Genomic DNA, 189861 nt, shown 5'->3' with positions numbered 1-189861 from the left:
CCCTGTTGAATACAGAAATCATCTTCTTGATGCCGCCTAACTTTTTTTAAAATGTCCTTTACAAAGGGTACGGATTAAATTGGGACATCTCTTTTTTAAAAGGAATTTGTAATAAATTGTAGAATATAAGGAGCTGAAAGGGTGTGATTCCAATATTTATCGCAAAAAGAGAAAACGGAGAAAAAATTCATCTACTCGATCATCATGATGAAGAGCTTTTACACCATATGCGTAAAAGGGAAAGTTTCTTTTGCATAGCTTGCGGGAAGGAAGTACTAATGAGATTAGGAAAACAAAAAAGGTGGCATTTTGCTCATAAGAAAGTAGATTCATGTTTAGCCTTTTATGAAGCAGAATCTACATATCATATGTACGGTAAAGAATTGTTATATCGGTGGTTCAAACGTCAAAATGTTCATGTAGAGATAGAGCATTATCTACCAGAGATTCAGCAACGACCGGATATTTTTATAGAGAGAGCAGGGAGAAAAATTGCGATTGAATATCAATGCGCCAATCTTTCTATAGAGCAGCTCTGCAAACGAACCTATTCGTATTGGAAAGCTGGTATACAAGTCATTTGGATTATTGGTGGAAATCAATTGAAAAAGCACTCTGCATACTGGATGAAATTCTCCTCAATTATGGCTTTCTCCTTACAATCTTATCCTCAGCCACTTCTTATTTTCTTCTGTTCGAAACAAAAATCATTTATGAAATGCACGTTTATTACATCATTTTCTACAAGCGTTGCTTTTTCACATATTATATATTTACCAATTGAAGCGACTACTTTTGAAATGCTCTTTTCTCCTGTTCCTTTCCAAAGGGAAGTATTAAACCGAGAATGGAAGAAGCGAAAGGATTATTTTCGTCAAAACGCTTTGCCCATCTTGAAGTATAATGATAAGTCACTATTACGCCTCTTATATCAATGTAAATGTACCCCAGCAAATTTTCCTTCTGAAATTGGTGTGCCACTCCCGTCCTCATTTGCTTTTCAAACAAATTCATTTATATGGCAAGCTTTTCTATATATGAAGTGTATAGGTGAGCTTGCGGTAGGGGATTGTATTTCCCTCAAGTACGTGTGTAGTTATATAAAAAAGTATACGAAAAGGCGTATGCTCCCGTACTTTTCACAGCATATATGGAAAGTGGCAGTTACTGAATATATGACATTTTTATGTTATGTAGGTGTCTTGCAGAGAGTAGGGACTTATAAGTACCGGAAAATACGGGGGATATCCATGTTAAAAACAGAGGAGGAAGTTATGAAATATGATGAAAGGAGTTTAGCGTATGCCTTATCTTTATTTGAGGCAAAGTACAACATGAGAGAAGGAAAAGCGGATATAATAAAGACTAATCGTGAAGGAATTACATAAGAAAAATCGAATTGTATGTAAGTAGAGATATTTAAAGGAGGGCTTAAAGCATGTCTGAACAAAACACAACAAAAACATTACCGGATCGTAACGAAATTGAAGAATCAAGTACGTGGCGATTAGAAGATATTTTCCAAACAGATGCAGAATGGGAACAAGAATTCCAAGCTATTAAAGAGCTATTACCGAAGTTAACTGAATTTAAAGGGAAACTTGGTGACTCTGCGAACAATTTACTTGAAGCATTGCAATATGAAGATGAAATTTCAATGCGATTAGGTAAGTTATATACATATGCACATATGCGTTACGATCAAGATACAACAAACTCTGTGTATCAAGCGTTAAATGATCGCGCGACAAATTTATATTCACAAGTATCTAGTAGCACAGCATATATTGTGCCTGAAATTTTATCGATTTCAGAAGATACATTGCAAACATTCTTGAAAGAAAATAGAGACTTAAGTGTATATGAACATGCGTTAGAAGAAATTACGCGTCAACGCCCTCACGTATTATCTGAAGCGGAAGAGGCTTTATTAGCAGAAGCATCTGAAGTAATGAGTGCGTCAAGTAATACATTTGGTATGTTGAATAATGCGGATTTGAAATTCCCATCTATTAAAGGTGAGGATGGAGAAGAAGTAGAAATTACACATGGCCGTTACATTCAGTTTTTAGAAAGTGATGATCGTCGTGTGCGTGAAGATGCATTCAAAGCTGTATATGAAACGTACGGGAAATATAAGAACACATTTGCAAGTACGTTAAGCGGAGCTGTGAAGCGTAATAACTTTAATGCACGCGTTCGTAAATATGACTCTGCACGTCAAGCAGCATTAAGTAATAATAATATTCCTGAAGCGGTGTATGATCAACTTGTTCAATCTGTAAATGACAATTTACACTTGCTACATCGTTACATTGATATTCGTAAGCGAGCACTAGGGCTTGATGAGCTTCATATGTATGATTTATATACACCACTTGTACCAGAAGTGAAAATGAATGTGAAGTATGAAGAAGCGCAAGACATGTTATTAAAGTCTTTACATGTACTTGGTGATGAATATGTTGATATTTTGAAAGAAGCATATGAAAATCGCTGGGTAGATGTGTATGAGAATAAAGGAAAACGAAGCGGAGCATATTCATCTGGTGCCTATGGAACAAATCCTTATATTTTAATGAACTGGCATGATAATGTAAATAATTTATTTACACTTGCTCATGAATTTGGCCATTCTGTCCATAGTTACTACACAAGAAAAACGCAGCCGCACGTATACGGGGATTATTCAATCTTTGTTGCGGAAGTAGCATCAACTTGTAATGAAGCGCTTCTAAACGATTATTTATTAAAAACGACAGAAGATAAGAAAGAGCGTCTATACTTATTAAATCATTATTTAGAAGGATTCCGTGGTACTGTATTCCGTCAAACGATGTTCGCAGAGTTTGAGCATATTATTCATAAGAAAGTACAAGAGGGACATGCGGTAACACCAGACATGCTAACGGAGATCTACTATGATTTAAATAAGAAATATTTCGGTGATGCTTTAGTAATTGATGAAGAAATTGGTTTAGAGTGGTCTCGTATTCCGCACTTCTACTACAACTATTACGTATACCAATACGCAACAGGATTTAGTGCAGCAACGGCTCTATCTAAACAAATTTTAGAAGAAGGGCAACCAGCAGTAGAACGTTACATTAATGAGTTCTTAAAAGCAGGAAGCTCAGATTACCCAATTGAAGTGCTGAAAAAAGCTGGAGTAGATATGGCATCTCCAGAACCGGTAAAAGAAGCATTGCAAGTATTTGAAGAGAAATTAAATGAATTAGAAGCATTATTATTTGAAGAGAAGTAATAGAAAAGACGAGGAATTTGCCTCGTCTTTTTCTTGATGTCATTTTGTCGATATTTGTCGAGAGAATAAATCGAATTGTCTTCTTTTTTCTAAACTAGAAGGCAGTTTTACAGTTCATTAAAACCCTTTAAATCGTTTTTTATGGTTGAAATAAGAGAGAGCGATGACAATGACTCCAAATAAAAGAGGAAAGGCAATCATTTTAGGAAAAGCTTGTAGTAGGGAGAGGATGTACAAGAAAAAAGAAACAATGATAGCTAGAATGATAAGTAAAATATACGTTTTTTTCATACAAAACACCTCCAAAATAGCTTTTTTATAGCTTATTCAAAAATGAAAACGTTTAGAATGTGACAAAAGTGTGAAATTCGACAAAAGGGGTTGTCATCTGACGTCGAATCTTGTAATATAATAAGCGTGAACGAATTCACATACAAACATATACCCCTTTGTTTGAACGTGAAAATTTCTCCCATCCCCTTTAATATTTTTATAAGCCGTAAAGAAAAAGACCTGGTGTTTACACCAGGTCTTTTTCTTTTGCTATCCATTTCCAATAACGCTCACATTTTACGTCAATCATTTGTACTTTTCGTTTCAGTTGTAATTTTTTTAGTTCACGTTCAATTTCTTGCTTCGAGCAGTCATATATAAATGCTACTTCTTTTGAAGAGATAAATTGTGTCGCTTCCAGTAATACTTCTAAAGGTGGTAATGGCTCTGGCTCGATTTCACATTTTACAAGTTCTTTCAATAATTGTACGTAGACGTCGTAGGAATACGTTCCAGCGATTTTAATACCTTCTTCATCTGAATTTGCATGAAAGAATACGAGAGAAGGTATTTCTGTAATATGCATCTCATTTGTGAATTTTAAGTCACATTGGAAAGCCTTTTTTGCGCTAGCGGAATATAGGTCTTTTTTAAATTCTTCTACATCAATATTGCTATCTTTTGCGCATGCAAGTAATAATTCGCAGTCAGGATTTGATACATTTTCAAGGAAAATGTATTCTTGGAGTTTTCGCAAAAACTTCGAACCTGCTTTTCGGCCCTGCAACTCCGCTGCTTTAATTGCCATCGAAACTAAATATGGTGTTGACGATGCTTCTTGCATATGTACCTTTCCATCACATGAAAAACCTTGTAAACTTGTTGTCTTTTCCCACACAAATCGAATATTAGCAGGTTTATTCCATTTGTGTGAGGAAGCGTTCGTTCCGTCCACTTTTCCTGTTACGATATGACGAATAGAGAAGTATTTCCCGTATTCAAGCCATAGTTTAATAATAAAGGGCTCAATTTCCCAGCAATCTTTACAAAGTGGATCAATAAATAAATATGCTTCTACAGACTTATGCTCACATGCGGAAGGAGATGGCATATTGATATGCTTTGCTTCCTGTTTATCCATTATATTTCACCTGTTTCGTCTGGAGTATTAACCATATGCTGAGCAGTTAATGCTAAACGTTCAAAAACGAACTCTCTTATATGACCGTGCACTCCTGTGTCATCCATTGCTTGCTCCATGCACGATAGCCAAGCCTCTGCTCGTTTTGGAGTAATCTCAAACGGGAGATGGCGTGCTCTTAACATAGGATGACCATGTTCTTCCGTGTACAAATTAGGACCACCTAAATATTGTGTTAAAAATTGCTTCTGCTTCCTAGCTGTTTCTGTTAAATCATCCGGGAAGATGGGAGATAGGTCAGGGTGTTTACTGACATAGGAATAAAATGTGTCTACTAATATTGCAATGCATTGTTCACCGCCAATTGCTTCAAATGGTGTCATCGGTTGCTTGCTCATCCTTTTAAACTCCTTTTTCCATGAAATGTATATCTATTGTAGCAATGGAATGTTAGGGAGGGCAAATAAACCGCCTTCATAACGTTCTTTGCTTATTCTACAGATGTAAAAGAATCTTTTCTTTTTCAAAAAGTGAGATGTATCCACTAGTAGAACGTATTCACTAGTGGAATTTTCACTTTAGCGTGCTTTGTTTTGTTTGGCAAGGAAAAAGCGTTTTACTTTATTATTTGTATGACGGATTGGTATGTCGTGTTGCTTTAACAAATGAATAAAGGCAGCTTTGCCTGCTTCTTCATCTTGCACTTCAAATTCAATTTCATAATCATCGTGATTGTAATAGAAACTATGATCAAAGACAAGCGTTCCGCCTTCAAATAGTGTTTCGGCTCTTTCAGTTGTTAAACTACCCATATAAGTTAAAGCAGAAACAGGAATTTGTAATGTGTGTAGTTGATCTACTACAGCGCCTTGAATAATTGTATTTGTTTCCATCATCAATCTTGCTTCATCTGCTGTTATAACTTGATGCGTTTCTAACAAGCCGACCTCTGCAGGTTGTTTTAATGTTAATGTATAAGTTTCTCCTTTATGACGAATACGAAGTGCAGAGCCAGCTTCTTTTAATGAGAAGCTCGGTGTTTCAAAGTAGTGATTCACCTGTTTCGTAAATCCTTCAATAGAGAATGATTTACATAATGTATTGAATTCTTCTTCTGTAACAATATTTTTAAATTCAATTTCAATTTCTTGTGTCATTGTATGCGCGCTCCTTTTGAAAAATAATTCTTTACACATTATCGCTTTTTCACAAATTTGGTTCAATGTTTTATTTGTTTGCGTCCATGTTATGATACAATAATACTGTTAAGTAAGACAGGAAGTTGAGATGGAGGAGTTAGAGCATGCAAAATAAAATCCAAGTTAAGAGCGTAGAAAAGAGAGAGAATGCTCTTATTTTTTGTGCGGAAAATAGTGAAATAGAGGTAAAGGAGTTAAGTGCGCGTAATCACGTACTTGTAGACTCAGATAATTTATCATTTTTATATATCTTAGAAAACGAATCATCTTTCATTTATGTAAGCATTCCGCATACATGCTGGGAAGCAATGCATGAAGCGATGAATAACGACGTGGTTATGTTCGTTCGCGTGAATGACATTGAAATGGAATTAGAAGGTTTAAAAGAAGAAGTAGAATATTTAGTTGAAAATATTGAAGGTAATGCAAATTACGGAGAAGAACTAGTAACTGCTGTAGAAAAAGTATTTCTATAAGCAAATGGATTGATTTTGGTGGTGGTTGAAATGAATCGAAATTGGGAAGAATTTTTAGCACCTTACCACCAAGCGGTGGCAGAGCTGAAAGTGAAACTAAAAGGAATGCGTACTCAATTTGCAATGTTAACAGAGCATTCTCCAATTGAGTTTGTAACAGGAAGGGTAAAGTCTGTTGCAAGTATTATTGATAAAGCGGAGAAGAGAAATGTACCGTTAGACAGGCTAAGAGAAGATATGCAAGATATCGCGGGCCTTCGAATGATGTGTCAATTTGTTGATGAGATTAAGCCTGTTGTAGAATATCTTCGAAAACGAAATGACTTTGAAATCGTGGAAGAACGTGATTACGTCACGCAGAAGAAAGATAGCGGTTATCGTTCTTATCACGTTGTCATTAGTTACCCAGTTCAAACGATTCAAGGTGAACAAAAAGTATTGGTAGAAATCCAAATACGTACGCTAGCAATGAACTTTTGGGCAACAATTGAGCATTCTTTAAATTATAAATATAGTGGACGTTTTCCTGAAGATATTAAAATACGCTTGCAACGTGCAGCGGAAGCAGCATTTTTATTAGATGAAGAAATGTCTTCTATCCGTCTTGAAATTCAAGAAGCGCAGAAAGCTTTTTCAAGAAAGCAAGAAACGAAAGATTCCGAATCATAAACTAAAGGGTGTTGGGCGATGAAATTTACAATTATGTCAAAGGGAGATCAATCATCAGATGCACTGGCAAGCACGATGAAAGAATACTTGCTAGATTTTGGATTTATAATGGATGAAAAGGAACCCGATATTGTAATTTCTGTTGGGGGAGATGGAACGCTTTTATATGCGTTTCATCGTTATTATAATCGATTGGATGAAACAGCATTTGTTGGTGTACATACAGGGCATTTAGGTTTCTATGCAGATTGGTTACCGACAGAAGTAGAGAAATTAGTAATTGCAATTGCTAAAACACCATTCCAAGTGGTGGAATATCCGCTTTTAGAAGTGATTATTCGCTATGTGAATGGGAGTAAAGAGTCGCAGTATTTAGCGATGAATGAAGCGACTGTAAAAAGTGGAGAAGGTACATTAGTAACAGAAGTGGAAATACGCGGAGAGTACTTTGAAACGTTCCGCGGGGATGGCCTTTGTATTTCTACTCCTTCGGGAAGTACTGCGTATAATAAGGCGCTTGGCGGAGCAATTATTCACCCTTCTATTGAAGCGATTCAAATTGCGGAAATGGCATCTATTAATAACCGGGTGTTTCGTACGGTAGGTTCGCCGCTCGTATTGCCGAAACATCATACATGCGTGCTGAAGCCGACGGCAGGAATGAACTTACAAATTACGGTGGACCATTTAACGATGGTTCATCAAGATGTGAAATCAATTCAGTATCGCGTGGCAAATGAGAAAGTACGATTCGTTCGTTTCCGTCCATTTCCGTTCTGGAAACGAGTTCGTGACTCGTTTGTTGCAGATAAATAGAAAGGGTTTATATATTTGAACAGATTTACATTGAAATGGGATATAGACTCGGCTGAGGAAGGAACTTTAGTTAGAGAATTTTTAAAAACAAAAGGAATCTCCAAAGCTGCATTAACGGATATAAAGTTTCATGGCGGATCTATAGAAGTAAATGGTCAACATGCGAGCGTTCGTCATCAGTTGCAAGCTGGTGAAGAATTACGTGTCTTTTTTCCAGTAGAGGAAAGAAGTGAAGGGATGATTGCTGAAGATATTCCTTTATGTATCGTATATGAAGATGATGCAGTTCTTGTCATAAACAAAGAGGCAAACATGTCAACGATCCCGTCTAGAGAACATCCGGCAGGAAGTGTTGCGAATGCGCTCTTATCTCATTATGATAAGCGACATCTTACAAGTACGGTTCACATCGTAACGAGGTTAGATCGTGATACTTCAGGGCTTATGCTTATTGCAAAAAATCGTTTCGTACATCATCTTTTATCGAAACAGCATCAACAAAAAGCTGTGAAAAGAACGTATGAAGCGATTGTTCACGGTGAGATGGTAGAAAGAGAAGGAACGATTGACGCACCGATTGGACGAAAATCGGATAGCATTATTGAGCGAACCGTTTGTGAGGAGGGGCAAAGAGCCGTTACTCATTTTAGAGTGATCGATAGTGTCAATCATAAGACGCACGTATCACTTGAGCTCGATACAGGGAGAACGCATCAAATTCGTGTGCATATGGCGTACATAGGACATCCGCTACTTGGCGATAATTTATATGGTGGAAAAAGAGATGAAATGAAACGACAAGCGCTTCACAGTACATCCTTGACGTTTTATCATCCTATTTTAGAGAAAGAAATGTCTTTCACTACACCGATTCCAAGCGATATGCAAGCGGTATTAAGACATACTTAAAAAGGGAACAAAATTCTTATGTAATGAAGAATTTTGTTCCCTTTTTCTTAGCGGAATAATATTAAAATTTGATTGTCGCCCGTGCGCTTTATAACGAAAAAGCCACTTTCAGATTTTGTAGCAATGCCATCGTTATTTGGACGACAATATCCATGCGTTTCGCAAGTACCGTCATCACGTACTAACATTTGTCCGATTAATCCGACAGGAAGCCACTCGTTACGGTCTTTTCTTGCTATATATTTGCAAGCTGGATCCCATTCTGTATTTAAAAGAGGTTGTATGTCTTGCGATTCCGTACGTACATATTGACGTTTTCCGAAGCTATCTGTTTTATAGCGTTTTTGCCAACTTAAAGCACCGCTATTTCCTATAAGAGCGGGGGTGGCACTAGATATTCCTAAGATGAATGAATCGTTTGAAGTAGCGATTCGAATTTTTTCTTCGCTACTAAATGTAACGAAATAACCTACATCAATAAAAGTATTGTCTACTGTTTCAAACATTTGCGCAAAATCAGTTCCGCTTGCATTGTAAGAAGCGCCCTCAATGTACATTTCTCCATTATGAGCAAGCCACTTTGCACCGATATTATAATCGGTTTCATTTGTGCCGTTTGCAATAAACCAAGAATAAGATTCATCTGCTGTGCCGAAGCGCCCCATAATATGGCTACCTGCAAAATGAGCTGTTGATGTATGATTACCTTCCGCATGAGAATAGGAGCCACCTGCTGTCGTTTCACTTCCTTCACTATGGGAACTATGTCCAGTTGCTTTTGTTTTTGATCCTTCTGCATGAGAGAAAGAACCTTTTGCATGTGTCAGAAGTCCTTCTGCATGTGAAGCTGTACCCTCTGCATGAGAGTGAAGACCCTCTGCATATGCATACCGCCCATCTTTTTTTACTTTTGTATTTTCAGATGTAGGGGTCTGAATGATAATCGTTTTTTCTGTTTGTATATCACCTGATGGTGCTAATGCTTCTTTAATTTTTTTTACTTGATTTATAATAGCAGCTGGAATTTCTGCTTCCGCTTTTTTATTTATTGCTACAGGGCTGTTTTCTTCTGTATTCTTCTCTACTTGCTCAGAAGGCACAATCTGTTCAATATGAGTAGAGAGAGGTTTATTTTTTTGCTGCATCTTTGCTTTTCTATTATCAATTATGCGGCTCATTACAGCATTCTGTAATGAGACATATTTTGGTCTATCTTTGTTTTTTGTGGAAGCCTCTTGTTCTTCCAGTTCTTCTACAGCTGCAGCTCGAATGCTGCACCAGTTGTTAATTCCGTACATGGGCAGATAAAAAGGCGGGCATTTTCTTTTTTGTTTAGAAGATTTTTTCTTCATTCTGTCACCTCCTGCGACAGTATATGCCGTGTCATAAAAAAAAGATGCACTTTATTGCATCTTTTTTTTATGACTTTACCCAATTTTTATCCCACTTTAATGGGCGGGCTGCCCATTAAAGTGGGATTGGTGAGGGCTGATTAAAGTTTCACTTTATATGAGAGACGCCTAAAAGATACGGTAATCCTTACACATATGAGTTATGAAATTGGGCGGAATTTCTCAGGGACAAAAGGCAGGGAGGAAGGAACGGAAACAATCTCCATTTCAGGATAACGTAGTCCAGTTAGTTTGCCACCAAATACAGCACCAGTGTCAATATTGACTGTATGATTTACAAAGCGAGGTTCTTTTACGGGTGTATGTCCATATACAACCCAAGATGTTCCTTTATACTCCTTCGCCCAGTCGCGACGGACAGGTGAACCGTCAGCATGTTTTTCTCCTGTAATATCGCCGTATAATACAAAGGTTTGTACTTTTTTATCTTTTCTTCCTATGTAATCTTGCCGAATGCCGGCGTGACACACAATTAACCTTTTTTCATCGAGTACGTGATATAAAGGGGATTGCTCGTAAAGTGTGATGAATTTTTCTTTTATCATGTTTTGTTGATGAGAAGGTAGTGCTTCATATTCGGCAACAGTTGTTTCGAGTCCATGAGCGATTGTCACATTACGTCCAAGGAAAAATCGGTATAGTTTATTGCAGTGATTTCCCGGAGCGTAATACGCTACTTTTTTATTTATGACAAGTTCCCATACAATTTCAATCATAGGTAATGAATGAGGACCGCGATCTGTGATATCGCCAACAAAAGCAAGCTTGCGTTGATCAGGGTGAATCGGTAAGTCACTATTCCAGTTATATCCGAGTTTTTTCGTTAAATCTTGAAACTCTTGGAAGCATCCATGAATATCCCCTATAATGTCATATTTCATATTTAAACCTCCATCATATTTTTCATTAGTATATCTAAAAAAGGATAGAGATAAAAATATACCGTTTTTGTGCTTCAGTTGAACATAAAGATTTTCGTTCTTGAGCGGACGTTTAAAACAAATCCAATCGCTATCATGTATGTGAGTAAGGAGCTTCCTCCGTAGCTCATAAGGGGTAGTGTGATGCCTGTAATAGGTAGTAATCCGATTGTCATCCCGATATTTTGAAATACTTGAAAAGTAAACATTCCGATTGTACCAGCGCAGATGTAACTGCCGAAAGGGTCATTACTTTCTATAGCGATATGAATCATGCGGAAAATAAGTAGGAAAAAAAGCGCAATAATGACGCTTGCGCCTAAAAATCCGAATTGCTCAGCGACGTTCGTGAAAATAAAATCTGTATGTGGTTCTGGAAAGTATACTTGTCCATTTTCTCAACCTTTTCCTTGCATTTCCCCTGATCCGGTAGCTAAGAAAGCTTGTCTTAATTGATAGCCTTGCGCATCATATTTGTATGGCGCTAACCAGCCGTAGAAGCGATTTAGTTGATATTCTTGTAAAATGTGTGCTTTAAAGAATTTTGTATGAGTGAAAAAAATATACGTTAATGTAACGCCAGCTGCAAAGATACCGGAAGCTATCCCGAAAATAAAACGCCAACGTATACCAGAAACTAATATCATTGCTGCAAGCATAGCTGAAATTACCATTGTGTTTCCTAAATCAGGTTCCTTTGCGATAAGTAGTAGGGGCGGCAAACTTGTTGCGCATATTTTTCCGAGTAATAAAAAATCATCGTGTATTGTTCGGTAAAAATATTTCTCATTGTGATTTGCTATAATTCGTCCGGTGACGATAATTAAAAACAATTTCATAATTTCAGAAGGCTGGAAATTTCCGATGCCTGGGAGCCTGTACCAAGCGGTCGCACCTTTAATTGTAATGGCACCTGGTACTTGAAGTTCTAGTCCAATTAGTAGTACCAATGCAAAGCTATATAAATACCAAGCAATTTTTTGATAACGATCGAAATCGATAATCATAATAACACCAATGGCTATGAATCCAATGAAGTACCACTGGATTTGCTTTAATACAAAATTTACATGTTGCAAAAATGGTGGTAAAGAGGCTTGTGCACTTGCAATTGCAAAGCAACTAACAGTCCCAATGGCAAATAAAATGCATAGTAATACGTAGTCTATTTGATATTGAGAATTTGGATCTTTCAATGTATGTATTCCTTTCTATCGCCTAGTAAATATATGGGTTATGTCATGAAAAAAATAATATACAAGCAGACTATGCATACATTTATTCCACTATTTGCGGGAAGTCATACATCACAAGGGAGGAATTCCCCCTTGTGATGGATTAGATTGCATGGAGTTCTTTTGTAACTATATTCAAACAATGAGAAAGGCGAGTATGTGTATCGGTCGTTGGAATGAGTTCTGGATATAGCTGATAAAATGTTGTAGCGTTTTTATACCATTCGCAAGCTTTTAACAGACTCGTTTTGTAATAGTCAGTCTCTTGTAGAAAACCATATTTTTTTGAATGTAAAACGAGATGTGAAAAATCTTCGCAACCTTCAAGGTATTTGTGATGTACTTGCTGTCCCGTATGAAGGCGGAAAGAACTTAAAGGTTCCGTAATATAGATTGCATCACCTTTGGAAAGTAAACTGATCCAAGAAGCCATATCCACACTACAATTATAATTTCTCCCATTTAAAGTACCGAAAGGTTCTGTTAATAGGCGTTTTCGAAAGAGTACAGTCGTAGGTTCACCAATAATATTTTGTCCTAGTATAAGCATATGGTTTCCAAGATCTTTCCCATTTAATAGAGTATCTTCATCATATAATCTGTTCATGGAGGGGTGTTGTTCAATTATCTCTCCATCATCATTAATCCAAGTACGATAAGATGTAATAAGTGCGAGATTTTGATCTAAGTCTTTTTGGAAATAAAACATCATTTTTTCAATTTTATTATTATAAAATATATCATCGTCCATTAAGAAATTTATGTACTCTCCATTTGATTGTTCTAAAAGCATAAGGGCGTTATGAAATTGTCCTAAAGTAGAGGGGTTTCGAATGTACGTTATATGTTTATGCTTATGTAAATAATCTCTGTATATTAATTTTTCTGTTTCATTATTTGTGCTATCGTCTCCTACAATAATTTCAATATTTGAATACGTTTGTGCTAATGCACTTTCTAGAGCAATTTTAAAATAATGTGGTCGATTATAGGTAGGAATAAGGATGGAAACGAGAGGTACATTTTTTATGTTTTCCATATACAACTACCTTTCAGAAATTTTCTGTGTAAGAATAATATCTTGATAACTTGTGTGTTCAGTTCTGCCACACCATGAACCATAATGGGGAGGAGTCTGCATTTCTAGCCCATATTTATTTAATAGAGTACGAATATCTTCCTCAAGATAGGCAACTGCGAAATTCGGGATATCTTTATTTAGAACATAACAATTGTCAATTTGATGGTAAAAACCTAACGGACTTAGTCCTGCATTTAAGTAATAGGAAGATTCAGGATTAATTAAAAAGAAAGTAATAAAACATCTCCCATCTTTTTTCAGAACTCGTGCAATCTCGCGTACGTAATGTTCTAATTCTTTCGGAAGAAGATGGGTAAATACAGACGTTAAAAAAATAAAATCGAATGATTCATCTTCATATGGAAACTTGTATTGGGAAGCATCTTCTTTTCCATCGGGATTGTAGAATTGGTTATATATATCGACATGTTCAAAATGGAAATTGTTACGGCGTGTTGAAATGTTATTTTTGCACCATGTAATTCCCTTATTAAATAAGTCAAATCCATAATAATTACCATCATCGCTTAAATAGTTCATTAATGGAACCGCCATCCGGCCGATACCACAGCCTACATCTAACACTGTTTCATTTGATTTTAAATTGCCAATTTCAATAAAATACTGCATAAACTCTTTTCCAACTTCTTCAAAATGACCACCTACATATTGAACAAGTTCTGGAGGTGGGATTAATGTGATTTTTTTCTCATTTTCGTTCAAAAAATTCACACCTTTCTTATAGTAAAGTAGGAAATTTCTACTTTATATTGAGGGGAGCTTTGCTTTTATTCATTACAAGATTGGTTTTCATGAATTAGTAGTATAATAGTACCCCTCAACTAAATATTTTTTTGTTCTATTCTTTTCTCCAAAAAATACCGAAATCATCGATTTGAGTCATAGGAGTTTTTATGTTTCTTTCACTTCTGAAATCTGTTACAGCCTCTGCGCATGTTATCAATCCATAATCATCAATAATAATAAAGCCGCCTGTTGAAACTTTATCGTATAAATTTACAAGACTATCCATCGTTGATTCATACATATCACCATCAAGGCGAGCAATTGCAATTTTTTCTACCGGTGCTGAAGGCAATGTATCTTTAAACCAACCCTTTAAAAATTTCACCTGATCATTTAATAAATCATATTTTCTAAAGTTTTCTTGCACTGTTTCTAAAGAAACTCGTAAGTAATCGAATGTGTGCAAATAATCACCGTAATCTTTCGGATATTGTTCTAAGTTAGGTGCGGGCAGACCTTCAAACGAATCGGCAACCCATACAGTACGATCCTTAATGTTGTTTGCTTGTAAAAACCCATTCATAAAAATGCATGATCCTCCGCGCCATACACCAGTTTCAATAAAATCACCTTCTATATTTTCCCTGACTACAGTTTCCATCGCCTCTTGTAATTGATTCATACGTTTTCGCCCAACCATACTATGTGCAGCTCTTGGCCAATCCTTGCCACCTTGACGCTCATTGTTTGAAACGTTAGGATTAACGATTTTTAAATTGTGATTTTCTATATACTGCTTAAGAAATAAAGGAAGGGGAACCGTAACTGGTTCATATGATAGTTCTTTAGATATATGTAACGAAGCAGGTAAGTATGGTTCGTATTCCAACCATATTTCAAATAAAATTGTTTTCTTTAATAACTCAAGATAAAGCTGGACAGCCGATTTATTTTCCATATAAGTGCCTCCTGAAGAATGTCATACAACATTATGACTATGTAGAAAAGAAGGATTTAATGATTGAATTTACCAATGAAAAAGCAGTAAAACTGATATCAGTTTTACTGCTAAGTAAAAATTTAAGCGATTTTTTCAATAATAATGGATGCACTCGTACCAAGAGCTAATGATAATCCAAGCCCTGTAACAATTACTTCAACTAATGATGGAGTTGTCGTAATTTGCGTAATTGCTTGAATAACGATAGGTGCTCCAAGTGAGATTAAACTTGATCCAGTACCTGGTACAGGTACTCCATTCACTTGGATTGTAAGACCTCCTAATGCACTGACTGTTGCAGTATTAGCGATAACAGTGATTTTATAGAATCCAGTTTCACTAATTACGAAAGTATCAGCATCTAATTGAGAAATTGCTGTACCAAACTGAGATCCAACAGTATTAAATGGTAGTGGATCATTAATTCCTAGATCTAAAGAAATCCCACCGGAGTTAAATGCATATAGTCCTGCTGGAAGTCCTAGCCCGGATGGCCCAGTTGGCCCAGTCAGTCCGGTAGCACCAGTCGGCCCAGTCAGTCCAGTTGGTCCAGTATCTCCAGTTGGCCCAGTTAATCCAGTAGCACCAGTGTCTCCAGTTGGCCCAGTTGGTCCAGTCGTACCAGTTGTACCAGTTGGCCCAGTCGGTCCAGTAGCACCAGTTGGTCCAGTTGTACCAGTTGTACCAGTTGGCCCAGTCGGTCCAGTCGGTCCAGTCGGTCCAGTTGGCCCAGTTGGCCCAGTTGGTACAGTTGGCCCAGTCGGAAGGGTAAACGGTGGTATTGGTGGTAATGTTGGTCCTACAAGATTAGGGTCAAATGCACTAGCTGATAAAGATTCATCGGGATTCAATCCATCTGAATAATTATTATTTGACATAAATTCACCTCCATAAAGCGTTCATTATATAGTAGATGCAAAACCGAAAGAAAATGACACGGACATTTGAATTATTGAAAAGAAATCTTAAACTGCTTGTGCAAGTTAAAAAAGTGGAAAGTTTATTGTATGTATAACATATGATTGATTTGGAAGAGGGTGATTATGTTGAACAAGCAAGGAATTACAATTAGTTTATGTATGATTGTTCGAGATGAGGAAGATACAATAGGTCGATGTTTAGATGCAGTCGAAAAAATTATTGATGAAATTATTATAGTTGATACAGGTTCCATTGATCGAACGAAAGAAATTGTAGCTCAATATACCTCTAACATATATGACTTTCCATGGATTAATGATTTTGCAGCAGCAAGAAATTTTTCTTTTTCAAAAGCAACGCAAGAATATATATTGTGGCTAGATGCAGATGACGTATTATTAGAAGATGCTCAAGAAGCATTGAAACTTTTAAAAAGAGAATTAGATCCTAAAATTGATGCTGTTTCGATGCCGTATCATCTTGCATTGGATTCTAGCGGGAAACCTTTATATTGTACAAAAAGAAATCGACTTGTAAAGCGTGAAAAACAATTTCAATGGTTTGGAAAGGTTCATGAGTATTTAGCTATTTCTGGTGAAACTTTTAGTAGTAATGTTGCTATTACACATAAAAAAGAAAAAAAGGTAACAAATCGTAATTTGAAAATTTTTCAAAATGCTGTAGCTGCAGGAGAAGAATTGAGTCCGAGAGATTTATTTTATTACGCTAATGAATCTATGGATAACCAAAAATATGATGATGCAGTTATGCTATATGAAACATTTCTTAATCAAGATGAAGGATGGTATGAAGAGAAAATTTATGCATGTGGTAAGTTAGGAGATTGCTATGCAAAGCTTGGATCATGGGAAAAGGCAATTGAATCTTGCGTGAAGTCGTTTCGATATGATGTTCCTAGAGGGGAGAATTGTACAAGAATAGGATATATATATATGGAACAACAAAAATATAACGAAGCGATATTTTGGTTTAAACTTGCAACGGAAGTACCAATGGCGACGGAGAGTCCATTTCATAGTCCAGCGAGCTACACATGGCTTCCCTATTTACAAATGTGTATTTGTTATAGCAAGTTAGGAGATCAAGACAAAGCTTATTATTACAACGAATTAGCGGCTGCTTATGTTCCAAATAATGCTGCAATCGAATATAACCGCAAATATTTTCGGAGTGTTTTTGATAAACAATATAAATCGTTATAGGCAGCTTTTTTTAGAAATGGCTCATCGCGATTCTAACTCTAATAGATTGGCTATATAGTAAAGTATCGGCAATGTAACTAGTACAGGTTACATTTATAGACTTTAAATGAGATTTATATTTCAAATTCAATTTGCATAAGGAGTGTGTAAAATGAATTCCCCAAAAAATTCTTTATACGAAGAAAAGTCTGGGCATTATTATAATGCAGTGAATCCGAATTTATTAAAGCATATAAAAAAGGAATGGAAAGAAGTTCTTGATATCGGTTGCTCGAGTGGTGCATTGGGAGCTGCCATAAAAGAAAATGGCACACGTGTATCTGGAATTGAGGCATTCCCAGAGGCGGCAGAACAAGCAAAAGAAAAACTAGATCATGTCGTTTTAGGCGATATAGAAACAATGGATATGCCGTACGAGGAGGAGCAATTTGATTGCGTTATATTTGGTGACGTATTAGAGCATTTATTTGATCCTTGGGCTGTAATAGAAAAAGTAAAGCCATATATAAAAGAAAATGGTGTGATTTTAGCAAGTATACCAAACGTTGCTCACATTTCAGTATTAGCACCGTTACTTGCTGGAAATTGGACGTATACAGAATATGGTTTATTAGATAAAACGCATATTCGTTTCTTTACATTTAATGAAATGCTCCGAATGTTTTTAAAAGCAGGCTATTCAATTAGTAAAGTAGATCGTGTATATATTGATCATAAAGTGTATGAACCGTTAATTGAGGAGTTATATGGAATTTGTAAGAAATATCGTCTTGGAAGTGGCTTCATGGCTGAGACGGTCGTATTTCAGTATATTATTGAAGCAGAAAAATCACAGTTATGAGTGCTGGTGAAAAAACAATATTATTTGTTACGTGTATAAATGATCGGAAAATGTATGCACAGTGTGTACGGCATATATTGAGATTGGCAGTGCCTCCAGGATATATTGTACAATTTATGCCAATTCGGAATGCGAAAAGTATGACGAGCGGATATAATCAAGCGATTTCGCATCCAGCGAAATATAAAGTATATATACACCAAGATGTTTTCATTATGAATGTGGCATTTTTATACGGATTACTTCAATTATTTAACGAACATGAACATCTTGGAATGATTGGAATGATTGGAGCCCAGTATGTTCCTCCAAACGGGATATGGAATGAAGGCAAGGGAGTTGTTGGGAAAGTAATTGGTTATATGAACGATTTATTTTATATTGCAACGCAAGAACAACCGTACCATGAGTCAAAAACATTTATGCCTGTGGAATGTATAGACGGTTTATTGATGGCAACGCAATACGATATTCCGTGGCGAGAAGACTTGTTTGATGGGTTTGACTATTATGATGTATCTCAGTCATTTGAATTTAGAAAAGCTGGCTATACAGTTGGGGTTCCTGTACAGCGTGATGCGTGGTGCATTCACTATCATATTGATGTAAATATGACCAACTATGACAAGTATAGAAAGATATTTGTGGAGAACTATATGTCAGATGTAAATCAAGACGAATAGAGGGGCTACAAAATGAAGGATCGTACAATATTAGTTGTTGTTTGTGTAAATAATGAAGAGCTATTTGAACAATGCGAGAGACAAATAAGAAACCTTTTTGTTCCCCCTGATTATGTCGTGCAAATTTTTCCGATACGAGATGCGAAAAGTATGGCAAGCGCATATAACCGAGCGCTTTCATATCCCGCGAAGTATAAGGTTTATATACATCAGGACACTTATCTTATTAATCGAGAGATGTTTTATACACTTATTTCTCTGTTTAAAGATAATGAAAAGCTCGGCTTAATTGGAGTAGCTGGAGCCCAATTTTTACCGAGTAACGGGATATGGTGGGAAGGGAAAAATTTAGTAGGGAAAGTGATTGAGTATAGAAGACGGAATTATCAACTATTAAATTTAGATCAGGGGTTTTATGGAAGCCAATCTTTTATGTCGGTGCAGGCAATTGATGGCTTATTCATGGCAACGCAGTATGATATTCCGTGGCGAGAAGATTTGTTTCAAGGGTTCCACTTTTATGATGTATCACAGTCTTTAGAGTTTCAAAGGGCTGGTTATTTAATTGGTATCCCAAATCAATCAAATTTATGGTGTATTCATTATAACGGAGATGAATTTGATGCGGATACATATGAGAAAGATCGAAAAGTGTTTGTAGAACAGTATAAAGATATATTATCTCCATCATAAGGGAGAGATGCAGAGTGAAAGGGATTATTTTAGCAGGCGGTACTGGATCGAGGTTATACCCAATAACGAAAGTAACGAATAAACATTTGCTTCCTGTTGGACGCTATCCAATGATTTATCATGCGGTATATAAGCTAAAACAATGCGAGATTACAGATATTATGATTATTACAGGTAAAGAGCATATGGGAGATGTTGTTAGTTTTTTAGGAAGCGGTCAAGAGTTTGGCGTGTCCTTTACGTATCGTGTGCAAGATAAGGCTGGTGGAATTGCGCAAGCATTAGGGCTTTGTGAAGATTTCGTTGGGAATGATCGCATGGTAGTTATATTAGGTGATAATATTTTTTCGGATGATATTCGTCCGTATGTTGAAGAGTTTGCAAATCAAAAAGAAGGTGCGAAAGTACTGCTGCAATCTGTAGATGATCCGGAGAGATTTGGCGTAGCAAATATTCAAAACGGCAAAATAATTGAAATTGAAGAAAAGCCGAAAGAGCCGAAAAGTTCCTATGCAGTCACAGGAATTTATTTGTATGATTCGAAAGTCTTTTCTTATATAAAAGAATTAAAACCTTCCGCAAGGGGAGAGCTTGAAATTACAGATATCAATAATTGGTATTTAAAACGTGAGGTACTTACTTATAATGAAATGAGCGGTTGGTGGACTGATGCAGGAACTCATGTTTCTCTTCAAAGGGCGAATATGTTAGCGCGGGATATAAACTTTGGTAAACAGTTTAACGGAGAATAGGTGAGAATATGGAAGTTATAGAAACAAACTTTACCGACGCAAAATTGTTAGAACCGAGGTTATTTGGAGATGAGCGTGGCTTTTTTACTGAAAGTTATAATAAGAAGGTGCTAGAAACATTAGGAGTTACGTATTCATTTGTACAGGATAATGTTTCGTATTCGACAGAAGCGGGAACGATTCGGGGGTTACACTTTCAAAAAAATCCGAAAGCACAAACGAAACTTATTCAAGTTATGCAAGGAGCAATTTATGACGTTATCGTTGATTTGCGAAAAGATTCACCAACGTTTAAACAATGGAGAGGATATATTTTAAGCGCGGATAATCATCGGCAATTATTAGTGCCAAAAGGATTTGCACATGGTTTTTGTACACTTGTCCCGCATACTATTGTTATGTATAAAGTAGATGAGTATTATAGTGCTAATCATGACTCAGGGGTACTTTGGAATGATAAAGACTTAGCAATTCCATGGCCGGTAACAAGCCCTATTTTGTCTGATAAAGATCGAATATTACCATCGCTTCAGGAATGTGAAGATAGTTTTTGAGTAGGAGAGTTGTGTATGAATATATTAGTAACAGGTGGGGCCGGATTTATTGGAAGTAATTTTGTGCATTATATGTTACAAAGCTATGAAACATATAAAATTATTAATTTCGATGCATTAACATATAGTGGAAACTTAAATAATGTAAAGTCTATTCAAGATCATCCGAATTACTATTTTGTAAAAGGTGAAATTCAAAATGGAGAGCTGCTGGAGCATGTTATTCAGGAACGTGATGTGCAAGTCATTGTCAATTTCGCAGCTGAATCACATGTGGACCGTAGTATTGAAAATCCGCTTCCTTTTTATGATACAAATGTAATTGGGACAGTCACCTTATTAGAATTAGTAAAAAAATATCCGCATATTAAACTCGTGCAAGTATCAACGGATGAGGTGTATGGATCTTTAGGAAAAACAGGGCGATTTACCGAGGAAACCCCGTTAGCTCCAAATAGTCCATATTCTTCAAGCAAAGCGAGCGCTGATATGATAGCTTTATCTTATTATAAAACATATCAATTACCAGTTATCGTAACGCGTTGTTCCAATAACTACGGGCCGTATCAATATCCTGAAAAATTAATTCCGTTAATGGTTACGAATGCGCTCGAAGGAAAAAAATTACCGTTATATGGCGATGGATTAAATGTAAGAGATTGGCTACATGTAACGGATCATTGTCGTGCGATTGACGTTGTTTTGCATAAGGGACGTATAGGAGAAGTATATAATATAGGTGGAAATAATGAAAAAACAAATATAGATGTTGTGGAACAAATTATTACTCTCTTAGGAAAAACGGAAAAGGATATTGAATATGTGACAGATCGTTTAGGACACGACCGCCGTTATGCGATTGATGCAGAGAAAATGAAGAATGAATTTGATTGGGAACCGAAGTATACGTTTGAGCAAGGGTTACAAGAAACGGTGCAATGGTATGAGAAGAATGAGGAATGGTGGAAACCATTAAAAAAGTAAGGGGCATATAAATGAGAGAACGGATTATCATAACAGGAGCAAATGGTCAATTGGGAAAGCAACTACAAGAAGAGTTAAATCCTGAAGAATATGACATATATCCATTTGATAAAAAGTTACTAGATATAACAAATATATCTAAAGTGCAGCAAGTGGTACAAAAAATAAGGCCACATATCATTATTCATTGTGCAGCGTATACGAAGGTTGATCAAGCTGAGAAAGAACGAGATCTTGCTTATAGAATAAATGCAATAGGGGCTCGAAATGTAGCAGTTGCCTCACAATTAGTGGAGGCAAAGTTAGTTTATATTAGTACGGATTATGTATTTCAAGGTGATAGACCGGAAGGGTACGATGAATTTCATAATCCGGCGCCGATAAATATATACGGGGCTTCTAAATATGCGGGAGAGCAGTTCGTCAAAGAGTTACATAATAAATACTTTATCGTTCGTACATCATGGTTGTATGGTAAGTATGGAAATAATTTTGTGAAAACGATGATGCGATTAGGGAAAGAAAGAGAAGAAGTATCTGTTGTAGCGGATCAAATCGGTTCTCCTACGTATGTGGCGGATTTAAATGTAATGATTAATAAGCTCATCCATACTTCTTTATACGGTACGTATCATGTATCCAATAGAGGATCATGTTCTTGGTTTGAATTTGCAAAGAAAATATTTTCGTATGCGAATATGAAAGTGAATGTGTTACCTCTTTCAACCGAAGAATTTGGGGCTGCAGCAGCAAGGCCGAAATATTCTATTTTCCAACACAACATGCTGCGATTAAATGGTTTTTTACAAATGCCTTCTTGGGAAGAAGGATTAGAGCGTTTTTTTATAGAAACAAAAAGTCATTAACAATTTTCAGTTAATGACTTTTTTGTTTGCCTTTAAGAGGTTTTATGTTACTATAATTATGGTATCAGGTACTAATAACAAGTATAAGTATTTCTGGGAGGATATATCATGGAACTATTACAAGGGAAAACATTTGTTGTTATGGGCGTTGCGAACCAAAGAAGTATTGCATGGGGAATTGCTCGCTCTTTGCATAATGCAGGTGCAAAATTAATCTTCACATATGCAGGAGAACGTTTAGAGAGAAACGTTCGTGAATTAGCGGATACATTAGAAGGACAAGAGTCACTTGTATTACCTTGTGATGTAACAAATGATGAAGAACTTACAGCTTGCTTTGAAACAATCAAACAAGAAGTTGGTACAATTCACGGTGTAGCACATTGTATTGCTTTTGCAAATCGTGACGACTTAAAAGGTGAATTTGTAGATACTTCTCGCGATGGATTTTTACTTGCACAAAATATTAGTGCATTCTCTTTAACAGCTGTAGCAAGAGAAGCGAAGAAAGTAATGACAGAAGGCGGAAATATTTTAACGTTAACATATCTTGGCGGCGAGCGCGTTGTGAAAAACTATAACGTTATGGGTGTAGCAAAAGCTTCATTAGAAGCGAGCGTGAAATATTTAGCTAACGATTTAGGTCAACATGGCATTCGCGTTAACGCTATTTCTGCAGGTCCAATTCGTACGTTATCTGCAAAAGGTGTAGGCGACTTTAACTCAATCTTAAGAGAAATTGAGGAGCGCGCACCACTTCGTCGTACAACAACGCAAGAAGAAGTTGGGGATACAGCAGTATTCTTATTCAGTGATTTAGCACGCGGCGTAACAGGAGAAAACATTCACGTTGATTCAGGGTATCATATCTTAGGATAAATATAATATTAATTTTAAAGGACAATCTCTACATGTTGAGATTGTCCTTTTTATTTGTTCTTAGAAAGAACGATTTTTAACGAAAGTTCTTACCACGTTATGAATATAAGTATAATAGTACACGATTTATTCAGCTACGTATGGAAGTGGGAGGGACGAGTGTGAAGAATAAAAATAAAAGTTCAACAGTTGGAAAACCGTTGTTATATATTGCGCAAGTAAGTTTGGAACTTGCTGCACCGAAAATAAAAAGAATTATTTTAACAAACTTTGAAAATGAGGATCAAAAAGAGGAAAGTAATAGAAACGAAAATGTTGTAAGTAGTGCGGTGGAAGAGGTAATAGAAGAACAAGAAGAGCAACAAGTAGAAGAGAAAATAGAAGAAGAAGAGGAACTGGAACAGAAACAGAAAGAACCAGTGAGAACTGTCCCGTATAATAAATCATTTAAGGATATGAATAATGAAGAGAAGATTCATTTTTTATTAAATCGTCCTCATTATATTCCGAAAGTAAGGTGCAGAATAAAAACAGCTACAATCTCATATGTTGGATCAATCATCTCGTATCGTAATGGAATTGTAGCCATTATGCCGCCAAATAGTATGAGAGATATTAGGTTATCTATAGAGGAGATAAAATCGATTGATATGGCCGGCTTTTAAATATGTAAAGGTGGTAGAAACCTTCTACCACCTCAATAGTTTTTTAGTTTACTTCACTTATTAGATAGTAACGTCGCGTAAGCATTGAATCGCACAGAAACAGCTTAAATCTACAGTAATACAAGTAGATGTCGATACTAGTCTTGCATTTGGTACAGCTAAAAACGTACAAATTGGGTCATCAGTAGGTGGTACAGGAGAGCTATCACCTAATACTACACTTAATACACGCAGTACAGCACAGCTATCATCATCTACACTTTCCACACGGAAAATTGGAGATCGGCAGCTAGTAAGGTTTGCAGATGGTGCAAATGCTTCAAAAGGTGCTCCAGCTTTTGTGTATAAAATAAAAGGGCGTGTATTTGCTACTGATGCAGTATTGTGTGCGCCTAAAAATGGAATTTCACAACCAGATCCACACGTTGTTGTAGAACAATCTTGTAATTCATTGATGAATTTTACAACGTCAACTACACAATGAGAAGAGCCATGGTGTTTATTTTCGTTACAACTCATTAATGTCACTCCTTATCTTCTTGTTTGTATTTACATTAATAAGATATTGGAGTTGAGGAGATTTGGTCACAATCTCAAGACCTTTTTTTTAAATAGGCGAAAGAGGATAAGGGAAGGTGGAATTATGCTGTTTACAAGCTGGCTTTTATTTTTTATTTTCGCGTTAGCTGCTTTTAGGCTCACTCGTTTAATTGTTTATGATAAAATTACAGGCTTTTTGCGAAGACCATTTATTGATGAATTAGAAATTACAGAGCCGGATGGAAGTGTATCAACTTTTACAAAAGTAAAAGGTAAAGGATTAAGAAAGTGGGTTGGCGAATTATTAAGCTGTTATTGGTGTACAGGTGTATGGGTTAGTGCTTTTTTATTAGTCTTATATAATTGGATTCCAATCGTTGCAGAGCCGTTACTTGCATTATTAGCTATTGCAGGAGCAGCAGCAATCATTGAAACGATTACAGGATACTTTATGGGAGAATAATATATTTCCATAATACGAGAAAAAGCGGAGTTTAAAAGAATGAGGGAACGGAAATAAAGAGTTGTTCATATAGTAAATAGACAGAATTGACAGTAGAGGAGATGTTTGCTGTGAGCAATAATCCAAGGCAAAATTCATATGACCTGCAGCAATGGTATCACATGCAGCAACAACACCAAGCACAACAACAGGCATATCAAGAACAATTACAGCAAAAAGGATTTGTGAAGAAAAAGGGATGTAATTGTGGGAAAAAAAAGAACACAATAAAACACTATGAAGAATGAAACACTCATGTTACTGTGAGTGTTTTTTATTATACATATAAAAAAGCGGTATTTCTGTATTAGAAATACCGCTTTTTACTAGCTAATTTGTGCAACTGTTAATGCTGCAGCACGGATGTCTACAGTTCCAATTAACTCGACTGGTACAATTTGAATTAAGTCACCAGGATTTAAGTTAATAAGAATAACACCACTGGATACATCTACTTCACCAGTACCAATAACGTTAGAACGAACCGCTGTACCTGATCCAGGAATAATGTTTGCTGGTGTATTTAATGATAAGAAGAAACGACCAGCTTCTGGTGCAGTAGGTACGTTATCAAGACTAATTGTTAATGTATAACTGATTTGATAAATACCAGCTCGTAGAATTCGTATGCCATCTCCTACACTTACTGTATCGTTTATTACAGGAACAGTAATATTTGGGTTTGGGCTTACGCTAGGTAATAGTAGTGGTGTAAATAATGAAGCGAATTGAGGTGCAGACGCGTTGAAAGCAAAACCGAAGGCAGGTAGTGTACTAGCTGGTTTCGCCTCACAATCGATTTTCGTAAATTCGCAATCAGAAGAGAACATGTTTTTCACTCCTTTATCTGTTTCTACTTTCAGTTAATGAAAAGGACAGGTTCTATGTTCTAGACAAGTTCCCAATTTTAAGAAATTTACATAATAATACTCGTTAAGCATGGATTGGGTGGCAGATAATTCTGCCACCCAATCCATGCTTAACTCATTATTTAGTTTTAAATCGTAACATCACGCAAGCATTGAATAGCACAGAAGCAACTTAAATCAACAGTAAGACAAGTGTTAGTCGATATTAATCTTGCATTTGGTACAGCTAGGAATGTACAGATTGGATCGTCGGTAGGTGGTACAGGAGAAGTATCACCTAATACTACACTTAATACACGCAATACAGCGCAATCATCATCATCTATACTCTCGACACGGAAAATTGGAGATCGGCAGCTAGTAAGGTTTGCAGAAGGTGCAAATGCTTCAAAAGGTGCTCCAGCTTTTGTGTATAAAATAAAAGGACGCGTATTTGCTACGGATGCGCTATTATGTGCTCCTAAAAATGGAACCTCGCAACCAGATCCGCATGTTGTCGTTGCACATTCTTGTAGTTCATGTATAAAACGAACGACATTAGATACACAGTTGAAATCAAAATCATGTTGATGATCTTCGTTACAATTGCAACTCATTATGTTCACTCCTTCTCGTGAGTTCTGACATACACTATTACAATATGAACGGGATATGATTGATATTACGTTAATTATCATGATGAAAACAGGGAATTTATATAGGAGGGATGTACATAATGCAATATAAAAAAAAGACATCCTTATTGAGTGGATGTCTTTTCAGGTAAATCTTTTCGCACAGTATACAAAAAACGAGATATATCTAATTTTTTTCCTCTGAAAAATTGCGGAGAGGAAATGTATAGTTCTTCTTTTGCACGTGTAATCGCGACATAAAGCAGTCGGCGTTCTTCTTCTAAAGCCTCAGAAGTCTCTGTAACACGATCATTTGCATCTTTTAAAGAAGAAGTATGGGGCAGAATACCATCGCTCGCTCCAAGTAAAAAGACACATGGAAATTCAAGGCCCTTTGCGTTATGAATAGACATAAGTGAAACAGCATCTTTTTGCGGCATTGTTTTTAATGCTTCCATTTCTTTTTGCCCTTGAATGGCTTCATCAATAAATTGTAAATAAGCTGGAATGTCGGTGAAACGAGTTGCAGACTCCATTAATTCTTCTAACATTTCTTCTTGTATATCTTTATGCATTGTAAAGGAAGAACGATCGTTACTTTGTAAGTACTCTAAATACTTTCCTTTACCATGAATAATTTCTTTTAATGCTTTTTTCGGTTCTAATTCTTTTATAAATTTAATAAAATCGATACGCTCATTTACCTTTTTCACTTGAAAAGGTTTTAAGTTCGGATTTAATAATAAGAAATGAAGAAGAGAAGGGAAACGGCCTTCACCATATTTCCATTGTTCACGTTCAATAAATGAAATACAATCATCACGCCCGATATACATCGTTGGCAATATGTTTGAAAGTGATTCTAATCGAAATGGTTCAATTACGAGTCGTAAATGATCCAATACAGGCTTAATTAAAGAATGTTCATAAAATGACTGACTCGCACCGTGTTTAATAAACGGGATTTTATGAATGGTAAGCTGATCAAGTAACGAACGGCTTACAGAATGTGTGCGATACAGCAAACAAAAATCTTTATAATTTCGTTCACCACTATCTACTTTTTCTTGAATGAGCTGCAAAATTTGATTTGCTTCATCAAGAGTCGTAGCCGGTCTTGCGTAAAAAGGTTGTACACCTTCTTCACGAACAGAATATAGCTCTTTATCAAACCGTTCTTGATTTAGTTTGATAACTTCATTTCCAAGTCCGACAATAAAAGGATTGGATCGATAATTCGTATTAAGGGCGATAATCGTAGTGTTATCAAATTCTTTTGGAAAAGATAAAATAATTTGGTGACTTGCTCCTCGCCAACCGTATATCGCTTGATCGTCATCACCTGCGATAAATAAATTATTTCTTGGCGAAGCTAACAATTTTACAATTTCATATTGAGCATACGATGTATCTTGGAACTCATCTACTTCAATATAGTGGAAACGTTGTTGTAATTGGGTAAGCAAAGGAGCGTTATTTTCTAACATATAATATGTTTCTAATAAGATGTCATCGAAATCAATATAATTATATCGTTGTTTCACTTCTTCAAAACGCTCGTATACTTCTTTAAATTCTTGTTCAACGGGTGTTTTTGCTTTTACATCTTTCGGACGATTTAATTTGTTTTTCTCAAGTGAAATCATCGCGAGCATCGTTTCAGCATCATAATCGTCTTTTAAACGCAATTCTTTTAAAATTTTCTTTATCATAATTTGTTTATGTTTTTCGTTTGCTAAAATTTGCTGATTATATCCTTGACTACGAAGCAATTTTAAAAAGACAGAGTGGAATGTACCGGCAACAACGTAGCTACTTGCCGCATGATTCATACCCGGTAAATTCGCTACACGATTTCGGATTTCTTCAGCCGCTTTTTGTGTAAATGTAAGTAATAAAATATTTCGCGGATGAACTTGTTTTACATTTACTAAATAACCGACGCGAGTTGTTAAAACAGATGTTTTCCCGCTTCCAGCACCAGCCAGTGTAAGAACAGGGCCTTCTGTCGTTCGTACAGCCTCTAATTGTTTTTCGTTTAAAAATACATTTTGCTGTTCGAGAGCGCGGAAATACGCCGCATCTGCATCTTCTTCCATAATTAAATGGGTAGATGTTTTCGGAATATGATATGTTGCACGTGGGATATCAGCGTGCGTTAATGATTTTTGTGAAAATTTTTCTTGTGTCATATATTCACCTTCAAAACTATAGCATCAACATTTAACTTTAGCGGAAGAAAAAGAAAATAGCAATGTAAAAAACAGGAGGGGATACCTCCTGTTTTCAAATTACAATTCTTTTATCATAACGATGTGAGGAATATTTGCTTCCATAAATACATCAGAATTCGTTACATATCCAAGTTTCTTATAGAAATCTTCTGCATGTGTTTGAGCATGCAGCTTCAATTTTGGTAGCGAGTTTTCCTTCGCATATGCTTCAAGTGCATTCATAACAATTTTTCCGATGCCTTTTTTTCGATGGGAAGCTAGTACGCAAATGCGTTCCATTTTTCCTATTCCATCAATGGTGCGAAAACGCCCAGCACCAACGGGAACATCATTATCATATATAACGACGTGTATGGAAGTTTCTTCAAACTCATCATACTCTTCTTCGGCAGAAACTTGCTGTTCCTTCACAAATACTTGCTTACGTACAGAGAATGCATCTCTTAGTTGTTCGTCCGTTTGTACGATCTGTGCATGCAAATTAGTTGTTCCCCTTTCCAAGGCGGAATGTTTCGTGTACAGTCCATGTTCCGTTTTCTAATTGATATAGAAGGTGGAAGCGGTCAATTGGTTGTTCGTAATAGAAATCTTTCATACGTAATCGACCTAGTACATCAGCATGCTCTGCATCTGATAAGCCTTGTCCAATTGTTAAATGAGGTACAAAAGCGTATTCGCGTTCTTGTGTAAAGAATCCGCTATGCATTTCCTCATTTAAGAAAGTAAGTTCAGGTGTTTTTTCTACTTTAAAATAAATAACATTATTAACAGGTGCGAATGAACCAACTTTTCCAACATGAAGGGTGAAAGGGTTCGTTTTACTTGCGATTGTATGTAACTCGTTTACAATCGATTCTAATTGTTCATCTTGCGTCTCAAAGGGTGTTTTCAATGTAATATGTGGCGGAACTAATGCGTAGTGCGGATCATAACGTTTACGCAATCCGTTCGCTTTATCTTGAATCATTTTAGATGGAAAAATTACAATGCCTAATTTCATGTTCCAATTCCTCCCTTTGTAAGTCTAGTTAGATTTTGAGAAAATAACTCTCTTAATCTATTATATCAAATTATTCTGAATACTGCTCTCTATTATTTCATTGATAGCATATGAGAGAAAGCTTTCGGTAAATCAGTTTGCCAATATTTCCACGTATGATTACCTTCAAACTCCTCGTAATGCGTGATGAAATTTCTATCTGTCAGAAGCGTATTAAGCTCACGGTTCGGCCCTACGAAATCAGATACTTGTCCATCCGTGCGCTTTACAGCTGTTTCTTCTGTCCCAATAACGTGATAAAGCTCTAGCGCCTCCGGATTTTTGAAGTCTTTTGCTAAGTTCATTACTGTTTCATCCACAAATGGTGATTGCATAACGACTTTACCGAATGTATGCGGATACATAAGTGCAGTCATAAAGGAAACTGTTCCGCCAAGAGAATCTCCAATTAGCATGCGACCTTTTCCCATTTGGTACGTTGGATAATTTTCATCGATATATGGCGCAAGTTCATGAGCAAGGAAACGAATATAAGCAGCGTTTTTTACTTCGTTTGGGAAATATTTTTCTTTACGATCGTGTACATTTTTATATGGAATACCGACAATAATTGTACGGTCAATTTCTTCAGTTTCACGAAGGCGCTCAATTACACGGTGTGCTTTCCCAAGCTGAAAATAATCTCTGCCATCTTGTGCAATGACAACTGTATGTTTGTGCAGCGGTGTGTAATTTACCGGTAAGTAAACGAGAAGTGTAACATCTTCTTGAAGTGATGCACTATAAAATGAAATCTCTTCAATTCTCCCAATTGTTTGATTCATGTAGATCCCCCTAAATAAAAATTTACTGTAATAATTGTAAGAGCGACGCTTGTAGTGAAAAAGAAAGAAATATTCACTAATAGGTGCTTTCGTTTCTATTTTACCATAATGGTACGAAGAATCTAAAAAATTAGTATTTAAGTTAGGAAAGAAAACGGATATAATGAAGTGGGATTTTTGACAGGTGAGAGGGGAGACGGAATTTGAAACAAGAAAGATCAATCGCACTACCATTAGCCATTTCCATTATAGCCATTTCATTCGCAGCAGTTTTTGTAAAGATGTCCTCAGCACCATCTTCCATATTAAGTATGTATCGATTATGGATTATCGTACTTCTTATGCTGCCTATCGTTTGGAAAAAACGGGAAGAGTTTAGTAAGATTCAAATAAAAGATTGGGGATTTTTAATTGGATCTGGTTTCTTTTTAGCACTTCATTTTCTTTTATGGTTTGAATCTTTAAAGCATACAACAGTTGCGAGTTCGACGATTATTTTAGCGCTTCAACCAACCGTATCTTTAGTTGGAGGTTTTTTCTTATTTAAAGAAAGAACAACATACTCAGCCATTGCGACAATGGGAATTGCGATATTAGGTGTAGTGTGTATTGGTTGGGGAGATTTAGGACTAAGTAAACAAGCAATTTATGGAGATATATTATCCTTTTTAAGTGTAATAGCAGTTGTCGGTTATTTATTTATCGGGCAAACGACAGTAAAGAAAGTATCACACTGGATTTACAGCTTTACAGTCTTTGCATTCGCAGGTATTTTTATGGGAATTTATAATATAGTATTGCAAGTGCCTTTTACAGGTTATACAAAGTGGGATTGGACCGTTTTTCTTTTACTTGCGGTCGTGCCGACAGTGTCACACGTCATTAATAATTGGTTATTAAACTACGTAAATGCAACAACAATTTCGATGAGTATTTTAGGGGAACCAGTTGGAGCATCAATACTAGCGTTCTTCTTACTTGGGGAAAGATTAAATGCTATGCAAATGATCGGTAGCATACTCGTATTGTTTGGTGTATCTGTTTTCTTATTGCAGCAACAAAAAAGAACAGCAAAAAATGTCGTAAACGAGCCTGCTTATACACAGGAATTATAATGTTAAGAGAGAAAAGAGAAGTTGTGATACTTCTCTTTTTGTTTTATAGAAATACGGGCGTAGAAGGGGGAGGGAAATGGAGTTTCCATCAAAAAAAGATACATGGTTATATCCGATTTTTTTCGTTGTCATGGGAGCGTGTTTTGCTCCCATATTTGCAGGAAGAGAATATTTTCTTTTATTTTTCACAATCCCATTAGCCATAGTATTTATTTGGAGTTGGTTTTCAACAAAATATATTGTCGGAGAAGAAACAATTACTATTAGATCCGGTTTCGTGAAAAAGCGCATATTGATACGAGATATAAAAAAGATTTCAAATACGAAAAATCCAGTAGCAGCTTATGCCTTATCATTTGATCGACTTGAAATTGTTTATGGATCACATCAAACAGAAATTATTTCTCCTAAAGATAAAGAGCAATTCATCAATCTCGTTACAAGTAAAAATTCACACATTGAAATAAAGTAAAAGAGTGGCTTCATAGCCACTCTTTTACTTTGGGTTTGTCATATAAGGTTGTACATGAATGATACATAGGTCCCTGAACTTACCTTCAGCAGTTGTAACAATTACGACTGCTCTACCTGCACTTTTTCCAGTAATCGTTACTGTATCACCTTTTGGATACAGTGTGATAACATCAGCATTCATATTTGTCCAAATAAGTTTGTTATTGGTTGCTTGTACTGGCAAAACAGTGGCGGACAACTCAGTGCTTTGGCCAGTTCTTATTTTCAACTTATTTTTTTCCATATGAACACCGATGATTGAAATAACAGAAGGAGCGATTGAAATTTTAGGTGGATTAGGTTGTATGTTCAAACAAGACGCAGAAGTATTGGTGATAGGTGAAAATTTTCGTGTTTGTTGTTGCTGGAAAGCTGCTAACATGTTGGAGTCCCCTTTCTGTATAAGTGCTGATAGTACTACTATAAAGGAGTAGTGTTACGTTTAATTTAATGAAACATAAAGAAATTGTTAAATTCGAGCAGAAGATTGTCGAACATTGATAAATTGCAAATTTAATTAGTTCTTTACCAATCGGGCAGTTATTTCCCACCTAGCTCCTTCGTATTCGCCGAATTTTGAGGTGTGAGTCTTATTGCCAACAAATAGCGGGATAAAAAGAAAGCTCTGCTATCATAACAGCAGAGCTTTTCCTTTATAGATTATCACTATGTTGTTTTTCGAAATTCTCAAATTGCTCTTCAATTTCTTTTGAAGGCTGTGTTAGTAAACTAACAATTACGATTACTAGTAAACTAATAGTGAAACCAGGAATCATTTCATATAAGAATTCTTTTAAGAATTTGAATTGAGTCCAAATAATGACTGTAGCGGCACCAGAAATCATACCAGCAAGTGCGCCCCACTTCGTCATACGTTTCCAGTATAAGCTTAATAAAATAGCAGGTCCGAATGAAGAGCCAAATCCAGCCCAAGCGTATCCAACAAGAGCTAAAATCGTATCATTTTGTTTAAACGCTAATGCACATCCAACTAATGCAATAACAAGTACAGCCATACGGCCGACAAATACAAGCTCTTTATCAGAAGCAGAACGTTTAAAGAAAGTACGATATAAGTCTTCAGTTATGGCACTAGAAGTAACGAGTAACTGAGATGAGATTGTACTCATAATTGCTGCTAAAATAGCGGCTAATAAAAATCCAGTAATAAGCGGGTGGAATAAAATTTTTCCCAGTTCAAGGAAAATTGTCTCTGGGTTGGATAGCTTTAATCCTTTGTCTGAGTAGTATGCAATACCGATAAGACCAGTAAACATAGCTCCAACAACAGAGAAAATCATCCAGCTCATACCAATTCGTCTTGCACTTTTAATTTCTTTTACAGAAGAAATTGCCATAAATCGTACGATAATATGTGGTTGTCCAACATAACCAAGGCCCCATGCGAATAATGAAATAATACCTAATACAGAAGTGCCTTTAAAAATGTCTAATAATGTTGGATCAATTGATTTAATTGTGCTAAATGCTGGACCAAGCCCATTTACATTCATAATTGTAACAGTAGGAACAAGAATAAGAGCAATTACCATAATGATTCCTTGCACGAAGTCTGTCCAACTTACTGCTAAGAAACCACCAAATAACGTGTAAGCAACAACAACGCCTGCAACAATGAATAATCCAACATGGTAGTTCATACCAAATGAATTTTCAAATAATACAGCGCCTGAAACTAATCCTGAAGCTACATAAAAAGTAAAGAAAATCATAATAACAAGTCCAGATACTAAGCGTAGCATATGGGATTTGTCTTGGAATCGGTGTTCCAAAAATTCTGGGATAGTAATAGAGTTGTTTGCAATTTCTGAGTAGGTACGTAAGCGAGGAGCGACATATAGCCAGTTTGCGTATGCGCCTAGTGTTAGGCCGATCGCAATCCAACTACTACTTAATCCAACGCTAAACATTGCACCGGGTAAGCCCATTAAAAGCCAACCACTCATATCGGATGCTCCAGCACTTAATGCTGTTACTGCGGGGCCTAGTGTACGCCCGCCAAGCATATAATCTGTTAAGTTGGACGTTCGTTTATAGGCGAAATAGCCAATTACTAACATCCCGAGCATGTAAATAGAGATAGAAGTTAAAGTTAACATCTGCGTACTCATGTAGTTCCCCTTCCTTTTGTCATGTCTTTTGATGCGTTATGCATATTTATCCCGCATTAACGGGCAGTAAAACTCCCACCTTAAAATCGGCTGGGCAAGGAAGTTAGGTGGGAGATCAACTGCCCGTAAATGCCCGATTGGTTCAACTAATAATCAGTGGGGGATGAACAAAATCCCCACTGATTAAAGTTTCACTTTATAATCTATCATGATTATTCTGAAAAATCCATACAGAAATATGAATTTTCAGAAATGTAAGCGTTTTTTTGATGTCATTTTACTTTTTTGATATATAATATTCATACAAAAAACCTTATTTTTAATAGAGTATTTATTATATTTACATAAAAAGAGGTTGTTTTGTCAATATAATATTGAAAGGAGAGAAAAATAAAATTTTTTAAAAAGTATTGACTTGTGAAAAAAGTTAGGTCTATAATGAGTGCAACTTAAAAAAATGCAAGCGTTGATGAAGAAGAGTACACATGATGAACATGTCAGAGAGCTGATGGTTGGTGCGAATCAGTATGGAATTGATGTGGAATGGGCTTCGGAGCTTCCAAACCGAAACGAAAGAAGTAGGCTTTGGCGACATGATCTCATCGATACAAGAGACACGTATTGTTTTTGATACGGTAAAGTGCGTTACGTTCGTAACGAATTAAGGTGGCACCACGGGAGTACCCGTCCTTTCTATAGGATGAGTACTCCCTTTTTGTGTATAAAAAATTAAATAAATGAAATCGTTTAAGTAAGAAGAGTACGTATATTGGAGACGTTACAGAGAGCCGGGGATAGGTGGGAGCCCGGTGCGGTGCCATATACGGAATGGGCTTACGAGAGGTATGCTGAACAATTATTTTCAGTAGGCAACCCGGGTTCCGCCGTTACAAGGATAAGGTATAAATTTTGTACCTGAACAAAGCGGGATGCTTTTGCATCCAACACGAGGTGGTACCGCGGTATATTTATCGTCCTCTACATATTTTCGATATGTAGAGGACTTTTTTATTTTTCAGGGCGAGGTGAAGGACATGATGACGAAAGAAGAATTTATAAAACAAAAAAGAGAGAGAAAGACATTTTTAGTAATCACTGAAGAAGAAGGAGATAGCATTACGCCAATTTCTTTATATAGACGTATGAAAGGTAAAAAGAAATTTTTATTAGAAAGCTCACAGCTTCATCAAGATAAAGGACGCTATTCTTACTTAGGGTGTAATCCGTATGGGGAAGTGAAAAGTGTTGGTACGGAAGTGGAACGAACGATTTACGGCAGGTCAGAAAAGTTGCAAAGTAACGTACTACAAGTGTTAGAAGAAATAATCGCGTCAGCTCAGGTAGATAGTCCTTTTCCATTTTGCGGGGGAGCAGTTGGATATATTGGCTATGATGTCATTCGGCAATATGAAAACATTGGAGCAGATTTATATGATCCATTGAATATTCCAGAAGTACACCTTTTACTATACCGTGAGTTTATCGTGTATGACCACTTACGCCAAAGGTTGTCGTTTGTATATGTATGCAGGGAAGATGATTCAGCAGATTATGAAGAAGTATACGAAAGGCTACGAGTATACAAACAGGAAGTACTACAGGGAGAAGAAGCGGGAGTAACTGAAATAAGATCAACATTATCATTCACTTCTTCTGTAACGGAAAGAGAATTTTGCGTGATGGTAGAAACGGCGAAAGAACACATCGGGGCCGGGGACATATTTCAAGTTGTATTATCTCAGCGTTTGCAAAGCGAATGTATTGGTGATCCATTCGCGTTATATCGAAAACTTCGAATTGCCAATCCATCACCATATATGTTTTATATCGATTTTCAAGATTATGTTGTACTCGGTTCTTCGCCAGAAAGTTTGTTATCAGTAAGAGAGGATAAAGTGATGACGAATCCAATTGCCGGTACGAGACCGAGAGGGAAAACGAAGCAGGAGGATACGGAAATTGAAAAAGAACTGTTAGAAAATGAGAAAGAGCGAGCGGAGCATATGATGCTTGTAGATCTAGGGCGAAATGATATTGGTAGAGTGAGTGAAATCGGCTCAGTTACGATAGATAAATATATGAAAGTAGAAAAATATTCTCACGTTATGCACATTGTATCTGAAGTTTACGGAACATTACGAAAACGAATGAGCGGATTTGATGCATTAGCGTATTGCTTACCAGCGGGGACGGTATCAGGTGCTCCGAAAATTAGAGCGATGGAAATTATAAATGAGCTAGAGAATGAAAAAAGAAATGTATACGCTGGTGCAGTTGGATACGTTAGTTTTTCAGGGAATCTTGATATGGCGCTCGCCATTCGAACAATGGTCGTAAAGGATGAAAAAGCATACGTTCAGGCAGGAGCGGGCATCGTTTACGATTCAGATCCAGTAGCTGAATATGAAGAAACATTAAATAAAGCGAGAGCGCTATTGGAGGTAATGAAATGATTGTACTGATCGATAATTATGATTCATTCACATATAACTTGTACCAACTATTAGGCGAATACGAAGAAGAAATTGTTGTCGTAAGAAATGATCAAATAACGATAGAACAATTAGAAGAAATGAACCCAAAAGGAATTGTGCTTTCGCCAGGACCAGGAAAACCAGAGGATGCTGGCATTTGTATTGAAGTGATTCATCATTTTTATAAGAACGTTCCCATATTAGGTATTTGCCTTGGTCATCAAGCAATTATATCAGCGTTTGGAGGAGAGATTGTAAGAGCAGAGCGCATTAAACACGGAAAAACATCGCGTGTGAAACATAACGGAACGTCAATCTTTTCATATGTGACGCAGCCGCTAACAGCGATGCGCTACCATTCTCTTGTTGCAGCACAAACGAGCTTGCCACAGTGTTTTGACATATTAGCGACAGCGATGGACGATGGAGAAATAATGGCAGTTCGTCACAATTATTATCCGCTCTTCGGATTACAGTTTCATCCGGAATCAATCGCGACAGAAGAAGGCGGAAAGTTAATACGTGCCTTTTTAGGCGAAGTGAAAGAGGAGGAAAGAGTATGAATAACTATCTTCGTAAATTGGTGGAGGGACAACATTTAACAGAAGAGGAAATGTATAAAGCGGGGCTTCTTTTATTAAATGAAAACATATTGGAAAGTGAAATTGCAGCTTTCTTAGTCTTACTGAAAGCGAAAGGTGAAACGGCAGAAGAAATATACGGTCTCGTTCGAGCTCTTCGCGAAAAGGCATTACCGTTTTCGAATCATATACAAGGCGCGATGGACAATTGCGGGACAGGTGGTGACGGTGCCCAAACGTTTAATATTAGCACAACATCAGCATTTGTACTGGCAGGAGCTGACGTAAAGGTTGCAAAACATGGTAATCGTGCTGTTTCTAGTAAAACAGGAAGTGCAGATTTATTAGAAGAACTCGGTGTAAATATTAGTAGTACGCCAAACGAAATTGATTATTTATTAGAGCATGTCGGAATCGCATTTTTATTCGCACCAGCGATGCATCCAGCATTAAAGCGCATTATGAAAATAAGAAAAGAATTAAACGTTCCGACGATCTTTAACTTAATTGGACCGTTAACGAATCCGGTGAATTTAGAAACACAATTTGTCGGCATTTATAAACGAGATATGTTACTACCAGTTGCGCAAGTACTACAGAAACTAGGAAGAAAACAAGCACTTGTCATAAACGGAAGTGGGTTTTTAGATGAAGCATCATTGCAAGGAGAAAATCATGTTGTCATTTTAAAAGATAATGAAATAGTAGAAACGAGTATTGAACCTGAGAAATATGGATTCTCAATAGTGAAAAACGAAGAGATTAGAGGAGGGAATTCGAAAGAAAATGCAAAGATTACGCTCGGAGTATTAAGCGGAGAAAAGAGTGTTTACCGTGATACTGTTTTATTCAATGCAGGGCTTGCTCTTTTCGCAAATGGAAAAGCAAAGACGATTGAAGAAGGAATAACACTCGCAGCACATAGCATTGACTCTGGAAAAGCATTAGCGAAACTAAACTTATTAATTGCAGCAAGTAATGAAAAATTAGAAAGGGTGAATTAAAGTGGGGACGATTTTAGACAAAATTGTAGATCAAAAGAAAAAGGAAGTTGCGACATTATATGAAACATATACACCAGTAAAAGAAAAAAGAAAAACGCGCTCACTTGTAAAGGCTCTAGAGCAATTTACTGTCATTGCAGAAGTAAAGCGAGCATCACCATCAAAAGGAGATATTAATTTACATGTTGATGTACGAAAACAAGTGAAGACATATGAAGAATGCGGCGCTGGTGCAGTTTCTGTTTTAACAGACGGTCAATTTTTTAAAGGATCATTTTATGATTTACAAACGGCAAGAGAAGAAAGTAGCATTCCGCTTTTATGTAAAGATTTCATAATCGATAAGATTCAAATTGATAGAGCGTATGAAGCTGGTGCAGATATTATTTTACTAATCGTAGCGGCGTTAACGAAAGAGAAATTAAAAGAGTTGTATAGCTACGTATTAGAAAAAGGGTTAGAAGCGATTGTTGAAGTTCATGATGAACAGGAATTAGAAATTGCAATTCAATTAAATCCGCACGTTATCGGTATTAACAACCGTAATTTAAAAACATTTGAAGTCGATTTAGGCCAAACAGAAAAGCTTGGAAAACGATTGAATGAGGAGAAATTACTTTGGATTAGCGAAAGCGGGATTCATTCAAAAGAGGATATTATTCGTGTTAAAAAAGCAGGAGCAAAAGGTGTATTAGTTGGGGAAGCACTTATGACATCATCTTCTATTCGTACCTTTTTTGAAGATTGTAAGGTGAACATATGAAAGTGAAAATTTGCGGGATCACTGATATGGAAACAGCAAAACGTGCTTGCGAATACGGAGCTGATGCACTCGGATTTGTTTTTGCAGAAAGTAAGAGAAAAATTACTCCAGGGCTAGCGAAAGAAATCATTCAGGAACTTCCAGCCAACGTGTTAAAAATTGGTGTTTTCGTAAATGAATCAGTAGAAGTGATCCAGAAAATTGCAGATGAATGCGGGTTAAAACATGTGCAACTACATGGGGACGAAGATAATCATCTGATTAGAAGATTGAATATTCCGTCTATAAAAGCGCTCGGAGTAACTTCAGAGATTGATATGAAAAATGCTCAAGTGTATGAAACGGATTATATATTATTTGATAGCCCAAAAGAAAGGTTTCACGGAGGAAATGGAAAGAAATTTTCATGGGAACTACTCGCACATATGCCAAAAGAATTACGAGAGAAAACGATATTAGCTGGTGGATTAAACACTCTCAATATAGAAGAAGCAATTCGAACTGTTAGGCCATATATGGTCGATGTGAGCAGCGGAGTAGAGACAGAAGGAAAGAAAGATGTAGAGAAAATAAAACAATTTATTATAAAAGCGAAGGAGTGTTCTAAATGAACTACGCATATCCAGATGAAAAAGGTCACTACGGTATATACGGAGGACGATACGTTCCAGAAACGTTAATGCAATCTGTATTAGAATTAGAAGAAGCATATAAAGAGGCAATGGAAGATGAAGAGTTTCAAAAGGAATTAAATCATTATTTAAAAACGTATGTCGGAAGAGAAACACCGCTTTATTTCGCTGAGAATATGACGGAGTATTGCGGAGGTGCAAAGATTTATTTAAAACGTGAAGATTTGAACCATACAGGAGCTCATAAAATTAACAATACAATTGGTCAGGCACTTCTTGCGGTGCGAATGGGCAAGAAAAAAGTTGTCGCTGAAACAGGAGCTGGACAACACGGAGTTGCAACAGCTACTGTATGTGCTCTACTCGGATTAGAATGCGTCATTTTTATGGGAGAAGAAGATGTAAGACGTCAAAAATTAAATGTGTTCCGAATGGAATTACTCGGAGCGAAAGTAGAAAGTGTAGCGGCAGGTAGCGGTACATTAAAAGATGCGGTAAACGAGGCACTTCGTTACTGGGTTTCACACGTGCATGATACGCACTATATTATGGGATCTGTTCTCGGACCACATCCATTCCCGCAAATTGTCCGTGATTTCCAAAGTGTAATTGGAAATGAAACGAAAAAACAATATGAGGCGTTAGAAGGAAAGTTACCAGAAGCAGTCGTTGCTTGTATTGGCGGTGGTAGTAATGCGATGGGTATGTTTTATCCGTTCGTACACGATGAAGAAGTTGCTCTTTACGGCGTAGAAGCAGCTGGAAAAGGAGTTCATACAGAAAAGCATGCAGCTACTTTAACGAAAGGAAGCGTTGGCGTTCTCCACGGATCGATGATGTATCTTCTGCAAAATGAAGAAGGACAAATTCAAGAAGCTCACTCTATTTCGGCGGGACTTGATTACCCTGGTGTTGGGCCAGAACATAGCTTGCTAAAAGATATTGGCCGCGTTTCTTATCATTCCATTACTGATGATGAAGCGTTAGAAGCATTTCAATTATTAACGAAAAAAGAAGGAATTATCCCGGCGTTAGAAAGCTCGCATGCTGTCGCGTACGCTTTAAAATTAGCGCCGCAAATGAAGAAAGACGAAGGGCTTGTCATTTGTTTATCTGGCCGCGGTGATAAAGATGTAGAGAGTATAAAACGTTATATGGAAGAGGTGTAAACAATGGGAGTAGAAAAAATGAAAGCAGCATTTGAAAATGGCAAGAAAGCATTTATTCCGTACGTAATGGGCGGAGATGGTGGCCTTGAAAAATTAAAAGAAAGAATTCGTTTTCTTGATGAAGCAGGAGCAAGCATCGTTGAAATTGGTATCCCGTTTTCAGATCCAGTCGCAGATGGCCCAACGATTCAAAGAGCAGGGAAACGAGCACTAGATAGCGGTGTAACATTAAAGGGCATTTTTCAAGCGTTAGCAGAAGTAAGAAAAGAAGTACAAATTCCTTTTGTACTCATGACATACTTAAATCCAGTACTTGCATTCGGAAAAGAACACTTCATTGAGAGATGCTTAGAAGCAGGTGTGGACGGTATTATCGTTCCAGATTTACCGTATGAAGAACAAGACATTATTGCACCGCTTCTCCGAACTGCAAATATCGCTTTAATCCCACTCGTTACCGTTACAAGCCCAATTGAGCGAATTGAGAAAATTACGAGTGAATCAGAAGGGTTCGTCTACGCCGTTACAGTAGCGGGCGTAACAGGCGTACGTCAAAATTTTAAAGAGGAGATTCATAGTTACTTAGAAAAAGTAAAATCACATACGCATTTACCGGTAGTGGCAGGGTTCGGTATTTCAACGAAGGAACATGTAGAAGAAATGATTACAATATGTGACGGGGTTGTCGTTGGAAGTAAAATTATTGAACTGTTAGAAAATGAAAAACGAGAAGAAATATGTGAATTCATACAGGCAACAAAACAAAAAGAAGAGGCATAAGTCTCTTCTTTTTGTTTTGTGTAATAAATGTTAAAATATACAGAAAATACATATAATTTAGAGGGTGAGAAAGCATGCTAAGACGGAAACTATTATATCTACTTCTAACTGTACCACTATACGCTTGGCTCATTAGCATGACAAAAATAGAGTTGATGGCTCTATTTTTAGGATATGTATTCATCTTTTCCAACTTAAATCGCATTCAAGAGCAATCTATTTTAGAAATATGTATATTTTCGATTAGTATAGAATTATTTAGTATCGTTTCGATTGTATTGTTAAATGAATTATTCCGATGGATCCACTCATTTGAATTCATGAAATTTGGGAATGCTGTATTGCAAGTCATATGTGCTTATATTGTGTTTGTTGTGTTAGACAAAATAGTCGGCCAGCAGACAGTTTTTCAGGATAATAGAAAATGGGAGTGATTCAAAAAAGAGCCAAACGGCTCTTTTTTGAAACTGTTGTAAAAACAATTGAAAATTATGACATCTGTTATATAATAGTTAAAAATTGTATTTTAAACGAAATGAGATGATAACATGGCCATATTTTTGGCACTTATCCCAATTATGATGATTTTCATTTGCTTATTTTTATTGAAACAAACGTCATTAAGATCCTCGTTAATTTCTTATGCGGTATGTGTTGGAATCGTTTTACTCTCGCCAACGTTTCAATTAGGGATAAGTGAAACTGTGCACGCAACGATTAAAGGGTGGTTAATTTGTTTTATTGTCGGGTACGTTTTATTTTTCGGTATTTTTTTATTTCACCTCATGAACAAAATGGGGTACATCGACCAAGTAGCGCGTTTTTTAGAAGAAGTGACGCAAGATCGTTTATTACAAATGCTTCTTATGTGCTTTGGTATTTGCCCACTAATTGAATCGGTAAGTGGATTCGGAATTGGTTTTATGGTTGCAGCACCTATTTTTCTTTCATTAGGTTATAAACCGTTCCAAGCTGTACTGCTCTCGTTTATCGGCTTACTAGCTAGTTCATGGGGAGCAATGGCAACTGGTACGATTATCGGTTCGCAACTTATCAATATGCCGCTTACAACACTCGGTACAAATACAGCGCTATTAAGTATCCCGATGTTTGCTTATTTCGTCATTCTTTCTTTACACGTTGTTGGCGGCTGGCAGGCGGTTATTGAAAAGTGGAAGGAAGGATTCGGTTTCTTTCTATTATTTTCTCTCGGAATCTATCTTTCTAACGCATACGTAAGTGTTGAACTAGCAGGTATACTAAGTTCTATCATTACGATTACATTTGGTTTTCTTATCATTAAATTAAAAGGAAAAAGTGGGCAAAATCTTATAACAGAGCATGCGGCTGCAACGGAGAGAGAAGTATCTATTATAAAAATTATTAGCCCTTATATATTTCTAACAGTTTGTATTTTACTTTCTCGCCTCGTTCCAGCATTACATGATTTGTTCAGATCATATGCGGTTCTTGATTTGAAATCATACTCTTACAAACTAGAGTTACTATATTCACCAGGATTTTGGCTCGGTATGACTTGCTTATTTACTATTATTTTCTTCCGCATCCCGTCTAATATTATTAAACAATCACTCTCACAAACGATCAAACAATGGATTCCTTTTGCGATTACGACGACAATGTTTATCGCCATTTCAGAATTAATGGGTGCATCTGGCATGCATTCATTACTTGCAAAAACGGCTGGTGAAACATTTGGAACATTTTTCGTTTTCGTTGCTCCGTTTATCGGTGGTATCGGTGGCTTTTTAACAGGTAGTAATGCAGGCTCAAATGCGATGTTCATAAAACTACAAATGCAAACGGCACAAAATGTAGCACTCCCGTGGCAATACGTCACAACATTGCAAAACACCGCATCATCAGTAGCGACGATCGCTTGCCCGTCACGGATTACACTAGGTGCGTATTTATGTAATATTCCGTATCGTGAAAATGAACTATTAAAGAAGACGACGTTAATGATTTTTGGTGCGGTGTTGCTTATAGTGGTAGAGGTTGTTGTTTGGTATATGTTGAGAAATTAAAAATCCTCCTGACATAGGAGGATTTTTCTTATGAGTGGATAATGTTTTAAACATGAATAGCTTCTATTAAATGAATAGGAGATGAAATGTATGCCCCTAAAAAACTATGGCGTGTTAAAAGGTACAGTTATACAATCTAAAATCGGAAAAGGGAAAACACCTCATTATCAAGTTCATTTACAAGGCGAAGCAGAAGTAGATTATCGTATTGCAATTAACGTAAAGTCGCAAAGTTATCCGTCAGAAGTTTTATATTTTGCAAGCGACAATATTCGGTCAGAAGCGATTCATATTTTACCAACATTACCATTTGGTTTTACAGAAATAAAAAACAATGAACCGAAAGTAGCTTTAGACTACGTAAGAGGTAATTTATTTGATTCCAAGCAAATGATTCCTTTACCTGCTGAAAAAGCAGGAGTGGATAATGATTTAAATGAAAAAATAGAACGTTATATAAAACAAGCAATAGAAGAAAAAGCAATTATTTACGCATTCGGTGAAAGATGGGGACCAGAAGAAAATACACCCGATTCTTACTTTCATTTCGAACCAGGAAACGGGATACATGATATTCACATGAATCAAGGGAATGTAGAAAAATGGAAAGGTGATAATGGTATATGGCAAGACGGAGGAATACTCATTCACTTTGAAAAGGAAGAAAAATGGATCGGTATATTCCTTGCCTTCCAGTCACAGTCATGGTGTACCGATGAAGAGGGACATGCTCGTGTGCCGGTTGAGCATTGTGATTATAAGAGGAATAATTGAGAAGAAGAGGGCGTTCAAAAAGAACGCCCTCCTCTTATTTTATAAAACCCAAAACTAACAAGTGTAGAAATACAAGAGAACAGCAGTGCTACACTAGAAAACGCAATGAGGTACATATTATACTTCATCACTTTTCCAATTAGTTGGTTGCTATCATACTGAAACAATCCCGCTATGATGTTGAATAAAAATAACACGATAAACATGACGATAACACCGTCTATTGATCCTTGAATATCTGGTTTGCTTAAAGCGATATGTGCAGAAATACAAATGGCGATAAATAAAAATAGCCAAAAGGAAGGATTCAATACATTATTTATTGTAAATAAACTTTTCAATAATACGAACGTCGACAAGAGCATGTTTTGAACCATTTCTACATTAATAGAAGTAGAAGTGATTGTTTTTTCGAGAGTTGTATGAAATAAAAAATATGAATTTGGTACGAAATAGCGCATTAAAAGGATTAGTGCGGTAATACCAGAAATAATAGGCCCGATGCCGATAAAGAAGTTTCCAATTCGTTGATATACACTTTTATGATTGTATTGATGTTGTACGTAGCCTAAAGCGCCCTGGCTTGTATCTGTTGGGAAAAACTGCGTTGCTACAATTTTATGACGAAATAGTACGCACATAATGGCATGTCCAAGTTCATGAATAGGAACACCAATCCAAGCAGTCAAAAGGAATCCTTTTCTTCCAAATGCTCTCGACCAATACATCCGTGTTAGTGATTCTAAATAGCCTAATAGAAATCCGATTACAATGATAACGCCAATTAAAGAAAATAATTGGATTACGCTTGTAAGGAGTATTTGAAAAATTGAGTTTACCAATTCCATTGCCAGTCATCCAATCTGTTAGAAACATTATTTATCCGACTTTAATGGGCAGTAATACCCCCACCTCAAAATTCAGCGAAAGCAAAGAAGTTAGGTAGGGGATCAACTGCCCATAAAAGTCCGATTGGTTCAACTAATAATCAGTGGGGGATGAAGAAAACCCCCACTGATTAAAGTTTCACTTTATTCTGTTTCATAATAGCATTTTTTTTCAAGATTGCTAGCACATATATTTTCTTTCGGAAGGAGGATTTCAGAATCTTTTTCTTGTAGTCATGTTTTATGTACAAAGTCATATATTGAATTTGTAACACCCTATACGGTATCTGCTTAAGGGGGGAATGCGAGAATGAAATGTCTGGTGTGTCATACAGAAAATAGAGCAGAGGCAAAGTTTTGCGGGAATTGTGGACATTCGTTAACGGAGGAAGCCGTAGCGAGTGAAGGTGAGCAACAGGAACGCGTAGCTTTAGCAAAGAAAACTCGAACAAATGAAACGGTAGAGCAAGCGATGCGATTTGCGAGTGGATATTTTCAGTTTTTTAAACATGCTTTCAAAGCACCGACAGCGATTATGAAAAGCGGCAAGATTGAAGTACGAAATGGAATTGTAAGTCTTGTTCTTATTTGTTTTTTAGGAGCATGTATTTTTTATAGAATGATGAGCACAGCAGCTGCTGTTACGAGAACATTTGCACCAGATATAACGACTCCTAATTTCTTTTGGGACTCTGTAACGGTCTTTTTATTTTTACTAATTTTAACTTTATTTGTCGGATTTATTATTTTTGTAAGTGGAAAGATGATGAAATCTTCATTTTCATTTCTTGAAGTATTCGGTGTGTGGGGAACGATAGCGACGCCAGCTATTGCTATATTAGTTCTTTCTTTTCTGTTTAGCTTTTTATTAATCTTTTTCTTACCAATCTTATTAGGGCTGGCTACAACGTATATGTCAATTAGCATAATTGTCGCTATAGTAAAGCTAGATAACGGCGGATTAGACCCTATTTATACACTTCTTATCGCAAATGTTTTAATTGGAATTGCAACATTCATTGTATTATGGTCTTACATTAGCACGATAATTCAAACCTTTACACAGGGATTCACTGGCTTCTAACGAAAAGGTGGATGAATGTATGTACAAAGTGTGGCACTCATTTTGAAGACGGTGTTCAATTTTGTCAAAACCTCAGTATGTATATAATGGCTTCATCTTTCCTGATAGTGATATCCGAAAATTAACGAGTGGGGACTTAACATACTTATCGAAAGAACAATTGAAAATAGAGAGAAACGAAATATACGCAAGGCATGGACATATTTTTCAAAGCAGTCTTGGTATAGAGAAAACAAGTATTATAAAGGAAAGCTAACGGATATTGAATCTTATAATGTTGAACTCATTAAATCAAGAGAATAAACACGATAAAAAGGTACAGTGCATAACTGTACCTTTTTATCGTTATTTATCTGAACCAGGATCCCTTGAGAAAAAGATGTGAAAGAGAAATGTGACTTTACTGGATCCTCCTGATGTACTAGCTTGTATATGTGATAAAGGACCAGACGTTAGGGCTGCCTCGGAATGGGGTGGGACGACTATTTTGAGCGCATGATCTGATTCTGGTGAAGCAATAACAGTAATTGTATCATCAGAGAAGTTTATAATTTTAACAGAACCGACTGGAAAGATGGACTTGCCAGCATGTGATGCTGAAGCGAATTGGGTAGCTTTCCAAATATCTTGCGCAAATGTATCATCGTTAGATAACCAAGCACGAGCGCTATATATTGTTGCATTAATGGAAAATTCTTGGTCAAGTGAGACGGCGGGTTTCGGTTCTTTTGGTTCTTGCGGTTCATCTGGAAGCTGGGCGAGAAGGCCGGCGCACATGTATGTTTCACCTACTTTCAATTGTTACTGTTATAGCATATTAAACATGTTGTTTATAAGACACGACGGTTACCTATTCAGGCATAGGTTTGTGCACCAAATTTGAAGATGAAATTCTCTTTCTTTACAATGGAAGTAGGTGTTATTTCTATAAAATATGGAAAACGTAAAGAGTATGTAAAAAAGAAGGAGTGGTAAAGTGAACTATGTCATTATTGGCGGAGATGCAGCTGGTATGAGTGCAGCGATGCAAATTGTTAGAAACGGTAAAAATGCAAATGTTGTAACGTTAGAAAAAGGTGAAATTTATTCGTACGCGCAGTGTGGGTTACCATATGTCATTAGTGGTGCTATCGCTTCAACGGAAAAGTTAATCGCGCGTAATGTAAAGACGTTTCGTGATAAATACGGGATTGATGCGAAAGTACGACATGAAGTAACGAAAGTAGATACGGAAAAGAAAATGGTATACGCAGAGCATACGAAGACGAAAGATGTCTTTGAATTTTCGTATGATCGTTTATTAATTGCGACCGGAGTACGTCCTGTTATGCCAGAATGGGAAGGGCGAGATTTACAAGGCGTTCATCTTTTAAAAACAATTCCGGATGCTGAGCGCATATTAAAAACGCTAGAAACGAATAAAGTTGAAGATGTAACCATTATTGGCGGCGGTGCAATTGGGCTGGAAATGGCAGAAACATTCGTCGAACTCGGTAAGAAAGTAAGAATGATTGAGAGAAATGATCATATCGGTACAATTTACGATGCAGATATGGCGGAATATATACATAAAGAAGCAGATAAACATCATATTGAAATTTTAACGAATGAAAATGTAAAAGCGTTTAAAGGGAATGAACGAGTAGAAGCAGTTGAAACGGATAAAGGTACGTATAAAGCGGATCTTGTTCTAGTATCTGTCGGAGTGAAGCCGAATACTGATTTTCTTGAAGGAACGAATATACGTACAAATCATAAAGGGGCAATCGAGGTAAATGCATATATGCAAACGAATGTGCAAGACGTATATGCAGCTGGTGATTGTGCGACACATTATCACGTTATAAAAGAAATTCATGATCATATTCCAATTGGAACAACTGCAAATAAACAAGGGCGACTTGCTGGACTGAATATGCTGGATAAACGAAGAGCTTTTAAAGGAACGTTGGGTACAGGCATTATTAAATTTATGAATTTGACGCTCGCAAGAACAGGCTTAAATGAAAAGGAAGCAAAAGGATTACATATCCCGTATAAAACAGTCAAAGTAGATTCGACAAATATGGCGGGCTATTATCCAAATGCGAAACCACTTTACTTGAAATTACTATACCGTTCTGACACGAAACAATTATTAGGCGGACAAGTAATTGGAGAAGAAGGTGTAGATAAACGGATTGATGTGATCGCAATGGCACCCTTCAATAAAATGAGCATTCACGATTTAGAAGATGTCGACTTAAGTTATGCACCACCATATAACAGCGTTTGGGATCCAATTCAGCAAGCGGCAAGACGAGCGGAATAGCACTTTTTAAGTGCTATTTTTTTCGTTAAAGGGTAATCATCATTTTTGTCGAATGAAGAGGGTTGGGAAATAGTTACATATAGGGAAGGGGGATCATTAAAAATGTTTATAACACTTCAAGCAGTTCAAGAATCAGAAAAAGAGATATTACGTAATTTGTACGCACTATATCTACATGACCTCTCTAAGTTCACACCTAATATAACGATTGGAGCAAATGGATTTTTTGAATACGAAGATTTACATATGTTCTGGGAAAATGATGGAATCACTCCGTATTTTATTAAAAGTGATAATGAGATTGTAGGATTTTTATTACTACTGGAACGCCCGTTTTTGAAGAAGGAAAACGATTTTGGTATAAATGACATTTTCATATTGAATCAGTACAAAGGAAAAGGAATCGGTAAACAAGTTATTGAGAGTTTGCTAAAAGAGAAACGAGGACAATATTTCGTTATCGAACTTGTGAAAAATGTACCAGCCGTTTCTTTTTGGAAGAAAGTATATAGGGAACTAAACATCGAATTTGATGAGAAAATACAGTTAATCGATGAGGAAGAATGTCTCGTGCGAACGTTTAAAATATAATGAAATGGATTCTACTTGTATATTACTTTGAAATTTAACTTTATTTTGAATATACCGTTCACCCTTGAAAACATAGTACGTATCGCTTATATTGTCATATAGTATTTATTTTTTAACAAAGCAATGAACGAACCAGGGGGCACAGTATGGCAATTAACATGAAAACAATCGAAGAATGGATTGCTGAATCAAACGCAAGACAGGAAGAAGACTTTGGACACGTTATTGAAGAGATGAAAGAAGTATGCGTTGGACTTGATAACGCGACATTAATTTATACGAAAAACGTATTTTGTTTCGGTAAGAAAGTAGAAGTATTTTTCTTCTTCCAAGACCATGTCGTGATCGGACAAGAAAAAGACGAATATGTTGAAATTGAAAAATTAAAGTATGATGCTATTACACATAGTAACTTAAAAACAAACGATAAAAATACAACGTTAGAATTAAAGTTTGCTAATGGACAATCTATCAATTTAGATAGTTTAAATGATAACTACGGTACGAAAAACTGGTTATTTGCGAGACAAATAAAGAGCATTTTCAAATTAATCTAGTAAAAAAAGCAGACCTCAAAGGGTCTGTTTTTTTACTTGGTCCCTATTACACAAAGGCATCCTCTTTCTTCATAACATTTCACGCTTGTAAATCCTGTTTTATAAAATAGGTTTACTAATTCTTCATTCGTTTTGCATTTCTCCATATGATATTGAATTTTGAAAGTTTCAGCCACTAATAAAAAGGATCCTTTCGGTTGCAAGACGCGAAATACTTCTTTTATATCTTGTTCCACATCAGGCAGAAGTAGTGTGTTTGAAAAGCGGTAATGAGATCGAAGAAGTTCGTATGATAGGGAATAGAAGAAACGCTTGCTTGTTGAACAATGACTTTTTGTTTTTGAACATCTTTTATATTCGTCTGTATCGAATTTTTTACAGCTTGATAGGAGTAATCAATCCCGTATATTTTTCCAAGTGGAGTTCGTTTTGAAAGAGTGTGTATCGTTTTACCGCCGCCACAACCGATATCTAATATAATTGCCTCATTCTTTATATATACTTTTTGTAATGCCCAATTGGTTAGTCTCGTATGTGCACTGTTCATAATACAAAGCATGGAAGAACCAATTGTCCCCCGAGGATTTTTTGCTTGCTGGATTAATCGTTGTAAAATGCTCAAGTTAAACTCTCCTTTTATGTAAGAATATATACTCACTTCTCTTTTTATTAAGTAAGTCCTTTAAAAAAAGCACGCCGATGAGCGGCGTGCTTCTAAATACGCAAATCCCCTTTTAACCAATTCCGCGCTCGATACGCTCCAACAGGAATTTGAATAAGTGACGTTTCATTCCCAGCATCTATTCCGTACAACTGATCACATGAATTTGTATTAAAACTAAGTAAAGGATGCCCGCCCATCCCCATTGCGGTCGCTGCAAAAACGAGTTTGTGAACGAGTATACCTGCCTCCATTTGATGAATACGGTACCCTCTATAGCCTAATGCATTTGTATAGTAATCTTTCTTTCCGACTACATGTAAGCAAAGTGGTACTTGAAAAAGGTTTACGTTATCCATCGTCATACTAGATTGAAGGGGATAACGAAGGTCCCCATATCGAAGTGATTGTATGGAATGTGTTTTACTGTTATAAGTGTAAGCGCCGTTTTCTATATCTTTTACGTTATAGAAACATCCATATAATGAGACGCGCACATTTTCATTTACATACGTACCATCAATGTCGTTGTAATAAGGGAAGGAGAGGCTCGCTTCTTGTAGTAAAGTAGCGAGCTCGGCTGCATCCCATTTTGTAAAAATAAAGTCAGCATCAGGGGAATACCGTTTTCGGCAAAGTTGTAAGAAATCATAAGATAAACGCTCTACTTTCGGCAGTTGTACAGCATGCGCATGATGTTGATAGTGCTCTTCATGAGCTAGTGTTTGGAACTGTGCTGTCGATTCGATCATAGAAGCTTCATTTATTTTTGTTATCATCGGATACTCATTTACATGCTTTGAGCGAACGAAATGTTCATGTGCTAAAGGCGGAATTTGTTGTAATAGCTCATGAGAAGTAATTGTTTTATGTTCACGGTAATCATTGTGAAACCAATTAGATTGCGGTTCTGTACTGAAAGGAACGACAGCATACACACTTTCTTCGCCTTCTGACAGTCCGAGTAAATGATTGATTGCACGGTCTAGAAACTGAAAATATACACCATTTGTGTAACCAAATTGTTTGGCACATTCCAGTAAATGGCCGATGAGAACACCGCTATCTAACCCTTGAAGCCGATACGAAAAGTTATTGTATTTAAAGTAGTTTTTCCCAAACATAGTGGATACGAATGCAGCACCAAAACAAGATTGTATGTTACAACGATTGCCGAGTGCTTCTGTAAGGTAAGAATCGAAATTTCCTTCGCGAAGTAAAATAAGTCGGTGATGCGCGGCGTCGTAATGGTAAATGCCGTCTGGATAATCGTCAATTTTTAAATATATATACAATTCATTTGGATACAAAGCGCCGCCGGAAGGGATAGATCTTCGAAATAAAATTTTCTCGCTATTTAGCTGACATAACTGGGTTAAACCAAATGAACACCAAAGGTAATGACCAATCTCTTTCAAAGTAGGTGTAGTAGAAGAGTTAGGTAAAGATAATGGGATTTCTAAAGAGAGAGGGATAATAGGTAAGTTTCGATATAATTTATAAGGAAGCGGTGCATCTTCCCAGTCTATTTCATGATTTGGCATAATTTCATCGATAGAGAAATGGAGATGATGTAAAAAAGTATCTAGTTGCATGAAATCCCCTCCTTTACTATGGAAACGGGTGCGGATGTGGATTTAATTGTTCAGTCGTTAAAGGTTCGTCTGTATATCCAAGTGTCATCGGTACGGTATACACTCGATCTAGCCCTGTAAGTCGAGTGAGATGGTGACCGAACGTCATCGGTAGCATGCCTGGAATAATGACTTTTACACAATGCAATCCGTTTTTTTCTATAAGAGGTACTGTTTGATTTACAACGATTACGTCAAGTCCGGTTTGCTGCAGGCGGTTTACAAGTTGATTAAGATCGGATGTTAAATCCAGATCAACTGATTGTAATCCGTTCATTTCTTGGAACGATTGCACCGGAGCATCGTCACGTAAAAGGAAGTGAAGACGTTCTTCTGCTTCTTTCAATCCGTACAGCATACTATGGTCTTCCATTTTATTTACGAGATAAGGGTCTTGTAAGCAATTTTCGTAGTGCTCTCTTTTTTGTTCGAGTTCATCGTCTGTTATAAGTAACATGCCTGCTATTTCATGGATGGCACTCTTTAAAGCACGGACTGGGTCCAAATGAGAGCCTCCAGCACAAACAACGTTCATTCCATTTTCACGCGTATTTTTCGCGATTACCCATAAGCTTGGGATGCCGTGTTCCATCGTTGCGTTAAAAGCATGTAATTCATAACCGGTAATCGTGTACAGCCGCTGAATCATTAATTGTAATTCCGTATCATTTGCTGAACTAAGATCAAGGCGGGGAAGAGGTAATTCGGCATACCAAGTGAGCAAAAAGGCGTCACGCTCTACAACTTCTAAAATACCGTGAAAAATTGCTTCTTCTAAACTACCACCAATAGCACATCCATTTGATGTTTCATATACGTAAGCATCTCGATGACCGAGGCTATAATAAGCGATTGATTCAGGAACTAAAATTGGACGGTTTTGTGACAATGAATATCCCCATACCCAGTTTTGTTCATAGTCAGGGTCAAACGGTTTAAATGGAAAACCATCACGATTATAGTGTTCATTTGTATGTACACCGAGCGTAAGGGGATTTAGTGCATGATCCTCTACATCATGAAAACTAGCATGCACATTTGTCTTTTTCCCTCGAGGTGACATACCACAATATCGCTCTAAACCTTCTAAAATAGCAGTTGCTTCACTTATTGCAAATGAAAGAGTTCGGCCTGCAACCCCTTCATTTCCAAACATTAATGGCATGTTTATAATAACGTCAGCAAATGGTAATAAAGAATGCTGCATTTTTCCGTTCAACATACCGACTCGGTAATCTAAATAGTCCTTCGTTAAAAATGTGTTTAGTTCATGAATGGAACGACAGCGATATGTTGCATCACTTGTTTTTAAGCTCGGTTGTAATGAAATCGCTGCTGCATCTGCCGTGTCATCAGGCAAATTACTACATACAGGACAGAGCGGATCTGGAAGAAAAGAATGCCGCGTACATTGCAGTGTTTGTAAGTTTAGTAAAATGAGTTCATTTTCTAAAGAAGAATGAGTATGAGTTAATATTTTCTCTGTTTCTGCGCAAATAAGATGGCACATTTGCAGAATGCCATTTTGGGTGGCACGTACATCACGCCTTGTTACGTTTTCTTCTTTTACCGCATATTTTCGTTGTAGCTCCCACATCTCTTTTTGATCAAATCCAGCGATAAAGCGTCGTCCATCGGCACAATGAGTACATCCTGCTGCAAGAGGATGAATATAAGGACCGATAATACCTTCACCAAATGAAGTAAAACCACGTAGCCACGGAATATGATTTGAACGGAAAATTAGCTCAGCGTCATGATGAATAGTAGAAGGAGAGCCGTCGTGTAATACGAGAGCGAGATCGATATTTTCAGGGAGTTCGTCTGCAATTGTATGTTGGCGAATGATGGAATATTGTTTGCATAATCGATCATGTACATAGTCTGCAAGAATGCCATCCCCTATAAGTAATATATTTTGAGTCATAGACCGTCCTCCTTTGCAATTAATACCCCGTACACACCATCTAAGTTTTCTTTCAAAAATGATTCAATCGCTAAATCAAACACGAATGGATAAAAATGATGTTCTTCTAAATGTTGCAGGGCAAGCTGTACAGATTGCGTACTTGGAATTTCTTCTTCTGCTTGTATTTCTAACCTAAAAGAATCCGTGTCATATAAAATAATAGAGGATTCCGGCAAGATATTAGCTCTGTAAGGAGTTTCTTCATTTTGAATATGAAGAAGCGATAGTTGTAGTGCGTTTCGTAACGCTAACGTCATATTAATATTAGATGCACCGTACCATCGATCATGTATACCAACCCAAACGACTGGAAAGCTGAGAATCTCTTCACCCATTGCGATTTTAGGTGTTTCATGAATGGTAGCGAGGGCATCGTAATAATATCTACAATGTTTATCATGAATGTCCGTTAAGTCGACCGTCGTAATTTCTTCTAGCATATGTGATTGTCGTTCATACAATTTGTGATTTAAATGTTGTTGTAGTGCCCGGTATACACCCTCTGTCATCGTTTCTCCAGCGCCAATACCGATATCGTTATGTTCAGGGATAAGGCGGTGCATAATTTCTGTTACATAGGTTTCAATTCCTGTTAAACCAGCTTCTCGGCGCGCTTCGTTATGAGTCAAACCAGCGCAAGTCATAAGAGGAAGGAGGGAAGTTGGACCATCTGATAGCGGTGTAGCTACTTGAATATTGCATTGTGATAATGGTAATTGATATAAATCTTGTTCATCCCATACATGGAATATACCAGTTTCTTTAGAAGTTAATGAATCGAAAAAGCGGAATAAATCAGTTGAGGTATGTTGGTTAGACCGATGCTCAAGTTGTTCAGAAAGGTTTTCTATCGTATCAATTGTAAAACTTTCATCAGTGGCGAGAGGATGTTTTATAAAAGGATGCCATGCTCCTTCGAGTGTTTCATAATTTAATAAAAAGAATTGAGGTTCTTTTTCTCGGTAAGAATCATTAGCAACGTGCTTAAATAATTCAAAAACGATTATATTTGCTAGCATTGCAGATGTAATTGGTGAAAATGAAGCTGATGAATATTCATTTTGTAAAGTTGTTTCATGTAGCCGATGCCATGCGGATTCCCAGCATTCTTCACGATTAGCCATTACGACAGGACCAGCTATACCAAGTGTTGATAAACAAACGGCTGGTATGAAGTTCTTTCCTACTTCCTTGCAAATCGTGTGAGCTGCTCTTAGTCCTTCGATATCTCCATTTTGCGAAACGTATAAAATCCAGTCGAAAGGCTCGAACACTTCATGCAGGGGACGATCAATTGTTGTATCTATTTCTTGAACAAGTACAGCATCATCTACTTCATGCGCAAGTTCTACTAGCTCATGAATACGGTCGTAATTCGTTTCTTCATAATCTGTCACAAGGTAATGAAAGGTAGGTAATCCGGATTCTAATAAAGAAGAAACTAAGGAAGTAAGCATATCTCCAGAGCCGATTATAAGTACATTTGCATTGCGGTACGTTTCGAATTTTAAAGCGCCTGAATGAGAATCTGCTTCTAGAAATTCAATTTGCGAAGCATATCTATCAAGTAATGCACTGTTTAATTCATGAGGTGCATCTTGACTTACATCACGGACAAACCCATTTGTATATAAAATCTCTCCAATTTCAAATACACGATTTTGATAGGGGAGAGGGAGACCATCCGTTATTTCTGCTAAAGAATAATTACCGTTAAACATTGGCATTAATTTTTCAATCCAGTTATAAATTCCGTCACCGTCCATACGAAATGAACTGGCGTTATTTCGAAAATAGACACCCCCGTTTGAGTCGGGGAGGAAGAAAGTATCTTTATTTGCTTTTAGTTTTGCATGTGCTGGAAGGTTACTCATTTTAATCCTCCTTACTTTTTAGGCATACATTATTAACTTATGTCATACGATTTGTCCCGTATGAATGCAATAAAAAAAGCTGTAGAATGATATATTCTACAGCTTGTAATAGATTATAAATCTATCAACCTTCTAATAATAATGATTTTGGATCTTCAAGCATATCTTTAACAGCAACAAGGAAGCTAACTGCTTCTTTACCATCAACAATACGGTGATCGTAAGATAAAGCGATGTACATCATTGGGCGGTTTTCCATACGTTCGTTATCGATTGCAACTGGACGTACTTGGATTTTGTGCATTCCTAAAATACCAACTTGTGGGCTGTTTAGGATCGGTGTTGACATTAGAGAACCGAACACACCACCGTTTGTAATTGTAAATGTACCACCTTGTAGTTCTTTTAGTGAAAGTTTGTTATCACGTGCTTTTTTACCTAATTCACGAATTTCGCTTTCGATTTCAGCGAAGTTTAATTGGTTCGCATCGCGTACAACTGGAACAACTAATCCATCTGGAGCTGCTACTGCAATACCGATATCATAGAATTTTTTAATGATAAGCTCGTCGCCTTGAATTTCAGCATTTAATAATGGGAATTGTTTTAATGCTGCAACAACTGCTTTTGTGAAGAATGACATGAAACCAAGACGTACATCATGTTTTTTCTCGAAAGCATCTTTACGCTCTTTACGTAATTCCATGATTGCAGTCATATCAACTTCGTTAAATGTTGTTAACATTGCAGATGTTTGTTGAACTTCTACAAGACGTTTTGCAATTGTTTGACGGCGGCGGGACATTTTCACGCGCTCAACTGGTTTTTCGAATTCAGTTTTTGCAACTGGAGCAGGAGCTGGACTTTTTGGAGCAGCTGGTGCTTCTTTTGGTGCTGCAGCATGAGCTTGTACATCGTGTGGTCTCACACGGCCAAGTGGATCTGTGCTACGTACGTCGTTTAAGTCGATTCCTAATTCACGAGCCATTTTTCTAGCAGCTGGTGATGCGATAGGACGGTTTGTATTTGGTAAACCTTGTAAAGTTGCAGTTTGTTCAGCACTTGGTGCCGCAGCTTTTGGTGCTTCAGCTGTTTCTTGTTTTGGTTGCTCAGCCAACGGTGCAGGCGTACTTACTGCAACTGGTGCTCCGTTTGCATCTAAAATTGCGATAGTTGCGCCAACTTCAACTGTATCCCCAGGTTCGCCTAGTAACTTCGATACAATACCTGAATCTTCTGCAATGATTTCTACATTGACTTTATCAGTTTCAAGCTCAACAACGCTGCCACCTTTCTCAACTTTGTCGCCTACGTTGATAAGCCATTGTGAGATAGTTCCTTCAGTAATAGATTCTGCAAGCTCAGGTACTTTAATTTCGATCATTTTAAATGTCCTCCCCTTATTTGCCTAACGGTGTGTTTTTTCTTCTTTTGTCTTCGGTAATCTCCATTTGTTAGCCTGACCTTGGGCAGAATATCTGCCCAAGGAACAAGCTAGAAATCTTCATTGTTACTTTTTAGTTGCTGAAAACTTCAATTTCTAGTTTATCTTGACGGAAGTTATACTTCACGTCTAAAGCGTGTGAAACAATTAGTTCTTGCTCAGCTTTGTGAGCGAATGGATCGCCGCCAGATGGGCTAGAGCGATCTGGGCGTCCAATATAACCTGTTTTCACTTTATCTCCAGCTAGTTCGAACAGAATTGGAGCCATGTAATGCCATGCGCCCATATTACGAGGCTCTTCTTGAACCCAAATAATTTCTTCTAAGTTTTTAAAGCGTTTAATAATAGATTGAACTTTCTCAGCAGGGAATGGGTACAACTGTTCAATACGAACGATATGAATTTCATCTAAGTTGTACTCATGCTTACCAGACTCGATTTCTGCTGCTAAGTCAATCGCCATTTTACCTGTACTTAAAACAAGACGTTTTACTTTGTTTGGTTTCATGCCAAGGTTTTCTTGTTCTAAAGCAGGTTGGAAACGTCCTTCGCTTAACTGACTAGCAGTTGAAAGCGTAAGTGGGTGACGTAATAAACTTTTCGGCGTCATCAATACTAATGGTCGAACAGCTTCTGTTCCTAAGATAGATGCTTGACGACGCAGGATATGGAAATATTGTGCCGCGCTCGTTAAGTTTGCAACTGTCCAGTTGTTCTCAGCAGCTAACTGTAAGAAACGTTCAGGACGCGCACTAGAGTGCTCTGGCCCTTGACCTTCATAACCGTGTGGTAATAGAAGAACTAAACCAGATTTTTGACCCCATTTTGCTCTTCCAGCTGAAACATATTGATCAAATAATGCTTGCGCAGTATTTGAGAAGTCACCATATTGCGCTTCCCACATAACAAGCGTTTCTGGAGCGAATACGTTATAACCATACTCGTAACCAACAACAGCAGCTTCTGATAATGGACTGTTATGAACAGAGAATGAAGCGTTGATGTTTGGTAAGCGATGTAATGGTGAATATGTTTCATTTGTATCCGTATCGTGTAATACGATGTGACGATGCGCGAATGTACCACGCTGTGAATCTTGACCAGTTAAACGAATTGGTGTACCTTCTTGTAAAATAGAAGCAAATGCTAATGATTCAGCAAGTGCCCATTCAATTTTACCGTTCTCTTCAAGAGCGTCTTTACGGCGCTCAAGAATTTTCTTCACTTTCGGATATACGTTAAAGCCTTCTGGCCAAGATAGCAGACCTTCATTAATTGCACGAAGTGAATCAAGCTCAACACCAGTATCAATTGACTGAATGCCCTTTGCAACGACATCTGGCACTTTAACGTGAATTGTTGCATCGCTCGTATCAGCTGGCGGTACTTGTGCATAGTCAGATTTTAATTGCTCTTGCGTAAACTGTGTAATTGTTTCAATTTCATCTGCATTTAGAACACCAGCAGCTTGTAATTGATCTGCATAAATTGCTCTTACAGTTGGGTGATTTTTAATCTTTTTGTACACTTGTGGTTGTGTAACTGCTGGATCATCCATTTCGTTATGACCGTAGCGGCGGTAACCAATTAAATCGATTAAGAAATCTTTTTTGAACAACATGCGATATTGAATCGCAAGATTAGCAGCAGCAAGACAAGCTTCCGGATCATCAGCATTGACGTGAACAATCGGAATATCGAAACCTTTTGCAAGGTCACTTGAATATTTCGTAGAACGAGAATCATAGCTATCAGTCGTAAAACCAACTGCATTGTTTGCGATAACATGAATTGTTCCGCCTGTTTGATATGCATTCAATCTGCTTAAGTTGAGTGTCTCAGATACAATACCTTGACCAGGGAATGCAGCATCACCGTGAACTAAAATTACGAATGATTTTGAAGTATCTTGTTCTGGAAGACCAGATTTTTTACGATTTTCTTGAGCCGCACGTGCGAAACCTTCTACAACAGGATTCACGAACTCAAGGTGACTTGGGTTATTTGCTAATGTAACGCGAGTACTAACTTCTTCGTTACTAACGACTTGTTCTCTACCTAAATGGTATTTTACGTCGCCAGTCCAACCAGAGTTTGCTACTGCGCCTTCTATTTTTGCATGTTTGAACTCAGCAAACATGTGACTATATGGTTTTTCTAATACGTGTGCAAGTACGCTTAGGCGACCGCGGTGAGCCATACCAATCATGACATCTTCTACGCCGTTTTTAGCACCTTCTAGCACAATTTCATCTAGAACGGGTACAAGCATATCAACGCCCTCGATAGAGAAACGCTTTTGCCCAACGAATGTTTTATGCAAGAATTGCTCGAAACCTTCAACAGCTGTTAAACGTTTTAAAAGAGCAGTTCGTTTTTGATTTGATAGTGGTTGACGCAATGAATTTGATTCCACCATTTGATGCAACCACGCGCGTTCTTCACTATCTTGTATATGAGAAAATTCATAAGCTAAAGTTTGTGTATACACTTCTTTTAATCTATGAATTACATCAAGTGCAGTGTGAATACCTTCTGGTGCATCTTGCCATACTGTTTTTGCTGGAATCGCTTTCAAATCAGCGTCGCTCAGTTCGTTCATTGCTTTCTCAAGAAGAGATTGTCCATTTGCAGCATCTTCCATCGGATTGATGTGAGCCAACGTATGCCCGAAAGAACGAATCTGTTCAACAAGCTGAACGACTTTAAGAATTTTTTCAATGTTCCCTGTGTTTTGAGGAGAAAAATGTGTTGCTGTGTTGTCCCCTGTTACGACATCATCTTGAAACGAAGGAGCTCCAAAAATTTCAAAAAGCTCTTGTAATTCCGGATCAACAGAACCTGCTCCAGTTACGTAAAGATCATACTGTTCAATAACATAACCAAGGTTCGGACCGTGGAACTTGGCCCAAGGGTTTGTCGTTGTATTCTTCCTCGTCATTTGTTTAAACCTCCCAATGCATATAATCCTTTTTCCATACAAAAAGGTGCATTTTGCTCTTTTCAATAATTGATGAATCAATAATCAATGTAAATGTTTTTCTTTACTCTTATGTTATTACAATAATTTACATAATACCAAACACTATTACTTATCTGTTTTGTAAAAAAACATTCACAATAACTTATCACCCAAGTTAATCTTTCATGTTATAAAGTAATTTTACAGAAAAATAGGGTGGATATATTTGGTATACCTATACAAATAACTAAAATTGTTGCATGTAAATATAAGTATAATAGTTAGAATGTTTCGATAAAAATAAGTTCGAATTATGTATATTGAAATAATAAGCGCTTTCATTGATATTATACAACAATATAACGGAATATAGTATAAAAAATAAAAAATTATGAATTTATCGTAAACTTTATTTAGATAGTGTTAAATATTGAAAGGAAAGTGAAGGATTTCTACAAAAAAAGTTGCTAAACATAAAAAATGCTTTATAAACAGTTAGTTTCTATAAATATGACGAAAAACACCGTAAAACCAATAACACATTTCGCCGAATAAAGGGATAAATGAAATATTTTAAAAGGATAAAACAAATATGGAGATATTAAATTTTAAAAAAAGAGAGGAGGAGATATAGTAACTGTTAGTTACAGTGTTCCGTATTTTGTTTCAAAATAGACGTGCTGAAATTAAAAAGTTTCTTCTATATAAATAGAACGAAAAATAAACAAAACAGATGTAAAGGAAACTTGACGTAAAGCTCCCTTTACGTATATACTCGTTATAAGGAAGGAGGGAGAAATTTCCTTGGAAAATAAAATGGTCGAATACCGAAAAAAATTTGGACTATCTCAAGAAAAATTGGCTGAGAAACTTGGCGTTTCCAGACAAACCATCATTTCAATTGAAAAGGGAAAATACGATCCGTCACTTCCGTTAGCATTTGAAATCGCGAAAACATTTCAGACAACGATAGAACATGTATTTATTTATGAAGGAAAAGAAGGGGAGGAATAAAGATGAACTATTCACAAAAGTACTTCGTTATCATGGGAATTATTTTTCTATTCATGAGTGGATTTATGATCCTAACAGGAATAATGACGCATTCTGCACCACCAACTCCAACTTATACAGTGCTTGCGATGATGATCATGTGCTTTTGCTTAAGCTACTTACATCCGCAATTTAAAGAAAAAGACGAGCGGATGAAATTAATTCGTTATAAAGGCATGTTCTTCAGCTTTTTTGCATTAACAGCGTATTATCTTCTTTTCTCTATTGGCTTAAACTTAAATGTTATTACACTATCTGCAGTTGAACTACTGAACATACTTATGGCACTCACGATGAGTACCGTCTTTATCTCGTTTGTTGTTTTGGCAAAAAGATATTAAGATGGAAGAGAGAAAGGAAGATTAACATATGCAAATGATGTATGCTTTTGGCATTGGACTTGTATTATTTTTAGCCGTATTCTTATTTATTCGTAAAGACGTGCAAGGTGGGACGTTAACGAAACGAGGCTTTTATAAAATGATCGGCTGTTTAGTTGTTATGTTTATAGCGATTATCGTCATGATCGTTTTAATAAATCGGTCACTATAGAATATAAAAATGGAACCTTACAGCAGTAAGGTTTTTCTCTTTTTTTGTAAAATCCGAAAATTCCTACTAAATCCATTTACTGTATATAATGGATATTATATAATTTAATAAAATGATAGATAGGGAGAAGAGTATATGAATAAAAAAACTATCTTCTTTTTATTAACATGCCTACTACTTATAGCTAGTATTACTTATATAATATGTAACAAACGAGAACAAGTGCCACCTATGTTAGTATGGGAGGGGCAAGAATACTACATAACAAATGAACCGGCTAAAGCAGAAGAAGTGGGGCAAAGGCTAGGAGAAATAACAAAGAAAATTGAAACAAGTGAAAAACCTATTAAAAATAGTGAATCCAACATATTAAGCGAAAAAACAGAAGTATTCACAATGATAGAAGAAGAGGGGAATCCTCACTCACCCTTAATCATAAAGGAGCTTTATAGTGACGAGTATAGAGTAGTAAGGCCGATGCTAAAGGTACTATAAAATAAAAAGGAGATCTATATGCAAACAGTAACTTCATATCCATGGTCATTAAGAAAAATGTTTGTTTTTTTCCTTTGCTTCATCCTTCCACCAATCGGCGCTATTTATATTTTGAGGAATAGAGAAGCACTACAAAAGAGAGACTTCATTTTATATGTATTATTTGCTGCTATTAATATATCGCTTTGGTTATCGCTTATGATTTTTGATCGGAGTATGTGGATGGTAGCGGGGCATTATGTGCTTGGGATGATTGTTGTGTTTTTAGTTGTGTATAAGAAATAATATACAAGGAAACTAAACTTCTTAAGGACAGGCTTTGAAGAGTAATTTTCTAATATATACTATAAGTTATATAAATGGGGAAAGTAATATGAAAATAGCTGAATATTTTTATATAGGAAAGGTAGAGAGAGAGTTACAAAAGAAAATTGAGGGTTTAATAATTGAGTGTAAATTAGATGTATCAAGTATAGGGATAGAGCATATGGAAGTAAATGATTTGAAAATGATGAATGCGTATATTAAATCCAAGTTAGAAGTAATGAAGCCTACTCCACATTTCAATACTGTGGTAACATTTGCTGTTGCGATTATAACAATAATGCTAACAACAGTTTTGACAATAAATGCAAAAGATAATGCTCCTTTTGTAGTAATAATGTGTAGTGGGATATTTACAGTTATATTTTTTTTATTTTGGTTTTTAGAAAAGAGGTTTAAAAAGATTATAGAATCAGGTCATTACCTTTTAAATCTATTAGATATATATATTGAAGAAAAAGAAAAAGAAAAAGAAAAAGAAGAAAAGCGTATAGATAAAATTTAAAGTATAAAGAAGTTAAAGATGGAAAAGGGTAATTAGTAATACTTAAAAAGAAATGAATCATTTATCTCTTGAGTAATTTATGCTTACATTTAAGGAAGAATACTTGTATAGTGGAGCGGGGTACATATAGAATTTTAAGAACGTCCGGTTTTCACTAGAAAAATAGCGATAAATGTATGTAAATACATGTTCTAAGATCAATACGAAGATATTAAAGTGTTCCAAAGCTACCGCCCTTGGACAGAATGGTTTTACGATGTTGCGTGGGATGTTACTTGGATGGTGTTAGATAGTAAGGAGCAGAAAATGTGGCTCATTTGTGCTACGGATACGGATTGATAGAGGAGGGCCTTGTAGGAATGCTGCAAGGCCCTTTATCTTTTGGGAATTAATAGAAAACGAATCATATAAATGATATACTAAAAAATGTTTGTAATGTCAGTTTCATACTATTATATAATGCTGACTTACTAGAAAAGATAAGAGGAGAATGAGCGTGCAAAAGATAAAGAAATTATTGCTATTAATGATGGTAGTGGGATTAACAGCAGGTGTTTTAGCAGGGTGTGCAAATCCGAAAGATACTACAGAAGAATTTTTAACAGCGATACAAAAAGGTGATGTAGAAAAGGCTCGTACATTTGTTGAGAGTGACAAGGAATTTAATAAGCTAAATGAAAAAACAGATGATGCTGAGGCAAAAGAAATGCTAAGTGCAATTACAAAGAACTTTAAATTTGAAAAGATAGAAGAAGTATCGAAAAAGGATGACAAAGCAGAAGTGAAAGTGAAAATTACATCTGCTGATCTATCCGTTGCTGTAACAAAAGCAGTGGGAGAAGTTATGCCAATGGCCTTCGCTAGCGCATTTAGTGAAGACAAAGAACAATCTGAAAAAGCAATCGAAAAAACAATGACCTCAACTATCATCAAAAACTTAACGGATAAAGATGCAGCAATGGCAACTCGCGAAGTTAGATTGAACTTAAAGAAAGACAAAGATGGCGACTATAAAATCGTTGCTGACGATAACTTAAAAGAAGTATTGTTTGCAAATGCGAAGTCTTTGGAGAAGATCTTTGGTGGGAAGTAATTGAATTAGATAAAAAAGAGACACTATATCACGTAGAAGGTTGATATAGTGTCTCTTTTTTATATGACCCCGGAGAGGCTCGAACTCACGACCTCCACCCTGTCAAGGTGGCGCTCTCCCTGCTGAGCTACGGGATCTTCAAAAATACTTATGTAATAGCATCTTTACTCATTATGTTAAAGCAATTATATACAATTAACTGAAATTTTACAATATTTTTATAGTCATCTTTTGAAAGGAAAGAATTTGGGATCAAGTTAGTAGTGTATTAAGGAATATATAAGTAGAGAATGTAATGAAAAGAGGGTTTGAATAAAGCGGTTATATTATTTTTTTCGATACCAATCTAAAGGCCCCTCATCACTTAAATGAACAAGAAAAGGGAATAAGAAGTGTAAAGGTAAGCTTATAAGTTCTGGCATAGCGTTTATTGTTTTCTTTGATAGGTATTGCCTTCCGAAACAATACGGACAATCTTTTTCAAATGTTACGAGTATCGACCATACATCTTTTACTTTCCATTTCGTTTTACAATACGTACAGTGCGCCATGAAGTTCCTCCTCGGTTTTCGATATTTTCTAATATATTCCATTTCATTGTAATAAAGTCAAGTGTATTTCGTGTGATAAAATGTGAGTTTTTTATAAAAAGATAATAAAGCTATTAAATTTCATCACACGAAACAAGCATACCCCCGTCCTAATTCCAGACCGGGAGTATGCTTGCTTAATTTTCAATATAGTGTACTGCATTGTACTCAACATATAACAATAAAGCTAAGGTTTATTCAATGATCATGCCCGATTGGTGAGGGTTAATTATATGTCCGGCGTTTACACATTGCCCAAATAACTTCGCGTTAAGTTTGGGAGAATAATTTTTCCATTCTTACTGTATTTGTCGAATAACTCTGATAGGAGAAGAACAAAGCTTTTATACTCTTCGTCATTTTCTTTCGGAGCATAGGACGCTGATAAATTCCTTCCTAAAAAGCCTTCATAATCAAAAAGTAAATCATTTTGATATTCTTTAAACTCGTATTTTCCATCTTTAAAAAAGCTGTTAAACATTTCTGGAGTTTCATCTATTCCACCGCTAAAGCCTTTAAAGGTTGGACAGGTTTTCTGGCAAATTTCTGCGTTCTCTTGAATAAGTGGACTAGTTACATCTCTACTATTCCAAACAAGTGCAACATGTGCTTTTTGTTTCAAAATTCGTTGGCATTCGATTTTGAAAGCTTCTTTATCAAACCAATGAAATGCTTGAGCAACAGTCACTAAATCTACACTATTTTCTTTTAAAGTGGTATTTTCAGCAGTTGCTTTTATAGATTGAAAACGAGGATATTGGTTTAACGATTGTTCTGCCATTTTTCTCATGTCATCATTTGGCTCCACTCCAATAACATGTAAACCACTTTCAAGCAGCTGGCGGCTAAATATCCCCGTACCTGAACCAATATCGGCCACAATTTGATTCTCATTTAGTTCGTTAGCCGAAAGCAAATAATCAATATATTCATTAGGATAACTAGGGCGATATTTCGCATATATATCGGCCTTGTCAGTAAAATTTTCTGTTGTTTTCACCGTACTACCTTCTTTCCAGCAATATTATGTATAGACATAGGAACCAAATAGTAATTTCCGCATCAGTCTCTAAGTCTACAACGTAAAAGTTCATCTAAAAGGAGCTGCCTTAGTGCTCTTATTCAAATTATACTATTTTGCGTGATATCTTCCAAAAGACCATAATTTTTATTCATCTAAATGGTCTAATTGTTGAATACTATGACCATTTGTATATCGTAAGAGGTTTATGTAGGATAAGAGATTTCTACGTTTAATATCCAAATTGGCCAATATATCCTTTTTACAATTTACTGAAAATCATGTATAACAGAGATACAAGATTATTTTATAATTATTCAGAAGTAGAGGGAGAATTATTGTAATGGTAAGGAAGACGTTCAAGATGCGCGTATCTAGAAATAGAACGATTTCAATTAATGGCTCAATTCTTGATGTGGATGTTACACATGATGAGTTTTTGCAAGAGTTTGTTGAGTGGGTCGATTCTAAAGGTTGGTCGTTTATGGGGATGACAGATGAGATTACACCTGAGGAAGCTAGTCAAAATTTAATAGATTCATTAATTGATGAGAAGGATAAGAAAGAATAATTCTTTCTTATTTTTTATTGTATATTTATGTTCTTCATCGTAAAAGTATGATATAGTAAAAAACAGTGAATGTTCTTCCAATTTAATACAAATTACATATAGATTGGTAGATTCAATTTTTAAACTGTGAGAGTATAGTGAAAAGGGAGAGTCATATGGTAAATTTAAAGAAAATTTTGGCTTTTGTTACCGTTATTTGTTTATTTTTTTTGACACCTATGACGTTACGTGCTGAGACGAATATTGGAGTGAATCCAGAACAAGTGGCGCCACCACCTAAGGAAGGACCAAATGTTTTTAGTCAGTTTGCAACTACGATTGATGCGAAAACTGGAGATGTTTTGTATGATAAAAACGCACATCATCGCGCATTTCCGGCTAGTATGACGAAAGTACTAACGGCGATTTTACTTATGGAGCATACGAAGCCAGAGGATCAATTTACGTTTTCACAATTAGCATTAGATCAAGAGAAGAGTAATTATCAAATTGAGTTTCAACCTGGTGAGACGATTAATAGAAATACTGCACTTATGATTTTAATGGTGCTGAGTGCAAATGATGTGTCGTATGCGATTGCGGAGCGTATTGGCGGAAGTGTTGAGAATTTCGCTAATATGATGAATGAGAGAGCGAAACAATTAGGCGCTACCGATAGTCATTTTGTCACACCGAATGGATTGCATGATCCGAACCATTATACTACGCCATTTGATATGGCTATGATTACGAGAGGTGTGCAAAAGTACCCTGAGATTTTACAAGCGATGAACACGAAAAGAACGACAGTTACTACATCTAGACAGACGGTGTCTATTTTTAATAAATCTACTTATTTTGAAAATCCATATAGTATTGGCGGTAAGACGGGTTTTACAAATGAAGCACGCAATACGCTCGTTTTATTAAATGAGAAGGATGGAAATCGTATTATAAATGTAGTAATGGCTTCTCAAAGACCTGAAATTTATGAAGACTTGAAGCAGATGGCGGACTATTCTTTTGGTCAATTTGTGAAGCAAACTGTACTCGATAAACATAGTTGGCACCAAAAGACAACGTATTTAAATAAAGATATTGATAGCGAACTTGAACAAAGTGCAGAACTGATGCTCAAGAAAGATGAAGGGAAAAATGTGAAGACGACGTTCAGGGCGGCTTCATTAGATAAAGATTCTTTATATCATAAAGGAATTCATCGTGGTGAGGTTGTTGGGGCAGTTGATATTACGAAGAATAATCAAACAATTGCGACGGTAAATGTTCTTTCTAAAGAAGATGTTACTTTTGCGATGCCTAAAAAAGATACGGTCGAGCCTGAAGTAAACGAATCAAATGTGAAAATAATAAGTATTGGGATAGGTGCTGCCCTATTATTTGGCGCTATTTTATTTGTAGTACTACGTAGAAATACAAAAGGAATAAAGTCAGAAGAGAAATAAATACTAGTTTAAAGGGCTGTGAAGGGAATTTGTCACAGTCTTTTTTTTTATATTAAAAATAACTAATAATTGTAAATCTTCTTATTGCATTTCTAGTTTGTTCGTTATATTATTTACTTGTGTTCTTGTTAAAGAACAAAGGTGAATATTGCATACTTCAAATAATATAAAACAACGGAGAGGAAGAGAAACGATGAAATTAATTTGGAAGGTGATTAGCAACGTTATCTCATTTGTTTTATTTGCATTGATGATTTGCTTAGCATTTGTAGTTATTTCTTCAAAAGCGAGCGGTGGGGATCCAACGGTGATGGGATATCAATTTAAATCAGTTTTATCAGGATCGATGGAACCAACATTTTTAACGGGATCAATCATTGCGATAGAGCCGACGAAAGATGGCTCTAAATATCAAAAAGGTGATGTGATTACCTTTAAAGAGAAAGATGAAAAAATTATCACTCACCGTATTATCGGTGTGAAAGATACAAATGGAAAAGTAACGTATGAAACAAAAGGGGATAACAACAACGGCCCAGATTTAGAACCAGTACGTGCAGAGAATGTAATTGGGAAATATGCGGATATTACAGTTCCTTATGTAGGGTATGCATTAAATTATGCTAGTTCAAAAGCTGGAGCGGCTTTGCTTCTTATTATTCCAGGAGTCTTTTTACTAGGATATTCCGCTATTACTATTTTTAGTGCGATTCGTAGCATTGACGGCGAAAAGAAAGGGAAAAAAGTAGAACAATCCGTCTAATTCATTTGGTTATACTTTCCGTTTAGGAAGTTAACAAATATATAGATTAAGGGGATATGGACATGACTTTAAAGAAAAAATTAGGTATGGGTATCGCATCAGCAGTGTTAGGGGCAGCATTAGTTGGTGGAGGAACATTTGCATTTTTCAGTGATAAAGAAGTGTCAAACAATACATTTGCGGCTGGTACGCTTGATTTATCATTAAATCCATCAACAGTTGTTAATGTATCGAATTTAAAACCTGGCGATACAATTGAAAAGGAATTTAAACTAGAAAATAAAGGCTCTTTAGATATTAAAAAGGTTTTATTACAAACAGAATATAAAGTAGAAGATACAAAGAAAGATAATAAAGATGATTTCGGTAAACATATTGAAGTAACATTCTTAAAAAATGTAGATAAACATGAGACTATTGTGAAGAAAACCACATTAGATAAATTGAAGAAGGATACACTTACAGCGGTTGATAACGATTTATCAGCTTGGTTCTGGGATGAAAAAGGTATTTCTGCAGGTAAATCTGATAAATTCAAAGTGAAATTTGAATTCGTTGATAATAAAAAAGATCAAAACGAATTCCAAGGCGATAAGGTACAATTAACTTGGACGTTTGATGCACAACAAACAGAAGGGGAAGCAAAATAATATGAAAAAGGGCTATCGAATGGATAGTCCTTTTTCTATTTTTCTAGTATATAGCTATCATTTTGTATCGTTCTTTATTATAATAAAAGTAACGTTCTATATAGAGAACATCTTGTTCGATAGGAGAGATTAAGATGCTGAAAACACCTCGGAAATTAAAAAAGATGCTTATATTGCCTTGTATGTGCTCTATTACGTTTTATTTAGGATCTCAAATTATGACGTATACAGAAGCTGCATTTATTCATGAAACGAAAGTGGAAGCCGCTCTTTCTACAGCGATTATATTTCCAAAAACAGTTGATACGTTAAAAGAGGAAGCTGAGAAACACAAACAGTTTATTGAGCATGAGTATGGAGAAATGAAGGGGAAGTTGGCAGTAACTTCTATAGAAGAAATTGAACAGGCAATTGTAGTGTGGCAACAAGGACGTGAGAAAATTGCTTCTGAGGAGGAAGCGCTACAAAATGTATATATTGAAATAGAAACTCCTTATAATCAAATACAAGAAGAATTAAAAGTGAATAAAAGTGAATCGATTCAACAAGTGGCCGTATATGTGAATGAAGGTTTTCACAGTATAAAAGAGAAGCGCGATTATATTATGAAAGAAGCTAGTTTGCAAGCGATTGATGAACAAATTCAGATTCTTCACCAACAATTAAATGATGCGATAGAGGCAGAAGTTCAAATGAAGGCAGAAGAATCGAAGAAAGCAGAAGAGGAGAAGAAAGCAGAAGAACAGAAGAAAGCAGAAGAATCGAAGAAAGCAGAAGAACAGAAGAAAGCAGAAGAACAGAAGAAAGCAGAAGAACAGAAGAAAGTAGAAGAACAGAAACAAGTAGAGACAGCTAAAAATCTTGAGCAAGGAACTCATGAAAAGCATAAGTAATCATTAGAATAAACGGACTCCAGTTATGGGGAAAATGATGTAAATGAGTGTGAGGGAGTATTTTCCCTCGCACTTATTCCGTTTCTTAAAATATATGTATACAAATTCAGAAAAATCAAAATAATATTGAGAAATAAAAATAACTGAAAATATTAATAAATATTTGTTGTATTTATATAGGTTTGTTCGTTATAATGAACATAAGGTTTTTAAAAAAAGAACAAATATTAGCTAATGCTAATGTAGTTTTAGTTACATCTCTTATTTTAAATAAGAGATAGCAATAAAAATATAAAAAAACAGCTAGGGGGAATTGATTGTGAGTCTGAAAAAGAAATTAGGTATGGGAGTTGCATCAGCAGCATTGGGGTTATCTTTAATTGGTGGAGGAACATTCGCATACTTTAGCGATAAAGAAGTATCGAACAATACATTTGCAGCTGGGACGTTAGATCTTACATTAGACCCTACAACGCTTGTGAATATTGAAAATTTAAAACCAGGGGATTCTGTTAAGAAAGAGTTCTTATTAAAGAATAGCGGTTCATTAACAATTAAAGACGTTAAACTAGCGACAAAGTATACTGTGAAAGATGCAAAGGGCGATAATGCTGGTGAAGACTTTGGTAAGCACGTTAAAGTGAAATTCCTTTGGAACTGGGATAAACAAAGTGAGCCTGTATATGAAACAACTTTAGCAGACTTACAAAAAACTGATCCAGATCTTTTAGCTAAAGACATCTTTGCTCCTGAGTGGGGAGAAAAGGGTGGATTAGAAGCTGGTACAGAGGATTATTTATGGGTACAATTTGAATTTGTAGATGATGGAAAAGACCAAAATATCTTCCAAGGTGATTCATTGAATTTAGAATGGACGTTCAATGCTAACCAAGAAGCTGGAGAAGAAAAATAATAAAAAAGCGGGTATCCCCCGCTTTTTTTTATAAAGAAAAAAGAAGTGCCGATTGTAAGCACTTCTTTCTATTTATTATTTTTGATCTTGCTTCCATTTTGTAAATTCAAGAAATTCACGAAACTGTTCTTTGGAGACGCCGGAGTTCATTGCATCTTTAACGAGTTGTGTCCATTCGGAGTCTAAGTGATTTTCCTTTGTTGTTTCATCATGAAGTAGAGTATCAACTGGAATTTGTAGAACTGCTGCAATTTTTTCAAGAAACTGAATGGAAGGGTTTTTTTGTAAATTTCGTTCTATAGAACTAATGTAAGATTTAGCAACGCCAGCTTTTTCGGCAAGTTCAGTTAATGAAATACCTTTTTGTAAACGCAGGCGTTTTATACGTTCTCCAATCATATTTGCGCACCTTTCTATCAATATGTCGTCGTCTTATGATGTCATTATTATAACATAAACTTCGCTAAAAAGAACAAACCTATTGAGCCTGAGTGGCCGGCTTCATACGTTGGAAAAAATGTTCGATATCTTGCAAGGCGATACCAGCGTCTAGAGCTTCAAGTATTAAATCAATCCATTCTTGATCCAATGCGTCAGTCTTATCTTTGTACAAATGTAATTCCTCCCTAATTATCGGTCATAACTGCTGCTACAGAATACGTGATAATACAATCAGATTTTGTATTTATGTAGTGAATTATCAAATATTTTGTAGATAAAACAAAGATAAAATCCCCATTAAATTCCCTCTATGGCGATTATAAAGTTTCTGACAAATATTTTCAATATTTTCAGAAAACATTGTTGAATTGTGATATATTCGTATGCTAACTATGAAATTTTTACAAATATATTAAAAACATTACATAATATGACTAAATATTGAAAAAATATTGAATTTTTAATAAAATTCAATTTGTAATACATATTATTTATTAGGGGAGGAAATAAGGGATGAACAAGAAACCGTTCAAAGTTTTATCATCGATCGCTTTGACAGCTGTATTAGGTCTTTCATTCGGAGCAGGTGGTCAGTCTGCATATGCTGAAACACCTGTTAATAAGACAGCTACGAGCCCAGTTGATGATCATTTAATTCCGGAAGAACGTTTAGCAGATGCGCTAAAAAAACGCGGGGTAATTGATTCGAAGGCTTCAGAGACAGAAACAAAGAAAGCTGTCGAAAAATACGTAGAGAACAAAAAGGGTGAAAATCCTGGGAAAGAAGTATCAAATGGGGATCCACTTACGAAAGAAGCATCTGACTTTATAAAGAAAGTGAAAGATGCGAAAGCAGATACGAAAGAAAAGTTAGACAAACCTGCAACAGGAACACCAGCAGCGACAGGACCAGTTAAAGGTGGTCTAAATGGTAAAGTACCAACATCTCCAGCAAAGGGAAAAGAATATAACGGTGATGTTCGTAAAGATAAAGTACTCGTTTTACTTGTAGAGTACGCTGACTTTAAACATAACAATATCGATAAAGAACCTGGTTATATGTATTCGGAAGACTTTAACAAAGAACATTATGAAAAAATGTTATTCGGTAATGAGCCATTCACATTAGATGACGGAAGTAAAATCGAAACGTTTAAACAATATTATGAAGAGCAATCTGGCGGTAGTTATACAGTAGACGGAACAGTTACAAAATGGTTAACAGTTCCTGGTAAAGCTGCTGATTACGGTGCAGATGCTGCGAGCGGTGGTCATGATAATAAAGGGCCAAAAGGACCTCGTGATTTAGTAAAAGATGCATTAAAAGCAGCTGTAGATAGCGGCATTGATTTATCAGAGTTTGACCAGTTCGATCAATACGATGTAAATGGTGATGGAAATCAAAATCAACCGGACGGTTTAATCGATCACTTAATGATTATTCATGCGGGTGTTGGACAAGAAGCAGGTGGTGGTAAATTAGGTGATGATGCAATCTGGTCACATCGCTGGACTGTTGGACCAAAGCCATTCCCAATTGAAGGCACGCAAGCAAAAGTTCCATATTGGGGCGGAAAGATTGCAGCATTTGACTACACAATTGAACCAGAAGATGGAGCGGTTGGTGTATTCGCACATGAATATGGTCATGATTTAGGCCTTCCGGATGAGTACGATACACAATATAGCGGTCAAGGTGAGCCAATTGAAGCTTGGTCTGTTATGAGTGGCGGAAGCTGGGCTGGTAAAATTGCAGGAACAACGCCAACGAGTTTCTCACCGCAAAATAAAGAGTTTTTCCAAAAAACAATCGGTGGTAACTGGGCAAATATCGTAGAAGTAGATTACGAGAAATTAAATAAAGGTATCGGTTTAGCGACATATTTAGACCAAAGTGTTACGAAATCTAACCGCCCAGGTATGATTCGTGTTAACTTACCTGATAAAGATGTAAAAACAATTGATCCTGCATTTGGAAAACAGTATTACTACAGCACAAAAGGTGACGATCTTCATACGAAGATGGAAACACCACTGTTCGATTTAACGAATGCAACTACTGCAAAATTTGATTTCAAATCATTATATGAAATCGAAGCAGAGTATGACTTCCTTGAAGTACATGCTGTAACAGAAGATGGTCAACAAACGTTAATTGAAAGACTTGGTGAGAAAGCTAATAGTGGAAATGCAGATTCGACAAATGGAAAATGGATTGATAAATCATATGATTTAAGCCAATTCAAAGGTAAGAAAGTAAAATTAACATTTGATTACATTACTGATGGTGGTTTAGCATTAAATGGATTTGCGCTTGATAATGCTTCATTAACAGTAGATGGTAAAGTAGTATTCTCTGATGATGCAGAAGGGACACCACAATTAAAATTAGACGGCTTCGTTGTATCTAACGGAACTGAGAAGAAAAAACATAACTATTATGTAGAGTGGAGAAACTATGCTGGTGCAGATAACGCATTGAAATTTGCACGCGGTCCAGTATTTAACACTGGTATGGTTGTATGGTATGCGGATTCAGCTTACACAGATAACTGGGTTGGCGTACATCCAGGACACGGTTTCCTTGGCGTAGTTGATTCTCACCCAGAAGCAATTGTAGGAACTTTAAATGGTAAACCGACAGTTAAGAGTAGTACACGATTCCAAATTGCTGATGCGGCGTTCTCATTCGACAAAACACCAGCTTGGAAAGTTGTATCTCCAACGCGTGGAACATTTACGTATGATGGCTTAGCGGGTGTACCGAAGTTTGATGATTCAAAAACATATATTAATCAACAGATTCCAGATGCAGGACGTATTTTACCGAATCTTGGCCTGAAGTTTGAAGTAGTAGGACAAGCTGATGATAATTCTGCAGGTGCTGTTCGTTTATATCGTTAATACAGTAAAACTACCGAGAGATTTTCTTTCGGTAGTTTTTTTGTGAGCAATGAATTTTATATACAAAAAGAAATTATATATAATGTAACTTTACGAATAGAAATTTATTATATATGAAGTCTATATAAATAATGAAAGAATTGGATAAAAATAGTGGGAGAAGGTGAATGAATGAGTGTTTCTTCTATTGTAAATAAACAAAAGGAATATTTTTATAATGGCCATACGAGAAGTGTAGAAGTGAGAAAGAATAATTTGAAGAAGCTTTATGAAGGCATTCAGCGTTTTGAAGAAGAAATATTTCAGGCGTTAAAATTAGATTTAAATAAGTCAGTTCATGAGTCATTTACAACGGAAGTGGGATATGTATTAAAAGAAATCTCTTTTCAATTGAAGCATATTTCATCGTGGAGTAAACCGAAGCGTGTTCGAACAGCGCTCACTCATTTTGGATCAAAGGGGAAAGTAGTGCCTGAACCGTACGGTGTGATACTTATTATTGCACCGTGGAACTATCCGTTTCAATTAGCAATTGCACCGCTTGTAGGAGCTCTAGCAGCTGGAAATACAATCGTTTTAAAACCGTCGGAGTTAACGCCAAACGTTTCCAAAGTGATTACAAGGATGTTAGAGGATTTATTCCAAGAAGAGCTTGTAGCGGTAGTAGAAGGCGGCGTTGAAGAGAGTACAGCTTTGCTGAAAGAACCATTTGATTATATTTTCTTCACAGGTAGTGTGGGCGTTGGGAAAGTTGTCATGGAAGCAGCAGCAAAACAGTTGACGCCGCTTACGTTAGAACTTGGCGGGAAAAGTCCATGTATTGTACATAAAGATGCGAAAGTAGATGTAACGGCAAGAAGGATTGTGTGGGGAAAGTTTTTAAATGCAGGGCAAACGTGTGTAGCGCCTGATTATATGTATGTGCATGCTTCCGTGAAAGAACAGTTAATTGAAGCGTTGCGACATGAAATTGAGGAGCAGTATGGAAAAGAGCCACTGCACAATGATAATTATGTAAGAATTGTGAGTGAGCGTCATTTTGAACGTTTATGTACGTTTTTGAAAGATGGGAAAACTGTAATTGGCGGGAACTATAAAAAAGAGACTTTACATATAGAACCAACAGTGTTAACTAATGTTACATGGAAAAGTTCCGTTATGGAAGATGAAATTTTTGGTCCGATTTTACCAATCATAGAGTATGACAATATAGAAGATGTAATTGGCACAATCCAGCAACATCCGAAGCCGTTAGCGTTATATGTATTTTCTGAAGATAAAGAGGTACAAAAGAAAGTGACGAGTAATATTTCATATGGCGGAGGCTGTATTAATGATGTCGTCTATCATCTTGCAACGCCATATTTACCTTTTGGTGGCGTTGGAAGTAGTGGATTAGGGAGTTATCATGGGGAAGAAAGTTTTCGGACTTTTTCACATTATAAAAGCATTTTAGCCCAATCTACGGCATTCGATATGAAAATTCGCTACTCTTCTACAAAAAGTGCTTTAAAATTCATACGAAAGTTGTTAAAATGATGATGGTGTTTATCAGTAGGCGTAGCCGTATGATAAAAGCCCCTTCGCAATGGAAGGGGTTTTTCTGTTCGACATTATGTATCATGCGAAAATGAATCAAACATACTACATAAAGAATAGAAGTGAACGCTTGCTAAATAACCATTTTTGTTTGGATCGAAACAAAAAATAGTCTATAGAACATAAATATGTATTCATGAATATAAAAATTTAAATTTGAGGTAGATAGGACGGGAAAATGAAAAAGATTATTAAAGTTGAAGCAGTAGAAAAACATTTTGGAAATCAAGTGATTATCCCACCGCTTTCTTTAGATATTAAAGAAGGGGAATTTTTAACGATTTTAGGGCCGAGTGGTTGCGGGAAAACGACGTTACTTCGTATGATCGCAGGGTTTGAAACGCCAACTAAAGGGAATCTTTTGTTAGATGATGAAAAGATTAACGATTTACCACCATATAAGCGTCATATGAACTTAGTGTTTCAACACTATGCGTTATTCCCACATATGAATGTGGAGAAAAATATTTGTTTCGGTATGAAAATGCAGAAAGTATCGGCAGCAGAGCAGAAAGAGCGTGCTGAAGAGGCAATGCGTTTAACGCAGTTACTTGAGTTCCGTAATCGTAAACCTGCAAAGCTTTCTGGTGGACAGCAGCAGCGTGTAGCAATTGCGAGAGCGATTGTAAATAACCCGCGTGTATTATTACTAGACGAGCCACTTGGAGCATTAGACTTTAAGTTAAGAAAAGACTTGCAACGTGAATTGAAAAACTTACAACGTAATTTAGGAATTACGTTCATATACGTAACGCACGACCAAGAAGAAGCGATGAGCATGAGTGATCGTATCGTTGTTATGAATAAAGGCCATATTGAACAAATCGGAACGCCGAAAGAAATTTATAATAAGCCGAAAACGTTGTTCGTTGCGACATTTATCGGTGAAAATAATATTGTGAAAAACGGGGAAGGCTATGTAGCAATTCGCCCTGAAAATGTAAAAGTGCGTTCGGTTGAAGAGCAGATTTTAAAAGAATACCACCTTGGACATATTGAAGACATTGAGTTTGTTGGAAATATGGAAAAGCTTTATGTACGTGATGAGAAAACATCAGAATTACTAATGGCATATCAAACTGCTGAAGAAGCAGCGCAGTGGAGCATTGGAGATAATGTATACGTAGGCTGGGAGCAAGAGGACGAGGTGACCTTAAATTGAAAAAAGGGAAATTACTCGCACTACCTACAGTCGCGTGGCTGTTAATATTCTTCCTAATTCCCCTTCTGTTTGTATTGGCATTTGCCTTCATGCAGCGCGGAGCATATGGGACAGTGGAAATGCAATTTACATTAGAGAACATAGCACGTGTATTTGACCCATTATATATGGGGACGTTATGGGAAACAGTGAAAATTGCGGTTATTACGACAGTAATATGTTTACTGATCGGTTATCCATTTGCATATACAATTACAATTGTTGATCGTAAATATCGTTCCATTCTTTTATTATTGGCAACGATCCCGTTTTGGATTAACTTCCTTGTTCGTTCTTACGCATGGATTGTTATTTTACGTTCACAAGGTCTTGTAAACACATTGCTATTGAAGCTAGGTATTATTAGTGAGCCTTTAAATTTACTATATAATACACCTTCTGTAATACTCGGAATGGTATATTCTTTATTACCATTTATGATTTTACCAGTGTATGCAGCGATTGAGCAGCTTGATAAGCGTAAGCTAGAAGCAGCTTATGATTTAGGAGCAACACCAGTAAAAGCATTTTGGAATGTTACAGTACCAATGACGATGTCAGGGATTGCTACCGGTTCTATTTTAGTGTTTGTTTCTTCTATCGGAATGTTTGTTGTATCAGACGTTATGGGTGGATCGAAAGTAGCATTAATCGGAAACGTAATTCAAAATCAATTCTTAGGAGCGCGTGATTGGCCGTTTGGATCTGCGTTATCTATGATTGTTGTTCTATTCTCTGTTCTGTTAATTTACTTATATTATCGTGCAACGAAAGTATATAAATATGATGGGAACGGAGGGGAATAGGCAAAAATGAAGAAGTTTTTAGTTTCTTATTCTTGGTTAATTTTATTGTTCTTGTATTTTCCAATGATGGTTTTAATGGTATATTCCTTCAATGATTCTCGCATTAATGCGGAATGGGAAGGGTTCACATTCCATTGGTATACAGATTTATTTCAAAAACAAGATGTTATTGATGCATTTGTAAATAGTATGACGATTGCGATCGTAACGACGATTGTAACGACTGTTCTTGGTGTGATTTTCGCAATTGCATTACATCGTTATAAATATCGTTATGAAGGGGCCATTAACGGTCTTGTGTATTTACCAATTTTAATTCCTGATATTTTAATGGGATTATCTTTACTTATTTTATTTAGTCAATTAGGTATGGAGCTTGGTAAAACAACAATTATTATTGCACACATTACTTTTAGCATTTCATTTGTTGTCGTTATTTTAGCAGCACGTCTTTCTGGTATGGGACGTGATTTAGAAGAGGCTGCGAATGATTTAGGAGCAACGCCGTGGCAAACATTTCGTTTTGTAACGTTCCCAGCGATTGCACCTGGAGTTATTTCGGCTGCATTATTAACATTCACATTATCAATTGATGATTTTGTAATTAGTTTCTTCGTATCAGGACCAGGATCAACAACATTGCCATTATACATTTACAGTATGGTTAAGCGCGGAGTATCACCAGAAATTAATGCACTTTCTACAATTTTAATTGTGGCTATCGTAGGATTAATGGTTCTATCTGAAATCTTCCGTAACAAAGGTGCAGATGGTGAAGAAAACTCTGGAGGACACCTTCCTTTATAATACGAACGATATAGAAAGTACGAGGAGGTAATAAAACCGATGAAATTAATGAAAAGATTAGCCGGCGCAGCAATTAGCTTTAGCCTTGTTGCTGGTGTACTTGCTGGTTGTGGTGAAAAAAAAGAAGAGTTAAACATTTATAGCTGGGCTGACAATTTTGATGAGCAAGTGCTAAGAGATTTTGAAAAGAAATATAACGTGAAAATTAACTATGATAAGTATGCAAGTAATGAAGAAATGCTTGCGAAATTACAAGCAGGTGGCGCTAAGTATGATTTAATTCAGCCGTCGGATTATATGGTTAAAACGATGGCGAAAATGGATTTATTAGCGCCGTTAGATAAAAAGAATATCCCAAATATCGAAAACATGGTTTCTAATTTCAAAACACCTGCGTTTGATCCAGAGAATAAATATTCTTTAGTATATACTTGGGGCGTAACAGGTATTGCATACAATAAAAAGTATGTGAAGGAAGCACCTACAAGCTGGGCTGACTTATGGAATGAGAAATATAAAGGGCATGTAACTTTATTAAATGATTCTCGTGAAGTGTTAGGAATGGGTCTTAAGAAGCATGGATTCTCAAACAGCACGAAAGACGATGCACAGTTAAAGACAGCAGCAACTGATTTACAGAAGCTACTTCCAAACTTATTAGCATTTGATACAGATAATATTAAACAAAAATTCATTACAGAAGATGCTTGGATCGGAACAGTTTGGTCTGGGGATGCAGCATTTATCGCAAAAGATAATAAAGATGTAGAGTACGTTGTACCAAAAGAAGGCGGCACAATTTGGGCTGATACGTTAGCAATTCCAAAAGGTGCAAAAAACAAAGAGCTTGCAGAGAAGTTTATGAACTACTTATTAGATGAAAAAGTAAGTGTGAAAAACTACGAGTCAATTGGATACAGTAATCCAAATGAAAAAGCTCACCCTCTTCATAGTAAAGAATATCGTGATAACCACATGATCTTCTTAACGAAAGAAGAATTAGATCGTACAGAATGGCTTGTTGATGTAGACGATAAGCTAAAAGACTACGACCGTTACTGGACAGAGTTAAAAACAAAAGGTAAATAAGTAAGAAAATGCGGTTTCTACAGTAGAAATCGCATTTTTTCATAGTAGGAGGAAATCGTTTGAAGAAGTTGCATCAATATGAGGTAATGTGTATCGGTTTATTATTTGCTGTATTTGGCATTGTTGCTTGGCGAGTACATGCTGGCGGCGTTACAGTGATGGATACATATGTCCGAGGGGTAGTAAAAGGGTTACAAACAGAAAGTTCGCTTACATTTTTCTCACACTATACAAAATTAGGTTCTGCCATTGGGATTGTAACTGTGCTTATTATAAGTTTACTTGTTTTTTGGAGAAAACGTTATTATGCTGCGATGATTGTATATCCAATGGGCATTTTAACAACACATCTTGTGAATAAAGGGATAAAAGAAATTATGAAAAGGGATCGTCCGTCGTTAAATGAAACGTTGGATGCGCTTGGATATAGTTTCCCTAGTGGGCATGCAATGTTATCTATTATGACATTTGGATTTCTTACTTATATCATTGTGGCAAATTTGAAGAGTGTGACCGGAAAATATGTGATAACGCTTTTCATGGGAATAGTAATCGTATCGATTGGATTAAGTAGAGTTATTTTAAATGTACATTATCCAACTGATATTTTAGCAGGTTATTGCGTAGGTGGTATTTTGTTAATTATGGCGATTTATTGCCATCGTTTACTTACCGAGAGATTGGGACTTAATAAAGAGAGATAAAAAGACGTCTGGAAAAACTATCATTATAGTGTTTCCAGACGTTTTTTGTTTGCATGAAGATGTGATACATTATAAGTAACAATTGAATGATGTAAAGTAGGTGAAAATGTGTGAAAACAAATGTACATAAAGTAGATAAGTGGGGAAAATTAGGAGCTTTTTTGTATCAGTTTCGTTATACAGTAATAGTAGCATTACTATTGGTTGCGATAGCGCTCGGTATTTTCGCTCCAAAGCTACCGGGAGTATTAGGTGGTGACGGTTTCCAAACAGAAGGGGACTATCAAAAAACGAAAGAAATTTTAGATAAAGATTTTAAGAGGTCTCAAGATACGCTCCTACTCGTTTTTGAAAAAAATAAAGGTGTTTCACATGAGGAATTTAAAAAGCAGTTAGAGGAAATTGTAAAGAATGTTCAAGAGAAAGAGACATATGAATCTTTCCATCATCCAGTGCAAAATAAAGAAATGTTACAAGATGATATCGGCTATGCGACAATTTTATTTTCCGGGAAAACCAATAAAGAACGAATGGAAAAGACATTACAATTTGCTGATAAAATTGAAAAGGAAAGTAATACAGCATTAAAAGTAACACCTACAGGGTTTCCGAAAATTAATAAAGAGATTAATGAAAGAACGCAAAATGATTTAAAAGTGGCAGAGGTGATTGGGTTACCAATTGCATTTCTCGTATTACTATTTTCATTCGGTAGCCTTTTGGCATCTATTTTACCAATTGTAAATGGGGCACTTAGTGTTATTAGTACGATGGGCATATTATATTTTATAGGTAGTGATAAGGAACTATCTATCTTTGTGCTAAATGTTGCACCGATGATCGGACTTGCGTTATCTATTGATTTTGCGCTATTATTTGTAAATCGTTTTCGAGAGGAAGTTGCAAAGCGAACGGTAAAAGAAGCAATAGCAATTACATATCAGACAGCAGGGCGGGCAATCGTATTTTCAGGATTATGTGTATTCGTTGGCCTATCCGGTTTGTTTTTCTTTAAAATCGATTATATTCAGTCTGTCGCAATTAGTGGAATGATTGTTGTGATTATGAGTATTGTATTCTCGCTCACACTTCTTCCAGCGTTATTATCATTAATTGGTAAACGAATATTAAAAAAGAATCAAGTAGCACATACGCCGGCAAAGGCATGGCGTACATTTGCACAATTTGTAATGAAACATCCAATTGCGATGATTATTGTTGTTACAACATTTATTGTGATTTGTTTATTACCATTACGTACAGCTAATTTACAGTTCCCTGACGTAGAAGCTTTACCTAAACAAAGTGATACAAGAATTGCATATGAGAAGTACGAAGAGGCATTTAATAAAACTGCAAAAACACATGCTGATGTTACGTTAGTGGTAGAGACGAAAAAAGATATGAAAGAAAAAGAAAGTTTACAAAAGGTAGAAGAAGTCGTTCAAAAGTTAAAAGATGATAAGAAAGTATATGAAGTAAGAAGTTTATACGACAGTTTAAATGGAATGAAATCAGAGCAAGTTGCGGGGATGTTACAGTCGCCAGAAGCTGCTAAAATAGCTCCGGTATTTGAATCGTATACGAAAGGAAATAAGACAACAATCGAAGTCTTTTTACATACAAAACCACGTACAGAAATTGCGAAACAGTGGGTGCGTGATTTTAAACAAAATTATAAAGAAACGAACGTTACATATTATCTAGGCGGAATGACGACGTTCCAACAAGAGTTAGAAGATGAAATTAAAGATAAAGTTGCAATTGGTATGTCTGTTATATTTGGATCGACTTTTGTTATATTATTATTTGCATTTCGATCTATACTCATTCCAATTAAGGCGATTATTATGAATATACTTAGTTTAAGCGCAACAATTGGAATTGTTGTTTGGTTATTCGAAGGTGGTCATTTTGGTTTAGAAGCAAGTCCAGTTCTATTTGTTTTACCAATCTTCATTTTCGGCCTCGTCTTTGGGCTTAGCATGGATTATGAAGTCTTTCTTATTTCGCGTATCCATGAACTGTATGAAGAAACAGGGGATAACGATCAGGCGACGTTAGAAGGACTTGTTTCAACAAGTAGAATTATTACATCAGCTGCATTAATTATGATTGTTGTAACTGGTGCGTTTGCTTTTACTGATATTTTACCAGTACGACAAATGGGGCTTGGCGTTGCATTAGCGATATTTCTTGATGCAACAATTATTCGTCTTATGCTCGTACCAAGTTTAATGAAATTGTTTGGAGACTGGAACTGGTGGTTACCATTTCGAAAGAAAAAAGAAAAATCATCGTAAAAAATACTCATCTTATAGATGAGTATTTTTTTATGAATAGCAAGACCTACATTTTGCAAATAGTATGTGATAAGAACATTACATATAAGTAGGTGAAGGCAATGTTTCGTTATTTTAAATTTAAGCTAAATGATACAGTACAGTTTGCAGAAAACGATGGGCATATGTATCGCATTGTCGGTTATCGGTTAGAAAAAGGATTTTATCCAAAAGATGAATGGACTCATATTATTTATGAATTGCTTAGAGATTTTGATGGGTATACGATGGATGCGGAAGAAGAGGAACTTGTAAAGGTCATTCAAGTAGAGGATGAGTATTACAAAATACAAGAAGTATCGGGCTATCGTTATCCGGTAAAAATGAAGCAAAAACAACAAGTGATGAAAGTAGAAAAGATGGATGACTTATTAGATACGTATAACGATTATAAGAGGTTGGCGGATTTCTTTAAAGATTTATCATATGAACAAAAAGCGGAAGAAGTGTTGCAGGAAATGAGAAGGCGTAGAGCATGAGGGGCAGTCTATTATAAGACTGTCCTCTATTTTTGACGGTGCATCAAAGTGTATTTTCCGTTACAATGAGAGAATCAATAGAAATAAGGTGATACAGTATGGAAACGAAGAAGAAGGGCGAATGGTGCGAAATGACTGTGCCAGCGAAATGGAATGGTATAAGCATTGAGTCGTTATTAAAAATAGAATGGGAAATACCGAAAAAGTTGTTACATCAGCTTCGTATGGAAAAAGGTGTTACCGTTAATGGGGAACAGAGAAGATGGAATGAGCTTTTAAAAGAAGGCGATAAGTTGCAAGTTCATATGTTTATGGAGGAAGAATACGATGTAGAGCCTGAATATGGTGAATTACATGTAGTATATGAAGACGATCATGTACTCATTGTAAATAAGCCTGAGAAGATGGATACGCATCCTTCTGAAAAAGGCGGGATGGGAACACTTGCAAACCTTGTTGCCTTTCATTTTCAAATGCAAGGTTTAGAGACGAAGGTTCGTCATATTCATCGGTTAGATAAAGATACGACAGGTGGTGTCGTGTTTGCGAAGCATAGAATTGCTGGTGCAATTATGGATCGTTTATTAATGGAACGAAAAATTAAAAGAACATATGCAGCTCTTGTAGAAGGCAAGGTGAAAAAAAAGCAAGGAACAATTGATGCGGCTATCGGAAGAGATCGCCATCATGCGACGAGACGACGTGTTTCTCCAAAGGGAGATCAAGCAATTACATATTATAAAGTAGAGAAGTATTTTAGAAAACAAAATGTTACGCTTGTAACGTTACAATTAGAAACTGGTAGAACCCATCAAATTCGTGTTCATATGAGCTATAATGGTAATCCGTTAGTTGGGGATGTTTTATATGGTGGAGGAACGAAATATATGTCTAGGCAAGCGTTACATGCGATGAAGATAAACTTTTTACATCCAATTACGAAAGAAGAGATTGAAGTGGATGTACCATTTCCTACAAAATTAAATGACACAATGAAAGAATTTCAAAGAGTAAATGCGTAAAGTGTAAGTTTAAAGTTGAGAAAAGTAGATTTTTGCAGGAATTTCTCTAAAAGAAGCGAAGCCGTTAAGAGAAAAGAGGGGTGAGAATCACTTGATCAAATATAAATATATACTAGGAATATTTTTCGCTTGTCTTTTAGTTACTCTATGTCTCTATCCATATTTACAAGAGCATATGGCGGTACATTGGGATGTAAATGGTCGGCCAAACGAGTTTATGAGTAAACAAGTTGTTATAGCACTTATTCCTTGTCTTATTATTTTCTTACATGGATTGATGTATATTATTTCACATAATATATATAAGTTTAATGAAGACGAGCATGTCATTATAAGTGGATTTCTAAAGACGATTACTTTATTTATGTTGTTTATCCATATGCTCATTCTCTTTATTAATTTTGGAAGCATGATATCCTTTCAAACAGGACTAACAATAGGGATTAGTATGTTTCTTTTTATGCTTAGTAAGGCGTTTAAAAAAGTTCAGAGTACGGAAAAAGACCCAATCAAATTAAAAAAGATCCGTTTAGTGAGTAGACGGATTTTTCAAGTGATGGCATGTAGTATATTGTTTTCATTGTTTTTGAACTTGAAATGGGGATTTTATGTGTTACTTAGCGTAATAAGTGGTGGTTCTATTTTGTTTATGTTCTACGCTTTATACTCATACATAATAGAAAGTTATGAAACGTAAAAAAGAGTCTTCTCATTATGAGAAGACTCTTTTAATCTATTTACTTCGTAATAAATTGTTGTGTCCAGTAGTTGCCGCTTTCTACATAGCCAACACCGATGTGAGTGAATCCATTATTTAAGATGTTTGCACGGTGTCCAGCACTGTTCATCCAAGCTTGTACTACTTCTTCAGGTGTACGTTGGCCTTGGGCGATGTTTTCACCTGCAGATGTATAAGAAATACCAAATTTCTTCATCATGTCAAACGGAGACCCGTATGTAGGGCTGTTATGATCAAAGTAGTTATTTTTTTGCATATCTTCAGATTTAATGCGTGCTACTTTGCTTAATTCAGTGTCGATTTTTAAAGCTGGTAAACCTTGTTTTGCACGCTCAGCGTTTGTTAATTCAACAACACGTTGTTCGAACTCGCTTAAAGATTTTGCTTCTTCAGCAGGCTTTTGCCCAGCTGGTTTTTGTTCAGCCGGTTTTTGCGTATTATTGTTTTCAGCAGGCTTTTGAGCTTCTGGTTTTTGAACTTCTTCAGCAGGCTTTTGCTCGGCAGGTTTTTGCTCAGCAGGCTTTTGAGTTTCTGGCTTAGCTGTCGGTTGCTCAGTTACAACATTTTCAGTAGGTTGTTGACCAGGAATAATGCAATTTGGTTGGAAGTTTCCTTGTTGCCATTGTGCTAATGACTCAACGCCCATAGATTGTAAGAATGCTTGTAATTCTTGTTGGCTCATTTGCTTCATCATCACTTTTGAATGCTGAATATTTTGAACCTTTATGTTAGATGGTTGTACTGTTGCAGCTTGTGCATCTAGAGAAGATACTCCTAAAGTAAGAGCCGTTGCAGCAGCTACAGATAATAAAACACGCTTTTTCATGATGTGTGTCCCCCTATATAAAGTTTTAATTTGTTTTCACACGATTTGTTTTTGACAGCCTGTCTGACTGACAAATTCATCGTAGCATAGATTTTGTGAGAAAAAAGATGGAAAAAAATTCATAGACTTAAAATTTACCTAATTTATCCTAAGAGGGGAAAAGGGGAAAAATAAGAGAAACATAGAGTATAAAAGGAATTTTCAGCATTTTTATACTTGGTTATAAGACGCGTTTTTTGGATAAATGTACCTATATTGAAAATGAAGAATCCTATTGTATCAATGGTTTGAGCGTTTTTTTGAGGAATATACTGGATTGATTTTTACAAAACTGTAATGTTTCTGTTGTTCTTTTTTATAATAAAGTAACATATTTTTAATGTTGTAGCGGACAAAAAAGCGGCTATCTCATTACATAGACGAAGGAGATAGCCGTTTTCCTATTATTACGTATGTTACGAGTTATTACGAGTTGGTTTCAATTGCTTCTAATAATAAATCAACGATGTGAATTCCTCTCATTTTATGAGAAAGACCTTCTCGTTCAATGCCTAATTTCATTTGTAATAAACAACCTGGATTTGCAGTAACAATGGTTGCTGCTTCTGTTTCATGCACACGGTCCATTTTGTAATCTAGAAATTCCATAGATAGTTCTGAATGAACAATGTTATAAATACCAGCAGAACCACAGCAGCGATCTGCATCTTTCATTTCGCGGTATGTTGCGCCTTGAATTGCTTCTAGTAACATACGAGGTTCTGAAGATGTTCGCATAACATTGCGTAAGTGACAAGAGTCTTGATACGTAATAACTTGCGGCGTGACTCGTAAGTCATTACGTTTATGGAAATCTAGTTCTACTAGAATAGCAGTAATATCTTTAATTTTAGAAACGAACTGCTTTGCACGTTCAGCCCACTGTGGATCATCTTTTAACAAGTAATCGTAGTCTACGAGGTAAGCTCCGCAACCACCAGCATTCGTAATAATATAGTTGATGTTTAAATCTTCGAATGCTTTTATATTGCGTTTTGCTAATTCCTTTGCCCCATTTTTCTCACCAGCATGTCCATGTAATGCCCCGCAGCAACTTTGTGTTTTCGGAATAACGATATCACAACCAGCTAACTGAAGTAGTTTCATCGTTGCGTTATTTGTTTCTAAAAACATTGTATCCATTAAACAACCTGTGAAGAATGCAACTTGTTTCTTCTTCGTACTTTCAGCAGGTAAAAATTCAGGGCGATCTTTCATTGCTTTCATTTTAGGGACCTTAGGCAAAACGAGATCCATTGTTGCAAGTGTTTCAGGGAATAACTTCATAATCCCTGTTTTATGTGTTAGCGTTTGTAAACCGGAACGTTGGTAAAATCCGATTAATCCTGTTAATGTTCTCATTCGATTTTGATGCGGGAAAAGTCCTTCAAAAACGACTTTACGAACAGCTCTCACTGGCATTGAAAACTTTTTGTTTTGATTTATAATATCACGAGCTTCTTCTAATAAATGTCCATAATTCACACCAGATGGACAAACAGGTTCACAAGCACGGCAGCCGAGGCAAACATTTAATGTGTTTTCAACATCTTCATCTGGCTCAATTAAGCCGTCAACGACCGCTTTCATTAATGCGATACGTCCACGCGGGGAATGTGATTCTTTATATCCAGATTGAATGTAAGTAGGGCAAGTTGGTAAGCAGAAACCGCATCGCATACAGTTTAGTAGTTCATCTTCACTTAATCGTTCTTTAAATTCCTTTTGAATGTTTTCTTTATTTAATGTTGTCATCGCTCAACCACCACTCTTTTACGAGTGTCCTTCGCGAACATCTTTCCTGGATTCATAATGTTATTTGGATCGAAGGCTTGTTTAATTCCTTGCATAGCAGCAATACCTTCTTTACCTAACTTCATTTCTAAATACGGAGCCTTCATCGCACCAACACCATGTTCACCAGTAATCGTGCCACCAAGTTCAATTGCTTTCGCAAATATTTCAGCAAAAGCTTGTTCAGCTCGGTGCATTTCTTCTTCGTTGCGAGCATCTGTCATACAAGTTGGGTGTAGGTTGCCATCGCCAGCATGGCCAAACGTACAAATAGGAATATTATATTTTTTGGCAATGGCATTAATAGCTTCAACCATCGGAGCAATCTGTGAGCGTGGTACCGTTGCATCTTCTAATATTGTAGTAGGTTTTAATCTTGCCAGTGCTGACAGTGCACTACGGCGAGCTGTTCGAAGCGCATCTGCTTCCGCTTCATCTTTTGCGACGCGAACATCAACTGCATTCATGGAACGACAAACGTTAGCCATTTTTTCAATATCTCGATTAACAACTTCAGGTGGACCGTCTTGTTCAATTAATAAAATTGCTTTTACGTCAGTTGGTAAACCGATTTGAGCAAACTCTTCTACTACTTCAATTGTCGGCTGGTCTAAAAACTCAAGTGTCGCTGGAATGATTTTATTTGCAATAATAGAAGAAACAGCACGTGCAGCTTCATTAATATCTTCATATAGTGCAAGCATCGTTTTCTTCGTTTCAGGCATAGGAACAAGTTTTAATATTGCTTCTGTTACGACGCCAAGTGTTCCTTCAGAACCGATAAATAAACGAGTTAAATCGTAACCAGCTACATCTTTTGCTAATTTACCACCAGTGCGAATCATATCACCATTTGGTAAGACAAGTTCAAGCCCCATCACATAATCACGTGTTACGCCATATTTTAATCCACGTAATCCACCCGAGTTTTCATTAATGTTACCGCCAATTGTAGAAATTTTCATTGAGCTTGGATCTGGTGGATAAAATAAACCTTTTTCTTCTACTGCTTTAATAATATCAAGCGTAATAACACCAGCTTGTACAGTAATTGTTAAATTTTCTTCATCAATTTCTAAAATGTTATTCATATGGCGGAAGATAAGGACGATACCGCCTTCAAGTGGACATGTCCCTGCGCAAAGATTTGTTCCAGACCCACGAACATATACAGGGATTTTGTGAGTGTTACATACTTTTAATACTTCAGCTACTTCATTTGTATTACGAGGAGCAATGACTGCATCAGGCATTGCTTGGAAGTTTGGAGTGGCATCATAACTATACGTTAAACGCCCCATATTGGATGTATCTACATTATCTTCGCCAACAATGGATACGAATGAATCAATAATTTGTTTTTCTAACATTGGAAATCCCCCTCAAACTGTTAACGTAATGAGTCATAATAAAAAACGTTGTCACAGTGCTTTCATTATAATGATAAAAAAGTCGGGGGATTCTTTCTATGTATAATCATCTAAAGATTAATCTATTTTATCATTCTTTTTTGTTTGATTATCTAATAAGAGGAGCGAGAAATATAAAATATTTAAGTCCTTGAATTGTTTCGGATCAAGTCCTGTATACTCCTCAATTTTTTTAAGTCTATAATGCAATGTGTTAATGTGTATATGTAATTGCTCCGCTGTTTGTTTATAGGATTGGTTATAATCAATAAATAAACGTAAAGTGTGCATAAGTTCAGGCGATGATAATAAGTTTTCGATGGTGCGCTTTAGAAATTGTTCCCGCGTTTCCGCAGAAATATCTTGTAAGCACATTTCTAAACGTAAATCTTCATTAAATACAATGTTTTTCGTTTCAAGTGATACGGAAAGAGCTTGTAATGCTTGTTCGTATGATAAGTTCATATTGCTTGGTGTAACGGATTGGCCAATCCCGATATATAAAGAAATAGAAAACAAAGTTTCACAGTCTTGTTTTAATCGTTTTAAAAATTGATATGTTTGCTCTTTGGAGTTCGTGGCTGTAAATAAAATGAATCGATCATTTCCCCAGCGAACAAATAGATGCTCCTTTGTTAATAGATTGCGTACGTGTTGCCAAATCTTACGCTGAAGCATCGTGTCATTTTGATCGATAGAGAACAAAATAAGTTGTTTCTTCTTATATAAATCAATACCAAGTGTTTTGGCACGATCGAGAAAGCTTGGAGACCAGTCTGTATTTTGGAGCCAATCAAAGACAAATGCTTCATAAGAACGGTGTTCAAGTTCTAGCTGTTCTAAAAAGTAGTTTTCGTGAATGAGTAGTTCGGTCATTTTACGTAATATTTCTCCGTATTGGGAAATGTTTTCAGGTTCGCCTGTAATTCCAATGACACCAATTACTTCGTCATGGAATAGTAAAGGGAGATTCATACCCGCTTTTACGCCATGCAAACGTCGTTCATCTTCTTTTGTAATAATGACAGTTTTCTTTTGTTTCGCACAGCGGAGTGCGCCTTCATGAAATTGACCGATTCTTTCTATATCTGTACTTGCGATAATAACGCCTTGTATATTAATGATAATAATATTTTCTTTAATTAGTCTGCGTACTTCTCGTACAATTTTATTTGCTAAATCAGGAAAAAGCATAATTGGCACACCTCAAATTCTATTTGTTGTACATTATATATGTAAATGAAGTAGGAAAGGGAAATTTCACACTTTCCACACATTTATTTGTTATTTTACAATTATAACGAAATCATCCGAAGATGGAGGGAATCTTTTGAGAAAGTCTGTTTTTCTTCTCTGTTTTGTATTTCTATTAGTAGGGTGTCAAGGAAGCTCGTATACACCGATTGCTAAAGATAAAAGTGTTATTATAACAACGAATATAAAAGAAGGCAGTATTAGTTTTGTCGATAAGCAAACTAAAAAGTTAATTACGACATGGGAACTTAACGAGCCGATGGCAGGAACCCTACTACTTCCAAATGGTGAAGACATACTTGTATATGGTAAGCAGTTAGAGTACATGTATGTATATTCACTAGTCGAAGGAAGACAAGTGGAGAAATATAAAACTGGAAAAGGTATTGTAAATGTAATCGTATCCGAAGATAAAAAACAATTATTTGCTGCCGATCAAAATGCCCAAAAGGTAAGGTTCTTTACGATAAAAGGTAAAGAGACAGGAAGTGTGTCAACCGGAAAAGGGCCAATAACGATGGTAGAGTACCATAACCAGTTATCTGTATTAAACTTTTATGATACGAAGCTAACGACAATTGATACAAAGAAAAAAGAAGTGATACAAACCTTTATGATTCCACCAGCGTCAACGGGGGCGACAATTAGTCCAGATGGGAAAGAAATATGGATTGGCGGACATGGTGATGGAAATCAGGTAAATGAGAAAGTATTAGTGTATTCTTTGCAGAGCGGAGAAATGGTACGTTCTTTACACGCTCCGTTTATGCCTGTGAATATTACGAAGGATCATAAGTACGTATATGCATTAAGTCACGGTTCGAATACGCTTAGAAAGTTTGATGTTAGCACGTATAAAGAGGTGGCTTCTGTAGAAGTAGGATCAAACCCATTTGCATTTTTGAAGAGCGGAGCAGAAGGGTACGTAGCAAGCTATGATAGTGATGAAGTTTGCGTCATGGATATGAAGAATTTGAAAATAAAACAAACAATTAAAGTCGGAAAAGGACCGTTTCAACTCATAGAGAGAGAAGGGAAGGACAATGAGTAAATATAGGGTGCTAGTTGTAGATGATGAAAGTGATATGAGGCAACTTGTTGGAATGTACTTAGATAATTTCGGATACGAGTGGGAAGAAGCTGAAAATGGAAAAGAAGCTCTAAAAAAATTAGAGACAAATCATTATGATTTCGTTGTACTAGATATTATGATGCCAGAGATGGATGGACTTTCAGTTTGTAAAGAAATTAGAAAAACGTCAGATGTACCAATAATATTTTTAACAGCAAAAGGTGAAGAGTGGAATAGGGTGAACGGCTTACGTATGGGAGCAGATGATTATATTGTAAAGCCATTTAGTCCTGGCGAATTAATTGCTCGTATGGAAGCTGTGTTAAGACGTTATACAAAGCAAGAGCAACAAGAGGAGATTCAGTTTGGCCCGATCCTTATTAATGAAAAAAGTAGGAAGATTGAGGTGGATGGTGAGCCGATTTCTCTTACAGTAAAAGAGTTTGATTTACTCTATTTTCTTTGCCAACATACAGGACAAGTATTTAGCCGGGAACAATTGCTGGAAAAGGTATGGGGATATGATTATGCCGGAAGTACAAGAACAGTAGATACGCACGTGAAAACGATGCGTTTGAAGCTTGGAGAAAGTGGAAACTACATTCAAACTGTTTGGGGTGTAGGCTATAAATTTGAGGTGTAACGTATGTTTACAATGGTACAGAAGCTTTGGCTGACAGTAGTATGTGCAGTATTTGTAACAGTTTCCTTTCTTTATTTTGTATCTTTATATTCGTATGAAAAACTATACGTTGATAATTTAAAAGATTCATTAGTAATGGAAGGGAAGCGTCTTGCTGCGCAATATGATAAGCGCGAAGGAATATCAATTTTTGAAGAGAAAGTAAGAGCATTTGATCAAATATCTAGTTCAGACGTTCTTTTCGTATCGAACCCACGTGATTTAAGTGCATGTTTACCATTTGATGTGCACCATCATTCTCTTATAAGTGAAGGGGACAGGCAAGCATTATTAGATGGAAAAACTGTGACAAAGATAGGATACGAGGAACATTTTGACCGTAATATTATGGGGGTTGTCATCCCTGTTTTAGAAAATAAAAAATTAGTTGGTATTGTATATTCTTATATTCCTTTAAAAAGTATAAAAGACTTAATATATGATATGGGTCTTATTTTAGCACCGTTAGCACTTGCTATAACTTTACTGACAATATGGGTTGGTAGAAAAATTATTATTGCTATTACGAAACCACTTTCGCAAATGGAACGAGTTGCCAATCATTTGGCTACGGGAGATTTCTCAGAACGAATTACAATTTCTTCTGAAGATGAAATTGGACGATTAGGAAAAGCATTTAATAAGATGGCAAATTCTTTAGAGACAGAAGACGTAAAGCGTAAGGAGTTTTTAGCTAACGTTTCGCATGAACTAAGAACACCGCTTAGTTATATAAAAGGGTATAGCGAGGCTATTTTAGATGGTGTAGCGAAGGGACCGCAGCAGGAAAAAGTAACACAGCTCATTCATAAAGAAGCAGATCGTATGCAGCGTCTCGTTCATGATTTATTAGATTTAGCACAACTAGAAGGGGAACATTTCCCTTTAAAGAAACAACCTATCGTTTTTTCACAACTAATTGAAGATGTGTTAGATACGTATGAGATTAAGTTTATAGAAAAGAAAATTCGTATTTCAACAAATTTAAATCCAGAAATCATTGTAATGATTGATGAGGATCGTATGCAACAAGTGCTTCATAACGTGTTAGATAATGCGATACGGTATACAAATCAAAACGGGGATATTATGATAACGCTTAGGCAGATAGATGATTACTGTGAATTGAACATAAAAGATACAGGAATCGGTATTGATACGGAGCATTTAGAAAACCTTGGTGAACGTTTTTACAGAGTTGATAAAGCGAGAAGTCGTCAACATGGTGGAACAGGTTTAGGCCTGGCAATTGTAAGACAAATTGTTCATATACATGAAGGACAGTGGCGAATTGAAAGTGAAAAAGGGAACGGCACGACGGTTAGTATTAAATTGAAAGTACAGGATGAGGAGAGCATGTTCTAATTTTTAGGGCATGCTCTTCTTTAGAAAACAGTTATACGTAAAAGTATTAATTAATATGTAATAAATATCGAAATTTTGACGATTTTATGAACAAAACATTTGTACTTCTTACCAATTCGTTCTAAAATGGTTATGATGCAAAGTTCTTATAAATCGTTTCAATTGTTGTTTGGAAGATACTGAGGTGATTTAACTGGAGTACAAATCTATTAAACCGAAAAAAATTTACGAAGAAGTATCTGAAGCTATTTTAACAATGATTAAAAATGGTACGTTAAAACCTGGTGACAAACTACTTCCTGTACATCAATTAGCTGAGCAGTTTCAAGTTGGCAGATCTGCTGTTCGTGAAGCGCTAAGTGCGCTAAGAGCGATGGGCTTAATTGAGATGAAACAAGGAGAAGGTACATATGTGAAGAATTTTGATTCTTCTTCATTAACAAAATCATTAAACAATAGATTATTGATGAAGAAAGAAGATATTTTGAATTTATTAGAAGTACGAAAGGTGCTTGAAGTGGGGGCAGTTCGAGCAGCTGCGGCAAAACGTACGGAAGATAATTTGCAAAATATGAAGCATTGGTTAGATGAAATGGCAAAGAGCATTGGAGATGAAAAGGCTGGCGAAAAAGCAGATTTTCAGTTCCATATGGGAATTGCGGAGTCTTCGCATAACAACATTTTGCTTGAACTCATGAATCATGTTTCAGAGATGATTGCTGAAACGATTGGTGAATCAAGACGCATTATTTTATATGGTGAACAAACAACATCAGAACGACTTATAGAAGAGCATCAAGTTATATATGATGCAGTGTTAAAGCAAGATGTAGAATTAGCGCAGCAAGCAATGCTAGATCATTTAACAAATGTAGAACATATTGTCACAGGTAGCAACGATATAAATTCTTAATTTAATCTTTTAAAAATCTAATTTTCTGATAAAATAGAGAGAGATTAAGTAAGCGTTTTCTTTAGAAGAGGGAGAGGATAGGCCATGGTTGAGCCTATTTCTTCTCTCCTTAGTCATCTGATGACCATATGTTTGTTGGTGGAGTTGTAAAAAGGGGGAGTAATAATTATGAAAGTTACTTTATTTGTTACTTGTTTAGTCGATATGTTTGAAACAAATGTCGGCAAAGCAACAGTTGAGGTGTTGGAGCGTTTAGGTTGTGAAATTGAATTTCCAGAAGCACAAGTTTGTTGCGGTCAGCCTGCTTATAATAGCGGCCATGTAGAAGCTGCAAAAGAAGCGATGAAACATATGATTGAAACTTTTGAAGATGCAGAATATATCGTTACGCCATCTGGTTCTTGTGCGACAATGTTTCATGAGTATCCGCATGTTTTTAAAGATGATCCGAAGTGGGCTAAACGTGCACAAAAAGTTGCTGATAAAACATATGAATTTACACAATTTATTGTAGACGTTTTAAAGGTTACTGATGTTGGTGCAAGTTTACCAGGGATTGCTACTATTCATAAATCATGTCATATGACACGTATGCTTGGAGTAACAGAGGCACCAGGAATTTTATTATCAAATGTAAAAGGATTAACTGTGAGAGAGTTACCAAATGTGCAAAATTGTTGCGGGTTTGGGGGAACGTTTTCAGTGAAGATGACTCCAATTTCTGAGCAAATGGTAGATGAAAAGGTAGATAGTGCAATGGAAACAGGCGCTGATTATTTAATCGGTGCAGATTGTGGGTGTTTGTTAAACATTGGCGGACGTATTGAGCGTTTAGGAAAAGAAATAAAAGTAATGCATATTGCTGAGGTACTGAATAGTCGCTCATGAAGGGGGAACATAAGCTATGTCTATGAAAATCAGTGAGAAAAAATTTAATGATCGCGTTGGCGATGGAATTCAAGATTCGTTTATGCGCGGAGCAGTATCTTCTGCACAAACACGCTTATATACGAATCGTTTAAAAGCAGCAGATGAATTAGGGAACTGGGAAGAATGGCGTGAACTCGGTGAAGAAATTCGTCAACATACGTTAGAAAATCTTGATTATTACTTAATGCAGTTAAGTGAAAATGTATCCAAAAGAGGCGGACATGTGTACTTTGCGAAAACGAAAGAGGAAGCAGCAAAGTATATTCAAGACGTTGCAAAAAAGAAGCAGGCAAAAAAGGTAGTAAAATCAAAGTCAATGGTAACAGAAGAAATTAGTATGAACCATGCGCTTGAAGAAATCGGTTGTGAAGTGTTAGAAAGTGATCTAGGAGAGTATATTCTGCAAGTAGATAACGATCCACCTTCACATATTATTGCGCCTGCTCTTCATAAAAATAGAACGCAAATTCGTGACGTATTTAAAGAAAAGCTTGGCTATGAAAATTCTGATGATCCATACGAAATGACAAAGTTTGTTCGTAAACAACTTCGTGAAAAATTTATGGATGCTGAAATTGGTGTGACAGGTTGTAACTTCGCTGTTGCAAATACTGGCTCTCTTTGTTTAGTAACAAATGAAGGTAATGCCGACCTTGTTATGTCGATTCCAAAAACACAAATTGCGGTTATGGGTATGGAACGTATGGTTCCGACAATGGAAGAATTAGATGTTTTAGTTGGTTTACTATGTCGTAGTGCAGTAGGTCAAAAGTTAACAAGTTATGTAACGGTAGCGGGACCAATTCAAGAAGAGGAAGTAGATGGCCCAGAAGAATTCCACTTAGTTGTGGTTGATAATGGTCGTTCTCAAATTCTCGGATCTGAATTCCGTCAAGTGTTGCAATGTATTCGTTGTGCTGCTTGTGTGAACGTATGCCCTGTATATCGACATGTTGGTGGACATTCATATGGTTCTATATACTCAGGACCAATTGGGGCGGTATTAACACCACTTTTAGGTGGATATGATGATTACAAAGAGCTTCCTTATGCTTCTAGTTTATGCGGAGCGTGTACAGAAGCTTGTCCAGTAAAAATTCCATTGCATGATTTATTATTAAAACATCGTCAAGTTATCGTTGAGCAAGAAGGGCGTGCTCCACTTGCAGAAAAATTAGCAATGAAAATGTTTAGTATGGGTGCATCTTCAGCAGCTTTATATAAAATGGGATCAAAGATGGCGCCAGCAGCAATGAGTCCATTTACATCTGGTAACCGTGTATCAAAAGGTGTTGGGCCACTTAAAAATTGGACAGATATTCGTGAATTCCCGGCTCCAAGTAAAGAACGATTCCGTGATTGGTATAAAGATCATAAGAAAGGCGGGGACAAATAATGACAGGATTAATTCAAAACCGTGAGTCCTTTCTGGAAAATATTGCGAAAGAACTTGGACGCGCGCGTAAAACGGATGGTGTAAAACGTCCAGTATGGAAAAACAATGTGAATAAAGAAACGTTAAAAAATTATTCACAAGAAGAATTGTTAGAAGTATTTAAAAATCAATGTACAAACATTCATACAACTGTTGTGGAAACGACAAATGACCGTTTACGTGAAGATATTCAAAAAGTAATCGTTGAAAACGGCGGGGGACCTATTATGTTATCGGCAGATGAACGTTTTGATTCTTATGGATTGACTTCTTTATTTAAAGAAGAACTTCCAAAGCAAAATGTTGAAGTGAACGTATGGGATCCTGAGAAAAAAGAAGAGAATATGCGTATCGCGGAAAGAGCGAATATTGGAATTGCATTTAGTGATTATACTTTAGCCGAATCTGGTACGATCGTTGTGCAAAGTCATAAAGGTCAAGGCCGTTCTTTACACTTTTTACCGACTGTATACCTTGCTATTATTCCACGTGAAACACTTGTACCTCGTATTACACAAGCAGTTGAGGATATGAACAAGCGTGTAGAAAATGGCGAGACAGTGGCATCTTGTATTAACTTTATTACAGGACCTAGTAACTCGGCAGATATAGAAATGAATCTTGTTGTCGGAGTACATGGACCATTAAAAGCAGTATATTTCATCGTATAAAATAGGGGAAAGCAGGCCAGAAAATGGCCTGCTTTTTTAATAGAATAGAGATAATATGAAGTAGAAGTTCTCTCCTTTTTTTGCTATGTTCTTCTGGAAAGGAGAGGAAGGGATGTTCACTTATGTATATGCATTGTTAGCGGGGATGGTGTTTGGTTCTTTTTTTATGGTAATTGCGATGAGAGTTCCGCTAGGGGAGTCTATCATAACCCCGCGTTCATATTGTCATTATTGTAAGTATGTGCTAAAGCCAAAAGAATTGATTCCAATCATTTCTTTTTGTATGCAAAGAGGGCGTTGTACGAATTGTAAGAGGAAAATTTCAATTTTGTACGTAGTATTTGAACTTGTAACTGGAATGATATGCCTTCTTACTGTATATATGATTGGGGTGGAACGAGAGCTTATTATCGTTTTATCACTTTTTTCGTTACTTCTTATTATTTCAGTTACAGATTACATATATATGTTAATTCCAAATCGTATTTTAGCTTGGTTTGCTTGTTTACTCATTTTAGAATGTGCTTTTATACCGTTAGTCACCTGGATAGATAGTATAGTTGGTAGTTGCGTTATATTCATTTTGTTATACTGCATGCAAAAGATATATCCAGAAGGGCTTGGGGGAGGGGATATAAAATTACTTTCGTTACTTGGATTTATAGTGGGACTGAAAGGGATTTTTATCGTTTTATTTTTAGCATCTTGTTTTAGTCTTTGTTTCTTTGGAGCTGGTCTCGTATTAAAACGTATGAAAATGAGGACTCAAATACCGTTTGGTCCTTTTATTAGTCTTGGGGCAATATGTTACATGTTGGTCACGTATGCAAAATAGAGAGGGGATAGAAAATGAATGTATATATGGATGATCAAAGAAGTTGTCCGTACGGTTACGTGCTCGCAACTACAGTAGAATGTGCTTTGCAAATGGTACGAGATTATGAGGTGAATGTTCTTTCCCTTGATTTCAATATGGGATGGGGAGAAAAAAGTGGATTAGATTTTGTCGAAGCTTTTTGTAAAGAGGGTTTATATGTAAATGAAATACACTTTCATACGAATGATGTCATCGGTATGCATAAGATGAAACAGAGAATGAATAAGGGAAAGGAAGAAGGAGAGATTAATCCTAATCTTGTTGTTAAATATGTGGGGAGCTAAAAACTCCAAAGTAAAACTTTGGAGTTTTTAATGTTTCATATGCGCTTGCAACGGAATGATTTCTTCTTGTTGAGCTGCTCCTAATTCAGTTTCTTCTTGTTTCACGCCAGGTACTTTCTTTGTTAAGTAATGGTATACCATACCGACAAATACAGACCCACCAATAATGTTACCGATTGTAACTGGAATTAAGTTATGAATAGCACCTGCAAAAGAAATTGTCTCAGGATGCGGTGAAACTAAAGATAAAGCAAACAGTGATAAGTTTGCGATGCTATGCTCGTAACCAGATAAGAAGAATGTGAAAACGAGCATCATCATCATCATAATTTTTGCTGTATCACCTTTAACTTGAGAAGGTAAGAAACAAGCAAGACATACAAGCCAGTTACATAAAATTGCTTTAAAGAATAGTTGCATTGTAGGTGTATTCATTTTTCCTTCTACTACTTTATTCATGAAATGACCGTGATCAATTGCTTCAAAAATGCCAGTTGCGTAAAATAGTAAGGCAAAGAATAAAGCACCAGCTAAATTGCCTGCATAACAAGCAAACCAGTTACGAAGTGTATCAGATAGTGTTGTTTCTTTTCTTAATGTTGCTACAGTGAAGTACATTGTGTTTCCAGTAAACAATTCAGCACCACCATATATAATAAGTACGAGAGCAATTCCGAAAAACATAGAAGCAGCTAAATAAGTTGCTGGTGAATCTGCAATGTGAAAAAAGTTACCTAATTTAAAGCATAGAACAATAATAAAACCGATATAAATACCCGCAAGTGCTGCACGAATGAAATATTGCATCGGGTTTGTATCTAACATTTGTTTTTTGCCCTTAGCCAGTTTGACAACATAATCTAATCCTTGTTCTAGCATGAGTAATACGCTCCTTTAGTACATCATCTATAAATACTCCTTATATGAATAAAGTACATGGATTCTTTTATAGTTTCAATAAGTTTGTGCAATTTTTCACAAAAAGGACATACATATATTAAGAAAGCGTTTACAAAATATAGTATAATAGAATTTTTTCTGGACATTGAGAGGGGGAAGGGCAAAAAGAAAAAGCACTGTAATTACAGCGCTTTTTCGTCTAAATTCTTTTCTACTTTTGTTTCCACTTCTTTTGAGAAGAACCAACCACCAGCTGCGATTCCAACTAATACAATCCAGAATGTAAGCTTCCATGGTGTAGATTCTGGGAATGAGTGCGGAATTACATTTAATGCAGGGTGTGCTAACGTATAAACTGCTAGTTTCACACCAACCCAACCTACAATTAAGAATGCCGCAGTTTCAAGTCCTGGTTTACGTTTTAAAATTTGTACGAAAGCAGTTGCCGCAAATCGCATAATGATTAATCCGATAAGTCCACCTACAAAGATAACAACGAATTGTCCAGTATCAAGACTACCAATTGTACCTAATCCTGTTTTTGGTAAAGTCATTGCTAATGCAACAGCAGCTAAAATAGAATCAACTGCGAAGGCGATATCTGCAACTTCAACTTTAAATACAGTCCACCAAAAGTTCTCTTGTTTTTTCTTTGCTTCTTTTTCTTCTGTTTCTTCATCTGTATTCTTTTTAACATACGTTTTAAATAAGTGATTACCAGCGATAAACATAAGGTAAATGGCACCGATTGCTTGCACTTGCCATACGTCGACTAGGAACGAAATCATAAATAACGATCCGAAACGGAAAACAAATGCCCCTGCTAATCCATAAAATAGTGCTTTCTTTCTTTTTTCTTCTGGTAAATGTTTTACCATAATTGCAAGAACAAGAGCGTTGTCAGCCGCTAAAATCCCCTCTAGTGCAATTAGGATGAGTAATACCCAACCATACTCCAATAATAATGATACATCCATGTACATTCTCCTCTCATTTCTATAAGTACTAAATAAGTGAAGAATTTCCCCACTATTTAGTTTCCCCATACTCCTGCCTATTAACTTCGGAAGAATTTGGTAATGAATGCAAAAAAGACCTCTGCCGTTAATAGGCAAAGGTCTTGCTAGACATATGTAATGAAAATGCCAACAAAGCCGGAAGAACTAAGTTCTACGTAATGACGACTTTGTTTCCAAGAAATATTCTTGGACGCTACTCCCCTTTGGAGATATGCTATTGTACTCTCATTATATGGATAATTTATACGGTTGTCAACCTGTTAAAATGTCTTCATTCGGATATTTTATTTTCCGGTTCTTTTTACGTGCAAATGAAAAAGCTAATGTTAAAGGCCCCATCTTCCCAAAAAACATCATAAAGATAATAATAGCTTTTCCAATCATCGTTAAGTGTGGTGTGAAATTCATACTGAGACCGACAGTCCCAAATGCTGAAAATACTTCGAAAGCACTCATCAATAGAGGAACTCGCTCAGTAATGCTTAAAATTAAAATAGCAAAAAAAATAAATGAAATAGAAATAATAGTGATGGTTAATGATTTGACAATGAGAGTATCTTTAATGGACTTTTTAAACACGACAATATCATCTTGTTCTTGTAAAAATTTAAATACCCCAAAAAACATGATTAAAAAGGTTGTTAATTTAATCCCACCGCCAGTTGAAGCACTACCGGCTCCGATAAACATTAGAAGCATCATTAATAAAAGGGAAGGCTTTGATAATGCGGAAATATCAACTGTATTAAACCCGGCAGTACGCGTTGAAATAGCTTGGAAATAAGCGGCCATGCCTTCTTCAAATGGGGTAAAGCCTCTCATAGAAAGAGAATTGTGAAACTCGAATATAAAAATAAAAACAGTCGCAATAATATTGATGATTAGAGTAGAAGAGAGCATAAGTTTTGAGTGTAATGTAAGGTTTTTAAAATTTTTCTTTCTTTTTATATCTACGATTACTGTAAAACCAATCCCACCTAAAATAATGAGGGAGGAAATGACGAGATTGACAAGAATGCTGTGAGAGTGGGACATTAAATTATCGCTCCAAACAGAAAAACCTGCATTGTTAAAAGCAGAGATGGAATGAAAAAAGCTATAATAGATCCCTTTAGCAACCCCATATTTCGGTACCCATTCAAAAGAAAGAATGAAAGCAGCGATACATTCGACTGTAAAAGAGAATAAAAATAATGCTTTGGCAAGACGAATGACACCGCCTATATTCGTTTGATTTAATGCTTGTTGCAATAAAATTCGGTTTTGAAGGCCAATTTTTCTGCCAAGCATAATCGCAATTAAAACGGCAAAGCTCATAATGCCAAGTCCGCCCACTTGTATAAGTATTAAAATGACACATTGGCCAAATAAGGTAAATACTTTCCCAGTGTCCACAACACCAAGCCCTGTAACCGTACAAGCAGAAACGGTTGTAAATAAAGCATCGAGCCATGAAATAGACGTCGTTGTAGCAATTGGCAATTTTAATAAGCATGTACCGATAATTGATAACATAATAAAAGATAAAGTAAGAACACGGGGAGGACTCATGTGAATGTTAATCCGTTTCATGTTACATATCGTTCCTTTCAGTTTGCTTTTACTAGTATGTGAAAAAGCACCATTATGTATGTTAAAAATAGAAAGAGGCAGAGAATATCTGCCTCTAAGCCATATGTTATATTGTTATCCACGTAATTGTTGTTGAGCTAAAGAAACAAGACGTTTTGTTACTTCACCGCCAACTGATCCGTTAGAACGTGATGCAGTATTAGACCCTAAGCTTACGCCGAATTCTTGTGCAATTTCATATTTAAATTGATCAAGTGCTTGTTCAGCACCTGGAACTAGTAATTTGTTTGTTTTTGCCATGATGATACACATCCTTATGAGTAATCCAGTTCAGCTAAGTATGTATCTGAACTGGTACCGTTATTTTATGTGGAACCGGCGTGCTCATACGCGGAAGTAATCGGTGTGATTAGAAGTTATTGGATAGAAAAAAGAGTAGCAATTTTTGCTACTCTTTTTTTAGTATTGTCGCTGTACCTTCCACGACAATATCATCCGATTGATTATATATATTTGTTTGCAACGTAATGATTTTTTTATCGTCACGTTTTTTGATGACCTCTGCCACAACGCGAAGTGTATCGCCGATTTTGACAGGAGCGCGGAATGAAACGTTTTGAGATAAATAAATCGTATTTTTACCCGGGAGTTTCGTTCCAAGGATGGTAGAAATAAAACTTGAAACGAGCATACCATGAGCAATACGTTCTTTAAACATTGTCGTTTTTGCAAAAGAATCTAAAATATGAATAGGATTCACATCTCCAGTCAATTTTGCAAAATTGATAACGTCCTCATCCGTAATCGTTTTTGTAAGTGATGCTTGATCACCGACTTGAATCTCATCATAACGAAGCTCCGGGACGGTTTGTGCTTCTTGAAATGGATTCATTTTGTCCTCCTTCTTTTCCATATCGAAAAATGCTAGCCATCTTGATGTAGTAGGAGGAAGAAAGAGTTTTGTTTGTGCTGCAGTTAGCTCCCACATTTTTCTTACTTGATGGAAGTAAATAGATTTTTTGAGTTTTCCTCGAACTTTTTTGCGAGTTCCAACTGTTTTGTCTTGAAATCTTCCAAAAAACCTTCTAACTGTTTTTGAGCCTCTTCACGTTGTAATTGTTGTTGTTCAATAAATTGCTTCGTTGTTTCTTCAAATTGACCGCTTGTTTGAGTAAGGATAGACAAAGATGTTTTTGTAGGAGAAACAGTTAGCTGTTGCATATGAGCAGAAAGCTCTTTCCATTTGTCTTGCCACTCATTAATTTGATCATTTAAGGAGTTTCCAGTTAATTGCTTCACGTAATCTGTATACTGATTATTGAATTGAGTAGTAAATTGTTGCAGTTCTTTTTCTAGTTCATCTACTCCTGATGTTAATTTATGCAAAGCATCTTGTTGTTGTTTTAATGTTTCTAAAGTAAGTTGCTCTAATTGTTTCCCAGCTGAAGAGAAAAGGGAAAGTGATTGAGACCAGTTTTTCCAAAATGCATCGACTAATTCGTATGGTTTAGTTTCCATTGTTTGACCCCCAAATGTTTTTTTACATATTGTGAACGCAGATTACTCTGCTGTATCACCAGGTGAAGATGAAGAATCTTTTTCATCCTTTTCTGGAGAAGTAGAAAATGGAAAGAATGCATTGGTGTATAACGTGAAAAACGTCCGCAACATATTTTGATAATGCTCAAAAGAAGTCGCACATGTTGTTAAATATTGCTCTCCATATTCAGTTAAAGAATAAATTCTTTTTGCTGGCCCTCCGTCGCTTGTATCCCAAGTAGAAGAAATAAGGTTTTCTTTTTCTAATTTGCGTAGTGTTCTGTACACATTACCTTGGTCAACAGAAGAAAAGCCGATATCCATTAGCATTTGAATAAGTTTGTAACCATGAAGACTCCAGTCTTTAAGACAGAGAAGTAAGAAGGGAACTAAGAAGTTTTTTGGCATGGAGTTTGGTTGTTTTGCTTGGTTGTTCTCCAAACTTTCGCGTTGTTCTGGTTCATTATGTAGCATGATTGTGCATCACCTCATGAATCAGTTAGATGGAATTTTTTGCTTATAAGTGCAATTTACACCTATCTGTTTTTAAAGTCAATACATTTGTTAGAAAATAGAAAAAAATAAAATATAGACTTGAAGTTTTATTCGGAATATTAGAAAATAATGGATAGGTTGAATTGTTTCAAAAACGAAAAAGGGAGTGTAGGTAAAGTGATTGATCAAAAATTCGATCCACTACAAGCATGGAAAAATGCTTATGAACAAACCGAAACATTTTGGGGAAAAGCGCTCAATGAAACAATTAAAACAGAAGAATATTCTGCTTGGATGGGCAGCGTTCTAGATTTGAATTTGTTTTATCAAAAAGCATTAAATGATACGACAAAAAATTATTTAGAGCAGGTGAATGTGCCTACGAAAGAGGATATCGCTAGAGTGGCTACGCTTGTTATTAACTTAGAAAATAAAGTGGATAACATTGAGGAGTTTCTAGAAGATAAGGTAGAGTCAGTAGGACAAGCTCCTACATTAAAGCGTGATGTTACGAAAGTAAAACAAGATATTCGCACATTAGAAACGAAAGTTGATCAAATTTTAGAATTGCTAGAAAAGCAAAATGCAGTACTAGCAAAACTACAAGAACCTGTAAAAGAAGAAGTAAAACCTACGAATAAGCCAGAAAATAAAAAGTGATAATAGCGCTTGTTTATAACATATGAAAGAGAAAGGGAGAATCTCTTTTCTATGTATAAACAGCGAAACATAATTATATAGGGACTCCATAGTATGAGTACCAAAATGATTCATAATAGTCGTTCACAAATTCATTTAAGGGGGAAAAGAAATGGTTCAATTAAATGGAAAAGTAGCAATCGTAACAGGTGGAGCAAAAGGGATTGGAAAAGCGATCACAGTAGCGTTAGCACAAGAGGGCGCAAAAGTTGTTATTAACTATAACAGCAGTAAAGAAGCAGCTGAAAACTTAGTAAATGAACTAGGAAAAGAAGGACATGACGTTTATGCAGTTCAAGCAGATGTTTCTAAAGTAGAAGACGCAAACCGACTTGTAGAAGAAGCAGTGAATCATTTTGGTAAAGTTGATATTCTTGTTAATAATGCTGGTATTACAAGAGATCGTACATTCAAAAAGTTAAATCGTGAAGATTGGGAACGCGTAATTGACGTGAACTTAAGCAGTGTGTTTAATACGACAAGCGCGGTACTTCCATACATAACGGAAGCAGAAGAAGGTAGAATTATTAGCATTTCTTCTATTATTGGTCAAGCGGGTGGATTTGGACAAACAAACTACTCAGCAGCAAAAGCAGGTATGCTAGGATTTACAAAATCATTAGCATTAGAGCTTGCAAAAACAAATGTAACTGTAAACGCTATTTGCCCAGGGTTTATTGATACTGAAATGGTAGCAGAAGTACCAGAAGAAGTACGCCAAAAAATCGTTGCGAAAATCCCGAAAAAACGTTTTGGTCAAGCTGATGAAATTGCAAAAGGTGTAGTATACCTATGCCGTGACGGTGCTTATATCACAGGTCAGCAATTAAACATTAACGGCGGATTATATATGTAATGAAGTAAGAAAAAAGTGCATATCCATAGCAGGAATGCACTTCTTTTTTTAGAAGGAAATTGACCAAAAAGGAGATAGAAAAATGACTACATTCGCAACAGAATGGGAAAAGCAATTAGAGCTATACCCAGAAGAGTACCGAAAAGCATATCGCCGAGTGAAAAGGGCGAGTGAAATTTTATTACGTGAACCAGAGCCACAAGTAGGATTAACGCCGAAAGAGGTTATTTGGACGAAGAATAAGACGAAGCTTTATCGCTACATTCCAAAACAAGAAAAAACACAAAGAGTCCCAATTCTATTAATATATGCTCTTATTAATAAACCATATATTATGGATTTAACTCCTGGAAATAGTTTAGTGGAATATTTAGTGGACCGTGGTTTTGATGTGTATATGCTTGATTGGGGCACATTTGGTTTAGAAGATAGTCATTTGAAATTTGATGATTTTGTGTTTGATTATATTGCAAAAGCAGTGAAAAAAGTAATGCGAACTGCAAAATCGGACGAGATTTCTTTACTTGGTTATTGCATGGGGGGAACGCTAACTTCTATTTATGCGGCACTTCATCCGCACATGCCAATTCGTAACCTAATCTTTATGACAAGTCCTTTTGATTTCTCTGAAACAGGATTATATGGTCCTTTATTAGATGAGAAATACTTCAATCTAGATAAAGCGGTTGATACATTTGGAAATATTCCGCCAGAAATGATTGATTTCGGAAACAAAATGTTAAAACCAATTACGAACTTTGTTGGTCCATATGTTGCTTTAGTAGATCGTTCAGAGAATGAGCGCTTCGTTGAAAGCTGGAGGTTAGTTCAAAAGTGGGTTGGAGATGGCATTCCGTTCCCAGGTGAATCATACAGACAGTGGATTCGTGATTTTTATCAAAATAATAAATTGGTTAAGGGTGAACTCGTTATTCGCGGACAAAAGGTAGACCTTGCAAATATTAAGGCGAATGTCTTAAATATTTCAGGGAAACGTGATCATATCGCCCTGCCGTGCCAAGTAGAAGCGTTGCTAGATCATATTTCTAGCACAGATAAACAATATGTATGTTTACCAACGGGACATATGTCGATTGTTTACGGTGGAACAGCGGTAAAACAAACGTATCCGACGATTGGAGACTGGCTTGACGAGCGCTCTAAGTAAAAATAAAAAAATCCAACTAGCATATGTTAGTTGGATTTTTTTATGTAAAATAACAAAACATAGAAAGGAGAAATTTATATTTTAGGAGTATAATTATGAAGCTTATGATTGGTAAGTTGTTTTGGGATACAGGAGCTTCTATGCCTTGTTATCCATCGTTAGAAAATGATATGATATGTGATGTGCTTGTAGTTGGAAGTGGCGAAGCGGGTGCTCAAATAGCGTATTCGTTAGCGAAAATGGGAATGTGCGTTACACTTATTGAAAAAAATATGATTTCATGTGGCAGCACAGCTGCTAATACAGGGTTATTACAATTTCTTCATGATAAATCGTTAACCTCACTTATCCATACATTTGGGGAAGAAAAAGGGGTGCGAGCATATAAGCTTTGTTACGAAGCGTTACGAACAATGGAGAAAGTTGTACCGACTCTCGATATCGATCCCCAGTTTATTCCGCGAAACAGTTTATATTATGCAAGTAAAAGTGAAGATGTCTCATTTTTACAAGAGGAATACAAAACGTTACAGAATTATGGGTTTCCAGTTGAGTATTTTACAGCATCTGATATTAAGGAACGGTATCCTTTTACAAGACAAGCGGCATTATATACACATGGTGATGCTGAGGTAAATCCGTATTTATTAGCGCATAGCCTTTTGCATAAAGCAAATCAAATGGGTGCTACTATATATGAACATACAGAGGCCATACATATAAAAAAACGTCAAAATGATTTAATTTGTTATACGAAAACAGGAAATCAAATTGTAGCAAAGAATATTATTATGGCGACTGGTTATGAAGCACTTTTTGGAAAGAAAGAAAAAAATGCAATAGTAGAAACTTCTTATGCAATTGTAACAAATGAAATAGATCAGTTTGAAGGTTGGTATGAGCGATCATTAATTTGGGAAACAGCACGGCCGTATTTATATTTTCGAACGTATAAAAATCGTATTATTGTAGGCGGATTAGATGAAGCAATGCAAATTCAAACAATCGGTGATACGAAATTATTGCATAAGCGTGATGTCCTTATTAACATTATAAAAGAGATGTTCCCGCAGTATAAAGATATACAGGCGGAGTATTATTGGGCGGCAGCATTTGGCGGTAGTCATGATGGTCTCCCTATTTTAAAAGAAGATAATAAGATACATAATTTATTTTATGCATTGCCATATGGAGGTAATGGAACTGTGTATGGAATGGTATTTGCTAAAATTTTTGAGCAGTTATTTACAAATAAAGAAAGTGAAGATTTTTCTTTATTTAATCGATAGAAAAAAGGTAGCGAAGTGATGGAATGAGAGATATAAAAAAGTTTTTACAAAAATTACGCCCTGTACAACTCATTGTTCTGTTTTATTTATTAGCGGTAGTTGTATCGGTGATATTGCTTAGTTTACCGTTTGTTACGAAGCCTGGTGTCAAATGGACATTTATAGATGCACTTTTTACATCGGTTAGTGCGGTAAGTGTTACGGGCCTGTCTGTTGTTACGATTTCAGATACATTTACTACGGCAGGAATTATTATTTTAGCCCTTATTTTACAATTGGGCGGCTTAGGAATTATGGCGTTAGGTACATTCGTTTGGATTATAACAGGAAAAAAGATTGGTTTGCAGAGAAGAAGACTCATTATGGCAGACCATAATCAAGGGAATTTATCAGGTCTTGTAGAATTGATGCGTTCTATTTTAATTGTAATTATTTCAATAGAGCTTATTGGAGCGATATTATTAGGTACAAGATTCTTACTTTACTTTCCAACTTGGCAAGAAGCTTATTTTCACGGTTTTTTTGCAGCTGTTAGTGCAACTACGAACGGCGGATTTGATTTAACAGGACAATCGCTAATTCCGTATAAAAAAGATTACATTGTTCAAATGATTCATATGTTACTTATTATTTTAGGAGCAATCGGCTTCCCTGTATTAATGGAAGTGAAACAATTCCTTAGTAAAAGGAGACAGCAACTATTTCGTTTTTCGCTATTTACAAAATTGACGACAACAACATTTTTTGCGCTCGTGGTCGTTGGAACGATTATGATTTTTTTACTAGAACGAAATCATTTTTTAGCAGGAAAGTCATGGCATGAAACAGTTTTCTATACACTATTCCAATCTGTGACGACGCGAAGCGGGGGACTTGCTACAATGGATATACTTGAATTGTCACAACCGACGCTTTTATTTATGAGTATATTAATGTTTATAGGAGCATCTCCAAGTTCGGTTGGGGGCGGGATACGTACAACGACATTTGCTGTTAGTATATTGTCACTATACACTTTTGCAAGAGGCGGGAGAACGGTTAGAGTCTTCAAACGTCAGCTACATGAAGAGGACGTGCTGAAAGCATCTGTCGTTATGACAATGGGGATTTTATTATGTGCCACAGCACTATTTATTTTATCTATTACGGAAAATGTACCGCTTATGAGTTTAATTGTTGAAGTCTGTTCTGCTTTCGGGACGACAGGACTATCGACAGGTATTACGCCAGATTTAACAACTGTTGGTAAACTTGTACTCATTGTACTTATGTTTATCGGGCGTGTCGGTATTTTAACATTTATACTAGCTAGTGGCGGAAGAGAACAGCCACCTCGCTATAAATATCCGAAAGAGAGAATTATTATTGGATAGTATGAAACCATTCTACCTAACATAGGTAGAATGGTTTTTTAGTCATTAATGCCAAATTGCGGATGCATAAAAGTATCCTTCTTATTATCTCCTTCTTTTTTTAGTAACTCTTGATTTTCTTCTGAAATCCAACCAATATCATTTGTAGGATGGATCCATTCTTCTCCAGCCATAATGGCAGGATCTACATCATCACTCCAATTGTGAAGTGGACTGTTCTCGGAATCATATTTACTGTCTCCGATTACGACGTCATATTGATTTATGAAAGGTTGTTGCATCTTCTTTCCTGTTCCTTTAAAAGATGGGAAATTCATTTGATGCGGGAGCGTTTCGTCTAAAATTGGTGATTGAATCTTTTCTTTTTTCTTCAAAATCATCGCTCCTTTTTATAATGATTTCTTCATACGTAGTATTTCCATCGAACGCCTCTTATGTACTTGTTAACACTTGCCAGTAATAATTATTTTAAGTTGTTTCAAACTAGAGTAGAAAGTAATTTCTTGAGAGCAGGTGAATGTATTGGTAAAAAGAAAAGTGAAACAAAATGCGGCAATCAACAATAATAAAACTCCGAAAGAAAGCTTACCAGATGCAGAATTTGCATTAGAGTATGAAGGAGAAAATAACGCGAAGTATGCAAATCGTAATTCAAAAAAAGGTAAACAAAAGTGAGGCGTTTTTTACAAACGCCTCATTTTTTTGTGGGATTATAAAGGTTTTTTTAATTATTTGTAAATTTAGTGTTCATTATTAGCAGAAAAATGCGAAAAAACATAGAAGTAGCAACGTATTACACAAAAACAAACAACAAACAAAAGATTAATGTTGGTTTAATACTGCTTTTACACTAGTTGTTTATATTTGAGTTGTACATAAGATTTGTAAAAGGAGAGAGAGACAGTGAAAAAAACAATCTTTAAAGCTGTAGCAACTGGAATGGTATTTTCGTTATTAATGGGGTGTGGTGCAAAGAAAGAAGAAAGTACTGGGGCAAAAGTAAAAGATGATAAATTATCTGGATCATTAACTGTTTACACAGCAATTGAAGAAGAACTTGTACCAATTTATCTTGATTCTTTTAAAAAGAAATATCCAGATGTGAAGCTGAATATTGTTCGTGATTCAACTGGAGTTATTACAGCAAAATTGCTAGCTGAAGGAAAAAATACACAAGCAGATGTTGTATGGGGAACTGCAGCTTCAAGTCTATTAGCTTTAGATAAAAAAGATATGTTAAAAGGATACTCTCCAAAAGGAGCGGATCGCGTTTTACCGCAATTTAAAGATGATAAACAACCAGAAAAATGGGTAGGAAATACTGCATTTATGACGGGGATTGCTATAAATAAAGAAGAATTAAAGAAGAAAAATTTACCGATGCCAGAATCATACGAAGACTTAACGAAACCAGAGTATAAAGGAACGCTTGTTATGCCGCATCCAGCATCTTCTGGAACAGGATTTTTAACAGTTTCTGCATGGTTACAAATTATGGGTGAAGATAAAGGCTGGGATTACATGAAGAAACTTCATGATAATATGGCAACTTATACTCATTCAGGTTCAAAACCAGCGAAATTAGCGGGGGCGGGTGAATATCCAGTTGGTGTATCGATGGTTTATAGTGCTTTGAAAGAGAAACAAAAAGGTGCACCAGTTGAAGTTGTATTGCCAAAAGAAGGATTAGGTTGGGAAGTAGAAGCGAACGCACTTATTAAAAAAGATAATGCAAAAAATGAAAAATTAGCGCAAGCATTTTTAGATTGGGCAATTACTGATGATGTAATGAAGTTATACTTCGAGAAAAATGGATTTGCGACAATTAAAAATGATTATAAACTTCCAGACGGATTCCCTAAAGATGTGACGGAAAAATTATACAAAAAGAATGACTTTAAGTGGGCAGCAGAAAATCGTGACAAAATTTTAGAAAAATGGGAAAAAGAGTTTGGCCAAAAAGCAGAACCGAAAAAGTAAGTGAGTGGGAGAGAGAAAAAATGAGCGAATATTTATCAATTCAACACATTCAAAAACAGTTTGATGCATTTACAGCGTTAAAAGATATTTCTTTTACTGTGAAAAAAAATGAGTTTGTATGTTTATTAGGCCCAAGTGGCTGTGGGAAAACAACATTGCTTCGAATTTTAGCAGGGCTAGAAGAGGCGACAACAGGTAGTATAGCTGTGAATGGAAAAGATATTACAGCATTACCTCCTGGAAAGAGAAATTTCGGAATGGTGTTTCAATCATATGCATTATTTCCGAATTTAACAGCACTTGAAAACATTGAATACGGCTTAAAGACGAAAAAGTATGGAAAAGCAGAAGTAAAAGAGAAGGCGCTATCGGCGTTAGAACTAGTTGATTTACTGAATGTAAAAGATAAATATCCTGCTCAAATGTCTGGTGGACAACAGCAGCGAGTAGCACTTGCACGTGCGCTCGCTCTGTCTCCGGATATTTTGTTACTCGATGAGCCGTTATCTGCTTTAGATGCAAAAGTACGTGAAAAGTTACGTAGAGAAATGCGTGATTTGCAAGAAAAAGTAGGAGTAACAACTATTATGGTCACGCATGATCAAGAAGAGGCATTAACGATGGCTGATAAAATTGTTGTAATGAATCATGCGGAAATTATGCAGATTGGAACACCAGAGGAGATTTATCAAAGACCAGCCAATCCGTTTGTAGCAGATTTTATTGGTTCTATTAATTTCTTTTCGAAAAATAATGAAGAACATGCAATTCGTCCTGAACATGTAACGATTGTACAAAATGATGGTATTAAAACGGTTGTGGAAAGTATGGAATTTCGTGGATCTGTATACCGGACAGAAGTGCGAGTTATAGATGAAAAAACACATCTATATAATGAGAAAATCGTTGTAGATATATTGGCATCAGAAGTAGAAAAAACAGCTATTAGGAAAGGAAATCCGATTCAAATCTCTTTCTCAGAAAATCATATGTTGTCATATGGAAAGAAGGTTGTTGTATAGATGGAGATGTTAGAAGACTTAAAGGTAGAAAGTACGAAAAAAAAGATTAAGAGACGTATCGGTAAAGAAGAGTGGATACAAAGACTATTAATTATTGGTATGATTCTTGCTTTTTTGATTATGCTAGTATTGCCGCTATTACAATTGTTTACACAAGCTTTTTATGATAAAGATGGAGCTTTCATTGGTGTTGCGAATTTCAGTAAATATTTCACAACACCGACATTAGTTCAATCATTACAAAATACGGTATGGGTTTCGGGCGTGACAACAACTATTGCAGTAACACTTGCTTTTGCTTACGCCTATGCGATTGCTCGCACGAATGTGTTTGGGAAGCGTGTATTTCAATATGTCGCGTTGTTACCGCTATTCGCACCAACGATGATGCACGGTATTGCACTGACATATTTATTTGGTAATCAAGGATTAGTAACGAAAGGGATGTTTGGCTTGTTTGAAGGGATACAAATCCCTTTATATGGACCAGTAGGAATTGTAATGGCTGAAGTCATGTATACATTTCCGCAAGCCTTTCTTATATTGCTAATTGCTTTCCAAGGCTCTGATTATCGTTTATATGAAGCTTCTAATATGTTAGGAGCGAGTAAAACAAAGCAATTTCTAACTGTTACTTTACCTAGTGTAAAGTACGGATTAATTAGTGCGATGTTCGTTGTGTTTACACTTAGTTTTACTGATTTTGGCGCACCAAAAATTGTTGGTGGGCAATATAATGTACTTGCTACTGATGTATACAAACAAGTAATTGGGCAACAAAATATGCCGATGGGTGCAACTGTCGGAATGATTTTATTAATCCCGGCTATATTTGCGTTTGCAGTTGATCGTATTACGCAAAGAAAGCAGGCAAATTTCTTATCTTCAAAAGCGGTGCCATATAGAATAACTGCTAATAAGAAAAGAGATGTAGTCTCATTCATATATTGTAGTGTGATTACACTTATGATTATTCTTTTATTTGTGGCAGTTGGTATTGCGGCAAGTGTGAAAGTATGGCCATATAATATGAGTTTTACATTTGAGCATTTTAATTTTTCGAGTTTAACAGGTGATGGACTTGAAGCATTTAAAAATAGTGTAATTGTCTCAGCAGTTACAGCAGTTATTGGGGCAATTTTAACATTTATGTTCGCATATGCGATTGAAAAAATAGATCAGCTAAAGTTTTTCCGAAAAACAGGCTACTTTTTCTCAATCGTACCTTTAGCAATCCCAGGTCTAGTACTTGGATTGGGATACGTCTTTTTCTTTAGTCAACCAACGATTCAAATACTTGGACTTTCAGTAACGAATCCGTTTCATTCTTTATATGGAACAATCGCTGTGTTAGTACTAGTAAACATCATTCATTTTTATTCGGTAACATTCGTTACCGCAACGACTGCTTTAAAGAAATTGGACCGAGAGTTTGAGCTTGTTTCGCAGTCGATGGGTATTCCGTTTTATAAAACATTCTTTAGAGTAACAGTACCAATGTGTTTACCAGCAATTTTAGAAATGGTGATGTACTATTTCGTAAATTCGATGGTAACTGTGTCAGCGGTTGTATTTCTATACGCAGCTGATTTTAAACTAGCTGCCGTATCAATCGTAAATATGGATGATGCAGGAAATGTAGCGCCAGCAGCTGCAATGAGTGTACTTATTGTTGTTACAAATATTGTAGTAAGAGTTGTATATGAATGGGGAACGAAAGCACTTCGTAACCGAACGTCACAATGGCAAAAAAGATAAGTGAGAAGGGTGATGGATTGAATGAAAATAGAAGCAGTTATTTTTGATTGGGCAGGTACGACAGTTGATTACGGATGTTTTGCACCACTGGAAGTATTCATAAAATTTTTTCGTAAACGTGGTGTTAAAATTACAGATGAAGAAGCCCGTAAACCGATGGGATTATTAAAGATCGATCATGTAAGGGCACTAACAGAAATGCCTCGTATTGCGAATGAGTGGGAGCGTGTTTTCGGACATTTACCAACAGAAGCAGACATTCACGAGATGTATGAAGAGTTTGAAGAAATACTCTTTACTATTTTGCCACACTATGCCACGCCAATTGATGGGGTGAAAGAAGTGGTTGCTTTATTACGTAAAAGAGGCCTTAAAATTGGCTCAACAACTGGTTATACGAGAGAAATGATGGACATCGTTGCAAAAGAAGCAGAAATACAAGGATATAAACCTGATGTTCTTGTGACGCCAGATGATGTTTCAGCAGGCCGTCCGTACCCTTGGATGTGTTATAAAAATGCGATGGAACTTGGTGTGTATCCGATGAATCATATGATAAAAGTCGGGGACACAGTGTCAGATATGAAAGAGGGCAGAAATGCTGGTATGTGGACTGTGGGTGTAATTCTCGGTAGTAGTGAGCTCGGCTTAAGCGAGTGGGCAGCTGAAACTATGGATCCGGTAGAACTTCGTGAAAAAATGGAAGTAGTTCGAAAGCGTTTCGTTGAAAACGGGGCTCATTTTACAATTGAAACGATGCAGGGACTCGAAAACGTAATTGAACAAATCGAGAAACAAGAATTTATTATTTCATAAAAGGGGAATAGGATCATGACTGAAAATCACTACTTATTATTAACGCCAGGACCATTAACGACAACAAAAACAGTAAAAGAAGTTATGCTATACGATTGGTGTACGTGGGATGTTGAATATAACATGATGGTGCAACAGGTAAGAGCTAAACTTGTATCGTTAGCAACGAAGGAAGAAGAGAGATATACAACAGTATTAATGCAAGGAAGCGGTACGTTTTCAGTTGAAGCAGTAATCGGTTCTCTCATTCCAAAAAACGGAAAGCTGCTTGTTTGTACAAATGGTGCGTATGGTAAGCGAATTGTACAAATGGCAGAGATGTTACATATAGATGTGGTGGTCAGTCAAACAGAAGAGTGGGAGCCTACTAATATTGTAGAAGTAGAAAAGATATTACAACAAGATAAAGAGATTACACATATTGCAGTTGTTCATTGTGAAACAACAACAGGTATTATCAATCCAATTGTAGATGTATGTAAATTAGGGAAGCAATACGGAAAAGTAACACTAGTTGATGCATTGAGTAGTTTTGGTGGTATTGAAATAGATATCGCTGAGTTGCAAATTGACTTTCTAATTAGTAGTGCGAATAAATGTATTCAAGGGGTTCCAGGGTTCGGATTTGTTATTGCAAAGCGCGATGAATTGTTGAAATGTAAAGGGCAGGCACGTTCATTATCTTTAGATTTATACGATCAATGGGAAACGATGGAAAATCAAAATGGAAAATGGCGTTTTACATCACCTACACATGTTGTACACGCTTTTTATCAAGCACTACTTGAATTAGAAGAAGAGGGCGGAGTAAAAGCACGTTACAATCGATATGATAACAATCAAAAACTATTAGTGAATCGAATGAGAGAAATCGGATTTAAGCCACTAGTAGATGAAAAATATCAATCGCCTATTATTACATCTTTCATTTATCCAGAAGAATGGTTTGATTTTGATCAATTATACAATGAATTAAAGCGTGATGGATTTGTTATATATCCAGGTAAAATTTCAAAAGTAGATACATTCCGCATTGGAAATATCGGTGATGTACATGAGGCAGATATTCATCGCTTAGTTGATAGTATCGCTAAAGGAGTTGTTATAGGTTGAAAGTATTTTGCTTAGGTGGAGCAGGTAAAATTTGTCGTGAAGCAATTTTAGATTTAGTGCAATTTTCATCTTTTGAGACGATTACAGTAGCAGATTTTAACGAAGAAGAGGGGCTTAAAGTAGTAGAATGGCTCAACGATCCTCGCGTTGATTTTGTGAAAGTAGATGTAACGAATCATGAGGATACGGTTGTAAAAATGAAGGGCTATGACATTGTAATGGATGGTACAACAATTAAGTTAAATGGATTATCTACTCGATGTATTGCAGAAGCAGGTTGTCACGGTGTAAATTTAAATGGATTTGGTGAAGAAAATGATTCGCATTCTATATTTGTTCAAAACGGAAAAACATGTTTACCTGGGTTTGGTATGACGCCAGGTGTAACGCAAATGATGGCGATGCATGCAGCAAATCAGTTACATACTGTAGAGTCAGTTCGTGTAAGTCATGGTTCGTATCGTCCTATTGCTTTTTCTGCATCCATTACAGAAACAACGACATATGAATATGATCCACATTTGCCATCGCGTACAGTGTATGAAGATGGTGAGTTTAAGCAAGTGCCTCCGTTTGCGCGTCCAAGAGAAATTGAATTACCGGCGCCTTATGGTAAGACAACGCAATATATCATACCGCATTCTGAAACGATTACGTTAGCAAAAGCATTAGAAAATAAAGGCGTTAAACTAATAGAGACGAGAGGAACTTGGCCAAAGCAAAATATGCAGCTCGTACGTGCATTGTATGATTACGGTATATTGCGTAATGATCCAGTTGAAATAAATGGAAAAGAAATCGGCATAATGGATTGTATTGCGAAGTATTTATTGCAATCGAAAGAAGGACAAGAAACAGAGATTTACGGTTATGCACTTCATGTAGAAGTAATAGGTATGAAAAATAATGAGAAACAAAGACGTGTATTATATCATACACACCCGTTATCTGATGGATCTGTTGTAGGATGGGAAAAATTAAGAGCTTATACGAGAAACGTCGGTATTCCATTTGGGATTGCTACAGAGCTAATCGCAAATGGGAATGTAAATAAAGTTGGTGTTGTGACACCCGAGGAAGCTTTTGCCAAACCACAAATTATTTTTGATGAACTAAAAAAGCGTGGTATTCATATTCACGAGGAAGTTTTCGTTGAAAAGGAAAGTTATAACTTTGTATAAGTAAGGCAGTGTATGAGGTAGAAATCAATGGGGTGAGGTTATGTCTGTAGTAGGTGAAGAAAGAAAGCGAACCATTCTTGAGAAGGTAGAGTTTAAAGGGAAGGTAAAAGTTTCAGAATTAGCGAGAGAGTTTGCTGTATCAACAGAGACGATTCGTCGTTATTTAGAAGAATTGGATCGTGAAAAGAAGTTGAAGAAAGTGTATGGTGGAGCCGTCCAACTTCCGGGAGCTGGAATAGAGGCACCAATGTTAGAACGAGAGATGCTACATATAGAAGAGAAGAAGCGAATTGGGTATAAAGCAGCAACATTTGTAGAAGATGGAGATGTGATTGCGATTGATGACGGAAGTACACCACTTCAAATGGTACCATATCTTGTACATCGCAAAAATTTAACGATTGTAACAAGTTCATTTCCAGTAGCGACACAATTAATTTCTTCTATTAATAAAAAGATGTTTCACGGTGAAGTTTTATTTATTGGTGGAAAAGTATCTCCAAAACATTCACGCGTATCAGGATCTATTTCGCAGCAAGTTATCCAGCAATTTCATTTTCATAAAGCATTTGTTTCGATTGATGGATTATTACCTGGTTTTGGAGTTTCTAGTTTTGAATTAGAAAAGGCGAAACTGTCAGAAGCGATGATGAAATTAGCAGAGAAAACATATATTTTATGTGATCATACAAAGGTAGGCGTAAAAGGAAATTACCGAATAGCAGCGTTTTCGCGCATTCAACATGTAATTTGTGATAAGAAAATGCCCTATAGTTTTGAAGAGGAAGTTAAAAGGCATAATATTCAATGGACAATTTGTTAAATACGTAGAACTCCCACCTGATTGTGAGGTGGGAGTTTTACTGCCTGCAAATAGCGGGATAAAAGATTTGTATTTATGCAAAAAAAGTGGACACATTTTTCCATCTCTTTCATATAATTTACCAATACAAAAAAAGTTGGTCGAAGGAAAGAAGGGGAAGTATGTCAGAACGGATATATAATAAACTTGTATTGTATGCAAATATTTTGCAAAAAATTGGTGTCATCAATGAGAAGGAGAAAAATGAAATTCTTCATACGATAGGTAAAAAAGCTCTTTGAATAAAGGGCTTTTTTATTTTTTGCCTTTAAAAATATAAATTTAATGTAATATTCTCGTTGACATCGATAATGATATTCATTATCATTTATTTATGAGTAATTGATAATGTTTATCAATTATAAAGATTATATATGATAGGGGATATTATTTTGAAAAAAAATTATATGAAGGCGCTAGTAGTAGCGACAACATTAGCAATTCCATTTGCTGCATACTCTACTCCAGCGTTAGCAGCAATAAAAATTGAAGCAAACCAATCGGTAGCGGCAGCTAGTGAACGTACATACGATACTGAGATTAAAATATATAAGGATCAAAAAGACGAGCCATCTATGGTTTCTCAATATATAAAAGGTCCTAAAGTAACGATTGCGGATGGGAAAAAAATTGTAACTGTAACAATGCAAGATAGCGATTATTTTCAATACCTTAGAATAGAGGATAAAAACCAACCTGGCGTATTTCATGATGTGAAAGTTTTGTCAGAAGATAAGAGGAAGAATGGAACGAAAGTAGTTCAATTTGAAATTGGCGAGTTTGAGAAGAAGCACAATATGCAAATGCATATACTTATTCCGGCTATTGGATATGATCACAAATATCAAGTTCAATTTGAAATTAAAGATCCAACTGTAGGTGACAAAGAAACAGAGAAACGAGATGATAACTCTAATTCAGGCAATATGGAGACGGATCATCCAGTTGATAATCAAAATATGATAACAGATAATAAATTAAGAGAGCTTGTTAATAAAAAGGTATTTAATAGAAAAGATTTAAATACACCAATCACGAAAGAAGAGTTATTACAAGTAAAGGACTTGTTTTTAAATACGAATGAGATACTGGATTATAGTGCATTAAAATATATGCCAAATTTAAAATCTTTAACAGTTGCGAATGCGAAGATAAAAGATCCATCATTCTTTACGAGCTTAAAACAATTGAAACATTTAGCTTTACGTGGTAATGAATTTTCAGATGTAACACCACTTGTTAAGATGGATAATTTAGATTCTCTTGATTTAAGTAATAATAAAATTACGAACGTTGCACCACTAATTGAAATGAAAAATGTAAAAAGTTTATATTTATCAGGTAACCAAATAGAAGATGTAACAGCATTAGCGAAAATGGAACAACTAGATTACTTGAATTTAGCAAATAATAAAATTACGAATGTTGCACCATTAAGCGCGTTGAAAAATGTAACATATTTAACTTTAGCAGGTAATCAAATTGAAGATATTAAACCGTTATATTCATTACCTTTAAAAGACTTAGTATTAACACGTAATAAAGTAAAAGATTTATCCGGTATTGAGCAAATGAAGCAATTAGAAGAATTGTGGATCGGGAAAAATGAAATAAAAGATGTTACTCCTCTAAGTAAGATGACCCAGTTAAAACAATTACACTTACCTAACAATGAGTTAAAGGATATTACTCCATTATCAAGTCTAGTAAACTTACAAAAGCTTGATTTAGAAGCGAATTATATTTCAGACTTAACACCAGCTAGCAATTTGAAAAAGTTAGTATTCTTAAGTTTTGTTGCAAATGAAATTCGTGATGTTCGACCAGTTATAGAACTAAGTAAAACAGCCTATATCAATGTTCAAAATCAAAAAGTATTTTTAGAGGAAACAGAAGTAAATAAAGAAGTAAAAGTACCTATATACGAGAAAGATGGTAAAATCTCTACAAAAGTTCGTTTAAAGAGCGAAGGTGGTACGTATAGTAATGATGCAGTTAAGTGGAGTACACCGGGTGAGAAAGTATATGAATTTGGTGTAAAAGATCCATTTGCGGATACAGGAATCTTCTTCACAGGATCTGTGATTCAAAATGTGGTAGAAAGTAAAGAAGATAACACTTCTAAAGAAGACAATAATTCTAAAGAAGATGAAAAAGTAGGAGTAGTAGAATTTAAAGATGTACCAAAAGGACATTGGTCAGAGGAAGCAATTCATTATTTAGCGAAAGAAAATATTTTTAAGGGATATGGAAATGGACAATTTGGATTTGGGGATCGTATTACTCGTGGACAAGTTGCGTCTTTAGTACAAAGGTATTTGAAATTAGAACATAAAGTAGAGCAGAAAGAGAGATTTACAGATACGAAGGGACATATGTTTGAGCAAGATATTGCTACAGTTGCGCAAGCTGGAATTATGCAAGGAGATGGTACTGGGGAGTTTCGTCCAGGTGGAGTATTAACTCGATACGAAATGTCTGTAGTATTATATAAAGTATTTCAGCTAAAAGAAGATGAAAATAATAAAGTGAACTTTAATGATGTACCAACTGGTCATTGGGCAGAAGAATATGTGAAAGCGTTAGCGGACAATAACATATCAAAAGGTGATGGAAAAGGAAACTTTTTAGGTGATGATTTTGTAACACGTGAACAATATGCACAGTTCTTATATAACGCAATGACGAAATAAAAGATGAGAAAATACGTTATTCTTTGATTGAAAAAGAATAACGTATTTTTTATGTATAAAATGAAATAGTCAATATACATGAGTATAGACATATGAATAGCCCTTTTTAAAGAAGAGACGTGAAACTATATTGACAAAAAGGCGTTCTCATGTGATAATTCAATTAAATTTTTAGAATAATCAAAAAAATACTCCTTTTACATAGAAAGGATTCGAACATTATATGAATATTACGCCGGGGGTGACGAAATGTTATTTTTTCTAAAGAAATGGAATGAATTAAAAGATGTGAAATCTGAACTAGCACTTCGTGATTGGTTTTATGGTACAAAAATTAGCTTATCACTTTGTACGTCAAAAGAGCCGTTAACTTTTTTAGTAAACGTTGAAGGAAGAGATAAAGGGTTATTTTCAGAAGAAGATTTTATTGTTGTAAACTGTATGTGTGAACCAGTATTTGAAAATGAAGAAAAACCAGCTGCGGAATCATTTATGCATGCAGATATTTATAAAAAAAGTAGTGCAGAATGTATTTTACAAGTACAGACTGTAGATAGTCATTTAATATCAGAGTTGTATGGAGAAAAAGGGGAAGTAACATTCGATAAACGTAGCGTGGAACGTGTTTTTGGAAAAGAAGGTATAACAGAAATGACAATTCCCATTGTAGAAGATGAGAAAAAATTCGCAGATTTATTAGAGAATAATGTGCCGAATTTTATTGAAGGTGGAGGAGTAGTTCTCGTTCATAATTATGGCATGATTGTGTGGGGAAAAACTCCAGAATACGCGAAAAAATGGTTGGAGGGTATAGAATATTTAATGAACTACCATGTAAAATTGTTAATGATAAAAGGTGCAAAGAGCTCTGTTATATGAAATGTTTGTGATGTCGTTACAAGTCAATGAGTAAATGAAAGCGTTTTAAAAATAATTTTACTCATAAAATATAGGTCTCCTTATTATATATAGATTACATGTTGACATGTAAGGAGGAACATATTTTGCGAGTTAAATATCATTTTCTGCCAAAACAGCAAGTAACATTTTGCAAAATGAACGATTCAGGTAAGAAGGCTCTGCAAATTATGAATGAAACGGGATTTCGAGCAATCCCTGTATTAGCAGAAGATGAAAAGAAATTCATGGGGATTATTTATAAAGTGGATCTTTTAGAAAAGAAGTGTAATGGTGGATTAGAGGAATTAAGTACGGAACATATGCTGGAAGATTCCACTGCATTTATTTTTGAAAAGGACTCTTTTTTCAGAGCATTTTATGTTATTCGTCGTTTGCCGTTTTTAGCTGTATTAAATGATTATAATGAATTTGTTGGCATCTTAACTCATTCCAATATATTTGATGTTATTGAGGATTCATTTGGTATGCGGACGGGTGGTTATATATTAACAATTGCAACACAAGATTGTAAGGGAACGATTAAAGAACTTGGGACATTGTTGAAAGCATTTCATATCGGTGGACTATTTACGCTAGATAACGGCGATCAATATATTCGCCGCGTTATTGTCAATATAACAGATGAGTTAAATGAAAAAAGATTAAAGCAATTAATCGAAAAAATAGAGAAAAAAGGATTCAGGGTGAGTCATGTAGATTATATTTAAGATGAAAAGGAAAGGGAGCAATTTGCTATATGCAGATTGCTCTCTTTTTTAGTTTGAGTCATGAATCTTATTTTGAAACAGGAGGCGGAGATAATGCTAAATCGGATAAAAAAATAAAATCTGCATGTTCACGAATTTTAGGAATAGAGGTTTCTATAACACGTGATGTAATTTCACCTGGAGGCCCAACATGTCCGATAGCTACCATAATCGGTTTTTCTTGAAGTTTTTTAATGAGTAATTGGGCTTGTTTTGAAATATGTGCCGCTGTGTACACGTCATCAAAAAATAATTGATTTTCAATAATTGGTACTCCTAATTCTTTCCCGATTTTTGGGACGACACTCTTAGGATTTGTTTTGCTATCTAAATAAAATAAACCGTGTTTTTTACAAGCTGCGAGTATAAGTCGTACAATTCTTTCGTCTGCAGTCACCTTTGATCCCATATGATTATTCATCCCAATTGCATGTGGTACTTCTTGAATCGCTTGTTCGAGTCGATTATTTATTTCTTCGTCGCTTAAATCAGTTGTAATTGCTTTTGGTCCAAGCCATTCTTTTTTACCTTTAATCGGTTCCATTGGCATATGTATAATAACTTCGTGTCCTTTCTTATGAGCCGCTATCGCATCTTCCTTTGTGGAAGGAAGAAAAGGCATAACAGCAACAGTTAGTGGAATAGGAAGTGATAACATTTTATCAGTTCCTTTCATATTATTGCCGAAGTCATCAATGACAATAGCTACTTTATTTGTATGGGCCTTAGCCTCAATAGGAAACAAGAAGGCTGGTAAAAACATAGTCAAAATAAGCAATGCAATCGTATATTTGCGCATATAACTATTTCCTTTCTATATTATCAATCACCATTATGGTTTGCGTTTTTATATAAATTAAACAAAAAATGTCGAAGAAAAGTATATGGAAAATAGGGAATCCGCTATTTAATTGGTGTTTGTAAAAAAAGGAGATAAAAAAATTGTCTATTATTGCGAATGTATTTACAAAGATAGAATAATTTGTAATAATTCTCAAAGTGAGGGTAAAGATTTGTAAATTACAGGGAGAAAATGTTTAATTTTCTGATTCTTCAAATTCAAATATGATAAGCAGTTAAAAGTTCAATGGAGAAGTGAAGTAGAGAGCATGGAAGTATAATAAGGGGGATATGAATGTTTACTGCAAAAAGGAAGTACACATTAGAAAAGCTTTCACGTGATATTCATATGAAACGTGAAGAGATGATTCAATTAGGTTTAACGAGTGGGTTAAATAGTACGGAGACGATTCAAGTTAGTCAAGAATTGGACAAGCTTATTTTACAGTACCAGTGTTATAAAGAAAAACAAACACCAAAATGGTTATCAATTATAAAGGTACCTATTTTTCAAATTGGGTATGAAGGGAAATCAAGTAATTTTTGGCGAATGCTTGTGGCTGGTTTTATGAAATAAGTATAATTACCCTTTAGGGATAAGGATAATTATACTATGTGTAACGGAATTTCGATATGAACTGTCGTTCCTTCGTTTTCTATACTGTTAATAAAAATATGCCCGTTGTACATCTCTATAATTCGTTTACATATGACAAGTCCAAGACCTGTTCCAGTATCTTTATTAGTAAAGAACGGATGAAAGAGGTGTTTTTGAATATGTTTTGGAATCCCTTTTCCAGTATCTATAATTTGCAATTGTGCGTGTGTTTCATTGTTTGTTACGAAAATAGTTAGTGTATCGCCAAAAGTCATAGCTTCAATTGCATTTTTTGTAATGTTTAAAACCACTTGTTTCATATGGTCTTTCGAGCATCGGATATGAACAGGACGGTCTGGCAAATGTAAATGGAATACAATATTATGTAGATTCGCCTCAGATTGAATAATTAATGCTACCTCATTTAGAATGGTTCTCACATCATATGTTTGTTCAATGATTGCAGTTGGCTTTCCCAGAATAAGAAATTCACTTACAATTTCATTAATTCGTTCTATTTCTTGTTCGATGATGGAAAAATAGAACTGATCTTGTTCATCTTTATATTTCTCTTTTAATAGAGCGACGAGCCCTTTAATTCCGGTAAGTGGATTACGGATTTCGTGGGCGGTACTGGCTGCAAAAGTTCCAACTAATTCAATTTTTTGTAGTTCATTTTGTTGTCTTTCTAGTTTTGTTTGTCGTTTTAACAACATATATTGAGCGAGTAAAAATAAAATTGACATTAAAAATAAAGTAGCTATACATTCTACGGCAACCCACTGGTTTAAAGTTTTTTGATGAATAGGTAACGGAGAAACAGAGACCTTCCAATCTAATCTTTGGAGTGGAGTAGTAAGCATATTAGAATGTGCATCACTTGTTTCGTTATTATCATCGGTTAGAAAAACTACATCATACTTATCAGTTACTTCAAAATGGTATTGTGGCTTAATGGCATTTAAAGATGATGAAATGTAGTCAAAGCGTAAACTTGCTAACAATAAGCCTGAGAGCTCCTTCTGTTTATTAAAAATGGGGGAAGCAATCATAATAGCTTGATGGCCAAGAACACGATCTGTAATGACGGATGATACAGTTGTTTTCTTAGTTTGTAAGGCGTTTTGAATATATTTACGATCTGAGACATCAACAGGTGGTCGGTCACCTTCCGATGCGATTGTAATGATACCTTCTGGTGTAGCGTAATATAGACCAGAAAAACGTGCATCGTTTCCATCTGTATCATGTACAATTTCTTTCATCCCATTAATATTTCCAGTCTCGGTTCCTACGACCTTTGCGAGCATTTCTAGGGCAGAAATTGCTTCGCCAAGGTGGTGATCTAAATAGTCTCTATATAAAAAGAGAACCGTATGGGCAACTTGTTTATTTTCTTGTTTCATTTTATACGAATGATATGAATAAAATGTAGCACCAATCCCTGTTGTTGGTAGGATAACAAGCAATATATATAAAACTATGCTGTGGAATTTGAATTTCAAATTTGGTACTCCTTCTTTTTTATTATCATTATATATAAACTATGTTAAAATTGTCATGTTTTTATTCAAGAATCATTCATAATATATTTGGGGAGAGATAATGAATGAGTGAATACTCATTCGGGATTTATATGAAGTACTATTTTGTTCTTTTTATTATTGAGAATTTAAGTGAAGGGTTGAAAGTTGTATGACATCAAATAATGAACGAGAAGATATTTCTCAATCTTTAAAAGTATTTATTGCATTATCTCGTGTACATCGTTCTGTTATGGATACGACAAATAAGTCTATACAAAGTAACGGTTTAAATCCAACTGAGTTTGCTGTATTAGAACTGCTATATCATAAAGGCGGTCAACCACTTCAGCAAATTGGTGAGCGTATTTTAATAGCTAGTGGCAGCATTACATATGTTGTAGATAAGTTAGAGAAAAAGGGACTAGTAAAGAGAATTCCATGCCCGAATGACCGACGTGTTATTTATGCACAATTAACTGAATCTGGAGAGAACTTTATTTCTTCTATTTTTCCAGGGCATGAGCAAGTTATTCATCAGTCTTTTGAAATGTTAACGAAAGAGGAAAAGGACGAATTACTGGATTTATTAAAAAAGATTGGAAAGTATGAAAAGTAATAATATGTTCCAAAGGAGCTTTGGATAAAGAAATCCAAAGCTTTTTTGTTTACATGTAATGATGACAGTATATGCCGTATTTTGTTGAAGAATAAGAGGAGATTTGGAAGTAAGTATTGAATTATAGTAAAGGATGCATTTAATGGAGAGGAGGCTCGTTCATGTCATTTAAAGACTATGAATATAAAAGGCCAAATATTGAAGAATTAAAAGAGAAGTTTACAGCTGCTTTAGAGAGGTTTGATAACGCAAAAACTGTAGAGGAACAAAAACAAGTCATTCATTCAATTAACGAAATTCGTAACGATTTTGGTACAATGGGGAATCTTTGTTACATTCGTCATTCTGTTGATACAACAGATGCTTTTTATAAGAAAGAGCAAGATTTCTTTGATGAATTCTCTCCAGTTGTACAAGGATATGGTACAAAGTATTATAATGCGTTAATTCATTCTCCATTCCGTGAAGAATTAGAAGCGTATTATGGGAAGCAATTATTTGCTCTTGCGGAGTGTGATTTAAAAACATATTCTGATGAAGTCGTGAAGGATTTACAATTAGAGAATAAATTGTCTTCACAATATACACAATTATTAGCATCTGCAAAAATTGATTTTGCAGGAGAAGAAAGAACTTTATCACAGCTTATTCCATTTATGCAAGGGAAAGAGAGAAGTGAACGTAAAGCAGCAAGTGAGGCGTATTACGGATTTTTAGCTGAGAATGAAGAAGAGTTAGATCGTATTTATGACGAGCTTGTTAAAGTGAGAACGAAAATCGCCAAATCTTTAGGTTTCAAAAACTTTGTTGAACTTGGATATGCAAGAATGTACCGTACAGATTATAATGCGGAAATGGTAGCAAATTATCGTCAGCAAGTGCTAGATTATATCGTTCCCGTTACAACGGAATTAAGAAAACGTCAACAAGCACGTATCGGTGTAGAGAAGTTAGCATATTACGACGAAAACTTTGAATTCCCTACAGGTAACCCAACTCCAAAAGGAGATGCGGATTGGATTGTTAATCATGGAAAAACGATGTATAAAGAGTTATCGGCTGAAACAGATGAATTTTTCAATTTCATGTTAGATAATGATTTATTAGATTTAGTTGCGAAAAAAGGAAAAGCTGGCGGTGGATATTGTACATATATTGAGAATTATAAAGCGCCGTTTATCTTCTCGAATTTTAACGGAACGTCTGGTGATATTGACGTATTAACACATGAAGCAGGCCATGCTTTCCAAGTATACGAAAGTCGTAAATTTGAAATTCCAGAATATAATTGGCCAACATATGAAGCGTGTGAAATTCACTCTATGAGTATGGAATTCTTCACATGGCCATGGATGAAGTTATTCTTTGAAGAAGATGCAGATAAATATTACTTCTCTCACTTAAGTTCAGCACTTCTGTTTTTACCGTATGGTGTATCTGTTGATGAATATCAACATTATGTATATGAAAACCCTGAAGCATCACCAGAAGATCGTAAGACAGCATGGCGTAATATAGAGAAAAAGTATTTACCGCATCGTGATTATGAAGATAATGATTATTTAGAGCGCGGTGGATTCTGGCAACGTCAAGGACATATTTATAGCTCGCCGTTCTACTATATTGACTACACGTTAGCACAAATTTGTGCACTGCAATTTTGGAAACGTGCAAGAGATAATAGACAAGAGGCGTGGGAAGATTATGTGAATCTGTGCCAACAAGGTGGAAGTAAATCATTCTTGGAATTAGTAGAAGTTGCCAATTTAACATCACCATTTACTGAAGGCTGTGTGAAAAGTGTTATTACAGAAATTGAAGCATGGCTACAAGCAATTGACGACACAAAATTGTAAAAAACATGCGCTTTTTTTCACATGTTTAACATCGACATAATGAGAAAATGATGAGATAATAAAAGAAAATTCAGAATACTAAAGAGGTGTTTCTAATAAGGAGCGCCTCTTTTCACCAACAAAAGGGGGGGGAAGAAGTATGCTTCAATCTAATATGGATGTGAGTTTAGAAAGTTTAGTGAACTCATTACAGTCTACCCGAAGCACGCTATTGTCAGAAATTGAAATGTTAAATGATACAGAAGTGAATGTAAAGCCACGTCGTGATAAATGGAGTATTATTCAAATTTTGCATCACTTGCATTTAGTTGAACAATCTGTCACGTCTGCCCTTGTATATGCCTTACAAAAAAATGAAAGAAACACGACTCCATTTAAAGACCTCCAACTTACGCTGGATCGCACACATAAACGAGACGCTCCTCAGCAAATGAAACCAACAGAAACGCTAATGAAAAAACAGCAAGGAATCCAATTACTAGAACATTCACGACAAGAACTATTACATGCGCTTCATAGCGTTATAGATGAAAAAGACCTATTTGAAAATGGGTTAAAGCATCCTGTTTTTAATGATCTGAATTTATATCAGTGGGTTCAATTTCTTGATTTGCATGAACAAAGACATCTTACGCAGTTAAAAGAAGCGAAACACGCAATTTTACAGCGATAATTAGGAAGAAGTGGGAGACCACTTCTTTTTCATATGTGCATAGTTTTTCTTCTTATTTTGGAATACTACAGAGAGAAAGAAAAGAAGGAGTTGAAAAGTATGTCCAATAAAAAGAAAGAAGAAGAGCGCGCTTGGAAAGCACGTAAAGAAAATCAAAAACCACATGGAAAAGTGAAAGCTTTTGCTGAATTAGTTGAAGGAACAGAAAAAACGTGATGAGTATTTCATCACGTTTTTTGTATGAGTGGAAAAGTTAATAAGAAAGTTGTACCTGTACCTTTTTCACTTATAATATCAATTTTTCCGTTCATAGCTTGCACAACACTGAATACGACCATCATTCCGAGACCAGTACCTTTTTCTTTTGTTGAATAGAAAGGGGATCCAAGACGTTTTACTTGTTCTTGATCCATACCAACTCCTGTATCTTTTATATATAATTGAATATGCTTATGATCAGGAACTAATGTGAAATAAAGATCACCGCCTTTTGGCATGGCCTCAATGCAGTTTTTTAAAATATTTAACAAACATTGATTTAGTTTTTGTTTTTCTCCCGCGATAAAAAAAGAAGTACTTTGCTTTATATAATGTGTACGCACATTTGTTAAATTAGCAAGCGGTGTAATTAACGATAATGCATGCAGTAGTTCTTCTTCTAACTGTAATGTTTGTTCTTTTTCAATACTTGGTTTTGCAAAGGTTAAATAATCTGTAAGAACGTGATTTGCTTGTTCGATTCCGTTGATGGCTATGTCAATATATAATTTTCGCTCTTGCTCAGTGCATGTACCTGACTGCAAAAGTTGTAAAAATCCTTTTGTTGAAGTTAACGGATTGCGAATCTCATGAGAGATGGACGCTGCCATTTCGCCAATTAAATGAAATTTTTCAGCATTCATAAGTTCGTTTTGGAGACGAACTTGAGTTTGTAATATGTGTAGTAAATATAAAATAAGAATCGTACCAAGTATCGTACATAACTCATACACAATAATATGTGGTATATAATCAGTCTTATTTGTAACCTTTGAAAGGAAGAAAGGTATCTAACTCAATCCGTATGTGAGACTGTATATAATAGCGAGTATTATTTTTATACGATTAGAAGTTCGATTGAAAAATTTATATGTAAATAGTAGAACAATAAATAGAAGGATAGAACCGATAAGCGATGGGAAAACACCTATTCCTCCTAATAAGAAGCGATATATATTTAATACAACTAATATTGATCCACCAGCAATAGGACCTCCGGTTAATGTACCGACAACTAATACGATATGACGCATATCAAATTGAAATCCATAATTTGTTTTTGCTGCGAAAGTGATACATAGTATAGTAACGAGGTAGCATAATACAATAAATATAGCTGAATTTAATTTAGGAGAGCGTTTCCCTTTTTGATTCCAAAATAAATGGTATACGAGCATTGTAACAAGGATGAATAATATATTTAGAAAGAGATAAATAATAAAGGATTTCAGTGGGATGCCTCCTCTCTTCTTATAGTAAATTAATCATACTATAAAATGAAAGAAATGAAATGAGAAATAGCGGAAAAATCAGAAATTTTTCTGGTAGTATACAATATGTTACAATAAGCTTTGTCAATGAAAGAAGGAATTCCGTGCAATGCACGGGAGAGGTTCGCGAACTCCCTCTATAAAAAACTATGGAAACAACAATATCTTTAGGTATTGTTTTGTTTTTTTATTGTGACAGTTCAAGAACGTTCTTTCTTCTTATTCGTAGTAGAGAAGGAGAATGAGTGAAATGAAAAAAGAAAAGGCAGTTGTTGTTTTTAGTGGAGGTCAAGATAGTACGACATGTTTATTTTGGGCAATGGAGCAGTTTGCAGAAGTAGAGGCTGTAACGTTTAATTACAATCAACGTCATAAGTTAGAAATTGATTGTGCAGCGGAAATTGCAAAAGAGCTAGGAATTAAACATACAGTACTAGATATAAGTCTATTAAATCAACTTGCTCCAAATGCGTTAACGAGAACGGATATGGAGATTACACATGAAGAAGGGGAATTACCATCGACGTTTGTAGATGGACGAAATTTACTATTCTTATCATTTGCTGCTGTATTAGCAAAACAAGTTGGAGCACGTCATATTGTAACGGGTGTATGTGAAACTGATTTTAGTGGTTATCCAGATTGCCGTGACGTGTTTGTGAAATCGTTAAACGTTACTTTAAATTTATCCATGGATTATCCGTTTGTGATTCATACACCACTTATGTGGATTGATAAAGCGGAAACATGGAAATTATCAGATGAACTTGGAGCATTCGAGTTTGTTCGAGAAAAAACATTAACATGTTATAACGGAATCATTGGTGATGGTTGCGGTGAATGTCCAGCATGTCAACTTCGTAAAGCAGGATTAGATACGTACCTACAAGAACGCGAAGGAGCGAGTAACTAATGGATAATTTCTTTGGATTTCGTATCGTAGAAAATTTGCAAAAAATGGACAAGGATATTCAGCGTAAACAGCTCAAATATCATAATAAACGAGTAATGGTCAGCAAGGAATTTACATTTGATGCAGCACACCATTTACACTGTTATGAAGGGAAATGTAAAAACTTACATGGTCACACATATAAAGTTGTATTTGGGATTAGTGGATATGTAAATGAAATCGGTCTTGCAATTGACTTTGGAGATATAAAAGAAATTTGGAAGAATGAAATAGAAATTTATTTAGATCATCGTTATTTAAACGAAACGTTACCAGCGATGAATACAACTGCTGAAAATATGGTCGTTTGGATTTATGAAAAGATGGCAGAAGCGTTAACAAAAGATAATCGTGTGAATGAATATAAAGGAGCTCGTGTTGAATTTGTTCGTCTATTTGAGACTCCGACTAGTTATGCAGAAGTAAGACGGGAGTGGATGCTCGATGAGTAAAATCCCTGTCTTAGAAATATTTGGTCCGACTATTCAAGGTGAAGGAATGGTTGTAGGACAAAAGACGATGTTTATCCGTACAGCTGGCTGTGATTATAGCTGCGCTTGGTGTGATTCTGCTTTTACGTGGGATGGATCTGCTAAAGATCAAATTAGACAGATGACAGCAGAAGACGTTTGGAATGAGCTTGTAGAAATTGGCGGCGAAAATTTTTCTCATGTTACGATTTCAGGTGGAAATCCGGTATTGTTGAAAAATATTGAGTTTCTTCTTTCTATATTAAAAGAGAATGGAATGCGAACGGCAATCGAAACGCAAGGGAGCAAATGGCAAGATTGGTTACTTGAAATTGATGAAATAACGATTTCTCCGAAGCCGCCAAGCTCGACGATGAATACTGATTTTCAGAAGTTAGATGATGTAATTCAGAAGCTAGCAGGAAAAGATATTAGCTTAAAGGTAGTAGTATTTGACGATTATGATTTTGAGTATGCAGTTAAGATGCACGAACGTTATCCAGATGTACCATTTTTCTTACAAGTAGGAAATGATGATACAAAAACTGTGGATGATGCGATGTTGATTAAAAAGCTATTAGATAAGTATGAGTGGCTTATTGAAAAAGCGGTTAACTGCAAAGAAATGAATAATGCAAAAGTATTGCCGCAGCTTCATGCGTTAGTATGGGGAAATAAACGCGGAGTATAATGAGAAGGGATGTTTAAAATGGCAGGAAGATTAGATGAAGATTTAAAAGATGTAACATTATTAGGAAATCAAAATACAAAATATTTATTTGAATATAGCCCAGAAATTTTAGAGGTTTTTGATAATAATCATCCAAACCGTGATTATTTTGTAAAATTCAATTGTCCTGAATTTACAAGCTTATGTCCGAAAACAGGCCAACCAGATTTTGCGACAATTTATATTAGCTACATTCCAGAACAAAGAATGGTAGAGAGTAAATCTTTAAAACTATATTTATTTAGTTTCCGCAATCATGGTGACTTCCACGAAGATTGTATGAACGTTATTATGAATGACTTAATTAAATTAATGGATCCACGTTACATCGAGGTATGGGGTAAATTCACACCACGTGGAGGGATTTCAATTGATCCTTACTGTAACTACGGTCGCCCAGGAACGAAGTATGAACAAATGGCTGACTACCGCATGATGAACTATGATTTATATCCAGAAACAATTGATAATCGTTAATATATAATAGAAAGAAAGGATCTGTATGTTATACAGATCCTTTCTTTCTATTATATTATGCATTTTGATTAATGACAGTATAGTTTTTATGACTAACAACTGTAAGAGGTTCCATATCTAGTTCTCTAAAATTCTCCATAATTGTTATATCTACAATAACAGAGTTTTGATTTACTTTTTGAACACGGCCTTGCATTCCACCTTTAAATTCAATGATATCTCCAGTTTCTGCGATCTGCATAAGCAACTCTCCTTGTTACAGTTTTTCCAAAAAAGAATAATTTGGGATTTTTTATTTTCCTTTATTTTGAACTATGTTTCCTGTTTTGTAAATGTTTTCAAAGTAAAAATTCGAAAAATATTCACTTTTTGTAAGAAAATATGTAGAAAAGCCATGTTTTTTGAGAAGAAATAGGAGAAATGAAAAAATCTTTATATAGAGTTATAATAAAGAAATACAATAACCTATTAAAGTGGGAGAAATTAGAGGCGGTAAAATGATGTTTGAATTTGTGGGGAGTGTTATAGCATTAATTTTATTTGTATTTTCTTATATACATTTAAAAAAGATTCGTCATCATGAAACGACTACATATTTTGATGGGATGGATGGTATACATGCTGGGGTCATACATGAGAGTGGCGGGGATATGTAAAGGTGTATAACTTTCTTTTTTTGCGTGGTATGATATGTAAAAATAGTACATAATAGAGTTCGTAAGTGATGAATGGAGAGTGGAAAGAATGAAGATTTCTTTTATTCGTCATGGTCGCTTAAATCGTACTATAGAACCAATGACGGTTACATCCTTTCATGAATGGATGAAAGGATATGACTTACATACTATAACAGAAAAAGCACCTATACCAATGGAAACAAGAGAAGTGGTTGAGGCAGCAAAATTGATTGTATCAAGTGATCAACGGCGTGCTGTACAGTCAGCAGCTGAATTAATGGATTCTTTATCGTTTATACAAAATTCTCTCTTTAGAGAAGCTACAGTTCCGACGAGCTTTTATGCTCCAAAATGGTTGAAGTGTAAACCTAACGTATGGATGTTTATCGGACGAACAGTATGGATACTTGGTTACCATAAAGATGTTGAGTCTTATAAGGAAGTAAGAGAGAGGGCGAGACAAGCGGCTTACTTATTACATCGTTACGCTCTCGTACATGGAAGTATTGCTCTTGTAGGTCATAATTATGTGAATGTAATGATTGGTGCCGAACTGAGAGCGATGGGATGGTCTGGTTCTCCTATTTTGCACAGAGAGCCATGGGGATGTACAACATATACGTTTCATGAGGCGATGAATGGAAATGTATTAAATACGAATTTAACATAAAAGCACACGATTTATATAAATCGTGTGCTTTTTTTAAGATATAGAAATTTTGATGTTTAATGGTTTTACGAGATGTGCATAAGGTTCGCCTACAAGCATAACGATTTGATCTTTTTTATAACCTAGTTTTTCGTATAGTGAATAGGCACGTTTGTTTTCTAAATTAACAAGTAATGCGATTTTTTCATACTCCTTTTCAGTTGCATGTATTTCAGCAGCTTCAATTAATTTAGAACCAATTCCTTTTCCGCCATATACACTTGAAACGGATAAAGTATCAATGTAATATTCATCAAGCTCGGCTTCTTTTTCTAACGTAATCGATTCATCTTTATGTAATTCTCTTAAGTGATGTACGATTGGTGCATCAAGCATTGTTGCTTCACTACCGTGATAAGCGACAATAACTCCAACTGCATCCCCGTCTTGTTCATATACAAAACAGTTTTCATAGCTCAGTCGATTTTTCTCTTTTGAGAACCATGTTTCAAGTCCTAGTAATACTTCTGTCTCAACTGTGCTACCTGTGATTTTTTCAGCAATTTCGTGCAGAGCGTTATACAATAAAGGTGCTACCAGTTTCGCATCTGTCTTTTTTGCTTTCCGAATCATAGTATCCCTCCTAGTTCTATTCATATATTGTAGCATAGCGGTGTGAAACTTTGCATAATTGAATGTCGAAATGTTTGATATAGAGAAGTAGCTATGTTAGTATATGATATTTAGTGGACATATAATTAAGAGATATCTTTTGAAAAATAATGAAAATGAAATGAAGGTATAGCATCTGGATAATTTTACAGTTGTTGACCTATAGAATATAAGTTAAAATAAAATATTGCATAGAGGTGAAATACATGGATAAAGAATTAGCAAATACAATTTTGGATCAGCTGAAAAATGGTGAAATAAAGGAGTATGTTGTTACGAAAGATGTATTTTATACGTTCAGAGAAGTTTTAGTAAATCGAGAAGACTTTAAACATTTCATTGGTAACGCACAGCGCGGCGGACAAGTCATTTATACATACTCAGAAACGCCACGTTCGTAACTAGAAGAATATAGGGAGGAGACTTATGGGCGATTTTAAACAAGGCATATTACCGCATTGGGATTATATGTGGAAAGATAGAGCCGGCAACCGATTTATGGGAATGGTCATGTATCCAGAGAAAAGAAAGTGTTCGACAAAAATGCTTCAGAAAATAAAAAGAGCATATGAAGAGGCTGTAGAAATTAAAGTAACTGTACAAGTTCAACATACATGTCAGTACGTTGAAGGAATGATTGTGTACTTTGATGAAGAAGCTCCTGTATGTACAATGATTGATAAAGATGAAAATCCACATCATATATTTGTAAAAGATATTTTGCGTATTGAGCACTCTGCATAATCTTTTCATAAATAAGTTGAATTTCCATAATAATAATCTTTTTCTATAATAGTTATCTTTTAGTATGTAACGCGAATCGAAAGTATATGTATAATATTTAATAAAGTAACGTTGATAAATGTAATCGTTTTTTAGAACAGATTATCGTTTCATGTCTGTTCTTTTTTGCGTGATGCTGGAGAAATATATTCCTCCAGCATTTGCCGTTTTATGACAAAATATATTGTTAACTTTTTTAAAAATAAGGTTAAATTCGTTGACAACTTTTTTGAAAAGCACTTTATTGACATGAGTTTTAGAATGTTGTTTCATAGTCATTGTATTGAAAAAAATCGACGGTCTTGTCGAAAAGTAAAAGTTAAAAAAAGAAAGAATTTATACATATATCTTGTGTCTTATTTTGAAACGTAATACAATATATAGAGAAATCAAGAAACAACATACAGAGAGTATAGATTGAAAAGGGAGGGTCGGAAATGTTAGTTGCATATGATTCTATGACAGGAAACGTGAAGCGTTTCATCCACAAATTAAATATGCCGGCCGTTCAAATTGGTGAAGATCTAGTAATAGATGAAGACTTTATTTTAATTACGTATACAACAGGTTTTGGCAATGTACCAGAACGTGTTTTAGAATTTTTAGAGCGCAATAATGAAAAATTAAAAGGCGTATCTGCAAGCGGCAATCGTAACTGGGGAGACATGTTCGGTGCAAGTGCTGACAAAATTTCTGCTAAATATGAAGTGCCTATTGTATCAAAATTTGAGTTATCAGGAACAAATAACGATGTAGAATATTTTAAGGAAAGGGTGCGGGAGATTGCGACACATTGAACTGAATAATGAAATCACGCAAATGCAGGACGGTTTTTATCAGCTTCATAAAGATAAAGAGGCATTAGAAGTCTTTATGGAAGAAGCTAGAGAGAATACCGTTCATTTTAATAGCGTGGCAGAGCGAATGGAGTATATGAAAGAACATGATTACTATTACAACGTTCTGGACGAGTATAACTTGGAGGAAGTAGAAGAGGTATATAACATCGCTTATGGTGAAAACTTCGAGTTCCAATCTTATATGGCAGCATCTAAGTTCTACAAAGATTATGCGTTAAAAACAAATGATCAAAAACAATACTTAGAAAGCTATGAAGATCGTGTAGCAATTGTGTCATTATACTTAGGACGCGGTGATGTTGCGAAGGCAAAACAATTCGCAAGCATGATTGTCAAACAAAACTACCAACCAGCGACACCAACCTTTTTAAATGCGGGAAGAAGCAGAAGAGGAGAAATGGTGTCTTGTTTCTTGTTAGAGATGGATGATAGCTTAAATTCAATCGGCTTTAACATTAATACTGCAATGCAATTATCAAAAATCGGCGGAGGAGTAGCTTTAAACTTATCTAAGCTACGTGCACGCGGTGAGCAAATTAAAGGTATCGACAACGCTGCAAGTGGTGTAGTACCTGTTATGAAGTTACTTGAAGATTCGTTTTCATATGCGAATCAGCTTGGCCAACGAAAAGGTGCTGGCGCAGTATACTTAAACATTTTCCATTGGGATATTATTGAATTCCTTGATACGAAAAAAATAAATGCCGATGAGAAGAGCCGTATTCAGTCTCTATCAATCGGAATTATCGTTCCAAGTAAGTTCTTTGAGCTTGCTGAGAAAAACGAACCTTTCCATGTTTTCGCGCCTTATACGGTGTATAAAGAATACGGAAAGCATTTAGATGATATTGATATCGATGAAATGTACGATGAATTAATGAGCAATCCGAAAGTGAAGAAGAAGCCGCTAGATATTAGTGCGCGTGATATGCTTATTAAAATTGCTATGATCCAGCTTGAGTCTGGTTATCCGTACTTAATGTTTAAATCAAATGCAAATAACCAACATCCATTGAAGGATATTGGAACTGTGAAGATGTCGAACTTGTGTTAAATATGTAGCACCTTCTAGTAGAAATGCTAGTCGAAAACTCCGTTAAACGGGGAAAGCCTCAAATTTGAGGTAACCTACCGTGCTAAATCTTATCTTAGAATGAAAATATAAAAGTTCAGAATGTATCTTATTATTTTGTATAGCAGAGTTATGGGACAACATAAAGTAATAAGAGACTTTCTGAAAGATTAAGATAAGTAAAAGCCTAACGACTATCCCTTATGGGAGTAGAGCGCAAGCGATTGGCGTTCGAAAAGCGGAGCACCTAATCAGGTAATGCTGTAGGTGATGATATAGTCTGTCCTGTATGGTGACATACAGCAGTTGCATGAGCAACGGACTGAGGAATAGCGAACTCGGTTGAACATTCGAGACAGAAATCTTCCAGCTTCAAGAAACTTCTGAAATAAATGATTATGGTACAGATGACATTATCCGTCGTGATATTAACTGTAACTTAGGATCGTTAAATATCGTAAATGTAATGGAAAATAAAGAAATTCGTGAAGCAGTTCATGCGGGAATGGAAGCTTTAACAGCTGTTTCTGATATGACGATTATTCCGAATGCACCAACTGTGAAAAAAGCAAATGATGAGCTTCATTCAGTTGGGCTTGGCGCAATGAACTTACACGGATATTTAGCAAAAAATAAAATCGCTTATGAAAGTGCAGAAGCGAAAGAGTTCGCTCGTACATTCTTTATGATGTTAAATTACTACTCCATTGAGAAAAGTATGGAAATCGCTAAAGAAAAAGGCGAAACATTTAAAGACTTCGATAAATCTGATTATGCGAATGGGACATACTTTGAAAAGTATGAAACGACAGATTACAGCCCAGTAACTGAAAAAGTTCAGCAATTATTTGAAGGAGTTCATATTCCAACAAAAGAAGATTGGACAAGTTTAAAAGAGCAAGTGCAGAAGAATGGTTTATATAACTCATATCGTCTTGCCATCGCTCCTACGCAATCGATCAGTTACGTTCAAAATGCAACTTCAAGCGTAATGCCGATCGTAAGTCAAATCGAATCAAGAACGTATGCGAATGCGACAACATATTATCCAATGCCGTATTTATCAAAAGATACGTTCTGGTACTATAAATCTTCTTACGATATGAATCAGTTTAAATTAATTGATTTAATCGCAGAAATTCAAGAACATATTGACCAAGGTATTAGTACAATTCTTTACGTTAATAGTGATATTTCAACACGTGAATTAGCACGTTACTACATCTATGCACATAAAAAAGGCTTAAAGAGTCTGTATTATACGAGAACACGTAAATTAAGCGTGGAAGAGTGTGTGGCTTGTACCGTTTAATGGCATATTGCCATACTAAATGAATAACCCAAAAGTATGAGCAGGGTTATGAACCCTGCTCATACTTGGTTTGTTCTACTAAACGGTTAGCTTTTCATTATTAGATGGAAATTTAACCGTTCAGTAGAACAATAATAGATATAGGGGTGATTCAATGCGCGCTGTTAACTGGAATAAAAAAGAAGACGATTTCAGTTTAATGTTTTGGAAGCAAAACATCGCTCAGTTTTGGACAGAAGAAGAAATTGCGGTTTCGTCTGACAAAAATACTTGGGTGCAATTATCGAAAGAAGAGCAAATTGCTTATAAGCGTGTATTAGGTGGTTTAACACTTTTAGATACGAAACAAGGTGGCGAAGGAATGCCTCTTGTACTTGTTCATCTTGAAAATTTACAAGCAAAAAGTGTATTAGCTTTCATGGGTGCTATGGAAGAAGTACATGCGAAGAGTTACAGTCATATTTTCACAACGTTAGCTACTGAAGAAGAAATCGATGATATTTTCGAATGGGTAGACAACCATCCGTTACTTGAGAAAAAGGCTGGTATTATTACAAGTTACTATCGTCGTTTATTAAAGCCTGAAGTAACGAAAAAAGAGTTATACATGGCAATGGTAGCAAGTGTGTTCTTAGAAAGTTACCTATTCTATAGTGGATTCTTCTATCCACTTTACTTAGCTGGTCAAGGAAAACTAACAGCAAGTGGTGAGATTATTAACCTTATTATCCGTTAACTAATAGCGGCTTTTGGTAGAGATACCAATTGAAAAACCCTTTTAATTGCTGGGAACCCCTATTGTAAATTTATCTGTTATATTATTGATGAATACATACATTCAGGTTATTCTCTAACTATCAATGGATGGAAAGGAGAATAGCTGATAGGGCAATCAGCAGCGAAGCCTTTATCTAGCGATAACATGTACGGAATTTATTATTTGAAAATCAATGGGAAGTATTATATTGGTAAAGATGTGCAAGTTTCGAATTTAAAACGAATTAAGGAACATATGTGGATGTTAAAGAGTGGCACACATTATAATAGGTATTTACAAGCAGCATACTGTAAATATGAATTCACCTTAGAATATGGAGTTCTAGAGGAGATAGAATGTTCATTGGAAGAATTGAGTGAGATTGAACAACAGTATATTTGGCAGTATGATTCTTATAATAATGGCTATAATTTAACTTTAGGTGGAGAAGGATTGGGTGGAATTAAATTCACTGAAGAACAATTAGAAAAGAAAAGAAAAGAAAAGACAACGTGTTATAGGTGAAAAAAATCCACAATCCAAAATTACAGATGCGCAATTTTTTGAGATTGTAGAATTATTAAAGGACGGCAAGACAAACCTAGAAATTGCTGAAATATATAATCTTCATCCTAATTATGTGTCTTTAATTCGACATAAGAAACGTTTTAAACATCTTTGGGAAAAAGTGCGAAATTATATTCCGGTAAAATCTGAGCACCAACTGAAAACAAGGGGACGTGTTACTCTTGAAATGTTTTTGGACATTGTTCAGATGTTACAAGCCGGTGAATCAAATGCATCCATTGAAAGAAAACATGGGTTATCGAGCGGCACAGGAAGCCGTATCAGACACCGAAAGCTGTATAAACAGTGGTGGGTGCGATACGTAGATAAAGGAACGTTCAACGACTATCCCAATGGCGGTGAAATTCCGCAATAGGAGTAGGGCCAAGCGGTGGGTGAGAATCCCTTAAATCGAAATGGAGGGCTACCTGAGAAGGTAGATGATATAGTCTCTTCTTACAGGAAACTGTAAGCTGTATAAACGGCATAGGAGTAGCGAATCTATGTGAAGGTAAAGGATGAGTCAATTCACGGCGTATTCGTCGGTATTTTAGCACAACAAATCTTCGCGGAACTTTCTGCAGAAGATCAACAAGAAGTGCAAAAAGAAACGCAAGAGTTATTAATGGAACTATATGAAATTGAAATGGCATACACAGAAGAAATTTACACTTCTATTGGCCTTGTAGAGGATGTAAATCGTTTCGTTCGTTACAATGCGAATAAAGGACTTATGAACTTAGGACTTGAGCCAAAGTTTGAAGAAGAAGAAATTAACCCAATCGTTTTAAATGGTTTGCGTACAGATACGAAAAACCATGATTTCTTCTCTGTAAAAGGAAATGGTTACGTAAAAGCGACGAACGTTGAAAAGTTATCTGATGATGACTTCGTGTTTAATTTTTAATATATGATCATAAAGAAAAGCTGTCTTATTTATTGATAAGGCAGCTTTTCTTTATGGATTTGTTTACATAACATTATTATTTTTGTATAACGATTTCTGTTTGGAAAGTTCTATCTGGCTAATGGATAGAACTTTTTTGTAATTAAATGGGTATTTACAATCCTTTTGTATCGGTGTATTATTTAACTAGTACACCAATACAAAAGGAGGGAAGAAATGAAAATAGAATTTTCTCCAAATACACCAATTTACATTCAGGTAATGGAATACATAAAAAAAGAAATCGTAACAGGACATTTGTTGCCTGGTGATAAAATTCCCTCTGTACGTGAATTAGCGAGTGAATTACAAGTAAATCCAAATACGATCCAGCGTACATTTCAAGAGCTAGAACGAGATGGGGTTGTTGTAACACGTAGGGGAATGGGACGATATGTAACGAATGAAGGGGAGAAAATTATGGAGCTGCGAAAAGAGATGGCGAAAGAATTACTTCATTCTTTTATAGATGGAATGGACAATTTAGGTTTTTCAGAAGAAGAAATTCTTACAATCCTTCGTTCTTCATTACATGAGAAAAGGGAGGAGAGCGAATGACAGAGCTATTAAAAATAGAAAACTTATGGAAGAGATACGGATTAAAAGCAGTGATTCGTGAATTAAACATAGAGATTACCGAAGGAAAAATTGTTGGGCTTGTTGGAGATAACGGGAGCGGGAAAACGACGTTATTGAAAATGATTGCTGGTCTGCAGCACCCTTCTGAAGGGAGTATTACAATCGCTGGTAAAAAGGTAGGATTAGAAACGAAAGAAATCGTTTCGTTTATGTCTGATAAGCCAGTATTTGATGATTGGATGACAGTAAAAGATTCTATATTTTTCTACCGTGATTTTTATAAAGACTTTGACATTCAAAAAGCGGTAGATACGGTTGCGGAGTTTAAAATACCGTTAGAAGAAAAAATTACAGCTTTATCAAAAGGGATGGTTGAAAAGCTACAAATCATTTTAACATTTTCGAGGAAAGCGAAGTTATACGTACTAGATGAACCGTTGGGCGGGATTGATCTCATTTCTAGGGAACACGTACTGGAACTTATTCTACAATTTTATAGAGAAGATTGTACAATCCTAATCTCGACTCATTTAATAAATGAAGTTGAAAATATTTTTGATGAAGTAATCTTTTTAAAAGATGGGGAAATTGTATTGTATGAAAATGTAGAAGAATTACGTTTTCAAAGAGGGAAAGCGGTCACAGATGTGTTTAAGGAGGTGTTTAGTAGATGAAGCCGAGCTTAATATACATGTACAATATAAATAAAAAGCAAATTATTATTTCGTTGCTATCATTTATATTCGTTATCGCTGTAGCTTTCGTAAGTTTGGGGAATTATATTAAGCAAGAATCAGGAGAAGTAAGACAAACAATTATAGTTAGTTTCGTTATTCTAGTATATATAACTTTTTTAGCAATGATAGTTATTCAGGCGGTGTCTGCATTTGGAAAAATGACTGAAAGCACATTATTTCGGTTAACATCGATATCGGGTAAAAAGATTGTTTTAGCAATATTGTTATACGTTGTAATTTATTTACTTATTTTTGAATTAATGGGTTCTATTTTTTTATATGGTATTTCTATGAAAATAATAAAAGGTACAGAGCTCTATGAAGTATTATTTACTCAAAGTGTATTCAATCCACTAAAGCACCTCTTTAGTACTATGTTATATGTATTTAATTTATCTAGCATATTGCTAGTATTACTTTTTTCAGTAGCAAGCGTTAAAGTGTTTTCTTTGAAAAAGAAGAAGTTAAAATATCCAATGGTATTTTTCTTATTTTTACTAGTAACAAAATTATTAGGTACTATATATGGAATGTTGGGCGGTCTTGCACCTGCTGCACCTCTAATAAAAAAATTAGTATATATAGATGAACCATCAGAAGCGGATGTGTTTCTCTATCCGGAAAAACTTATGAATTTATATAGCCTTAGTTTTTCTATAGGAATATTTATTCTACTTGTTTATATAACAGGTCGCATAATCGATAAAAAACTAGAAGTCTAAAGGAGGAATCAGCATTGGGAAACGTAGTAGTAAAATTAGAGAATGTTCGAAAAAAAATTGGTGGAACGGAAATTATTCGTGGTTTATCATTTGAAGTTCGTGAAGGGGAAGTATACGGGTTCCTTGGACCAAACGGTAGCGGTAAGACAACCACGATCCGTATGATGACAGGTCTTATTTCAATGACAGAGGGCGATATTACAATTTGCGGTCATAGTATTCGCACGGAGCGTGAAAAGGCGCTAGAGCAAATTGGAGCGATTGTAGAAAATCCTGAACTATATGATTATATGACAGGAATGCAAAACTTAAAGCATTTTGCGAACATGGCAATTACACCAATTAGTAAAGAGCGCATTGCTGAAATTGTCAAACTGGTTGAATTAGAGCATGCGATTCATGAAAAGGTGAAAACATATTCACTTGGTATGAAACAACGTTTAGGAATTGCACAGGCATTACTTCATCAGCCGAAAATTTTAATTTTAGATGAACCGACAAATGGATTAGATCCAGCTGGTATTCGTCAAATTCGTGATTATTTACAACGTTTAGCGAAAGAAGAGAATATTGCTGTAATCGTATCAAGTCACTTATTAAGTGAAATTGAACTCATGTGTGATCGCGTCGTTATTATTAAGCAAGGTGAGTTTGTACAAGACTACAACTTACATGAACAAGCAAAACATGATGAGACAGTAGTTGTAGCGTTTGAAGTAGATCAAGTACAGAAAGCAAATGAAATCATTAAAGGGAAGGCACAAGGAAATGTCATTGTAGTATCTGTAACGAAAGAAGAAATTCCACAACTTGTAAAGAAACTTGTGAATGACGATGTGCTTGTATACGGAGTTACTGTTCAAAATAAAACGTTAGAGGATGAGTTCTTAGCGATTACAGGGGGAGTGAAAGCGTAATGTTTAAATTAATTCAAAATGAATTTTTAAAGCTGCATGCGAAAAAAGGAATGTATATTTTAATTGGTGTTATTGCAGTATTGGAGATTTTGGGAGTTTTAGTGATGCTGAAATGGGGAGACGGAAGTGAATTTAAAGGATCATATTTAGATTTTGCAAGTTCAGAGATTGGTTTAATTACTTTGTTTGCGACGATATTTGGAATTACGATTGCTTCTCGTATGATTACTGATGAGTTCCAAAAAGGTACAATTAAGCAGTTATTAATCCGTCCAAGAAAAAGAATGACAGTTTTATTCTCTAAATATATTACAGTGTTACTTACTATAGTATTTATCATATTTGCTAGCACGTTAATTGCAATGATTATTGGCGGAATTGTAATGGATGGTAGCAAAACAGAATTAACGGTAGGAATCGTAATGAAATCTACTTTATACCAAGTACTTTCACCGTTCTTCTTTGCGACGCTTGCATTTTTCTTAGCAAACGTATTTAGAAAATCTGTATTACCATTAATTATCACGATATTCTTCTTCTTTTTACAAGGAGCAATTAATATGGCACTAATGATGTTTGCAAAAGGTGTAGCGAAGTTTATAGTATTCTTCCATTTGGATTTAAGAGCTTACGACAGTAATAAATTAATTAGTGGCGGAGCAGAACCACCATTCACAGAATTTACGTTTACAACTTCATTATTACTTGTAGCTGCATACTTTGTTGTATTGCTTGTAGCATCAAGTGCATTATTCCAAAAACGTGACGTATTATAATAAAAGAAATCCCCGCTTGTAAAAACGGGGATTTTTATTACATAACTTGCTCAGGTAGTGCAACTTGAAGAGCAGTAATATAGTATTTTAAGAGATATGTTGTTTGAATGTAATTGAGAAAAATAGGAAGAGTTTCAACTATATTCATATTATAATGTAGTTATCCGACCATTTACTTTTACTATCTTTGGAGGTGTTCTATATGCATTATGCATTTTCACGTATAAGGCTACGTAGCTTTTTTGGATGGATGATTATAGGGTTGTTCCTTACGATGATCCCATTAGGTCTATCAAATGTTTCTGAGAATACGATGGAGGTTATTTCACAAATAACTGTGTTTTTTGTATTTCCATTATTTTGGTTATACGTAAAAACCAATAAAAATAATGTTGTATTTAATAGTTTTTTTGATAAGCCAGGACGTTTACCGTGGGGATTAATTGTATTAGCAACGATAATGGGAATGATTTTTTCAGTCGGTATATCTCATATTCAATTTTACATATTAGCACATACGTTACCGAATTTCTTAGTTACTATGTTAGAAGACGGAAATGTTATTAATACGAGTAACATATATATGACGATATTTATTTTCGTTTCAGCATGTGTATTAGCACCAATTATGGAAGAGGTTATTTTTAGGGGCTTCTTTTTACAGCGAATGGCTTATAAATGGGGGATTAAAAAAGCTGTCATTATATCTTCCATTATTTTTGGCTTAGGACATTTTGATGTTATTGGTGCGTTCATGTTTGGTGTTGTTATGTGTCTTTTATACATAAAGACACAAAATATATGGACGAATATCGCTGTACACGCTCTAAATAATTTAATTGCAACAAGTATGCAATTTGTTGGCGGAGAAGAGAGTAGTGCAATTTCAATTCCTGAATTACAAGCGCAAAGTAATTTATGGATCGGTATCGGTCTTACAGTTGTTGGATTACTTTGGTTAATTCCTTACGTTTGGAAACAATGGCGTACGGTAAAAGAAGTGGGTGTGCCACCAGTGCGCTTCATAAATGAGGAAAAAGTAGTGAGTGCATCACAAGAAAATGAAGTGTATAGTCAAGTGATTGTAACAGATAGATTGATGGCTGTAGAGCTACCAGATGAGGCTGTAAATAAGCTCGGGTTAGAAGAAAATGATTATGTAACAGTATCTGTAGAAGACGATAAAATCATTATAAAGAAAGCGCATGATAGATAAGTAAAAAGTAGCTCCTTGTGAGCTACTTTTTACTTTGTAATAATTTCCACACGAAAATTATTGCCGTTCTTTACATATTTAATATCTGTAACAGTGCGGACTGCTTTTAAAATCTCAACTTTTTCACCAATTCGAGGGATAGTCGGAACATTGTCCCAAATGCCAAGCAAGTCATCTAATTGTGCCGTTTTTTCATAAAACCAGATTTTCAATGTAAAGCCCCTTTCTCGAACTTTATGTATTTTAATACATAATATATTATTTTTATTCTTATTGTAAGGGGTTTTTATATATTTTATGAATAAAAATTAATTAATCTTCTGGAAAGATATGTTCAATATCAGGAGTAAGAGATATTTCTGATAATACGATATGAGAAACAGTCGTTGCATATGAAGAAACATCATTAATAAATTCTTCAAGTTCAACGAGTGAAGGAACAGAAATTTTTACAATGTAGCATAAGCTTCCTGTTACGCGGTAACAAAAACTTGCGGACGGATAAGACTGAATAAAATGTTGCATACGCGTTGTATCACCGTTTTTTAAAGTGATTTCTAAAATACAGTCTAAAACAAGTCCTGCTTTTTTATAATCGATATCGATTGTGTATTTTTGGATAACGCCTTCACTTTCGAGCTTACGAACACGTTCTGCAGTAGACGGAGCAGATAAGTTTACTCGTTTCGCCAATTCACGCATGGAAAGGCGACTATCATTATATAATTCATTTAAAATTTTTCGATCAACACGATCTAGTTGCATGTGTAAATATACCTCCAGTAAAATGATAATTTTTGTAAAGGAAAAATATAAATTAAGATTCATATGAAATGTAAAGAGAACTTTATTTATTTTACAATAAAACTGAAGGGAATAGGAGGAAAAATAATGGAGAGAATTTCATTATCAAATGTAGGAGATACAAAGTTTCAAAGGTTATTAGGTCATAATCCGGAAATATTACATTCGTGGAGTACATTAGAAAATACATTATACAATAAAGGAACTCTTTCAGCAGAGTTAAAGGAGCAAGTGAGAAGAACATTAGCGTATGGGAATGAATGCCCGTACTGTATGGCGAAGGGAAGGCCTGATGATATGCAAAAGGTAGAAGAAATTGGTGTAGCAGTTACTTTTGCGCATACATTTATTCATGACAAAAAGGCGATAGATGATAATATGTTTCATGTATTGAAACAATACTGGACGGAAAAAGAAATTGTAGAGCTTTGTGCGTATATTTGTTTTATTACTGCGTCACAACAATTTGGTTTTCTATTTCAATTACAGCCGAAAGAAGGAGAAAATGATGAATAATCAAATAGCACTTATTATAATTGATGTACAAAAGGCGTTTCAATTACCATACTGGGGTGAGAGAAATAATCTTTTTGCTGAAGAAAATATGAGAATTTTGTTAGCAGAATGGAGAAAAAGGAAACGACCAGTTTTTCATATTCAACATGTAAATAAAGAAAATGATCAGTCGATGTTTTATGAGGGAGCGGAAACAGTCAACTTTAAAGAAGAGTTGCAACCACTACCAGGTGAAGTGGTTATTCAAAAATCTGTTAATAGCGCATTCATTGGGACAAATTTAGAAGAGCAATTAAGAGAGAACAAATGTAATGCAGTAGTGATTGTAGGATTAACGACAAATCATTGTGTGGAGACTACGACACGAATGGCAGGGAATTTAGGATTTAAAACATATTTAGTGAGTGATGCGACGGCTACTTTTAACCGTAATGGTCTAGATGGTAAAGAGTATAGTGCAGAAGATATTCATAATATGACACTTGTAAATTTACATGAAGAGTTTGCTACAATTATGACGACAAAAGAAGTATTGAAATTATTTTAAGAAAATAATTGCGAATTATGTAGAAAAAAATAAGAATATTTCGTATAATCTAAGTACAATCATTTTAAAAATAGGGGTGGCATCGTATGGAGCAAATTCCGGTAAAGAGAATAGAAGAAGTACTTGTTGTAGCAGGGGATGACAAACAAAAGCAAAAGGAATTTTATGAATTGCTCTTATCTACTGAGTTTTATGTTGCTGGCTCATTAGAAGCAGAGGAAGGTGCAACAGAAGGGATACTTCGTTTGCGTCATTTCCAAGGAGAGGGTAGATGGATCGTTCCGTTCTTTACACAAATGGAATTTGTGAAAGATGTATTGCCAGAAGGAACACCCCTTATTACGATACGTGGGAAAGAATTATTTGGTAGCATTGAGAAAGATGCTACAGCAGTATTAAATGTCGGTACTGATATAAGTAAAACATTTATTCCAGAAGAAATTGCAGATATCGCATCTGGACGAATTTTTAACTATTATAAATAAAGTGAAGCTTTAATCAGTGGGGGTTTTCTTCATCCCCCACTGATTATTAGTTGAACCAATCGGGCTTTAATGGGCAGCCCGACCCCCACCTAACTTCTTTACTTTCGCTGAATTTTGATGTGGGGGTCTTACTGCCCATTAAAGCGGGATAAAAGGAAAAGCTGAATTGCTTTTCCTTTTTAATTTGAACACGGAGTGGCTATGCCAGAAGAAATAGAGAGTGTTTTATTATTTGTATTTATTGTCGCTGTAGCTCCAAGAGGGATTCCGATGTTTGGGCTTATATGTCCAATCGGTAAACCGAATAGGACAGGTATAGCATATGAAGTGAAATATTCATATAGTATTGTTTGCAATGATTGAGATGGTTTAGAAGGAGTGCAGTCATGACAACTTGTAAAAATAACACCACTACATTCATGAAACTTTCCAGATAAAAGTAGCTGATTTAACATACGATCAACGCGATACGGTTCTTCCCCAATGTCTTCAAGCAATAAAAGTTTATTGGCTGTATTTATCTCGTAGGAGGAGCCAATGATACTCGTTAACACCGCTAAATTGCCTCCAACTAACTGACCTGTAACTGTACGGGAAGAGCTAGGTACGATACATTCTGAAGCAGATAAGATGGTTGAATACGGATGAAATAGTTGGTTGAAAGAAGATAAAGAAAGAGAATCTACCCCTTTCCCTAATTCTTCAACCATTGGGCCATGAAAAGTAATAAGCTTTGCATAACGTGAAAAGGCAGTATGTAAAGCTGTAATATCGCTATATCCCCAAAAGATTTTTGGATTTTGCCGAATGATTTCATATTGAATGTGAGGGAGGAGACGAGCGCTACCGTAACCACCCCGTGCACAGAAAACGGCCTTTACCTCATGATTTGAAAATGCTTCATGTATATCATCAAGCCGGACTTGATCCCTTCCAGCTAAATATCCATATTTCTCATAAACACTCTTCCCGATTACTACAGATAAACCCATTTCTTGTAATACCTTTACACCTTTTAATACATTTTCAATTGTTGGTGGCCCGGACGGTGCAATAATCATTACTGTATCACCTTGTTGTAATGCATTTGGATATATCATTGTTTTCAGCCTCCTTCACTTTCAATATATTCGCTTCATAGGAAGTTCAATCCTTGTAAAAGAAGGGAAAAGTTTGTCAAATAAAGAAGATATAAAGAGAATAGGAGGAGAAACAATGTTTACAAGTCGAGTCATAGATACATTACAAATTAAGTATCCCATCATTCAAGCCGGTATGGCGGGTGCGATTACGACGCCAGAACTCGTTGCAGCTGTGAGTAATAGCGGAGGATTAGGAACGCTTGGAGCAGGCTATATGAGCCCAGAACAAATTCGTGAAGCAATTTATACAATAAGGGAGCTAACAGATAAGCCCTTCGGTGTTAATTTACTTTTAACAAAAGAGATACAGATAGAAGAAGAGAAGATAAACTTGGCAAAGAGATTACTTAGCGGAGTGAATAGAGAATTCGGTATAGAGGAAGAAGAGCAGGTAAAGCTTCCAAAAAGTTATAAAGAACAATTACAAGTGTTAGTAGAAGAAAAAGTACCAGTCGTTAGCTTTGCGTTTCAAACGTTAGAAAAAGAAGAGATAAATGATTTGAAAAGAAGTGGAATAAAAGTCATCGGCACAGCTACTCATGTGGCAGAGGCGAAAGTGCTTGCTGAATTAGGAGTAGACATTATTGTCGGTCAAGGTAGCGAGGCAGGAGGGCATAGAGGAACGTTTATCGGGAAAGAACAGGACGCTATGATTGGTACGTTTGCATTAATTCCGCAGCTAGTAGCAGCAGTTCCGCATATCCCGATTGTTGCAGCAGGTGGTGTAATGAACGGGCAAGGGCTTGTTGCGGCATTTACACTTGGAGCAGAAGCTGTTCAAATGGGATCAGCCTTTTTAACGAGTGAAGAGAGTATTACGCATGACGTGTATAAAAAAGCGGTTTTACGTAGTACAGATACGAGTACAACTGTGATTCGTGCGTTTTCCGGGAAATATGCACGAGGTATTCGTAATGAATTTATAGAGAAGCATGAAGGGAAAGAAGAAGACCTTCCGATGTATCCGGTGCAAAATGTATTAACCTCTAAAATACGCCAACAAGCAGCAAAGCAAAATAATGGAGAATATATGTCACTTTGGGCAGGACAAGCGTCATCATTAGCACGAATAGAATCAGCTCAGCATGTAGTGGAGAGAGTGATGAAAGAAGCAGATAATGTAATTGAACAATTGCAAAATGTATATAGAAAAAGACCACTTGAATAATTCAAGCGGTCTTTTCTTTAGTTTGCTTTATAAAATTGTTGGATGGCTTCATCAATATAAACCCAGCCTTTCCAACCTAAGTGCATATGATCTTTTAAGAAGTATTTATCATACTCATGATTTGAGAAGTCGGCAATTGGATAGCCAGCTTTCTCAATTTGCTCATGAACTTTCTTATAGTACAATTCTCGGCGTTCTTTCGGGAAGCCAGCGTAATCGTACCAAGGCCCTTTTACAGGAACAGAAATGAAGAGTGGTTTTGCACCAGATTGTTTTAATAAATCAAGTGCAATTTGTAAATCTTCATATTCTGGCGATTGATCATAGGCATCATTTTTTAAGTAGCCTTCACGTTGCTTTAATTTCTTCTTGATTTTGCTGTTGAAGTAACCATCTTCAATACCGTAATTGTTAGATCCAGATTCTGCTGCACCTGTTTGATCTGCATGTTTACGAGCCTCTTCCCAGTTCATTTGTTTTAATGAAGGGTCAAGTTTTTCTTTATGCGGTTTAATATTAAACATAGCTGTAAATAAATCTTTACGATCTAAAATGTTACGATAAATATAAGCGAAAGGTTTAGCAGCAAATGCTTTTACTTTATGCTTTGTATCATCGTAAACGATACCTTCAAGCGAAATTTTTAATAAAGTTTCTTTCTTAACGATCTCAAAGTTTAATAAACGCTTTGCAATTTGCTTTTTCATTTCAGGTTTTACATCATCGTTGAAAATGAAATGGTAACCTTGTTGCTTTGAAAAGTTAGGTGCAAAGTGTGTTTCATCAATACCTTGTGGCACAAACCATTGCGGAGAAAGAACGAATACCATTTTCTTATCCTTCAATTGATCCATCGTAGATGCAAAGTTTAATACATGTACAAGGTCTTGTGTTCCGCCACGTCCAAGTAGGAATGGTGTGAATCCTTCAGGCTTTACTTTGAAATAATTTGATGGATGGTAAGCATCCATACGTGCGAATTCCGATGAACCATACATCGGAAGGTATTTCGAATCTGCTAACATCTTTTGCTGTAAAATCATACTTTGAATCTTTTCTTCTTTTAAAGAAGTTGCAGCTTGTTCTACTTTTTCGTCACTTAAAAGCGGGAGTAGAAAGCGCGTCGGAATAAGTAGGAATACAGCAAAAAGGGCCAATGCTAAAAGCATCGGACCAAATTTTGCTTTGTTCATCGGATTTCTTCCAACTTCTTAATAACCATGTTTGGAGTAGCCCACTCGTCACGATCAAAATCAGAAATAGAAACTTCAATATCTAAACGCTCTTGGAATTCAACTAATAAAGATACTACAGCGAAAGAATCAAGAATACCTTCTTCAAATAATTGAACATCTAAGTTTTCTTTTACAATATCGTTTTCACATACTTCTTCTAAAATATCTAATACTTGCTCTTTAAATTCTGCCATTTTTAAAATCTCCTTTATATCCGAAATATATTATATGTGCAACTTCTTAATGGTATAAGAAGGGTGCATTAAAAGTATCTGTTAAGGTGTCCAGAGAAAATTAGGAAACCGAAACATACAACGTGGAACGTAATTACGATCGCAAGGACGTGTGTAAATTTGTTGTTTGGCCAAAACTTATGCTTTTTGTTTTTTCGTTCGAAAATATCGAATAGAATAAACAGTGCGGCATGATATAGACCATAAATAACATACTGCGCAACAGCGCTTCCTTGGATGTGCCAAATTCCCATAATGAAGAAGTTTAAAAATGCACCGATATACGAAATAGTGTAACGGTTCTTAATTAACTTTTTCTTCGTTGCAAAAAAGACGAAACGCATGTAGATAAAATCACGGAACCAGAATGATAAACTCATGTGCCAACGGTTCCAGAAGTCTTTTATATTACGACTAAGGAACGGTTTATTAAAGTTTTCAGGAGTTTTAATTCCCATCATATAACTGATACCAATTACGAACGCACTATAACCTGCAAAGTCAAAGAATAATTGCATGCTAGTAGCGTACATAAAAATCACGTTAGATAAAAGTGTATCTTGATTGGCGAATACGGCCTTTACAAGATATGTTGTTATTAAGTGCGCGATTATAAATTTGTACAGAAAACCTTGGAAAATACGGTTAAGTCCTGTATATAGTAACTTTTGATATTCTTCAGCGCTAGGCGGCTTTTGAATATCTTTTTGGAATCTACGGTAACGATCAATAGGTCCACTTGAAATCGCAGGGAAGAATAAAACAAACTCCCAGAAATTAAAGAAGGAAAGTTCTTTAATTAAATTATCACGAACTTCAAAGACCATTTGTACAGCTCTAAATGTTACGTAAGACATACCTGCGAAAACAATAAAATGCAATTCAGGTACAAATGGTGCGATTTTTGCCAAAATAAGTGGCAAAATCGATAAAATAACAGCTATACAAAACATGAATGTACTATTGTTTTGTTTTCTTAAAAGTAAATAGCCTTTAATAAGGGCATATTGCCAAATAATAAATGCAGCTAACATAATCGCTTGCTTCGGTTTATCCGAGAAGATAATAGCAATCATGACTAATGTTAAAACGGCATTATATTTACGCAACATTTTACCTTTTAATCCAGCTATGATAGTAGGTATTAACAAAATGCCCACTATAGCGAAAAAATAAAATGATCCATATGCGGTCATGCTGTAACCTCACTCAATAATTTTTTGCGATCTACCTTTCCATTTGGTGTCATTGGAATAGAAGATTGATACATGAATTTACGTGGAATCATGTAGTTTGGTAATCGCTCATTGAGTTCTTTTTTGATTGCAGATGTTAATTTGAATTCTTTTTCAAATGAATGTTCTCCAGGAACAACAACCGCTAATAAATAATCGTATTTCTCACCTTTTTTAATTGGAACGATAACTGCTCCTTCTACGTAAGAACACGCACGAAGGTGATGCTCAATTTCTTCTAATTCCATTCGATAACCATGCAGCTTAATTTGGAAATCAAGACGACCATTATAGAATAGAAGACCATTTTCAACATAGCCAGCATCGCCTGTTTTATAGGCGCGCTCACCGTCAATCATAGTAAATGCTTTTTCTGTTAATTCAGGGCTTCCTAAATATCCAACGCTTACGCTTGGACCAACAATTACGATTTCACCTTTTTCACCATCAGGCGCAATCGTACCATCTTCTTTCATAATAAGAAGGCGGCAGTCTGATTTACAGTAGCCAACTGGAAGTGATTTGTATTGATTAAGCACTTCTTCTGTAACATGAATACCTGTTACAGCGACAGTAGCTTCAGTTGGACCGTACGTATTCATAATTGTTGCTTTTGGGAAACGCTCAATTAATTTTCTAGCTACTTCATTTGGTAACACTTCACCGCAGAATAAGAATGTTTTCATGTTTGGTAGCATACTCTCAGAGAAAGATGCTTCCATTAAACACATCTCTGCGAAAGATGGTGTGGAAGTCCATACTTGTATATCCGATTGCTCTAAAGAAGCAAACAAGTCTTTTGGACGTGCAATCATATCTTTATCAATTGCCCAAAGTGTACCACCTGTTACTAATGATGGGTAAATATCCATGACAGATAAATCAAATGAGAAAGGTGCTTGGTTTAAGAATACTTGCCCCGTTTGTAAGTTGAAATCTTCTACAGCCCATTTTGTAAAACTTACAAGGCAGTTATAAGTAATCTGAACCCCTTTCGGATTACCTGTGCTTCCTGATGTGTAAATAATGTAGAAGTTTTCATCACCTGTTACCGCATGTTTAGGATTTGGAGTTTTCCCTTTATGAGTAAAGAAAATATCTTTTAAGTTGTCCTCACTTAGAATGCGAACTGGTAAATCAGTTACAGTTACTTCAGTTCCTGATAAAAGTAGTTTCGCACCAGAATTTTCAGCGATACGTTGTACACGATCAGCTGGGATAGATAAATCTACAGGAATATAAGCATGTCCAGCTTTTACACATCCTAAAAAGTTAATAATCATTTCAGGTTGCATATGGCCATACACCATAATTGGTGAACGATCATCTGGATACTCAGAAGAAATCCAATGTGCTAACGCATCAGAATCTTCCTTTAATTGTTTGTACGTAATTTTCGCATCTCGCCAAACAAAAGCAGTTTGATCAGGCGTTTCAATAGCCCACTTTTCAATTTGTTCTAATAACTTCATAACGTTCCCACCCTAGAATTCATTGTAAATAAATGTACTTGTGTTTGTATCATGGAATCCATACAACCAAAGTAATGCAAATAAAATTGCAAGGTAATAAACCGTCTTTGCAACCCATTGTGTGAGTGGTCGAGACCATATCTCTTTTAATCTTTCCATGTCTTTCCCTCTCTTAATGAAATAATAGCTCTTTGTAGGTATCATGTCCTACATTATTGTGAAAAAAACAAAATTCCACATTTTAGGTAAAAATAAGTCGAAAGGCTCTTTTCTGATATTAGCACTAAATACTAAAAAAGAAAATCCCTAACTTAGCAATTATATTACATTCAGCATCAATTTGTAATGGATTTGATATGTAAATAGGAAGTGGATTGTGTGAATACATAAAAGTGGACTAGAAGAATACGTAAAATATAGTATTTGTGCTTATGAGTCATTCGAGACAAAGTAAACTTTTACATTTCTAGCCCTTTTAAAAAGGAGGAAATTATCATGGATAGAGTGTGGAAGAATCTAATTTCGGAAGAAAATATCGTGAAATGGAGAAGACATTTTCATAAGTATCCGGAATTATCGTTTCATGAGAAAGAAACTTCACAATTTATATATAATACATTATGCACATTTTCTTCTTTTGAAGTAACGAGACCGACGAAGTATAGTGTACTAGCAATTAAAAGAGGAACGGAACAAGGGAAAGTAGTTGCGATTCGAGCTGATATAGATGCTCTGCCAATTCAAGAGGAGACGAGTAAATCTTATACGTCTGTGAATAAAGGAATGATGCATGCATGTGGACATGATGCTCACGCAGCTATTTTGTTGGGGACAGCAGAAGTACTGTCAAATATAAAGGAAGATTTTGCAGGGGAGATTCGTCTATTTTTTCAGCACGCAGAAGAGGTATATCCCGGCGGGGGACAAGAAATGGTTGAGGCAGGTGTAATGGACGGTGTTGATTATGTAATAGGTTTACATGTTATGTCAGGACTTGAGAGCGGAAAGATAGGCATTGCGTATGGGCCGATGATGGCGGCACCAGACGTATTTACAGTTGAAATTCAAGGGAAAGGGGGACATGCGGCGAGGCCGGAGGAAACGATAGATCCTATTGCTATCGGAGCGCAGATTATTACAAATCTACAACATATTGTATCAAGAAATACAAGTGCTTTCATGCAAAGAGTCGTTTCAGTTACGCAGTTTCATGGGGGAATGGCTGATAATATTATTCCTAGTGCAGCAACTTTAATGGGCACTGTTCGTTCATTTAATCAAGCATTAAGGTTGGAAGCAGAAGAGAAAATTGAGAAAATCGTGAAAGGAATTACAGAAGCACATGGAGGGTCATGTACATATTCGTATCGATATGGATATGATCCGGTTATTAATGATGAATATATTACGAAAGTAGTAGAAGAAAGTGCACTACATTTGTTTGGAAATGAGCGTGTTGTGAAGCTTGAACCTTCTATGGGAGGAGAAGATTTTTCGGCATATTTAAGAAAAGCACCTGGTTGTTTTATTAAATTAGGGACTGGTAATAAAAAGATAGATACTTGCTACCCGCATCATCATCCAAAATTTGATGTAGATGAATCAGCTCTCATTTATGGAGTGGAATTATTTTTAGAAACAACAATGAGATTATTGAAATCATAGAAAAGTATAAAGTGCAACTTTAATCAGTGGGGGTTTTACTGCCCATTAAAGTGGGATAAAAAAAGGCAACTGCGCTCTATCACAGTTGCTTTTATTTCTTTCCGTCAGAGAGGGCTGAGAAAGAACTATGCTCATTTATAGTATATGAATAGCTAACGGACAAGCTTGTACATTTTAATCATTTTTTAAAAAAAGTTTTTGACAGTGATAATCAATATCAATTAATCTAAAAATAGTTGAAATTGATAATTATTATCAATAGGATGGATGCGACATGTTAATGAGAAAAAAATTTCACCTTCTACGGAGGGGATTAAAAGATAAAAATAAAGAAGTTGATCAGCATATGGAATGGCAACGAAATGTAATTCGTTCTGAATATGTAGATGAGAAGAAGAGCATTCAAACAGAAAAAGAGATACAAAGTAAGGGGAGAGGTTCAGTTGAGTAAGTTAGTAATGATTTTTGCAAGTATGAGTGGAAATACAGAGGAAATGGCTGATCATATTGCCGGCGTGATTCGTGAAACTGAAAATGAAATTGAAGTGATTGATATTATGGATTCACCAGAAGCTTCTATATTAGAACAGTATGATGGAATTATTTTAGGTGCATACACTTGGGGAGATGGTGACCTTCCGGATGATTTCTTAGATTTTTATGACGCAATGGATTCTATTGATTTAACTGGGAAAAAAGCGGCAGTATTCGGATCATGTGATTCGGCTTATCCAAAATATGGCGTGGCAGTTGACATTTTAATAGAAAAGCTAAAAGAACGCGGGGCAGAAGTTGTGTTAGAAGGATTAAAAGTAGAATTAACGCCAGAAGATGAAGATGTAGAAAAATGTTTACAGTTTGGAGCTGAATTTGTAAAACACCTTTCTTAATGGCAGAAGGGAGATGAAGAGCAAGTGCATGAGAAAATCGCAATTAAAACGATGACAGATTATCATTTGTATGATTTTATGCGTTGTCCACATAAATTTTATTTTCGTCATATCAAAAGAAGAGAACCTTCTTCGTTTGAATGGCAACAAATCGCACAAATGATTGTGAATCGAATTATTAACGAATATTACACATTACCGGCAGGCCAACAAACGAAAATTGTACTTTTAATATTAATAGAAAAGTATTGGAAAAAAGTAAGGGTTAATATGTTTGCTTCGAAGATGGAGTATTACATTGTGTTAGCGAAGCTAACGGATCACTTATTACAGTTTGTTGAAAGAGATGATAGTCAGACACCACCGTTATTTTTATATGAAAAATTTCAAACATATATGGAAGAGTTAGGTGTCCACATGTCATTGACATTAGAAGTTGGTGAGTGGAGTACTGAGTCGTTTGTAATTAAGAAGTATGTTGTCGATGCGGATGAGGAAATGCTTGCTCTTTGTCAAAAGCTAATGACAGTATTTGGTTATAAAGCTTTCGGCATTCTTCCAGGGAAAATTGAAGTTATTAATTTAATAGAAGGAACTAAGTATGACTACACTCCGAAACAGGAAGATATTATAACTGGAATGGCTCATTTATCTAGAATGAAAGAAATGTTACAGCAACCTGAGCATTATACAGAGCGTCATTTTCGTTCTGAGTGTATAAGTTGTGCATTTCGTAGTGAATGCCAAGGGGAAGAAGTAAAGAAAGAAGCGAAACAGAAGAAAAATATCGTACATTAAAGGATGCAAATTTGCATCCTTTTTTGTTGTTGACATGAAAAGATTTTCATCATGTATCGTATATTTGTAGCAGATTTTAATAAAGGGAGGAATAATCAATGAAAGATGAAACGAAAGTATTTCAATGGTTAAAAGAACAGAATGCCCCTTTTGGAATTCAACTGCAAATTTTACAGGCATTTCAACTGTATAAAGTCATTGTTGAAATGGATAAAAAGTTAATGTTATATGAGGAGAGAGAATATAGGGAGAGAATGTAATCTCATCCCTGTAGTATTGCTTTCAGTTGTTCTATACCAGCTGAAAATTCAAGTTCATTCTTTGTTTCAAAGTTATAAATTATATTATGTAGTAAAGGACTGTATTGATAAAAATTTGTGATACGGTGAGTGAGTAATGGATCGTGGTGTGAAGTAAGTGTACAGTATTGTTCATATACTGATGTAGTAAATTCATGTCCGAAATCATCATATAGCCCAGCAAAGTCAAAGGCAGGATCTCCAATTTGAGCATCACCAAAATCAATGATTCCTGAAATGGTTTTATTTTGTTTATCAAATAAAATGTGATGATGTGTAAAATCAGCGTGAATGATTGTATTTTGAAATTTGGATGTAGCTAGACAGGCAAAGAAATTCTCGAATAAACGGTTTAAGGTTGATTTCTGGAACGAAGTTAGACTGTTAGTAACATACTCATTTAATTTAGTTTGTAGCTCTTTCCAGTAGGTAAGTGTTTTTTCGGTAGGGAACCCTAACGCTGTAACACTTTTTAGAGGAATGCTATGTAGAGCCGCAAGGAAAGTAGCTAATTGTGTAATAATTATTTTTCGTTCTTTTTCATCTAAGTTCGCAACTATTTCTGTTTTTAATGGTTCACCATGAATGAGAGTATAGTAGCTACAAAGAGGAACCTCATCAGATTCATTTGTATAAATTAGGTGATATTGTGGAACTTCGATTTCTTGTAGTGATTGAGTGAGAATTGTGCACAGTTCTTTTTCTAACGGAATTCGCATTGCATATTCCTGTTTTCGCGGGAAACGAAACAGTAGCTCATCATTTACTATAATCGCTACATTATCCCATCCTTCTTCATTTTGTTTATAGGAATGTATAGAAAGATTAGGCAAAGCTTCTTTTATATATTGTTTGTAAGAGTCCATAATTGTTCCTCGTTTCTAAGTTATTCCACTTTATGATATCAGAATTTTCTTTCTATATGTTAAAATATAATTATCATTATGAAGAGGGGCGGGAGTGTTATAAAGAAAAGACTATTAATCACTTCTCTCTGTATCGTTTTTGGATTGTTTTGGTCATATAAAGAAGAGGTTTTTGCGGGCTATAAACCGATTGATCAGTACGGATTAAATAAGGAATTAAAAAACAAAGGTATAGAAACTTTAACTCATAATGAAATGAAAAAGGTAGGAGAACATTTTGTGACCGAGCAACTATCAGTTTTTGAGTTTACTAATAAAGAAGATGTGAAACGAAAAGGTGAAGAACTATTTTTAAATAGAGGGTATGAACAATTAATGAAAAATTATTATCCAAATCGTTTTCAGGATTTAGAGTATAAATTTATAAACGAGGAGATACGTGAAGTGACGGATGGAAGTTTTCTCTATCAAACTGTAGCGTACGTGGCGGGTACTGAAAATGGTAAGAGAAGCGAAATGAAATTGAATTATGAAATGAAAATTGTAAAGGTTAATCATGCATTAAAGGTGTTAGAACAAAAACAGTACGTACAATAAAGAGAAATATGAACCAGTACCATAAATAGCGGAATGAAAAATCCCCCAGTTCTTTGAGGGATTTTAAAGATTTTCATTTTGTTGACCAAGTTCTTTTTGAGCAATATATAAATTTCCTTGCTCGACTTGTTTCTGAGTAAGAACAGAATCACCTGCATACCCTTTTTGTGTTTTTACAGTTCTTTTTGAACGATTGGAATTTTGTTTCTTCATATAATAAATCACCTTCCATCAAAAATAAACGAAAATGATAAGCACAAGCAATACAGCGGCAAAAATGGTAATCCCCATTAAAAACGAAGTGTTTTTATATTTAGGTTGTTTATGTACATCTTGCCGATATCCAGGTGAAATTTCAGGGGCGAATTCTTCGTCGAATGATTGCTTTTTTTCTTTTTCGTCCATATGTATCCACCTTTCTTTTTCATTATGTTATACGTTACAAGAAAAAATATGCATAAAGAAAACAACCGCTATATTATGAGCGGCTGTTTTGCGTTGTATATTTTCTCTGAACTTGAAAGAGACGGATAAGGAGGAAGGTTGCTCCAAATGCTAGACCGATAATAAGACCGATCCAATATCCTTTTGCTGCCCAATCAGTATAGGTTGCTAATATGTAACCGAGAGGGAGACCAATTACCCAATAGGCGATTAATGTCATAATTAAGGCGACATTTACATCTTTATAACCACGTAGTGCCCCTTGTACAGGAGTTGCAATTGCATCTGAGATTTGAAATAAAATCGCAAATATAAGAAATTCTTTTGCTAAATGATGAACTTGTATATCTGTCGTATAAATAGAAGCAATTTCATCATCAAAGAAGTAAAGAAGAATGGAATATAATAGGGCGAATGCAAGTGCTAAGCCAATCCCGATAAATCCATATTGTTTTGCATTATTATATCGTTTCGCTCCAACTTCAAATCCAACAGAGATGGTCATGGCCATTGCTAAACTTAAAGGAGTCATATATAGCAAGGAAGCGAAGTTCATAGCGGCTTGATGAGCTGCGATTGTTGTCGTACTAAAATTACTCATCATAAGTGTTACTGCAGCGAAAATACTCGTTTCAAAAAAGATAGCAAATCCGATAGGGACGCCAAGTTTTAAGAACTCTTTCCAACTAGAAAGAGAAGGGCGATATAACTGTTTAAAAATATGGAAAGATGCAAAAGGCTCTCTCGTACGAATAATCATAACGGTAATAATTAAAATGCACCAATAGGTTGCTGTAGAAGCAATTGCTGCTCCGACACCACCGAGTTTTGGAAAACCGAAATGCCCAAAAATTAATACATAATTTAATATTACGTTAATAGGTAATGATAGTAACGTAATAATCATCGTTGTGCGAGTTTTTCCTAATGCATCAATAAATCCACGTAAAACAGTGTAAGTAAATAAAGGAATAATTCCCATTGCAATAATACTTAAAAATTGTGCTGCAATACGTTCTACCGGTTCTTCTAATCGCATGCCATTTAAAATGGGTGTAACAGCGAAAAATCCAATAAGCATAACGACGAAGCTAGCGCAAATTGCTAAATAGACTGCTTGTATGATGACTTGGGGAACATCTTCTTTTTTCTTGGATCCAACGAGTTGCGCAACAATTGGAGTTGTAGCCATCAAAATACCTGTTAATCCCGTACTAACTGGAATCCATATACTCGTTCCGATAGCAACCCCTGCTAAATCAATAGGGCTTGCATGTCCTGACATTGTTGTATCAAAAAAGCTCATTGCAAATAATGACATTTGCGTAACAAAAATCGGGAAAAATAGTAATACAAATTGCTTTAATTTTTGTGAGAATGTACTAGTTTCTTTCATAAAATCCCCTTTCTACGTAAAAAAGAAAACTCTTACTATCATACAATTTAATCAAAAAATAGAAAAGGAATAAGCTTATTAAAACTACGGTTTGACTATAAAAAAGGATGCACTTTGAAAGGGGATAAGGTATTATGGTAAGGTATGAAAAAATTACATATTATTAGTTATTAAGGAGGCACTACTCGTGGCTGATTGGTTAATTGGAATAATCATGGGTGCTGTTGAAGGTTTAACAGAGTTTTTACCAGTTTCATCAACAGGGCATATGATTTTAACAGGTCATTTACTTGGATTTGACGATGAGAGAGCGAAAGTTTTCGAAGTTGTTATTCAATTGGGATCGATTTTAGCAGTTGTAGTTATATTTTGGAAGCGTCTATGGTCTTTAGTAGGTATAGGGAAAGTAACAGACGGACCATCGTTAAATTTATTACATATTATTATCGGAATGATTCCTGCCGGCGTACTTGGTGTATTGTTCCATAGTGCGATTAAAGAAGTTTTATTTGGGCCAGGCCCAGTTGTCATTAGCTTAGTGGCTGGTGGTATTTTAATGATTGTTGCTGAGAAGTTTTCAAAACCAAGTACAGCAAGAACATTAGATGAAATCACATATAAGCAAGCATTTACAATCGGAATGTTCCAATGTTTAGCACTTTGGCCAGGATTTTCTCGTTCTGGTTCTACAATAAGTGGTGGTTTATTAGCTCGCGTGTCACATACAGCGGCAGCTGAATATACATTCATTTTAGCAGTACCAATGATGGTAGCTGCAAGTGGCTTAGATTTAATTAAAAGCTGGGATATATTAAGTGCGGCTGATATACCGCTATTTGCAACAGGATTTATTACGGCGTTCGTTGTTGCAATGCTTGCAATTGTTTCATTCTTAAAATTATTATCTCGTGTAAAACTAACACCGTTTGCTTACTACCGTTTCATTTTAGCTGCGGTATTCTATTTCTTCATTATGTAATAAAAAAACTGCCGAGTTCGGCAGTTTTTTTTTATTTTACTACTTTTTCCATCATGCTTTCCATTACATGTTCCCAAAGAGAAGTGTCATCAGCTAATGTGGCACGGAAATTAGCGTACATTTCTTTTTGTTTCTCTTCGAATGTTGGATCTTCTTTTTCAGGCAATGTAGCGCGCATTGAAGTTACTAACTCTTGTACTTTTGGAGCACGTGGTCCCCAAACGGCTTGTTCGTTTCCATCTTTATCAATGAAAATAAAGATTGGAATCGCACGTGCTGTTCCGTTTGTTAAATATTGATCCATTAATTCTAAGTTTTCATCGCGAATTAATGGATCAATATTTGCAACTTCAGAAATTCGTTTCATAACAGGTACGCATAAAAGAGCATCGCCACACCAATCAGCTGTTAATACGATAACACGCCAGCCATCATTTTGACGTTCTTCTAATACAGGAAGTAATTCATTTGGAATTAAAAAATTATTGTAAATGTGCAGTAGCTCGTATTGATTTACTTTCATTTCATTCACATATGTATCAAAGGACATACCTTTATCAGCCCATTTTTGTAAGTTCATAAGTAACACCTCTTTAGTATGATTTGTTTTCATTGTACCAATTTTTATATAGAAAAGCTTGTATTCTTACTCTTTCTTGTCACTTAATAATTTACTTAATAGGAAAAAGAATAGTACGACACATAATTCAGCTATGTTGGATAGTTGCACGCTCTCTATCCAATCGTCAGCGGTATGAATGACGAACCAATCTAGCGTAATTTCAATGATTGCGAAAAGAGTAATAGAAAGCCAATTTGGCATGTTTTGTGTCATTGGATATAGCAGTGCCTTGAAGAAAACGAAGATGAAAAATATAATACCATCTAAGAAAGTAATTAATAAAAAAATAGAAGTAAGGCAGTGCGCGATCGATACTCTACACCAGTAATATGAAAGATTCCTACATATATAAAAATATAAATGCAAAAATTACAATGAGGAACAGAATAAAAAAACCAATGATCAAAGTTTTATCTTTTAGATTGAAATTCGAAAATTTGTCTTCTTCACCCACTATCCCAACTCCTTTTTTTGGAAATTTAACTTCATTTTATCATGAAATATCTATTAAAAAACTACGAATTATGGGAAAATAAGGTGACAAAAAGTAAGATTTCATGTAAAATTATTAATAAGGTTTTTATTTAATCAAATGAAATAAAAGGGGCTGTCAAAGTTGTCTCAAAATCGAGAGCAATTAATGGAAGAACTATCGACAAATGTTTTTGCTATGTTCCGCACGTTGCGTAATGATATTGGAAAAATATTTGGTGGTTACATACCGTGGAATGAGTTCATCGTCCTTAGAATATTGAATCGTACGAATAAAGAAATGGTATCACGTGTGGCGAATGAGTTAAATGTGTCGAATAGTCATATTACAGCTGTTACAGAAAAATTAATTAATAAAGGTTTTGTAACTCGTTCACGTTCTACGTCAGATCGCCGAGTTGTATATTTGGAGATTACTGAACAAGGAAAAGATTTAGTTGCAAAAATGGAAGGTGCAAAAAAACAATATTTGCAAGAAAGATTTTCTACGCTCTCAGAAGAAGAAATGAATATAATGATATCTATTTCGAAAAAACTTATTTAAGTCATTATAAGCAAGAAAACGCTTACACTTCAAAAAAAGAAGACTTTCCTTATATGAGGAAGGTCTTTTTTCGTATGTAAAAGATTATAAAAAAGAAAATATGTAACATACTACTAATAAAGGAAGGGGGCAGAAATATGACAAATCAAAATGGTAGTAAAGGGAGCGGAAATCAAGGCTCACCGAAATCAGGGCAATTTCAACAAGAGTTTAGTGCAGAATTTGAAACTGGTAACGATAATAAAGGAAAAGAATATCGTTCGAAAAAGGGAAGTAAATCAAAAAAGGAGTGAATCATTTCACTCCTTTTTTGATTTAAGATGCGGCAGATTGATCTGTATTATATTTTTCTTCTGATTTTGCGACAATCATTGCGCAAATTGCATCACCAGAAATATTTACAGCTGTTCTTGACATATCTAGAATGCGGTCAATACCGATAATTAAGGCAATACCTTCTACCGGTAGATTTACTTGATTTAAAACCATCGTCAGCATTACAAGCCCAACACCTGGTACACCAGCAGTGCCGATACTAGCTAGTACAGCAGTTAATACGACTACAGCTAGTTGGGAAATAGTAAGTTCAACGCCGTATACTTGAGCGATAAATACAGTTGCTACACCTTGCATAATGGCAGTACCATCCATATTAATTGTTGCACCTAGTGGTTGTACAAAAGAGCTAATTGCTTTTGGAACACCAAGCTTCTCTTGTGCGGTTTTCATTGCAAATGGAAGAGATGCATTAGAGCTAGATGTACTAAATCCAATCGCCATTACTGGTCCGAAATGTTTAAAGAAACGGACAATGCTTTCTTTTGCCAATACTTTTAATAAGCCACCATATACGAAGACACCGTGAATAATAAGTACTAGCATAACGACAATCATATACTTGAACATCGCAGCGACGCCTGCAAGACCCATTTTACCGACGGATGAAGCAAGCAACCCAAATGTTCCGATTGGAGCTAATTTCATAACGAGATTAACGAGATACATCATTAATTCGTTGCCCTGTTCAAGTAATGAATGAATACCTTGGACACGTTTTCCTAAAATAGCTATACCAAGTCCAATTAATACGGCAAAGGCAATAATTTGTAACATGTTTCCATCAGCCATCGCTTTTGCTGGATTATCTGGTACGATATTTAGCAATGTATCGACGAAAGATGTTTCGGTTTTTGCACCTTCATATTTAAGCCCTTCGGTTTTAAAATTACCACCAGATCCTGGTTGTATAATCAGTGCAAATGTAACTGCAATAGAGATGGCAACGGCTGTAGTTACAAGAAAGAATGAAATTGATTTTAAACCAATTCTTCCAAGTTGCTTCGGATCTCCAAGACCAGCAGCCAAGTACGATAGAAATGAATACAACAGGGACAACTAGCATTTTAATGAGGCGAATAAACAATTGACCAAGTGGATTGAACACATATTGATTTAATGGTTCAAAAATGGATGGTGCAGCTAAATTTAAAGTGAGTCCGACAACTAAACCGAGAAATAATGCAATTAAGATTGCTTTTGTTTGTTTCAATAAAATCCCCCCTTATTTTTTGTAAAATAGCTTTCTACATTAATTGTACCGAAAAACTACCTATTTTGACAATATTTTCTGAATATTTCGTACAAAAAGTATCTATTTAAATATAGATTGCTTTTACTAAAGTAAGCAGAAAAAGCTAAATAAACTATTTAGAAAACAAAATAGACCATCACATAGGATGGTCTAGGGAAGGGGACAATTTATGTCAATTTAATTAGGGATGGAAGTTGTTCAAGACACTGGGGAATGTCTTATAAATTAGGGAGGAACAACTTCGATACATATACTATAAAAGATAGATGTGACCGGGGTGTGAACATAGAGTGAAAGAGAGAGGGAGTTTTAAATAGAAGATAGAAAGACAAAAAATAAGACCATCACATATGATGGCCAAAGGAAGGGGACAATTTATGTCAATTTAATTAGGGATGGAAAGCTGTTCAAAGACACTGGGGAATGTCTTATAAATTAGGGAGGAACAGCTCCGATACATATACTATAAAAGATAGATGTGACCCCTATGTGAACATAGAGTGAAAGGTATGAGGATTTAAGAAATGATACATATAAAATGATTGTTGCGAGAGTTGTAGAGTAAGGATAAATATAATAGAAAGAGTCTTGTCATAAAATGAAGTGAAGTTCGAGTATAAATAAAAGTTGAAAACTATGAAAAAAAGGATTATGCTCAACTATATTATAAGAATATAAGGTTTATCCTGCTATTTAAGGTTTTTTATAAGCCTTTAGTTATGAGGGGCAAAAAGGGAGTTAGTGAATATGGAAGTAACAAAAAGACAAAGACTGTATAATCGTTTTATACGATTAAATCCACCACAAATATTAGCATTAGGTTTTTTCTGCTTAATTGTGGTTGGCGGTTTGTTATTAAAGTTACCATTCGCAACGAAAGTACATATTAGTTGGGTAGATGCTTTCTTTACCGCAACGTCAGCAGCGACTGTAACGGGATTGGGAGTAGTAGATACTGCAAGTACGTTTACAATGTTCGGCGAAATTGTAATTATGTTTTTAATTCAAACAGGCGGTCTAGGTCTTATGACAATTGCCATTTTAATTGTTTGGGTATTAGGTAAAAAAATCGGATTACGTCATCGCTTATTAATTGGAGAGGCATTTAATCAGACAAATATAGGTGGTCTTGTAAAATTAGTAAAACGTGTCTTTATATTTTCAATTTGTATTGAGTTTATTGGAGTCATCTTTTTATCATTTCGTTTTATTCCAGAGTTTGGCTTTGGAAAAGGTGTATACTATAGTATTTTTCACGTAATCGCATCTTATAATAATGCTGGATTTGCTCTATGGCCGGATAATTTAACAAGGTATGTAGGCGATCCGATTATTAATATTGGGATTTGCTCTTTAATCGTAATAGGCGGTCTCGGATTTACCGTACTAATTGATATATGGTATAGCCGGAGTTTTCGAAAACTATCGCTTCATTCCAAAATCATGATTATTGGAACGGTAGCGCTAAATGTGTTAGCGATGATTGTGATTTTTGTATTGGAATATAATAATGTGAAGACGTTAGGGAATTTACCGTTAAATGAAAAGTTATGGGCTTCTTTTTTCCAAGGGATTACTCCTCGTACGGCTGGATTTAATACAGTTGACTACGGGGGAATGGAAGAATCATCTATATTATTTACGATGGTTTTAATGTTTATTGGTGCAGGAAGTGTATCAACAGGTGGAGGGATTAAATTAACAACGTTTGTTATTTTAGTTACATCTGTTCTTTCTTTCTTTAGAAAGAAAGAGGAAATCGTATTATTTCAGCGCACAATTAAAATGTCGACAGTAACGAGAGCATTAGCAATTGCCGTTGCTAGTCAAATCCTTATTTTTGCAGCAGTATTTATGTTAATGCTTACAGAAGACTTCAGTTTTATTCAGTTACTATTTGAAACAATTTCAGCGTTTGGAACAGTAGGATTAACGATGGGAATTACTGCAAAGTTATCAGCGTTTGGAAAATGTATGATTATGTTTGTTATGTTTTGTGGATTAATCGGACCGTTAACACTTGTATTTTCTTTAGCGCGACCAGCAAAACAAAAAATTAAATATCCGTCAGAAGATGTATTTACAGGATAAGGTATCCCGCATAAGCGAGATACCTTTTTCTTTTTAAAAGAGGGAGAACAATAAGCCGATAAGCGCTACTCGGAATAAAATTGCAATGAGTGCTGCAATTCCACCGACAATCGCAGCGATACCACCAGTTACAGTAGCTCCGCGGTTATAAGCGTAAATACCTAGTAGTACAGAAACAAGACCGAATAATGTTGGGAAGGTGAAAAGTGATAAGATAGATAAGGCAAGAGCGATAAAGCCAGCCGTTGATCCAGCAGCGGACGATCTTACATCATCTTTATGTTCCTTCTCATCGTAATCATAATCAATGCGCTGTGGTGCAACCTCAGCTGCATATTCTTCTTTATAGTCACTATAATCACTATCTATTCTATCTCTTTTTTTATACTCATCAAATTTCTCAGTCAAAGTCATGACTCCTTTCATAACAAGGTTCAATAGTAGTATGTATCTCTTTTTCCTTTTTATCCGAGTATGTACAGGGAGTAATATCCATTTAAAAGGTGAAGATTGTTTTTTTGAAATAGGAAAAGTTAGTATGACTTCCTCTATTTTGGAAAGTATAAAAAAGAATAATGAGGAAAGGGTGCAATACATAATGGAACATCCAATTGAAAATTTAATGAAAACAGCAATGACAAATTTAAAAGAGATGGTAGATGTAAATACGATTGTTGGAAGTCCAGTTTCAACAGCTGACGGAAATGTAGTATTAACAGTATCTCAAGTGGCCTTTGGTTTTGGAGCTGGAGGAAGTGACTTTAAAGGTGAATTTATTTCTGAAAAACATAATAATGGACAAGGGCAGCATAAAGAGAATAAGCAAAGTCATCCATTTGGAGGCGGAAGCGGGGCTGGGGTTTCTATTAGCCCAGTTGCTTTTTTAGTAGTTGGTTCTAACGGTGTGCAAGTATTGCATCTCAATAGTAGTACACATTTAATTGAAAAAGCTTTAAATACCGTACCAAGCACTGTAGATAAATTTGTAAATGGTCGCTAAAGGTGAACTTGCATTTTTTAGGAATTATGATATATTAGAAAAAGTGCGCTTTAGGATGATCGGAATAATTGAACTGTAAATATATATGATGTGTGGAATAAGGGAGAGGAATTTATGATTAATATCAAAAACTTAGTAGTTGGCTTATGTATGTTAGTAAGCGGTTTTGTTGTATATGTAATAAAAGAAAAAGCTCCATTCTAAAACAGACAAACCGTTATTGTCTGTTTTAAATTTGTGAAAAATGTTGACAAGTTGCTATATTGATGTTAAAATTTTAATTCGTGTCTCGGTTACAGCTAGTGTAAAGTAAATAAATCTTATAAATATAATACGAAAAGTTTGCGAAAGATCGGGTAGTTTTACCAACAACTTTTGTGAACAAACCCTATAAATTATAATTATAGGCTTTATAGGTATACTAGTGAATCAAGGAGCGGTCAGTGGAACCGTAATGATGAGAGAGAGGTAGGGCTTTCATCCAGTATATGTTACTTTCCCGTTAGGTGAATATAAAAAAGAGGACTCCTTTTCAAAAGGGGTCCTCTTTCTTTTTTGTATTGAATTTAAATGCGGCTCTCAACTTGCTGGCAAATTTCATCTGTTGTTAAACCGTGGGCGTTAATTACCGATCCTTTTATTGATGTATCTGCAATACCCATCATATTAGAATCTTGCCCAGTTACAACGCAACAGTCGCATCCTTGTGCGTCATGTTCCGAGTTAATTGTAATGACTTCATGCCCCTGTTGCTGAAGAGCTTGTTGGACATCTGTTAACGAATTTTCAACACCAATTTTAGCCATAATTCTCACCTCCTACCATCTAGTTGTTAGTATGCTCAAGTTCATCGTATATATTTATATAAAGACGGTAGGAAGCATATATTTATCTGTTATTTACGGGTAGTCTGATTAAAGTACGACTTTATTTAGTCGTTATATACACCAGTAAGCATTTGACTTACGAATTGATCGTTTAAAGTATCTTGGGCGGAAGAAGTATTTGAATGAATGTCGATTGAAGCAATGAAATTGTTATATTCTTTATTATTTGGTTCTACCTCTACATAATTATCAAATTTACAAAAACCTTTCGTATCCATTAGATCAAATAGTTGAAGCATCTCTACTACCTCTTGTCTCGTTCCTTTAATTTGTACACACGCCATATTGATTTCCTCCTTCATTTTGACAAATTGTTTTTTAAAAATAGGATTATGATTCCGAAATGAAAAATATGAATGTTATTTTTAGACAGCGTTATTTTTGTTATTTTCCCCCTTTTTCAGCAAAAGTCGTTGTATATTCCCGAATTTATAAAAACGGACGTCCGTTTATTGAATACAATAGATTCGTATCAATTGACGAAAATCCTTCTTTTAAACAAATATTTTTTTAATGGAAATTGACGAAAAAAATTTTCTGCCTTTTTGTAAACGTTAACAATGTTGTTAAATCAATATAATTAAAGATGTACGTACGAATAAAAATTATAAATTTTCTAAAAATTCACTTGATTTATTTAGAAAGGAGAGTAAACTAGGAAACAATAAAAAATTCATAGAACATAGGAGGCGCTTTCCAGTGAACGAGCAATGGATTTTCTTAAATGGAGAATTTGTTCCAAAAGACGAGGCAAAAGTATCAGTATATGATCATGGTTATTTATATGGAGATGGAGTATTTGAAGGAATTAGAGTTTATAGCGGTAATGTTTTCCGTTTGAGAGAGCATCTTGTCCGGTTATATGAATCAGCAAAATCCATCATGTTAGAAATTCCATATTCTTTAGATGAAGTAACGAATATTGTTGTTGAGACGATTCGACAAAATAAATTATCTAATGGATACATTCGCCTAGTTGTATCGAGAGGAGCAGGAAATCTTGGGTTAGATCCTGATTCTTGTAAAAAACCGAATGTAGTAGTAATTGCAGAGCAACTATCTTTATTCCCACAAGAATATTATGAAAAAGGGATTCCAGTTGTAACAGTTGCAACGCGCCGAAACCGTCCAGATGTATTGTCGCCTCAAGTAAAATCTTTAAATTACTTAAACAATATTTTAGTTCGCATCGAAGCGAAATTGGCTGGAGTACAAGAAGCGCTTATGTTAAATGATCAAGGATACGTAGCTGAAGGCTCAGGGGATAACGTATTTATTGTAAAAGGAAATAAATTAATTACACCACCAAGTTCTGCTGGAGCGTTAGAAGGCATTACACGAAATGCTATTTTAGAAATTGGTGAAAAACTTGGATATGACGTTAGAGAAGAGTTATTTACAAGACATGACGTATATGTAGCTGATGAAGTATTTTTAACAGGAACAGCAGCGGAAGTAATTGCTGTTACGACAGTAGATGGTAGAACGATTGGTTTAGGGCAAACGGGTCCACATACGAATCGTTTATTAGAAGAATTCCGAAAGTTAGTTATAGAAGATGGAGAGAAAATTTACGAAGAAAATAAAGTTGGATAACAACTTTTTATAACATAAGAAAGCGTTGATAGGGAGGAGTAGTTGATTGTGAAGCCTCACAGAGAGTCGGTGGTTGCTGGAAACCGATGGTTCACGTCGACGAACATCGCCCTTGAGTGCTAAGCTGAAGCATTTGTCTAGGCTTAGACGGTAGCTCCGTTATTAGCTAGACTCATTTTATGGGTTACTGAGGCAAGAGTATTCTTGCAAAGAAGGGTGGTACCGCGAAATCTTTCGTCCCTTCAGCACATAGCTGGAGTGTGGACGTAGGATTTTTTTTATTGATAAAAGTTTTTAAAAGGGGGCTTATAAGAACAATGTCTTCAAAAACGGAAGAGAAACTGGCAACTGGTGCACAGCTATTGTTAGAAGCGCTAGAAAAGGAAGGAGTAGAAGTGATTTTCGGTTATCCTGGTGGTGCTGTTTTACCTCTTTATGATGCACTCTATGACTGTGAAATTCCGCATATTTTAACAAGGCATGAACAAGGTGCTATTCACGCTGCTGAAGGGTATGCCAGAATTACTGGCAATCCAGGGGTTGTCATTGCAACGAGTGGACCAGGTGCTACAAATGTGATTACTGGTCTAGCAGATGCGATGATTGATTCATTGCCACTTGTTGTATTTACAGGGCAAGTAGCAACAACGTTAATTGGAAGTGATGCTTTCCAAGAAGCGGATATTATGGGGCTTACGATGCCAGTGACAAAACATAACTATCAAGTGCGAAAGGCTTCCGATTTACCTCGAATTATTAAAGAGGCATTTCATATTGCTAGAACAGGAAGACCAGGCCCAGTCGTTATTGATCTTCCGAAAGATATGGTAGTAGAGCAAGGCGAACGATGTAGTGATGTGCAAATGGATTTACCAGGATACAACCCTAATTATGAACCGAATCTACTGCAAATAAACAAATTATTACAAGCAATTCAGGTTGCAAACAAGCCATTAATTTTAGCTGGAGCAGGTGTATTGCATGCGAAAGCTTCGAAAGAATTAACAAGTTTTGCTCGTAAATATGAAATTCCTGTTGTGCATACATTACTTGGTCTCGGTGGGTTTCCACCAGATGATGAACTATTTCTAGGGATGGGAGGAATGCATGGTTCTTACACAGCTAATATAGCGTTATATGAATGCGACTTACTCATTAATATAGGCGCTAGATTCGATGATCGTCTTACTGGAAATTTAGCTTATTTTGCGAAAGAGGCGACTGTCGCGCATATCGATATTGATCCAGAAGAAATCGGAAAAAATGTACCGACTGAAATTCCTATTGTTGCAAGTGCTAAGCAAGCGCTCCAAGTATTACTTCAACCAGAAGGAAGGAAAGAAAATCATCATGAGTGGATCTCTTTATTAAAGAATAGAAAAGAAAATTATCCATTCTCTTATAAACGGAATTCTGAAAGTATTAAGCCTCAATATGCAATTGATATGTTATATGAAATTACGAAGGGAGAAGCGATTGTAACAACAGATGTTGGGCAACATCAAATGTGGGCAGCCCAATATTATCCGCTGAAAACTCCAGATAAATGGGTAACTTCAGGAGGACTAGGAACGATGGGCTTCGGATTTCCAGCAGCAATTGGTGCCCAAATTGCAAAGCCTGATGAATTAGTTATTGCAATTGTTGGTGACGCTGGATTTCAAATGACTCTGCAAGAATTAAGTGTGTTAAAAGAACACTCTTTACCTGTTAAAGTATTTATTTTAAATAATGAAGCTTTAGGAATGGTAAGACAATGGCAAGATGAATTTTATAACAAAAGATATTCGCACTCTTTACTATCGTGTCAACCAGATTTCGTTGCTCTTGCGAATGCGTATGGCATAAAAGGGGTTCGCATAGATGATCCACTTCTTGCGAAGAAACAATTGCAGCATGCAATTCAATTACAAGAGCCAGTTGTAATTGATTGCCGTGTACTTCAATCAGAAAAGGTAATGCCGATGGTTACGCCAGGGAAAGGTGTTCACCAAATGGAGGGAGTGGAAAAAAGGTGAAGAGAATTGTTACAGCAACAGTTCGAAATCAAAGTGGTGTGTTAAACCGAATTACAGGTGTTATGACACGAAGACATTTTAATATTGAAAGTATTTCAGTAGGTCATACGGAATCATCGGACATATCGCGGATGACGATTGTTGTACACGTTGAAAATGAACAGCAAGTAGAGCAGTTAATTAAACAACTTCATAAGCAAATTGATGTTTTGAAAGTATCAGATATTACAGAAGAAGCGATGATTGCAAGAGAACTCGCACTTATTAAAGTAGCAACATCAGTAGCAAGAGCAGAATTATACAGTTTAATTGAACCGTTTCGAGCCGCTGTAATAGATGTTGGGAAGGATTCCATAGTTGTGCAAGTAACAGGTACGCAGGAAAAAGTAGAAGCATTAATTGAATTACTTCGTCCATACGGTTTGAAAGAAATTGCAAGAACAGGTGTAACAGCCTTTACGCGTAGTATGAAAAAGCAAGATAAGCAAGTAATGTTAATTCAATAATCATTTAAATATAGGGGGAAATGAAAATGGCAAAAGTTTATTATGAAAAAGATGTAACGGTAAATGTATTAAAGGAAAAAAAAGTAGCAATCATTGGATATGGCTCGCAAGGTCATGCACATGCGCAAAATTTACGTGATAACGGATTTGATGTAGTAGTAGGTTTAAGAAAAGGGAAGTCTTGGGATAAAGCGAAAGAAGATGGATTTTCTGTATATACAGTAGCAGAAGCAGCAAAGCAGGCTGATGTAGTAATGATTTTGCTACCGGATGAACTGCAACCAGAAGTATATGAAGCGGAAATTGCGCCAAATTTACAGGCAGGAAATTCTCTCGTTTTTGCACACGGATTTAACGTTCACTTTGATCAAGTGAAACCACCAGCGAATGTAGATGTATTTTTAGTAGCACCAAAAGGGCCAGGACATCTTGTGCGCCGTACGTTTGTTGAAGGCGGAGCTGTTCCTGCATTATTTGCAGTATATCAAGATGCAACAGGAGTTGCGACTGAAAAGGCACTTTCTTATGCCGATGGAATTGGAGCGACGAGAGCTGGTGTATTAGAAACGACATTTAAAGAAGAAACAGAAACAGACTTATTTGGTGAGCAAGCTGTACTTTGCGGCGGAGTAACTGCGCTAGTAAAAGCTGGATTTGAAACGTTAGTTGATGCGGGATATCAGCCGGAACTTGCATATTTTGAATGTTTACATGAACTGAAACTTATTGTTGACCTTATGTATGAAGGTGGACTTGAAAATATGAGATATTCAGTTTCAGATACAGCGCAGTGGGGCGACTTCGTATCAGGGCCACGCGTTGTAACGGAAGATACGAAGAAAGCGATGGGTACAGTGCTAGCAGAAATTCAAGATGGTACATTTGCAAGAGGTTGGATTGCAGAGCATAAAGCAGGAAGACCGAATTTCCATGCGACAAATGAGAAAGAGAATGAACACGAAATCGAAGTAGTTGGACGTAAATTACGTGAAATGATGCCTTTCGTACAGCCGCGAGTAAAGGTAGGGATGAAATAATATGAAGCAGATTTTGTTCATGGATACGACGCTACGTGATGGCGAACAATCACCAGGAGTGAATTTAAATGAACAAGAGAAATTGCAAATTGCAAGGCAATTAGAAAGACTAGGGATTCATGTTATGGAAGCTGGCTTTGCAGCAGCTTCCGAAGGGGATTTTCAATCGGTAAAACGTATCGCGAATACAATTCAAAATGCTACAGTTATGAGTTTAGCTAGAGCGAAAGAAAGCGATATTCGAAGAGCATATGAAGCTGTGAAAGGTGCGGTATCTCCTCGTTTACACGTATTTTTAGCTACGAGTGATATTCATATGAAATATAAACTTTGTATGTCAAAAGAGGATGTGTTAGATAGTATTCATCGTTCTGTTACACTTGGAAAATCATTATTTCCAACAGTACAATTTTCTGCAGAAGATGCGACAAGAACAGCAAGAGATTTTTTAGCTGAGGCAGTAGAAGTTGCGATTCGTGCAGGAGCCAATGTAATTAACATTCCAGATACAGTTGGATATACGAATCCAGAAGAATATTATTCTCTTTTTAAGTACTTACAAGAATCCGTTCCTTCATATGAAAAAGCAATTTTCTCTTGTCATTGTCACGATGACCTTGGAATGGCTGTAGCAAATTCGTTAGCTGCAGTTGAAGGGGGAGCATTGCAAGTAGAAGGAACAATTAATGGAATTGGAGAGAGAGCAGGGAATGCGGCGTTAGAAGAGGTTGCAGTTGCTCTTCATATTAGAAAAGATTTCTATCAAGCAGAGCCTTCTATGACGCTAAAAGAAATTAAAGCGACAAGTACATTAGTAAGCAGATTAACAGGTATGGTTGTACCGAAAAATAAAGCGATTGTTGGAGCAAATGCATTCGCTCATGAATCAGGCATTCATCAAGATGGTGTATTAAAAGAAGTGACAACATATGAAATTATTGAACCAGCGCTAGTAGGCGAATCTCAAAATCTATTTGTACTTGGAAAACATTCTGGGCGTCACGCGTTTACAGAAAAAATGAAAGAACTTGGCTATGAATTTACAACGGAAGAACGAGATGCAGTGTTTGAAGCGTTTAAAAAATTAGCTGATCGTAAGAAGGAAATTACGGAGGAAGATTTACGAGCACTTATGCTTGGTGAAGCAGCATTTGCGGCTCAGCAATTTAATATTACGCAACTGCAAGTACATTTCGTATCAAATAGTACACAATGTGCGACAGTTGTACTAAAAGATGAGGAAGGAAATGTATTCGAAGATGCAGCTACTGGCTCTGGTAGTATTGAAGCAATTTATAATGCAATCCAAAGAATTTTAGGATTAGAATGTGAATTGGCGGATTATCGCATACAATCTATTACACAAGGTCAAGATGCACTGGCTCATGTTCATGTTGAATTAAAAGAAGGAACACATCAAGTATCAGGTTTTGGTGTTGCGCAAGACGTATTGGAAGCGTCGGCGAGAGCATATGTCCACGCAGTGGGGAAATTGAAATCTTTTATCCAGCTGGTGAAATAAGTGTTTGATAGGTGAGAGGGGCTATTCTCACCTATTGAATTAAAGTTCTGAAAATTCAGTTAAAAGGAGTGTTGAAATTGGAAAAACGTATCGTTTGTTTAGCTGGTGATGGGGTTGGACCGGAAGTTATGGAAAGTGCGAAGGAAGTATTGCATATGGTAGAAAGGTTATACGGTCATCATTTTCATTTGCAAGATGAGTACTTCGGCGGGAGTGCTATCGATTTAAATGGGCAACCATTACCACAACGAACGCTTGCCGCTTGTTTAGCAAGTGATGCGGTTTTACTAGGAGCAGTTGGTGGACCAAGGTGGGATAGTGCGAAAGAAAGACCAGAGAAAGGATTATTAGCTTTAAGAAAAGGGCTCGGTGTATTTGCGAACGTTCGCCCTGTAACGGTAGAAAGTGCAACGGCACATTTATCGCCATTAAAAAAGGCTGATGAAATTGATTTCGTTGTGGTTCGTGAATTAACAGGTGGGATTTATTTTTCTTATCCGAAAGAACGAACCGACGAAGTAGCAACGGATACACTTACGTATCATCGCCATGAAATTGAACGTATCGTTTCTTATGCTTTTCAATTAGCGAGTAAACGGAAGAAAAAAGTAACATCTATTGATAAGGCGAATGTTTTAGAATCTAGTAAACTATGGAGAACTGTAACAGAAGAAGTAGCACTTCGTTATCCAGATGTTGAACTAGAACATATTTTAGTAGATGCAGCTGCTATGGAGTTAATTCGGAATCCAGGACGGTTTGATGTAATTGTAACAGAAAATTTATTTGGGGATATTTTAAGTGACGAAGCTTCCGTATTAGCTGGATCATTAGGAATGCTTCCGTCAGCAAGTCACGCGGAAAAGGGTCCTTCATTATACGAGCCTATTCACGGATCGGCACCGGATATTGCCGGGAAAAATAAGGCGAATCCAATTGCGATGATGCGCTCTGTTGCCATGATGCTTGGACAATCGTTCGGATTAACGAGAGAAGGGTGTGCAATTGAAGAAGCGATTTCAGCAGTCCTTAAATTAGGAAAATGTACAGCAGATATCGGGGGGACTGAAACGACAACTTCATTTACGAAGGCAGTAATGCAAGAAATGGAAGAGCAAGCGCTAGTAGGGAGAGGAAGATAATGGGGAAAAGGTTGCTAGATAAACTTTGGGAAAGACACGTAGTTGCGACAAATGAAAATGGATTAGATTTATTATATATCGATCTGCACCTTGTTCATGAAGTAACGTCACCGCAAGCCTTTGAAGGCTTGCGGCTTACAAATCGAACGGTACGCAGACCAGATTTAACATTCGCAACGATGGATCATAATATTCCAACGAAAGATGTTTGGAATATTACCGATCGCATTGCGAAGCAGCAATTAGATACACTTCGGGAAAATTGTAAACAATTTCAGGTGCCGTTAGCAGATATCGGAGATGAAGAGCAAGGGATCGTTCATGTTATCGGACCAGAACTTGGGCTCACGCAGCCAGGAAAAACAATTGTTTGTGGTGATAGTCATACAGCAACGCACGGTGCGTTTGGCGCGCTAGCATTTGGTATTGGTACGAGTGAAGTGGAACATGTATTGGCAACGCAAACGTTATGGCAAAGAAAACCGAAAGCGATGGGAATTGAGTTAAAAGGAAAATTACAGAAAGGCGTTTACGCAAAAGATATTATTTTGCATCTCCTTTCAAAGTACGGTGTAGCAGTTGGAACTGGATACGTAATGGAATTTTACGGAGAGACGATTCAGGCTATGGAGATGGAAGAGAGAATGACGCTTTGTAATATGGCGATTGAAGGAGGAGCAAAAGCGTGTATTATCGCGCCGGATGAAAAAACAGTTGCTTATGTAAAAGGACGTAAATATGCACCGAGAGACTATGAAACTTTCGAGAAGAAATGGTTTGAACTTTATACAGATGCAGATGCAATTTATGATTTACATATTTCGATAGATGTTACAGATTTAGCGCCATACGTTACGTGGGGAACAAATCCGAGTATGGGAGTTCGTATTGATGAGAAATTGCCAGAAAAACATGATGTAAATGACGAAAGAGCATTTTCTTATATGGGATTAAGCCCTGGACAAAGTACGTATGATATTCCAGTTCAGCATGTTTTCATTGGATCTTGTACAAATTCCAGGCTCTCTGATTTAGAAATTGCTGCAGCTGTTGTGAAAGGGAGAAAGGTAAAAGAAGGTGTGCGAGCACTCGTTGTACCTGGATCGAAAAGAGTAAGGGACGCGGCGATGCAAAAAGGACTACATCACATATTTGAAGAAGCAGGATTTGAATGGAGAGAACCTGGATGTTCCATGTGTCTTGGAATGAATCCAGATCAAGTACCTGAAGGAGAGCATTGCGCTTCAACTTCAAATCGTAATTTTGAAGGAAGACAAGGAAAAGGAGCACGAACGCATTTAGTTAGCCCAGCAATGGCGGCAGCAGCTGCGTTATATGGTCATTTTGTTGATACAAGAAAGGAGAGTTATGATGGAGCCATTTCGTATTCATAAAGGTACTGCCGCAGTACTTATGAATAATAACATTGATACGGATCAAATTATTCCGAAGCAATATTTAAAGAGAATTGAAAGAACTGGGTTTGGAAAGTTTTTATTTGATGAGTGGCGATATGATAATGAACGACACGAAAACCCTAATTTCCCACTAAATGCACCAGATAGAAAAGGAGCAAGTATATTAATTACAGGTGATAATTTTGGATGTGGTTCTTCAAGAGAACACGCGCCGTGGGCACTTGCTGATTATGGTTTCCGCGTAATTATCGCGGGAGGGTTTGCAGATATTTTTTATATGAATTGTATGAAGAATGGTATGTTACCAATTGTAATGGATAAAGAAATGCGAGAAAAGCTTGCCCAAACGGATGCAAGAGAACCAATAGAAGTAGATTTAGAGAATGAAGTAATTACAACAAGTACGCACAGGTTTCATTTTACAATCGAGAAAATGTGGAAAGAGAAATTATTAAATGGTTTAGATGAAATTAGTATTACAATGCAATATGAACAAGAAATAAAAGAGTATGAAAGAAGGATAGCTGTATATTAAAAGATAACGGAATATTTAAAATGTATTTACATTCAGAATTAAGTATTATATACTATGTAAAAATTAGAGGAGAAAGGGAGTAAGTATTATGAAAACAATGCAATCTATTAAAATGCTTACACAACTACATCATCATACATAAAGCCCTTGAACCTAGCGTGAAAACGTGTAGGTGCAAGGGTTATTCCCGTTGTACCTACACGCTACTAAAGAGCCTTGTAGGTATATTTTATCTACAAGGCTCTTTTTATTTTCGGTTTAGGTGCATGAAATAAGCATACATTAGAAAGGGAAAGGTGTGAGAATTTCGATGACAAAATGGAAACGGGCAAATCCAAATGGAACGAGAGATTATTTATTCGAAGAATGTACGTTAATTGAAGAAGTGGAGCAAAAATTAAGGCGTACTTTTTTAGAGAGAGGTTATGAAGAAATAAGGACACCAACAATTGAATTTTATGATGTGTTCGCCTTTCAAAGCAGGCCGATAGATGAAGAAAAGATGTATAAATTTTTTGATGAAAAGGGGAGGATTATCGTATTGCGTCCAGATATGACAATTCCTTTAGCGAGAGTGATCGGAACGCAGAGGTGTGATACACCACTTAAAGTGACGTATAGCGGAAATGTATTTCGAGCGAATGAGTCCCTTACTGGAAAATATAATGAGATCGTGCAAAGTGGTATTGAAATTATCGGTATTGATAATGTAAGAGCTGAAATTGAATGTGTTATAAGCGTCATTCAATCACTTCAAAAGTTGAAGGTGCAATCTTTTACAATAGAGATTGGGCAAGTACAGTTATATAAATGTATTGTCAAAAAGCTCTCCATTCATGAGGAAGAAGAGAAAGTTCTTAGAACATATATTGAAAGTAAAAATTATGCCGCTTTATCCAATTTTATTAGAGATAAGAAATTAGATCGATGTGATGAAACAGTAAAGTTACTGGAGAAATTACCGAGGTTATTTGGGAATTTAGAAGTGATTGAGGAAGCAGAAAAACTCGCCTCAAGTAATGAAATGAAAATGGCTATTACAAGAGTGAAAGAAATATATGAAGCAATTGAAAAACTAGGCTATGGATCGTATATATCCATTGATTTAAGTATGATTCAACATTTGGACTATTATACAGGTGTTATTTTCAAAGGGTATATATATGAAATTGGGGAAGAAATTGTTAGTGGCGGAAGATATGATGAGTTAATTGGAAATTTTGGAGAAATGTTACCGGCTGTTGGACTCGCGGTGCAAGTTAATCAAATTGTAAAGGCGCTGCAAGAGCAGCAAGAGCCATATGAACGAAAGAGAATAGATATTATGATTCATTACGAGTTAAATAGATTAGCAGAAGCGGAACGATTACGAAATTTACTTCAAAAGGACGGGAAAAAAGTAGCGCTATCTTTATTCTCTAATTTAAATGATACTTTTCAATTTGCTAGAAAAAATCAAATTGTAACGGTCGTTGAGGCAAAGAACGAATCATTAGTGGAATATGTATGGAAAGAGAAATGGGTCGTCCAGAAAGAAGGAGAAACTTCATGCGTAACATTCAAATTGCGTTAACGAAAGGGAGATTAGAAAAACATGTGATTCCGCTCTTTGAGCAGATTGGAATTGATTGTTCAGAGCTCAAAAATAAAGGAAGAAAACTTGTCTTTCAAAGTAAAAATACGGATATCTCATTTATTTTAGTGAAAGCAGTAGATGTTGCTACTTATGTAGAACATGGAGTAGCGGATATCGGAGTCGTTGGAAAAGATATTTTAATGGAAAACGAGAAAGATATTTATGAAATGTTAGATTTAGGAGTAGGCGTGTGTAAGTTTTGTGTCGCTTCTATTCCTACTTATAATCCGAAGAGCTACCGGAAGAAATGCATTGCGACGAAATATCCACATATTACTTCTAACTATTTTCATGATAAAGGAGAGGATGTAGAAATTATTAAAATAGAAGGTTCTGTAGAAATTGCTCCTATTCTTGGATTGGCAGATGCGATTGTTGATATTGTTGAAACAGGAAAAACATTACAAGAAAATGGACTCATTGTATTTGAGGAAATGTATTCTATATCTGCTCGAATGATTGTAAATAAGGCTGCATTAAAAACTAAAAAAGACGAAATATTCAGTATTATAAATATGATGGAGCAAGAAATTTTGTCAGGAAAATAGGGGGACTTGTAATGGAAATCGTTTTTGAAGATTTTCAAAAGGCGTTATCGAAAATAAAATTGCTACGAGAAAACGCTAATATAATAGAAGAAACTGTTCAAAGAAATGTAAGTGAAATCGTTCAAAATGTAAGGGAGAGTAGGAATGAGGCCTTATCTTTTTATACAAAAAAGTTTGATGGTGTAAAGATGAAAGAGTTTCGTGTAAGTGAAGAAGAAATAAAACGAGCGAGTATGTTTGTAGAGAATTCATTTTTAGAAGCGTTACAAGAGGCGAAGAAAAACATTATTTCGTACCATGAAAAGCAAAAAAGACAATCGATGTTCGATTGCGCGAGTAAAGGCATCATGAGAGGACAAATCATTCGGCCATTAGAGAATGTAGGCGTATATGTGCCAGGCGGAACTGCTTCGTATCCTTCGTCAGTATTAATGAATGTATTGCCAGCAAAACTCGCTGGTGTGAAAAAGATTGTAATGGCAACACCGCCAAGAGAAGGAGGAATTGATCCACATATTTTAGTTGCTGCAAGTCTTGCAGGAGTAGATGAAATTTATACGATAGGTGGTGCGCAAGCAATTGCTGCTTTAGCATACGGGACGGAATCGATTCCGAAAGTGGATAAAATAGTTGGACCAGGAAATTTGTACGTCGCTCTAGCGAAACGAGAAGTATATGGAATAGTAAATATCGATATGATTGCTGGACCGTCAGAAATTGTAGTTATTGCAGATGAAACCGGCAATGCAAAATATATTGCTGCTGATTTATTATCACAAACAGAACATGACGAGAGAGCGACAGCAATTTGTATTACAACAAATATAGAGTTAGCAAAAAAAGTAGAAAAAGAGATAGAAAGGCAGTTAGAAACATTACCAAGAAGCGAAATTGCACGTGAATCAATAAAGAGAAATGGGGCCATTTTTATCGTTCCTTCTTTAGAGGAGGCGCTAAAGTTATCGAATGAAATTGCCCCGGAACATTTAGAGTTACATATAAAAGAACCGATGAATGCTCTAGCTTATGTGAAACATGCAGGATCTATCTTTCTTGGACCATATGCACCAGAACCGCTCGGGGATTATTTAGCAGGACCGAATCACGTGTTACCGACAAGTGGAACGGCAAGGTTTTTCTCACCGTTATCAGTCGATGATTTTGTGAAAAAATCAAGCTTTCTGTCTTATACAGAGGAAGCATTAAGAGATGTAAAACATCATATTGTAGAGCTTGCCAATAAAGAAGGGTTACATGCGCATGCGAGAGCAATTCAAATAAGATTTGAGGAGGAAGAATAATGCGTGGGTCTAGTCAAATACGTGAGACGACAGAGACAAAAATAAAATTAAGTTTACAGCTTGATGATGGGAAGAACGTTTCTGTACGAACGGGAGTTGGTTTTTTTGATCATATGCTAACTTTATTTGCAAGGCATGGAAGATTCGGTTTGCAAGTGGAGGCAGAAGGGGATGTATTCGTTGATGCACATCATACAGTTGAGGATGTTGGGATTGTACTCGGAAATTGTTTGAAAGAAGCATTGCACAGTAAAGAGGGGATTAACAGGTACGGCTCAGCATATGTACCGATGGATGAGTCTTTAGGCTTTGTTGCAATTGATATAAGTGGACGCTCATATATTGTATTTCAAGGAGAATTAACGAATCCGAAGCTTGGGGATTTTGATACAGAACTAACGGAAGAATTTTTTAGAGCAGTTGCTCATGCTGCCAATATTACATTACATGCTCGTATTTTATACGGAAGCAATACACATCACAAAATTGAAGCGTTATTTAAAGCGTTTGGTAGAGCGCTTAGAGAAGCAGTCGAAAGAAATGCCAATATTACTGGTGTAAATTCAACGAAAGGGATGTTGTAATTGATTGCCATTATAGATTATGGAATGGGAAACATTCGTAGTGTAGAACAAGCATTAAAGCATATTGGAGCAGCGTATATCGTAACGAGTGATAAAGAAGAGATTTTTAGAAGTGATGGAGTGATTTTACCAGGAGTAGGTGCATTTCCAAAAGCAATGGATGTATTGGAAGAAAAAGATTTAGTACGTGTGTTACAAGAAATTGGGCGTTCCAGAAAACCACTTCTAGGTATTTGCCTAGGAATGCAGCTTTTATTTGAAAAAAGTGAGGAACTACAAGACTGTAACGGGTTAAGTTTATTGCCAGGCGTTATTCGAAAGTTAAAGGTTCCTTATAAAATTCCTCATATGGGATGGAATGAGTTAAAGAAAGAAGGAGAAATAGCGCTTTGGAATGGAGTAGAGGACGGTTCTTTCGTATATTATGTCCACTCTTATTACGCAGATTGTCCAAATGAAATTGTATATGGAATAAGTGAATATGGAGTGAAAGTACCTGGTTTTGTAGCAAAAGGAAATATATACGGTGCGCAGTTTCATCCTGAAAAAAGTGGTGACATTGGCATGCAAATGTTGAAAAATTTTAAAGGAGTGGTAGAAACATGGAAATCTTCCCAGCTATCGATTTAAAAGAAGGGAGATGCGTTAGACTGTATCAAGGAGAATTTAGTAAAGAAACAGTAATGAATGAAGACCCAGTTGCGCAAGCGATTATATTTGAAACATTTGGAGCGAAACGGTTGCACATTGTTGATTTAGATGGTGCAGTTGCTGGTGAGTCGTTAAACTTGTCCGTCATTGAAAGAATTTGCAAGGCAGTACGTATTCCAGTGCAAGTTGGCGGAGGAATTCGATCACTTGTATCCGTAGAGAAATTATTTTCAGTAGGAGTAGATAAAGTGATTTTAGGAACAGCCGCTCTTTATGATAAGCCATTTTTAGAAGAGACAGTTCGTCTATATAAAGAAAAAATCATCGTCGGAATTGATGCGAAAAATGGTTTTGTAGCAACGAGAGGCTGGCTTGATGTGTCTGAAATTTCTTACATTGATTTAGCAAAACAAATGGAGAAGATAGGTGTTCAAACGATTGTGTTTACAGACATTTCGAAAGACGGGACACTTGCAGGACCGAATATAGAACAATTGGAGTTACTACAAAAAAGCGTTTCTACTCGACTGATTGCTTCTGGAGGAATTGCATCTATACAAGATGTGAAAAAGTTAAATGATATGAACGTATACGGTGTCATAATTGGTAAGGCTCTTTACGAGAAAACGATTGATTTAGAAGAAGTGCTAGAGGTAACAAAGTTATGTTAGCGAAACGCATTATTCCATGTCTAGATGTGAAAGAAGGGCGAGTCGTAAAGGGTGTAAATTTTATAGGACTACAAGATGTCGGGGATCCTGTTGAAATAGCAGCTTTATATAATGATGCGGGAGCAGATGAAATAGTATTTTTAGATATTACGGCAACGCATGAAGGACGAAAAACGATTATAGATGTTGTAGAAAAAACGGCTTCAAAAGTATTTATTCCTCTTACAGTTGGCGGAGGAATTTCAAGTGTGAAAGATATGTACAATTTACTAAGAGCTGGAGCAGATAAAGTTTCAATTAACTCAGCAGCAGTGCGAAATCCAAAATTAATCGAAGAAGGGGCACAGCACTTTGGTTCACAATGTATTGTTGTCGCAATTGATGCTAGAAAAGTAGCGGAGGATAAGTGGAATGTATATGTGAACGGCGGAAGAGTTGATACGGGAATGGATGCAATCGGGTGGGCAAAGCGCGTTACAGAGCTAGGCGCAGGCGAAATTTTATTAACGAGTATGGATGCAGACGGAACGAAAAACGGATATGACCTTCGTTTAACAGAAGAAATTTCAAAAAGTGTTTCCGTACCTGTCATCGCGTCAGGTGGATGCGGTCATGCTGATCACATTATAGAAGTGTTTCAAAAGACAACAGTTGATGCAGCATTAGCGGCATCAATCTTTCATTACGGTGAGGCGACAATAGGGGACGTAAAGAGAAAGTTAAGAAATGCAAATGTTGAGGTGCGGCTATGAAACCTAACTTTTCAAAAGGACTATTACCAGCAGTTGTAATTGAAGAAGATACAAAAGAAGTTTTAATGCTAGCTTATATGAATGAAGAGGCATATGAAAAAACAATAGAAACGAAAAGAACATGGTTTTATTCTCGTTCAAGAAGGTCGTTATGGAATAAAGGAGAAACATCAGGTAATGTCCAACATGTGCAATCTCTTTATTTAGATTGTGATCAAGATTCAATCGTTGTTGTCGTAAAGCAAGTAGGGCCTGCATGTCATACGGGAGAAAAAACATGTTTTCATTACAAAATTATATAGGGGGATACATATGAAAAACGCCTTTACATTACTATTCGAAACAATTAAAGAACGAAAGAGAAATCCACTTTCTGAATCATATACAAATTACTTGTTTTCAAAAGGAGAAGATAAAATTTTAAAGAAAATTGGTGAGGAATGTACGGAAGTAATTATTGCATCCAAAAATAATGATAACGAAGAGCTAGTGAAAGAAATGGTTGATGTAATGTATCACTGCTTCGTTTTATTAGCCGAAAAAAATATATCATTAGAAGATATTATGGAGGAAGTGACAGAAAGAAATGGGAAGCTTTCGAGAGTAGGGGACAGAAGAGAAATAGATACATTATAGGGGGAATATGTATGAAGGTGGATTATCACATTCATTTAGAAGAAGGGCCATATTCAATAGGATGGCTAGCTAAAATAAATGAATCATTACAACATTATGAACCGCTAAAAGAAGAAAAACATTCTATGGAATGGCTTGTGAAAACACAAGAACGCCTGCAAAGACGTGTGAATGAAGGGCCATTTACAATGAAATGGATTGATTTATATTTAGAAGAAGCTTTGCGAAAAGGGATAAAAGAAGTTGGTATTGTCGATCATTTATATCGTTTTTATGAAGCGAAAGAATACTATGAAACATATGTTGATATTAGTGATTCGGGGCTTGGACGTTTACAAAAGGAATGGTTAGACCAAGTAAGGGTAGCTTCACTACATGATTTTACAAAGGCAATTGAAGAGGCGAAAGAACGGTGGAGTAAAAGAGGTGTTACGCTTAAACTTGGAATTGAAGCAGATTATTTTATTGGTGGTGAACAACAATTACAATCTTTACTCGCATTAGGAGATTTTGATTATGTAATTGGTTCTGTTCATTTTTTAAATGGCTGGGGATTTGATAATCCAGATACGAAAGAATATTTTAAGGAACATGACTTATATGTTTTATATGATACGTTTTTCAAAACGGTTGAGTGCGCAGTTCGTTCTGAGTTATTTGATATTATTGCTCATCTTGACAACATAAAAGTATTTAATTATCGATTAGATGAGAATGAACAACTTTCTTATTATAAGAAAATTGCGCGTGCATTAGTAGAAACAAATACAGCAACGGAAATAAATGCGGGATTGTACTATCGCTATCCTGTGCGCGAAATGTGTCCGAGTCCGCTATATTTACAAGTATTAGCTAAACACGAAGTTCCGATTACACTCTCTTCAGATGCTCATTATCCGAATGATTTAGGAAAATATGTGGAAGAGAATATAAAGACGTTACGTAATCATGATATTGCTCACTTAGCTACATTTACGAAACGAGTTAGAACGATGAGATTACTAGAAGAAGTAACAATTTCAAAATGATCACGATTTTTTGATGAAAACCCATCTTTTTGTTCAAAATAAGAAAGAATAAAAAGGAGGGTAAGAAATGTCGAAACAGCAAAATAAACAAAATGTACAAGGTGCACAGCAACAAGCGTATACTTCTGAAACGAATGCTACATCTCAATCCGTTATTGAGGAACAAATTAGTGATACAGTTGCAGAAGGAACGATCGATGTGAAGCTTGGAAAACAATCGCAAGAAAAAGCATAAGAAGAGGGGGAGACTTGCATCTCCTCTTTTTTTGTGGAAAAGTGTCGATTTTCAAAACTATAATCAAATTCCTTGGTTTTTATATGTGGATTTCTTACAATGAAAGATAAGAGAGATCTTATTTTCTATAGAAGAGGTGTTAGTAGTGGCAAAAATATTAGTAGCAGGGAAAATTCCAGCAATCGGATTAGAACTATTAAAGGATCATGATGTAGAAATGTACGATAAAGAGGAGTTAATTTCTTTAGATGAATTAACAGAGCGTGTAAAAGACAAAGATGCATTGTTAAGCCTACTTTCTACAAAGGTGACAAAAGAAGTGATTGATGCGGCACCTAATTTGAAGATTGTTGCAAACTACGGTGCTGGTTACGATAATATTGATTACTCATATGCCGAAAAAAAAGGGATTGCGGTAACGAATACACCGAAAGTATCAACGGAAGCTACTGCAGAACTAACATTTGCACTTCTTTTAGCAGCGGCACGTAGAATTCCTGAAGGTGATACGCTATGTCGTACAACTGGATTTAACGGATGGGCACCGTTATTTTTCTTAGGCCGCGAAGTACATGGTAAGACAATTGGAATTATCGGCCTTGGAGAAATCGGAAAGGCAGTTGCAAAGCGTGCGAAAGCGTTTGGAATGAATGTTTTATATACAGGACCAAATCGAAAGCCTGAAGCTGAAAGTGAACTGGAAGCAACATATGTAACATTGGAAGAATTATTACAAACAGCAGACTTTATTACAATTAACTGTGCGTATAATCCGAAATTGCACCATATGATTGATGAAGAACAGTTCAAAATGATGAAGAAAACAGCGTATATTATAAATGCTTCACGCGGACCAATTATGCATGAAGCGGCACTTGCTCATGCTTTAAAAACAAATGAAATTGAAGGGGCAGCTCTTGACGTGTTTGAATTTGAGCCGAAAATTACTGAAGAGCTAAAAGGATTAAAGAATGTGGTACTTGCTCCTCACGTAGGAAATGCAACATTCGAAACGCGTGATGCGATGGCCGAAACGGCGGTAAGAAATATTTTAGCTGTATTAAATGGCGAAGAAGCTGTAACGCCTGTCAATCAAAAAGTATTCGTTACAAAATAAAAAGAAACCTTCCGGAATTAAAATGTACCCTATAGAATAGACACTTAAAAAAAAGTCTATTCTATAGGGTCTTTCTTGTATAATGAGAGAAAAATGAGAATCGGAGAAATTTCAAAATGACGAA

At 35.8% G+C, this 189861-nt stretch carries 202 protein-coding genes, 1 tRNA gene, 11 pseudogenes, 2 riboswitches and 3 other annotated features; of the genes and pseudogenes, 146 read left to right on the top strand and 68 right to left on the bottom strand.

The features are described 5' to 3' along the window. The first annotated feature begins 143 nt into the window (after positions 1 to 143). A complete protein-coding gene (locus PDQ33_RS02030) occupies positions 144 to 1388 on the top strand; it encodes a competence protein CoiA (RefSeq protein WP_270754467.1) in 1245 nt (414 codons plus the stop codon). A gap of 50 nt (positions 1389 to 1438) precedes the next feature. After that, on the top strand, positions 1439 to 3265 hold the full coding sequence (gene pepF / locus PDQ33_RS02025; protein WP_061131545.1) for an oligoendopeptidase F: 1827 nt from the start codon (positions 1439 to 1441) through the stop codon (positions 3263 to 3265). 117 nt (positions 3266 to 3382) lie between these two features. Here pepF and PDQ33_RS02020 read toward each other — a convergent pair whose 3' ends face one another. The 4 genes from PDQ33_RS02020 to PDQ33_RS02005 form a co-directional block, all read right to left on the bottom strand. Next, positions 3383 to 3556 carry a hypothetical protein gene (locus PDQ33_RS02020; RefSeq protein WP_000754592.1) on the bottom strand — a complete coding sequence of 58 codons (174 nt, stop codon included), beginning with the start codon at positions 3554 to 3556 and terminating at the stop codon, positions 3383 to 3385. 229 nt (positions 3557 to 3785) lie between these two features. Next, positions 3786 to 4679, bottom strand: a complete 894-nt coding sequence (locus tag PDQ33_RS02015) for a ClpXP adapter SpxH family protein (protein WP_000360652.1) — start codon at positions 4677 to 4679, stop codon at positions 3786 to 3788. Next, positions 4679 to 5077 (bottom strand): globin domain-containing protein, encoded by a 399-nt coding sequence (locus PDQ33_RS02010; protein ID WP_000043380.1) that lies wholly within the window; start codon positions 5075 to 5077, stop codon positions 4679 to 4681. The genes PDQ33_RS02015 and PDQ33_RS02010 overlap by 1 nt, the downstream gene beginning before the upstream one ends. A gap of 180 nt (positions 5078 to 5257) precedes the next feature. Then, positions 5258 to 5836, bottom strand: coding sequence for a CYTH domain-containing protein (locus PDQ33_RS02005; RefSeq protein ID WP_000191110.1), 579 nt, complete (start codon positions 5834 to 5836; stop codon positions 5258 to 5260). Positions 5837 to 5982: 146 nt separating this feature from the next. Here PDQ33_RS02005 and PDQ33_RS02000 point away from each other — a divergent pair, with 146 nt between their 5' ends. The 4 genes from PDQ33_RS02000 to PDQ33_RS01985 are packed head-to-tail and all read left to right on the top strand — an operon-like array spanning position 5983 to position 8748. After that, complete coding sequence (locus PDQ33_RS02000; RefSeq protein ID WP_001180003.1) at positions 5983 to 6354, top strand: hypothetical protein; 372 nt, start codon at positions 5983 to 5985, stop codon at positions 6352 to 6354. 30 nt (positions 6355 to 6384) lie between these two features. Continuing rightward, the gene (locus PDQ33_RS01995) at positions 6385 to 7023 is read left to right on the top strand and encodes a GTP pyrophosphokinase (RefSeq protein ID WP_001081482.1); all 639 of its coding nucleotides are present in this window, start codon (positions 6385 to 6387) and stop codon (positions 7021 to 7023) included. 18 nt (positions 7024 to 7041) lie between these two features. Continuing rightward, entirely contained in the window at positions 7042 to 7839 is a 798-nt protein-coding gene (locus PDQ33_RS01990) for an NAD kinase (RefSeq protein WP_061131547.1), read from the top strand. A 15-nt stretch (positions 7840 to 7854) separates the two neighbouring features. Beyond that, positions 7855 to 8748, top strand: coding sequence for an RluA family pseudouridine synthase (locus tag PDQ33_RS01985; RefSeq protein ID WP_001079095.1), 894 nt, complete (start codon positions 7855 to 7857; stop codon positions 8746 to 8748). Between the two features lie 47 nt (positions 8749 to 8795). On the opposite strand, the gene PDQ33_RS01980 is transcribed toward PDQ33_RS01985, so the two are convergent. From PDQ33_RS01980 to PDQ33_RS01950, 7 genes and pseudogenes are all read right to left on the bottom strand, one after another. Next, a complete protein-coding gene (locus PDQ33_RS01980) occupies positions 8796 to 10100 on the bottom strand; it encodes a peptidase G2 autoproteolytic cleavage domain-containing protein (RefSeq protein ID WP_270754471.1) in 1305 nt (434 codons plus the stop codon). A 200-nt stretch (positions 10101 to 10300) separates the two neighbouring features. Continuing rightward, a complete protein-coding gene (gene prpE / locus PDQ33_RS01975; protein ID WP_270754474.1) occupies positions 10301 to 11041 on the bottom strand; it encodes a bis(5'-nucleosyl)-tetraphosphatase PrpE in 741 nt (246 codons plus the stop codon). A 74-nt stretch (positions 11042 to 11115) separates the two neighbouring features. After that, a pseudogene (locus tag PDQ33_RS01970) lies at positions 11116 to 12276 on the bottom strand (FtsW/RodA/SpoVE family cell cycle protein). Between the two features lie 142 nt (positions 12277 to 12418). Next, positions 12419 to 13354, bottom strand: a complete 936-nt coding sequence (locus PDQ33_RS01965; RefSeq protein ID WP_000427737.1) for a glycosyltransferase family 2 protein — start codon at positions 13352 to 13354, stop codon at positions 12419 to 12421. A gap of 6 nt (positions 13355 to 13360) precedes the next feature. Next, positions 13361 to 14119, bottom strand: a complete 759-nt coding sequence (locus PDQ33_RS01960) for a class I SAM-dependent methyltransferase (protein WP_001004741.1) — start codon at positions 14117 to 14119, stop codon at positions 13361 to 13363. Positions 14120 to 14255: 136 nt separating this feature from the next. Continuing rightward, entirely contained in the window at positions 14256 to 15101 is an 846-nt protein-coding gene (locus PDQ33_RS01955) for a TylF/MycF family methyltransferase (RefSeq protein ID WP_000428849.1), read from the bottom strand. 122 nt (positions 15102 to 15223) lie between these two features. Continuing rightward, positions 15224 to 16021: a BclA C-terminal domain-containing protein gene (locus PDQ33_RS01950; protein WP_270754476.1), complete on the bottom strand. Its 798-nt coding sequence runs from the start codon at positions 16019 to 16021 to the stop codon at positions 15224 to 15226. A gap of 165 nt (positions 16022 to 16186) precedes the next feature. Here PDQ33_RS01950 and PDQ33_RS01945 point away from each other — a divergent pair, with 165 nt between their 5' ends. From PDQ33_RS01945 to PDQ33_RS01900, 10 genes are all read left to right on the top strand, one after another. Further along, complete coding sequence (locus PDQ33_RS01945; RefSeq protein WP_270754477.1) at positions 16187 to 17287, top strand: glycosyltransferase; 1101 nt, start codon at positions 16187 to 16189, stop codon at positions 17285 to 17287. Positions 17288 to 17438: 151 nt separating this feature from the next. Continuing rightward, complete coding sequence (locus PDQ33_RS01940) at positions 17439 to 18128, top strand: class I SAM-dependent methyltransferase (RefSeq protein ID WP_001087862.1); 690 nt, start codon at positions 17439 to 17441, stop codon at positions 18126 to 18128. Further along, positions 18125 to 18811 carry a glycosyltransferase family protein gene (locus PDQ33_RS01935; RefSeq protein ID WP_270754479.1) on the top strand — a complete coding sequence of 229 codons (687 nt, stop codon included), beginning with the start codon at positions 18125 to 18127 and terminating at the stop codon, positions 18809 to 18811. The genes PDQ33_RS01940 and PDQ33_RS01935 overlap by 4 nt, the downstream gene beginning before the upstream one ends. Before the next feature lie 12 nt (positions 18812 to 18823). Further along, positions 18824 to 19504: a glycosyltransferase family protein gene (locus PDQ33_RS01930; RefSeq protein ID WP_000654997.1), complete on the top strand. Its 681-nt coding sequence runs from the start codon at positions 18824 to 18826 to the stop codon at positions 19502 to 19504. Positions 19505 to 19518: 14 nt separating this feature from the next. Continuing rightward, entirely contained in the window at positions 19519 to 20256 is a 738-nt protein-coding gene (locus tag PDQ33_RS01925; protein WP_000676174.1) for a sugar phosphate nucleotidyltransferase, read from the top strand. A gap of 8 nt (positions 20257 to 20264) precedes the next feature. Next, on the top strand, positions 20265 to 20810 hold the full coding sequence (gene rfbC / locus PDQ33_RS01920) for a dTDP-4-dehydrorhamnose 3,5-epimerase (protein ID WP_000451992.1): 546 nt from the start codon (positions 20265 to 20267) through the stop codon (positions 20808 to 20810). 15 nt (positions 20811 to 20825) lie between these two features. Next, entirely contained in the window at positions 20826 to 21794 is a 969-nt protein-coding gene (gene rfbB / locus PDQ33_RS01915; protein ID WP_001024149.1) for a dTDP-glucose 4,6-dehydratase, read from the top strand. An 11-nt stretch (positions 21795 to 21805) separates the two neighbouring features. After that, positions 21806 to 22660 (top strand): dTDP-4-dehydrorhamnose reductase, encoded by an 855-nt coding sequence (gene rfbD, locus PDQ33_RS01910; RefSeq protein ID WP_001209176.1) that lies wholly within the window; start codon positions 21806 to 21808, stop codon positions 22658 to 22660. A gap of 108 nt (positions 22661 to 22768) precedes the next feature. Next, complete coding sequence (gene fabI / locus PDQ33_RS01905; RefSeq protein WP_000421886.1) at positions 22769 to 23539, top strand: enoyl-ACP reductase FabI; 771 nt, start codon at positions 22769 to 22771, stop codon at positions 23537 to 23539. Positions 23540 to 23679: 140 nt separating this feature from the next. Continuing rightward, a complete protein-coding gene (locus PDQ33_RS01900; protein WP_074543462.1) occupies positions 23680 to 24204 on the top strand; it encodes a spore coat CotO family protein in 525 nt (174 codons plus the stop codon). 60 nt (positions 24205 to 24264) lie between these two features. Here the strand turns inward: PDQ33_RS01900 and exsY are convergent, their stop codons facing one another. Further along, positions 24265 to 24723: an exosporium assembly protein ExsY gene (exsY, locus tag PDQ33_RS01895; RefSeq protein WP_001277732.1), complete on the bottom strand. Its 459-nt coding sequence runs from the start codon at positions 24721 to 24723 to the stop codon at positions 24265 to 24267. 124 nt (positions 24724 to 24847) lie between these two features. On the opposite strand from exsY, the gene PDQ33_RS01890 reads away from it, so the two are divergent. Together PDQ33_RS01890 and PDQ33_RS01885 are read left to right on the top strand one after the other, a co-directional pair. Then, entirely contained in the window at positions 24848 to 25207 is a 360-nt protein-coding gene (locus tag PDQ33_RS01890) for a DUF1360 domain-containing protein (protein WP_000899670.1), read from the top strand. A 101-nt stretch (positions 25208 to 25308) separates the two neighbouring features. Then, positions 25309 to 25494 (top strand): cytochrome C oxidase subunit III, encoded by a 186-nt coding sequence (locus PDQ33_RS01885; RefSeq protein WP_270392789.1) that lies wholly within the window; start codon positions 25309 to 25311, stop codon positions 25492 to 25494. A 78-nt stretch (positions 25495 to 25572) separates the two neighbouring features. Here PDQ33_RS01885 and exsF read toward each other — a convergent pair whose 3' ends face one another. The 6 genes from exsF to PDQ33_RS01855 all read right to left on the bottom strand — a co-directional run bounded on the left by exsF (position 25573) and on the right by PDQ33_RS01855 (position 30787). After that, positions 25573 to 26076: an exosporium protein ExsF gene (gene exsF, locus PDQ33_RS01880; protein WP_000492942.1), complete on the bottom strand. Its 504-nt coding sequence runs from the start codon at positions 26074 to 26076 to the stop codon at positions 25573 to 25575. A 167-nt stretch (positions 26077 to 26243) separates the two neighbouring features. After that, on the bottom strand, positions 26244 to 26711 hold the full coding sequence (gene cotY / locus PDQ33_RS01875; protein ID WP_001277713.1) for a spore coat protein CotY: 468 nt from the start codon (positions 26709 to 26711) through the stop codon (positions 26244 to 26246). A 143-nt stretch (positions 26712 to 26854) separates the two neighbouring features. Beyond that, the gene (locus tag PDQ33_RS01870) at positions 26855 to 28921 is read right to left on the bottom strand and encodes an ATP-dependent helicase (RefSeq protein ID WP_061131551.1); all 2067 of its coding nucleotides are present in this window, start codon (positions 28919 to 28921) and stop codon (positions 26855 to 26857) included. A gap of 99 nt (positions 28922 to 29020) precedes the next feature. Beyond that, positions 29021 to 29443, bottom strand: a complete 423-nt coding sequence (locus PDQ33_RS01865) for a GNAT family N-acetyltransferase (RefSeq protein WP_000543279.1) — start codon at positions 29441 to 29443, stop codon at positions 29021 to 29023. A 1-nt stretch (position 29444) separates the two neighbouring features. Further along, on the bottom strand, positions 29445 to 29963 hold the full coding sequence (locus PDQ33_RS01860) for a YjcG family protein (protein WP_000765876.1): 519 nt from the start codon (positions 29961 to 29963) through the stop codon (positions 29445 to 29447). A gap of 92 nt (positions 29964 to 30055) precedes the next feature. After that, on the bottom strand, positions 30056 to 30787 hold the full coding sequence (locus PDQ33_RS01855) for an alpha/beta hydrolase (protein WP_061131552.1): 732 nt from the start codon (positions 30785 to 30787) through the stop codon (positions 30056 to 30058). A gap of 203 nt (positions 30788 to 30990) precedes the next feature. Here PDQ33_RS01855 and PDQ33_RS01850 point away from each other — a divergent pair, with 203 nt between their 5' ends. Together PDQ33_RS01850 and PDQ33_RS01845 are read left to right on the top strand one after the other, a co-directional pair. After that, the gene (locus PDQ33_RS01850; RefSeq protein WP_270754486.1) at positions 30991 to 31902 is read left to right on the top strand and encodes a DMT family transporter; all 912 of its coding nucleotides are present in this window, start codon (positions 30991 to 30993) and stop codon (positions 31900 to 31902) included. 76 nt (positions 31903 to 31978) lie between these two features. After that, on the top strand, positions 31979 to 32374 hold the full coding sequence (locus PDQ33_RS01845; protein ID WP_000395649.1) for a PH domain-containing protein: 396 nt from the start codon (positions 31979 to 31981) through the stop codon (positions 32372 to 32374). 24 nt (positions 32375 to 32398) lie between these two features. On the opposite strand, the gene PDQ33_RS01840 is transcribed toward PDQ33_RS01845, so the two are convergent. Continuing rightward, entirely contained in the window at positions 32399 to 32797 is a 399-nt protein-coding gene (locus PDQ33_RS01840) for an Ig-like domain-containing protein (RefSeq protein WP_270392781.1), read from the bottom strand. A gap of 271 nt (positions 32798 to 33068) precedes the next feature. Further along, positions 33069 to 34547, bottom strand: coding sequence for a sodium/proline symporter PutP (gene putP / locus PDQ33_RS01835; protein WP_000107220.1), 1479 nt, complete (start codon positions 34545 to 34547; stop codon positions 33069 to 33071). A gap of 457 nt (positions 34548 to 35004) precedes the next feature. After that, positions 35005 to 35242 (top strand) — a binding site (T-box leader). A 42-nt stretch (positions 35243 to 35284) separates the two neighbouring features. Then, positions 35285 to 35529 (top strand) — a binding site (T-box leader). Between the two features lie 52 nt (positions 35530 to 35581). Between putP and trpE the strand changes: the two genes are divergently transcribed. From trpE to PDQ33_RS01785, 10 genes are all read left to right on the top strand, one after another. Next, entirely contained in the window at positions 35582 to 37000 is a 1419-nt protein-coding gene (gene trpE, locus PDQ33_RS01830) for an anthranilate synthase component I (protein ID WP_061131554.1), read from the top strand. Further along, positions 36997 to 37584: an aminodeoxychorismate/anthranilate synthase component II gene (locus PDQ33_RS01825; RefSeq protein ID WP_000636349.1), complete on the top strand. Its 588-nt coding sequence runs from the start codon at positions 36997 to 36999 to the stop codon at positions 37582 to 37584. Before trpE ends, PDQ33_RS01825 begins: the two co-directional genes overlap by 4 nt. Beyond that, on the top strand, positions 37581 to 38606 hold the full coding sequence (gene trpD, locus PDQ33_RS01820; RefSeq protein ID WP_061131555.1) for an anthranilate phosphoribosyltransferase: 1026 nt from the start codon (positions 37581 to 37583) through the stop codon (positions 38604 to 38606). Before PDQ33_RS01825 ends, trpD begins: the two co-directional genes overlap by 4 nt. 1 nt (position 38607) lies before the next feature. Continuing rightward, positions 38608 to 39369 carry an indole-3-glycerol phosphate synthase TrpC gene (gene trpC, locus PDQ33_RS01815; RefSeq protein ID WP_061131556.1) on the top strand — a complete coding sequence of 254 codons (762 nt, stop codon included), beginning with the start codon at positions 38608 to 38610 and terminating at the stop codon, positions 39367 to 39369. Further along, positions 39366 to 39980, top strand: coding sequence for an N-(5'phosphoribosyl)anthranilate isomerase (trpF, locus tag PDQ33_RS01810; RefSeq protein WP_061131557.1), 615 nt, complete (start codon positions 39366 to 39368; stop codon positions 39978 to 39980). The genes trpC and trpF overlap by 4 nt, the downstream gene beginning before the upstream one ends. Then, positions 39977 to 41170 (top strand): tryptophan synthase subunit beta, encoded by a 1194-nt coding sequence (trpB, locus tag PDQ33_RS01805; RefSeq protein WP_001105011.1) that lies wholly within the window; start codon positions 39977 to 39979, stop codon positions 41168 to 41170. The genes trpF and trpB overlap by 4 nt, the downstream gene beginning before the upstream one ends. 3 nt (positions 41171 to 41173) lie before the next feature. Next, a complete protein-coding gene (gene trpA / locus PDQ33_RS01800; RefSeq protein WP_061131558.1) occupies positions 41174 to 41950 on the top strand; it encodes a tryptophan synthase subunit alpha in 777 nt (258 codons plus the stop codon). Between the two features lie 74 nt (positions 41951 to 42024). Beyond that, on the top strand, positions 42025 to 42384 hold the full coding sequence (locus PDQ33_RS01795; RefSeq protein ID WP_061131559.1) for a DUF4029 domain-containing protein: 360 nt from the start codon (positions 42025 to 42027) through the stop codon (positions 42382 to 42384). Positions 42385 to 42498: 114 nt separating this feature from the next. Continuing rightward, positions 42499 to 43998: an L-lactate permease gene (locus PDQ33_RS01790; protein WP_000974168.1), complete on the top strand. Its 1500-nt coding sequence runs from the start codon at positions 42499 to 42501 to the stop codon at positions 43996 to 43998. 90 nt (positions 43999 to 44088) lie between these two features. Next, positions 44089 to 44772, top strand: a complete 684-nt coding sequence (locus tag PDQ33_RS01785; protein WP_001128586.1) for a DUF2278 family protein — start codon at positions 44089 to 44091, stop codon at positions 44770 to 44772. 14 nt (positions 44773 to 44786) lie between these two features. Here PDQ33_RS01785 and PDQ33_RS01780 read toward each other — a convergent pair whose 3' ends face one another. Beyond that, the gene (locus PDQ33_RS01780; protein ID WP_000424508.1) at positions 44787 to 45620 is read right to left on the bottom strand and encodes a hypothetical protein; all 834 of its coding nucleotides are present in this window, start codon (positions 45618 to 45620) and stop codon (positions 44787 to 44789) included. A gap of 349 nt (positions 45621 to 45969) precedes the next feature. On the opposite strand from PDQ33_RS01780, the gene PDQ33_RS01775 reads away from it, so the two are divergent. Together PDQ33_RS01775 and PDQ33_RS01770 are read left to right on the top strand one after the other, a co-directional pair. Continuing rightward, entirely contained in the window at positions 45970 to 46743 is a 774-nt protein-coding gene (locus PDQ33_RS01775; RefSeq protein WP_270754495.1) for a zinc ribbon domain-containing protein, read from the top strand. 76 nt (positions 46744 to 46819) lie between these two features. Beyond that, positions 46820 to 47046, top strand: a pseudogene (locus tag PDQ33_RS01770) (YARHG domain-containing protein); the annotation flags it as partial. A gap of 42 nt (positions 47047 to 47088) precedes the next feature. Here the strand turns inward: PDQ33_RS01770 and PDQ33_RS01765 are convergent. After that, positions 47089 to 47520: a hypothetical protein gene (locus tag PDQ33_RS01765; protein ID WP_000332405.1), complete on the bottom strand. Its 432-nt coding sequence runs from the start codon at positions 47518 to 47520 to the stop codon at positions 47089 to 47091. 199 nt (positions 47521 to 47719) lie between these two features. Between PDQ33_RS01765 and PDQ33_RS01760 the strand changes: the two genes are divergently transcribed. From PDQ33_RS01760 to PDQ33_RS01750, 3 genes are all read left to right on the top strand, one after another. Further along, the gene (locus tag PDQ33_RS01760) at positions 47720 to 49054 is read left to right on the top strand and encodes an FAD-dependent oxidoreductase (RefSeq protein WP_270754497.1); all 1335 of its coding nucleotides are present in this window, start codon (positions 47720 to 47722) and stop codon (positions 49052 to 49054) included. 102 nt (positions 49055 to 49156) lie between these two features. After that, a complete protein-coding gene (locus PDQ33_RS01755; protein ID WP_061131561.1) occupies positions 49157 to 49645 on the top strand; it encodes a GNAT family N-acetyltransferase in 489 nt (162 codons plus the stop codon). A gap of 146 nt (positions 49646 to 49791) precedes the next feature. Further along, positions 49792 to 50202, top strand: coding sequence for a DUF3908 family protein (locus PDQ33_RS01750; RefSeq protein ID WP_000996789.1), 411 nt, complete (start codon positions 49792 to 49794; stop codon positions 50200 to 50202). A 32-nt stretch (positions 50203 to 50234) separates the two neighbouring features. Here PDQ33_RS01750 and PDQ33_RS01745 read toward each other — a convergent pair. The 6 genes and pseudogenes from PDQ33_RS01745 to odhA form a co-directional block, all read right to left on the bottom strand. Beyond that, a pseudogene (locus tag PDQ33_RS01745) lies at positions 50235 to 50824 on the bottom strand (class I SAM-dependent methyltransferase). A gap of 92 nt (positions 50825 to 50916) precedes the next feature. Further along, the gene (locus PDQ33_RS01740) at positions 50917 to 52458 is read right to left on the bottom strand and encodes a SagB family peptide dehydrogenase (RefSeq protein WP_270754498.1); all 1542 of its coding nucleotides are present in this window, start codon (positions 52456 to 52458) and stop codon (positions 50917 to 50919) included. A 16-nt stretch (positions 52459 to 52474) separates the two neighbouring features. Then, positions 52475 to 54424, bottom strand: coding sequence for a TOMM precursor leader peptide-binding protein (locus tag PDQ33_RS01735; RefSeq protein WP_061131564.1), 1950 nt, complete (start codon positions 54422 to 54424; stop codon positions 52475 to 52477). Then, a complete protein-coding gene (locus PDQ33_RS01730; protein WP_061131565.1) occupies positions 54421 to 56340 on the bottom strand; it encodes a putative thiazole-containing bacteriocin maturation protein in 1920 nt (639 codons plus the stop codon). Before PDQ33_RS01730 ends, PDQ33_RS01735 begins: the two co-directional genes overlap by 4 nt. 124 nt (positions 56341 to 56464) lie before the next feature. Continuing rightward, entirely contained in the window at positions 56465 to 57724 is a 1260-nt protein-coding gene (gene odhB, locus PDQ33_RS01725) for a 2-oxoglutarate dehydrogenase complex dihydrolipoyllysine-residue succinyltransferase (RefSeq protein ID WP_000569915.1), read from the bottom strand. 133 nt (positions 57725 to 57857) lie between these two features. Beyond that, on the bottom strand, positions 57858 to 60725 hold the full coding sequence (gene odhA, locus PDQ33_RS01720) for a 2-oxoglutarate dehydrogenase E1 component (protein ID WP_000197153.1): 2868 nt from the start codon (positions 60723 to 60725) through the stop codon (positions 57858 to 57860). An 825-nt stretch (positions 60726 to 61550) separates the two neighbouring features. Between odhA and PDQ33_RS01715 the strand changes: the two genes are divergently transcribed. The 8 genes and pseudogenes from PDQ33_RS01715 (at position 61551) to PDQ33_RS01680 (ending at position 64768) form a co-directional block, all read left to right on the top strand. Next, positions 61551 to 61760, top strand: coding sequence for a helix-turn-helix transcriptional regulator (locus PDQ33_RS01715; protein ID WP_000428510.1), 210 nt, complete (start codon positions 61551 to 61553; stop codon positions 61758 to 61760). Positions 61761 to 61762: 2 nt separating this feature from the next. Next, positions 61763 to 62140, top strand: coding sequence for a hypothetical protein (locus PDQ33_RS01710; RefSeq protein WP_001109914.1), 378 nt, complete (start codon positions 61763 to 61765; stop codon positions 62138 to 62140). A 28-nt stretch (positions 62141 to 62168) separates the two neighbouring features. After that, a complete protein-coding gene (locus PDQ33_RS01705) occupies positions 62169 to 62351 on the top strand; it encodes a DUF3976 domain-containing protein (RefSeq protein ID WP_001178301.1) in 183 nt (60 codons plus the stop codon). A 135-nt stretch (positions 62352 to 62486) separates the two neighbouring features. Further along, positions 62487 to 62846, top strand: a complete 360-nt coding sequence (locus tag PDQ33_RS01700; protein WP_001036555.1) for a hypothetical protein — start codon at positions 62487 to 62489, stop codon at positions 62844 to 62846. A gap of 18 nt (positions 62847 to 62864) precedes the next feature. Beyond that, on the top strand, positions 62865 to 63131 hold the full coding sequence (locus PDQ33_RS01695; RefSeq protein ID WP_061131176.1) for a hypothetical protein: 267 nt from the start codon (positions 62865 to 62867) through the stop codon (positions 63129 to 63131). 88 nt (positions 63132 to 63219) lie between these two features. Then, positions 63220 to 63675, top strand: coding sequence for a hypothetical protein (locus PDQ33_RS01690; protein WP_076874054.1), 456 nt, complete (start codon positions 63220 to 63222; stop codon positions 63673 to 63675). Between the two features lie 165 nt (positions 63676 to 63840). After that, a pseudogene (locus tag PDQ33_RS01685) lies at positions 63841 to 64014 on the top strand (DUF6183 family protein); the annotation flags it as partial. Positions 64015 to 64171: 157 nt separating this feature from the next. Continuing rightward, positions 64172 to 64768, top strand: coding sequence for a DUF4878 domain-containing protein (locus tag PDQ33_RS01680; protein WP_061131178.1), 597 nt, complete (start codon positions 64172 to 64174; stop codon positions 64766 to 64768). A gap of 64 nt (positions 64769 to 64832) precedes the next feature. On the opposite strand, the gene PDQ33_RS01675 is transcribed toward PDQ33_RS01680, so the two are convergent. From PDQ33_RS01675 to PDQ33_RS01665, 3 genes are all read right to left on the bottom strand, one after another. After that, positions 64833 to 64905, bottom strand: a tRNA-Val gene (locus PDQ33_RS01675). Between the two features lie 189 nt (positions 64906 to 65094). Beyond that, positions 65095 to 65319 carry a hypothetical protein gene (locus tag PDQ33_RS01670; protein ID WP_000929648.1) on the bottom strand — a complete coding sequence of 75 codons (225 nt, stop codon included), beginning with the start codon at positions 65317 to 65319 and terminating at the stop codon, positions 65095 to 65097. A 283-nt stretch (positions 65320 to 65602) separates the two neighbouring features. Then, positions 65603 to 66358, bottom strand: coding sequence for a class I SAM-dependent methyltransferase (locus PDQ33_RS01665; protein ID WP_000858638.1), 756 nt, complete (start codon positions 66356 to 66358; stop codon positions 65603 to 65605). Positions 66359 to 66722: 364 nt separating this feature from the next. Here PDQ33_RS01665 and PDQ33_RS01660 point away from each other — a divergent pair, with 364 nt between their 5' ends. The 6 genes from PDQ33_RS01660 (at position 66723) to calY (ending at position 71611) form a co-directional block, all read left to right on the top strand. Next, the gene (locus PDQ33_RS01660; protein WP_000251865.1) at positions 66723 to 66950 is read left to right on the top strand and encodes a hypothetical protein; all 228 of its coding nucleotides are present in this window, start codon (positions 66723 to 66725) and stop codon (positions 66948 to 66950) included. A gap of 155 nt (positions 66951 to 67105) precedes the next feature. Beyond that, positions 67106 to 68392: a D-alanyl-D-alanine carboxypeptidase family protein gene (locus PDQ33_RS01655; protein WP_061131179.1), complete on the top strand. Its 1287-nt coding sequence runs from the start codon at positions 67106 to 67108 to the stop codon at positions 68390 to 68392. 193 nt (positions 68393 to 68585) lie between these two features. After that, positions 68586 to 69155 (top strand): signal peptidase I SipW, encoded by a 570-nt coding sequence (gene sipW, locus PDQ33_RS01650; RefSeq protein WP_061131180.1) that lies wholly within the window; start codon positions 68586 to 68588, stop codon positions 69153 to 69155. A gap of 62 nt (positions 69156 to 69217) precedes the next feature. Beyond that, a complete protein-coding gene (locus tag PDQ33_RS01645; RefSeq protein ID WP_061131181.1) occupies positions 69218 to 69805 on the top strand; it encodes a TasA family protein in 588 nt (195 codons plus the stop codon). 134 nt (positions 69806 to 69939) lie between these two features. Next, positions 69940 to 70698 carry a DUF4047 domain-containing protein gene (locus tag PDQ33_RS01640; protein WP_229132656.1) on the top strand — a complete coding sequence of 253 codons (759 nt, stop codon included), beginning with the start codon at positions 69940 to 69942 and terminating at the stop codon, positions 70696 to 70698. 319 nt (positions 70699 to 71017) lie between these two features. Beyond that, entirely contained in the window at positions 71018 to 71611 is a 594-nt protein-coding gene (calY, locus tag PDQ33_RS01635) for a biofilm matrix protein CalY (protein WP_061131183.1), read from the top strand. Positions 71612 to 71686: 75 nt separating this feature from the next. Here calY and PDQ33_RS01630 read toward each other — a convergent pair whose 3' ends face one another. Continuing rightward, complete coding sequence (locus tag PDQ33_RS01630; protein WP_000578880.1) at positions 71687 to 72010, bottom strand: helix-turn-helix domain-containing protein; 324 nt, start codon at positions 72008 to 72010, stop codon at positions 71687 to 71689. 79 nt (positions 72011 to 72089) lie between these two features. Continuing rightward, on the bottom strand, positions 72090 to 72224 hold the full coding sequence (locus PDQ33_RS01625) for an anti-repressor SinI family protein (protein ID WP_000276215.1): 135 nt from the start codon (positions 72222 to 72224) through the stop codon (positions 72090 to 72092). 341 nt (positions 72225 to 72565) lie between these two features. Between PDQ33_RS01625 and inhA1 the strand changes: the two genes are divergently transcribed. The 11 genes from inhA1 (at position 72566) to PDQ33_RS01570 (ending at position 85702) form a co-directional block, all read left to right on the top strand. Then, the gene (gene inhA1, locus PDQ33_RS01620; protein ID WP_061131184.1) at positions 72566 to 74956 is read left to right on the top strand and encodes a M6 family metalloprotease immune inhibitor InhA1; all 2391 of its coding nucleotides are present in this window, start codon (positions 72566 to 72568) and stop codon (positions 74954 to 74956) included. Between the two features lie 171 nt (positions 74957 to 75127). After that, positions 75128 to 76495, top strand: coding sequence for an aldehyde dehydrogenase (locus PDQ33_RS01615; protein ID WP_061131185.1), 1368 nt, complete (start codon positions 75128 to 75130; stop codon positions 76493 to 76495). Positions 76496 to 76733: 238 nt separating this feature from the next. Continuing rightward, positions 76734 to 77717: a spermidine/putrescine ABC transporter ATP-binding protein PotA gene (gene potA / locus PDQ33_RS01610; protein WP_061131186.1), complete on the top strand. Its 984-nt coding sequence runs from the start codon at positions 76734 to 76736 to the stop codon at positions 77715 to 77717. Beyond that, entirely contained in the window at positions 77714 to 78562 is an 849-nt protein-coding gene (gene potB, locus PDQ33_RS01605) for a spermidine/putrescine ABC transporter permease PotB (protein ID WP_000715494.1), read from the top strand. Before potA ends, potB begins: the two co-directional genes overlap by 4 nt. A 6-nt stretch (positions 78563 to 78568) precedes the next feature. Further along, complete coding sequence (gene potC / locus PDQ33_RS01600) at positions 78569 to 79369, top strand: spermidine/putrescine ABC transporter permease PotC (RefSeq protein WP_000714198.1); 801 nt, start codon at positions 78569 to 78571, stop codon at positions 79367 to 79369. A gap of 39 nt (positions 79370 to 79408) precedes the next feature. Beyond that, positions 79409 to 80458, top strand: coding sequence for a spermidine/putrescine ABC transporter substrate-binding protein PotD (gene potD / locus PDQ33_RS01595; protein WP_000772498.1), 1050 nt, complete (start codon positions 79409 to 79411; stop codon positions 80456 to 80458). Positions 80459 to 80544: 86 nt separating this feature from the next. Next, positions 80545 to 81162, top strand: coding sequence for a phosphatase PAP2 family protein (locus tag PDQ33_RS01590; protein WP_002027288.1), 618 nt, complete (start codon positions 80545 to 80547; stop codon positions 81160 to 81162). Positions 81163 to 81272: 110 nt separating this feature from the next. After that, positions 81273 to 83465, top strand: a complete 2193-nt coding sequence (locus tag PDQ33_RS01585; RefSeq protein ID WP_270754509.1) for an MMPL family transporter — start codon at positions 81273 to 81275, stop codon at positions 83463 to 83465. A 101-nt stretch (positions 83466 to 83566) separates the two neighbouring features. Beyond that, on the top strand, positions 83567 to 83983 hold the full coding sequence (locus PDQ33_RS01580; RefSeq protein ID WP_000490297.1) for a hypothetical protein: 417 nt from the start codon (positions 83567 to 83569) through the stop codon (positions 83981 to 83983). A 98-nt stretch (positions 83984 to 84081) separates the two neighbouring features. Further along, positions 84082 to 85005, top strand: a complete 924-nt coding sequence (locus PDQ33_RS01575; protein WP_000448363.1) for an RluA family pseudouridine synthase — start codon at positions 84082 to 84084, stop codon at positions 85003 to 85005. A gap of 91 nt (positions 85006 to 85096) precedes the next feature. Continuing rightward, a complete protein-coding gene (locus PDQ33_RS01570; RefSeq protein ID WP_048557212.1) occupies positions 85097 to 85702 on the top strand; it encodes a DUF1648 domain-containing protein in 606 nt (201 codons plus the stop codon). A gap of 40 nt (positions 85703 to 85742) precedes the next feature. Here the strand turns inward: PDQ33_RS01570 and PDQ33_RS01565 are convergent, their stop codons facing one another. The 4 genes from PDQ33_RS01565 to PDQ33_RS01550 all read right to left on the bottom strand — a co-directional run bounded on the left by PDQ33_RS01565 (position 85743) and on the right by PDQ33_RS01550 (position 91006). Next, a complete protein-coding gene (locus PDQ33_RS01565) occupies positions 85743 to 86570 on the bottom strand; it encodes a CAP domain-containing protein (protein WP_270754511.1) in 828 nt (275 codons plus the stop codon). A 465-nt stretch (positions 86571 to 87035) separates the two neighbouring features. After that, positions 87036 to 88364: a (Fe-S)-binding protein gene (locus PDQ33_RS01560; RefSeq protein ID WP_270754513.1), complete on the bottom strand. Its 1329-nt coding sequence runs from the start codon at positions 88362 to 88364 to the stop codon at positions 87036 to 87038. Next, entirely contained in the window at positions 88361 to 89773 is a 1413-nt protein-coding gene (glcD, locus tag PDQ33_RS01555) for a glycolate oxidase subunit GlcD (RefSeq protein WP_000890742.1), read from the bottom strand. The genes PDQ33_RS01560 and glcD overlap by 4 nt, the downstream gene beginning before the upstream one ends. A gap of 117 nt (positions 89774 to 89890) precedes the next feature. Further along, positions 89891 to 91006 (bottom strand): CdaR family transcriptional regulator, encoded by a 1116-nt coding sequence (locus tag PDQ33_RS01550; RefSeq protein ID WP_061131189.1) that lies wholly within the window; start codon positions 91004 to 91006, stop codon positions 89891 to 89893. Positions 91007 to 91142: 136 nt separating this feature from the next. On the opposite strand from PDQ33_RS01550, the gene PDQ33_RS01545 reads away from it, so the two are divergent. The 9 genes from PDQ33_RS01545 (at position 91143) to PDQ33_RS01505 (ending at position 99295) form a co-directional block, all read left to right on the top strand. Continuing rightward, positions 91143 to 92117 (top strand): YncE family protein, encoded by a 975-nt coding sequence (locus PDQ33_RS01545; RefSeq protein WP_001232401.1) that lies wholly within the window; start codon positions 91143 to 91145, stop codon positions 92115 to 92117. Beyond that, on the top strand, positions 92110 to 92781 hold the full coding sequence (locus PDQ33_RS01540; RefSeq protein ID WP_061131190.1) for a response regulator transcription factor: 672 nt from the start codon (positions 92110 to 92112) through the stop codon (positions 92779 to 92781). Before PDQ33_RS01545 ends, PDQ33_RS01540 begins: the two co-directional genes overlap by 8 nt. A 3-nt stretch (positions 92782 to 92784) precedes the next feature. After that, positions 92785 to 94185, top strand: coding sequence for a sensor histidine kinase (locus tag PDQ33_RS01535; protein ID WP_048557209.1), 1401 nt, complete (start codon positions 92785 to 92787; stop codon positions 94183 to 94185). 223 nt (positions 94186 to 94408) lie between these two features. Next, the gene (locus PDQ33_RS01530) at positions 94409 to 95098 is read left to right on the top strand and encodes a FadR/GntR family transcriptional regulator (protein ID WP_255256540.1); all 690 of its coding nucleotides are present in this window, start codon (positions 94409 to 94411) and stop codon (positions 95096 to 95098) included. Positions 95099 to 95266: 168 nt separating this feature from the next. Continuing rightward, the gene (locus PDQ33_RS01525; protein WP_000869149.1) at positions 95267 to 95986 is read left to right on the top strand and encodes a (Fe-S)-binding protein; all 720 of its coding nucleotides are present in this window, start codon (positions 95267 to 95269) and stop codon (positions 95984 to 95986) included. Positions 95987 to 96002: 16 nt separating this feature from the next. Beyond that, on the top strand, positions 96003 to 97424 hold the full coding sequence (locus PDQ33_RS01520; protein WP_000061914.1) for a LutB/LldF family L-lactate oxidation iron-sulfur protein: 1422 nt from the start codon (positions 96003 to 96005) through the stop codon (positions 97422 to 97424). After that, positions 97424 to 98134 carry a LutC/YkgG family protein gene (locus PDQ33_RS01515; protein ID WP_000147208.1) on the top strand — a complete coding sequence of 237 codons (711 nt, stop codon included), beginning with the start codon at positions 97424 to 97426 and terminating at the stop codon, positions 98132 to 98134. The genes PDQ33_RS01520 and PDQ33_RS01515 overlap by 1 nt, the downstream gene beginning before the upstream one ends. Positions 98135 to 98246: 112 nt before the next feature. Next, complete coding sequence (locus PDQ33_RS01510; RefSeq protein WP_000495748.1) at positions 98247 to 98969, top strand: prepilin peptidase; 723 nt, start codon at positions 98247 to 98249, stop codon at positions 98967 to 98969. 14 nt (positions 98970 to 98983) lie between these two features. Continuing rightward, on the top strand, positions 98984 to 99295 hold the full coding sequence (locus tag PDQ33_RS01505; RefSeq protein WP_001103780.1) for a cyclic-phosphate processing receiver domain-containing protein: 312 nt from the start codon (positions 98984 to 98986) through the stop codon (positions 99293 to 99295). Between the two features lie 27 nt (positions 99296 to 99322). Here the strand turns inward: PDQ33_RS01505 and PDQ33_RS01500 are convergent, their stop codons facing one another. The 7 genes from PDQ33_RS01500 to phaQ form a co-directional block, all read right to left on the bottom strand. Next, the gene (locus PDQ33_RS01500) at positions 99323 to 100174 is read right to left on the bottom strand and encodes a formate/nitrite transporter family protein (protein WP_270393783.1); all 852 of its coding nucleotides are present in this window, start codon (positions 100172 to 100174) and stop codon (positions 99323 to 99325) included. A 203-nt stretch (positions 100175 to 100377) separates the two neighbouring features. Next, positions 100378 to 101172, bottom strand: a complete 795-nt coding sequence (locus PDQ33_RS01495; protein WP_000383322.1) for a TerC family protein — start codon at positions 101170 to 101172, stop codon at positions 100378 to 100380. Between the two features lie 90 nt (positions 101173 to 101262). Then, positions 101263 to 101428, bottom strand: a riboswitch (yybP-ykoY riboswitch). 38 nt (positions 101429 to 101466) lie between these two features. Next, the gene (locus tag PDQ33_RS01490; RefSeq protein ID WP_270754522.1) at positions 101467 to 102786 is read right to left on the bottom strand and encodes a TrkH family potassium uptake protein; all 1320 of its coding nucleotides are present in this window, start codon (positions 102784 to 102786) and stop codon (positions 101467 to 101469) included. Positions 102787 to 102900: 114 nt separating this feature from the next. Further along, positions 102901 to 103086, bottom strand: a complete 186-nt coding sequence (locus PDQ33_RS01485) for an alpha/beta-type small acid-soluble spore protein (RefSeq protein WP_001140707.1) — start codon at positions 103084 to 103086, stop codon at positions 102901 to 102903. Positions 103087 to 103234: 148 nt separating this feature from the next. Next, positions 103235 to 103678, bottom strand: a complete 444-nt coding sequence (locus PDQ33_RS01480) for a MaoC family dehydratase (RefSeq protein WP_001067916.1) — start codon at positions 103676 to 103678, stop codon at positions 103235 to 103237. Positions 103679 to 103779: 101 nt separating this feature from the next. Further along, positions 103780 to 104304: a polyhydroxyalkanoic acid inclusion protein PhaP gene (phaP, locus tag PDQ33_RS01475; protein ID WP_000448589.1), complete on the bottom strand. Its 525-nt coding sequence runs from the start codon at positions 104302 to 104304 to the stop codon at positions 103780 to 103782. Positions 104305 to 104346: 42 nt separating this feature from the next. Continuing rightward, entirely contained in the window at positions 104347 to 104799 is a 453-nt protein-coding gene (gene phaQ / locus PDQ33_RS01470; protein ID WP_000903020.1) for a poly-beta-hydroxybutyrate-responsive repressor, read from the bottom strand. Positions 104800 to 104997: 198 nt separating this feature from the next. Here phaQ and phaR point away from each other — a divergent pair, with 198 nt between their 5' ends. The 5 genes from phaR (at position 104998) to PDQ33_RS01445 (ending at position 110205) form a co-directional block, all read left to right on the top strand. Beyond that, entirely contained in the window at positions 104998 to 105480 is a 483-nt protein-coding gene (gene phaR, locus PDQ33_RS01465) for a polyhydroxyalkanoic acid synthase subunit PhaR (RefSeq protein ID WP_000566940.1), read from the top strand. Between the two features lie 151 nt (positions 105481 to 105631). Then, complete coding sequence (locus PDQ33_RS01460) at positions 105632 to 106375, top strand: acetoacetyl-CoA reductase (protein ID WP_000250412.1); 744 nt, start codon at positions 105632 to 105634, stop codon at positions 106373 to 106375. Positions 106376 to 106457: 82 nt separating this feature from the next. Continuing rightward, on the top strand, positions 106458 to 107543 hold the full coding sequence (gene phaC, locus PDQ33_RS01455; protein ID WP_000206335.1) for a class III poly(R)-hydroxyalkanoic acid synthase subunit PhaC: 1086 nt from the start codon (positions 106458 to 106460) through the stop codon (positions 107541 to 107543). Positions 107544 to 107638: 95 nt separating this feature from the next. Beyond that, complete coding sequence (locus PDQ33_RS01450) at positions 107639 to 108832, top strand: NAD(P)/FAD-dependent oxidoreductase (RefSeq protein WP_061131193.1); 1194 nt, start codon at positions 107639 to 107641, stop codon at positions 108830 to 108832. Positions 108833 to 108855: 23 nt separating this feature from the next. Continuing rightward, the gene (locus tag PDQ33_RS01445; protein WP_001204709.1) at positions 108856 to 110205 is read left to right on the top strand and encodes a TrkH family potassium uptake protein; all 1350 of its coding nucleotides are present in this window, start codon (positions 108856 to 108858) and stop codon (positions 110203 to 110205) included. A gap of 38 nt (positions 110206 to 110243) precedes the next feature. On the opposite strand, the gene PDQ33_RS01440 is transcribed toward PDQ33_RS01445, so the two are convergent. Further along, positions 110244 to 110579, bottom strand: coding sequence for a DUF3905 domain-containing protein (locus PDQ33_RS01440; protein WP_061131194.1), 336 nt, complete (start codon positions 110577 to 110579; stop codon positions 110244 to 110246). Between the two features lie 148 nt (positions 110580 to 110727). Between PDQ33_RS01440 and PDQ33_RS01435 the strand changes: the two genes are divergently transcribed. The 11 genes from PDQ33_RS01435 to cbpA all read left to right on the top strand — a co-directional run bounded on the left by PDQ33_RS01435 (position 110728) and on the right by cbpA (position 123258). Beyond that, positions 110728 to 110880, top strand: a complete 153-nt coding sequence (locus tag PDQ33_RS01435) for a hypothetical protein (protein ID WP_061131195.1) — start codon at positions 110728 to 110730, stop codon at positions 110878 to 110880. A 228-nt stretch (positions 110881 to 111108) separates the two neighbouring features. Further along, positions 111109 to 112185, top strand: a complete 1077-nt coding sequence (locus tag PDQ33_RS01430; RefSeq protein ID WP_061131196.1) for a putative 2-aminoethylphosphonate ABC transporter substrate-binding protein — start codon at positions 111109 to 111111, stop codon at positions 112183 to 112185. Positions 112186 to 112205: 20 nt separating this feature from the next. Further along, positions 112206 to 113207, top strand: a complete 1002-nt coding sequence (locus PDQ33_RS01425; protein WP_000006183.1) for a putative 2-aminoethylphosphonate ABC transporter ATP-binding protein — start codon at positions 112206 to 112208, stop codon at positions 113205 to 113207. Continuing rightward, entirely contained in the window at positions 113208 to 114965 is a 1758-nt protein-coding gene (locus PDQ33_RS01420; RefSeq protein WP_270754524.1) for a putative 2-aminoethylphosphonate ABC transporter permease subunit, read from the top strand. A gap of 21 nt (positions 114966 to 114986) precedes the next feature. After that, on the top strand, positions 114987 to 115781 hold the full coding sequence (gene phnX, locus PDQ33_RS01415; RefSeq protein WP_270754527.1) for a phosphonoacetaldehyde hydrolase: 795 nt from the start codon (positions 114987 to 114989) through the stop codon (positions 115779 to 115781). Positions 115782 to 115796: 15 nt separating this feature from the next. Further along, positions 115797 to 116894 (top strand): 2-aminoethylphosphonate--pyruvate transaminase, encoded by a 1098-nt coding sequence (gene phnW, locus PDQ33_RS01410; protein ID WP_270754528.1) that lies wholly within the window; start codon positions 115797 to 115799, stop codon positions 116892 to 116894. Next, positions 116891 to 118075, top strand: coding sequence for a saccharopine dehydrogenase family protein (locus tag PDQ33_RS01405; RefSeq protein WP_270393183.1), 1185 nt, complete (start codon positions 116891 to 116893; stop codon positions 118073 to 118075). The genes phnW and PDQ33_RS01405 overlap by 4 nt, the downstream gene beginning before the upstream one ends. Positions 118076 to 118115: 40 nt before the next feature. Continuing rightward, positions 118116 to 118898 (top strand): DeoR/GlpR family DNA-binding transcription regulator, encoded by a 783-nt coding sequence (locus PDQ33_RS01400; RefSeq protein WP_000117662.1) that lies wholly within the window; start codon positions 118116 to 118118, stop codon positions 118896 to 118898. Between the two features lie 413 nt (positions 118899 to 119311). After that, the gene (locus PDQ33_RS01395; protein ID WP_076872811.1) at positions 119312 to 121630 is read left to right on the top strand and encodes an NEAT domain-containing leucine-rich repeat protein; all 2319 of its coding nucleotides are present in this window, start codon (positions 119312 to 119314) and stop codon (positions 121628 to 121630) included. A 249-nt stretch (positions 121631 to 121879) separates the two neighbouring features. Beyond that, a complete protein-coding gene (locus PDQ33_RS01390) occupies positions 121880 to 122509 on the top strand; it encodes a class II aldolase/adducin family protein (protein WP_000895995.1) in 630 nt (209 codons plus the stop codon). A 125-nt stretch (positions 122510 to 122634) separates the two neighbouring features. Next, a complete protein-coding gene (cbpA, locus tag PDQ33_RS01385) occupies positions 122635 to 123258 on the top strand; it encodes a cyclic di-AMP binding protein CbpA (protein WP_001264219.1) in 624 nt (207 codons plus the stop codon). 67 nt (positions 123259 to 123325) lie between these two features. Here the strand turns inward: cbpA and PDQ33_RS01380 are convergent, their stop codons facing one another. Then, positions 123326 to 124096: a divergent polysaccharide deacetylase family protein gene (locus PDQ33_RS01380; RefSeq protein ID WP_001234121.1), complete on the bottom strand. Its 771-nt coding sequence runs from the start codon at positions 124094 to 124096 to the stop codon at positions 123326 to 123328. 336 nt (positions 124097 to 124432) lie between these two features. Here PDQ33_RS01380 and PDQ33_RS01375 point away from each other — a divergent pair, with 336 nt between their 5' ends. Further along, positions 124433 to 124714: an aspartyl-phosphate phosphatase Spo0E family protein gene (locus PDQ33_RS01375; protein ID WP_000493391.1), complete on the top strand. Its 282-nt coding sequence runs from the start codon at positions 124433 to 124435 to the stop codon at positions 124712 to 124714. Positions 124715 to 124743: 29 nt separating this feature from the next. Here PDQ33_RS01375 and PDQ33_RS01370 read toward each other — a convergent pair whose 3' ends face one another. After that, on the bottom strand, positions 124744 to 126240 hold the full coding sequence (locus tag PDQ33_RS01370) for a DUF3149 domain-containing protein (RefSeq protein ID WP_000669145.1): 1497 nt from the start codon (positions 126238 to 126240) through the stop codon (positions 124744 to 124746). A gap of 190 nt (positions 126241 to 126430) precedes the next feature. Here PDQ33_RS01370 and PDQ33_RS01365 point away from each other — a divergent pair, with 190 nt between their 5' ends. The 4 genes from PDQ33_RS01365 (at position 126431) to PDQ33_RS01350 (ending at position 129622) form a co-directional block, all read left to right on the top strand. After that, positions 126431 to 126877: a MarR family winged helix-turn-helix transcriptional regulator gene (locus PDQ33_RS01365; RefSeq protein WP_000203341.1), complete on the top strand. Its 447-nt coding sequence runs from the start codon at positions 126431 to 126433 to the stop codon at positions 126875 to 126877. A 161-nt stretch (positions 126878 to 127038) separates the two neighbouring features. Next, entirely contained in the window at positions 127039 to 128733 is a 1695-nt protein-coding gene (locus tag PDQ33_RS01360) for a M3 family oligoendopeptidase (RefSeq protein WP_000008563.1), read from the top strand. A gap of 139 nt (positions 128734 to 128872) precedes the next feature. Continuing rightward, entirely contained in the window at positions 128873 to 129406 is a 534-nt protein-coding gene (locus PDQ33_RS01355) for a DinB family protein (RefSeq protein ID WP_270393172.1), read from the top strand. Between the two features lie 99 nt (positions 129407 to 129505). After that, positions 129506 to 129622, top strand: coding sequence for a DUF6254 family protein (locus PDQ33_RS01350; protein WP_000066280.1), 117 nt, complete (start codon positions 129506 to 129508; stop codon positions 129620 to 129622). A gap of 11 nt (positions 129623 to 129633) precedes the next feature. Here PDQ33_RS01350 and kinB read toward each other — a convergent pair. Next, a pseudogene (kinB, locus tag PDQ33_RS01345) lies at positions 129634 to 130842 on the bottom strand (sporulation sensor histidine kinase KinB). A gap of 206 nt (positions 130843 to 131048) precedes the next feature. Then, a riboswitch (PreQ1 riboswitch) is annotated at positions 131049 to 131092 on the top strand. A 93-nt stretch (positions 131093 to 131185) separates the two neighbouring features. Between kinB and queC the strand changes: the two are divergent. From queC to queF, 4 genes are read left to right on the top strand one after another with little or no spacing between them, the layout of a single operon-like run. Further along, on the top strand, positions 131186 to 131848 hold the full coding sequence (queC, locus tag PDQ33_RS01340; protein ID WP_270754534.1) for a 7-cyano-7-deazaguanine synthase QueC: 663 nt from the start codon (positions 131186 to 131188) through the stop codon (positions 131846 to 131848). Next, the gene (gene queD, locus PDQ33_RS01335; RefSeq protein WP_000368413.1) at positions 131848 to 132339 is read left to right on the top strand and encodes a 6-carboxytetrahydropterin synthase QueD; all 492 of its coding nucleotides are present in this window, start codon (positions 131848 to 131850) and stop codon (positions 132337 to 132339) included. The genes queC and queD overlap by 1 nt, the downstream gene beginning before the upstream one ends. Then, positions 132332 to 133048 carry a 7-carboxy-7-deazaguanine synthase QueE gene (gene queE, locus PDQ33_RS01330; protein WP_000036283.1) on the top strand — a complete coding sequence of 239 codons (717 nt, stop codon included), beginning with the start codon at positions 132332 to 132334 and terminating at the stop codon, positions 133046 to 133048. Before queD ends, queE begins: the two co-directional genes overlap by 8 nt. A gap of 18 nt (positions 133049 to 133066) precedes the next feature. Beyond that, a complete protein-coding gene (gene queF / locus PDQ33_RS01325; protein ID WP_270754535.1) occupies positions 133067 to 133564 on the top strand; it encodes a preQ(1) synthase in 498 nt (165 codons plus the stop codon). A 55-nt stretch (positions 133565 to 133619) separates the two neighbouring features. Here queF and PDQ33_RS01320 read toward each other — a convergent pair whose 3' ends face one another. Beyond that, positions 133620 to 133805, bottom strand: a complete 186-nt coding sequence (locus PDQ33_RS01320; RefSeq protein ID WP_001165081.1) for a YkvS family protein — start codon at positions 133803 to 133805, stop codon at positions 133620 to 133622. Positions 133806 to 134037: 232 nt separating this feature from the next. On the opposite strand from PDQ33_RS01320, the gene PDQ33_RS01315 reads away from it, so the two are divergent. Together PDQ33_RS01315 and PDQ33_RS01310 are read left to right on the top strand one after the other, a co-directional pair. Next, the gene (locus tag PDQ33_RS01315) at positions 134038 to 134220 is read left to right on the top strand and encodes a hypothetical protein (protein ID WP_262724215.1); all 183 of its coding nucleotides are present in this window, start codon (positions 134038 to 134040) and stop codon (positions 134218 to 134220) included. An 88-nt stretch (positions 134221 to 134308) separates the two neighbouring features. Further along, positions 134309 to 134911: a histidine phosphatase family protein gene (locus tag PDQ33_RS01310; RefSeq protein ID WP_270754539.1), complete on the top strand. Its 603-nt coding sequence runs from the start codon at positions 134309 to 134311 to the stop codon at positions 134909 to 134911. Between the two features lie 33 nt (positions 134912 to 134944). On the opposite strand, the gene PDQ33_RS01305 is transcribed toward PDQ33_RS01310, so the two are convergent. Next, positions 134945 to 135523, bottom strand: a complete 579-nt coding sequence (locus PDQ33_RS01305) for a GNAT family N-acetyltransferase (RefSeq protein ID WP_000619530.1) — start codon at positions 135521 to 135523, stop codon at positions 134945 to 134947. A 245-nt stretch (positions 135524 to 135768) separates the two neighbouring features. Here PDQ33_RS01305 and PDQ33_RS01300 point away from each other — a divergent pair, with 245 nt between their 5' ends. The 14 genes and pseudogenes from PDQ33_RS01300 to PDQ33_RS01235 all read left to right on the top strand — a co-directional run bounded on the left by PDQ33_RS01300 (position 135769) and on the right by PDQ33_RS01235 (position 146806). Next, positions 135769 to 135963 carry a hypothetical protein gene (locus PDQ33_RS01300; RefSeq protein WP_000356683.1) on the top strand — a complete coding sequence of 65 codons (195 nt, stop codon included), beginning with the start codon at positions 135769 to 135771 and terminating at the stop codon, positions 135961 to 135963. 25 nt (positions 135964 to 135988) lie between these two features. Then, positions 135989 to 136306 carry a hypothetical protein gene (locus PDQ33_RS01295; protein WP_000502211.1) on the top strand — a complete coding sequence of 106 codons (318 nt, stop codon included), beginning with the start codon at positions 135989 to 135991 and terminating at the stop codon, positions 136304 to 136306. A gap of 476 nt (positions 136307 to 136782) precedes the next feature. Beyond that, positions 136783 to 137142, top strand: a complete 360-nt coding sequence (gene nrdI, locus PDQ33_RS01290) for a class Ib ribonucleoside-diphosphate reductase assembly flavoprotein NrdI (RefSeq protein WP_000959450.1) — start codon at positions 136783 to 136785, stop codon at positions 137140 to 137142. Beyond that, positions 137129 to 138256 (top strand): annotated as a pseudogene (locus PDQ33_RS01285) (ribonucleotide reductase N-terminal alpha domain-containing protein); the annotation flags it as partial. The gene nrdI and the pseudogene PDQ33_RS01285, both read left to right, overlap by 14 nt. 382 nt (positions 138257 to 138638) lie before the next feature. Next, positions 138639 to 139589 carry a ribonucleotide reductase gene (locus tag PDQ33_RS01280; RefSeq protein WP_076867485.1) on the top strand — a complete coding sequence of 317 codons (951 nt, stop codon included), beginning with the start codon at positions 138639 to 138641 and terminating at the stop codon, positions 139587 to 139589. Positions 139590 to 139743: 154 nt separating this feature from the next. Beyond that, positions 139744 to 140322: pseudogene (locus PDQ33_RS01275) on the top strand (ribonucleotide-diphosphate reductase subunit beta); the annotation flags it as partial. A gap of 189 nt (positions 140323 to 140511) precedes the next feature. Further along, a pseudogene (locus tag PDQ33_RS29040) lies at positions 140512 to 141289 on the top strand (GIY-YIG nuclease family protein). A 135-nt stretch (positions 141290 to 141424) separates the two neighbouring features. Next, positions 141425 to 141820: pseudogene (locus PDQ33_RS01265) on the top strand (ribonucleotide-diphosphate reductase subunit beta); the annotation flags it as partial. Positions 141821 to 142036: 216 nt separating this feature from the next. After that, positions 142037 to 142417 carry a GntR family transcriptional regulator gene (locus tag PDQ33_RS01260; protein WP_000687513.1) on the top strand — a complete coding sequence of 127 codons (381 nt, stop codon included), beginning with the start codon at positions 142037 to 142039 and terminating at the stop codon, positions 142415 to 142417. Next, positions 142414 to 143112 (top strand): ABC transporter ATP-binding protein, encoded by a 699-nt coding sequence (locus PDQ33_RS01255; protein ID WP_061131201.1) that lies wholly within the window; start codon positions 142414 to 142416, stop codon positions 143110 to 143112. Before PDQ33_RS01260 ends, PDQ33_RS01255 begins: the two co-directional genes overlap by 4 nt. Continuing rightward, on the top strand, positions 143109 to 143897 hold the full coding sequence (locus PDQ33_RS01250; protein ID WP_270393165.1) for an ABC transporter permease: 789 nt from the start codon (positions 143109 to 143111) through the stop codon (positions 143895 to 143897). Before PDQ33_RS01255 ends, PDQ33_RS01250 begins: the two co-directional genes overlap by 4 nt. 14 nt (positions 143898 to 143911) lie before the next feature. Continuing rightward, a complete protein-coding gene (locus PDQ33_RS01245; RefSeq protein ID WP_270754546.1) occupies positions 143912 to 144814 on the top strand; it encodes an ABC transporter ATP-binding protein in 903 nt (300 codons plus the stop codon). Next, a complete protein-coding gene (locus tag PDQ33_RS01240; protein ID WP_270393163.1) occupies positions 144814 to 145590 on the top strand; it encodes an ABC transporter permease in 777 nt (258 codons plus the stop codon). Before PDQ33_RS01245 ends, PDQ33_RS01240 begins: the two co-directional genes overlap by 1 nt. 202 nt (positions 145591 to 145792) lie before the next feature. Then, positions 145793 to 146806 carry a CPBP family intramembrane glutamic endopeptidase gene (locus PDQ33_RS01235; RefSeq protein ID WP_270754547.1) on the top strand — a complete coding sequence of 338 codons (1014 nt, stop codon included), beginning with the start codon at positions 145793 to 145795 and terminating at the stop codon, positions 146804 to 146806. 29 nt (positions 146807 to 146835) lie between these two features. On the opposite strand, the gene PDQ33_RS01230 is transcribed toward PDQ33_RS01235, so the two are convergent. Together PDQ33_RS01230 and PDQ33_RS01225 are read right to left on the bottom strand one after the other, a co-directional pair. Continuing rightward, positions 146836 to 147018: a DUF3913 family protein gene (locus PDQ33_RS01230; protein WP_000707103.1), complete on the bottom strand. Its 183-nt coding sequence runs from the start codon at positions 147016 to 147018 to the stop codon at positions 146836 to 146838. A gap of 100 nt (positions 147019 to 147118) precedes the next feature. Further along, positions 147119 to 147571 carry an Lrp/AsnC family transcriptional regulator gene (locus tag PDQ33_RS01225; protein WP_270754550.1) on the bottom strand — a complete coding sequence of 151 codons (453 nt, stop codon included), beginning with the start codon at positions 147569 to 147571 and terminating at the stop codon, positions 147119 to 147121. 63 nt (positions 147572 to 147634) lie between these two features. Here PDQ33_RS01225 and PDQ33_RS01220 point away from each other — a divergent pair, with 63 nt between their 5' ends. The 3 genes from PDQ33_RS01220 (at position 147635) to PDQ33_RS01210 (ending at position 149158) form a co-directional block, all read left to right on the top strand. Further along, the gene (locus PDQ33_RS01220; protein WP_001997023.1) at positions 147635 to 148126 is read left to right on the top strand and encodes a carboxymuconolactone decarboxylase family protein; all 492 of its coding nucleotides are present in this window, start codon (positions 147635 to 147637) and stop codon (positions 148124 to 148126) included. Beyond that, complete coding sequence (locus tag PDQ33_RS01215; protein WP_001064616.1) at positions 148119 to 148673, top strand: cysteine hydrolase family protein; 555 nt, start codon at positions 148119 to 148121, stop codon at positions 148671 to 148673. Before PDQ33_RS01220 ends, PDQ33_RS01215 begins: the two co-directional genes overlap by 8 nt. 86 nt (positions 148674 to 148759) lie before the next feature. Continuing rightward, complete coding sequence (locus PDQ33_RS01210) at positions 148760 to 149158, top strand: SseB family protein (protein WP_000435208.1); 399 nt, start codon at positions 148760 to 148762, stop codon at positions 149156 to 149158. A 179-nt stretch (positions 149159 to 149337) separates the two neighbouring features. On the opposite strand, the gene PDQ33_RS01205 is transcribed toward PDQ33_RS01210, so the two are convergent. Next, positions 149338 to 150258, bottom strand: coding sequence for a S66 peptidase family protein (locus tag PDQ33_RS01205; protein ID WP_000640088.1), 921 nt, complete (start codon positions 150256 to 150258; stop codon positions 149338 to 149340). A 115-nt stretch (positions 150259 to 150373) separates the two neighbouring features. Between PDQ33_RS01205 and PDQ33_RS01200 the strand changes: the two genes are divergently transcribed. Beyond that, the gene (locus tag PDQ33_RS01200) at positions 150374 to 151468 is read left to right on the top strand and encodes an NAD(P)H-dependent flavin oxidoreductase (protein ID WP_270754551.1); all 1095 of its coding nucleotides are present in this window, start codon (positions 150374 to 150376) and stop codon (positions 151466 to 151468) included. A 17-nt stretch (positions 151469 to 151485) separates the two neighbouring features. Here the strand turns inward: PDQ33_RS01200 and dltD are convergent, their stop codons facing one another. From dltD to PDQ33_RS01175, 5 genes are all read right to left on the bottom strand, one after another. Continuing rightward, complete coding sequence (gene dltD, locus PDQ33_RS01195) at positions 151486 to 152661, bottom strand: D-alanyl-lipoteichoic acid biosynthesis protein DltD (protein WP_270393153.1); 1176 nt, start codon at positions 152659 to 152661, stop codon at positions 151486 to 151488. Continuing rightward, entirely contained in the window at positions 152658 to 152897 is a 240-nt protein-coding gene (dltC, locus tag PDQ33_RS01190) for a D-alanine--poly(phosphoribitol) ligase subunit DltC (protein WP_000807310.1), read from the bottom strand. Before dltC ends, dltD begins: the two co-directional genes overlap by 4 nt. Before the next feature lie 68 nt (positions 152898 to 152965). Next, positions 152966 to 154132 (bottom strand): D-alanyl-lipoteichoic acid biosynthesis protein DltB, encoded by a 1167-nt coding sequence (gene dltB / locus PDQ33_RS01185; protein ID WP_000127926.1) that lies wholly within the window; start codon positions 154130 to 154132, stop codon positions 152966 to 152968. Beyond that, complete coding sequence (gene dltA, locus PDQ33_RS01180; protein ID WP_270754552.1) at positions 154129 to 155643, bottom strand: D-alanine--poly(phosphoribitol) ligase subunit DltA; 1515 nt, start codon at positions 155641 to 155643, stop codon at positions 154129 to 154131. Before dltA ends, dltB begins: the two co-directional genes overlap by 4 nt. Positions 155644 to 155655: 12 nt before the next feature. Continuing rightward, positions 155656 to 155802 (bottom strand): teichoic acid D-Ala incorporation-associated protein DltX, encoded by a 147-nt coding sequence (locus PDQ33_RS01175; RefSeq protein ID WP_000440293.1) that lies wholly within the window; start codon positions 155800 to 155802, stop codon positions 155656 to 155658. Positions 155803 to 156138: 336 nt separating this feature from the next. Here PDQ33_RS01175 and amaA point away from each other — a divergent pair, with 336 nt between their 5' ends. The 5 genes from amaA (at position 156139) to PDQ33_RS01150 (ending at position 159256) form a co-directional block, all read left to right on the top strand. After that, positions 156139 to 157308 carry an N-acyl-aliphatic-L-amino acid amidohydrolase gene (gene amaA, locus PDQ33_RS01170; protein ID WP_270393151.1) on the top strand — a complete coding sequence of 390 codons (1170 nt, stop codon included), beginning with the start codon at positions 156139 to 156141 and terminating at the stop codon, positions 157306 to 157308. 274 nt (positions 157309 to 157582) lie between these two features. Then, positions 157583 to 157759: a hypothetical protein gene (locus PDQ33_RS01165; RefSeq protein WP_000929012.1), complete on the top strand. Its 177-nt coding sequence runs from the start codon at positions 157583 to 157585 to the stop codon at positions 157757 to 157759. Then, positions 157752 to 158198, top strand: a complete 447-nt coding sequence (locus PDQ33_RS01160; RefSeq protein WP_000041150.1) for a flavodoxin — start codon at positions 157752 to 157754, stop codon at positions 158196 to 158198. The genes PDQ33_RS01165 and PDQ33_RS01160 overlap by 8 nt, the downstream gene beginning before the upstream one ends. A 24-nt stretch (positions 158199 to 158222) precedes the next feature. Continuing rightward, complete coding sequence (locus PDQ33_RS01155; RefSeq protein WP_270393149.1) at positions 158223 to 158996, top strand: hypothetical protein; 774 nt, start codon at positions 158223 to 158225, stop codon at positions 158994 to 158996. Between the two features lie 98 nt (positions 158997 to 159094). Then, positions 159095 to 159256 (top strand): hypothetical protein, encoded by a 162-nt coding sequence (locus tag PDQ33_RS01150; protein WP_000651089.1) that lies wholly within the window; start codon positions 159095 to 159097, stop codon positions 159254 to 159256. 2 nt (positions 159257 to 159258) lie between these two features. On the opposite strand, the gene PDQ33_RS01145 is transcribed toward PDQ33_RS01150, so the two are convergent. Further along, positions 159259 to 160161: an aminoglycoside phosphotransferase family protein gene (locus tag PDQ33_RS01145; protein WP_270393147.1), complete on the bottom strand. Its 903-nt coding sequence runs from the start codon at positions 160159 to 160161 to the stop codon at positions 159259 to 159261. Between the two features lie 78 nt (positions 160162 to 160239). On the opposite strand from PDQ33_RS01145, the gene PDQ33_RS01140 reads away from it, so the two are divergent. Further along, positions 160240 to 160758 (top strand): hypothetical protein, encoded by a 519-nt coding sequence (locus tag PDQ33_RS01140; protein ID WP_061131214.1) that lies wholly within the window; start codon positions 160240 to 160242, stop codon positions 160756 to 160758. 63 nt (positions 160759 to 160821) lie between these two features. On the opposite strand, the gene PDQ33_RS01135 is transcribed toward PDQ33_RS01140, so the two are convergent. From PDQ33_RS01135 to PDQ33_RS01125, 3 genes are all read right to left on the bottom strand, one after another. Continuing rightward, the gene (locus PDQ33_RS01135; RefSeq protein ID WP_071741624.1) at positions 160822 to 160971 is read right to left on the bottom strand and encodes a hypothetical protein; all 150 of its coding nucleotides are present in this window, start codon (positions 160969 to 160971) and stop codon (positions 160822 to 160824) included. Positions 160972 to 160989: 18 nt separating this feature from the next. Continuing rightward, complete coding sequence (locus tag PDQ33_RS01130) at positions 160990 to 161163, bottom strand: hypothetical protein (RefSeq protein ID WP_000343560.1); 174 nt, start codon at positions 161161 to 161163, stop codon at positions 160990 to 160992. A gap of 73 nt (positions 161164 to 161236) precedes the next feature. Then, the gene (locus PDQ33_RS01125) at positions 161237 to 162598 is read right to left on the bottom strand and encodes an MATE family efflux transporter (RefSeq protein ID WP_061131215.1); all 1362 of its coding nucleotides are present in this window, start codon (positions 162596 to 162598) and stop codon (positions 161237 to 161239) included. 187 nt (positions 162599 to 162785) lie between these two features. Here PDQ33_RS01125 and uppP point away from each other — a divergent pair, with 187 nt between their 5' ends. Then, entirely contained in the window at positions 162786 to 163577 is a 792-nt protein-coding gene (gene uppP, locus PDQ33_RS01120; protein WP_000796248.1) for a bacitracin resistance undecaprenyl-diphosphatase, read from the top strand. A gap of 31 nt (positions 163578 to 163608) precedes the next feature. Here the strand turns inward: uppP and PDQ33_RS01115 are convergent, their stop codons facing one another. Continuing rightward, entirely contained in the window at positions 163609 to 164190 is a 582-nt protein-coding gene (locus tag PDQ33_RS01115; protein WP_270754553.1) for a thioredoxin family protein, read from the bottom strand. Positions 164191 to 164223: 33 nt separating this feature from the next. Continuing rightward, positions 164224 to 164653 (bottom strand): annotated as a pseudogene (locus PDQ33_RS01110) (YrvL family regulatory protein). A 162-nt stretch (positions 164654 to 164815) separates the two neighbouring features. Here PDQ33_RS01110 and PDQ33_RS01105 point away from each other — a divergent pair. Both PDQ33_RS01105 and PDQ33_RS01100 read left to right on the top strand, forming a co-directional pair. Further along, the gene (locus PDQ33_RS01105) at positions 164816 to 165235 is read left to right on the top strand and encodes a MarR family winged helix-turn-helix transcriptional regulator (protein WP_000081439.1); all 420 of its coding nucleotides are present in this window, start codon (positions 164816 to 164818) and stop codon (positions 165233 to 165235) included. A gap of 137 nt (positions 165236 to 165372) precedes the next feature. Beyond that, positions 165373 to 165528, top strand: coding sequence for an imidazoleglycerol-phosphate dehydratase (locus PDQ33_RS01100; RefSeq protein ID WP_076874235.1), 156 nt, complete (start codon positions 165373 to 165375; stop codon positions 165526 to 165528). Between the two features lie 22 nt (positions 165529 to 165550). Here the strand turns inward: PDQ33_RS01100 and PDQ33_RS01095 are convergent. Beyond that, positions 165551 to 166784: pseudogene (locus PDQ33_RS01095) on the bottom strand (dicarboxylate/amino acid:cation symporter). 789 nt (positions 166785 to 167573) lie between these two features. On the opposite strand from PDQ33_RS01095, the gene PDQ33_RS01090 reads away from it, so the two are divergent. Continuing rightward, entirely contained in the window at positions 167574 to 168917 is a 1344-nt protein-coding gene (locus PDQ33_RS01090) for a TrkH family potassium uptake protein (protein ID WP_270754554.1), read from the top strand. A gap of 33 nt (positions 168918 to 168950) precedes the next feature. Here PDQ33_RS01090 and PDQ33_RS01085 read toward each other — a convergent pair whose 3' ends face one another. Next, positions 168951 to 169343 (bottom strand): imidazole glycerol phosphate synthase, encoded by a 393-nt coding sequence (locus tag PDQ33_RS01085; RefSeq protein WP_001997037.1) that lies wholly within the window; start codon positions 169341 to 169343, stop codon positions 168951 to 168953. 112 nt (positions 169344 to 169455) lie between these two features. Here PDQ33_RS01085 and ytfJ point away from each other — a divergent pair, with 112 nt between their 5' ends. Together ytfJ and PDQ33_RS01075 are read left to right on the top strand one after the other, a co-directional pair. After that, positions 169456 to 169917, top strand: a complete 462-nt coding sequence (gene ytfJ / locus PDQ33_RS01080; RefSeq protein ID WP_001997038.1) for a GerW family sporulation protein — start codon at positions 169456 to 169458, stop codon at positions 169915 to 169917. Between the two features lie 114 nt (positions 169918 to 170031). Further along, the gene (locus PDQ33_RS01075; protein WP_000608225.1) at positions 170032 to 170121 is read left to right on the top strand and encodes a hypothetical protein; all 90 of its coding nucleotides are present in this window, start codon (positions 170032 to 170034) and stop codon (positions 170119 to 170121) included. A 362-nt stretch (positions 170122 to 170483) separates the two neighbouring features. Here PDQ33_RS01075 and PDQ33_RS01070 read toward each other — a convergent pair whose 3' ends face one another. Both PDQ33_RS01070 and PDQ33_RS01065 read right to left on the bottom strand, forming a co-directional pair. Next, positions 170484 to 170723 (bottom strand): YkuS family protein, encoded by a 240-nt coding sequence (locus tag PDQ33_RS01070; protein WP_001062580.1) that lies wholly within the window; start codon positions 170721 to 170723, stop codon positions 170484 to 170486. Positions 170724 to 170848: 125 nt separating this feature from the next. Continuing rightward, entirely contained in the window at positions 170849 to 171088 is a 240-nt protein-coding gene (locus tag PDQ33_RS01065) for a DUF3911 family protein (RefSeq protein ID WP_000752508.1), read from the bottom strand. Between the two features lie 415 nt (positions 171089 to 171503). On the opposite strand from PDQ33_RS01065, the gene ilvE reads away from it, so the two are divergent. From ilvE to PDQ33_RS00965, 20 genes are all read left to right on the top strand, one after another. Continuing rightward, the gene (ilvE, locus tag PDQ33_RS01060) at positions 171504 to 172400 is read left to right on the top strand and encodes a branched-chain-amino-acid transaminase (RefSeq protein WP_001005497.1); all 897 of its coding nucleotides are present in this window, start codon (positions 171504 to 171506) and stop codon (positions 172398 to 172400) included. Between the two features lie 16 nt (positions 172401 to 172416). After that, positions 172417 to 172645, top strand: a binding site (T-box leader). 72 nt (positions 172646 to 172717) lie between these two features. Then, entirely contained in the window at positions 172718 to 174418 is a 1701-nt protein-coding gene (ilvB, locus tag PDQ33_RS01055) for an acetolactate synthase large subunit (RefSeq protein ID WP_270754557.1), read from the top strand. Further along, positions 174415 to 174924 carry an acetolactate synthase small subunit gene (gene ilvN, locus PDQ33_RS01050; protein ID WP_000822948.1) on the top strand — a complete coding sequence of 170 codons (510 nt, stop codon included), beginning with the start codon at positions 174415 to 174417 and terminating at the stop codon, positions 174922 to 174924. Before ilvB ends, ilvN begins: the two co-directional genes overlap by 4 nt. Positions 174925 to 174950: 26 nt before the next feature. Next, complete coding sequence (gene ilvC / locus PDQ33_RS01045; protein WP_001151736.1) at positions 174951 to 175961, top strand: ketol-acid reductoisomerase; 1011 nt, start codon at positions 174951 to 174953, stop codon at positions 175959 to 175961. Position 175962: 1 nt separating this feature from the next. Beyond that, positions 175963 to 177483 (top strand): 2-isopropylmalate synthase, encoded by a 1521-nt coding sequence (leuA, locus tag PDQ33_RS01040; RefSeq protein WP_270754559.1) that lies wholly within the window; start codon positions 175963 to 175965, stop codon positions 177481 to 177483. Between the two features lie 77 nt (positions 177484 to 177560). Continuing rightward, positions 177561 to 178625: a 3-isopropylmalate dehydrogenase gene (gene leuB, locus PDQ33_RS01035; protein ID WP_000415369.1), complete on the top strand. Its 1065-nt coding sequence runs from the start codon at positions 177561 to 177563 to the stop codon at positions 178623 to 178625. Next, the gene (leuC, locus tag PDQ33_RS01030) at positions 178625 to 180019 is read left to right on the top strand and encodes a 3-isopropylmalate dehydratase large subunit (protein ID WP_270754560.1); all 1395 of its coding nucleotides are present in this window, start codon (positions 178625 to 178627) and stop codon (positions 180017 to 180019) included. Before leuB ends, leuC begins: the two co-directional genes overlap by 1 nt. Then, on the top strand, positions 179997 to 180578 hold the full coding sequence (gene leuD / locus PDQ33_RS01025) for a 3-isopropylmalate dehydratase small subunit (RefSeq protein ID WP_000433211.1): 582 nt from the start codon (positions 179997 to 179999) through the stop codon (positions 180576 to 180578). The genes leuC and leuD overlap by 23 nt, the downstream gene beginning before the upstream one ends. A gap of 310 nt (positions 180579 to 180888) precedes the next feature. Then, positions 180889 to 182151: an ATP phosphoribosyltransferase regulatory subunit gene (gene hisZ, locus PDQ33_RS01020; protein WP_270754561.1), complete on the top strand. Its 1263-nt coding sequence runs from the start codon at positions 180889 to 180891 to the stop codon at positions 182149 to 182151. Further along, a complete protein-coding gene (hisG, locus tag PDQ33_RS01015) occupies positions 182127 to 182762 on the top strand; it encodes an ATP phosphoribosyltransferase (protein ID WP_001244470.1) in 636 nt (211 codons plus the stop codon). The genes hisZ and hisG overlap by 25 nt, the downstream gene beginning before the upstream one ends. 11 nt (positions 182763 to 182773) lie before the next feature. After that, positions 182774 to 184063 carry a histidinol dehydrogenase gene (hisD, locus tag PDQ33_RS01010; protein ID WP_270754563.1) on the top strand — a complete coding sequence of 430 codons (1290 nt, stop codon included), beginning with the start codon at positions 182774 to 182776 and terminating at the stop codon, positions 184061 to 184063. Next, complete coding sequence (gene hisB / locus PDQ33_RS01005) at positions 184063 to 184647, top strand: imidazoleglycerol-phosphate dehydratase HisB (RefSeq protein ID WP_270754565.1); 585 nt, start codon at positions 184063 to 184065, stop codon at positions 184645 to 184647. Before hisD ends, hisB begins: the two co-directional genes overlap by 1 nt. Beyond that, a complete protein-coding gene (gene hisH / locus PDQ33_RS01000) occupies positions 184648 to 185277 on the top strand; it encodes an imidazole glycerol phosphate synthase subunit HisH (protein WP_000560333.1) in 630 nt (209 codons plus the stop codon). It abuts the gene before it with no gap. Continuing rightward, a complete protein-coding gene (gene hisA / locus PDQ33_RS00995; RefSeq protein WP_061131224.1) occupies positions 185250 to 185969 on the top strand; it encodes a 1-(5-phosphoribosyl)-5-[(5-phosphoribosylamino)methylideneamino]imidazole-4-carboxamide isomerase in 720 nt (239 codons plus the stop codon). The genes hisH and hisA overlap by 28 nt, the downstream gene beginning before the upstream one ends. Next, positions 185963 to 186721 (top strand): imidazoleglycerol phosphate synthase cyclase subunit, encoded by a 759-nt coding sequence (gene hisF / locus PDQ33_RS00990; RefSeq protein ID WP_061535657.1) that lies wholly within the window; start codon positions 185963 to 185965, stop codon positions 186719 to 186721. Before hisA ends, hisF begins: the two co-directional genes overlap by 7 nt. Continuing rightward, positions 186718 to 187023, top strand: a complete 306-nt coding sequence (hisI, locus tag PDQ33_RS00985; RefSeq protein ID WP_000803969.1) for a phosphoribosyl-AMP cyclohydrolase — start codon at positions 186718 to 186720, stop codon at positions 187021 to 187023. Before hisF ends, hisI begins: the two co-directional genes overlap by 4 nt. A gap of 10 nt (positions 187024 to 187033) precedes the next feature. After that, positions 187034 to 187357 carry a phosphoribosyl-ATP diphosphatase gene (gene hisE, locus PDQ33_RS00980; protein WP_000786132.1) on the top strand — a complete coding sequence of 108 codons (324 nt, stop codon included), beginning with the start codon at positions 187034 to 187036 and terminating at the stop codon, positions 187355 to 187357. 11 nt (positions 187358 to 187368) lie between these two features. Then, complete coding sequence (locus PDQ33_RS00975; protein ID WP_061185661.1) at positions 187369 to 188385, top strand: histidinol phosphate phosphatase domain-containing protein; 1017 nt, start codon at positions 187369 to 187371, stop codon at positions 188383 to 188385. Between the two features lie 67 nt (positions 188386 to 188452). Beyond that, a complete protein-coding gene (locus PDQ33_RS00970; RefSeq protein WP_000043572.1) occupies positions 188453 to 188620 on the top strand; it encodes a YozQ family protein in 168 nt (55 codons plus the stop codon). Positions 188621 to 188765: 145 nt separating this feature from the next. After that, positions 188766 to 189737, top strand: a complete 972-nt coding sequence (locus PDQ33_RS00965) for an NAD(P)-dependent oxidoreductase (protein ID WP_001062823.1) — start codon at positions 188766 to 188768, stop codon at positions 189735 to 189737. Positions 189738 to 189861: the final 124 nt, after the last annotated feature.

It is taken from the genome of Bacillus cereus group sp. Bc031 (assembly GCF_027716265.1).
Classification (GTDB): Bacteria; Bacillota; Bacilli; order Bacillales; family Bacillaceae_G; genus Bacillus_A; species Bacillus_A paranthracis.
The sequence above is the reverse complement of the archived record's forward strand: the minus strand, read 5'-3'. Positions and strand labels throughout refer to the sequence as shown.

Coding starts and splice junctions, on each gene's coding strand:
- pepF (WP_061131545.1), top strand. CDS start 1,439: ATGTCTGAACAAAACACAACAAAAACATTACCGGATCGTAACGAAATT.
- PDQ33_RS02020 (WP_000754592.1), bottom strand. CDS start 3,556: ATGAAAAAAACGTATATTTTACTTATCATTCTAGCTATCATTGTTTCT.
- PDQ33_RS02015 (WP_000360652.1), bottom strand. CDS start 4,679: ATGGATAAACAGGAAGCAAAGCATATCAATATGCCATCTCCTTCCGCA.
- PDQ33_RS02010 (WP_000043380.1), bottom strand. CDS start 5,077: ATGAGCAAGCAACCGATGACACCATTTGAAGCAATTGGCGGTGAACAA.
- PDQ33_RS02005 (WP_000191110.1), bottom strand. CDS start 5,836: ATGACACAAGAAATTGAAATTGAATTTAAAAATATTGTTACAGAAGAA.
- PDQ33_RS02000 (WP_001180003.1), top strand. CDS start 5,983: ATGCAAAATAAAATCCAAGTTAAGAGCGTAGAAAAGAGAGAGAATGCT.
- PDQ33_RS01995 (WP_001081482.1), top strand. CDS start 6,385: ATGAATCGAAATTGGGAAGAATTTTTAGCACCTTACCACCAAGCGGTG.
- PDQ33_RS01990 (WP_061131547.1), top strand. CDS start 7,042: ATGAAATTTACAATTATGTCAAAGGGAGATCAATCATCAGATGCACTG.
- PDQ33_RS01980 (WP_270754471.1), bottom strand. CDS start 10,100: ATGAAGAAAAAATCTTCTAAACAAAAAAGAAAATGCCCGCCTTTTTAT.
- prpE (WP_270754474.1), bottom strand. CDS start 11,041: ATGAAATATGACATTATAGGGGATATTCATGGATGCTTCCAAGAGTTT.
- PDQ33_RS01965 (WP_000427737.1), bottom strand. CDS start 13,354: ATGGAAAACATAAAAAATGTACCTCTCGTTTCCATCCTTATTCCTACC.
- PDQ33_RS01955 (WP_000428849.1), bottom strand. CDS start 15,101: ATGGAAAATAAATCGGCTGTCCAGCTTTATCTTGAGTTATTAAAGAAA.
- PDQ33_RS01950 (WP_270754476.1), bottom strand. CDS start 16,021: ATGTCAAATAATAATTATTCAGATGGATTGAATCCCGATGAATCTTTA.
- PDQ33_RS01945 (WP_270754477.1), top strand. CDS start 16,187: ATGTTGAACAAGCAAGGAATTACAATTAGTTTATGTATGATTGTTCGA.
- PDQ33_RS01940 (WP_001087862.1), top strand. CDS start 17,439: ATGAATTCCCCAAAAAATTCTTTATACGAAGAAAAGTCTGGGCATTAT.
- PDQ33_RS01935 (WP_270754479.1), top strand. CDS start 18,125: ATGAGTGCTGGTGAAAAAACAATATTATTTGTTACGTGTATAAATGAT.
- PDQ33_RS01930 (WP_000654997.1), top strand. CDS start 18,824: ATGAAGGATCGTACAATATTAGTTGTTGTTTGTGTAAATAATGAAGAG.
- rfbC (WP_000451992.1), top strand. CDS start 20,265: ATGGAAGTTATAGAAACAAACTTTACCGACGCAAAATTGTTAGAACCG.
- rfbB (WP_001024149.1), top strand. CDS start 20,826: ATGAATATATTAGTAACAGGTGGGGCCGGATTTATTGGAAGTAATTTT.
- rfbD (WP_001209176.1), top strand. CDS start 21,806: ATGAGAGAACGGATTATCATAACAGGAGCAAATGGTCAATTGGGAAAG.
- fabI (WP_000421886.1), top strand. CDS start 22,769: ATGGAACTATTACAAGGGAAAACATTTGTTGTTATGGGCGTTGCGAAC.
- PDQ33_RS01900 (WP_074543462.1), top strand. CDS start 23,680: ATGGAAGTGGGAGGGACGAGTGTGAAGAATAAAAATAAAAGTTCAACA.
- exsY (WP_001277732.1), bottom strand. CDS start 24,723: ATGAGTTGTAACGAAAATAAACACCATGGCTCTTCTCATTGTGTAGTT.
- PDQ33_RS01890 (WP_000899670.1), top strand. CDS start 24,848: ATGCTGTTTACAAGCTGGCTTTTATTTTTTATTTTCGCGTTAGCTGCT.
- PDQ33_RS01885 (WP_270392789.1), top strand. CDS start 25,309: ATGTTTGCTGTGAGCAATAATCCAAGGCAAAATTCATATGACCTGCAG.
- exsF (WP_000492942.1), bottom strand. CDS start 26,076: ATGTTCTCTTCTGATTGCGAATTTACGAAAATCGATTGTGAGGCGAAA.
- cotY (WP_001277713.1), bottom strand. CDS start 26,711: ATGAGTTGCAATTGTAACGAAGATCATCAACATGATTTTGATTTCAAC.
- PDQ33_RS01870 (WP_061131551.1), bottom strand. CDS start 28,921: ATGACACAAGAAAAATTTTCACAAAAATCATTAACGCACGCTGATATC.
- PDQ33_RS01860 (WP_000765876.1), bottom strand. CDS start 29,963: ATGAAATTAGGCATTGTAATTTTTCCATCTAAAATGATTCAAGATAAA.
- PDQ33_RS01855 (WP_061131552.1), bottom strand. CDS start 30,787: ATGAATCAAACAATTGGGAGAATTGAAGAGATTTCATTTTATAGTGCA.
- PDQ33_RS01845 (WP_000395649.1), top strand. CDS start 31,979: ATGGAGTTTCCATCAAAAAAAGATACATGGTTATATCCGATTTTTTTC.
- PDQ33_RS01840 (WP_270392781.1), bottom strand. CDS start 32,797: ATGTTAGCAGCTTTCCAGCAACAACAAACACGAAAATTTTCACCTATC.
- putP (WP_000107220.1), bottom strand. CDS start 34,547: ATGAGTACGCAGATGTTAACTTTAACTTCTATCTCTATTTACATGCTC.
- trpE (WP_061131554.1), top strand. CDS start 35,582: ATGATGACGAAAGAAGAATTTATAAAACAAAAAAGAGAGAGAAAGACA.
- PDQ33_RS01825 (WP_000636349.1), top strand. CDS start 36,997: ATGATTGTACTGATCGATAATTATGATTCATTCACATATAACTTGTAC.
- trpD (WP_061131555.1), top strand. CDS start 37,581: ATGAATAACTATCTTCGTAAATTGGTGGAGGGACAACATTTAACAGAA.
- trpF (WP_061131557.1), top strand. CDS start 39,366: ATGAAAGTGAAAATTTGCGGGATCACTGATATGGAAACAGCAAAACGT.
- trpB (WP_001105011.1), top strand. CDS start 39,977: ATGAACTACGCATATCCAGATGAAAAAGGTCACTACGGTATATACGGA.
- trpA (WP_061131558.1), top strand. CDS start 41,174: ATGGGAGTAGAAAAAATGAAAGCAGCATTTGAAAATGGCAAGAAAGCA.
- PDQ33_RS01795 (WP_061131559.1), top strand. CDS start 42,025: ATGCTAAGACGGAAACTATTATATCTACTTCTAACTGTACCACTATAC.
- PDQ33_RS01790 (WP_000974168.1), top strand. CDS start 42,499: ATGGCCATATTTTTGGCACTTATCCCAATTATGATGATTTTCATTTGC.
- PDQ33_RS01785 (WP_001128586.1), top strand. CDS start 44,089: ATGCCCCTAAAAAACTATGGCGTGTTAAAAGGTACAGTTATACAATCT.
- PDQ33_RS01780 (WP_000424508.1), bottom strand. CDS start 45,620: ATGGAATTGGTAAACTCAATTTTTCAAATACTCCTTACAAGCGTAATC.
- PDQ33_RS01775 (WP_270754495.1), top strand. CDS start 45,970: ATGAAATGTCTGGTGTGTCATACAGAAAATAGAGCAGAGGCAAAGTTT.
- PDQ33_RS01765 (WP_000332405.1), bottom strand. CDS start 47,520: ATGTGCGCCGGCCTTCTCGCCCAGCTTCCAGATGAACCGCAAGAACCA.
- PDQ33_RS01755 (WP_061131561.1), top strand. CDS start 49,157: ATGTTTATAACACTTCAAGCAGTTCAAGAATCAGAAAAAGAGATATTA.
- PDQ33_RS01750 (WP_000996789.1), top strand. CDS start 49,792: ATGGCAATTAACATGAAAACAATCGAAGAATGGATTGCTGAATCAAAC.
- PDQ33_RS01740 (WP_270754498.1), bottom strand. CDS start 52,458: ATGCAACTAGATACTTTTTTACATCATCTCCATTTCTCTATCGATGAA.
- PDQ33_RS01735 (WP_061131564.1), bottom strand. CDS start 54,424: ATGACTCAAAATATATTACTTATAGGGGATGGCATTCTTGCAGACTAT.
- PDQ33_RS01730 (WP_061131565.1), bottom strand. CDS start 56,340: ATGAGTAACCTTCCAGCACATGCAAAACTAAAAGCAAATAAAGATACT.
- odhB (WP_000569915.1), bottom strand. CDS start 57,724: ATGATCGAAATTAAAGTACCTGAGCTTGCAGAATCTATTACTGAAGGA.
- odhA (WP_000197153.1), bottom strand. CDS start 60,725: ATGACGAGGAAGAATACAACGACAAACCCTTGGGCCAAGTTCCACGGT.
- PDQ33_RS01710 (WP_001109914.1), top strand. CDS start 61,763: ATGAACTATTCACAAAAGTACTTCGTTATCATGGGAATTATTTTTCTA.
- PDQ33_RS01705 (WP_001178301.1), top strand. CDS start 62,169: ATGCAAATGATGTATGCTTTTGGCATTGGACTTGTATTATTTTTAGCC.
- PDQ33_RS01700 (WP_001036555.1), top strand. CDS start 62,487: ATGAATAAAAAAACTATCTTCTTTTTATTAACATGCCTACTACTTATA.
- PDQ33_RS01695 (WP_061131176.1), top strand. CDS start 62,865: ATGCAAACAGTAACTTCATATCCATGGTCATTAAGAAAAATGTTTGTT.
- PDQ33_RS01690 (WP_076874054.1), top strand. CDS start 63,220: ATGAAAATAGCTGAATATTTTTATATAGGAAAGGTAGAGAGAGAGTTA.
- PDQ33_RS01670 (WP_000929648.1), bottom strand. CDS start 65,319: ATGGCGCACTGTACGTATTGTAAAACGAAATGGAAAGTAAAAGATGTA.
- PDQ33_RS01660 (WP_000251865.1), top strand. CDS start 66,723: ATGGTAAGGAAGACGTTCAAGATGCGCGTATCTAGAAATAGAACGATT.
- PDQ33_RS01655 (WP_061131179.1), top strand. CDS start 67,106: ATGGTAAATTTAAAGAAAATTTTGGCTTTTGTTACCGTTATTTGTTTA.
- sipW (WP_061131180.1), top strand. CDS start 68,586: ATGAAATTAATTTGGAAGGTGATTAGCAACGTTATCTCATTTGTTTTA.
- PDQ33_RS01645 (WP_061131181.1), top strand. CDS start 69,218: ATGACTTTAAAGAAAAAATTAGGTATGGGTATCGCATCAGCAGTGTTA.
- PDQ33_RS01640 (WP_229132656.1), top strand. CDS start 69,940: ATGCTGAAAACACCTCGGAAATTAAAAAAGATGCTTATATTGCCTTGT.
- PDQ33_RS01630 (WP_000578880.1), bottom strand. CDS start 72,010: ATGATTGGAGAACGTATAAAACGCCTGCGTTTACAAAAAGGTATTTCA.
- inhA1 (WP_061131184.1), top strand. CDS start 72,566: ATGAACAAGAAACCGTTCAAAGTTTTATCATCGATCGCTTTGACAGCT.
- PDQ33_RS01615 (WP_061131185.1), top strand. CDS start 75,128: ATGAGTGTTTCTTCTATTGTAAATAAACAAAAGGAATATTTTTATAAT.
- potA (WP_061131186.1), top strand. CDS start 76,734: ATGAAAAAGATTATTAAAGTTGAAGCAGTAGAAAAACATTTTGGAAAT.
- potC (WP_000714198.1), top strand. CDS start 78,569: ATGAAGAAGTTTTTAGTTTCTTATTCTTGGTTAATTTTATTGTTCTTG.
- potD (WP_000772498.1), top strand. CDS start 79,409: ATGAAATTAATGAAAAGATTAGCCGGCGCAGCAATTAGCTTTAGCCTT.
- PDQ33_RS01590 (WP_002027288.1), top strand. CDS start 80,545: ATGTGTATCGGTTTATTATTTGCTGTATTTGGCATTGTTGCTTGGCGA.
- PDQ33_RS01580 (WP_000490297.1), top strand. CDS start 83,567: ATGTTTCGTTATTTTAAATTTAAGCTAAATGATACAGTACAGTTTGCA.
- PDQ33_RS01575 (WP_000448363.1), top strand. CDS start 84,082: ATGGAAACGAAGAAGAAGGGCGAATGGTGCGAAATGACTGTGCCAGCG.
- PDQ33_RS01565 (WP_270754511.1), bottom strand. CDS start 86,570: ATGAAAAAGCGTGTTTTATTATCTGTAGCTGCTGCAACGGCTCTTACT.
- PDQ33_RS01560 (WP_270754513.1), bottom strand. CDS start 88,364: ATGACAACATTAAATAAAGAAAACATTCAAAAGGAATTTAAAGAACGA.
- glcD (WP_000890742.1), bottom strand. CDS start 89,773: ATGTTAGAAAAACAAATTATTGATTCATTCGTATCCATTGTTGGCGAA.
- PDQ33_RS01550 (WP_061131189.1), bottom strand. CDS start 91,006: ATGCTTTTTCCTGATTTAGCAAATAAAATTGTACGAGAAGTACGCAGA.
- PDQ33_RS01540 (WP_061131190.1), top strand. CDS start 92,110: ATGAGTAAATATAGGGTGCTAGTTGTAGATGATGAAAGTGATATGAGG.
- PDQ33_RS01535 (WP_048557209.1), top strand. CDS start 92,785: ATGTTTACAATGGTACAGAAGCTTTGGCTGACAGTAGTATGTGCAGTA.
- PDQ33_RS01525 (WP_000869149.1), top strand. CDS start 95,267: ATGAAAGTTACTTTATTTGTTACTTGTTTAGTCGATATGTTTGAAACA.
- PDQ33_RS01520 (WP_000061914.1), top strand. CDS start 96,003: ATGTCTATGAAAATCAGTGAGAAAAAATTTAATGATCGCGTTGGCGAT.
- PDQ33_RS01515 (WP_000147208.1), top strand. CDS start 97,424: ATGACAGGATTAATTCAAAACCGTGAGTCCTTTCTGGAAAATATTGCG.
- PDQ33_RS01510 (WP_000495748.1), top strand. CDS start 98,247: ATGTTCACTTATGTATATGCATTGTTAGCGGGGATGGTGTTTGGTTCT.
- PDQ33_RS01505 (WP_001103780.1), top strand. CDS start 98,984: ATGAATGTATATATGGATGATCAAAGAAGTTGTCCGTACGGTTACGTG.
- PDQ33_RS01500 (WP_270393783.1), bottom strand. CDS start 100,174: ATGCTAGAACAAGGATTAGATTATGTTGTCAAACTGGCTAAGGGCAAA.
- PDQ33_RS01495 (WP_000383322.1), bottom strand. CDS start 101,172: ATGGATGTATCATTATTATTGGAGTATGGTTGGGTATTACTCATCCTA.
- PDQ33_RS01490 (WP_270754522.1), bottom strand. CDS start 102,786: ATGAAACGGATTAACATTCACATGAGTCCTCCCCGTGTTCTTACTTTA.
- PDQ33_RS01485 (WP_001140707.1), bottom strand. CDS start 103,086: ATGGCAAAAACAAACAAATTACTAGTTCCAGGTGCTGAACAAGCACTT.
- PDQ33_RS01480 (WP_001067916.1), bottom strand. CDS start 103,678: ATGAATCCATTTCAAGAAGCACAAACCGTCCCGGAGCTTCGTTATGAT.
- phaP (WP_000448589.1), bottom strand. CDS start 104,304: ATGGAAACTAAACCATACGAATTAGTCGATGCATTTTGGAAAAACTGG.
- phaQ (WP_000903020.1), bottom strand. CDS start 104,799: ATGCTACATAATGAACCAGAACAACGCGAAAGTTTGGAGAACAACCAA.
- PDQ33_RS01460 (WP_000250412.1), top strand. CDS start 105,632: ATGGTTCAATTAAATGGAAAAGTAGCAATCGTAACAGGTGGAGCAAAA.
- phaC (WP_000206335.1), top strand. CDS start 106,458: ATGACTACATTCGCAACAGAATGGGAAAAGCAATTAGAGCTATACCCA.
- PDQ33_RS01450 (WP_061131193.1), top strand. CDS start 107,639: ATGAAGCTTATGATTGGTAAGTTGTTTTGGGATACAGGAGCTTCTATG.
- PDQ33_RS01445 (WP_001204709.1), top strand. CDS start 108,856: ATGAGAGATATAAAAAAGTTTTTACAAAAATTACGCCCTGTACAACTC.
- PDQ33_RS01425 (WP_000006183.1), top strand. CDS start 112,206: ATGAGCGAATATTTATCAATTCAACACATTCAAAAACAGTTTGATGCA.
- PDQ33_RS01420 (WP_270754524.1), top strand. CDS start 113,208: ATGGAGATGTTAGAAGACTTAAAGGTAGAAAGTACGAAAAAAAAGATT.
- phnX (WP_270754527.1), top strand. CDS start 114,987: ATGAAAATAGAAGCAGTTATTTTTGATTGGGCAGGTACGACAGTTGAT.
- phnW (WP_270754528.1), top strand. CDS start 115,797: ATGACTGAAAATCACTACTTATTATTAACGCCAGGACCATTAACGACA.
- PDQ33_RS01400 (WP_000117662.1), top strand. CDS start 118,116: ATGTCTGTAGTAGGTGAAGAAAGAAAGCGAACCATTCTTGAGAAGGTA.
- PDQ33_RS01395 (WP_076872811.1), top strand. CDS start 119,312: ATGATAGGGGATATTATTTTGAAAAAAAATTATATGAAGGCGCTAGTA.
- PDQ33_RS01390 (WP_000895995.1), top strand. CDS start 121,880: ATGTTATTTTTTCTAAAGAAATGGAATGAATTAAAAGATGTGAAATCT.
- PDQ33_RS01380 (WP_001234121.1), bottom strand. CDS start 124,096: ATGCGCAAATATACGATTGCATTGCTTATTTTGACTATGTTTTTACCA.
- PDQ33_RS01375 (WP_000493391.1), top strand. CDS start 124,433: ATGTTTACTGCAAAAAGGAAGTACACATTAGAAAAGCTTTCACGTGAT.
- PDQ33_RS01365 (WP_000203341.1), top strand. CDS start 126,431: ATGACATCAAATAATGAACGAGAAGATATTTCTCAATCTTTAAAAGTA.
- PDQ33_RS01360 (WP_000008563.1), top strand. CDS start 127,039: ATGTCATTTAAAGACTATGAATATAAAAGGCCAAATATTGAAGAATTA.
- PDQ33_RS01355 (WP_270393172.1), top strand. CDS start 128,873: ATGCTTCAATCTAATATGGATGTGAGTTTAGAAAGTTTAGTGAACTCA.
- PDQ33_RS01350 (WP_000066280.1), top strand. CDS start 129,506: ATGTCCAATAAAAAGAAAGAAGAAGAGCGCGCTTGGAAAGCACGTAAA.
- queC (WP_270754534.1), top strand. CDS start 131,186: ATGAAAAAAGAAAAGGCAGTTGTTGTTTTTAGTGGAGGTCAAGATAGT.
- queD (WP_000368413.1), top strand. CDS start 131,848: ATGGATAATTTCTTTGGATTTCGTATCGTAGAAAATTTGCAAAAAATG.
- queE (WP_000036283.1), top strand. CDS start 132,332: ATGAGTAAAATCCCTGTCTTAGAAATATTTGGTCCGACTATTCAAGGT.
- queF (WP_270754535.1), top strand. CDS start 133,067: ATGGCAGGAAGATTAGATGAAGATTTAAAAGATGTAACATTATTAGGA.
- PDQ33_RS01320 (WP_001165081.1), bottom strand. CDS start 133,805: ATGCAGATCGCAGAAACTGGAGATATCATTGAATTTAAAGGTGGAATG.
- PDQ33_RS01310 (WP_270754539.1), top strand. CDS start 134,309: ATGAAGATTTCTTTTATTCGTCATGGTCGCTTAAATCGTACTATAGAA.
- PDQ33_RS01305 (WP_000619530.1), bottom strand. CDS start 135,523: ATGATTCGGAAAGCAAAAAAGACAGATGCGAAACTGGTAGCACCTTTA.
- PDQ33_RS01300 (WP_000356683.1), top strand. CDS start 135,769: ATGGATAAAGAATTAGCAAATACAATTTTGGATCAGCTGAAAAATGGT.
- PDQ33_RS01295 (WP_000502211.1), top strand. CDS start 135,989: ATGGGCGATTTTAAACAAGGCATATTACCGCATTGGGATTATATGTGG.
- nrdI (WP_000959450.1), top strand. CDS start 136,783: ATGTTAGTTGCATATGATTCTATGACAGGAAACGTGAAGCGTTTCATC.
- PDQ33_RS01260 (WP_000687513.1), top strand. CDS start 142,037: ATGAAAATAGAATTTTCTCCAAATACACCAATTTACATTCAGGTAATG.
- PDQ33_RS01255 (WP_061131201.1), top strand. CDS start 142,414: ATGACAGAGCTATTAAAAATAGAAAACTTATGGAAGAGATACGGATTA.
- PDQ33_RS01250 (WP_270393165.1), top strand. CDS start 143,109: ATGAAGCCGAGCTTAATATACATGTACAATATAAATAAAAAGCAAATT.
- PDQ33_RS01240 (WP_270393163.1), top strand. CDS start 144,814: ATGTTTAAATTAATTCAAAATGAATTTTTAAAGCTGCATGCGAAAAAA.
- PDQ33_RS01235 (WP_270754547.1), top strand. CDS start 145,793: ATGCATTATGCATTTTCACGTATAAGGCTACGTAGCTTTTTTGGATGG.
- PDQ33_RS01225 (WP_270754550.1), bottom strand. CDS start 147,571: ATGCAACTAGATCGTGTTGATCGAAAAATTTTAAATGAATTATATAAT.
- PDQ33_RS01220 (WP_001997023.1), top strand. CDS start 147,635: ATGAAATGTAAAGAGAACTTTATTTATTTTACAATAAAACTGAAGGGA.
- PDQ33_RS01215 (WP_001064616.1), top strand. CDS start 148,119: ATGAATAATCAAATAGCACTTATTATAATTGATGTACAAAAGGCGTTT.
- PDQ33_RS01210 (WP_000435208.1), top strand. CDS start 148,760: ATGGAGCAAATTCCGGTAAAGAGAATAGAAGAAGTACTTGTTGTAGCA.
- PDQ33_RS01205 (WP_000640088.1), bottom strand. CDS start 150,258: ATGATATATCCAAATGCATTACAACAAGGTGATACAGTAATGATTATT.
- PDQ33_RS01200 (WP_270754551.1), top strand. CDS start 150,374: ATGTTTACAAGTCGAGTCATAGATACATTACAAATTAAGTATCCCATC.
- dltD (WP_270393153.1), bottom strand. CDS start 152,661: ATGAACAAAGCAAAATTTGGTCCGATGCTTTTAGCATTGGCCCTTTTT.
- dltC (WP_000807310.1), bottom strand. CDS start 152,897: ATGGCAGAATTTAAAGAGCAAGTATTAGATATTTTAGAAGAAGTATGT.
- dltB (WP_000127926.1), bottom strand. CDS start 154,132: ATGACCGCATATGGATCATTTTATTTTTTCGCTATAGTGGGCATTTTG.
- dltA (WP_270754552.1), bottom strand. CDS start 155,643: ATGAAGTTATTAGAACAAATTGAAAAGTGGGCTATTGAAACGCCTGAT.
- PDQ33_RS01175 (WP_000440293.1), bottom strand. CDS start 155,802: ATGGAAAGATTAAAAGAGATATGGTCTCGACCACTCACACAATGGGTT.
- amaA (WP_270393151.1), top strand. CDS start 156,139: ATGGATAGAGTGTGGAAGAATCTAATTTCGGAAGAAAATATCGTGAAA.
- PDQ33_RS01165 (WP_000929012.1), top strand. CDS start 157,583: ATGTTAATGAGAAAAAAATTTCACCTTCTACGGAGGGGATTAAAAGAT.
- PDQ33_RS01150 (WP_000651089.1), top strand. CDS start 159,095: ATGAAAGATGAAACGAAAGTATTTCAATGGTTAAAAGAACAGAATGCC.
- PDQ33_RS01145 (WP_270393147.1), bottom strand. CDS start 160,161: ATGGACTCTTACAAACAATATATAAAAGAAGCTTTGCCTAATCTTTCT.
- PDQ33_RS01140 (WP_061131214.1), top strand. CDS start 160,240: ATGAAGAGGGGCGGGAGTGTTATAAAGAAAAGACTATTAATCACTTCT.
- PDQ33_RS01135 (WP_071741624.1), bottom strand. CDS start 160,971: ATGAAGAAACAAAATTCCAATCGTTCAAAAAGAACTGTAAAAACACAA.
- PDQ33_RS01130 (WP_000343560.1), bottom strand. CDS start 161,163: ATGGACGAAAAAGAAAAAAAGCAATCATTCGACGAAGAATTCGCCCCT.
- PDQ33_RS01125 (WP_061131215.1), bottom strand. CDS start 162,598: ATGAAAGAAACTAGTACATTCTCACAAAAATTAAAGCAATTTGTATTA.
- PDQ33_RS01115 (WP_270754553.1), bottom strand. CDS start 164,190: ATGAAAACAAATCATACTAAAGAGGTGTTACTTATGAACTTACAAAAA.
- PDQ33_RS01100 (WP_076874235.1), top strand. CDS start 165,373: ATGACAAATCAAAATGGTAGTAAAGGGAGCGGAAATCAAGGCTCACCG.
- PDQ33_RS01090 (WP_270754554.1), top strand. CDS start 167,574: ATGGAAGTAACAAAAAGACAAAGACTGTATAATCGTTTTATACGATTA.
- PDQ33_RS01085 (WP_001997037.1), bottom strand. CDS start 169,343: ATGAAAGGAGTCATGACTTTGACTGAGAAATTTGATGAGTATAAAAAA.
- ytfJ (WP_001997038.1), top strand. CDS start 169,456: ATGACTTCCTCTATTTTGGAAAGTATAAAAAAGAATAATGAGGAAAGG.
- PDQ33_RS01075 (WP_000608225.1), top strand. CDS start 170,032: ATGATTAATATCAAAAACTTAGTAGTTGGCTTATGTATGTTAGTAAGC.
- PDQ33_RS01070 (WP_001062580.1), bottom strand. CDS start 170,723: ATGGCTAAAATTGGTGTTGAAAATTCGTTAACAGATGTCCAACAAGCT.
- PDQ33_RS01065 (WP_000752508.1), bottom strand. CDS start 171,088: ATGGCGTGTGTACAAATTAAAGGAACGAGACAAGAGGTAGTAGAGATG.
- ilvB (WP_270754557.1), top strand. CDS start 172,718: ATGTCTTCAAAAACGGAAGAGAAACTGGCAACTGGTGCACAGCTATTG.
- ilvC (WP_001151736.1), top strand. CDS start 174,951: ATGGCAAAAGTTTATTATGAAAAAGATGTAACGGTAAATGTATTAAAG.
- leuA (WP_270754559.1), top strand. CDS start 175,963: ATGAAGCAGATTTTGTTCATGGATACGACGCTACGTGATGGCGAACAA.
- leuC (WP_270754560.1), top strand. CDS start 178,625: ATGGGGAAAAGGTTGCTAGATAAACTTTGGGAAAGACACGTAGTTGCG.
- leuD (WP_000433211.1), top strand. CDS start 179,997: ATGGAGCCATTTCGTATTCATAAAGGTACTGCCGCAGTACTTATGAAT.
- hisZ (WP_270754561.1), top strand. CDS start 180,889: ATGACAAAATGGAAACGGGCAAATCCAAATGGAACGAGAGATTATTTA.
- hisG (WP_001244470.1), top strand. CDS start 182,127: ATGCGTAACATTCAAATTGCGTTAACGAAAGGGAGATTAGAAAAACAT.
- hisD (WP_270754563.1), top strand. CDS start 182,774: ATGGAAATCGTTTTTGAAGATTTTCAAAAGGCGTTATCGAAAATAAAA.
- hisB (WP_270754565.1), top strand. CDS start 184,063: ATGCGTGGGTCTAGTCAAATACGTGAGACGACAGAGACAAAAATAAAA.
- hisA (WP_061131224.1), top strand. CDS start 185,250: ATGGAAATCTTCCCAGCTATCGATTTAAAAGAAGGGAGATGCGTTAGA.
- hisF (WP_061535657.1), top strand. CDS start 185,963: ATGTTAGCGAAACGCATTATTCCATGTCTAGATGTGAAAGAAGGGCGA.
- hisI (WP_000803969.1), top strand. CDS start 186,718: ATGAAACCTAACTTTTCAAAAGGACTATTACCAGCAGTTGTAATTGAA.
- hisE (WP_000786132.1), top strand. CDS start 187,034: ATGAAAAACGCCTTTACATTACTATTCGAAACAATTAAAGAACGAAAG.
- PDQ33_RS00975 (WP_061185661.1), top strand. CDS start 187,369: ATGAAGGTGGATTATCACATTCATTTAGAAGAAGGGCCATATTCAATA.
- PDQ33_RS00970 (WP_000043572.1), top strand. CDS start 188,453: ATGTCGAAACAGCAAAATAAACAAAATGTACAAGGTGCACAGCAACAA.